Genomic DNA, 229,978 nt, shown 5'->3' with positions numbered 1-229,978 from the left:
ATGCCGAAAGTCTCGGCCTGTTCGGCGACGCCGGCATCGCTGCCGTGGAATTCGACGAACAGGCACGGGCTCTCGGGATAGTCGAGCTTGGAATAATTCTTCATCGCCCGCATCTGCAGCGCATTGACCAGTTCGATGCGCGCCACCGGAATGCCCATCTGGATCGTCGCGATGACGGCGTTGCAGGCCGCCTCGACACTCGGAAACGGGCAGACGCCGCCGGAGATCGCCTGCGGAATGCCTTGCAGCTTCAGCGTCAGCGCGGTGATGATGCCGAGCGTGCCTTCGGAGCCGACCAGCAGCCTGGTCAAATCATAGCCGGCCGAGCTCTTCTTCGCCCGCTTGCCTGTCGTCACCGTCTCGCCGTCGGCCATGACCGCCGTCAGCGACAGCACGTTCTCGCGCATCGTGCCGTAGCGCACCGCATTGGTGCCGGAGGCGCGAGTCGCCGCCATCCCGCCGAGCGAGGCATTGGCGCCGGGATCGATCGGAAAGAACAGGCCGGTGTCGCGCAGATGCCGGTTCAGATCCTCGCGCGTCACGCCGGGTTCGACCGTGCAGTCGAGATCCTGCGGATTTACCGAGAGGATGCGGTTCATGCGCGAGGTGTCGACCGAGATGCCGCCGCCCGGCGCGTTGGTGTGGCCCTCCAGCGAGGAGCCGACGCCGAAGGCGATGACCGGCACGCGGTGCGCGGCGCAGGCGCGCACGATCTCCTGCACCTCGGCGGTCGTTTCGGGGAAAGCGACGCCATCGGGCGCCTGCGTCGGAATATAGGTGGTGGTGTGCGCGTGCTGCGCGCGGATGGCCTGGCCGGTCTGGAAGCGTTCGCCCAGCTGTTGCTTGAGGATGCCGAGCACCGCGGCGATGCCTTCCTCGTTGCGGTCGACCGGATTGAGGTCGCTCAGAGCCATGAATTCCTCCGCGAATGGACCAGCGCCCACGCTTGTTATGCGATTATGGATGCGTAGTCTCCGCAGCTAGGCTCTGTCCAGCACCAGAACAAGGAAGTTTCGATGCCCATCCCCGCCCCGTTTGTCTCCAAGCCCATGGACATCGAGAAGGACTGGATCGACTACAACGGCCATCTCAACATGGCCTATTACAACGTGCTTTTCGACCGCTGCTCGGACGAGGCCTTCGAGGCGATGGGCATGGGGCTGGATTATGTGAAGGGACGGCGGCTCACCATCTACACCGCCGAGGTCCATGTCTGCTACGTCCAGGAACTGCATCTGGACCACAAGGTCCAGGTATCCTTCCAGCTCATCGACCATGACGCGAAGCGGCTGCGCGCCTATCAGGAAATCCGCCATGTCGACGGCTGGCTCGCCGCCACCTCCGAGACGCTGTCGCTGCATGTCGACATGTCGGGGCCGAAGGTCGCACCCTTCCCCGCCGATGTGCTGGCCAAGGTCGAAGCCATGCGCGGCGCCCATTCGGTGCTGCCGATGCCGGAGCGCGCCGGCCGCTCGATCGGCATCAAGCGCAAATAGCGCGAAGCCGATATCCATCCAGCTTCCGCACGGTGAGGCATTAGGTCTGACTTCAAAGCCACACCCTGAACTCAAAATCGCAGAGCCCCCAATATCCACCAGCAGTGGTGCTTGAAGCAGGTTTGGACCGGCGTTAACCTTACCGAGGTTTTAACGGGAACAAGCCAATTGAGCCGTTGAACGACTCAGCGGAGGGGTCGAAAACCATCCGCAGAGAGTTGTTTACGGGCGGCGGGGCGAAGCCGGTTCGAGGGACGTGCATGAAAACCGACATCAAGGTCGAGGTGGACAGGCTGGCCGCTGATCCGCGCATCACCGACTACGATTTCTGGCGTTCGCTCAAGAACGTCGACAACGAGATATTCCACATCGCCAACAACAACGAACCGATCCCGTTCGACATGATCCGCTGGCGCAGCATTTTGAAGCGCGCCCGCCTGAAGCGCGGTCACGCATAGCGCTGTCATCGGGCAACCAATCAAATCGCGCCATTTACGGCGATCGCTTAACCGCCGCCAGCGGTGAGCGTGCCACCACCGGCGACGACTGGATGATGGCCGTGTTGGTCATCGCATAGGGGATGATCCGGTCGATCACCCGTTCGAGTTCGGCCACCGAGCCGACATGCGCGAGCGCGATGAAGCAGTCCTCGCCGGTCACGCGGTCGCATTGCGCGATCTCCGGCGTTTCGCGGATGATCTCGGCCACCACGGACAATTGCCCCGGCACCGGCCGGATGCGCAGCCATGCCGACAGCTTCAGGCCGAGCGCGGCGGGGTTGATCCTGACCGAATAGCCCTCGATCACGCCGTTTTCCTGCAGCCGCTTGATGCGCTCGGCGACACTCGGCGCCGACAGGCCGACCGAACGCGCCAGCTCCGCCGTGCTGGCCCGCGCATCCTTCTCCAGCAGGCGCAGGATCTTCATGTCGGCCGCGTCGAGATCAACATTTTCAGTTCGAAGGCGTTTCACTGAAAACTCCTCGCTTCTGGGAGTATATTTGCCAGAGATGCCGGCCATCCTCCATATAAAGCGGAAAAATCGCCTGCGATACTGATCCGATGAACGATCAGACGCAAGCACCAGCTGCCCACCCTGCTCCCGTCCTCGACAGCCTGGCGACAAAACTGCCGCCGCATGTCTGGTTCGGCGTCAGCGCCATCTTCCACTATCTCGGCCCGGCCTTCGCCGTGCTGCTGTTCCCGCATGTCGGGGTGCTCGGCATGGCGTGGCTGCGCATCGCCACCGCGGCGCTGATCTTCGCGCCGCTGACGCGCCCCTGGCGAAGCTTCGCCCGCGCCGATCCTCCGACACGGCTGCTGTTGCTGGCCTTCGGCGTCTGCCTGGCGGTGATGAACTGCTCGTTCTACCTGGCGCTCGACCGCTTGCCGATCTCGCTGGTGGCGGCGATCGAATTCGTCGGCACCATCGGCGTCGCGGTGGTCGGCTTGCGGAGCGCCCGCAACCTGGCTGCCCTTGCCGTGGCCGTCACCGGCACCTTGCTGCTCATCGACGTCAAATGGTCCAGCGATCCGGTCGGCCTGTTCTGGGCCTTCCTCAACGGCGCGCTGTTCGTCGGCTACATCGTGCTCGGCCACCGCGTCGCCCGGTCCGGCGCCGGCGACGGCATTGCCGGCCTTGGCGCCGCCATGGCGGTTGCCTTCATTCTGGTGCTGCCAATCGGCTTTGCCGATGCGCTGCCCGCCTTTTTCTCACCGCCGCTGCTCGTCGCCGCCATCGGCGTCGGCATCTGCTCCTCGGTCATTCCCTACATCTGCGACCAGCTTGCCATGTCGCGGCTTCCGCGCTCCAGTTTCGCGCTGATGCTGTCGCTGCTGCCGGTCACGGCAACGCTGATCGGCGTCATCGTGCTGCGCCAGATTCCAGGCTTCTACGATTGCCTGGGGATCGCGCTGGTGGTCGCCGGCGTCGCTTTTCACAAGCCGGCATCGACAGACTAGACGCCAGGAAAACCTTTATCATCAATTGCTTGCACGAATGCCGAGTCGGTTCCCTATTCTCGACTGGCTGCGACAAGACGTCCAGGATTGAACCAATTCCTCACTTGAGCCGTTGACCCCACGAACGGCTTGGAGTGACACAATGGACTGGAAACGGACCAGGGAGCCTGCCGACGCCTGGCACATGACGGACGACCTTCATGCCGAGCATGGCAAGGGCGACCCGTTCGCGGCGGCCATCCGCGCCACCCGCATGTCGATGATCATCACCGATCCCCGGCGGCCCGACAATCCGATCGTCTTTGCCAATGACGCCTTCCTGCGTCTGACCGGCTATGAACGCCACGAGGTGCTGGGCAAGAACTGCCGGTTTCTGCAGGGGCCGAAAACCGATAAGGCCGCGGTTGACCAGATACGCGCGGCAATCGAGGACAACGCCGATGTCAGCGTCGACATACTGAACTACCGCAAGGATGGTTCGACCTTCTGGAACGCGCTCTATATCAGCCCTGTCTCCAACGACAAAGGCGAGGTCCAGTTCTTTTTCGCCTCGCAACTCGATGTCTCGGACCGCAAGAGCTCTGAGCATCGCATCACCGCCGACAAGGACCGCTTCGAGAAGGCGGTGAAGGAACGCACCGCCGAACTGGAAGCAACACTGGAGGCGCAGACCACCTTGCTGCACGAGGTCGATCATCGGGTGAAAAACAACCTGCAGATGATCTCCTCGCTCATCATCATGCAGCGCCGGACCATAAAGGATGAGGCGACCAGGCATTCGCTGACCACCATGCTGGAGCGTATCGAGGCGCTCAGCACCGTGCATCGCCGGCTGTACCAGTCGAAGGATGTCAGCCGGTTCGACGTCTCGGATTTCGCCAAGGACCTGGTGACGGATCTGCTGACGGCGTCGGGGCGCTCCGGGATCAAGTCGAAACTCGAGCTCGAGCCCATTGTGATCTCAGCCGAGAAGGCGACGCCTGTCGCGCTGATGGTCAATGAACTCGTCACCAATGCCTTGAAGCACGCTTTCAAGGAGGGACCGGACGGGACCACGGCGGGCCGCATCGGCATCAAGATGAGCCAGCCCGACGGCCACTTCAACATCGAGGTCTCAGACGATGGCGTCGGCATGGCCGAAGCCAATGGCGACGCTTCGTTCGGCATGCGGCTGATCAAATCGCTCGCCCGCCAGTTGCACGCCGATATCGAATGGCGCGACGCCGGCCCCGGCACCACGGTCGTGATCTCGATGCCAAACGAACCGCAGCAAAAAAGGACTCTCTCATGATTGAACCGCTCAAGGTCCTGATCGTCGAGGACGAAGCGCTGTTGGCGATGGAACTGGAAAGCCTTGTCGAGGAGGCCGGCCACAGCGTCGTCGGCTGGGCGACGTCTTCGGCGGAAGCAAAAAGCATGGTTGAGTCCACGGATGCCGACATCGCCTTTGTCGACATCCACCTCACCGACGGCCCGACCGGCGTCGACGTGGCCCACTATATCGGCGAGAGGAAACGTTCGATGGTGGTGTTCATGACCGCCAATCCGAAGCGCATTCCCGATCATTTCGCCGGTGCGATCGGCGTCATCGCCAAGCCCTACACGATGAACGGGCTGACATCGGCGTTGCGATACCTGCAGGAAGGCGTGCGCCGCCCGCCGCCCGTTTCCGCGCGGCCGGCCGGCTTCACCCTGTCACCGGCCTTCGCGGCGGTCTGGGTACCCGCGGTCTAAGCCAGTTTCTCCTTCAGGAAAGCGATCGTCCTGCCCCAGGCGAGATCGGCCGCCTTCTTGTCGTAGCGCGCCGCCGACGTATCATTGTTGAAGGCATGGTTGGCGCCTTCATAGACATAGACCGTGTACTCGACATGCGCGGCGTCGAGCTCCTTCTTGAAGGCGTCGATACCGGCATTGGTGCGATCGTCGAGGCCGGCATAGTGCAGCAGCAGCGCGGCCTTGATCTTCGACGCGTCGGCGGCGTTCGGCTGCATGCCGTAATAGGCGACGCTGGCGGCGAGATCGGGCGCGTTGACGGCCAGCATGTTGGCCGTGCCGCCGCCCCAGCAGAAGCCGATGGCGCCGACCTTGCCGTTGCCATCCTTGTCGGCCTTCAGGAAAGCGACGGTCGCCACGGCGTTGGCGACGGTCTGCGCCGGATCGAGTTTGGTGAACATGTCGCGCGCCTTGTCCTCGTCGGCGGGCGTGCCGCCGAGCGGCGACAGGAAATCCGGCGCAAGCGCCACGAACCCTTCCAGCGCCACGCGCCGGGCAACGTCACGTATATGCGGGTTGAGCCCCCTATTTTCATGGATGACGATGACTGTGCCGAGTTTGCTCGTCTGGTTCGCCGGTTTGACCAGATAGCCCTTCATCTCGCCGCCGCTGCCGGGATAGCTGATGTCCTCGCCTTTCACGCGGGCATCGTTTTCGGCGACGATCGCCGCCTGGGCGGAATTCGCCGCCAGCATTGGTGCGATGGCCGCCGCCGCGGCACCCGATCCGGCAAGCCTGGTCAGTTGTTCCATGAAGCGGCGACGATCGAGCGTCAGATGCGTGTATTCGTCATAGGCATCGATCATCGCCTGGGTGATGGCAGGCTTGTCAGGGATGGTGGATTTGGTCACGGGGCGCTCCTCGATCTCGGTGTCCTTGCGTTCGCAAGATAGGGGCGAGCCGCGCATCGTCCAGTCACGGCTCAGTGACGCTCTCTGACCGTCGGCGAGCGGCTGCAACGGATCATCACATTCTTGTCATCGGCGACAAATCCTGGTGGCGCTGCCACAATGTTAGGGAAGACTGACCATCGGCCGCCCCATGGCGCGGCCGCTGCCTCGAAGGGCCTGATCTGAAAGGAAAATGTCGATGACCATGCCTTCGCCGATCCTGGCAACCGCCTTCATGGTTGCCGCAACCGCCATTCTGGCGATGCGCGCAACTGTTGTCGCGGCAAGCCGAAAATCCATGGTCAAGGTGCGCAGCCGCCAGCACCATCCGGCAAACACGAAAACCCAGGGTTGAGATAAAGTCATGGACATACAGGATATCGTGAACACTGTCTCGCAGAAGGCCGGTCTCGATCAGGCAACGACCGAAAAAGTCGTCGGCACCATTTTCTCGGTGCTCGAGCACGAGGCGGAAGGCACCAGCGCCTCATCCTTCTTCGCCAAGATCCCGGGCGCCGATGCATTGGCGCAGAAATATGACGTCATGGGCGCCGCTCCTGCCGGCAGCGGTGGCGGTTTCCTATCGTCGCTGCAAGGCGCGCTTGGCGGCGTTCTCGGCGAAAAGGCCGGCGCGCTGGTCAACGGCCTCGCCGCCCTCAAGGAATCCGGCCTCGATCTGGCGCAGATCCAGAAGGCCGGCGCCACGCTGGTCCAGCAAGCCGAAGCCGCCGCCGGCCCCGATTTGACCAACCAGGTGCTCGGCTCCGTGCCCGGCCTCAAGAGCCATCTGGGGCTCGGCTAGCGCAACCCAGCTACTTCGGCAGCGCGTAGGCCATCACATAATCCCCCGGCTTGGTGCCGACCGAGCCGTGGCCGCCGGCGACGATGACCACGAACTGGCGCCCGTCGGCGACCGTATAGGTCATTGGCGTCGATTGCCCGCCGGCAGGCAGCCGTGCCCGCCACAGCTGCTTGCCTGATGTCAGGTCATAGGCGCGCAGATAGTCGTCGACCGCGGCACCCAGGAAGGCGACACCGCCGGCGGTGATCATCGGCCCGCCAATGCCGGGTACGCCGACCTTCAGCGGCAGCGGCAATGGCGTCATGTCGTAGACGGTGCCGTTGCGGTGCTTGTAGGCGATCGTGCCGGTCCTGAGATCGACGCCCGCGACATAACCCCAGGGCGGCGCCTGGCAGGGAATGCCGAGCGGCGACAGGAACGGTCCCATCACCACCGCATAGGGCGCGCCTTCATTGCGGTTCAGCCCCTGCTCGCTGCCGCGCCCTTCATCCGGCGGTGGCACCTGGTCGCGCGGAATGAGCTGCGACTTGAACGCCAGGTAGGTCGGCATGCCGAACATCACCTGCCGCACCGGATCAACCGCCACGCCACCCCAGTTGAAGGTACCGAAATTGCCGGGATAGATCAGCGATCCCTGCAGCGAGGGCGGCGTGTAGCGGCCTTCATAGCGCAATTTGTGGAAGGCGATGCGGCAAGCCAGCTGGTCGAACATGGTGATGCCCCACATATCGGCATCGGTCAGCGGCTTCGGGTTGAAGGAGAGATCGGACGAAGGCTGCGTCGGCGAGGCCTTGTCGCCCTCGATGGCACCACCGGGCGCCGGCACTTCCTTGACCGCGATCACCGGATCGCCAGTGCGTCGGTCGAGCACATAGAGATCGCCCTGCTTGGTCGGCCCGACCAGCGCGGGCACGACCGAACCGTCGGCCTTGGTGATGTCGATCAGGCTCGGCTGCGCAGGCACATCCATGTCCCAGAGGTCGTGATGCACGGTCTGCCGCACCCATTTCAACTGCCCGGTGTTGAGGTCGAGCGCGGTGATCGAGGAGGAGAATTTCTCGACATTGGCGCTGCGCCCGGCGCCAAGCTGGTCCGGCGTCTGGTTGCCGAGCGGCACGTAGAGCAAACCGAGCTTCTCGTCGGCGCTCGGCGTCGACCACATGTTGGGCGAGTTGGCGGTGTAGGTCTGGCCGGCCGGCAGCGGCGTCGTCTGGTCCGGATTGCCGGAATCCCAGTTCCAGATCAGCTTGCCGGTGGCCGCATCATAGGCGCGGATGACGCCTGACGGCTCCTGCGTCGAATAATTGTCGTTGACGGCGCCCCCGACGATAATCTTGCCACCCGCGATCAGCGGTGCCGAGGTCGAGTAATAGTAGCCCGACTTCGGGTATGGCATGCCGGTCAAAAGGTTCAGCGTGCCACCCTCGGCGAAGGCGGGACAGACCTGGCCGTTGGCAGCGTCGAGCGCGATCAGCCGCGCATCCGACGTCGGCAGGTAGACGCGGGTCGCGCAGGGCTGCCCGGCGGCGCCGGCGGCATCGGCATAATAGGACACGCCGCGGCAGGTCTGGTGCTGGCGGTCCTTGTCGAGCTTGATCTTGGGATCATAGCGCCATTTCTCCTTGCCGGTCGCGGCATCGACCGCGATGGCGAAATTGTGCGGCGTGCAGATGTAGAGCGTGTCGCCGATTTTCAGCGGCGTCACCTGATAGGTGGTCTCGCCGACGTCGTCCGGTCCCTTCACGTCGCCGGTGCGGTAGGTCCAGGCCGGTTGCAGATTGGCGACATTGTCCGGCGTGATCTGGTCGAGCGGCGAATAGCGCTGGCCGAACTGGGTGCGGCCGTAATAGTGCCACTCGCCTGCCGGCACATCATTGCCGAGATTGGCGTTGGGGATCACCTTGTCGGTGTCGAGCGCGCCGGCGATGTCCTTCGGGTCCGTCGTCATCGAATAGCCGGCCACCGCCAGCGAGGCCAGCACGGCGAGGATCAGCGGTGCGCGCCCGTCAGGACCGGCAAGGCCGCGCCGCGCCCATGGCGTCAGCAGCCACAGCGCCACCAGAACGATGATGCCGCCGCGCGGACCGAGTTCCCACCAGTCGAAGCCGGTTTCCCAGACCGCCCAGGCCAGCGTGCCGATCACGATCGCCGCGTAGAGCCACAGCGCCGTGGAGCGGCGCCGGTAAAGCAGCCAGGCAGCGATCAGGAAGGCCAGGCCGACGACGATGTAGTACCAGCTGCCGCCCAGCGAGGCCAGCCAGATGCCGCCCGCGCCGAGCGTCAGGCCGAGGAGAAAGAGGATGAGGGAGGTTATGGTGACAGCCAAGATGATACTCCTTCGACTGTTGCGCGCTCGCGCGGCCATGGGCGACCCGGCGCACCGTTCCTGCCCTCGGTCCAGCTTTCTCCCGCCTGCCCCGCCTGTCAAGCTGACCCACACGCCAAGGTGGCAATTCATCTTGCCTGCATCAGGGTTTTCCAGCAGTCTCCATTGGATCATCTCTGCCGTGGAGCAAGCAAAATGCCGTCATTCCTTCCGCCGCTGACGCGCATGGCGCTTGTGCTCTACTGCCTCGTGCCGCTCATCGCTGGCACTGTGGCCGCGCCGGCTCAGACAATCAGCGAGATCAACAAGGCGAATGGCTTTCACGAGATGCTGATGGGCATTGGCCCGGGTTTCACCGCGGCCGTGAAATCGGCGCCGGGAACGCCGGTGCAAAAAGTCCAGGACGCCCTTGCCGCCGCCATGGAAGGTGCCTTTGACCCGAACAAGATGGAGACGGCTATCGAAGCGCGAATGGCGGACAAACTGAGCGCCAAGGACCTGTCCGACCTCGCTGCTTTCTATGCTTCGCCCTTGGGCAAACAGGTCACCGCGCTGGAGATCCAGGCTGCCGCACCGGAAACGAGAGAGGCCAAGAAGATCGAGGGCGCCAAAATCCTCGGCGAGCTTGCTTCCAGGGATCCGGCCAGGCTCGCACTTTACAGGAAGATGATGGACGATATCAGCGCCGTCGACACCGGCGAAGCCGTCGCCTTGAACATGGGCTATGCGATGCTCACCGAAATGCTGGGCGCGGCCGGAAAGCCCCTGCCCGACGACCAGGTCATGGCCCTGCTGCGCAAACAAACCGAAGGGCTTCGCCGTGACATCGACAGCGATGCCATGGAATCTGCAGCCTATATCTACCGGGATATGTCGATGGCCGACCTGAAGCTCTATGAGGCTTTCCTGGCCTCACCCGCCGGCGGCCGCTATTACGACCAGATGCAGGTCGCGCTCGGCGCGGTGATGACGGACGAGGCGCGCTCCTTCGGCCATCGATTCTTCGTCGCCCTCGGTTACCGCAAGGCTTGAACGGTCGTATCCGGCACTTTTACCCAGAACAAAACGTAGACAGTTCTGGTCTTTCCCCACCGAATCACTACATTCGGGGGAGATGTCCGGCTTTTCGGAAGACATGCCCTTTTTCGACGAACCCAATGCGCGGCCCACGGCCCCGTCGGGTATTGCCGCGCGCGCCATGGCTGCCCGCGGCGGCCAGAACAGCGCGCCCGATTATCTGAAGGGACTCAACCCCGAACAAAGGCTGGCGGTGGAGACCACCGAGGGCCCGGTTCTGGTGCTGGCCGGGGCCGGCACCGGCAAGACCCGTGTGCTCACCACCCGCATCGCCCACATCCTCGCCACCGGCAAGGCCTTCCCGTCGCAGATCCTGGCCGTCACCTTCACCAACAAGGCCGCGCGCGAGATGAAGCAGCGCATCGGCATCCTGATCGGTGAAGGCAATGTCGAGGGCATGCCGTGGCTCGGCACCTTCCACTCGATCGGCGTGAAGCTGTTGCGCCGTCATGCCGAACTTGCCGGCTTGCGTTCCGACTTCACCATCCTCGACACCGACGATGTCATCAGGCTGATCAAGCAGCTGATCCAGGCCGAGGGCCTCGACGACAAGCGCTGGCCGGCCAAGCAGTTCGCGCAGATGATCGACGGCTGGAAAAACAAGGGCCAAGGCCCGGCCGATATCGCCGAGGGCGACGCGCGCAGCTTCGCCAACGGCAAGGGCCGCGAGCTCTACAAGGCCTATCAGGAGCGTCTGCAGACGCTGAACGCCTGCGATTTCGGCGACCTGCTCTGCCACCCGATCCGCATCTTCCGCGCCAATCCGGACGTGCTGAAGGACTATCACCGGCGCTTCAAATACATCCTTGTCGACGAATACCAGGACACCAACACCGCCCAATACATGTGGCTGCGGCTTTTGGCGCAAAGACCTACCTCCCCCTCGATGGGGGAGGTCGCGCCGCGGAGCGGCGCGGGTGGGGGTGGCAGCGCCGGCGCCAGTCACCCCTCCCCGTCGCTTCGCGACGACCCTCCCCATCAAGGGGAGGGTAAAGCGCGATCGACCGAAACTCGCGCCACTGTCAACATCTGCTGCGTCGGCGATGACGACCAGTCGATCTATGGCTGGCGCGGCGCCGAGGTCGACAACATCCTGCGCTTCGACAAGGATTTCCCGGGCGCCACCATCATCCGGCTGGAGCGCAACTACCGCTCCACCGCGCACATCCTTGGCGCCGCCTCCCACCTCATCGCCCACAATGAAGGCCGTTTCGGCAAGACGCTGTTCACCGACCGCAACGATCCCGAAGACGGCAAGGTCAATGTCCACGCCGCCTGGGATTCCGAGGAGGAAGCCCGCGCCATCGGCGAGACCATCGAGGCCTATCAGCGCCAGAAGCACAATCTCAACGACATGGCGATCCTGGTGCGCGCGTCTTTCCAGATGCGCGCCTTCGAGGATCGCTTCATCACGCTCGGCCTCAACTACCGCGTCATCGGCGGCCCGCGCTTCTACGAGCGCATGGAAATCCGTGACGCGCTGGCCTTCTTCCGTGTCGTCGCCAACAGTGGCGACGACCTCGCCTTCGAGCGCATCGTCAATGTGCCGAAGCGCGGGCTGGGCGAAGCCACCATCCGCCAGATCCACGACACGGCGCGTGCGCTGCGCATCCCGATGCTGGAGGCCGCTGGCAACCTTGCCGAAAGCGACGAGTTGAAGCCGAAACCGCGCGCGGCGCTGCGCGAAGTCGCCGCCAACTTCGAACGCTGGCAGAAGGCGCTGGAAACCAAGCCGCACACCGAGCTCGCCGAGACCATTCTCGAGGAGAGCGGCTATACGGACATGTGGAAGAACGACCGTTCGGCCGAAGCGCCGGGCCGGCTGGAAAACCTCAAGGAACTGATCCGCTCGATGGAGGAGTACGAGTCGCTGCGCTCCTTCCTCGAACACGTGGCGCTGGTCATGGATGCCGAGCAGAATGCCGGACAGGACGCCGTCTCCATCATGACGCTGCATTCAGCCAAAGGCCTCGAATTCGAGACGGTTTTTCTCCCCGGCTGGGAGGAAGGCCTGTTTCCCCACCAGCGCGCGCTTGACGAAGGCGGCCGCTCCGGGCTGGAGGAAGAACGGCGCCTCGCCTATGTCGGCCTGACGCGGGCCAAGAAGAACCTGCATCTGTGGTTCGTCTCCAACCGCCTCATCCATGGCCTCTGGCAATCGACCATCCCGTCGCGCTTCCTCGAAGAACTGCCGGAATCCCATGTCGAGATCGCCGAAAGCGGCAATTCCTATGGCGGCTACGGCAATCCCTATGGCGGCGGCTCCTTCGCATCGGGCCGTGGCGGCCGGCAGAATCCGTATGGCGCCTCGCGCTTCGACAATGTCGGCGCCAACACCGAAAAATCCGGCGCCTTCTCCAACACCTATTCGACGCCCGGCTGGCAGCGCGCGCAGGCCAACCGCACCGAAGCGACCGACCGCAACTGGGGCACGCGCTCCGGCCATCAGGTCGAGCGCATCGGCTATGGCGAAACCGACAGCGGCTACGGCGCCGGCCGCACAAGCGTAAAGGGCCGCACCATCGATGGCGAGCTGGTCGCCAAATCCGTCTCCGACACGCCCTCCGCCTTCAGCGTCGGCGACCGCGTCTTCCACCAGAAATTCGGCAACGGCAACATCTCCGCCATCGAAGGCAACAAGCTGACCATCGACTTCGACAAGGCCGGCCAGAAACGCGTGCTGGACGGGTTTGTGGCTGCGGTGTGAGCCGCCGCTTGTCCCGTTGTCCTACAAGCGATCACTTTCTCATTCTCTGATAGAGCCCTCCCTGCCTTCGTCATCCACGGGCGAAGCAGGAGCGAAGCTCCGTCGCGGAGACCCGAGGATCCATGCCGTGACCTTGGCCGTGGAACGCAGCGGAGCAGAATTCTGGACCGTGGTGATGCGTTGGAGTCCCGGCATGGATCCTCGGGTCTGCGCTGCGTCGCTTCGCTCCTTGCTCCGCCCGTGGATGACGAAGCGACGGACGTCTGTCGCAATCGTCAAGGCACGCGGCCCGTCAACGAAACGCCTCACCGATACCGTGCCTGGTTCCACTTATGGCCGAGCAGCGACAGGATGATGATCAGCCCGTTGAAGAACTGCACGTAAAAGCCGCTCAACCCCGCTGCCACGACGCCGGTCTGGATGAACGACACAGTGACCGCGCCGATGGCGCCGCCGGCAACCGTGCCGATGCCGCCCCAGGTCGGGGTGCCGCCGACGAACACCGAGGCCAGCACCGGCAGCAGATAGCCGTCGCCGGCCGTCGGCCACCAGGTGAAGTTGATCATCACCGAGAACGTGCCGGCGATCGCAGCGCCGATGCCGACGAAGACGAACACTTTCACCCGCACCCGCTTGACGTCGATGCCCATCTGCTGGGCGCTGTCGGGATTGTCGCCGACCACCTTCACCTGCGCGCCGAAGCGGTGCCTGTTGTAGAGCATCGCCGAGAGCACGACGAAGGCGATGGCCCAGAAGATCTGCACCGGAATGCCGTAAACCTGGCTGGAGAAGATCTTGTAGGCCGGGCTGCCAGCAAGGCCGGTCAGCGCCATCGACTTGCCTTCGTTGATGATCTGGATCAGGCCACGCAGCAAGAAGTTCATGCCGAGCGTGGCGATCAGCGACGACAGCCCGCCATAGACGACCAGCGAGCCGACGAGGAAGCCTAGCAGAATGCCGGTGAGAACAGCCGCCGCAATGCCGAGGAACGGATTGTAGCCGGCCTGCACCACCAGCGCGAAGACCCAGGAGGCAAAACCCATCGTCGCCGGAAACGACAGGTCGATCTCGCCGCAAGTGACGACGAAGACCAGCGGCACCACCACGAACAGCGCAACAGGCAGCGTCGTCAGCACCGAACTGTAGAGGTACCAGGTGGTGAACACGGTCGGGTTGGCGATCATGAACACCGCCATCATGACGACGAACACGGCGAGCGTGCCGAGCGAGGCGCGGTTGTCGAGGATGAAGCCGCGCAGCCAATGGTCGGATGGGTGTTTCCACTCTTTGCGGGCGGATCCGCCATGCGCGCTGAGAGGACTTTCGAGATCGGGTTCCATGGTCTTGCTCATCGCACTCGCTGCTCCGCTTCGACGGCCTCGTGCAGTCCGGCCAATCCGCCCGGATGCGCGACGTCTTCCATGAAATTGATCAACTCTTCCGCCGACTTGACCGCGCTGCGGTCGGCGGTCAGCGCCACCTTGCCGCGATCGAGCACCACGAAGCGGTCGGCGATGTCGAAGACATGATGGATGTTGTGGCCGATGAACAGGATTGAGCGGCCGCTCGCCCGCACCTGGCGCACGAAATGGAACACCTTGGCGGTCTCGGTCAGCGACAGCGCCGTTGTCGGCTCGTCGAGGATGATCAGCTCGGCCTGCTTGTAGATGGCGCGCGCGATCGCCACGCCCTGGCGTTCGCCGCCCGAGAGCTGGCCGACGATCGAGTGCGGCGTGAACACTTTCGAGGTGAAGCCGATCTCGCGCATCAGCCGGCTCGCCTCCTCGATCTCCTTGTTGACCTTCAGCCAGCCCATGAAGCCGGTCAACTCGCGGCCCATGAAGATGTTGCGCACGATGGTCTGCTGCACCGCCAGCGCCCGGTCCTGGAACACCGTCTCGATGCCGGCATCGCGCGAGCGCGCCGCACTCCAGCCGCTCACCGGTCTGTCGCGCACGAGGATCTCGCCGCTGGTCGGCCTGACCACGCCGGACAGGATCTTGATCAGCGTCGACTTGCCGGCGCCATTGTCGCCGATCAGGCCGACCACCTCGCCGCGGTCGACGCTGAGATCGACGCCGCCCAACGCATAGACCTGACCATAGGACTTCTTGATATCGCGCAGTTCGATGATGCGCTCGGCCATCGGATCCTCGCTTTTCGTTGTCGCATGCCGGCCTGTTCGCCGGCGGTCCTGCCGGCCGGGATTGGCCCGGCCGGCAGCCTTGGGAGGTCAGCGCAGCGCCTGCTTGGCGAGCTCTGAGACGATCTCATAGTTCTGCGGCGTGACGAAGCCCGCGCCAGTGTCGACATTCATCGGCGCCAGCCCCAGCACCACTTGCTGGCAGAGGCTGAGGATCGGCAGATAGCCCTGCATGAACGGCTGCTGGTCGGCCGTCAGCTGCACCCAGCCGCCCTTGAAACCCTCGACGATCTGCGGGCTGGTGTCGAAGCCGAAGTTGAAGATATCGCCCGGCTTCCGGCCCGCCGCCTGCATATAGGTCGGCACATTGCCGAGCATCTGCCCGCCGGGATAGCCGACCGCCTTGACATTGGGATTGTTGAGCAAGGCCGCGGTGATCACCGGGATGGCGAGATTCGGATCGGCTGCCCACTCGGGTACAGAATTGATTTGAACGACATCGACGCCGGCCTCTTTCAATGCGGCGACCGTCCCACGCTCGCGTGCGCCCCGGCTCTCATTGTCGAAAGGGCCGATCATGATCGCCTTGTCACCGGATTTCAGTCCGGCCAGCTTGAACGCCTCGGCGCCGAGCGCGCGGCCCTGCTGCTCCTGCTGGGCGCCGACATAGCCGCCGCCGAACGCCGCCGTCACCTTCGGCACCGGCACGTTCTGGTACATCATCTTGATGCCGTCCTTATGCGCCTGCTCGGCCAGCGGCATGATCGCGTCGTCGCCGGGATGGCCCATCATGGCGATGCCGCCGGGCTTGACCGCGACCGCCTCGCGCAATTGCTGCACCATTTTCTCGACGTCCCAGCCCGAGAAGATGTAGTCGACCTTCGGCCCGAGATCGGCCGCCGCCTGCTTGGCGCCATTGTAGACGATGGTGCCGAAAGCGTCGCCCTCGGCGCCGCCGACGAAGAAGCGGATATGGACATCCTTGCACCATTGCGCGTCGAGCGCCCGTGCCGGCAAGGTCGAGACGGCGGCGCAGAGCGCCGTGGTGGCCGCCATGACGGCCGTGCGCAGAAGTGTCGTTCTGATCGCTATGCTCATGCACTTGTCCTCCCATTGTTGCCCTCGGCAGCCGAGGGGCTTTGACGATTTGCTGGCATTGGCACTCGACGGCCGGCTCCTCCCGCCGGCCTTCCATCATGCCGGGTTCGGCAGGTAGCTCGCACCTCCCCGGCATTGCTTGAGATAGTCCAGCGCCCGCACCTGCCCGGTGATCTCGAGATCGCCGCGATAGACCGGGTCGTGCCAGCCCTCGATATCGATGGCGCCCTTGTATCCAGCCAGCCGCAACTCGCTGATCACTCTGGTCCAGTCGCTGTCGCCGAAGCCTGGCGTGCGCATCTGCACGAAGGGCAGCCGGCCGAAAACGCCGTGCTCGCGGATGACATCCCAGCGCACGGTGGCGTCCTTGCCATGGACATGGAAGATGCGCGGTGCCCATTTGCGGATCTGCGGCATCGGATCGATCAGATAGACGAGCTGATGACAGGGCTCCCATTCGAGCCCAAGGTTCTCATCAGGCAATTCGTTGAACATCAGCTCCCAGGCATCCGGATTGTGGGCGATGTTCCAGTCGCCGGCGGCCCAGTTGCCGTCCATGGCGCAATTCTCGAAGGCGATGCGCACGCCCTTGTCGGCGGCGCGTTTTGCCAGCGGACCCCACACGTCGCGGAAGCGCGGCAGGCTGTCGATCAGCTTCTTGCCGCGCAGGCGCCCGGTGAAGCCGCTGACCATGGAAGTGCCAAACAGATGCGCGTTGTCGATCACCGTCTCCCAGGCCGCGAGCACGCCGCGATCGACCTCGCCGCTCTCCAGCGGATTGCCGAACACGCCCAGGGAAGACACGATGACATCGGCATCGCCGATCGCCTCGCGTATCTGGCCGGCAAGGCGTGGAAGGTCCTTGTCGCCCAAGGTCTGCCAGAAGAAGGGCTGGATGCTTTCGAAACCGAGCGGGATGATCTGCTTGATATAGGCTGCCGGGTCGTCGAGATTGGCCCGCACCATGGTGCCGATCCGGATGTCGAGAAGCGGGTTTGGCATCACAGTCCTTCCCTTGCAATCGCCACGCGCCGGCCGGTCTCGGCGCTTTCGATGGCGCCGAAAACCATGGCCAGGCTTTTGATGTTGTCGGCGCCGCGCGTTTCCGGCTCGGTGCCGGTCTCGATCGCGTGCATGAAATCCTTGATGATGCCGAGATGGCCGCCGACACGATCGGCAGGGTCGAGCAGCGGCACCTCGATCGGCTGGGTCTTGTCGATGATACCGTCGCGGCCGGACGCAACCACCTCCGCCTTCAGCCCGTCATGGCCGTCCCACAACAGGCTGCCACGCTCGGCAACGATGCGCCAGCTGCCTTCCCAGCTGGTGCGAAAACCGTCGGCGCACCAGGAGCCGGCATAGGTGAAGATCTTGCCGCCGCCGAGATCGAAGACCGCACTTGCCGACGAACCCTGCCGATACCAGGAATTGGCCGGCTCCCACTCCTGGCAATAGACGCTGGCCGGCTCGCCTGCGGCCATGTAGCGAGCGGCGTCGAAAGTGTGGATAGCCATGTCGAGCAAAAGCACATGCGCCATCTCCTCGCGAAAGCCGCCGAAATGCGGCGCGACGAAGAAATCGGCATGGATCGAGGTCGCCGCGCCGATGGCGCCGGAATCGAGAAAGCGGCGAATGCGCCTGACATTGGCGACATAGCGCCGGTTCTGCACGACGGCATGGACACGCCCTGCCCGGCGTGCCGCCTCAATGATGGCACGGGCATTCTCCGGACTGTCGGCCAGCGGCTTTTCGGTCAAGAGATGGCAATTGTGGGCAAAGGCAGAGAAGGCCACGTCGCGGCGGGCGGCGGGAACCACGACATCGAACACCGCGTCGGGCCTGGTTTGATCGAGCACCGCGTCGAGACTGGTGCCGATGACGGCACTGGTGAGATCGTATTCGCGCGCCCTCGCCTTCGCCCGCTCGGCGTCGAGATCGACAAGGCCGACAATGGCAAGCCCGTCGATCTGCCTGGCGGCATCGAGCCACTGCCTGCTCATCGCGCCGCAGCCGACGAGGACGACATTCATCATCCGGCATTCCTCCCGTCCGGTCCCTCCAGACCGAATGTCACGGCATTCACGGCATCACCGTAAACGTTTTTCCGTAAACGTTTACGAGAACACACCCGATAGCCTAGAATGTCAATCGGCTGCCTGCGAAAATAATCCCGAAGCCTTGGCCTGAGCGGCAGCCGGTGCTAGCCAAGGGTTGGGGGAGAACTGTCCTTGGCGTCCAGCATCCACGACCTTGCGCGTCATCTGAACATTTCGATCGGCACCGTGTCGCGGGCGCTGAACGGCCGCGCCGACGTCAACGCCGACACCCGCCAGCGCGTGCTCGAAGCGGCCAAAAAGCTCAACTATTCGCCGAACCAATCCGGCCGCAGCCTGCGCCAGGGCGCCACCCGTTCGATCGCCTTCATGCTGCAGCCGCATCCCGGCGACCAGCAATATGGCGAACCGTTCTTCATCCCGTTCCTGACCGGTCTGCAGGCGCGGCTCGCCGACGATGACCTGGATCTGATGGTCGTCATGGGTGAGCCCGGCCAATATCAGCAGGAAAGGCTGCGCCGTGTGGTTGAGACGCGCCGAGCCGACGCGGTCGTGTTGGCCAATACACGGCGGGAAGACGATCGGATCGATTATCTCAGCAAGGCCGGCTTTCCCTTCGCCACGCTTGGCCGAAGTCAATCCGGCGGCGACACTTATCCTTCGCTCGATATCGATTTCGAGAGGGCGGGTGATGAAGCCGTCGACCGGCTGGTCGCGCGCGGCCATCGCCGCATCGCTGCCATCCGCCCTTCGCATGATCTCAACTTCGGCTACCTGTTCCTGGACGGCTATCGCAAGGCGCTGGAGCGGCACGGCATTGAAGTCGACCCCGGCCTGATCGCCGACGGCTTCATCAACGAGGCCGGCGGCTATCAGGTGACGGCGGACGTAATGCTCTCCAAGGATCGGCCCACCGCCATCATCTTCAACAATGACGCCATGGCGCTCGGCGGATGCAAGGCGCTGGCCGAGATGGGCATCCGGCCCGGCCATGATATTGCAGTGATCGTCATCGTCGACACGCCGCTTTGCCGCTATTTTTCCCCGGCGCTGACCGCCTTCCGTCCGGCGCTGGAGCCGATGGGCCGGCGGCTGGCCGAAATGCTGCTGGCCTCGCTTCCTGCCTTTGCCGGTCCCGAGGGACCGCGCATCATCCGTGAGGTCTGGCCGCTGGAGCTGATCGCGCGCGACAGCGATTGATGGAGCCGTTAGATCATTTCACCGTTTCACGGAAACGGCGAACTGCTCTAACTCTTTGTTTCGACACAATTCCGGACGGAAAACCGCACACACTTTTCCTGGAATTGCTCTAGGGCCATCAATCCACCTTCTTCTCGCCCCGCTCGCCGGCCTTGACGATATCGCCAGTCGTGAACAGGATTTCCTTCAGTTCCGCCCGCCAATCCTTCTTCTGGCGCAGCAGGAATTCCAGGTCCATGCCGAAATGCTTGAACTCCTCGCCTTGCGCGTTCTGCATGATGGCCCGCGCCTGCGGATCCTTCTCCACCGAGATGCGCTGTTCGTACCAGCCGATCGCTTCCGCCTCCTCGATCAGCGAGGTGATCATGCGGGCAAAGGTCCGCACCTTCTGCGACAGTTCTTCTGGCGGTTCGTGATACTGGTCGAAACCCATGTCGTCCTCCGGTGGTTCATTCCCATGAATGCCTGGGAATGCCGCCGGTTCCGCATCATCGCTGCAATTCCGCCAGCGCCCGCTCCAGCGGCGCCGACGAAATCTGGATCGGTCCGGAAAATGCTACATCCATGTCCAGGATCAGGTAGATCGCCCCGGCGATCAGCGCGGCCGACACCATAAGGGTTGCTGCAGTGATGGCATTCTTCGGCGCCCTGAAGCCGAAACTGGCGAAGATTAGTGCCAGCCACGCAACCAGCATGGCGATCAGGGGCCAAGGGATAGCGCCCTCCGATTGCTCGATCAGCACCCAGCGCATTTCGAGCACTTTCTGCAGGCGCTGGCGTCCATCCTGCAGGAGGGAACCATGTACAGCGTCGGACGGCGTCAGCGCATTCAGCCGTGAGCCGATCTCTGTCAGCAGACGTTCGGACAGCTGGTTAGCGGCGATAGTCGTTTCGCTGTTTTGTGACGAGGTGTCCACCACCCGCTGCACATAGGCGACCAACGGCTGGCGCACCGCGTCGGTCTCCGGGCCATACTGGCGCAAGGTCCTGTCGAGCAGGATCAGCTCCGTCGCATAGGCGTGCACATTGTGATCGATCGATTCAAAGGTGTTCTTGGCCGAGTTGATCATCAGGCCGAGTATCAGCGAGGTCATCACCCCGAACAGATTGGCGGCGAGCCGAACCACCGTGTTCGTGTCGTCATCACGGTGCCTGGCCGGCAATCTCGGCCAAATCGCCATGCTGGCGAACGCCGACGCCGCCAGGCACAGGAAGATCACCATTGCGATGAAAGCTTCGAGCATCGCTCATCTCTGCACGGGACGCGCCAATTGCCAATGGCAGGGCACCGGTCACACAGCGAAAGTTGCGACGGCGTCAGGCGTTCCCCGCCCCTGTCTCACGACACAGGTGCCGCGCCGCCCTCTTCCGTTCGCCGCGTGATGAATTCGTCGAGCGCGCCGGCGGTCGCGGCAGCCGAGGCGGGCGGCTCGAAATCGGCAACCGCGCGCCGCCAGATGCTGGTGGCGCGTTCGCTCGCCGTCTTCGATCCGCTTTGCGTCCAGTTGCCGAAGTTCGACCAATCGGCGACCAGCGGTTCATAGAAAGCCGTACGATAACGCGCCATCGTGTGGCCGGCCGAGAAGAAATGGCCGCCCGGCTGCACTTCAGCGATCGCCTCGAAGCCGATGGAATCGTCGTCGCCGGGCGTCGCCGCACAGAGTTCAGCGACCGTCTGCAGCGCTTCGATATCGGTGATCAGCTTCTCGAAGGAGACGCTCAAGCCGCCTTCCAGCCAGCCGGCAGCATGGATGCACATCGTCGCCCCGGCCAGCACCGAGCCCCACAGTGCGAACTGCGTTTCGTGTGCGGCCTGCGCGTCCGAGATGTTGGCCGCGCTGCCGCCGCCGGACCGCCAGGGCAGTCCTGTGAAGCGCGCCAGCTGGCCGGCGCCCAGCGTCGCCTTGACATGCTCCGGCGTGCCGAAGGCCGGCGCCCCGGATTTCATGTCGACATTGGAGGAGAAGGAGCCGTAGACGACCGGCGCGCCGGGCCGCACGATCTGTGCCAGCGTCAGCCCCGCCAGCGCCTCGGCATGCTGCAGCGCCAGCGCGCCGGCCACCGTGATCGGCGCCATCGCGCCCGCCAGGCAGAACGGCGTGATGACGGAGACCTGGCCAGCCCGCGCGAAATCGATGATGCCTTGCGCCATCGGTATGTCGAGCTGGCGCGGCGAGTTGGTGTTGATGACCGTGTAGCAATGCGCGTTTGCCAGGAATTCGTCCTGCGACAGGCCGCGCGCCAGCCGGATCATCTCGAAACCGTCCTCGACCTGCGGCGTGCCGCGCGCGAAGATGAACGGAAACTTGTCGGACAGCGTCAGCTGCGCGCGGTTGACGGCATAGTGGCGAAAGCGGTTGTCGACATCCTGCGGTTCGATGCAGGGGCCAAGCATGTGCAGCACGTCGAAATGCTGCACCAGCCGCAGCAGATCCTCGAAATCGGCCAGCGTGCCGGGCCTGCGGCCGCGTTCGAGATCGGTGACGTTCGGCGCGCCGCATCCGGCGAGGAAAGTCATCGACCCGAGTTCCAGCATCAGGTCGCGGGAACGGTCACCGGCTTGCGCATGGATCGACTTCGGCGCCGAGGCCAACGCCGCCACCACCATGTCGCGGCCGATGCGCACCATGTCGGTGTCCGGGTCGACCAGTGCGCCGGCGCTGGCGAAATATTCTCGAGCCTGCGGCAGCAGCACCTTGATGCCGAGCTCTTCCAGCACGCGCAGCGCCGTGTCGTGGATCGCTGCCACCTGATCGTCCGAAAAGATCGGCTGCGGCAGGAACGGGTTCTTCAGCGACCGGTAATTGGGCCGGCGGCTGCTCTCGCTGCCGGCCTCGCCCGTGCGTCCGCGCCGGCGTTCGCGCCTGCTGTCTCGTGCCGCGTCATCGACCATCGAAAATCCTCCTCATTGCCGCATCGCCTTGCCCGAGGGATCGTAGGGCGAGGCCGCGATGATCCGTGCCGGCCGCTCGACGCCGACAATGTGCACCGAAAGCGCTGTCCCCTCCTCGGCAAAATCGTCGTCGACCAACGCCAGCGCGACGCTCTTGCCGATCGTGTAGCCAAAGCCGCCCGAAGTGACGAAGCCGACGCGCCGGCCGTCGTGCCAGACCGGCTCGAAGCCGCTGGCGTCGGCATCGACGGCGTCGATCTCAAGCGTCACGATCCGCCGCGCCGCACCGGCATTGCGCTCCTTCAGCGCCGCCTCGCGGCCGACGAAATCGCCCTTGTCGAAGGCGATGAACCGGTCGAGGCCGGTCTGGCCCGGCGTGTAGCCCTGTGTGAATTCGCGCGACCAGATGCCGAAGCTTTTCTCCAGCCGGAGCGCGTTGAGCGCGTGGTAGCCGATCTCGGCCAGGCCGAGATCCCTGCCGGCGGCGAGCAGCGAGTCACGCAACGTGGCATGCATGGTTACCGGGCAACTGATCTCGAAGCCGAGCTCGCCAGCGATGGACAGACGGGCGACCCGCGCTGGCACCATGCCGATGTCGAACGCGCCGCAAGCCATGAACGGCAGTGCCGCGCTGGAGACGTCCTGATGCGTCGTGCGCTCCAGGATTTTGCGCGCATTCGGCCCGGTCAGCAGGAAGCCGCTCATCGCGTCGGAAATGTCAGTGACGGTGACGCCCTCTCCTGCTTGGCTCTCGAACCAGCGCATGTGGAATTCCCGGAGATAGTAGGAACCCATCAGCCAAGTGTCGCCGCCACCCCAGTTGATCACGGTGAGGTCGCCCTTCAGCCGCCCGTCCGGCCCGAGCATCGGCGCCAGCCGCGCCTGCCCCGCCTTCGGCAGCCTGCAGGCAAGCAGCCGGTCGAGCCATGCCTGAGCGCCTGGACCGGACACCGCATAGCGCGAATAGGCCGAGATATCGACGAGGCCGGCGGCCCGCCGCACCTGCAACGCCTCGTCGCCGACGATGTCGAAGGCGTTGGAACGCTTGAGCGTGGTGTTCTCGCGAAAACCCATCGGCGCGAAATAGGCCGGGATTTCCAGCCCCCACGATGCCGTCCATTCGCAGCCGGCCGCACTCATGCCGCCATAGGCGCCGGGGCGTTTCAAAGGCCTGCCCGCGGGCAGCCGCTCATTGGGAAAGGTCATGACGAAACGGCGCGCGTAGAATTGCCGCGTCGTCTGCTTGAGATATTCGCGGTTGGCGGCGAAGGCGCCGTAGCGGGCAATGTCCATGCCGAAAATGTCGGCCTGCGGCTCGCCGTAAATCATCCATTCAGCCAGCGATTTTCCGACGCCGCCGCCCTGGCTGAAGCCGGCCATGACGCCGCAGGCGACCCAGTAATTTTTCAGGCCACGCACCGGCCCGACGATCGGGTTGCCGTCGGGGGTAAAGGTGAAGGCGCCGTTGACCCATTTGCGGATGCCGGCCGTGGCGAGGCAAGGGAAGCGCTCATGCGCCTTGGCGAGTTCCGGGCTGATGCGGTCGATGTCTTCCGGGATCAGCTCGATGCCATAGTCCCATGGCGCGCCGTCCATGTTCCAGTGCTTGGGGTTCTGCTCGTAGACGCCGAGCAGCACGCCCTTACGCTCCTGGCGCAGGTAGGAGAAGCCGTCGAGGTCGACGGCGATGCCGATCTCACGGTCGAGTGCGGCGATCTCCGGAATGTCCTCGGTGACGAAATAATGGTGCTCCATCGGCGTCACCGGCAGGTCGACGCCGGCCATGCGGCCGAGCTGCTTTGCCCACAAGCCGCCGGCATTGACGACATGCTCGGCCACGATGGTGCCCTGTTCGGTGACGACATCCCAGCTGCCGTCGGCACGCGCTTTCAGTTCGACGACGCGGTTGCGCAGGATGATGTCGGCGCCGCGCTTCTTCGCAGCGCCGGCATAAGCATGCGTGGTGCCGTAGGGATCGAGATGGCCCTCGTTGGAATCGTGGAGGCCGCCGAGCACGCCTGTGACGTCGACGATCGGGCAGATTTCCTTGATTTCGTCAGGCGTCACCAGCCGGGCGGTTTCGATGCCAACCGACTGGAACACTGCCCAGGCCGATTTCAGCCACTCCCAGCGCTGGGGATCGCTGGCGATGTTGACGCCACCGGTCATGTGCAGGCCGATATCCTGGCCGGACTCGGCCTCGATCTCGCGATAGAGGTTGATGGTGTAATCCTGCAGCGCCGCGACGTTGGGATCCGCATTGAGCGCATGAAATCCGGCCGCCGCATGCCAGGTCGAACCGGCGGTCAGTTCGGCGCGCTCGATCAGCGCCACGTCAGACCAGCCGAACCGCGTCAAATGGTAGAGCACCGAGGCGCCGACCACCCCACCCCCGATAACCACTGCGCGATAATGCGGCTTCAAGGCTTCCCTCCCGGTCTGTCAGAAGCGGCACCATATACGCACTGGACATAAGTGTCTAGTGGTGCAAAACACACCTCGCCTGGCCAAACCAACACCCTTGCGAGGGGATCAATTCGTTGGTGTGGGCGCTCGTTTTTGTCGGCGCGCGAAACAGGCCGGTGAGCAGGCATGCCACGCTGTCACGCAAGCATCATGTTCGCGCCGTAGACCGCTTTGGGGGCGCGCGGCATCATCGATGTACCGCCTCTTTCAGCTTTTTTCGTTCTTCGGCCGCTCCGGCACGCTTGTCAGAAAGAGGATTGTCCATGAAACACCTGCACCGAACCGCCTCGCTCGGCGTCGCGTTAGCCCTGTTCACCGCCTTGACGCCGGCGCTCGCCGACAGCACCGCGACCGTCGGCGGCCTCGTCAACAAAGGCCTGGTCGGCGTCGGCCGCATCCCGGCCGCACAGCGCGACAAGTTCGGCGAGACGTTCGGCTCGGGCTCCGGCATGGCGATCGACACCGCCAGTTGGACGCATGATGCGGGCACCTACAAGGGATCGCTCTGGCTGCTGCCGGATCGCGGCTACAATGTCGCCGGCACCACCGACTACAGGCCACGCCTCAACACGATCGGCATAGAGTTCACCCCGGCGGCACCAGGCGCCGCTGGCCAGGAGCAGACTGAAGTCAAGGCGACACTGGCCGACACAATGCTGCTGACCGACGACAAGGGCGCTGACGCCACCGGCCTCGATCCGCTGTCGGATGTGCGCGCCGCGGCCGGCGACATGCCGATGCTGCCCGTCGCCACCAATGGCAAGCTCGCCCTCGACAACGAGGCGATCGTGCGGTTGCCCGACGGCTCGATGTTCATCTCCGACGAATATGGCCCCAACATCTACCGCTTCTCGGCGCAAGGCCGACTGCTGTCAGCGACCCAGCCGCCGGCGGCGCTGGTGCCGATGCGCAAGGGCAAGCCGAATTTCTCCTCGGACAATCCCGGCCCTGGTGCTGCCGAGCCCGACCCGAAGGATCCCGATACCGGCCGCCAGAACAACCAGGGCCTGGAAGGCATGGCGATGACGCCGGACGGCAAGTTCCTGATCGCCGTGCTGCAGTCGGCGGCAAGGCAGGATGGCGGCGATTCCGGTTCGACCCGGCAGAACACCAGGGCGCTGGTCTATGACGCCTCCGACCTTGCCCATCTCAAGCTGGCGCATGAATATGTCGTGCCGCTGCCGGTGTTCAAGGACGCCAAGGGCAAGACCAAGATCGCCGCGCAAAGCGAGATCGTGGCACTGTCGGACACGTCCTTCCTGATGCTGGCGCGCGACAGCGGCAACGGCCAGGGGGTGAAGGGCGACACCTCGCTTCTGCGCCAGATCTTCGTCGTCGACGTTTCGGCCGCGACCGATATTGCCGGCGGCAGCTTCGACGCCGCCGACAAGCCGGTTGCCCCCAAGGGCGTGCTCGATCCCTCGGTGACGCCGGCCAAGCTGACGCCGTTCATCGACATCAACGACAATGCGCAGCTCAATCGCTTCGGTCTGCACAATGGCGCGCCGAACGACCACAACAACCTGTCCGAGAAATGGGAGGCGATGTCGCTGGCGAGCGTGCTCGATCCGAAGCTGCCCGACGACTATTTCCTGTTCGTCGCCAACGACAACGACTTCCTTGCCCAGGACGGCTTCCAGGTCGGCGCGCCCTACAAGGCCGATGACGGCGCCAATGTCGACACCATGTTCCTGGTCTATCAGGTCACGCTTCCCGGCCTTGCCAAGAAGTAGTCGCATACAAAAGGCGGGCGCGCCCGGCGCGTCCGCCTCAACGACCTCAAACGGCCGCCCGTGAGGACGCCTATTTCAAGAACTCCGCGTCCTTCGGCACGCCCGCATCGATCGGCTCGGCCGTCCTGCTCGCCACCGCCATGATCTTGCCGGCAGCCGACAAATTGGGACGCACGAAGACCGGTGCGGGACCGTTGACGCGGCTGTAGAGGTCGATGATGTCCTGGTTCATGAAGCGCACGCAGCCCGACGATGCGTTCTTGCCGATGGAATCCCACTCCGGCGTGCCGTGCAGCCGGTACATCGTGTCCTTGCCGTCGCGGAACAGATAGAGCGCACGGGCGCCGAGCGGGCTCTGCGGGCCGGGCGGCATGCCGTCCTTGAATTTCGCCAGTTCCGGCCGGCGCTGGATCATTTCCGGCGGCGGCGTCCACACCGGCCACTTCTTCCGCGCCTGGACCACGGCGCTGCCGGTCCAGCCGAAACCGGCCTTCCCTAAGCTGACGCCGTAGCGGATGGCCTTGCCGCCGTCGCGCACCAGATAGAGGAAATGTTCGGAGACATCGACGACGATGGTGCCGGGCTTTTCTCCGGTCGGGTCGGCCACGATCTGGCGCACGAACTTCGGATCGAGCTTGGCCACCGGGATTGCCGGCAGTTGGTAGCCCTCATCCGTGCGCGCCGCGTACATGGTTGCGGTATCGCCGAACGCCGTATCGGGCGGCGGCGCTGCCACCGGCGGCGGCGGCGTCACCACCTCCGTCGTGGTGCACGCTGAAAGCGCCACGGAGGCTGCGCCCAAGGCGGATGCACCGAGAAACGCGCGCCGGTTCAGGCGCTCGGAAAACAACGGACTATCGGACATGAATCCCCCAGCAATTCATAGGATATGACAAAGAATGCGGGCCCCACGCCCCCAAGGACCAATATCCCATTCCGGGGGCTTTGAGAACATGATTAGATCAACACACGCCAGGCGGAATTATCCGACGCCGCGTCGGCCTGCCTCCTTGAATCGGCAATCGTCGCGGACTCAGATAAGCCTTCAGCCATGAGCGAAAAAATGCCCACGCGCCGGCGCACCGGCGACCTGACCAGCGGCCCGATCCCGCGCACGCTGCTGCTGTTTGCCTTGCCGGTGCTCGGCTCCAACGTGTTGCAGTCGCTCAATGGGTCGATCAATGCCGTCTGGGTTGGTCGCTTTCTCGGTGAATCGGCGCTGACCGCCACCTCCAATGCCAACCTCGTCCTGTTCCTGATCCTGGGCACCGTGTTCGGCATCGGCATGGCGGCGACCATCCTGGTGGCGCAGTCGGTCGGCGCCCGTGACCTGCCCGAGGCGCGCCGCATCGTCGGCACCAGCGCCACCTTCTTCTTCCTCATCTCGGTGATCTTCGCCGTCTGCGGCTGGATCTGGGTCGACGCCATCCTCAACACGCTTGGCACGCCGCCAGACGCCTTGCCGCTGGCGCGTTCCTATCTGCGCATCATCTTCGTCGCCGTGCCGATGATGAACCTTCTGTCCTTCGTCATGACCGTGCTGCGCGGTGCGGGCGATTCCCGCACGCCCTTCCTCTTCATGGCGCTGGCGGTCGTCCTCGACATCGTGCTCAACCCGCTGCTGATCCGCGGCATCGGCCCCTTCCCCGAACTTGGCATCGCCGGTTCCGCCACCGCGACGCTGATCGGCCAGACGGTGAGCGTCATCGCCATCCTGATCGTGCTCTACGCGCGCAAGCATCCGTTGCGGCTCGCCGGCGCCAATCTCGCTCTGCTGCGGCCCGACCCAACGCTGCTGCGCATCATCGTCTTCAAGGGCGTGCCGATGGGGTTGCAGATGATCGTCGTCTCCGCCGCTGCCCTGACGGTGATGGGCATCGTCAATTCCTACGGTTCGCAGGTCGCCGCCGCCTACGGCATCGCCGCGCAGCTGTGGACCTACATCCAGATGCCGGCGCTGGCGATCGGTGCGGCGGTCTCCTCGATGGCGGCGCAGAATGTCGGCGCCGGCCGCTGGGACCGGATCGGTCGCGTCGCCGCTTCCGGCGTCGGCTTCAACCTCATCCTGACCGGTTCCCTGGTCGCGCTGCTATGGCTCTTCGACCGTTCGATCCTCAGCCTGTTCCTGAGCAGCGACAGCGCGGCGATCGACGTCGCCGCCCACATCAACACGGTCGCGTCGTGGTCGTTCATCCTGTTCGGCATCACCATCGTACTGTTCGCCACCGTGCGCGCCACCGGTGCTGTGATGCCGCCGCTGATCATCCTGGTGATCTCGGTGCTCATCGTGCGCACCGGCTTTGCCTATTTCATGCGTGGCGTGATCGGCGAGGAAGCGTTGTGGTGGAGTTTCCCGGCCGGCTCGATCACCTCGCTGGTGCTGGCAGCGGCCTATTATCGTTTCGGCGGCTGGCGCAGCTTGCACATGATCGAGAACAGGCCGGCCGCCGGCGAGCCGCCGGACACCGGGCTCGGCGTGCCACGTGGGCGCGCCAACATGGCGCCTGAAACGCCGAACGGTTGAAAGTTCACTTCATTGACGCTGGCGACGCCGAACTGTCGGCGATCTATCGCGCATGCTTCGCGCCGAAAGCGAGAGCCACCAGGGAAAAGACCGTGATCATGCAGGCAAAGGCCAGGCTAGCCGTCGTCGCGGTGGTCCAATTCGATAGAATGCCGATACCGATGACCGGCAGCGCGTTGCCGCAAAAGCAGCAGATGAAAAAGGCCGACACCACTTCGGCGCGCCTGTCGGCAGGCGCAATCTGGTTGACCACTTGCAAACCGCCGCGATAGCCAAGCGCCGACGCCACGCCGCAGCAGGCCGTGGCGATGATCATGATGGCCATAGAGCCGAAGAATTGTGCCGCTACAATCAATCCAACGGTGGGGATGATCAAGACCAACGCCGTAAACATGGTGACACGGCTCGAGAGCCGCGTCGTCGCCAAAATGGTCACGGCGGCCACGATTGTCAGTTCGAAGAACACCGCGCCAGCTGCGGCATGGTTGGTCACCTTGAGCTGCTGGGCCAGGATGCTCGGCGCAAGTGCTGCATAAAAACCGACCAGTGCCATGGCTCCGAAGCCGGTCACCGCAGGCGCCACGAAGCGGGCTCGAAGGTTGCCAGGCACAGAAAGCTTGGGCCGCATCGAAATATCAGCCAGTTTCCCTGGTCGTGAAACGGTCTCGCGCGTGCGCAGGATCAATAGGGCGACAAGGACAAGCACAGCCAGATTGACAACGAAGGTCAGCCTGAGCGGCCATGGCGCATATTCGGCCAGCAGGCCCGCTCCCAGCGCGCCAAGTCCGAGACCTAGGAAATTGGTGCTGGTGGCAATCGTGGCAGCACGCGATTTGTCGCTGGTCGCGATCAGTTCGGTCAGCCATGCCGTGCCGGTTCCCGTACCGACACCGATCGCCAGGCCCATCAGGATCCGTGCGGCGTCGAGCCACGCAACATTTTCGGCGAACAGGAAAAGCAACGTACTGACGACCGCCACGCCCATCGCCGCCAAGGCAGCCGGCCGGCGGCCGATTACATCCGACAAGCCGCCGAAGATTAAAAGCGCCGCAAGATTGCCGATCACATACACGGCGTAGATCAAGGTCAGCGTGATCTGGGAGAAACCGAACGCCTGCTTGTAGATGATGTAGAGCGGGGTCAATGCCGTGCTGCCGGCAAACAGGACGGCGATCATGGCAGCAACGACCGCCCTTGCCGCAGCGCCGCCAAATTCATTGTTACGTGTCAGGACGATGCTGTGAGCGGTCATTTCGACATCTTGATTGTCGGGAGATCTCATCACCAACGCCTTTGCAGGGCGTGCGTTCCTCGCCTGAATTCACTCCTGACAAGTTTGAAGTTCGCCCATGGCGCTGGGCGAAATCCTCTCTTACCTTCGACCGGATTGGTAAGGGGAGAATCCATGGGTAAAGGCAGGGTCGAGGCATTCACCGATGGCGTGGTGGCCATCATCATCACCATCATGGTGCTGGACCTGAAGGTGCCTGAGGGCGAGGACTTTTCGGCGCTGCTGCCGCAATGGCCGGTCTTCCTGTGCTACGTACTGTCCTTCATCAATGTCGGCATCTACTGGAACAATCTGCACAACATGTTCCACACCGTGCAGCGCGTCGACGGCCGGGTCCTTTGGGCGAACCTGCACCTGTTGTTCTGGCTGTCCTTGATGCCCGTAACGACCGCTTTCATGGGCGAGAACCATTTCGCCACCGTCCCCGTCGCGGTCTACGGTTTCGACCTTGCAATGTGTGCGGCCAGCTATGCCATCCTGGTCCTGGCGCTGCACCGGCTGCATGGTCGGGACACCGCCTTCGCCAAGGCAATCGGCAATGACCGCAAGGGAAGGATTTCGCTCGCCGTCTATATCGCGGCCGTTGCGCTTGCCTTCCTCAACCGGTGGGTCAGTGTGGGCCTCTATGTTGCCGTCGCCCTGGTGTGGCTTGTGCCGGACACACGTTTTTCGCGCGTCCTCGAAAAGTAGTTCTATTTACGCATCGCCTTCAGCTTTTCCGCCACCGACGCGGCAAGGTCGGCGTAGCGCTCCTCCAGCCGTTCGGCCGCCTTGATGATCGAAAAATCATGGCCGAATTTCTCCAGCGCCATGCGCAGTTTCTCGACGAATTCGGCCTGTTTTTCCAGCGCCGAGAACAGTGTCTTCACCTGGGCTTCACTGATATCGGGGTTGGCCAGCATCTGCGGCACCTCGCGCCCCATCTGGTCGCCGGTGGCGGTCTGTTCCTTCAAAATTGCGATCCAGTCCGTCAATCGAAAATCTCCCTTTGTGGGCCAGCATGCGCAGTCACGGCCCGACTGGTCAACCCGAACACATGCTGACGCAGGCTTGCACAAGCCGGTTCCAGCGCTAAGTTCGGCGCCATCGAGAAAAGGATCCCGTTGCCCATGATCACCGACGCCGAAATCCAGACCGCCCTGCCCGCTTTTGGCCCGGGCAACACCGCCGTCATCACCGGCGCCGCGAGCGGCATCGGTCTGGCGGCCGCCAGGCGGCTTGCGCTGATGGGCATGAAGATCGTGCTCGCCGACATTGGCGGCGCGCGCCTTGGCGACGCCTCCCGCGCCGTCTCGGCCATTGCCGGCAACGGCGCCGTGCTTGCCGTTGCCGCTGATGTTTCGAAGGCCGATGAGGTCGATCGTCTCGCCGACCGGGCATTCGGCGCCTTCGGCGAGGTCTCGCTGCTGATGAACAATGCCGGTGTCGGGGACAATCCCGGAAAGCCCTGGGAAAACCGCGACGCCTGGAAACGACTGCTCGACATCAATTTCTGGGGTGTCGTGCATGGCGTCGAGGCCTTCGCACCGCGCATGCTTGCGTCGGCCAGACCGGGCCTGATCGTCAACACCGGTTCCAAGCAAGGCATCACCACACCGCCCGGCAACCTCGCCTACAACGTCTCCAAGGCCGGGGTGAAGACATTCACCGAAGGCCTGGCGCATGCACTGCGCAATGAACCAGGCGCCCGCCTATCAGCGCATCTGCTCATCCCCGGCTTCACCTATACCGGCCTCACCGAAGGCGCGACGGAAAAACCAGCCGGCGCCTGGACCGGCGAGCAGGTCATTGATTTCATGCTGGAATCCCTGGTCAGGGGCGACTTCTACATCCTGTGCCCCGACAATGATGTGGCGCGGCCGCTGGACGAGAAACGCATGGCCTGGGCGATCGGCGACATCATCGAAAACCGCCCTGCTTTGTCGCGCTGGCACCCCGATCACAAGGATGCGTTCGCGGCCTTCATCAAAGGCTGATCCGTAGGCCCTCAGGCCGCGTGTTTTTTCGGAGTTCGCTTTTGCGCCACGGCCTTCTTTGCGGCCATGGCGGCGATCTTTTCGTCATGCCGTCGCGCCGCCCGCTCGCACTTGTCGCGGATTTCCTCGACCTCGGATTCGGTCAGGTGCTCGATGCCGATAAAACGGTTGTGCCCCGCACTGACCCGGATCAGCTCATCGAGCTTGGCCTGGATTGCCGCACCGTCGCGGTTCTGGGTGTTCTGGATCAGGAACACCATCAGGAAGGTGATGATGGTCGTGCCGGTGTTGATCACCAACTGCCAGGTGTCCGAGAAACCGAAGAACGGTCCGCTTACCGCCCAGACGATGATGATCAGGCAGCAGCCGGCAAAGGTCAGCGGCAGGCCGGCTATGTGGGCGACCCAGTTGGCGATCCTGGTGAAAAGCTTTTCCATCTGTCGATATCCCTCAATGGCTGCCGCGATAAGAAACAACCGGCGACCGTTTCGGGTTCCCACCGGCGACAAACACGTCAGGCGCAATTGGTTACACGCAAAGCGCGCATGCGGCGGAAAACACACCTTATCGGTTAGGTGTCACAGTAACCGTGCAGGCAAGAGAGCCTGTTCCATCCGCCTCACAGCGGTATACCTCCAACCCCTTCCGCTGCGCCACCCCCGCATGGCGGAAGGGGTTTCAGTCCTGAGAGCGCGGAGCATGGTTTCCCGAAAGCGCCGGCCTGCACACCAACAGACGGTCGCTCCACTTTCCCGATCCTGCAGACGGAACCAGCAACCGATTCCGTGATCACCGGCAGGCTCCACGCAAGCAAGATGAGTGCGCGCCGGCTTAACCGGCGTCGTTTTCCCAACGATCGAGGAAGGCCTCGATCGGCATGGCCTGGATGTCGGGAACTGCCCTCGCGAGTTTCTCGACCGGCCAGTCCCACCAGGCGAGCGCTTCGATCCGCGCCGCTATGTCAGGCGCAAAGCGAGGCCGGAGCGGCTTGGCCGGCACGCCGGCGACGATCATGTAGGCCGGCACGTTCTGCGTCACCACCGCATTGGCGCCGATGACCGCACCATTGCCGATGGTGATGCCGGGCATGACCACCGCGCCGTGGCCGATCCAGACGTCATGGCCGATGCTCACGGCTTTCGCCTGCCGCCGCTCGCGGAACGCGGCATCGACACCCAGCCAGCGGAAATACTCGTTCGGCCGATAGCTGACCTTGTGCTGGGTCAACCGCTCGATCGGATGCTCCAGCGCGTTGATGCGGCTGTTGGCGGCGATCGAGCAGAATTTGCCGATAGTTGTGTAGATGGCTTCCGAATGGCGCTCGAAATAGGAGAAATCGCCGACACTCACCTCGCGCAGCACCACGCGCTCGCCGATCGAAGCATAGCGGCCAAGCTTGCACGCCTTCAGCTCCGCGGTCGGATGGATGCGCGGCTCGGGATCTTTCAGGACGAGGTTTTCGGTGCGGTCCATGCGGCGCTTTACTTCAGAGCAATTGCTCCTGCAAGGCAGGAGCAATTGTCCGTGGATCAAACAGCGCGAAAGGGTCAGACCCTTATTTCGGCTTGCCCTTGCTCCACACCACGTTCTGGCCATAGAGCGGCACCGTCGTGACCGACATCTTCGCCGAGCCGTTCTGCACCTGACGCGAATGCGAGAGATAGATCAACGTCTCGTTGGTCTTGTCATAGATGCGGTTCACCACCTGTTTCTTCCAGATCAGGCTGATGCCTTGCTTGAACACCTCCTCGCCGCCCTCGCTCATGTCGATGTCGCCGATGGTGATCGGGCCGGTCTGACGGCAGGAGATCGACGAATCGGAGGGATCCTCGAACCAGTTGCCCTTGTGCAGGCGGTCGATGATGCTGCGGTCGAAATAGGAGACATGGCAGGTCACGCCATCCACCTTCGGGTCCTTGATCGCTTCAACGATGATGTCGTTGCCGACCCAGTCGACGCCGACCTTGCCGACTTCCTCGGCGACGGCGCTGCCGGCGCCAAGCGCAACGCATGCAGCCAAGGCGCCGCCGATCAGCTTTCGCCCAATCCGTTCGCGCCCAACCAGTTCAAGCAAAGGAGCCTCCTGCGGTTCGAGTTGCCGGTATCAGGTGGGACGCGTTGTGCGGCTTTGCAAGCGGAAGCGTCAACTCCAACGGTTGCGGCAACGCGGCACTTTGCCTGCGCAGGGCCGAACCGCTAAGAGACTGTTTCGAAATTCGCTCTGGCGAGTCATATGGTGGTGGTTTCGAGAACCGTAGCGCAGCGGACATCTGGTCCGTGAGCAACGGAAGCGCAGAAACGCCATCAGATGGCCGCCAGAGTAGAATTTCCAAACAGGCTCCAAGACTGTCGCACCGGCGCGGCATCGAGCCGGCGCGATGATTTCTGCAGACGGACTTTTGTGATGATGCGTTCTATCCTGGTCGGCATTCTCGTCCTGATGGCGGCCGGCATCGGCTGGCTGACCTTCGACTGGTATCGCGGCCATTACGGCGGCGAACCGTTTGGCGCCCCTTTCACCCTGGTCGACCAGAAGGGCGCACCGATCACCGAAGCCGCCTTCCGGGGACAGCCCAGCGTCGTCTTCTTCGGCTTCACCCATTGCCCCGAAGTCTGCCCGACGACGCTGTTCGAACTCTCCGGCTGGCTGAAGACGCTCGGTGACGACGGCAAGACCGTGCATGCCTATTTCGTCTCGGTCGACCCGGAGCGTGACACGCCGGCGGTGATGAACGCCTATGTCAGCAATTTCTCCGACCGCATCACCGGCATCACCGGTGACCCAGACAAGGTCCATGCCATGGCCAAGTCGTTCGGCATCTACTGGAAGAAGGTCGACACCGGCGATGGCGATTACACGATGGACCACACCGCCTCGGTGCTGCTGCTCAACTCCAAGGGCGACTTTGCCGGCACGATCGCCTATGGCGAAAGCGCCAGCACCGCGGTCGAGAAACTGAAGCGCCTCGCGGGCAAGGGCTGATACGGACCCCATGACCCAGACGCGGCTGTATTTCACCACCGGCAAGTTCGAAGCTGAGCGCGTCTTCGCGGCGCTTGAGCTGGCCTTCGAGGATGAAGGCCTGCCGATCGCCGTGCTGGAGGTCGACGAGGACCGAGACATCCACGAGGTCTCGCTTTACGCCGACGGCGACGTCGACGGGGTCGAGGCGCGGGTCAAGGACATTCTCGCGGGCCTCGCTCTGCCGAAACCGATCGAGCGCGAGGTGTTGCCCGACATCGACTGGGTGGCGCGTTCGCTGGAGGGCCTGAAGCCGGTGCGCGCCGGCCGTTTCTTCGTCCACGGCGCGCATGACCGCAGGAAGCGCCACAGCGGCGAACTCGCCATCGAGATCGAGGCCGGCCTTGCCTTCGGCACTGGCCATCACGGCACCACATCAGGCTGTCTGGAAATGCTGGAGAAAGTGGTGCGGCGCGAGCACCCGCGCAATGCGCTCGACCTCGGCACCGGCAGCGCCGTTCTGGCCATCGCCGTTGCCAAGCTGGCGCACATTCCGGTGCTGGCCACCGACATCGACCCCGTGGCGGTGGAGGTCGCCGCCGCCAATGCGCGGCTCAACCACGTCAAGGCACTCATCGAAACGGTGACAGCGCCGGGTTTTCACCACCCTATCTTCGGCAAGCGCGCCCCCTTCGATCTTATCGTCGCCAACATATTGGCGCGGCCGCTGATGAGGCTGGCGCCGCAAATGGCCGGGCACATCGCGCTTGGCGGCTCGATCGTGCTGTCGGGCATTCTCGATCGCCAGCGCGACGCCGTTATCTCGGCTTATGTCGGCCAGAATTTTCGGCACGTGCACACGCTGCACCGCGAAGGCTGGGTGACGATCCATCTCAAGCATTGACGTCGTGGCTGGACCAAAAGACGCCCTAGTGGGTGTGCAATCTGGCTCGGCAGACATGCCAAGCCCCTATGCGCAGCAAACCTAAAACCACCCAGCGAATTCGACTAGGCTTTCAAGCGGGGAATCACCGGCGCAGGAAATATGCCTGAAGCTTGGACGCGTTTGATGGCATCGCGTCGAATTGCCAAAGTCCCCGCGTCCACAAACGCAACGACATTAGGGGGTGCAACACTCGGAGAAACACCGACCTTTTTCTGACCTTCCACTTTCAGATCAAGCGAAAGTTGCACGCCTGAATCCTGACGCCTGGTCATCCCCCATCCTCCTGCAACGAGTGCCTACCTAGACAGTTTGCTCTTTGTCTGACAGGTCCGCAATAATTTTCGCTTCATATTCTGACTGATTGTCGAGCGGTATGCGAAACACCGGAAGGGCAGATTTCGGCAACTGCTTGATCAATGCCCCGTCCTTTTTTCGATCCGCGGAAGGCCGAAACAGCCTGAGATAGTTTCTTGGCGCTACGCCATCATATTGGCGAAACACAACCCGCCCCTTATCCTCAGGGTCTTCGGTTACCGAATCGTTATGAAGTGCAACAGCCAAGCTCTTATCGTAAGGTTCGATGTAAATGACTGACGTAATCCCCGCCGCGACAATATGCCTGGCACAATTGTGGCAGGGGTAGACGCTGGTATAAAGGGTTGCATTTGAAAGAGAGTTCCTACCCTCACGAGCTATTGAAAGTATGGCCTCCATTTCAGCATGGATAGACCTCGAAAACTCAATCAACGAATCGATCTCTGTGCCCTTCAATAAATTTCTAACATCAAGATACGTCTGCCCTTTCTTCAAAATACCAGATTTCGATATTTTCATAGCTATCTTGTCAACAATATCCGTTCTTCTGGTTTCATTATGGCAAACACATCGTCCCCACTTGAAACATCTATTGTCATTGTCGACTAGAGCCTTCTTTTCCACACTCCATACCGACTGATCATCTTCATTGTATAGGCCGCCGCCAAAGCGAGGGACATCATTCCAGCCCACCGAGATAAGCTCACCCCCCTCAGAGACAATTGCGGCGCCCACTTGACGTGACATGCAAGCCGAATTTGCCGCCGCTGAGCTAGCCTCATACATCGCAGATTCTGCTCTTGTCGGGGTATGGACAGAGGTGTTAAAGGTTATGGAAAGGTACCTTGAAATCTTCTTTCTAAGTTCGTCGATCTTGTTGTCATTACAAACAAAAAAATCGGCCTCCACAAATATCTTTCTAGTTTTCTGTCCGAAGGTTTGGATTTCTATACGGTCACGATCCATGATCCTTTTAACTGAATCATCCGGGACCCCGTTGTTTTTAAGTCTAGATGAACGCAAATTATCGGGTGCAAAAACCCCAAAAACACAAAGCGTTTCTCCGTATATTTGCTTTAATAGATTAAGTTCGTCTGTATTTTTAAGCGAATCAATTATGTAAGCACGACGTCCCGGAAGCAAAAGGCCATTCTCCGAAAGGCCACCATTTTCCTTACGAAATTTGTATATTCTCTCGATTGCTTTTTCAGCGAGGTAGTTGCCGCCAAAGCGCTCTCTAAGGCTGTTTCCCGCCGTCTGCATCTCAGTGATGTATTCATCCAAAGGCGCATTCGGGATGCCCGCCGTTCGTACGCGGTGAGCTTCCGCACGGATAATCTCGCTTGGCTTTATTGTGGGACAGACATTGTAGCCAAAGTCCTGCGTAAGAATGTCGCGGATAAATCCTGCTGCCGTCGACACCCCGGATCCCACCGGCCCGACTAAGGCAATGACAAGCTCTTGCGAAAGACGCTCTGCGATATTTGTTGCAACGCTTGTCTGCTCTCGCTTTTCGAGAAGGTCGTGTAATGCTGTTGAAGCCATGGATGATTGCCCCTCCCATCCTGCGACTTCAATTGAAGCGCACGAAAACTACTTTTGTCAAATTCGTTGACTAACTATCATGATTTTCAAATCCACCCACTAGCGAAACCAACCAGTCCTTGTGCTCAAGCGAGCACAAGGAGGCCCATTATGGTCCAGATCTTCGTTCCGGGCGCCGTGAGAATTTGCCTGCCGCGTCAGATTGGCAGCGTCCGGCACTCGGTCCGGTTCCGCGGCCAGCGACCAGTTCTCCCGCCTTAGAATTTGATGCCCAGATTGGCCTTGAAGCCATTGTCGAAGGCATCCGCCCCGAACTGTCCAGCATAGGACAGGCCGAGCGTGGCGTTGCGCGCCAGCTGCACGTCGAAGCCGGCTTCCACCAGCACCGCATCCCTGGCGATCGGCACCCCGGCGATGGTGAAGTCGTCGCCACCGGCAAAGGCGACGGTCGACAGCGGCGTCACGTCGCCAAAGGCATGGCGCCAGCCGAGCATGCCACGCGCGGTCGCCGCAACGCCGCCAATGGTGATGTCGGTCGACGCCCTGACGCCGAGCGTGGTGAAGGTCGCATCCGACGTTGAGCTGCCGCTGGTCAGCGCCGCGGCGCCGCCGCTCTCGCTGAAACCATCCGTGTGCAGGTTGACATAAGCGAGATTGGCGAAGGGTTCGAAGGCAAACGGCCCTGCGTCTGTCTTGTAGGCCAGTTCGCCGAAGGCCTGCGCGGTCGCGGCGTCATAGTCGGCCGACAGACTGTCGGTGAAGCTCTGGAACGCGACGGCGCGCGACGTGGAGATCCGATGCCAAGTGTAGGCGGCACCAGTCCTGAACGCGATGGCGCGCCAATTGGTCCCGCCATAGAGGCCGAGGTGGTAATTGTCGCTGTCGCCGGAAGAATGCCTGTCGTCGGCATCGAAGCTGGTGCGGCTGTAGCCGCCGACCACGCCGATCCGCCAGTCGCCGGCCAGGCCATCGGCGCCGACCAGCAGACCGCCCGTCGACCGGTCGAAGGCGGCCGCATTGCCGTCGCTGTCGGTGCTGCCCCAGGAGCCAAATCCCTGCGACCAGATGGCGAAGCGGTCAGTGTCGGCGGCGACCGGCTGAACGCCGTCCTCGCCATAGGCCATGACCGGCAGCGAGGCGGTCTTGCCGCTGTCGCCGAAGGCACCGCGCAGGCGCGCCGTCACCGCGTCCTGCAGCAAGTGGCTGTCCTGCAGCAGCATGCCCTTGGCCGAGGCATGGATTTCACCCGAAAGCTGGTCGAAAGCGGCCTGCGCCGCCGCGTCGCTCGGCAAGGCGAGCACAGCGCTGACCAAGGCACTGCTGGCCGCGCTCTCCAGCCCGTCGGCAGTGGCAATCTGGTTCAGCGTCACACCGGCCGAGCCGAAGGTCTGCGTCTGGGTGACATCGACATAGGCATGCGTCGCATCCGACGTTGTGCTCAGCCTGACAAAGGCAGAGACCTGCGGATCTCCGACCAGGGTGAAGGTTCCGCTGACGCTGGCGGCTTCGAGCACCGTGTAGCGGGTGCCCGCCACCAGGCTACCCAACCCGATATTGCTCACCGTCAAGCCGGCGCCGCTGACGATTGTCGCCGCGCCGGACACCTGGATCAGGTCGGAAAGGCCAGTGGAATTGAGTTCCACCGCATAGGTCGAGCCGGCCCGAAATTGGGCGGAGTTGTTGACGGTCAGCGTGCCGATCGTGTTCTTGCCAGGCGCGACCGTGCCGGAAGCATCGAGCACGCCAACCGTGCCGCCGCCGCCGAGCGTGGCGCCGCTATCGACTGTAACCCCCGCATTGCCAAGCGAGCCGGAGACCAGCAAGGTCCCGGCCTTCACCTCGACCCCGCCCGACAACGGGCTCGAACCCGACAGCTCGAAAGTTCCCGTGCCGTCCTTGATCAGCCCGTTGGTACCGGTGATGACGCCCGAAAACACCGTCGAGCCGTTGTTGCCTCCGGTCGTCAGCTTGCCTGACCCGGCATTAACCGCTCCCGCGCCGGCAAGTGAACCGATCGCCTGGTCGAAATTGTTGAGATCGAGCGTTGCGCCGCTTTCGATCGTATAGGCGCTGTTTGCGCTGAAAATGTTGGGGCTCAGGCCCGCCTTCAGCGTACCTTGGGCGACGTCGGTGGCCGTTGCATAGGTGTTATTGCCAGCAAAACCCTCTATTGTCAGCGTGCCGGCCCCCGTCTTGGTGAACGTCCCGCTCGGCGTGCCGTCGTCTCCCATGCTGGCGGAGGTGCTGACGTCGAAGCCATTCGTGTCGATGGTGCCGCCGGCGGCGCCGAACAGGATAGAACCATTGGCCAGGGTGAGGTTCGCACCCGCCTGCAGCGTGCCGCCATCCAGCGTGATCGGCCCAACACCCAAAGCATAATCGGCCGTGGCCCGGATCGTCCCCTCCTCGATCCGGGCGCCTGAGCCGAAACTGTTGTTGTTGGTGAGCACGAGCGTGCCGGCACCGGTCTTGACGATCGCGGATGGATCGCTGAGGTCCGAAATCTGGCCGGCATAGGTTCCGGTTGATCCGGATCCGACGTTGATCGTCTGGCTGAGATCGATGGTCAGGTCGTTGTTGATGGTGACGCCATTCTGGATATCGATCACCGTTCCGCTGAAGGCGGAAAGCACGCCGGTTCCCAACGCGTTGTTGTTGCCGAGGCTAAGCGTGCCGCCATAGAGGTTTGTGCCGCCGGTGTAGGTGTTTGCTCCATTCAAGGTAAGCAAGCCATTGCCGCTCTTGGTGAGGCCCGCGCCTGAGATCACTCCATCCGCCGTAAAATGAGCACCGGCATAAACCGTGAAAACGGTGTCGGAGGCCAGATTGAAACTGGCACCGGCGTCCAGATCGGGAAGGAGATTGTTCGTTTGCACGTTGATCGCGGCCTGCCCGGAGGCCGCGAAGTTCAAAACGCCGTTTGTAAACCGGTAGCCACCAGAGGTGCTCGTGGCATTCAAGTTCAGCGTGCCGACCGTATAGGGTCCGCCAGTCAGGAAAACGGTATAGCCGAGCCCCTGGTCCGGCGCATCATGGTTGAAGTTCGCGACCGCATCGACGCCGTTGGGAATCGTTTCGGGAGTCCAGTTCGCAGCTATGCCCCAATCGCCGCTGTTGTGAATGAAATCCTCGGCCGAGGCGGCACCGGAGTTGATCGGCGTTACAGCGGCCGCAATCAGCCCGGCTATCAGCAGAGCCGGAAGCGACGTGGACGACAGAAGCGAGCCCGCAAGCCGCGCATTCACCTCGCCATGGCCTTTGGCACGCACTGTAGAAACGGAATGTCTCATGAAAATCCCCCGACCAGCCATCCCTTGGCTGAATCGACCCTTGAAGCCCATGGCGACGCTACGAAAACCGCCGCCGACAGACAAGCGAATGTAGGCCGTAAAAATTACCGGAACCAAGCAACACGGTGCCCAGACAAGAAATCAGAGCAAATCCGTTGCGAATTTGCATCAATCAATAGTTGGCCACACCAGATGCCGGACTGCTAACAAGCACGGTTTCTGCCGGCTGACTGGCTCAAGATAATAGTCCTCTTTTTCAACATCGATCCTGCAAGCGGCGCGCGGCAAGCATCATGGCGTTCAACAGCGTGGCAGAATTGGTCCGCCGACACCAACCTTGACCGGAAGGCCCCACTCCCGCGGTCAAGGCAAGAAAACCCGAACCAGATAGCTTGCCGTGCGAAGTGACGCACGCTCAAAAAGCAGCCTTTTCTGACTTTTTCTGGTTGCAATTCCCGGTGCTGGCCGCAGCGCGGCAATGCCGTGTCGTGTCGGGGATGAGGAACGACAACCCAGCTTTCGTGCTGCTGGACCAGCCCCATTCGGTTGTCAGCCAGACGGCGCTGTAGCAGTTTGCGCCGGCCGGAAATCGATTCCGATTTCCGGGCCTATAGGCTACGGTCAGGCCAGCATCAGGAGGCCCATCATGTTCCAGACCTTCGATTCCGCGGGCGACCCGGCAGTCGGCAAGCCGCGCGTGGCGCTGCTGCGCCAATGGCTGGCTGCAAATGGCCTCGATGGTTTTATCGTTCCGCGCGCGGACGAGCATCAGGGCGAATATGTCGCCGACCGTTCGGCACGGCTGAAATGGCTGACCGGCTTCAGCGGCTCGGCCGGCGTCGCCATCGTGCTGCGCGACCGCGCCTTCATCTTCGTCGATGGGCGCTACACGCTGCAGGTGCGCAGTGAGGTCGATCTCGGCATCTTTTCGGTCGAAAGCCTGGTCGACAACCCGCCCGCCGTCTGGCTCAAGGACAATATCGGTAAGAGCGCGCGGCTGGGCTTCGATCCATGGCTGCACACGATCAGCGAGGTCAAGGCGCTGCAGGCCGCGGCCGACAAGACCGGCGCGGTGCTGGTGCCGCTCGAGAAAAACCCGATCGACATCATCTGGAAGGACCAGCCTGCCGCACCGGTGACCCCGGTCGAGTTGCACCCGATCGGCTTTGCCGGCGAACTCGCCAAGGACAAGCTGGTGCGGCTGGCAGCGGCGATCGGCAAGGACGGCGCCACCCATGCGGTGCTGACCGACCCTTCCTCCATCGCCTGGGCCTTCAACATCCGTGGCGGCGACGTGCCGCACACGCCGCTGGCGCTCGGCTTTGCCATCCTTGCCGCCGACGGATCGCACCAGCTGTTCATGGACAAACGCAAATTCTCGCGTCAGGTCGCGGCCTATCTCACCCAGCTTGCCGATCCACACGAGCCCGGCGAATTCGAGGCGGCGATCGCAGCACTTGCCAAGGGCGGCGCCAAGATCGCGCTCGACCCGGTGCTGGCGGCCGACCGGCTGCGCATGCTGGTCGAGGACAATGGCGGCACGGTGATCGCCGCCCCCGACCCGGCCCGCATCCCGCGCGCCACCAAGAACCAGGCCGAGATCAACGGCTCGCGCGCCGCGCATCGCCGTGACGGTGCGGCGGTAGCCAAGCTTTTGTGCTGGCTGGAGCGCCAGAAACCCGGATCGCTGGACGAGATCGCGGTCGTCACCAGGCTGGAAGAGAGCCGCCGGCAGACCGGCGAGGAAACCCAGATGCCGCTGCGCGACGTCTCCTTCGACACCATTTCCGGCGCCGGCCCGAACGGCGCCATCATGCATTACCGCGTGTCGCGCGCCACCAGCCGCAAGCTGCAGGCGGGCGAGCTGTTCCTGCTCGATTCCGGCGCGCAGTATCAGGACGGCACCACCGACATCACCCGCACCGTGCCGATCGGCCAGCCGACCGAGGAGATGCGCGAGCGCTTCACGCTGGTGCTGAAAGGCATGATCGGCATTTCCACGCTGCGCTTCCCTGCTGGCACGCGCGGCTCGGAGATCGACGCCATCGCCCGCATGGCGCTGTGGAAGCATGGCTGCGATTTCGCCCACGGCACCGGCCATGGCGTCGGCTCATACCTCGCCGTGCATGAAGGCCCGCAACGCATCGCCCGCACCGGCACCGAAAAGCTGCTCGAGGGCATGATGCTGTCCAACGAACCCGGCTACTACAAGGAAGGCGCCTACGGCATCCGCATCGAAAACCTGATCCTGGTGACGCCAGCCGAACAGATCGAGGGCGGCGACATCGCCATGCACGGCTTCGAGACGCTGACGCTGGCGCCGATCGACATCCGGCTGGTGCGGACCGACCTCTTGACGCGCGAGGAGTTGCATTGGCTCGACACCTACCATGCCCGCGTGCTGGCCGAGATCGGACCGATGCTCGACGGCGAAACGCTGGCCTGGCTGGAGAAGGCGACCGCGCCGCTGCCGCACGACGCGAAGATCTAGATTTTCTGAGGCGCGAGGGCGTGTCGAGATTCAGGTCAGGACGAGCCGAAAACGGCGGATTCCGAGAACCGGAGCGGAGCGTACTTTTGGGTACGTGAGCACCGAAGCGCAAGAAGCCGCCGTTTGCAGGCCGTCATCACCTGAATATCGACATGCCCTACCCGACGAACTGCCGGGCCACGATCAACACCGCTGCCCCGGCCAAAAACATCGACATCAGCCCGCCCCGCAGCGAGACCACGGCGGTAACAACCAGCGCCGCCCATTCCGCCGGCCCGGCATTCAACAGTTCCGGCGCCACCAGCGTCGTCAGCACCGCCGCCGGCACGGCGTTGAGGCCGGCCTCGACGCGCGGATGGATGTTTTCGAAGCGGGAGATGACCAGATGTCCGCCGATGCGCGTCAGATAGGTGGCGATCGCACCGGCGATGATGATCCAGAATGTCGTGCTCATGGCCTTGTCTCCACGCCGCTATGGTGCGGTGGCAGGATGACGGCGAGCAGCACGCCGGCAATGGCGCCGATAGAGACGTGCCAGGGCGAGCCGACCGTCTTGTAGGCAATGATCGAGGCGCAGGCACTGGCGACCACCACCGGCAGCCACAGCGGCCGCTTGCGGAACCCCAGCACCAGGCCGAGAAAGTAGATCGGCAGCAGGAAATCGATACCCAGCGCATGCGTGTCGGGGATCAGCTTGCCGAACACCGCGCCAAGCGCGCTCTCGATCACCCAGAACACATAGACCGGCAGGCCAAGCCCCAGATACCAGGCAAAGCCGACGGTCTGGCCGGATTGCGCCCGGGCTTCGGCCACGGCGTATTGCGGATCGGTGAGGATGAAATAGCCGAGCGCTTGGCTGATGACAGGCCAGTGCGCGATGCGCCGGCCGATACCGGCGGAATAAAGCACATGGCGGAAGTTGACCGCGAAGATCGACAACACGATCAGCCACGGCGCGACATGCTGGCCGAACAGCTGGATGCCGACCATCTGGCTGGCGCCGCCGAACACTAGCGCGCTCATCAGGAAGGCTTCGAGGACCGAAAAACCATTGTCGACGGCAAGCGCCCCGAACAGCACCGCGAACGGCGCCGACGCCACCACGACAGGCATGGAGAGCCGCACGCCCTGCCAGAAGTCGCTTCTGCCGCCGCTCTCGGAAATCACGTCCGTCGCCATCGATCGCTCCCAGGGTCGAAACCGTCGATGTAGGTAGTGCAGCCCGTCTTGTCACACGAATTCGCTTGAGCCAAACGATCAGCGGAAATGATCGTCGCCACGCTCCAGATGAAACTTAGTCCTTCGCGATTCTGCCCTCGATCGCCCTGCCCCAGTCGAGCAGCGGCCTGGCGCGCAAGGTGAAATCGACGAGTTCCTCGACCAGTTCCGGCCCGTGGATGCCAGCCGGATCGATCGCATGCCGGACGGCGAAATGCCGGTTGCGGATGGCAGCGACAAGATCCTGGTCGGTGACATGCTCGAAGCCGCGCGGCGTGCGCTTCATGCGATCCTCTGCATCCAGTTCGAGGCCGTTCTTCTTCAACGCCTTCACCATGGCGCGAAACCTGTCGGGCCACGTCTCGATGGCGCGCCGCATCGCCAGCAGCAGCGCGGCTTCCGGCTGCCACCAGGCGACGCCGGCAAAGCAGCCCTCCAACCCGATATGAATGTAGAACACGCCCTGCACGGCTTTGCTGCCATCCGGCGACAGAATCGCCGAGACATGCCGATTATAAGGCCGTTTGTCCTTGGCGAAGCGCACGTCCCGATTGATGCGGAACAGTGACTTCTTGCGGTCGCCGCGCAGACCGAGACCCGCCTCTGCAAAACGCTGCGTCAGCGTCTCGACAAGATCACCCAGAGGATCGCGCAATTCCTGTTCGAACAGGTCGCGGTTCTCCAGAAACCACTCCCGGCTCTGGTGGAAATCCAGCGCCTTCAGGAACGGAATGGCTTTCGGGCCGAACCCTTTGAACGCCATCACGACTTGCCGACCCGCTGCAGCCAGGTGTCCTCGTCGATGACTTCGACGCCGAGTTCACTGGCAAGCTTGAGCTTGGAGCCGGCGCCCGGTCCCGCCACCAGCAGATCGGTCTTGGCCGAAACCGAACCGGCGACCTTGGCGCCAAGACGCTCGGCCATCGCCTTGGCCTCCGAGCGCGTCATCTTTTCCAATGAACCGGTGAAGACGATGGTCTTGCCGGCAACCTCGCTGTCGGCCGAGACGGTGACGATATAGGGCTTCGGCTTGACCTGTTCGAGCAGCTTGTCGAGCACGTCGTCATTGCGCTCATTGCCGAAGAAATCGCGCAGCGCATCGATCACCGTGTCGCCGATACCGTTGACCGATGGGAAGACGGTGTGCGGATCCTCCGCCGCCGCCGTCTCCTTGCCGACGCGGATCAGCTCCTCGATGGTGGAAAAGGTCTTGGCAAGCACGGCGGCTGTCGTCTCGCCGATATGACGGATGCCGAGCGCGAAGATGAAGCGGTCGAGTTCCGGCTCGCGGCGCGAATCGATGGCCGCGAACAGCTTATCGAGGCCTTCATAGTTGCGATCCTCGACGCTGCGCACATTCTTGCGCGTCTTGCCGGATGCCGCCTCGCGCTGCCTGGCCTGCTCCTCGCGCCGCTCGGCCAGCGCCTTGGTGACGGCGGGGCGACGGTCCCTGAGCGTGAAAATATCGGCGGCCGTCTTGATCAGTCCGGCGTTGAAGAACGTATCGATGTTCTCCGCGCCAAGGCCTTCGATATCCAGGGCGCCGCGCGAGACGAAATGGCGCAATCTTTCCACGGCCTGTGCTGCGCAGATCAGCTCGCCGGTGCAGCGCCGGCGCGAATCTTCCTTGCCGGTCTTCTCGTTGATCTCGCGCGTCGCCGGCGAACCGCAGACCGGACAGCTATGCGGGAATTCGTAAGGCACGGCATCAGCCGGACGCTTGTCGATGACGACACTGACGATCTGCGGAATGACATCGCCTGCCCGCTGGATCACCACCGTGTCGCCGATGCGCACGTCGATGCTGTCGCGGATCGGCAGGCCGTTGCTGTCGAAACCCTTGATGTAATCCTCATTGTGCAGCGTGACGTTCTCGACCACGACGCCGCCGACCGTGACGGGCGCAAGCCTTGCGACCGGCGCCAGCGTGCCGGTGCGACCGACCTGGATGTCGATCTTCTCTACCGTCGTCATGGCCTGCTCGGCCGGGAATTTGTGGGCGACGGCCCAGCGCGGCTCGCCGGTGACGAAACCCCAGCGGCGCTGCAGCTCCAGCTGGTCGACCTTGTAGACGACGCCATCTATGTCATAGCCAAGCGAGGAGCGTTGCTCCTCGATCCGATGGTAGTGCGCGACCAGTTCCTCGGCCGACTTCGCCCGCACCATCAACGGGCTGATCTTGAACCCCCAATCCGCAAATTTCTGCACCGATTCGTACTGGGTCGGCGCCGGATCCGCGGTCGTGAAGCCCCAGGCATAGGCGAAGAATTTAAGGTTGCGGCTGGCGGTAACGGAGGCGTCCTTCTGGCGCAGCGATCCGGCCGCCGTGTTGCGCGGATTGACGTAATCCTGACCGCCGGCCGCGGCCGAGCGCTGCTTCAGCGCCTCGAACTCCGCATAGGTCATGTAGACCTCGCCGCGGATCTCGATGGTCTCGGGCCAGCCCGATCCTTTCAGCTTGGCGGGAATGTCGGCGATGGTCCTGAGGTTCGCGGTGATGTCCTCACCGACCGCGCCGTCGCCGCGCGTCGCGCCCTGCACGAACACGCCGTTCTCATAGCGCAGCGATGCCGACAGCCCGTCGATCTTCGGCTCGGCGGTGAAGGCGATATCGAGGTCCTTGTCGCGGTCGAAGAAGCGCCGGCCGCGCTCGATGAAATCGGTGACATCCTCGTCGGTATAAGCCTTGGCGAGGCTGAGCATCGGCACGGCATGGCGCACCTTGGCGAAACCCTCGGCAGGCGGCGCGCCGACCCTGCGTGATGGCGAATCCTCGCGCACCAGATCGGGAAAACGCTCCTCGATGGCAAGGTTGCGCCGCGTCAGCGCATCATAGGCGGCGTCCGAGATTATCGGCGCGTCCTCGGCATGGTAGCGCCGATCGTGCTCGGCGATCTGCTCCGCAAGGCGCTTCAGCTCGGCTTCAGCCTCGCTTTCGCTGAGCGAATCGACAGGTTTTTCAGCCATGCTTTTCTCCCCCGAACGGTGGCGCGCCACAATAGAGCATGATCCCGAAAAGTGGGAACCGGTTTTCAGAAAAGATCATTCCTGAACAGCAGGATGGAGCCATATCCTGACTCGCTGCCATATCCTAAATCGGCCATCACGCCGTATAGTCTCATGCCGCGTTTGTATTTTCGCGCAGCAGTCGCTCGGCGGCGGCGCGAGCCTCGTCGGTGATCGTTGCGCCGGCCAGCATGCGGGCGATCTCTTCCTGCCGCGCCGGCCTGTCCATCTCGGCAATGCCGGTCGCTACCCGGTCCGTGCTGCCCGATTTGGAGATCAGGAAATGCGTCGCCGCGCGCGCCGCCACTTGCGGCGCATGGGTGACCGACAGCACTTGCACGCGCTTCGACAGCCGCGCCAGCCTTTGGCCGATCGCATCCGCCACGGCGCCACCGACACCGGTGTCGATTTCGTCGAAGACCAGCGTCGGCGCCGAGCCGCGATCGGCCAGCGCCACTTTCAGCGCCAAGAGGAAGCGCGACAGCTCGCCGCCGGACGCCACCTTCATCATCGGGCCGGGCCGCGTGCCGGGATTGGTGCGCACCCAGAACTCGATCTGGTCGATACCCTCTTCCATGCGGCTCTCGGCCTCGCTCTTCATCTCGACGATGAAGGCGGCACGTTCGAGCTTGAGCGCCGGCAGTTCGGCCATCACGGCCTTGGTCAGGCCGACCGCCGCCGCGTGGCGGAGCGAAGACAGCTGTGCTGCGGCGATGTCATACGCCTCGCGTGCCGCGGCGGCCTGCTTTTCCAGCCCATGCAGACGCTCCTCGCCGGCGTCGAGATCGGCGAGATCGGCTACCATCGTGTCACGCAATTGGGCCAGATCGTCGACGGCGACGCTGTGTTTGCGCGACGCCGCGCGCAGCGAAAACAGCCGCTCCTCCGCCTTCTCCAGCCGCTGCGGGTCATACTCCGTTGCGCGAAGTGCCGCCTCGACACCCGATTGCGCCGCATCGAGCGACAGCATGGCTTCGTCCAGTGACTTGACCACATCCTCGAGCAGGCCGGGCGCCTCCGTCGCCTTGCGCTGCAGCCGTCTCAGCAGACTGGCGAGTTGCGGCAAGGGCGAAGATGGGCCGGACAGCACATCCTGCGCGTCGTGGATTTCGGACGCGATCTTTTCGGCGCGCATCATATGGGCGCGCAGTTCGGCAAGTTCCGTTTCCTCGCCAGGCTGCGGATCGAGCTTGGTGAGTTCCGCAACCGCGGCGCGCAAATAGTCGGCCTCGCGCGCGGCGGCCGCCACCTTGGCGCGGTGGCGCGTAAGCTCCTGCTCGCCGGCGCGCCAATGCCGCCAGGCCTCCCCGGTCGAGCGAACGGCGCCGAGATGGCCGCCGAAAGCGTCGAGCACGTCGCGGTGGGCGCCGGGGTCGACCAAGGCGCGCTCGTCGTGCTGGCCGTGGATCTCGACCAGCGCACGCCCGACATCGCGCATCAGGGTCACGCTGGATGGCTGGTCATTGACGAACACGCGGGTGCGGCCGTCCGCCGTCTGCACGCGGCGCAGGATGATGTCGCCGTCATCCTCGATGGCGTTTTCGACAAGCAGCGCGCGCACCGGATGGTTGCGCGGCACATCGAACACGGCAATCACCTGGCCTTGCGCCGCGCCATGGCGCACCAAAGAGGCGTCGCCGCGCGCGCCAAGCGCCAGCGACAGGGCATCGAGCAGGATGGATTTGCCGGCGCCGGTTTCGCCGGTCAGCACGGAAAGGCCCGGCTGGAAGTCGATATCCAGCTTCTCGATCAGGACGATATCGCGGATCGACAGTCTGGAAAGCATCAGAACCCGGACCTCAGGCAATTCCAGGAAACGTGCGGAGCGTTTTTCCCACCGGAATTGCGTAGAACAAAAAGTTGGGACGGCTCAGCGCTTCAAATCACACTGAACCGCCGTGGAGCGGCACGCGACCAATCGGAGTCGCAGCGCCGCACTATCTTTTTGTTTCAGCATCGGATCAATCCGAAAAGCGCGCCGCTGCGACGCGCTTTACGGATCAGGCGCCGGTGATCAGCTTCCCGGCCTTGGATATCCACGATCCGGCATTTTCGCGCGGCGCAAGCCCGTTGCTCTGCAGGAGCTTGTAGGAATCCTTGTACCATGAGCTGTCAGGATAGTTCGTGCCAAGCACCGCGGCGGCCGTCTGGGCCTCCGAGGTCAGCCCCAACGCGTAGTAGCTTTCGGTCAGGCGGGCCAACGCTTCCTCGACATGGCGTGTATTGGAATAGTTCTCCACCACGGTGCGGAAGCGCTTGACGGCGGCAATGTATTCGCGGCGCTCCAGATAGTAGCGGCCGATCTGCATTTCCTTGCCGGCGAGCTGATCGTTGGCGAAGCGGATCTTCTCCTTGGCGTCGTCGACATATTCCGATGTCGGCCAGCGCGTGACCAGATCCTGCATCGTCTGCAGGGTCTGGCGCGCTTCCTTCTGGTCCTGCGTCACATCCTTGATCTGGCGATAGTAGCTCAGGCCGATAATGTACTGTGCGTAAGGCGCGTCATCGGTGGACGGATACAGCGCCAGATAGCGCTTGGCCGACGAGATCGCGTCGTCGTAGCTGCCCTTTCGATAGTCGGCGAACGCGCCCATCACCATCGATTTACGGGCCCATTCCGAATAGGGATGCTGGCGGTCGACGGCGTCGAACTTCTTGCTCGCCTCGTCCAGGCGGCCGGCATTCAAATTGGCGAGACCCTGATTGTAGAGAACGTCGGCGGGCTCGGTCTGGTCGACATAGGTCGACAGGTCGATGTCTTTCTCCGACGACATGCAGGCCGACAGAAAGAGCGATGGAACAACCAGCGAAAGCGCCAGGATAACAGACCGCTGGCGCGCTTTCGATTGACCGGCTCGCTTGAAGAACATGATTGGATTGCGCCCTTTCGGCGTTATTTTAATGCCTCTTGCATGCTGTTGTCCCAAAACTGGTCCCCACTTTTGAGCGACATGCACTAATCGACGGCAGCAGCCATAAACCATAACCGCCTTGCCCGGCAACGCTATCTCCGGGCAATCGCGCATTTTTGTGGCGGCGCGGCGGCACTGGAACATCCCTGTGATTTCGCCGGACGATGATGCATTCCTGCAACACTAAGGCATCGCGCCACAAAGTGCGAAAACGTTGCGAGTTCAGATCATCCAGGGTGCGTAGAGCGGCGCATTGACGGCGCTCATCTCCGCCGCGCGGCCACGCTCGCGGCGCGTCGTCTCGACAATCTCGAAGGCCGTGCGGTCCGACAGCAGGCGCCGCAGCGCGGCGGCATTCATCCTGTGGCCGCCGCGATAGGAGCGGAAGCAGCCGATGAAGCGGGCTCCGGCCAGCGCCAGGTCGCCCATGGCGTCAAGCGTCTTGTGGCGTACGAATTCGTTGGGATAGCGCAGGCCGCCCATATTGATGACGCGGTTGTCGTCACCGATCACCAGCGAATTTTCCAGCGAGGATCCCAGCGCATAGCCGGCGGCCCACAGCCGCTCGACATCCTTCATGAAGCCGAAGGTGCGAGCCCGCGCAATGTCGCGGCGGAAAATATCGGCATTGAGGTCGGAGGCAAACAGTTGGCGACCGATGGCCGGGCTTTCGAAATCGATCTCGATCTCGAAACGGGTGCCGTCATAGGGCCTGAACTCCGCCCAGGAGGCACCGTTCTCGATACGGACCGGCTTGACGACCCTGATGTAGCGCCGCTTGACCGACAGCATCTCGATGCCTCCCTGATCGATGGCTTCCACGAAGGCCATGGCGCTGCCGTCGAGGATGGGAACCTCGGAACCGTCGATCTCGATAACGACATTGTCGATCCCAAGCCCGAACAGGGCAGCCATGATGTGCTCGACCGTGGCGATGTGCTCGCCCGCGGGATCGCCAAGCATGGTGCACAGATCGGTGGCGCCGACCTCGGCAACCAGGGCGCGGAACTCGCGGCCCTGCCCGTCTCCGTTGACAAGCTGGAACACGATGCCGGTGTCGGCATCCGCGGGCAGGAAACTGATGGAAACTTCTTTGCCGCTGTGAACGCCGGTGCCGGTAAGCGACGCGCGCGTCTTCACTGTCGTCTGATAGTCGTGCAAGACAATCCCCATAAGCCCGAAATGCCTAGGTCCGCTTCTCCAGCCCGAGGGCGCGGCTCTTGTGAAAATCGGCAGGCAGGGTCACTTCCCCCGAAATCCCGGCACACCGACTATGGTAGGCAGCGAAGATAATGTTCCGGCAGGGAGACTCCAAATCACGGTTTCTTACCCTTTGTAACCGCAAGTCGGAGCGAGCTCGATATTGTAACCTTTTGATTTTGCAGCATTTAAAACGTTAACAGGCAAGCAATTCCTTGCTTGCCTGTTAACAATTATTACAGTCCGTTAACCGCTCAGTTGGCCTGGCGGCGCAGGAACGCCGGAATCTCCAGCTGATCGTCGTCCTGAGTCGCCCTGGTCTGCGGCGTCAGGCGGCCCTGGTCATCCAGCTGGCCACGGCGCGGCGCGTAGAGCTGGGCGTCCTGGCTGGCGAGACGGCGCACTTCGGGGGCAGCCTGGCGCAGCTTCGGCTCGCGCGGTTGCGCCGGCTGCAGCCTTGCGGGCTCCTCCTCGCGGCGGGTCAGGCCGTTGGTCAGGCGCTTCAACAGGCCCATCGGTCCGCTGTTGTTCTCGTGGTCCACTGGGCGACTCTTGGCGTCGACCTCGGCCTTGACGACCGGCGGAAAGTCCTCGACGCGCGGCATGCGCTGCGGTGCCATCGCCACCGGCTGCTGGACCTCACGCAGCATTTCACGCGGCTGCGGGGCCGGCTGCATCTGCTGGACGACCGGCTGCGGCATTGGCTGCTGTGGCGGCGCCTGGAAGATCTTGCTCTGCGGACGGAAATCATCCGCATGAGCGACAGGAGCCGGACGAGCCTGCGCCATGGCGGCGGCGTTTGCCTCGGCGAGCTGGATGGCCTCGGCGACCGGATCCGCGGCACGCGGCTCATAGACAGGCTGCTGGACCGGTGCCGGGCGGCTTTCCACCGCGGCCACGGCCGGACGGGCGACCGGCTTCTGCGGTGCCGTACGGATCGAGATCGGAGCAGCGGCGATTTCAGCCGCCGACTTGTCGATGCCGGTGGCAACCACCGAGACACGGATGACGCCTTCGAGTTCCTCGTCGAAGGTGGCGCCCAGGATGATGTTGGCGTCCTGGTCGACTTCCTCACGGATACGGGTCGCCGCTTCGTCGACTTCGAACAGGGTCAGGTCGCGGCCGCCGGTGATCGAGATCAGCAGGCCCTTGGCGCCCTTCATCGAGGTCTCGTCGAGCAGCGGGTTGGCGATCGCAGCCTCGGCGGCGGCCATTGCACGGCCCTCGCCCGAAGCCTCGCCGGTGCCCATCATCGCCTTGCCCATCTCGCGCATCACCGAACGCACGTCGGCGAAGTCGAGGTTGATCAGGCCTTCCTTGACCATCAGGTCGGTGATGCAGGCGACACCGGAATAGAGCACCTGGTCGGCCATGGCGAAGGCGTCGGCGAAGGTGGTCTTGTCATTGGCCAGCCGGAACAGGTTCTGGTTGGGGATGACGATCAGGGTATCGACGCATTTCTGCAGTTCCTCAATGCCCATGTCGGCCGTCTTCATGCGGCGCTGGCCTTCGAAGTGGAACGGCTTGGTGACGACGCCGACGGTGAGGATGCCCTTTTCGCGCGCGGCGCGGGCAACGACCGGAGCAGCACCGGTGCCGGTGCCGCCGCCCATGCCGGCGGTGACGAAGCACATATGGGTGTTGGACAGGTGGTCGATGATCTCGTCGATGCACTCTTCCGCCGCCGCACGGCCGACTTCCGGCTGCGATCCGGCACCGAGCCCCTCGGTGACATGCGCGCCGAGCTGGATCAGCCGGTCGGCCTTCGACATGGTCAGCGCCTGCGCGTCGGTGTTGGCCACGACGAACTCGACACCGCGCAGACCGGCGGTGATCATGTTGTTCACGGCGTTGCCGCCGCCGCCGCCGACACCGAACACGGTGATGCGCGGCTTAAGCTCGGTGATGTCCGGCTTCTGCAGATTGATGGTCATTGTCTCCGTCCTTTGCCTTTCACGCCGCTTCGCCGCCGCGGCCGCCTATGGGGCTGTCCCCGTCAATTAGAAACTGTCTCTCAACCACTGACTCATGCGATGCAGTTTTCCACCCGTTCCGGTCATCCTGAGACCGGAAATGCCTTTCGCCGGATGGCTCTCGAAACTCGCCATCTGCGGATAGATCAGAAGCCCGACGGCGGCCGAGAAGGCCGGCCCCTTCGCCGCTTCGGGCAGGCCGGCCACGCCGAGCGGGCGGCCGATGCGTACATTGCGTCCCAGGATGCGGCGCGCCGCTTCCGGCAGGCCGGCCAGTTGGCTGGCGCCGCCGGTGAGCACGACGCGCTTGCCGACCGCATTGCCGTAGCCGGACTTGTTCAGCCGGTCGCGCAACAATTCGAGCGTTTCGTCGATGCGGGCGCGCACGATGCGCGTCATCACCGAACGCGGTATCTGCAGCGGCACGTCGCCATCATCGCCGATCGGCTGAATCGAGACCAGGTCGCGGTCGTCGGCACTGCCCGGCAGCGCCGAACCATGCATCACCTTCAGCCGTTCGGCGGCATCGAGCGAGGTCGAGAGCCCCTTGGCCATATCCAGCGTGACGTGGTTGCCGCCAATAGCGATGGCGTCGCCATGGACGAACTTGCCTTCCGAAAACACCGAGATGGTCGTCGTGCCGCCGCCCATGTCGATGCAGGCCGCACCCAGTTCCAGCTCGTCGTCGACCAGAGCCGCCAAGCCGCTGGCATAGGGCGTCGCCACCATGCGCTCGACCGACAGATGCGAACGGTTGATGGAAAGCTCCAGATTGCGCATCGGCGCCGCATCGCCCGTCAGCACATGCATATCGACGCCAAGCGCATCGCCGACCATGCCGCGCGGATCGCGCACGCCGCGTTCTGCATCGAGCGAGAAGCCGACGGGCAGCGAATGGATTACCTCGCGCTCGGCCTTGAGCGCCTGCTTGGCGCCGGCGCCGAGCACGCGCTTGATGTCGGCTTCATCCGCCTCGTGGCCGCCAAGATTGATGGTCGCAGAGAAGCTTTCGCTCTTCAGCCGGCCGGCGGTCATGTTGACGATCAGCGAATCGACCGTCAGCCCCGCCATGCGCTCGGCGGCATCGACGGACAGACGGATAGCATGTTCGGCCCGATCAAGATCGACGACCACGCCCGACTTCACGCCTTGCGACTTCTGATGGCCGATGCCGATCACCTGGATCCGATGCGAGCGGCCGCGCAAAAGCTTGCCGTCATCGTTCGGCTTGAGCTTGGCCACCATGCAGCAGACCTTGTTCGAGCCGACATCCAGCACCGTGAGGGTGCCGGACCGGCGCGACGAGGCATCGCCTGAACCGCCAAGCCAGCTCATATCTTCGTCTCCGACTTGCGCTTGAGGGTCTTCGGCTTCTCGTTGAGCGCGGCCTCGCGCTGCGTCGCCGCCTCTGGCGTCAATTCCACGACCAGCCGGTCTGTCAGACGCATGTCGACAGCGGCGATGTCGCGCGACAGCAAACCCTTGTCCTTGTCCATCTTGACCAGCTCGGCGAGCGCCTGGTCCTCTTCGTCCTCGGGCAGCTTGACGGTGATGCCGTTGTCCAGCTTCAGGTCCCATCGCCGATCGCCAACGCGGATATAGCCCTTGATCCGGCTCGCCAGGTCGGGATATTTTTCGACCTTGGCTAGGAAATCGGGCGCCTTGGCCGGCGCGCCGTCGCCGATCAGCAGCGGCAACATCACCTGCTTGCCGCCCGAGAACGGCGCGATGACGGCGCCATCCTTCTCGATAACCGAGAGATCATTGCCTTGCTGCCAGAGCGCGAAGGCCTCGCGCTCCTCGACGCGCACTTCCAGCGTGTGCGGATAGACCTTGCGCACCGCCGCCACCTCGATCCATGGCAGGCCGGAGATGCGCTCGCGTGCGGCCTCCGCGTCGAAGCCGATCAGCGAGGTCCAGCCGTCGAGCTCGAGCCTGTCGAGAATGTCGATCTCCGAGGTCTGGCGGTTGCCGACCACCTTGACCTGATCGACGGCAAAGCCGGTGCGGGCGGTGATGCTCTGGATGATGCCGTCGGCATGGCCGCCGAGATAGGCGCCATAGGCGCCGCTCGAAGCGAGCAGCACCGCCGACATCATCGCGGCGGAGAAGCGCGGCGCTTCGAATTCACCATCGCCCAGGCGCGCCAGGATGCGCACCGGGCGGCGAAGCACGCGCGGCAGCACGAAATGGTCAAACGACAATGACAGGCCGAACAGCGACGGTCCAGCCGCGCCCTTCCCCTTGCCTTGTCCCCATTTCAACGCAGACACGAAGCGTCCTCCACCATCCAACTCAACAACTCACCAAACGAATGCCCGGCATGGGCAGCGATTTCAGGCACCAAAGACGTCGGCGTCATGCCCGGCTGAGTGTTGACCTCGAGCCATACAACCTCGCCATTTTCGGAGTGACGATCGTCATAACGGAAGTCCGACCGGGAAACGCCCCGACAGCCGACAGCTTGGTGAGCCTTGAGCGCCAGTGTCTGTATTTTTTGGTAAATATTCGGTGAAACTTTTGCGGGGCATTCGTGTTTTGATCCGCCCGCGACATATTTTGAATCGTAATCGTAGAAGGAATGGCCGGTCGGAATTATCTCACACACGCCGAGCGCCACATCGCCCATGACGGCGCAGGTCAGCTCGCGCCCGTGGATGTAGCGCTCGACCATGACGGTATCCCCATATTTCCACTCGGACGAGCCAACCACCTGCGGCGGGTGCGACTGCCCCTCCGACACGATGACGACACCGAAGCTCGACCCCTCATTGACCGGCTTGATCACATAGGGCGGCTTCATCGGGTGCTTGTTCTGGATGGCGAAGCGATTGGTGACCTTCGATTCGGCGACGGGAACGCCGACCGATTTGACGATCTTCTTCGCCTGCTCCTTGTTCATGGCGAGCGCCGAGGCGAGCACGCCGGAATGGGTGTAGGGAATACCGAGATATTCGAGAATGCCCTGAATGGTGCCGTCCTCGCCAAAAGGACCGTGCAGTGCATTGAAGGCAACGTCAGGCTTGAGCTCGGAGAGCACGGAGCCGACGTCGCGCCCGACATCGACGCGGGTGACCTGATAGCCCTCCTTCTCCAGCGCATCGGCACAGGCCTTTCCGGAAGACAAGGACACGGGCCGCTCGGACGAAAAACCTCCCAGCAGGACGGCCACATGCTTGCTTTTCATTCCCCGTCATCCCCTCTCACGGCGGACCAAAAACCAAGATTTCCGCAACATTGAGTCCGAGTCTCCCGGCAGGTTGCCCCCCAGACGGAAAACGCGGGTAACGCGTCGAACGACTCAAATCAGGAAACGCTTTTGAGCAGAGAATCAGAGAGTTGATTCACTGGCAAGTGCTTATGATTCCGAGAGATTCACTTTGTGAGAAAATGGCTGCGAAAACCGTGTCGCTGAGTCTTTGCGGCAACGGTTTCGCGCATTTTGGGAACACGTTGAAGTTCATGCATCACATGAACTTCATGAACAGCGAAGGTACGCTCATATTCAGGTCAGGCCGTGTCGAAAACGATGGCCTTCGAGAACCGGAGCGGAGCGGACATTCGGGTCCGTGAGCACCGGAAGCGGAGAAGGCCGTCGTTTGCAGGCCGGCATCACCTGAATATCAGCGTACCTAGAGGAGCTGCCCCAGAAACTCCTGAACGGCATGCCCGGGCCGGAAATTGCCGATGCGCTTGATCTCCCATTGCAGCCGGATTCCCGAATGCTCCAGCACGCGTGCGCGCACCGTTTCGCCGAGATATTCGAGGTCGTAACCGGTCGCGGTGCCGGTGTTGATCATGAAATTGCAGTGCATTGGCGACATCTGCGCGCCACCGATCATCAGGCCGCGGCAGCCTGCCTTGTCGATCTCCTTCCAGGCCGACGTCCCTTCCGGATTCTTGAAGGTCGAGCCACCGGTCTTCTCGCGGATCGGCTGCACGGTCTCGCGGTGATTCTGCACCGCGTCCATCGCCGCCTTGATCGTGGCCTTGTCCTCGGCAAAGCCTTCAAACACGGCCGAGGTGAAGATCAGCCCGGAAGGTGCCGCCGAATGGCGATAGGCATAGCCCATCTCGGCATTGCTCAGTGTCTGGACATTGCCCTTGCGGTCGAGCGCACGCACCTCGACGACGCGCTCGCGCGTCTCGACGCCATTGGCGCCGGCATTCATCCTCAGCGCGCCACCGACGGCGCCTGGAATACCATGATAGAAATGGAAGCCGCCGATGCCGGCTTCCAGCGCCAGGGCCGCCACGCGTTTGTCGGGCGTCGCAGCCCCCGCCTTGATCCGGATCGGCGAAACGAGCTCGGCCTCGCCAAAGCCCTTGGCCGAAAGCCGGATGACAAAGCCTGGAATGCCGCCGTCACGGACCAGAAGGTTCGAACCGACGCCAACGACGGTGAGAGGTATTTCTTCGGGAACCGCTCGCAGAAACGCGGCAAGGTCTTCCTCGTCGGCCGGCTGGAACAGCACCTCGGCCAGGCCACCGGCACGGAACCAGGTGATCTTGTCCATCTCGGCATTTGGCGTCAGGCGGCCGCGCAGGCCGGCAAGCCGGTCGCCGAGTCTGTCGATCAGGGCCTGGCCATGCATCATGAGGCGGCAAGCTCCTTTGGCAGAGCATAGGCCCATTGGGTGATGTTGCCGGCGCCAAGAAAGACGACGAAATCACCGGGCTTGGCGAGATCACGAATGATCGGCGCGATCGCTGCCGGCCCCTCGATGTAGCGCGCGTCGCGATGGCCGCCGGCGCGGATGCGCGACACCAGCTCGTCCGAGGTGACGCCGTCGATCGGGTCTTCGCCGGCAGCGTAGACCGGTGCCACCATCACCGTGTCGGCATCGTTGAAGCAGGCCGAGAACTCGTTGAACAGATCATGCAGCCGGGTGAAGCGATGCGGCTGGGCAATGGCGATGACGCGGCCCTTGGTGGCGCTGCGCGCTGCCTTCAGCACCGCCGAGATCTCGACCGGATGGTGGCCGTAGTCGTCGAACACATCGACGCCGTTCCACGAGCCGGTGTGGGTGAAGCGGCGCTTGACGCCAGCGAAGGACGACAGGCCCTTCTTGATCGCCTCAGCGGAGAGGCCAAGCTCATGCGCGACGGCGATTGCCGCGGTGGCGTTGGAGACATTGTGACGGCCGGGCATCGGCAGGCGCAGGCCTGAAATCGTGCTCTGGCTGCCGGTCTTGCGGTCGCGGATCACCACGTCGAACTCGGAGGTGGCACCCGCCATGCGGTGGTTGGTGAAGCGCACATCGGCCTGCGCATTCTCGCCATAGGTGATGACGCGGCGGTCCTCGATGCGGCCGACCAGCGCCTGCACTTCCGGATGGTCGGTGCACATCACGCCGAAGCCGTAGAACGGCACGTTCTCGACGAACTGGCGGAACGCCTCGCGCACCTTGTCGAAGCTGCCATAATGGTCGAGATGTTCGGGATCGATGTTGGTGACGACGGCGATTTCCGCCGGCAGCTTGAGGAAGGTGCCGTCGCTCTCGTCAGCCTCGACCACCATCCATTCACCGTCGCCCATGCGCGCATTGGTGCCATAGGCGTTGATGATGCCGCCATTGATGACGGTCGGATCGAGCCCGCCGGCTTCAAGCAAGGTCGCAACCATCGAGGTCGTCGTCGTCTTGCCGTGCGTGCCGCCGATCGCCACCGCCTGGCGGAAGCGCATCAACTCGGCCAGCATCTCGGCGCGGCGCACGATCGGAAGCAGCTTTTCGCGCGCGGCCTTCAGCTCCGGATTGGATTTCTTGATCGCCGTCGAAACGACCACCACCTCGGCATCGCCGAGATTCTCGGCCTTGTGGCCGACGAAGCATTCGATGCCCTTGTCGCGCAAACGCTGCACATTGGCGCTGTCGGCCTGGTCGGACCCTTGCACCTTGTAGCCAAGATTGTGCAGCACTTCGGCAATGCCGCTCATGCCGATGCCGCCAATGCCGATGAAATGCACAAGGCCGATGGTCTGCGGCATCTTCATGGGTGCGTCCCCTTCCTGAAATCCGAAACGGTTTTTTGGGACGCAATAGCCTCTGTGAGATCGGCGAGCAACCGTGCCGCGTCCGGCCTGCCGGCCGATTTCGCGCCCGCGGCCATCGCCGACAGCCGCTCAGGCATGTCCATCAGCCCGCCAATGAGGGCTGCGATGCGTTCCGGCGACAGCGTCGATTGCGGGTGCACCTCGCCGCCGCCAGCAGCGGCAAGGGCGGCCGCATTCGCCGCCTGGTCGTGGTCAAGCGCATAGGGGTAGGGCACCAGCAGCGCCGGCCGGCCGATGACGGCGATCTCCGACACGGTCGAGGCGCCGGAACGCGAGATCACCAGATGCGCCGCGGCCATGCGGGCCGCCATGTCGGTGAAGAAGGGCGAGACCTCGACGGCGACGCCAAGCGCGGCATAGGCCGCCTTCACCCGCGCCACGTCGTCGGCGCGGGCCTGCTGGGTGATCAGCAAGCGCTTGCGCTGCGCGTCGGAAAGCAGCCCGATGGCCGCCGGCATGGCATCGGAGAAGAACTGGGCGCCCTGGCTGCCGCCGAACACCAGCAGGCGGAAAGGCTCCTCCCCGGTCGACGCCGCGTAAGGCGTCTTGGCCGCTTCCAGCACAGCCGGCCGGACCGGATTGCCTGTCGTCACCGTCTTTTCACCGGTGGCACTCGTATCCTGCGGCAGGAAGCCGCCGGCGATGGCATCGACGCGGCCGGCCAGTGCCCGGTTGGCGCGCCCCATCACCGCGTTCTGCTCATGGATCAGCGTCGGCACCTTGCGCCGCGTCGCCGCGTAGAGCGGCGGCAAGGTCGGATAGCCGCCAAAGCCGACCACCGCATCCGGCTTGATCCTGCCGATGATGGCGGAGGCCTGGCGCACGCCGCGCCAGATTTTCCAGAAGGCGCCAAGCACGGCGATGGGATTTTTCGAGCCCATCGTCGCCGACTGGATCGGATGGATGGCGGCAGCCGGAAAATGGCCGGCGAACCGCTCGGCGCGGTCGTCGGTTGCCAGATGCACCGTCCAGCCGCGCCCGTTCAGCTCATGCGCCAGCGCTTCGGCCGGAAACAGATGTCCACCGGTTCCGCCTGCCGCGAGAAGGATCACGCCCCTCGCCATGTCACTCCGCCGGCAAAGCGCGCTGCGGCAGCGCGAAACCCATCTGCTTGCGCTTTTCCGGCCGCTTGCGCGTCAGCGCCAGCACCATGCCCATCGAGATGGCGATGGCGATCTGCGAGGAGCCGCCATAGGAGATGAAGGGCAGCGTCATGCCCTTGGCCGGCACCAGTTGCAGATTGACGCACATGTTGATGACGGCCTGCAGGCCGAAGACCGTGACGAGGCCGCCAACCGCATAGCGGGTGAAATCGTCATGTTCCTTCAGCGCCGTGTTGAGGCCGCGCAACACGATGAAGGCGAAGATCGACATGATGAAGAAGCACATGATCAGCCCGAATTCCTCGCCCGCGACCGAGAAGACGAAGTCGGCATGGCTGTCGGGGATGACCCGCTTGACCGTGCCCTCGCCCGGGCCCACGCCGAACCAGCCGCCATTGATCAGCGCGTCGCGTCCCATATCGACCTGGAACGTGTCGCCCTCGCCGGTGAGGAACTTGTCGATGCGCAGTGCCACGTGCGGAAACACCGTGTAGGCGGCGAAGACGCCGCCGACGCCGGCGGCACCCAAAACGATGATCCACAGCCAGGGCAGCCCCGCCATGAAGAACATGATGCCCCAGGTGCCGGTCGTCAGCATGGTCTGGCCGAGGTCCGGCTGCGCCACCAGCAGCGACACGACCAGCACCAGGAGCAGCATGGCGAACAGATTGCCGGGAATATCGGGTTGGCGTTTGTGTTCGGCAAACAGCCAGGCGCACATGATGACGAAGGCCGGCTTCAGGAATTCCGAGGGCTGGATCGACAGGCCGGCAAGCGAGACCCACCGCCGCGCGCCCTTCACCTCGACGCCGACATAGAGCACCGCCACCATCAGCACCAGCATCAGGCACAGCATGATCAGCGACATGCGCCGGATCTCCCTGGAATCGAGGAAGGAGACGGCCAGCATCACCCCGAGCGCCGGCACGGTGAAGATGATCTGCCTGGTGGCGAAGTGGAAACTGTCGAGGCCGATGCGTTCGGCCACTGCCGGGCTGGCGGCGAAGGACAAGACGATGCCGAGCCCCATCAGCGACAGGAACGCCGCCAGGAACCAGCGATCGATCGTCCACCACCAGGTTGCGACAGGACTTTTATCGAGACGGCTCTGCATTATCGTGCCCCTCCGATGGGTTTGACGCCATCTATAGCGCTCGCAGCTTGCCTGAAGGCTTCGCCGCGAACTTCGAAATTCTTGAACTGGTCGAAACTGGCGCAGGCCGGCGACAACAGCACCACCACCTCGCCGCTGTCGTCCTTGGCCGCATCATGCGCGGCATGCTCGACCGCCGCCGCCAGCGTGCCCGATATCTCGTAAGGCACCGCCTCGCCCAGCGTCGCCGAAAAGGCGGGCGCCGCCTCGCCGATCAGATAGGCCTTGGCGATGCGCGGGAAGAAGCCGCGCAACGGCTCGATGCCGCCTTCCTTGGGCAGGCCGCCGGCAATCCAGTAGATACGCGGAAAGCTCGACAAAGCGGGTGCCGCCGCATCGGCGTTGGTCGCCTTGGAATCGTTGACGAACAGCACATGGTCCTTGCGGCCGACCTGCTCCATGCGGTGGGCGAGGCCCGGAAAACTCTCGAGCCCGGACTGGATTTCACCGAGGTCGAGCCCGACCTTCAGGCACGCGGCGACCGCGGCAAGCGCGTTCTGCGCATTGTGCTGGCCGCGCAGCGAGCCGATGCCCTCGAGGAAGGCGACCTTGCTGTAGCGGCCATGCACGGCCTCCATCAGATTGGTGCCGTCGGCGAAATAGCCGTCGGTCAGCGGCAACCGCTTGGAAATGCGGATGACATGCCGCCCTGCCCGCTCCAGCCGCTCGGCGATCTGCGCGCACCAGGAATCGTCGATGCCGATGATTGCCGTCTCGCTGCCCGCCACCAGCCGCTCCTTGATCGAAGCGTAGTGCTGCATGGTGCCGTGGCGGTCGAGATGGTCCGGCGTCAGGTTGAGCAGGATGCCGGCCGTCGGGTTGATCGAGGGCGCGAGGTCGATCTGGTAGGACGAGCACTCGACGACATAATGGCGATCGGGCTTCGGCGGATCGAGCGTCATCACCGCGCGGCCGATATTGCCGCCCATCTGGGTGTCGCGGCCGGCCGATTTGAGGATATGCGCCGTCAGCGCCGTGGTCGTCGACTTGCCATTGGTGCCGGTTATCCCGATGAAGGGAGCCGTCGGCGCGCTCAGCGTCCGTTCGCGGCAGAACAGCTCGATGTCGCCGATGATCTCGACGCCAGCGCCCTTCGCCAGTTCCACAGTCCAGTGTGGCTTGGGATGCGTCAGCGGCACGCCGGGCGACAGCACGAAGGCCGAGAATTTAGCCCAGTCGGCGCCGCGCAGATCGGCGGTCGCGATGCCGGTGGCGGCAGCCTTGGCGACACTGTCGGGATTGTCGTCCCAGGCCAGCACGTCCGCCCCACCCTCGATCAATGCCCGCGCGGTCGCGATCCCCGAGCCACCGAGCCCGAAGAGCGAAACGTGCTTGCCTGCGAAGGATGCAGCGGGGATCAAGGGAGTCTCCCTATCTGAGCTTCAAGGTGGACAGGCCGACCAGCGCCAGGATGACGGCGATGATCCAGAAACGGATCACCACCTGGCTCTCGGTCCAGCCGAGCTTTTCGAAATGATGGTGGATCGGCGCCATCAGGAACACGCGCTTGCCGGTCATCTTGAAGTAGCCGACCTGGATGATGACCGACAGGATTTCGACCACGAACAGGCCACCGACGATGACCAGCACGATCTCGTGCTTGGTGGCGACCGCCACCGTGCCGATCAGGCCGCCCATCGCGAGCGAACCGGTGTCGCCCATGAAGATCGCCGCCGGCGGCGCATTGAACCACAGGAAGCCGAGCCCGGCGCCGATGACGGCGCCCAGCACGACCGCCAGCTCACCGGTGCCGGGAACGAAATGGATCTGCAGATATTCGGCGAACACCGCATTGCCCGAGAGATAGGCGATGACGCCGAAGGACGCCGCAGCGATCATGATCGGCACGATCGCCAGACCGTCGAGGCCGTCGGTCAGGTTCACCGCATTGCCGGCGCCGACGATGACGAAGCAGGAGAACGGGATGAAGAACCAGCCGAGGTTGACGATGAATTCCTTGGCGAAGGGGAATGTCAGCGACGAGGAGAACGGCGCCTGGCCATTATGCATGATCACCCAGGCGGCGATGCCGGCGATGATGAATTCGAGCCCCAGCCGCGCCTTGCCGGAGAAGCCGAGGTGCGACTGTTTCGTCACCTTCAGATAGTCGTCGTAGAAGCCGATCGAGCCGAAGCCCAGCGTCACCAGCAGCACCACCCAGACATAGATGCTCGACAGGTTCGCCCATAGAAGCGACGAGCCGATGATGCCGGACAGGATCATCAGCCCACCCATCGTCGGCGTGCCGGCCTTCTTGAAATGCGTCTGCGGTCCGTCGGCGCGGATCGGCTGGCCCTTGCCTTGCCTGAGCCGCAGCGAATTGATGATGGTCGGCCCGAAGATGAAGACGATCAGCGCCGAAGTGATCAGCGCTCCGCCGGTGCGGAACGTGATGTAGCGGAAAACATTGAAGACCGAGATCTTGTCCGCGAAATCGACCAGCAGTGTAAACATGCGCTTTCGTCCCCCGACTTAGGTCAGTTTGCTGGTTGTCGTTTCAGCCGGGTATTTGCCCAGCAGCGCATCGACCAGTTTTGCAAAACCGATGCCCTTCGACGATTTGATCATCACCACGTCGCCCGGCCTCAGCGCGGCAAGCAGCACCGGCTTCAATTCCTCGACGCCGGCGCGGTATTCCGTCTTGATGTCTTCAGGCAGCGCTTCCGCCAGCGCCCGCATTTCCGGACCGCCGAGGAAAACCGTCTGCGTGCCGGTGCCGACGATGAGATCGGCCAGCGCGGCATGCAGCTTGGCCGAGTGATCGCCGAGTTCGAGCATGTCGCCAAGCACGGCGATGCGGCGCCCCTCACCCTTCACCGGCGTCGCGTTGAGCAGCGCCATGGCCGCCGCCATCGAGGCCGGATTGGCGTTGTAGCTCTCGTCGATCAGCGTGATCGGGCCGCCCGGATGGCTTGAACCACCGGGATGCCGCAGCACATGGCGCTTGCCACGACCGCGCTCGGCCGAGAGATCGTTCAGCGAGATTGCCACCTTGTCGAGATCGGCGCCAACCAACTGCGCCGCGCCCAGCACCGCCAGCACGTTCTGCACCATGTGGCGGCCGGGCGCGCCGATACGGGCGATCATGTCATGGCCGCCGATCCGGGCGGCAATGTCGGAATGGTCGGCATGCAATTCGCATTTGGTCAGCTTGAAGGTCGAGCGCGCATTCTCGCCGAAGCCGTAGACATGCTCGACACCGGCGGCATGCGCCAGCTTGTCGAGAAGCTTGAAACGCGCATCGTCGCGATTGAGGACGGCGGCACCTTCGGGTTCCAGCCCTTCGAAAATCTCGGCCTTGGCCTTGGCGATCTCGTCGAGATTGCGGAAGAAGCCGAGATGCGCGGCCGCGATGATGGTGACGATGGCGACATGCGGCCGCACCATCTTCACCAGCGGCCGGATCTCGTCGGGATGGTTCATGCCGATCTCGAAGACGGCATAGTCGCAATCATCGGGCATGCGCGCCAGCGTCAGCGGCACGCCCCAATGGTTGTTGAAGGACTGCGCCGAGGCATGCACCTTGCCGACGGCCGACAGCACGTGGCGCAACGCTTCCTTGGTGGTGGTCTTGCCGGCCGAACCCGTCACCGCGATGATCTTGGCCTGGGAGCGGGCGCGTGCCGCGACACCGAGCTTTTCAAGCGCGGCCAGCACATCCTCGACGACGATGATCGGGGCCGTCAGCCGGCCGAGCGACGGCAGCTTGCCTTCCGCCACCACCAGCACGCCGGCACCGGCCTTGATAGCAGCGGTGACGAAGTCATGACCGTCCATCACCTCGCCCTTGATGGCGAAGAAGGCATCACCCGGCTGCAGGCTGCGGCTGTCGATCGAAATGCCCGATATGCCCTCGGGCATCGGGCCGAGCGGCCTGCCATCCATGGCGGCAACCAGTGCCTCGGAGGTCCACAGCAAACTCATGCGGCACGCTCCCGAAGCGCCGCGCGGACTTCCTCATGGTCGGAGAAATGCAGGGTTTCGGAGCCGATCGTCTGGCCTTCCTCATGGCCTTTGCCGGCGACGATCAGCGTGTCGCCGGCATGAAGCATGGCGACAGCCTCATGGATCGCCTTGCGCCGGTCGCCGATCTCGATGGCGCCAGGTGCGGCGGCCAGAATGGCGGCGCGGATGGTTTCCGGCACTTCGGAGCGCGGATTGTCGTCGGTGACGATAACGACATCGGCAAGCCGGGTCGCGATCTCGCCCATGATCGGCCTTTTGCCCCGGTCGCGGTCGCCGCCGCAGCCGAACACGACCATCACGCGGCCGGTGGTGAACGGCCGCACCGAGGCCAGAACATTCTCCAGCGCATCGGGCTTGTGGGCATAGTCGACATAGACCGGCGCGCCGCTGGCGGTGGTGCCGACGAGGTCGAGCCGGCCCGGCGCGCCCTTCAATTTCTCCAATGCGGCCAATGCCTTGGCGACAGGTGTTCCCGTGGAAATGGCGAGGCCCGCCGAAACCAGCGCATTCGAAATCTGGAAATCGCCAGCCAGCGGCAGGTCGATTTCGTAAAGCACGCCCTCGGCCTCGACCTCGGCGCGCTGGCGGTGGCGCTCGTGCTCAACCCGCTTCAGCGTGAGGAAATCACCATGGCGGCCAACCGTCAGCACCTTGAGCCCGGCAGCCTGTGCCGCCTGGATCGTCGGCGCCGACCACGGATCGTCCGCGAAGATCACCGCGGGCGCGCCTTTCGGCAGCAGCGTGTCGAACAGGCGCAGTTTGGCGCGGTGATAATCCTCGACCGTCGGATGGTAATCCATATGGTCGCGGCCGAGATTGGTGAAACCGCCGGCGGCGAGTTTTACCCCGTCAAGCCGGCGCTGGTCGAGCCCATGGCTGGAAGCCTCCATCGAGGCATGGGTTACGCCGGCATCGGCCAATTCCCGCAGCAACTGGTGCAGCGCCACCGGATCGGGCGTCGTCAGCGAGCCGTATTCGTTGCGGCCGGGCGCCACCACGCCGGTGGTGCCGATCGAAGCCGCGGCGTACCCCGCCTGCTCCCAGATCTGCCTGGTGAAGGCGGCGACCGAGGTCTTGCCGCTGGTACCGGTCACCGCGACCATGGTCTGCGGCTGCTTGCCGAAATAACGGGAAGCGCTCAGCGCCAGTGCAAGGCGCGGATCATCGACCGCCAGCACTGGAACCGGCAGTCCGGCGACGGAACTGCCTTTGCCTGCCACGATCACCAGCGCGCCGCGCTTGGCCGCGTCGGCAGCATAGGCCGCACCGTCCGCCTTGGTGCCGGCGAGCGCAAAAAAGACGACGCCCGGTTTTACCTGGCGGGAATCGGACGAAATTCCGGTAACCTCCAGATCGGCGGAAGCTATTCCTTCGACTGGCAGGATACCGGCTAGATCTCTGAGCTTCATCGAGTTCCGTTCACCGCAATAAAATAGCGCGCAGTCGCCAGCGCGCCCTAAGAATCACTCATAGGAAACCAACGTTGCACCATTTTCATGGCTGAAATCTGGTTTCACGCCAAGCATGGCCGCTGAGCGCCTGATGATATTGCCTGCTATGACCCCAGCATTCGCGGCCGCGACGTCGGTCATCCCCGGCTTTTCCGGGTGCGGGGCGTCGGCAATCGTAAACACCAGATATTGCGGGTCGTCCATCGGGAAGGCGGCGACGAAAGTATTGAAATTCAAGTCCTTGGAGTAACGGCCGTTGATGACCTTCTCGGCCGTTCCGGTCTTGCCGCCAACGCGGTAGCCGGGGACTCTGGCGTTTCTGGCCGACCCCTTTTCGGCGTTGAGCGAATAGAGGTAGCGCATGCCCTCGACCGTCTTTTCGCTCACAACTCTCTTGGCGGTGGCCATCGCTTCTTCCTGTGTGCGCACCAGGAAGGTCGGATTCATCAAGAAGCCGCCATTCATCAGCGCCGCGCAACCGACGGCCGCCTGCAACGGGGTCGTCGACACGCCGTGGCCGAAGGCGATGGTGAACGAATTGACTTGTTTCCAGACCTTCGGCTCAGTCGGGCGGGCGACTTCCGGCAGTTCGGTCTGCATCCGTTCCAGGATGCCAAGGCGATGCAGGAATTCCCGATGCCCTTCGATGCCGACCAGCTCGGCCTCGCGGGCCGATCCGATGTTGGACGAATAAAGGAACACCTCCGGCAACGACAGCACACGGTTCTTGCCGTGGAAATCGTGAATGGCCTGGTGGCCGACCCGGATTGGATGCGAAGCGTCGAAACGGCTGTTCATCGTCGCCTTGCCGGAATCGAGCGCCATGGCCGATGTGAAGCTCTTGAAGGTCGAGCCCATCTCATAGAGACCCGCCGACATCCGGTTCAGCCGGTCCTTTTCCTGTGCATTGTAAGGGTTGTTCGGATCGAAATCCGGCACCGAGGCCATGGCCACCACTTCGCCGGTCTTGACGTTGAGCACGACGGCGCCGGCACCCAAGGCACGGTAGCGCTCGAGGCCGGCGGCAATCTCGTCGCGCACCACATGCTGGATGCGCAGATCGATCGAAAGCTTCACCGGCTTGAGATCCTTGGCCACCGCCAGGCCCGACGCCTGCAGGTCGCTCAGGCCCTGCTCGTCGATATATTTCTCCATGCCGGAGATGCCCTGATTGTCGATGTTGGTCAGGCCGACAATGTAGGACGAGGTTTCGCCGCTTGGATAGAAACGGCGCTTCTCGGTGCGAAAGCCGAAGCCGGGAATGCCGAGCTGCATGATATCGGCCTGCTGCTTGGGCGTCAGCTGCCGCTGCAGCCAGACGAAGCCGGCGCCGCTCTTGAGCTTGTGGTAGGTCTGCTCGTAGTCGATCTCGGGCAGCACGGTCGACAGTTTCTCGATCGCCTCGTCGGCATCGACGATGCGGCGCGGCTCGGCAAACAGCGACGCCGTCTTGATGTCGGTCGCCAGCACTTCGCCATTGCGGTCGACAATGTCGGGCCGCGAGGCGGTGATCCGGCTCTGCGGGCCGCCCGACAGGTCAGGTGTCTGGAAACCGAGATAGACCAATCGCCCTGAAATGGTCGAGAAAATGCCGAAGAACACCGCCATCGTCATCACGATGCGCGCCTTGCCCTTGCCGCCTGTCGCCTTGCGGGCGCCTTCGACGACGATCGATCTGTCTTCGCCCGTCCTGGCGCGGCGCCTCAGCAGTTTGCCGATCATTGGGCGATGCCTCCGGTCACGACGGGATCCTTGTCGCCGGTCGGCGCCTTGTCGGAACTGTCGGCCATGCTGTCCTGGCGCCCCTTCAGTATGTCCTGAATGTCCAGGGCCTTGGCCGGCAGGTCGCCCAAGCCGACGATCTGGCGGGCACTGACCGGCTCGAGCGCAAGCTGCGACTTGTAGAGTTCGGCGAGCTTCTGCAGCCGCGACGGCTGGGTGAGCAGGCTCCAGTCGGCCTTGAGCAGGTCGATCGTCTCCTCCTCATAGCGTATCTGGTTATGGATCTTCTGCACCGCCGCCAACTGGTCCTCGGCCTCGCGCTTGGTCTTGTAGGTCAGGGCCGCCGCCGAAACCATGACGGCGATCAGGACAATGTCGCTGGTACGGAACACGTGCTTACCTCTCCCCCGGCAAAGTGATGCCGGGAAGCTTTGGAAGACCGAAAATCGAAAAGTCGCCGGCGCGTGCCGGCGCGTCAGTGCGGATTGCCGCGCGCAGCCTGGCCGAGCGGGCGCGCGGATTAGCCGCGACCTCGGCATCGCCCGCCGTCACGCCGCCGCCAGCCTTGCGGAAGGTCGCGGTGCGCGCATGCGCCTCGGGCAGATGACGCGAACCGGTGGCGACATCGGCGCGGTCGGCGATGAAGCGCTTGACGATGCGGTCTTCCAGCGAATGGAACGTCACCACCACCAGGCGCCCCCCCGGCTTCAGCGCGCGTTCGGCCGCGAACAGCGCCTTGGCCAGTTCGCCAAGCTCGTCATTGACGTAGATGCGCAGCGCCTGGAAGACGCGGGTGGCCGGATGGATCTTGTCCTTCGGAGCGCGGCCGATATGCGTCTCGATGGCGTCGGCCAGTTCCAGCGTGCGCTCGAACGGCCGCTTTTCGCGGCGGGCCTCGATCATGCGGGCGATGCGGCCAGCGTGACGCTCTTCGCCGAGGAAGCCGAAGATACGGGCAAGATCGCCGGGCTTGAAGCTGTTGACGACGTCGGCGGCGCTCAGGCCAGCCTGCGCCATTCGCATGTCGAGCGGCCCGTCACTGCGAAACGAGAACCCGCGCTCGGCCTGGTCGAGTTGCATGGAGGAGACGCCAATGTCGAGCACGACGCCATCGGCGCTCTCGACATGCTCGTCCAGCGTCGAGAACGGCGCCTGGACCAGTTTCAGCCTGCCGCCCGATTGCGCCTCCAGATCGCGCCCAGCCGCGATGGCGTCGGGATCGCGGTCGATCGCCACAACGGAAGCCCCGGCCGCCAAAATGGCTTTTGTGTAGCCGCCGGCGCCGAAAGTGCCGTCGATGATGATGTCGCCCTCCGCCGGCGCCAGCGCCTCGAGCACTTCGCCAAGGAGGACCGGAATGTGGCGGACCGATCCGCCAACGGCGTTGGTATCATCGCCGTGGCCCACCATCATTCCGGTCGCTCCCCAGGCTTCGTCCCCTGCCGAAGCTGCAAAAGCCTGGCCCGCGCCTGCGCCCCATAGGCCGCAAGCCGTCCCGGCTCCCAGATCTGAAAGAAATTGCCGCGCCCGACAAAGGCCACCTCCGCCGAGATGCCGGTATGCTCGCGAATGAAATCGCTCATCGTGATGCGGCCGTCCTGGTCGAGTTTCAGAAACGTCCCATCGCCATGGCAGAAGAAAGACATGTCGTCCGCCGTCTGCAGGAAGGGATCTTCCTGCGCAATGCGCTGTTCGTAGCGGTCGAGCAGGTCGAGCCCGCCGACATCCATCGCCGGTAGGTCGAGACAACGCAGTGCATAGAGTTCCGAATAGCCGCGCTTCTGCACGACAGCGCGGAAATGCGCCGGAACGGACACCCGCCCCTTCGCATCGATCCTGCTCACCGTGTTCGACAGAAACCGGTCCATCACGCGTTACAGCCGCTTGCGCCGCCGCACCCCTCTTCATTGTCTTGCACGCGCCACTGCTGCGCGTTCCCTGCCCCGTATCAGCCTCGCCCACACGGGCAAAAACCGGCAAACGCGCAGCCGCCGCGGCTGCCCGATTGGCGTACGCTTTACCCTGACGCGGAACGAAGGCTTTGATGTCGAAATGGGATATCATGGGGCACTATGGGCGTCAACGGGAACGGGCTTCACAAACACGCGCATCGCGACCAATCCGAGCAGCCGTTACGGCACGTCTCGTCTTTATGATCCATTAAGCCTAACGAAGCGTTTAGAGCCCTCTGGCCCAAAAGAGGTGGCTTGCCGCAAATCACCTGCCCGCATAGCGTCGAGCGACGTCTTCCGCCCAGATAACAAGGATCGAGCTCATGTCCGAGACTGCAAAGTCACGCGCCGCCGAACTGTCCCATTTGCGCAGCCGCGATTTCGCCACCGGCGATCCGATCCCCTTGCCGCTGACCATGGCTTCGATCTTTCACACGCCCGGCGTCGAGACCGGCGTCGATCAGTATGGCCGCTACGACAACCCGACATGGCGCGCCGTGGAACATGTGCTCGGCCATCTGGAAGATGCGCAATGCGTGAGTTTTCCCTCTGGAATGGGCGCGATTTCATCGGTGTTTTTCGCGCTGCTGAAATCGGGCGATCGCGTGCTCCTGCCGGCGGACGGCTATCATGCCACGCGCGCGATGGCCGAACGCTTCCTGAAGCCGCTCGGCATAGTTTGCGACACCAGGCCGACGCCGACCTTCCTCGACGGCGGCTTCGAAGGCTATTCGCTGGTCTTCGTGGAAACCCCGTCCAATCCGCGGCTGGACATCTGCGACATCTCTGCGATTGCCAGGGCTGTCCACGAGCAGGGTGGGATCCTTGTCGTCGACAACACGACGATGACGCCGTTCGGCCAGCGTCCGCTCGACTTCGGCGCCGACATCGTCGTCTCCGCCGACACCAAGGCGGTCAACGGCCATTCGGACGTGCTGTTTGGCCATGTCGCCAGCCGCAACGCCGACATCATCACCAAGGTGACGGACTGGCGCGCAATGGCCGGCGGCATTCCCGGACCGTTCGAGGCCTGGCTGGTGCATCGCGGCCTCGAAACATTGGAGGTGCGTTTCGACCGCATGTGCTCATCGGCCGAAACGATCGCGCAACGGCTCAAGGACCATCGCGCGGTGCGTGGCCTGCGCTTTCCCGGCCTCAATGGCGACCCGTCGCACAACCTCGCCCGCGTCCAGATGGAACGCTTCGGCTTCCTCATCTCCTTCGAACTCGCCTCGGAGGACAAGGCCGAGGATTTCATCAACAATTGCCAGTTGATCGAGGCCGCGACCTCCTTCGGCGGCATCCACACCTCGGCCGAGCGCCGCTCGAAACGGGGCGATGCGGTTCCCGCAGGCTTTGTCCGCCTCTCGGTCGGCTGTGAACCGGTGGAAGAACTCTGGAAGGCCATCGAGACGTCGCTGGACAGGATCAACGGCTGAGGCGCTGGACGTGATGCCTTATTGGCAAACAGCCGAAAAGGCTTGCATCGGCAGGCGCGCCAGAGGGCGCAACCTGCTGATCTCAAAGGATTTCTCTTTCAGACGAAACTGCCAGCTGGCCTGTAAGCCGGGTTCTGTATGGCCCTCGCCCCTTGCGGGACGAGAACGTGGCGGCCATTCATCTTGGGCGCATGTTGCCATGCGCCTCACGCAACCTACCCGGACGGTGAGCCGGAAACAGCCCTCGAGGGTTGCCCCTCGCACCGCCCCTATTCGGTTTTGCTCCCGGTGGGGTTTACCGTGCCGCTCCTGTTGCCAGTCGCGCGGTGGGCTCTTACCCCACCCTTTCACCCTTACCCCGACAAAGTCGCGGCGGTTTGCTTTCTGTGGCACTTTCCCTGGGGTCGCCCCCGCCGGCCATTAACCGGCACCGTGTCTCCATGGAGCCCGGACTTTCCTCACTCGCGGCCTTTCGGCGTTTGCGAGTGCGGCCGCCCAGCCAGCTGGCAAGGCGTATAAAGGGGTTCAGCCGGGAAAACGCAAACGAAAAAGCCGGCTTGTCTGCCGGCTCTCGCAACTTGCTATCAGAGCGCGGCCATCTGAACCTTGACCTTGCTGCAATAGGCGGCCGAGATCGGGTTCATCCGCGTCGCGGCATGGCCGGCATTGTATTTCAGGATCGTGCCACAGGTCGTGCCGCCGCCAAGGTTCTGCGCCAAGGCGAGATACTTCATGCCGTATTTGATGTTGGTGTCGGGATCGAACAGGCCCTTGGCCGAGCCGTTATAGCCCATCATCCGCGCGGTTGCCGGCTTGATCTGCATCAGGCCGATCTCGCCGGCGCTGCCGACCATGTTCGGCCGATAGTTGCTCTCGATCGTGATGACGGCGTTGGCCAGCGACACCGGAACGCCGTAGCTTGCCGCATAGCGGGCAACGATCGCGGAATACTGGCCGCTGCTGGCCACCGCTGCCGTCGACGCCGCGACGTTCCTGAGACCGATCGATGCCGTTGTCGTCATGTCGACGGTCTTGCGGCCACGCCTCATCTGCCTTTTGGCGGAGGATTTCTTCGCCTTGGTCCAGTTGGCTTTTTCCACCTTGGCGGAAGCCTGCTTCGCCGTTGCCTTCAGGCTCCTGCTGCTTTTGGCTGAAGTGGCCTTGCCCTTGGTCACCGCGACGAGCCCCTGATCGGCCCGGGGGCTCCATGTCGCGGCATCAGCCGCGCTGAAGGCAAAAGTCACTACGCCGGCAGCAAGGGCTGCCGTCACAACGGTCAATTTCTGCATGTGATCCTGTTCTGTTTGGACCACGCGAAGATATTCGCGTGGCGCTGCTTGATTAATAGCGGAACATCCGGGGGCTAGAGGTCCGACAAACTGTACGGATTGCCCTTTGAGGCCCGAATTGGCGCCAATGAAGGCGGGGCAAGTCACTTTGAGTGACAGTTTGTAACCAGACAGGGGAAAAAGATTACTTGAACGGCGCCTTGCCCCGGGGTCAGCGGCTTATGGAAGCGAGCAATTTTTGCAACGTGCGCATCGTCGAGCCGTCGGCCAGCCCGTCGACCAGGCGCGGCCGGAAATGCCGTTGGAAGGCCTCGACGACAATCCGTGTCTGATGGTCGAAAACACCCGATATCTCGACACCATAGCCATAGAGCGCCAGCATCGACTGCAGCGCCTCGACATCGGCACCGTTGTCGCCGAGCTTCAGCGTGGTCCCGCGCCTGATGGGTGCGGCTGGCACGAGATGGCCGACACCGGCCTTGAACAGGGCGGTCCAAGGGAACTTCTCGCCCGGATCGATCTTGCGCCCGGGTGCCACGTCGGAATGCGCCAGCACCCGCATGGCGGGGATCGCATGCCGCCTGGCAATCCCCTTGCACAGGCCGATCACCGCATCGATCTGGCGCCGGGGGAAGCCGGGATAGCCCAGCGAATGTCCCGGATTGACGATCTCGATGCCGACCGAGCAGGAGTTGATGTCGGTGCGTCCGAACCAGGAACTCTTGCCGGCGTGCCAGGCGCGGTCGCTTTCCCGGACCATCTGCACGATGTGGCCATTCTCATGGACGAGATAGTGCGAGGAGACTTCGCTCGCCGGATCGCACAGCCAGGCTTCCGCTCCGGCACCTGTCGCCATGCCGGTATAGTGCAGCACGATCATGTCGGGCTTCGGCGTATCGCGCCTTGGCCCGAAATTCGGCGACACCCTGACCTCGGCACTCGGCTCGTCGGGCAGGAAACCGCTCATACGTGCCGCAGGCCCCGCTCGATCATCTCATAAGCGGCGTTGATCGCCGCGACCCTGGTCGTCGCGATCTTGATGAATTCCTGCGGCAGGCCGCGCGCGATCAGCCGATCGGGATGGTTGTCGGAAACCAGCTTGCGGTACCGCTTCCTGACCTCTTCGAACGGCTTGCCGCGCTCGATGCCGAGCACGACATAGGGGTCGCCAGCGCCGAGATTGACGTGGCGCGCGAGGATCGATTCGTAATGCGCCTCGTCGATGCGGAAGATCTCGGCGATACGGTGCAGGAAGATGCCTTCGCGCTCATGCACCAGTCCGTCGGCCTTGGCGATGTGGAACAGGCCGTCGAGTATGTCTTCCAGCATCACGCAGTTCGAATGCCCGGAGCCGCACAGTTGCGCCATGCGCTCGGCATAGGTTTCGAAACCAGCCACGTCACGTTGGGCGAGATCGAACAGCCGCGCAACGTTGCGCGTCTCCTTCGGCGGCACTTCGAATATTTCCTGGAAGGCGCGCACCTCATCCTGGGTGACGATGCCGTCTGCCTTGGCCATCTTGGCCGAGAGCGCGATCATCGCCACCGAAAAGGCAACGCGGCGGCGCAGGTCCGCATCGCCGGAGAACACTGTGCGCACGGCCTCGACAACGTCGGCAACGCCCGACGTCGCTGAAGATGATACCCGTGTGATAAACTCGCCGAGGCGGTCCCAAATCGACATGGCCCGCTTCATAGAGCCAACCGGTCCCCGCTATCAAGCCAATAACGGCCGCTGCCAGGCCCTTGAACCAGAGGCACCTTGTCGGTCCGCCCTCACGAGAAAAGGCCGGCGAGACGCCGACCCTTCCTCCCAAGACATGCTTAACAGCTTACAAGCTACTGCGCGGGCGCAGGAGCAGGCGTTGCCGGAGCCGGCTCGGCAGGCTTGGTCGAATTGTCGGCCGGGGCCGCGGGCTTCATCGGCTGCTCGGCAGCCGGCGGATTGGTACTCTGCGTAGTGGTGGTGTCAGTGCCCTTGCCGCTGTCGCTGCAGGCTGCGACGCCCAGCAGGGCAAGAGCGGACACAGAAGCCAAAATGAGCTTTTTCATACTATCTCTCCTTCAACACACGCTCACGTTGCAGTGAACGGTTACAGAGGAAATGCGCCACGCGGCCATGAGTTTCGTAACGTTGCGTTTCCGCATGTAACATCAACGGGATGCGTTGCTGCCGGCGCCTTGGCGCATTAACAACGAAAGCTGGAAACGAAAATGCCGGAGACTTCAGCCATGGCCGCGAAATGGGATTTCTGGATCGATCGCGGCGGCACCTTCACCGATGTCATCGGCCGTGACCCGCAGGGTGAACTGCATCCACGCAAGCTGCTTTCGGAGAATCCCGAAGCCTATGCCGATGCCGCCATCCAGGGCATCCGCGACCTGCTCGGCGTCAAACCGGGCACCGCGATCCCGTCCGGCAGGATCGGCGACATCAAGATGGGCACCACGGTCGCCACCAACGCGCTTCTTGAGCGCAAGGGCGACCGCGTGCTCCTGCTCATCACCAAGGGCTTTCGGGATGCGCTCAGGATCGCCTACCAGGCGCGGCCCGACATTTTCGCCAAGGAGATCATCCTTCCCGAGCAGCTCTATGAGCGCGTCATCGAAATCGACGAGCGCGTGCTCGCCGATGGCTCCGTCGAACGGCTGCTCGACATCGCCGCTTGCCGGCCGGTGATCGAGCAGGCGAAGGCCGACGGCATCGATGCAGTGGCAATCGTCTTCATGCATGCCTGGAAATATCCCGACCACGAGAAGGCGGTGGCAAAGGTCTGCCGCAAGATCGGTTTCGCCCAAGTCTCTGTCAGCCACGAGGTCTCGCCGCTGATCAAGCTGGTCGGCCGCGGCGACACCACGGTGGTCGACGCCTATCTCTCGCCCATCCTGTCGCGCTATGTGCAAAGGGTGGCGGGAGAACTGGGCGCGGCGCCAATCTCCCCACCTGAAGAAGAGAGCGACCAAACCCCTCGCCTCATGTTCATGATGTCGTCAGGCGGCCTCACCGCCGCCGACATGTTCCAGGGCAAGGACGCGCTGCTGTCGGGTCCGGCTGGCGGCGTCGTGGGCATGGTCGAGACGGCCAAGCTCGCCGGCTTCGAAAAAGTCATAGGCTTCGACATGGGCGGCACCTCCACCGACGTTGCCCATTACGATGGCGAGTATGAGCGCGCCTTCGACACCGAAGTCGCCGGCGTGCGCGTCCGCGCGCCGATGATGCGCATCCACACCGTCGCCGCCGGCGGCGGGTCGGTCCTGCATTACGAGGCCGGCCGTTTTCGCGCCGGACCGGACTCCGCCGGCGCCAAACCCGGCCCCGCCGCCTACCGGCGCGGGGGCCCGCTGGCCGTCACCGACGCCAACGTCATGCTCGGCAAATTGCAGCCGGATTTCTTCCCGGCGATCTTCGGCCCGGGCCAGGACCAGCCGCTGGACGTCGAGACCGTGCGGACGAAATTCGCGGCACTGGCCGCAGAGATCGGCGACGGCCGCTCACCGGAAGCTGTCGCCGAAGGCTTCGTCACCATCGCTGTCGAGAACATGGCCAATGCCATCAAGAAGATTTCCGTGCAGCGTGGCTATGACGTCACCGAATATCTGCTCAACTGCTTCGGCGGTGCCGGCGGCCAGCACGCCTGCCTGGTCGCCGATGCGCTCGGCATGGAGGCGGTGCTGATCCACCCCTTCTCCGGCCTGCTTTCCGCCTATGGCATCGGCCTGGCCTCGGTCTTTGCCTCACGTCAGCAGGCATTGCTCAAGCCGCTGGCCGAAGAGTCCAGAACCGACATCGACGCCCTCATCGCCGTCTTGAAAAAGGCCGTCATCGCCGAGCTGGCAGTGCAAGGCATCGCCGAGGACGCGGTTGCCGCCAAGCCGGTGCTGCATATCCGCTATGATGGCACCGACACGACACTGCCGGTGAATTTCGAGAGCGACTCGATTTTTCAGGCCAAGCGCGACTTCGAAATCGCCCACAAGGCGCAATTCGGCTTCGTCTATGACGACAAGCCGATGATCGTCGAGACGGTCGGTGTCGAGGGCAGCGAAATCGGTGAAAGCAGCGCCGAAGCCTATGCGCCCGCCGGACCGGCAAGGGTTGAAGCCGGCGCTTCCGGAACGCGGCGCATCTACACCGAAGGCCGGTGGCATAAAGCCGGCATCCATCGTCGCGAAAACCTCCGCCCATCCAATCTGGTCGCAGGCCCCGCCCTCATCATCGAACCCAACCAGACCATCGTCGTCGAACCGGGCTGGCAAGCCGAAATCACCAACCTCAACCACGTCGTGATCCGGCGCACGGCAAGGAAAGCGCGCGCCGCCGCCCTCGGTACATCAGCCGATCCGGTCATGCTCGAAGTCTTCAACAACCTGTTCATGTCGATCGCCGAGCAGATGGGCGTGACGCTGCAGAACACTGCCTACTCCGTCAACATCAAGGAAAGGCTGGATTTTTCCTGCGCCGTCTTCGACCACACAGGCGCCCTAGTCGCCAACGCGCCGCACATGCCGGTGCATCTGGGCTCCATGGATCGCTCGGTCGAGACCATCATCCGGCTGAACTCCGGCGACATCCATCCAGGCGACGTCTTTGCCCTGAACGCCCCCTACAATGGCGGCACGCATCTGCCTGACATTACCGTGGTGACGCCGGTCTTCGACGACGCCCAGAAAAAGATCCTGTTCTGGGCAGCCTCGCGCGGCCATCACGCCGACATCGGCGGCACCGCCCCCGGCTCGATGACGCCGCTCGCCACCACGGTCGACGAGGAAGGTGTGCTGTTCGACAATTTCCGCATCGTCGACCGCGGAAAATTCCGTGAAAAAGAGCTGCATGCGCTGCTCACCGACCACCCTTACCCCGCCCGCAACCCGCATCAGAACATTGCCGACCTCAAGGCGCAGATCGCCGCCAACGAGAAAGGCGTCGCCGAACTGCGCAAGATGGTCGCGCATTTCGGCCTCGATGTCGTCGAGGCCTATATGGGCCACGTCCAGGACAATGCTGCCGAAAGCGTGCGGCGGGTGATCGAGCGGTTGCCGGACACATCGGCCTATGAATATCCCACCGACACCGGCCAGGTGATCAAGGTGAAGATATCGGTCGACCGGCAAAAGCGCGAAGCGACGGTCGACTTCACCGGCACGTCGCCGGTGATGAAGAACAATTTCAACGCGCCGGAGCCCGTTGCCCGCGCCGCGGTCCTCTACGCCTTCCGTGTCATGGTCGAGGACATGATTCCGATGAATGCCGGGTGTCTCAGGCCGATCAACATCGTCATTCCCGACGGCTGCATGCTGAAGCCCGCCTACCCCGCCGCCGTCGTCGCCGGCAATGTCGAGACCTCGCAGCATGTCACCAACGCGCTGTTCGGCGCCATGGGCGCGATGGCCAATGCGCAGGGCACGATGAACAACCTGACCTTCGGCAACAAGAAGTACCAGTATTACGAGACGATCTGCTCCGGCTCGCCGGCCGGCCATATGAACTCCGGCCGCGGCTTTGCCGGCACGTCGGGCGTGCACACCCATATGACCAATTCCCGCCTCACCGATCCGGAAGTGCTGGAACTGCGCTTTCCCGTGGTGCTGGAGGATTTCCACATCCGCGAGGGATCCGGCGGCAAGGGCAAATGGAGCGCCGGCGACGGCACCAAACGCACCATCCGCTTCCTCGAGAAGATGGAATGCGCGATCCTGTCGTCACACCGCAACCGCCCGCCGCAGGGGCTGGACGGAGGTGGCGACGGCGAGGTCGGCTCGACCAAAATACGCCGCAAGGATGGGACGGTCGAGGTGCTGAAGGCCTGCGACCAGACCGTGCTCGACGCCGGCGAGGCGGTGATCCTGACGACGCCGACACCGGGTGGATTTGGACGCGCCTGAGGAGGCTTCGAGAATTCGCTGCGGCGAGTCAGGTGGCGTGGCTTTCGAGAACCGGAGCGGAGCGGACATTGGAGTCCGTGAGCACCGGAAGCGCAGAAAGCCACACCAGATGACCGCTGCAGTAGAATTATCGATGCCTCCGACTGTCACCGGCCTGTCATGACGCTGCGCTACCCGCTTGCGGCAAAGCAAATGGGGAATCACTTTGTCATGACGGACGTCTCCTCGGATCTGGTTTTTCGCCGCGGCAAGGAAGTTGGAAAGGCCGTCTACCAGAACCGCGCACTTTCCAAAGCCGGCATCTCCGAGCGGCTGTTCGCCTTCCTGTTTTCCGGCCTCGTCTATCCGCAGATCTGGGAAGACCCCGATGTCGACATGGAGGCCATGCAGCTTGGCCAGGGCCACCGCATCGTCACCATCGCATCGGGCGGCTGCAACATTCTGGCCTACCTCACCCGCTCGCCGGCAAGGGTCGACGCCGTCGACCTCAACACCGCCCACGTCGCGCTGAACCGCATGAAGCTGGAGGCGGTGCGCCGCCTGCCCTCGCAGGGCGACCTGTTCCGCTTCTTCGGCGCCGCCGACACCAGCCATAATTCGCAAGCCTACGATCGTTTCATCGCGCCGCATCTCGATCCGGTCAGCCGCCAGTACTGGGAGCGCCGCAACTGGCGCGGCCGGCGTCGCATCGGCGTTTTCGACCGCAATTTCTACCAGACCGGCCTGCTCGGCCTGTTCATCGCAATGGGTCACCGCACGGCGAAATTCTTCGGCGTCAACCCGGCGCGCATGATGGAAGCCAAAAACATTGGCGAACAGCGCCGCTTCTTCAACGAGGAACTGGCGCCGGTCTTCGACAAGAAGCTTCTGAAATGGGCGACGTCGCGCAAGGCTTCGCTGTTCGGCCTCGGCATTCCGCCGGCGCAGTATGATTCGCTGATCACATCAGGCGACGGCACCATGGCCAGCGTGCTGAAGGCCCGGCTGGAAAAGCTCGCCTGCGATTTCCCGCTGGAAAACAACTACTTCGCCTGGCAGGCCTTCGCCCGCCGCTATCCCGAGCCGGGCGAAGCCGCCCTGCCCGCCTATCTGGAAAAGCAGAACTACGACACCATCCGCGGCAACATCGACCGCGTCGCCATCCACCATGCCAATCTGATCGAGTTCCTCGCCGGAAAGGATGCCGGCACTGTCGACCGCTTCATCCTGCTCGATGCGCAGGACTGGATGACCGATGACCAGCTCAATGCGCTGTGGTCGGAAATCAGCCGCACCGCTTCGACCGGCGCTCGCGTCATCTTCCGCACAGCCGCCGAACCCAGCCTGCTGCCGGGCCGTGTTTCGACCTCGCTGCTCGACCAGTGGGACTATCAGGACGAAGCCTCGCGCGAATTCTCCGCCCGCGACCGTTCCGCCATCTATGGCGGCTTCCACCTCTATGTGAAGCGCGCCGCATGAGCACGACGGAACTGCCGGCCAGCCCCGAATTCAAGGCCAACCATGCCGAACTGATGGACGGCGTCTATCGCTGGCAGCGCCACATCTACGACCTGACCCGCAAATACTATCTGCTCGGCCGCGACCGGCTGATCGATGGGCTTGATGTGCCGCCCGGCGGCACCGTGCTGGAACTCGGCTGCGGCACCGGCCGCAACATCATCCTGGCCGCCCGCCGCTATCCCGACGCCCGCTTCTTCGGCCTGGATATTTCGGCTGAAATGCTGGAGACCGCCGGCAAGGCGATCGATCGTGAAGGCCTGTCCAGCCGCGTCACGCTGGCACGCGGCGACGCCGCCGATTTCGATGCGGGTTCCCTTTACGGCATCGAACGTTTCGACCGCGTCTTCGTCTCCTATTCGCTGTCGATGATCCCTGGCTGGGAGAAGACAGTGTCGGCGGCACTGGCGGCGCTCGCCCCCAACGGCTCGCTGCACATCGTCGATTTCGGCCAGCAGGAAGGCCTGCCGGGCTGGTTCCGGGCGATGCTGCGCGGCTGGCTGAAAAAATTCCACGTCACGCCGCGTGAATCGTTGCGTGAAGTCCTGGAATCGGAATCCCGGCGAACCGGCGCAACCTTCCGTTTCCGCACGCTTTATCGCGGTTATGCCTGGCTGGCGGTGATAAAGATCGCCAGCTAATATCGTCGTTGCGACGGTGCCCCATCCGCCGATGGAGCGATGGATGTTACGATCAATCACATCGCACATTGTTATGTGACCCCAAGGGTGGTACATTAACTCCATGCTGGAAGCATGTGATGATCGTCGACTTTAGGGACGAATGGCTGCGGGCCTTCTTTGTGCAGGATACCCATTCTCGTAACATTCCGTCCGATCTCGAAAGCCGCTTGTTCCGCAAACTCCAGATGATTGACGACGCTATGATCGATCAGGATTTGCGTGTGCCGCCCAGCAACCATTTCGAGAAGTTGAGCGGCAATCTCGAAGGCTTCCATTCGATCCGCGTCAACAAGCAGTGGCGACTGATCTTCCGCTGGGACGGCGGTCGCGGTGAAGCGTCGGACATCTATCTCGACGACCACAGCTATAAATAAATGAGGCGAACATGTTGATGACCGCACGCAAGCCAGCAACGGTTGGCGAAATTCTCACCGAGGAATTCATGCAACCGCTCGGCTTGACGCAGGCGGCTTTGGCCGAGGCGATGGGCGTTCAGCGCAAGCATGTCAACGAATTGTGCAACGACCGCCGCAACGTGACGGCCGCTACCGCACTCATTCTGGCCCGGGTGTTTGGCAACAGCCCGGACTTCTGGCTGAATGTCCAACGCCGCAACGATCTTTGGGCGGTTATGAATTCGCCCGACGAACGGGCGCGTGTTGACCGCGCCAAGCCTTTGCCAACAGCCCCATAGACAAGATTTGCAGGACTAATGCAGCGCCTTCACCAGCGCCCCCACCATCGTCTGCGGGCGATAGCCGAGCTTGGCCGGTGTCAGCCCCAGCCGCACCACCACCAATTGCTCCGAGGGAATGATGGTGACCGTCTGTCCGTCATGCCCCTCCATCCAATAAGTGTCCTTGGGCAGGCCGGCGGCGACGCCGGCGCCGGGACTGTCCTCATCGCCCGGCGCCTCGATCCACAGCTGGCCCTTGGCGTAGACTTTCGAGGCCGGCGCCGGCTCGCGCATCCAGTCGACGAAGCCCGCCGGCAGCACCTGGTTGCCGTTCCACACCCCGCCTTGCAGTAGGAACTGGCCGAAGCGCGCCCAGTCATGCGCGGTGGCGTAGAGGTAGGATGAACCGACGAACGTGCCCTGCTCGTCGGTTTCGAGCACGGCGCTGTGCATGCCGAGCGGCTCGAACAGCGCACTGCGCGGCCATGTCAGCGCCTTGGCCTTGTCGCCGATCGCGTCCTGCCAGAGCCGCGACAGCATCACCGCCGTGCCGCTCGAATAGGAAAACACCTTGCCGACCTCGCCCGCCAGCGGCTTTGATTCGGCAAAGCCCGCCATGTCGGGTTCGAGATAGAGCATGCGCGTAACATCGGCGACGTCGCCATAATCCTCGTTGAACTCCAGCCCGCTCGACATCGCCATCATGTCGGCAAGGCTGATCGCCGCGCGGCCGTCCGCCTTCCACGGCGCGAACAGGCCCTTATTGTCGATGGCCATCTTGCCGTCCTTGACCAGCGTGCCGATGATGGCGGCGTTCACCGTCTTGGTCATCGACCAGCCGAGCAGCGGCGTCTTGGCGGAAAAGCCGTCGCCATAGCGTTCGGCGACGACACGGCCGTTTTTGACCACGACCACCGCACGCATGCCGGTGCCGGTCAGCGCCGCATCGTCGAGCAGCTTGGCAATCACCGGATCCTGCGATGCCTCGACCCGCTCGCCCTCGGGCCACAGCACATCCTGCTTGGTCGCCGCGGGTTCGACATGGATCGCCGTGCGCCGCGCCTTGCCGACATCGCCGTCAGGAACCGAGGCGCAGCCCAGCCCGTCACGGGAAACCGCCTCGCTCTTGCCGAGGAAGCCCAGCAGGCCCGCCGAAACCGTCCCCCGGTTCTTGTCGACCGAGACCCGCATCAGCCGCAGCAGTGGGTGTCCTGGCGCCTGCACGTCGACGGCAAGCACCTCATTGGCGTTGCGCCCGGCGATGAAGACGTTGGAGCAGACGATCTTGGCCGAATAGCCCGAACCGACGCGGATCAATTCGGGCGGCGCGATGTAGAGCCAGGCAAACAGCGCGGCGACCGCCAGCACGATCAGGCCAAACAGCCATTTGACGATCTTGACGACGATGCGCATCTATTGCCCTCCCGGGCTTTCGCCCGCCTCTTATGTCATCGAATTGCCGCCATGCTTCCGCAAAATCGTGGCGCCTGTCGAGCGCCGTCAACGGATTATCAACCATGATCGGCGATCACATGGATGCATGTCGCCCAAAACTGCGCAGCGGTTTTGGCACAACGACATGCACAAAAGGGATATACTGGGCGATGCTGTGGGGCGATCGCCTGGAGGGGGCTCGACCAATCGTCGGCCATCGGTTCACAGACCCATCAGCGACCGGCTGATTCCGGCTTGGAAGTTGTGATGCGCCGTCTTGCGGCCCTTTTCATGCTGACGCTGCTTGGCGCCTGCTCGGCCGTGGACGATCTGTCGCCGCTGTCGCCATCTTCATCCAGCAGCCCGACGGTCGCCGTGCGAGCGCCGCGCTTCGAGGATTCCAAGCCGCATGAATGGGACAGCGGCGCGCCGTGGAACTATGCCGTTCACGGCACCGACGTTTCCAAGTACCAGACCTCGGTCGACTGGCCGACGGCCAAGGCGAGCGGCATTTCCTTCGCCTTCATCAAGGCGACCGAAGGCGGTGACCGTTTCGACGAGTATTTCAACGAGCACTGGGCGCGCACGAAGGCCGCCGGTGTCCCCCGTGCGGCCTATCATTTCTTCTATTTCTGCACCCCGGCCGCCCAGCAGGCGCGCTGGTTCATCCAGAACGTTCCCGTCGACCGCTCGGCCATGCCGCCGGTTCTCGACATGGAATGGAACCCGAAATCGCCGACCTGCAGGCTGCGCCCCGACGCCGCCACGGTGCGCGCCGAGATGACCACCTTCCTACAGATCGTCGAGCGCCACTACGGCAAGAAGCCAATCATTTACACCTCGGTCGATTTCTTCGACGACAATGATCTGTCGACTTTCCGCGGCTATCCCTACTGGCTGCGCTCCGTCGCCGGCCACCCCCGCGAAAAATACGGCAGCCATCCCTTCACCTTCTGGCAATACACCGGAACCGGCATCGTTCCCGGCTTGACCGGCAAATCAGACATCAACGTCTTCAACGGCAGCGAAGCTGCCTGGAATAAGTGGCTGCGGCAGAACACGCGCTGACGTCATGTTCAACGGCCGCAACGCCTCGACCAAATCACTCCGGCAGAGTTCCCGTTGAACCGGGTTCAACGGCCGCAACGCCTCGACCAAATCACTCCGGCAGAGTTCCCGTTGAACCGGGTTCAACGGCCGCAACGCCTCGACCAAATCACTCCAGCAGAGTTCCCGTTGAACCGGGTTCAACGGCCGCAACGCCTCGACCAAATCACTCCAGCAGAGTTTCCGTTGAACGGGGGGCAACGTCGCGAAGTCCCAGGGAATAAGTGGCTGCGGCAGAAGAACCGTTGACACCGGGCCTGCCGCCTGCTTTTCGACACAGCCAGCGGTAAAGAGTGCAACCGCCGGTAATTCAGGGCGTTGGGCATCCAGCCAAGCACGACAATGCCCTCTTCGTTTCGAAAGGAAGCTGATGCGACTGCGTTCTCAAGCCCTCGCGGCGCTATTCCTGTGCGCCACGGCCTTGCCGGCGATGGCGCAGGAATGCGGCGGCGACTTCGAAACCTGGAAACAGGGCGTGGCGGCAGAAGCCAAGGCGGCCGGTGTCGGCGCGGTCGGCCTCGACGCGCTGGAAGACGCCACCTTCGACGAGCGGGCGCTGGCACGCGACCGCGCCCAGGGCGTCTTCACCCAGACCTTCATCGAATTCTCCAACCGCATGATTTCCGCCTACCGGCTGAAGCAAGGTGCGGCGAACATGAAGAAATACGCCGATATCTTCGCCCGTGCCGACCAGCAGTTCGGTGTTCAGGCGCCGGTCATCACCGCCTTCTGGGCGCTGGAGACCGATTTCGGCGCCGTGCAGGGCGATTTCCACACGCTGAGCGCGCTGGTGACGCTTTCGCACGACTGCCGCCGCCCACAGCTGTTCCGCCAGCAGTTGGTGCCGCTTCTGGAACTGATCGATCGCGGCGTGCTGCCGGCCGATGTCACTGGCGCCTGGGCCGGCGAGATCGGCCAGACGCAGATCCTGCCTTCCGATTATCTGACGCACGGCGTCGACGGTGACGGCGACGGCAAGGTCGACCTGCGCAAGAGCGTGCCCGACGTGATCATGACCACGGCCAGCAAGGTGCTGTCGCGCGGCTGGAAGCGCGACGAGCCCTGGATCCAGGAAGTGCGGGTGCCCGACGAGATGCCCTGGGACCAGACCGGGCGCACCAACAAATTGCCGCTGACCCAGTGGGCGCAGTGGGGCGTCACCAATTCCGACGGCTCGCCGCTGGTCGACAAGGGCCTGAAGGCCGGCCTGGCGCTACCCATGGGCCGCAAGGGACCGGCCTTCCTCACCTACGACAATTTCGACGTCTACCTCGAATGGAACCAGTCCTTCACCTATGCGCTGACCGCGGCCAATCTCGCCGCGCGCCTCGCCGGCGCGCCGCCGCTTGACCCGCGCAACCCCGAACCAGGCCTCAACAACGAGCAGATGAAGGCACTGCAGACCAAGCTGGAAGCCCGTGGCTACGACGTCGGCACGGTCGATGGCATTCTGGGCACCAACACCCGCGAAGCCATCCGCAAGGAGCAGATGCGGCTTGGCCTGCCGGTGGACGGCTGGCCGACGCCGGAGCTTTTGGCGAAGCTGTGACGCGCCGCCATTCTTGAGGCCGTCGCTACCGGCTACCGCCTACCCTCCTCTCCCGCATGAAATCGATGAACGCCCGCAAGGCCGGCGGCACATGCCGCGAACTGGGGTGGTATAGATAAAAGCCGGGAAAGCTGGGCGACCAGGCTTCCAGGAAACGGACCAGCCTGCCTTGCTCGATCCATGGCCGAACCTGGTATTCCAACATGTAGGCAATGCCAACGCCATCCAGCACGGCATTGAGCATCAGTTCGGTATCGTTGACGGTCAAGCTGCCTTCGACGGCGATTTCGAGGGCCCGTTTGCCGCGCGCAAACTCCCATCGATAGAGGTTGCCGCCGCCCGGCCACTCGAATTTGATGCATTGGTGCTGGTGCTGGTGCAGTTCCTGCGGATGACGAGGTATGGCCCGGTTTTCGAGGTAAGCGGGAGCGGCCACCGCGGCCATCTGCAAATCCTCGCTCAGTTTCACCGCCACCATGTCCTTCTCCAGTCGCTCGCCGAGCCGGATTCCTGCATCGAACCGGCCTCCGACAATGTCGGCCAGCCTGTCGTCGACGATGACGGTCAGCGCGATATCGGGATAGCTGCGCTGAAAATCCCCGAGGATCGGCGCGATGAACCGCGTCGCGGCCACACGCGGCACATTGATGCGCAACGAACCCGCCGGCCGGTCGCGCGCTGCATGGACGTCGGCAATGGCGCTTTCCAGTTCACCAAAGGCGACAGCAAGGCGCGAAAAAAGCGCGTCGCCAGCCGCGGTCGCAGAGACACTGCGCGTCGTGCGGTTAAGGAGCCTGACGCCGACGCGCGCCTCCAGCTGCCGGATGGACTGGCTGAGCGCCGGCGGCGAGACACGCAGCCTTGCGGCGGCACGGACGAAACTGCCCTCTTCGACGATTGCGGAAAATGCCTTGAGCTCGGTGAATTCGGATCCGCGCATTGTGTATCCATGGATTAACAAGCTGATCAGATAATATGTCATTATCTGATCAATTCCATGACGCTATCTCTCAGCCGTCGGCCTCATTGCAGGCAAATCTGCGGGCCAGAATGGTTGAAGGAAATTGATCATGTCCCAGTCCCTGCACGGCAAAACCGCAATCGTCACCGGCAGTTCACGCGGCATCGGCCGGGCCATCGCCGAAGGGCTCGCGGCACGGGGCGCCGCCGTCGTCGTCAACTATGTCGGCAACCGGAAAGCCGCCGGTGAGGTCGTAGCCGGCATCGTCGGCAAGGGAGGAAAGGCGCTCGCCCTCCAGGCCGACATATCGAGCGTTTCGGATATTCGCCGCCTCTTTGACCAGACCGAGAGTGAACTGGGCGCGATCGACATCGTCGTCGCCAATGTCGGCGTCGCCGTCATCAAACCGCTGACCGAGGCAACCGAAGTCGATTTCGACCTTGTCTTCGGCACCAATGCCAGGGGCACCTTCTTCACGCTTCAGGAAGCAGCGCGCCGGGTGCGCGACGGCGGCCGGATCATCGCTGTCTCCACTGGCGGCACGAAGATGTTCTTCACACAGACGGCGCTCTACCTCGGCAGCAAGGGCGCCGTCGAACAGTTCGTCCGCGTGCTCTCGCGTGAACTCGGGCCGCGTGGCGTCACGGTCAATGCGCTGTCGCCGGGCTTCACTGACACGGACCTGCTTCCCGAACGTGATCGCGCCGTCGCGGCCGGGATGTCGCCTTTCGGCAGGATCGGCGCACCGCACGACGTTGCCGATGTCGCGGTCTTCCTGGCCAGCGACGAGGCCCGCTGGCTGACCGGCGAGAACATCCAGGCCGGCGGTGGTGTGGCCTAGTCCGCCATCGTCTCCAGGCTGGCAAAGCCCTGCGGCGCGTCGCCCTCGTCGAACGGCGTCGTCACCTCGACGAATGTGTCGGGATAGAAGCCGTTGAAGCGCGTGCGTAGCGACAGCGAATAGGCGCCGATATGGCCGATCTCGATCCAGTCGCCAGTGTCCACGGTCTCCGGCAGCCAGAACGGCCTGGACAGGATGTCGACGGAATCGCAGGTCGCGCCGCAGACCTTGAACGGCATGATGTTCTTTTCATCGCCATTGCGGGTCCTGATCGCCGGATCGGGAATAAAGCGCGCCGGCAGCGTGATCTTGCCGGTCCATGAATCCGACAGCGACGCCCAGATGCCGTCATTGATGTAGAGCCGCTTGCCCTTGCGCAGCAGCACGCGCACGATCAGCGACAGGCAGCGCGCCACGATCACCCTGCCCGGCTCGGCCACCAGCGGCATCTGGTCGAACTGATATTCTTTCAGGTCTCCGGAAAACCGCGACATGATCTGGCCGAGCGATGGCATCTCGATCAGCTTGCGGTTGGGATCGTGCCCGTATTCCGCCGGAAAGCCGCCGCCGACATCGAGCCCGGCAATATCGAAGGTCAGCCGGTTGCGCACCCAGTCGGCCGAGGCCAGCGCCCGCTCATAGGTGTCGGGATCCTCGATCTGGCTGCCGACATGGAAACATAGGCCGACCTTGTAGCCGGTGCGGTTCAGCCGCTCGGCGAGTTCGACCGCATAGGCCGGCCCGGCGCCGAACTTCTTCGACAGTTCGTAAGCCGCCGACCCTTTCGTCTGGATGCGCACGAACACGCTGATCGAGCCCGGGTCGATGTCGAGTGCCCGCACCACCCGCGTCAGCTTGGTGATCTCGTCCTCATGGTCGAGCGAGATGACCCGGATGCCGTATTTCTCCAGCGCCAGCTTGATGTCGGACTGTGCCTTGACCGGGTGCATGTAGAGCATCTCGGCATCGGGGGAGACCGCCCGCACGGCGGCGAATTCGCCAGGCGAAGCGACGTCGAAGGCGGTGACGCCGGCCTCGACCAAGGTCTTCAGCACGATCTGCTCGCCGTTGGTTTTGACCGCATAGGCGGTCTTGCCGGGGAACATGCCCATGAACTGCCTGGCATCGGCCTTCAGCACCTGCGGGCGGAAGCAATAGACCGGATCGTCCGGACGAAGCGCCAGTGCCGCCTCGCGGGCATTCTCGAATCGCTGCATTGACGAATCCTCGATCTCGGCTGCGCACAATTAATCCAAGCTAGCGACTAATGAAAACAATTCTGTGTCTCGCGGCACTCACGCAGCGGCTCTAGTTTTTGGCAGCATCGTTTGCCAGCGATCAGGTTTCGGGTGGCCCTTGTCGCCGAACCGGATATGCCCTGTGTCTGACCGACTGGTATTCGGACCGTCTTGGGGAGGACGATAGACATGGCAATAGCCGCGACATCCGCACCACGCGGACCGATGACGCTCACCGACTGGGGGCAATTGCTGCTGCTTGGCGCGATCTGGGGCGGCTCGTTCTTCTTTGCCCGCATCGCGGTGGCGGAACTCCACCCGCTGGTGCTGGTGATGTTTCGCGTCGCCATCGCGGCAATCGCGCTGCAGCTGTACCTGGCCATTCGCGGCCCGTCTTTCCGCCTCGCCTTTCCGCATGCCGGCCTGTTCTTCCTGCTGGCCTTCACCAACAATGTCGTGCCCTTCTCGCTGATCTTCGCCGGCCAGACTGAGCTTGGCGCCGGTGTTGCCTCGGTGCTGAACGCGACGACGCCGTTTTGGACGCTGATCCTCGCCAACGCGATGACATCGGACGAGAAGCTCTCCTGGAACAAGCTCGCCGGCATCGGGCTCGGCGTCGCCGGCACCGCTGTCATGATCGGTACCGGCCTGCTCGCCGGGCTCGGCGGTCCGGTCTGGGCGAAATTCGCACTGATCGGCGCGTCCTTGTCCTATGGCATCGCTTTGATGGTTGCCCGCCGCTTCAAGGGCGTGCCCTCGCCGGTCATCGCCACCGGGCAGCTGACCGCTTCGACCATCATCATGATCCCGGTCGTGCTGCTGGCGCATGGCCCCGCCGGCCTGTTTTCGGCGTCGCCGCCGGTCTGGGCGGCGGTGCTGGCATTGGCGCTGCTCTCCACCGCCTTTGCCTATATCCTCTATTTCAACCTGGTCGCTTCGGCCGGTGCCACCAATGCCTCGCTGGTGACGCTGATCGTGCCGGCCAGCGCCATGCTGCTCGGTTTTCTTTTCCTGGGAGAGCGACTGGAACTGTTCGAGATCGGCGGCGTGATGCTGATCGGCCTCGGCCTGGTCACGATCGATGGGCGCGTGTTCGGTCGACGGTAGAGCGCCGCTCGTCCGATTGGACGCTCTGACGACTTGGATTGAATCTCCGTATCGGCGCGAAAGTCGAAGTCGACTTTCGCGGTGGTAGCGCTGCCATGACATACTGGCGACACCATCCCGCCACAATTTATTCACAGGTCCGAAGCGGGTTTTTGCGCAGGAGTTTCAACGGCTAACGGCGAAACCGAGGTCGCAATTTTCACAATCACGTCGCAATGCAGCACATTTTCCGCTTGCCTGTGGCACAAATGAACCTAGACTCTCAGGCATAGCTCTTTAAGAGGAGGCTATGTCATGGGACTCACGAGGCCGATCAACGCATTGATGATTTGTGCTGCGTTTGCTTTCATCGGCGCCCTCATTATGGGCGTCCTTCCCTGAACCCGCCAAGACGGGGAAGACCAGCACCAGATAGTCTAAGCAATTCGAAAGGCCGGGTTTTTACCCGGCCTTTTGCTGTTCAGCCCTGCCTCACGCCGCAGCCGAGCCCGCCACCTCCGCCTCGTGCGAGCGGATGCCGATCATGTGGCAAATGGCAAAGACGAGGTCGGCACGGTTCATCGTGTAGAAATGGAAGTCGCCCACGCCGCGCTCGACCAGATCGAGAACCTGTTCGGCGGCGACGGCGGACGCCACCAGCGCATGCGTCTGCGGGTCGTTCTGCAGGCCGTCGAAGCGCTCGGCCAGCCATGCCGGCACCAGCGCGCCGCAGCGTGCCGAGAAATTGGCGACCTGGGTGAAATTGTGCACCGGCAGAATGCCGGGAACGATCGGGATGTAGATGCCGGCCCGGCGCGCGCGCTCGACATAGCGCTCGTAGAGATCATTGTCGAAGAAGAACTGGGTGATCGCCCGCGTCGCGCCATTGTCGACCTTGCGCTTCAGCATGTCGATGTCGGTGGCGAAATCGGGGCTTTCGGGATGCTTTTCCGGATAGGCAGAGACCGAAATGTCGAAATCGCCGGCGTCCTTCATCGCGCCGACCAGTTCGGCGCCATTGGCGTAGCCGTCCGGATGCGGACGGTAGGCGGTGCCGACGCCGGCCGCCGGATCGCCGCGCAGCGCGACGAAGCGCTTCACGCCCATATCGGCGAATTCCTGGATCACGGCGTCGACCTGATGGCGGGCAGCGTCGACGCAAGTCATGTGCGCGGCCGGCGTCAGGCTGGTCTCGTTCAGGATGCGGCTGATGGTGCGCGCGGTGCGCTCACGCGTCGAGCCGCCGGCGCCATAGGTCACCGAGACGAATTTCGGCTTCAGCGGTTCCAACCGCGTGACGGTGTCCCAAAGCCGCGCCTCCATCTCATCGTTCTTGGGCGGGAAGAATTCGAAGGAAACCTTGACCTTGTCGCCAATGTCGGGGCGGCGGGAAAAGCGGAACTGGTTCATCAGGCGATTTCCCCTATCGAGTTCACTTTGGTCTGGTCGTTGGCGGGATCGGCGATCAGCAGGCGCCGGTCGCGGCCAAGCCAGAGTTTTACGGTAAGCCTGGCCTCGTTGCCGCCGCGCGGCTCGAATTCCTGGGCATCTTCGAGATCAAGACCTGCCTCGGCGAACCATTCGCCTATCTGCCGGTCGGAAAAGCCGAGCCTGACATGCGCATGCTCTTCGCGCAGGAATTCCAGCGTGTGCGGCGCGAAATCGACGATGACCAGCCGGCCCGACGGGCGCAAAAGCCGCGCCGCCTCGTGGATGGCGCGGGCCGGATCGTCGAGATAGTGCAGCACCTGGTGGATGGTGACGAGATCGAAGGCATCGCGCTCGACCGGCGGTGAAAAGATATCGCCCTGCCGCACCTGCGCGTTCGAAACGCCGGCCTTGTCAAGATTGGCGCGCGCCACGGTCAACATCTCGCGCGACATGTCGATGCCGACGCCGCGCCGGTAGAGCGGCGAGAAGATTTCGAGCAGGCGCCCGGTGCCCGTGCCGAGATCAAGCATCGACTGGAACGGCCGCTTGCCGACCAGCTTCAACATCGCCGCCTCGACCGCGCGGTCCGGCACATGCAGCGAACGGATATGGTCCCAGCTCGCCGCATTCACGGAAAAATACTCGGTGGCGCGGTCCTGACGCTTGCGCTTGACCGAGGCCAGCCGCTCGAGATCGCGCTCGACCTGCGGATCGGCGCCCCGAATGCTGGAAATCAGCCCCATGACGAAGTCACGCGCGGAGTCGGTATCCGACAAGCGGAAGAAGGCCCATGACCCTTCCTGGTAGCGGCCGATCAGCCCGGCCTCGAGCAGCAGCTTCAAATGCCGCGAGACGCGCGGCTGCGACTGGCCGAGAATTTCGGTAAGATCGGAAACGGTGAGGTCGCCGCGCGACAACAGTGCCAATATGCGCAGGCGGCTGGATTCGGCCGCCGCCTTCAGCGTATCCACCATGGTGTCGAGCGAGACATGCATCAGCGTACTCTTTTCAGCGCATTCACTTTGAAAAAGATATAAACATATGTTTATGTCGATTTTCAAAACCTTGCAAGCGCTATGTCGCTTCCGGACAAGAAAATGCCGCATGCGTGATTTTCCGGTGCGTGCCGCCCAAAAATGTGGTGCGGTCTTGGGACAATGACAGACGCCAAAGCAGAGATGGGCAGAATGACCGGGCCGCGCGAAATGTTCGAGGCACGCGAAGGCGAGCAGAGGCTGGAACAGGATCCGGCAACGATGCCGGCGGATGGCGGCGTCGTGTTCATCGGCCGCATCGCCTCGCCATGGACAACACGGGAGACCTGCCCGAAAAACATGCGCACGGCGCGCGAGACCGGGCAGCCGGCGGTGCTGACCATCGACGCGCCCTATCGCAGAGGCCTGCAAAGCCTGGAGCGCGCCAGCCACGTCATCATCCTGTCCTGGCTCCATCACGCGCCGCGGAATCTGATTGTGCAGAAACCGCGCCATGCAGCTGAAGCGAAAGGCGTATTCGGCCTGCGCTCCCCTGCCCGGCCGAACCCGGTCGGCCTGCATGTGGCAAGGCTCGTTGGGTTGGACATCGCCACCGGGCGCATCGATCTCGACGCCATCGACGTGCTCGACGGCACGCCGGTCATCGACATCAAGCCTTACTTCGCCTCGACCGACGCCATACCGGAGGCGACTGTCGAAGGACGCGATGAACGATGACAGCACCAACCGGCCGCCGCCGCGCCATCGCCAAGGCGCTGACCGCCCTTCTGCCGCTGGCGCCCTATGCCGACATGGAGAAGATCCGCACAGACGCCGGCGCGGTGCATATGAAGACCTTACCGCCAGGCATCGCCGTGTGGCTGGCAACCATCGCCCACATCCGCCACATGCACACCGATTACGAAAAGCTGCTGGCCGAGGGCTATGACCGCGACTCCGCCCGCTTCTTCGTCATCGAGCAGACCAACATCGTGCTCACCCGCTGGCGCGCGACACGCCTGCTCGACGCCGACGATGAAGAGGAATGAGGCGCAGCCCGCCTAGACTGTTTCGAAATTCGCTCTGGTGAGTCAGCTGGTGGTGTTTTCGAGAACCGGAGCGCAGCGGACATTTGGGTCCGTGAGCTCAGTTCTACTGCGAACGCAGTAGAACGGGGAAGCGCAGAAAACGCCATCAGATGGCCGCCGGAGTAGGATTTCCAAACAGTCTTACTGCCGGGTCAGCACGGCGATCGCATTGTAAGGCTGGCCGTCGGCCTGGCCGACCCAGGTCCAGGACAGGTTCCCCTTGAAGAACCGGACGGTGATATCGCCGCCGTCGATGCATTTGTCCTGGCCGTAGGTGATGCTCTCGTGGAATTCCGCTGACGTCTCGTCCCGCGACGTCTGCGACAGCGATCCGCCGCAGCCGAGGGATGGATAGTCGATCGACGCGCCGTCATCCCTGATCGTCATGGCGATCGACCAGTCGGCGCCGGCGTCACCCGCCGGGCTCTGGTGGCCGCTGCCGACCCAAGTGCCGGTCAGCGTCTGCGCCGGCACGTTTACCGCGCAAGGCACATTCTGGAAGATCGGCGTCAGTTCGCTGCCGGTCTTCTCGCAGCGATAGGTCTGGCCGTTCTGGCAGAGTTCGTCGCCTTGTTTCACGCACTGCGCGCTGGCCTCGCCCGCGGCGGCGAAAATCGCCATGGCTGCGATGATGGTCCCGAGCCTGCCCATATCCCCTCCCCATTCCAAGCCATCGGATCATAAGGCAATTCCAATCCAGTGTATCGGCCAGACCGTCACGGAGGACGAACGGCGCCAGGCAGCTGGCTCTATGCCTTCTACCCGGCGCCGATAGGCTGATGATCCTGCGCGAGGAGGCCCCGATGGACCAGACGACGGCAACACAGGCTTCAAGGCCGCTGCCTATGGTCAGCGACCGTCATATCGACCCGCATGCCTATCCCGATGGCATCGCCTTCCTTGACGGCCAGTACCTGCCGATGTCGCAAGCCAAGGTGTCGGTGCTGGACTGGGGGTTCCTGCATTCCGACGCCACCTATGACACGGTGCATGTCTGGGACGGCCGCTTCTTCCGCCTCGATCTGCATCTCGATCGCTTCTTCGCCGGGCTGGAAAAGCTGCGCATGGCGATCCCCTTCGACCGGGATGGCGTGGCTGAAATCCTGCACAATTGCGTGGCGCTGTCCGGCCATCGCGCCGCCTATGTCGAGATGCTGTGCACGCGCGGCGCCTCGCCGACTTTCAGCCGCGATCCGCGCCAGGCGATCAACCGCTTCATGGCTTTCGCCGTGCCCTTCGGCTCGGTCGCCAATGCCGAGCAGTTGCAACGCGGCCTGCGCGTCGCCATCAGCGACAAGATGCGCATCCCGCCGGCCTCGATCGATCCGGCAATCAAGAACTACCACTGGCTCGACCTGGTGCGCGGCCTTTACGATGCCTATGACCGCGGCGCCGAGACCGCGCTCCTCCTCGACTTCAACGGCAACGTCGCCGAAGGGCCAGGCTTCAACGTCTTCTGCGTCAAGGGCGGCAGACTGTCGACGCCGGCCATCGGCGTGCTGCCCGGCATCACAAGGCGCACCGTCTTCGATCTCTGTGGCGAGGAAGGTCTTGTCGCCACCGCGGCCGATGTCAGCGTCGCCGGGCTCAAGGCGGCCGACGAGGTCTTCATCACCTCAACCGCCGGCGGCATCATGCCGGTGACGGAGATCGATGGCGCGGCGATCGCCGATGGCAAGATCGGGCCTATCACCAGCCGGCTGATGGCACTCTACTGGCAAAAGCACGGCGATCCGGCGTGGTCGTCTCAGGTGAATTACCCCTGATCAAAGGGCCTCTTGTTCAAAAAGATTTCCCCTCGCCTCTGGAAAACCGCGCCATAGACCGTATATGCCCGAAAGCGGAGAAGCCTCCGCTTCCACCCAAAATCACGCCCGCAGGGGCAAGGATTCCACATCATGACAAACAAGGTTTGGTTCATCACCGGATCGTCGAAGGGTTTTGGCCGCGTCTGGGCCGAGGCCGCTTTGGCGCGTGGCGACCGCGTTGCCGCGACAGCCCGTGACGCTGGCACGCTCGCCGATCTGGTCGAGAAGTATGGCGACAACATCGCCGCGATAAAGCTCGACGTCACCGACAAGAAAGCCGTCGATGCCGCTGTCGCAGAGGCGCACAAGCGTTTTGGCCGGCTCGACGTCGTCATCAACAATGCCGGTTACGGCCATTTCGGCGCCATCGAGGAAGTCAGCGAGCAGGAAGCCCGCGACCAGATCGAAACCAATGTCTTCGGCGCGCTCTGGGTCACCCAGGCCGTGCTGCCGATCATGCGCGCCCAGCGGTCCGGCCACATCATCCAGATATCGTCGATCGGCGGCGTCAACGCCTTTGCCTCGCTCGGCCTCTACCACGCCTCGAAATGGGCGCTGGAAGCCTTCAGCCAGTCGCTCAGTATCGAGGTGGCGGAATTCGGCATCCATGTCACGCTGGTCGAGCCCGGTGGCTTCTCCACCGACTGGTCCGGCGCCTCCGCCAAGGTGTCCAAGCCGATCGAGGCCTATGCGCCCGCCCGCGCCAAGATGGCCGAGCGCCGCGCCAACTCGGTCGCCGGCGATCCCGAAGCCACCGGCCCGGCAATGCTGGCCATCGTCGACGCCGCCGAGCCGCCGCTCAGAGTGTTCTTCGGTGACGGCGGCCTGCCGATGATCCGCCAGGAATACGCCAACCGCCTCGCCACCTGGGACAAATGGGACCACGTGTCGGTCATGGCGCAAGGCGCCAGGAAGAACCGCAAGGGCTGAGGCCGGCGCTTCTGCTACGCCGTTCATCGGCGGCGTAGCCCTTCGGCCACGATGAGAACGCGCGGCTATGCCTGATAAATCCACTGCTCCGGCACCCGCGCCGAAATCTCTTCGCCGGCCCTGATCGTTCCCGGCTTCTCGACCCAGGCGACCACGCCACGCAGCCGTTTGGCCACTTTCGGAAACAGCAGCGCGCCGGCTTCGATATCGGCCATTCCCGCATTTTCGGCGATCGATCGCCCGGCGATGCGGCATGGTCCGTTCTGGGCGTCGACCTTCAGGGTCACGCCATCCTTGAAGAACAGCAGCGTGCCGGCCGGCAGCATCGACAGATGCGGCACGCCTTCGATCACCAGATTGGCGCCGATCCATTCCGGCTTGATTTGGGGAAGGCCCATCCGCTCGGCGACGATGGCCAGTTCGTCGGCAGCCACGATCGATAGCTGCCGCTCATTGCGCATTTCGGTGCCGCGCGGATACCAGGGTTCGCGCCCGCCTGAGCGCCGTGTCGATCCGGCGTGGAAATCGCCCAAAATGCCGTCGAAGCCGAGCCGCAACTCCTCCACCGGTTTTGTCTGAAAATGATCCGCTGGCGCGACATAGAGCGCTGCCGCGAGGGCGGAGAGCTTCTTGGCAGGGATGATTTCGACCGGTTTCTCGGCCTCGGGGAAGAGATCCAGCATGGCGTTCCGTCCTTGAATCATGCTTCCCGTTTTTGCTCTTCGGCCGGCAAGGCCGCAAGAGCGGTTTGGGCCAAAAGGCGCAACTCTTCGACCGATGCACCGTCCCGCGCCTGGATCGACATGCCGTTCATGACGCCGGCGATATATTTGGCGAAGCTTTCGACGGAGAAGCCTTCCGGCAGATCGCCCGCCGCTTGGCCTTTGGCCAGCCGCTCCGCGATCGCCGCCTCACTCGCCTTGCGATAGGCCTTGAGTTCATCCGCAATGGCTTGCGCCTGCGGCGAGGCCGCCAGGGCACCGCTGACGAAAAGGCAGCCACCGGGCTTGCCGGGCCTGGGATAGGCCTCCGCCGCGCCCAGCAGCAGCCGCCGGATCGCCTCCCGTGTCGAGACCGCCGCGCTCAGCGCCTCCAGCGCAAAGCCGATCTCCGTCTCATGGTAGCGCGTCAGCGCCTTGCGAAACAAAGTCTCCTTGTCGGTGAAGGCGTTGTAGATCTGCGGCGGCGTCAGCCCCATCGCCTCGCGCAGCATGGCCAGTGACGTCGCCTCATAGCCATGCTCCCAAAACAGATGCATCGCCGCATCCAGCGCACGGTCCGGATCGAACGCACGCGGCCGACCACCCCTAGCCTTTTCCAAATTATCCATAGTGATCGATACGAAACCCGTTGACTTGCTCGCTCCGCATAACGTAACAATTGATACGAAACATGGCAAGCCGGAAGAAGATGCTTCCGGCAAGGCCGTGCAGCCCGAGGACAAGGAGAGACCAAATGCCCATCACCGTAACCGCGCCGGAAGGCGTCCTGACCGAGGCCGGAGAGCGCGAGATCCTGCCACGCCTCAGCGCCGCCCTCATCGAAGCGTCCGGCGCCACCGGCAATTCGTTCTTTAACGCGATTGTCGGCGGCACGGTCCACATCCTGCCGTCCCGCCACATCTATGCCGGCGGCGCCAATCGGCCCGTCGTCATGGTCGAGTTGAAATTGCCCAATATCGGCCTTGGTTCTGTCGAGGCCCGCCAGGCCTTCATCACCACGGCCGCCGGGATTGTCGCCGAACTCTGCGTGCCCGAGCACAGGCCCGAAAACACCTGGATCAACATCGTCAACGCGCCCGACGGCGGCTGGGGCATCGGCGACAGGCAATTTACCGGCGATGCGCTCATTGCCGCCGCCACCGCCGCCGCGCACTGATCTGACAGGGAAGATGTGATGCGGCTTTCCCCTTCGCTGTTCTTCACCACCAATTGCGAGCCTGCACTGGCCTTCTACGAACAATGCGGCCTCGGCCGGGCAACGATCCTGCTGCGTTGGGGTGACAACAACATGCCGGTGCGCACCGAAGCCATGCGCGGAAAAATCCTGCATGCGCGCTTCGAAGGCCCGGGAGTGCTGTTCCATGCCTCCGACAATGACGATGCGGAGCCGATGAAAGGCTCCGCCATGATGCTGGAATTCGACGACCCGGCCGCCATGCGTGAACTCTTCGCCCGCATGGCTGCCGGCGGCCGCATCACCGTGCCCCTGGCGCGGCAATATTGGGGGAGCAGCTTCGGCATGCTGGTCGACGCCTATGGCGTGCAGTGGATGTTCAGTGGCCCCACTGAATGAAGCATCGCACTGCCTTTTCTCGGCTATTTCTCGCGAGACCAGATCGCGCAATAGAACTTTTCGCCTGTGCTCGGATTTCGGAAGGTCTTGATTTGCGTTCTGGGCATATCAACAGAGCGAGCGAACTTCTCTGCCTCGGCAATCCGCGCAGCGTCGCCGGCCTCAAACTGCCAAAACGGCTTGGGAAGCCTTGACTTCACATACTCCAGCTTGACGACAATGAGCAGTCCTCGGCCGAGTTTGCAATCTATCGACGTTGGCCGCATGCCGGCCTTGTCCATCCGTCTAGCTTCGCGGACAGCAGCGTCAACGCTTTGCCATCTATCGCCGGATTTGGCCCTCGCAGTCGTTGTCCCAATGAACGGCAGCACCAACGAACAGGCGGCGGCCAACACCAAAGCCCTGGTGCCGATAACCCTTGCACGACAAGCTTTCATCCCCCAAACCCCTCTCCGATGGAGCCTCCATCCTTGCATTGATGTTGCCCCGAAGGCCAGCGCACCGCTGCGGCAGGATCGTACGACATGCCATCGCGGCAACTGCCAGCAAGCGTTCAAAGCCCTTGCTAGGCAAATATTCGATCACGACCTTCTTACTGGAAACGCCCGCCGCGCCGCATTGCCGCCGCGTCGGATCGCTTTCATGGTGGCGAGACACCGTGGAGGTTTCTCATGCGACCGGCGACGGCAATCGCGCTGCTTTGGCTCGTCTGGATGGTCACCTGGATTGCGGCCGCCGTATGGGCTGATCCGGCTCAAAAACGCGCCACCATCGGCGCGGAGGTCCGCTATCGCATCTTCTGGCTGGCCGGCACCGTCCTGCTGTTCGTCCCGGCGCACGGCTACGAAGGCAGGCTGAGATTGTGGACTCCGACCCTGGCCGAGGCCTGGGTTTGCATCGCCCTGATCGCCATCGGCCTCATCTTCTCGTGGTGGGCACGCATCCATCTGGGCAGGCTGTGGTCGGCCTCGGTCACCGCGAAGGCAGACCACCGTGTGGTCGATACAGGCCCCTATGGGCTGGTCCGGCATCCGATCTACACAGGATTGCTGCTGGCGCTTCTTGCCACCATGGCGGCGAAAGGCACTGTCTGGGGCATTGCAGGTGTCGCACTGCTCACCATCGGCATCGTCATCAAGGCAAAGCTCGAGGAACGTTTCCTGCGCGGCGAACTTGGCCCTGCCTATGACGATTACGCGCGGCGGGTGCCGATGCTGGTTCCCTTTACGCCGGCCTGACACGGCAAGGCGCGTTGGAACGTCGGCTCAGCCCGATTTTCTCGCCCCGCTGCCTTGCCGAAAATGGTCGACGGCACCGTCAATTTGAACCCAATCATGTTTCGACTGTTCGAAGACCGAGCGGACAGGAGGCGGGTAGTTCGGGTCCGCCAGCGCGCCGACGGCGACGCCGATCATCGACGGCAGCCTGTCGGCTTTCCAATAGACCGTCGAGCCGCAGTTGGAACAAAAGTAGTTGTGCACCTTGCCGCCGCTCGCCGCCTCACGGGTGAATTCCTTCGCGGTTCCAGAGATGGCGACGGCGTCGGCAGGATAAAAGGCACCGACGCCGAAGGGTGAGCCGGTTCTGCGCTGGCAGTCGAGACAATGGCAGGCGACAACCAGTTTTGATGGTTCTTGAAGCGTCAGCGTGATAGCGCCGCAACTGCATCGGGCATCAACCATTGGAAACTCTCCTTTCTGAAACGAGATCGCATCGATTCAAGCCGAGCCCCGACACGGGCCGTGTCGAGGGTCAGGTCAGGCTGAATGGGAGTGGAAAACGGGCGCGAAGCGGCCGAACTGCGGACGAAAGTCTGAATGGCCTTTCAGGCCAGCGTCACCGCGACATCGCTTAGAGCATTCGGATAAGCGCGCCGCCTATCGAATACCCCGCGCCAAAGGCGCAGATCAAGCCGAAATCGCCAGGTTTCATGTCGGCATGGTTCTCCGACAGTGCGACGATGGCGCCAGCACCCGCCGTGTTGCCGAGCCGCTCCAGCACCATCGGCGCACGGTCGTGATCGACATCGTGGCCGAAGGACAGTTTGAGGATCATCGCATTCATGCGCGCATTGGCCTGATGCAGCCAGAAGCGCCGGACGGCCTGAGGGGTCAGCCCGTGCTCGGCCAGGAACTCAACGATGAATTTCTGGCCGGCGACGGTGACTTCCTTGAACACCTTGTTGCCTACCTGCTTGATCAGATTGCCTTCGAGATTGATCATGTAGGGATCATCCTGGGCGGTGCGGGTGTGGTAGCCGAGATTGGTGCGGATGTTGTTCGACATCTGCGTCCACAGGCGGGTGTCCAACACCTCGAAACGCCCCGGCCGCTTGTCGCCCTGGGCAAGTCCCTCCACCACCATCGACACCGAGGCGTCGCCGAAGATGAAATGCGTCTGCCGGTCGCGGAAATTGAGATGGCCGGTGATGATTTCCGGCGTCGTCACCAGGATGCGCTTGTGCGCGCCCGAGCGCACCAGATTGACCGCCATGTGCAGCGCAGCCGCCGCGGACGAACAACCGAGCCCCATGTCGAAGCCCGCGCCCTTTGTCCCCAACGCCTCCTGCATTTCGATGGCGATCGCCGGATAGGGTCGCTGGTGATGCGAGGCCGAGCAGATGATCAGGTCGATCTGGGACGGTTCAAGCCCGGCATGGTCGAGCGCCTTCCTGGCCGAGGCGATGCCGAATTCCGCCTCCAGCGACAGCGCATCATCCGGCCTCGCCGGAATGCGCGGCGTCATGCGGGTCGGATCGAGAATGCCTTCGCGCTCGATGACATGGCGGGATTTCACGCCCGAGGCATGGACGATGAAGTCGCTGTCGGATTTCTGCAGCAAGGGCTCGTCGGTGCCCTGGCGCCGCGCATTCTCGGTGTCGACCCAGCTGTTGAAGCTCTCGACCAGTTCTTCATTCGTGATGACAGCTTCAGGAATTTCAGCGCCGATGCCGCTGATGATGACGCGATGCATGTTTCAGTCTGTCCCATCCGCAGCGTTGCGGCTTCATGTGGGCGCCGAAACGCTTCGGCGCAACACTTTTCTCATCCGGCCGGTTTACGCCGGCTTAAACCAAAGGTTTTGGCCGGCTTGAATCCGATCTCACCAGGCGCACAGCTTGGTGTTGGTCTGCGGGTTGTTCCAGCAGGCGCCGTCGTCGCGGCTGCGCACAAACTGTCCCGGCAACGGCACGTTGCGGCGGCCGAGATTGACATAGCCATAGGCAAAGCCCGGCCCGTCGATCTCCAGCACATAGGTCGGGTAACCCGGCGCCGAGATGCGGAAGCTGCCGGCATCGTCGATCGCGCGATAGCTGCACGAGAAATAGCCGTCATCCGTGGTGAAGCAGCGCGCCCGCTTGGCTTCCGCCGAAACCGAGAACGCCAGAAGTGCGGCCGCGCACACGCCGCCGCCATAGAGCAACCTTTTCAAACTCATCATTTCCCCCTGCCACGCGGCCATCATAGCCCCACGCGATGAATTGGGCATGACGGCGAAACGGGGTCAAGCCGCCGCAAAGGGCCGCACACAAAGTGGGTAATTCTTTCCTAGCCTGCCCGCTTGGCGACGATGAAGATGCGCGGGAAGCGGAGCAGCACCTTGCCGTTGGCGGTCTTCGGATAAGCCTTGGCAATCTTTGCGGTGTAGCTGTCGAGGAAGATTTTGCGCTCGTCGGCATCGAGCAGATCAAGGAACGGCTTCAGCCCCGTTGACTTCACCCATTCGACGATCGCCTCGGCATCGGCCAGCGGATGGTTGTAGACGGTATGCCAGATGTCGAGCCGGTCGGAGAGCGGCGACAAGAGGTCATAGTAGAACGACACCGGCGGCAGCGGCGCGCGCGCCGCATCCTTGATCTTCGCCGCGAACGGCACTTCTGCCGCTGTTTCCCGCATCAGCCGATGCGAATCCTCAGCCATATTGTCCGGCATCTGGATGGCGAGCGCGCCACCAGGGGCGAGAAAGCCCATCAGCCGCTGGAAGACTGCCGGATGCTCGGGCAGCCACTGGAACACCGCGTTGGCGAAGATCACATTGACCGGCTCGGCCGGCTGCCATGTCGATGCATCGGCAAGATCGAAGCTGACATTGGGCAGGCGCGCCCTCGCCTTCTCGATCATGTCGGGCGAGGTGTCGAAGCCGCTCACCTGCGCATCCGGCCAGCGCTCTACCAGAAGCTCGGTCGAGTTGCCGGGCCCGCAACCTATGTCGACGACCCGGCGCGGAAAATCGACCGGCACTTGCGCTGCGAGATCACGCGCCGGCCGCGTGCGCTCGTCCTCGAATTTCAGATATTGGGCGGCGGACCAGTCAGCCATTTGAACTCCTCATATCGCCTTGAGAATTCGCCGCCCCGGTTTGTCCCCTACCGCGTCAGCCTCTTGTAGGTCATGCGGTGCGGGTTGACGGCTTCGGGCCCGAGCCGACGGATCTTGTCCTGCTCGTAGTCCTCGAAATTGCCCTCGAACCATTCGACATGGCTGTCACCCTCGAAGGCGAGGATGTGCGTGGCCAGACGATCGAGGAACATGCGATCGTGCGAGATGATGACCGCGCAGCCGCCGAAATTTTCCAGCGCGTCTTCGAGTGCGGCAAGCGTTTCCGTATCGAGATCGTTGGTCGGTTCGTCGAGCAGCAGCACATTGCCGCCGGTCTTCAGCATCTTGGCCAGGTGCACGCGGTTGCGCTGACCGCCGGAGAGATTGCCGACCTTCTGCTGCTGGTCGCCGCCGCGGAAGTTGAACGATGCGCAATAGGCGCGCGTGTTGGCCTCGAACTTGCCGAGCTTGACCACTTCGGCGCCGCCCGAGATTTCTTCCCACACCGTCTTCGACGGATCAAGCGCATCGCGGCTCTGGTCGACATAGCCGAGCTTGACCGTCTCGCCGACGCGGATGGTGCCGGCATCGGGCTTTTCCTGGCCGGTGATCATGCGGAACAGCGTCGTCTTGCCGGCGCCGTTCGGGCCGATGACACCGACGATGCCGCCCGGCGGCAGCTTGAATTCCAGGTCGTCGATCAGCAGCGTGTCGCCAAAGCCCTTCGACAAGCCGTCGACCTCGATCACCACATTGCCGAGCCGCTCACCGTGCGGAATGACGATCTGGGTATCGCTCGGGCGCCGCTTGTCGGCTGCATCCAGCAGGTCCTGGAAGGCCTGGATACGTGCCTTGGATTTGGTCTGGCGGGCCTTCGGGCTCGACTGGATCCACTCGCGCTCGCGGCCGATGGCGCGCTGGCGGGCGTCGTCCTCGCGGCCTTCCTGCTTGAGGCGCTTGGCCTTGGCTTCGAGATATTTGGTGTAGTTGCCCTCATAGGGGATGCCGCGGCCGCGATCGAGTTCGAGAATCCAGCCGGTGACGTTGTCGAGGAAGTAGCGATCGTGGGTGATGATCATCACGGCGCCGGGATAGGCGCGCAGATGCTTTTCCAGCCACGCCGTGGTTTCGGCGTCGAGATGGTTGGTCGGTTCGTCGAGCAGCAGAAGGTCGGGCTGGCGCAGCAGGAGCTGGCAAAGCGCGACGCGGCGGCGCTCACCGCCCGAAAGCTTGGTGACATCGGCATCCTTGGGCGGGCAGCCCAGCGCTTCCATCGCCATTTCGACCTGCTGTTCGAGATCCCACAGGTTCAGCCGGTCCATCTCGTCCTGGAGCTTGGCCGACTCGTCGGCCGTCTCGTCGGAATAGTTCATCATCAGTTCGTTGTAGCGTTCGATGATGGCGGTCTTGGCGGCGACGCCTTCCATGATGTTCTCGAACACCGTCTTCTTCGGGTCGAGCGCCGGCTCCTGCGCCAGGTAGCCGACGGTGGCGCCTTCGGCCAGCCACGCCTCGCCGCTCCACTCCTTGTCGATGCCGGCCATGATCTTGAGGATCGTCGACTTGCCGGCGCCGTTGGGGCCGAGAATGCCGATCTTGGCATCGGGATAGAAGGACAGATGAATGTTCTCGAGCACCTTCTTGGTGCCATAGGCCTTGTTGAGGCCGGCCATGTGATAGATGAACTGGCGTGCCACGCGCGCTTTTCCCTGAAAACTGACTGGATTGTCGAATTGAATGGAGGTTGGCCGCTATGTAGGCGATGCGGCGGCGAACGGCAATCGCTTTTGCCAGATCAAGCCGAACACACGGACAAGTGTGCGCCGACCGCCGAAGTTTTCCACCGGTCGCGAGGCACGTTGAAATCTCTGGTTAACCCTTCCGCGTCAAAACAGGATCGGGGTGGAATCGCTGGCTGGCCGCGATTCCGGTAGAGAAAGCGGATCGACGGCATTGCTGAACAGTTTCCTGCTCCTTGCCGAAGCGGTCGTCTACTTCAGCGTCATGGTGACGCTTTTCCGCTTCCGCAAGCGCATTGGCCTCGGCGTCTTCATCTGCGCGCTCGGCGTCATGCATTTCCTGGAAACCTATCTCGCCAGCGTCTTTTATGTCGCCTTGCCGTTCGGCCTGGTCTCGCCGGGCTCGGCGGTGCTGTTTTCGGGCAAGCTGGTGATGCTCCTCCTGCTCTACATCAAGGAGGACGCCGCCACCGTGCGCCAGCCCATCTACGGCCTGCTGTTCGGCAATGCGTTGATGATCGGGCTGGTGCTGCTTTTGCGCCTGCACGTCATCGCACCGCTCCCCGACGGCAAGCTTCCCGACATCGGCTTCATCGACGAGATGGGCTGGCTGATGGTGTGGGGCACGACCCTGCTGTTCATCGACGCCATCCTGATCATCCTGCTTTATGAAAAGCTTGGCCGGCACCTGCGCCAGGCGCAATTCGCGCGCATCCTGATTTGCGTCGCTTGCGTGCTGACCTTCGACCAGGCCGGTTTCTTCACAGCGCTGCATTTCGTCGCCGGCGCGCCGATCGCGGTCTTCTTCGGCGGCTGGTTCGCCAAGATGGCGGCGGCGCTGACCTTCAGCGCCATGCTCGTGGCTTACCTCAAATGGTTCGAGGCCCGTGACATTCCGCTGCCGCGCGGGCTGACCGATATTTTCGAAACGCTGACCTATCGCGAACGCTATGAAGCGCTGGTCGAACATGTCGGCCGCGACGGCCTGACCGGCCTGCTGCACCGCGGCCGCTTCGACGCCGACGGTGAAGCCGCTGTCGAGGTCAGCCTGCGCACGGCGAGGCCGCTCAGCCTGCTGATCGTCGATGTTGACCATTTCAAGTCGATCAACGACCGTTTCGGCCATGCCGAAGGCGACAAGGTGCTGAAAGCGGTCGCAAGCCTGCTTCGCGAAGTGGCGAGCGCCGAAGACCAGGTGTTCCGGATCGGCGGCGAGGAATTCGCCATCCTGAGTTCGCGCCCGCATCCGGTCGCCAGGCTGTTTGGCGAGAGCATCCGCCACGCTGTCAAGGCATCGGCTGCCACCAGCCGTTTCGAGCTGACCGTCAGCGCCGGTGTTTCAACCGTCGGCGAAACGACACGCTGCCTTGCCGATCTGTTCGCGCTCGCCGACCAGCGCCTCTACAAGGCGAAGTCGACAGGACGCGATCGCGTCGTCGGCGAGCCGGGCGGCCACGAGCCCGACACCGCCACTGCCTGGACGAAGTCGGCGCAGTTCTGATCTACGATTTTCTCTGTCGCGCAATACCTGTCAGCGTCGAGACCGCCATCAGCGCGATCGCCAGCCATTTCAGCGCCGTGATGATCGGCCCGGCCTGGATGTCATAGGCGATGAACAAAAGAATGCCCGGCACCAGCAGCCCGCACATGATCAGCATGATGCGGTTGATCTGCCAGGACACTTTTGCGGCCAGCGCCTCATCGCCGTCAGCGGGGGCCAGCGCCGCGCGCACCGTCTTGCCGCCCAGCAGCATGGCCGAGAGGCGCATCGAGATCGGCAGGCCGAGCCCGATGATGAGGAAGGCGCAAGCGGCCAGAAGCAGCGAAAACTTCAGCGCGCTGGTTTCAGCCGGCACCGGAAACAACAGCGTCGCCAGCGGCAGGAAGACGCCGAAAATGCCGAGCGCGGCGATGGCGATGAAGATCCCCGCGTTGACGATGGTGAACAGCTGGTAGGTCCCGGTGCCGATCGGCTCGGACAGCGTGCGCATGCGCGCCCACTCGGCATCGCTGTAGGAAAAACCCGGCCACTCCATCCGGGCGTCGTTGATCGAAACCATGCCCTTGGCCCAGAAGGCCAGCCGCGCCAGCGCGCTGCTTGTCATGCCATTCATTGCCGCCCCCGTTCAATGATGCCGGGACAGCATAGCACCAGTTCACTGGCCGGCGACAGCCGCGACGGCATATCGAAAGCCCGCGGCGTCCTTACTGGAACCCGATCGCATCAACGGTGCCGGTCGGGCAACCGGCCTTGTTGGTCGGCACGGAGGCAAGCAGCAGGTCCTTGAGCGAAGAGTTCGGGCCGATTGGGCCGGCAAGGCCGAGCGTCAGTTCGCCGATCAGCCGCCGGCCGTTCGAAGGATCGATGACGCAGGATACCCGCACGCGATCCCCCGCCCCGGCGCCGAACGCGCTGTCGAAAGCGCCACGGATCTGGTCCGCCGTCAGCTTGCCGCCAATGGTCTTGGCGAAGAGTTCACGCACCGGCGAGGCGTTGACCTGCCGCATCAGGCCGAGCGCATCGGAAAAATACTCCTGCTGGCTCTTGCCATAGCAGGTGCCGTGCTTGATCCATTCATGCCGTTCCAACTGGGAGGCCGTGCCCGGCATCACCTGATCGAGCTCCTTGCGGGTGCCGGCCTCCAGATTGACCGGCGGCAGGTCCTTCCAATGGGCCGGATTGTCGTTGGCCTTGTCGCCAGCCGCCACCTGGCAATAGAAATTGCCGTTCGGCTGCGGCCACAGGCCGTGCAAGGTGAAGTTGGTGGCGTCGAACTCGTTCGGGTTCTGCGCCTTGCATTCGGTCTTGTTCGACTTGGTCTCGCAAAAAGCCGGCTGCCAGCTCAGCGCGAAGACATATTCGGGTTTTCCCGCGGCGGCCGGCTTGCCTTGCCCGCCAGGGGCCGCCGGCACCGTCGCGGCACTGCTGCCCGACAGATGGCCGCAAGTGACCTTCACCCAGCGGCGCTCCGGATCGGCGCCCGGCACCAGGATCAGATAATGCGTCGGCGCATCCTTGTTGCCGGCAAGCAGCTGGTAGCTCTGTCCGGCATCGGTCGAGACATTGCCGGGGTTCTTGCCGTTCTTGATGGCCTGCGTTGCCGGACAGGCGGCGTCGGCAACGAAGGTGCCGCTCATCTTGACCTCGGCATGCGCGGCATTGGCCAGCGAAACCGCCAGCATGGCCAATCCGAAAACGACACCAATGCGCATGACAAATCCCCGGCTGAGAAAGTGGGCGACAGACTGAAGCTGTCTCCATGTCAGAATTGCGATATTTTGCGGGTCAAACGCAAGAAACATCGTCGCGCAAAAACAGTTGCTGTGGATTGACGCAAAACCGGCGTCAGCGCAAACAAAACCAACAACGATAAAATGAGGGAGAGAGGGCGGCCGTGCCTTTCAATCAGCAACGCATGGTCCGCTCACCGACCGGTGCCGACCTCAACCTTTTCGTCAGGCAGGCCGACGGCAAGCCACGTGCGGTCGTCCAAATCAATCACGGCCTGGCCGAACACGCCGCACGCTATGCCCGCTTTGCCGATTTTCTCTCCGCGCGCGGCTTCCACGTCTATGTCCATGACCATCGCGGTCATGGCGCGACCAAGGCGCCAGACGCACCGCTCGGTAGATTCGCCGACAAGAATGGCCCGGCCAGGGTGATCGCCGATGTCGATGCCATCCAAGACCTCATCGCCGGCGAATACCCAAACCTGCCGGTCATCCTTTTCGGCCATTCGATGGGCGCGTCGGTGGCGCTGAACTACCTCCTGAGCCACTCGCCCCGCGTCCGTGCCGCCGCGATCTGGAACGGCAATTTTTCGCAAGGCCTGCTTGGCCAGGTGGCGCTCGGCGTCCTCGCCTGGGAACGGATGCGGCTGGGCTCCGATGTCCCCTCCCGCCTGCTGCCGAGACTCACCTTCCAGGCTTGGGGCAAGGCGGTGCCCAACCACCGCACGCTGTTCGACTGGCTGTCGCGCGACGAGGCAGAGGTTGCGAAATACATCGCCGATCCGCTGTGCGGCTGGGATGCCTCCGTGTCGATGTGGCGCGACGTGGTCTCCATGGCGCTGAACGGCGGCAAGGATGCCGCCTTCGCCGACGTCCGGCGCGACCTTCCCGTCGCCATCGTCGGCGGCGACAAAGACCCCGCTTCGGACTATGGCAAAGGCATCACCCACCTTGCCAACCGCATGCGCAGGATGGGCTTTTCGAATCTCGTTTCAAAGGTTTACGCCGACACTCGCCACGAAAGCCTGAACGAGGTGAACCGCGACATCATCATGGACGATTTCGCCGCCTGGGCCGACAGCGTGCTGAAGTAGCGACCCGCATCCGTCTCGAACCGGCCCGTTGGCCCATCGCAAGGGCCGTGACAGCCGCGGCCCGGCTTGATAGAGGCTCTGCTTTCGCAGCAATCACGGTGATTTATGGCCGAACCACCCCTGAAAGGCGTCCGCGTCGTCGAACTCGCCCGCATCCTTGCCGGGCCCTGGGCCGGGCAATTGCTTGCCGATCTCGGCGCCGATGTCATCAAGGTCGAAAGCCCAGATGGCGGCGACGACACCCGCAAATGGGGACCGCCCTTCGTCATGAGCCATGACGGCGAGAACCTGTCGGCCGCCTATTACCATTCCTGCAATCGCGGCAAGCGTTCCATCGCCATCGATTTCTCGACGCCGGAGGGGGCGGAAACCATCCGCCGGCTGGTCGCCACGTCGGACGTGCTGATCGAGAACTTCAAGCTCGGCGGATTGAAAAAATACGGGCTCGACTATGACAGCCTGCGCAAGATCAACCCGCGCCTCGTCTATTGCTCCATCACCGGCTTCGGCCAGGACGGACCTTACGCGCCGCGCGCCGGCTACGACTTCATCATCCAGGCCATGGCCGGCATGATGTCGATCACCGGCGAAGTCGGGCGTGAGCCGCAAAAGGCCGGCGTCGCCATCTCCGACATCTTCACCGGGCTCTATTCGGTCATCGCCATCCAGGCCGCGTTGCGGCATGCCGACCGGACCGGCGAAGGCCAGCATATCGACATGGCGCTGTTCGACACCCAGATCTCGGCGCTCGGCAACCAGAACCTCAACTATCTCGTCTCCGGCATGTCGCCGGTGCAGATGGGCAATGCGCATATGAACATCGCGCCCTACGAAGTGGTGCCGGTCCGCGACGGCCACATCATCCTGGCGGTCGGCAATGACGGCCAGTTCGCCAAATTCTGCGCCGCCGTCGGGCTGGATGAGCTGTCGACCAACCCCGACTTCGCCACCAATCCGGCCCGGGTCGCCAACCGGGTGAAGCTGCGCGAACACATCGTCGAGGCGCTGAGCACGGTCGATCGCGACCCGCTGCTGGCAAAGCTGGAAGCAGCAAGCGTGCCGGCGAGCCCGATCAACACGATCGGCCAGATGTTCGCCGACCCGCAGACCATCGCGCGCGGCATGCGGCTCGACCTCGACGACGGCCATGGCAACCGTCTGCCCTCGGTACGTGCGCCGATGGTGATGTCTGAAACACCGCTGGTCTATGAACGCCCCTCGCCGCGCCTTGGCGAACACACGCAAGAAATCCTTGCCGAACTGGAGAGGTTTGGGAAATGAAGACCGGTGGACAACTGATCGTCGAAGCGCTGGAAGCCAACGACACCGACCGCATCTTCTGCGTGCCGGGCGAATCCTATCTGGCGGTGCTCGACGCGCTGCACGACTCGGCGATCCGCACCATCGTCTGCCGCCAGGAAGGCGGGGCGGCGATGATGGCCGACTGCCAGGGTCGGCTGACCGGCAAGCCCGGCATCTGCTTCGTCACCCGCGGCCCCGGCGCCACCAACGCCTCCGCCGGTATCCACATTGCCATGCAGGATTCGGTGCCGCTCATCCTGTTCATCGGCCAGGTCGCCAGCCACGCCAAGGAACGCGAGGCGTTCCAGGAGGTGGACTATAAGAGGTTCTTCGGCGACATCGCCAAATGGGTGGTCGAGATCGACGACGCCGCGCGCATCCCCGAATTCGTCACCCGCGCCTTCGCGGTGGCGACGTCGGGCCGGCCTGGGCCGGTCGTCATCTCGCTGCCCGAAGACATGCTGACCAGCGAGGTCGAGGCGCCGGCAGCGCTTCCCCACACGCCGGTCGAGACCTATCCCGGCGGGGCAGAACTCGACGCGCTGGAAATGCTGCTTAATGGCGCCAAGCGGCCGTTCGTCATCCTCGGCGGCACGCGCTGGAATGAGGAGGCCGTCGCGCGCATGCGCGCAATATCGGAGGCATGGTCGCTCCCCGTCGGCTGCTCCTTCCGCCGCCAGATGCTGTTTGATCATCTTCACGCGAACTACGCCGGCGACGTCGGCATCGGCATCAACCCCAAGCTGGCGGCGCAGATCAAGGCGGCCGACGTCGTGCTGCTGATCGGCGGCCGCATGGGCGAGATGCCCTCCTCGGACTACACGCTGCTGAAAAGCCCCTATCCCGATCAGGCGCTGGTGCATGTCCATGCCGACGCCGGCGAGCTCGGCCGCGTCTACCGGCCGACGCTGGCGATCAACGCCTCGCCCGCCGCCTTCGTCGAGGCTTTCGCCAAGCGCAAGCCGGCCGGCACGCCATCCTGGGCAGCCGAGACGGCGAAAGCGCATAGCGCCTACCTCGAATGGTCGACACCGCCGCAGACGGGTCCGGGCGACGTGCAGATGGGCCCGATCATGACATATCTGGAACAGGTATTGCCGGACGATACCATCTTCGCCAACGGCGCCGGCAACTACGCCACCTGGGTGCACCGCTTCCATCGCTTCCGCCGCTTTGCCACGCAAGCGGCACCAACCTCCGGCTCTATGGGTTATGGCACCCCTGCCGCGGTCGCCGCCAAGGCACTTTATCCGGATCGCACCGTGATCGCCTTCGCCGGCGACGGCTGCTTCCTGATGAACGGCCAGGAGTTCGCCACCGCCGTGCAATACGACCTGCCGATCATCGTGATCGTCGTCAACAACGGCATTTACGGTACCATCCGCATGCACCAGGAGCGCGAATATCCCGGCCGTGTCGTCGCCACCGATCTTAGCAATCCCGACTTCGCGTCGCTGGCGCGTGCCTATGGCGGCCATGGCGAGACGGTTGAGAAGACGGCGGATTTCGCGCCGGCCTTCGAACGTGCCCGGGCCAGCGGGAAGCCGGCCATCGTCGAAATCAGGCTCGATCCCGAAGCGATCACGCCGACCCGGACGATGACGCAAATCCGCGACAAGGCGTGATCCAAACAAAAAAGGGGCGGTCGCCCGCCCCTCTTTCTAAGCGGTTTCCGCTATTTCGCTGCCTCGATTTGGCCGCGGATCTCGCCGTCCTTGTTGGCGGCGGTGTGGACGTTGACATAGTAGTTGCCGGCCGCCAGGTCGGCTGCCTGGGCGTCCGTCAGCGTTGCCGACCCCTTGATCGGGCTCTTAAGCTTGCCCTTGAAGGGGATGACGGGAGCGGCGCTCGCCCCCATCGCAGCCGGGCCGTGAATGTGCGCTGCCGTCGCCGGTCCGCTGAGGCCGGAATATTTGACGTCCCAACTGAGCTTCTTCTTGGTGGTGTCGAAGGTGAGCGTGGCGGTGCCTTTGCCCTTGGTGGTGACGGGCGGACTCTGCTGGCTGCCATCGAGCGTCGCCTTGTATTTCACCACCTCGGCCATGGCCGGCGATGCGAGCAGGAAAGCGGTCGAAACGGCCAGCGCCGAAAATACCGGCAGGAAAGAATGTGTGCGCATGAATAACCTCCGATTGGCTGTCGCATGGGTCACGGTCCCCCGACGCGCGCATGCTCCAACGCAACGGTTGGGCGGCGCAATGTTTCCCTGCACACGTTTTTGTGACCGGGAAAACAAAAAAGGGGCGATCGCCCGCCCCTTCCAGCTTCGAGAAGAGAGCCGTCAGACCGCCGCCAGCGCCTGCGTCAGGTCGGCGATCAGATCGTCGGGATGCTCGACACCGATTGACAGCCTGACCGTGGTCTCCAGCACGCCGATGCGCTGGCGCACGTCGAAGGGAATGCCGGAATGGGTCATGGCCGCCGGATGGCTGGCGAGCGACTCCGTGCCGCCGAGGCTCACCGCCAGCTTGAAGATCTGCAGGGCGTTGAGAAAGGCGAAAGCCGCCTTCTCTCCGCCTTTGATGTCGAAGGAAAAGGTCGAGCCGGCGCCACTGCATTGCCTGAGATAGGCGCGCCCCGCCGGCGTATCCTCGCCGAGGAAGGGCAGATAATGCACCTTCTCGACCTTGGCGTGATCGCGCAGGAATTCGGCGACCAGGCGCGCGTTGTCGTTGGCACGCTCCATGCGGATCGACAGCGTCTCCAGCGAACGGCCGAGCATCCAGCAGGAATGCGGGTCGAGTTGCGTGCCGATGGCGCCGCGCAGCGCCTTGATCGGCTTGGTGACCACCTTGCTGCCCATGGCCGCGCCCGCGATCAGGTCGGAATGGCCGCCGACATATTTGGTCAGCGAATAGACGGAGACATCGGCGCCGTGTTCGATGGGCCGCTGGAACACCGGGCCAAGCAGCGTGTTGTCGCAGACGATGATGGGTGTCGAGCCTTGCCGGGCGCCGATCTCGTCGGCGATCGTCCGCATCAGCGCGATATCGACCAGGCTGTTGGTCGGGTTTGACGGCGTCTCGATCAGGATGACCGAAACACGCCCCTTCGCCACCGCGGCATCGGCCGCCGCCCGCACCGCTTTCTCGTCGACACCATCGGCAAAGCCGACGGCGCCGATGCCGAAGCCCGACAGCGTGCGGGTCAGCAGCGTCTCGGTGCCGCCATAGAGCGGTTGCGAGTGCAGGATGACATCGCCCGGGCGGGCATAGGCGAGCAGTGTCGTGGCGATCGCCGACATCCCAGACGAAAACAGGATGCAGGCATCCGTCCCCTCATAGATCGCCAGCCGGTCCTCGACGATCTCGCTGTTGGGATGATTGAAGCGCGAATAGACGAGACCCGACGCCGTGCCGCTCGGCGGCTCCTTGCGGCCCGACGTGTAGTCGAAGAAGTCGCGCCCCTCTTCCGCCGATTTGAACACGAAGGTCGAGGTGAGAAAGACTGGCGGCTTGACCGCGCCTTCCGAAAGCTGCGGATCGAATCCATAGCTCAGCATCAGCGTCTCCGGATGGAGCTTGTGGTTGCCGATATGGGTTTTCGACGGGCGTGGCGCGGTCATGGCCTTTTCCTGCGTTCGAGGGATATCGCGCCGCAATTTATGCGATCCCGATCAGCCAGTCCTTGCTATTCTTGGGCTCGCATGGCTGCATGCCGGCAACAAATTGCCGCGAGAGAGCAAAAATGCAGCAGAAGATAGCTGACGATTTCGACCTCAGGATTCTCAGGGAATTGCGGGCCGACGCCCGCATCACCAACAATGAGCTTGCCGAGCGCATCGGCCTGTCGCCGTCGCCTTGCCTCAGGCGCGTGCGGCGGCTGGAGGAGACCGGCGTCATCAGAGGCTACACCACGCTGGTCGACCCCGCCGCCTTCGGCTGGAGCATGGTCGCCATCGCCACCATCCGGCTCAGCCGGCAGAACGAGGACGAGATCGTGATGTTCGAGGACGCGATCCGCGGCTGGGAAGAGGTGCTGGAGTGCCATCTCGTCACCGGCTCGCGCGACTATGTGCTGAAGGTGGTGACGGGCAGCCTGGAACAATACGAGCGCTTCATCAAGGAGAAGATCGCGCGGCTGAAATGCGTCGCCTCGATCGAGACCAGCTTCGTCATGAACACCATAAAGGAACGGCGCCTCTAAGCCAGAGGCGCCGTTCTTAACATCGAGATATTCCAGCCAGGCTTACTTGATCGCCTTGTCGGTGATCGCGGTCGTGTAGGCCCCTTTCGGCTCCTTGGTGATGATCTTCTGGTCGAGCAGCGCCTTGGCGGTACGCTCATAGGTCGCCGGATCGAGCTTGCCGTCGGCATTGTCGACCAGCTTGGCGACTTCGCTCATCATGCGCTTCTGGTGGTTCTCGTCCTGGCCGCCGCCGTCCATGACGATGCCGGCAGCCTCGTCATTGTTGTCGACGGCGTATTTCCAGCCCTTCATCGAGGCGCGCACGAAACGCACCATCTTGTCGGCGAAGGCCGGGTCCTTGAGCTTGTCCTCAGAGGCATAGAGCCCGTCCTCGAGCAGGTCGTTGCCCATCGCCGAATAGTTGAACACGGTCAGCTGTTCCGGCTTGTAGCCGGCGTCGATCAGCTGCCAGTACTCGTTGTAGGTCATGACCGAGATGCAATCCGCCTGCTTCTGGATCAGCGGCTGCACGTCGAAGCTCTGCTTGAGAACAGTGACGCCGTCCGGGCCGCCATCGGTCTTGAGGCCGAGCTTGTTCATCCAGGCATAGAACGGATACTCGTTGCCGAAGAACCAGACGCCCAGCGTATGACCCTTGAAGTCGGCTTCGGTCTTGATCGGGCCGTCCTTCGGGCAGACCAGCTCCATGCCGGCCTTCTTGAACGGCTGGGCGATGTTGACCAGCGGCACACCCTTTTCGCGCGCGGCGAGCGCACCGCCCATCCAGTCGACGATGACGTCGGCGCCGCCGCCGGCGATGACCTGCTCGGGCGCGATGTCCGGGCCGCCCGGCTTGATATCGACGTCGAGGCCCTCGGCCTCATAGAAACCCTTGGCCTTGGCGACATAGTAGCCGGCAAACTGCGCCTGCGTGACCCATTTCAGCTGCAACGTCACCTTGTCGGCGGCCATTGCCTGGAACGCGGCCAGCGACATTGCGCCGGCCAGAACGGGAATAATCAGTCTTTTCATCTTTTTACCCTCTGAAGTTAGCACCCTTAAACCCACCGCCCCTATCCACCACGGACAGAGGGATGCCAAAACGTGACAGCTCTTTCGACAAGAGCGACCACGCCATAAAAGACCGAACCCGCAAGTGCTGCAACTGCGATTTCGGCCCAGACCATGTCGATGTTCATCCGCCCGACCTCGGTCGAAATGCGGAAGCCCATGCCGACGACAGGCGTGCCGAAGAACTCGGCGACGATGGCGCCGATCAGCGCCAGCGTCGAGTTGATCTTCAGCGCGTTGAAGATGAAGGGAGCCGCCGCCGGCAGCCTGAGCTTGATCAGCGTCGGCCAGTAGCCCGACGCATAGGTGCGCATCAGGTCGCGCTCCATATGGCCGGAGGCGGCAAGGCCTGCGACCGTGTTCACCAGCATCGGGAAGAAGGTCATGATGATGACGACCGCCGCCTTGGACTGCCAGTCGAAGCCGAACCACATCACCATGATCGGTGCCACGCCGATGATCGGCAACGCCGAAACCATGTTGCCGATCGGCAGGAGCCCACGCCGCAGGAACGGCACGCGGTCGGCAAGGATCGCGGTGATGAAGCCGGCGCCGCTGCCGACGACATAACCGAAGATCACCGCCTTGAAGATGGTCTGCCGCACATCCGCCCCGAGCACCGGCAGCGAATTGGCGATGCGCGCGCCGATGGCGCTCGGCGGCGGTAGCAGGATGAAGGGAATGCCGGCGCCGCGCGTCACCGCTTCCCAGATGATCAGGATCCAGGCGCCGAAGATGGCGGGGATGATCAGGCGCAGTGCGTTCCGGGCCGAGCTCGCCATCGGGCGAAGCCCTGACAGCACCGCCACGCAGCGCCAGCCAAGCAGCCAGGCGGCCGTGAGCAGCAGGAAGTACGGGGCCAATGCCGTGCCTTCGAAACCGGCAATGCCCGAGATCAGCAGCCAGGCAACGAGATGGGCGCCGACGAACAGCACGACGGCCTCGGCAAGCGACGGAATCCTGATCATCGAAACCAGCGCAGCAACGATCGCCAGGCCGAGCATCAAGCCCTTCGTTCCGAGATAGGGATAGTTGATGCTGGCCGCCGGGTCCGCGAGCGCTGCCGCTTCCGGCTTCGACATCGCGCCGAGCGCGATTGCGATCACGCACAGCACGATCGCCAGCACCGCTTGCCAGGAAGGTCGTATCAGGTTCATGCCGGCCTCCCGCCCATGGCGCGGTCGACGATGCGCCCGGCAATGCCGACCACCATGACCAGCAGTGCCGCGACGATGGAACCGGCGACCAGCGTTGACCAGATGTCGATGGACTGGCTGTAATAGGCGCCGGCGAGCAGCTTGGCGCCGATGCCGGCGACGGCACCTGTCGGCAGTTCGCCGACAATAGCGCCGACCAGGCTTGCCGCCACCGCCACCTTCATCGAGGTGAACAGGAACGGCACCGAGGCCGGCACGCGCAGCTTCCAGAAGGTCTGCGAGGGGCTGGCATTGTAGGTGTGCATCAGGTCGAGATGCATGATCTCGGGCGAACGCAGCCCCTTCACCATGCCGACGGTGACCGGGAAGAACGACAGATAGGTCGAGATCATCGCCTTCGGGATCAGGCCGGTGACGCCGATAGCCGCCAGCACCACGATGATCATCGGCGCCACCGCCAGAATGGGAATGGTCTGCGAGGCGATGATCCACGGCATCAGGCTGCGGTCGAGCGTCGCCACATGCACGATGCCGACGGCGATGATGATGCCAAGCGCCGTGCCGAAGGCGAAGCCGAGCAGCGTCGAGGACAGCGTCACCCAGGCATTGTAGACGAGGCTGCGGCTCGAGGTGATGGGCCGCAGGAAAGTGTTCTCGAAGAAGTTCACCGCCACCTGGTGCGGCGCCGGCAGCGTCGGCTTCGGCTGCGCCAGCGTCTTGCCGATGAACTCGACCGCGCCGGGCGTCTCGTTGGCGCGGGTGTCGAGATCGCGCTGGAACGGCGCGTTGAGGATGACGGCAAAGACGTACCAGAGCACGACGACGCCGGCGAGGATGGAGGTCACGGGGACGAGCTTGTCGCGGAAGCTATCCATGGGAAGCGCCCCCTCCTCTCCCCACCGGGGAGAGGGTGGCCGGAGCGAAGCGCAGGCCGAGCGCCTTCGTTTTCGCCGACGCAATGTTCGTTCTTTTCGTCATCCTAGGGCGAAGCAAGGAGCGAAGCGACGCGGCGCAGACCCTAGGATCCATGCCGTTATCTCTGTGCTCCCCGACGGTGCGGAACAGGGCTCCCTGCGACCCGCACTGCTTGGCGGGCATTCTCAGCCGCTTGCGCCCTCCGACCAACGTCACGGCATGGATCCTAGGGTCTGCGCGACGCTTCGCGTCGCTCCGCCCTAGGATGACGAACGCGTGGGGCGTTCTCTGGCGAGGGCCCTCAATCATCATAGCTGTGCCCTGCCCTCAAGCCGTCGCGCACGCGGGCGGCGATCGCCAAAAACTCCGGCGTCTCGCGGATGTCGAGCGGCCTTTCCTTCGGCAGCGTCGATTCAATGATGTCGCTGACCCGGCCGGGCCGCGGCGACATGACGACGATCCGTGTCGACAGATACACGGCTTCCGGAATGGAGTGAGTGACGAAGCAGATGGTCTTGTTGGTGCGCGCCCACAATTCCAGCAATTGTTCGTTGAGGTGGTCGCGCACGATCTCGTCCAGCGCGCCGAACGGCTCGTCCATCAACAGCAGGTCGGCGTCGAAGGCAAGCGCGCGGGCGATCGAGGCGCGCTGCTGCATGCCGCCCGACAGCTGCCACGGGTATTTCTTCTCGAAGCCTGAGAGGTTGACGAGGTCGAGCGTGCGCTTGATGCGCTCCGCCTGCTCGGCCCTGGACAGGCCCATGATCTCCAGCGGCAGGCCGACATTGCGTTCGATCGTGCGCCACGGAAACAGCGCGGCGGCCTGGAAGACATAGCCATAAGCGCGCTTCTCGCGCGCCTGTTCGGGCGTCATGCCGTTGACCGAAATCGTGCCCGAGGTCGGCTTCTCCAGATCGGCGATGACGCGCAGCAGCGTGGTCTTGCCGCAGCCCGATGGCCCGATGAAGGAGACGAACTCCCCCTTGCCGATGGTCAGGTCGACATTGGACAGCGCCTGCACCGGCCCGTCATTGGTCTGGAAGGTGAGGCCAAGTTTGCTTGCCGCGACGACGGCTGGCGAAATCCCTGTCATCGGCCGTTGCCTGCCTGTTCCCGCCACGGCGGCGCCGGCCGGAATCCGATTGCTTTTATCGCGATGTTGTTTTCCACTCGCCCAGTCCCATTAGTCTTGTCCCACTCAGATCGACGCCCGGAGTTCCCGATGTCGCCCAAACCCACTTGTCATCTTATCCGCCCTGAAAGCACTTATGAAGGCAAGCAGGGTTTGACCTATTTCGCCGGCATCGCCACCGAGTCGGTCGGCTCCTCCGGCATCTGCATGCACGTGCTCACCATGCCGCCCGGCGCCCGCGCCAAGGCGCATCTGCACGAGAACCATGAAACGGCGATCTACGTGCTCTCCGGCGAGGTCCATACCTGGTATGGCGACCGGCTCGAGCACCACATCGTCGTCAAGGCCGGCGACCTCTTCTACATTCCGGCCGGCGTGCCGCATCTGCCGGCCAATCTGAGCAACGCTCCCTCTTCGGCCGTCATTGCGCGCACCGATCCCAACGAACAGGAAAGCGTCGTCCTGCTGCCGGAACTGGATGCGCTGGTCGCCTGAGGTCGACGGGATCGCGGTCATTTGCACCGCGAGACTTCCCCCATGACGTTGCCGTCCGCATCGGTGATCGTCAGCTTCTTGGCGTTCTTGGCACTGCGCTTGATAGTGAAATTGGTCGGCGCCTGTCCGTCTTCGCCTTCGGCCTCACATGTCGCCGTCACCACCAGCGATCCGTCAGCCTGCGCTTGCGTCTTCGTGAACGTGCAGGCGCTGGCGGCGGTGATCAATTCCTTGTCGGTCAAAAGCAGCATCTGATCGGCGGCGACTTCCTGGCCGTTGCGGTTGATGCAGCCATATTTGTCGCCATAGGGCTTCGACAGGTCGATGCCTGCCGCGAAAGCCTGACCGGCAGCTAAAACGACAACCATCGCAACAGACAAACCAAAACCGCGCATACTCATCCCCCAGATCCCCCAGATCCCGTTGCTCAAAACATCACGAACATGATTGCAGCGGCCCCAGTTCCTCGAGGCCGGGAATGGTGACGAAGAAACCATCCTCGCCCTTGTTGGTGACCACAATTGTTTCGATCGTCGTCCCCGCCTCGCCTTCGGCGGAACAGGTCGAACGCAGTGATTGCGTACCCGCCACTGAGGTCAATTGCTGTTCGAACCGGCAACCACCGCCATAGGTTTCGATGCCTTCCGCGGTCAGCAGGATATAGGCATCACTGTCTTGATAGCCGGCCTTCACGCCGGCACAACCGACATCATTGCCCCAAGAACCGGCCAGCACGCCGGCTGCGGTCGCCGGCCCCCCGGCCACTACCGCCAAGACCACCAGGATGAGCGCGGCCGAACGCGCCAAGCCTAGACCCCCGTCGCCGGGATGCCTGACCGTTCCACTTTGCGCGGCGCGGTGATTTCTTTCCACGTCGACAGCGCCCGGTTGACCGCGGCGTTCGGCTCGCGTCCGACGAACTGGCCATGGCCGGGCTTCGCCTTCACCTCGGCTTCCTCGATCGAGAGTTCGCCGCGCGAGAAGACGAAGCGCGGCAGGCCGGTCACTTCGAACCCTTCGAAGACATTGTAGTCGATGACAGACTGCTGCTTCTTCGACGAGATCGTCTTCTTCCGCAGGGGATCCCAGACGACGATGTCGGCATCCGCGCCTTCGACGATCGCGCCCTTCTTCGGATACATGTTCAGGATCTTGGCGATGTTGGTCGAGGTCACCGCGACGAACTCGTTCATCGTCAGCCGGCCTGTGTTGACGCCCGTGGTCCACAGCATTGGCAAGCGGTCCTCGAGGCCGCCAGTGCCGTTCGGGATCTTGGTGAAGTCGCCGATACCGTTGCGCTTCTGTTTGGTGGTGAAGGCGCAATGGTCGGTCGCCACCACTTGCAGCGATCCCGCCTGCAGGCCGGCCCAAAGCGAATCCTGGTGCAGCTTGTTGCGGAAGGGCGGGCTCATCACGCGGCGCGCCGCATGGTCCCAGTCCTTGTTGAAATACTCGGTCTCATCGAGCGTCAGGTGCTGGATCAGCGGCTCGCCGAACACCCGCATGCCCTTCTGCCGTGCCCGGCGGATGGCCTCGTGGCTCTGCTCGCAGGAGACATGCACGACATAGAGCGGCACGCCCGCCATGTCAGCGATCATGATGGCGCGATTTGTCGCCTCGCCTTCCACTTCCGGCGGGCGCGAATAGGCATGGCCCTCGGGTCCATTGTTGCCGGCGGCCAGCAGCTTCTGCGAGAGCGCGGCAACGACATCGCCATTCTCCGCATGCACCAGCGGCAGCGCGCCAAGGTCGGCGCAGCGCTGGAACGACGCGTACATCTCGTCGTCGTCCACCATCAGCGCGCCCTTATAGGCCATGAAGTGCTTGAACGAGGTGATGCCCTTGTCGACGACAGTGGCCATCTCGTCGAACACCTGCTTGCCCCACCAGGTGATGGCCATGTGGAAGGAATAATCGCAGGCGGCTTTGGACGTCTTGTTGTCCCACATCTGCAAGGCCTCCAGCAGCGATTGCTGCGGCGACGGCAGGCAGAAATCGACCACCATCGTCGTGCCGCCGGCGAGCGCCGCCCGCGTACCGGATTCGAAATCATCGGCCGAATAAGTGCCCATGAATGGCATTTCGAGATGGGTGTGCGGGTCGATGCCGCCCGGCATGACATAGCAGCCGGTGGCGTCATACTCATGGTCGCCATGCAGATCCGAGCCGATGGCGACGATCTTGCCGTGGCTGAACAGCACGTCTGCCTTCCAGCTGCGGTCGGCGGTGACGACGGTGCCGTTCTTGATGACTTTGGTCATTTTCTGTTCCCTTGTTCTCTTCGCGCTTCTTTATGAGCGGCGTTTGGAATCTAGATGGCTAAGCTCACTCCACGATGACAGCCGTCTCCACCACCGCGTGGAACAGCACGTCGGCGCCCGCCGAAGCCCATTCCTTGGTGATTTCCTCGGCCTCGTTGTGTGACAACCCGTCAACGCAAGGGCACATCACCATGGCCGTCGGCGCCACGCGGTTGATCCAGCAGGCGTCGTGGCCGGCACCCGAGACGATGTTGCGGTGGGTATAGCCGAGGCGGTCGGCGGCATCACGGATGGCCTTCACGCAGCCGGCATCGAACGTGACCGGATCGAAATGGCCGACCTGTTCGATCTTGTACTGGATGTCGAGCGCCTCGCAGATCGTGTCGATGCCTTCGCGGATGCGGCCGTCCATCGCATCCAGCACTTCCTTCTCGGGCGAGCGGATGTCGATGGTGAAGACGGTGCGGCCGGCAATGATGTTGCGCGAGTTCGGGAACACTTCCATGTGGCCGACCGCGCCGACGGCGTCGGGCTGGTAGTCCATGGCGATCTCGTGCACCAGCTCGATCACCCGGGCCATGCCGAGCCCGGCATTGCGGCGCTTGGGCATCGGCGTCGAGCCGGTATGGGCTTCCTTGCCGGTCAGCGTCACCTGCAGCCATTTCAGGCCCTGGCCATGGGTGACGACGCCAATGTCGATGCCTTCGTCCTCGAGGATCGGCCCCTGCTCGATATGCAGTTCGAAGAAGGCGTGTATCTTGCGATCGCCGACCTTCTCGGTGCCCTTCCAGCCGATGCGCTCGAGCTCCTCGCCGAATTTCTTGCCCTGCTTGTCGGTATGCTCGTAGACATCGGCCTGTTCGAGCACGCCGGCGAACACGCCCGACGCCATCATCGCCGGCGCGAAGCGCGCGCCTTCCTCGTTGGTCCAGTTGGTGACGACGATCGGATGTTTTGTCTTGATGTCGAGATCGTTGAGCGAGCGCACGATCTCCAGGCCGCCAAGAACGCCGAGCACGCCGTCATATTTGCCGCCGGTCGGCTGCGTATCGAGATGGCTGCCGACATAGACCGGCGGCAGGCTGGGATCAGTGCCTTCGCGGCGGGCAAACATCGTGCCCATCTCGTCGACGCCCATTTCGAGCCCGGCGGCATCGCACCAGCGCTTGAACAGATGCCGGCCCTCGCCGTCCTCGTCGGTCACGGTCTGGCGATTGTTGCCGCCGGCAACGCCGGGGCCAATCTTCGCCATTTCCATCAGCGAATCCCACAAACGGTCTGAATTGATTCGCAGATTCTCGCCGGGTGCGGCCATTCAAAGTCCTTCCATTTCATTCAAAATCGGACGGCGGTTCCCAACGCCGTCCGATTTATAGACTAGGCTAGTCGATCGACCTCAATACATCGCGCACATGGTCGATCAGTTCGTTGATCTGGCCCTTGGTGATGATCAGCGGCGGCGACAGCGCGATGATGTCGCCGGTGGTGCGGATCAACGCGCCGCGCTCGAACGCCTTGACGAAGGCCGAGAAGGCCCGCTTGGTCGGACTGCCGGCGATCGGCGCCAGTTCGATCGCGCCGATCAGGCCGATGTTCCTGATGTCGATGACATGCGGCTCGCCCTTCAGCGAATGCAGCGCGTCCTCCCAATAGGGCGCCAGTTCCTCGCCACGGGTGAGCAGGCCCTCTTCCTTGTAGGTGTCGAGCGTGCCGAGGGCCGCCGCGCAGGCGATCGGATTGCCCGAATAGGTGTAGCCGTGGAAGAACTCGATCATGTGCTCGGGGCCGGTCATGAAGGCGTCGTGGATTTCCTTCTTCACGAACACCGCGCCCATCGGGATGACGCCGTTGGAGACGCCCTTGGCGGTGGTCATTATGTCGGGAACCACGCCGAAATAGTCGGCGGCGAACGCCGCGCCGAGACGGCCGAAGCCGGTGATGACCTCGTCGAAGATCAGCAGGATGCCGTGCTTGGTGCAGATTTCGCGCAGCTTCTGCAGATAGCCCTTGGGCGGCAGGATGACGCCGGTGGAGCCGGCGACCGGCTCGACGATGACTGCGGCGATGGTCGAGGCGTCGTGCAGCGCGACGATGCGCTCCAGCTCATTGGCGAGCTCCGCGCCATATTCCGGGACACCCTTCGAGAAGGCGTTCTTCTCCGGCAGATGCGTGTGCGGCATGTGGTCGACGCCGCCGAGCAGCGTGCCGAACATCTTGCGGTTGGTGACGATGCCGCCGACCGAGATGCCGCCGAAATTGACGCCGTGATAGCCGCGCTCGCGGCCGATCAGGCGGGTGCGCGAGCCCTCGCCCTTCACCCGGTGATAGGCGATCGCCATCTTCAGCGCGGTCTCGACCGATTCCGAACCGGAATTGGTGAAGAAGACGTGGTCCATGCCCTTGGGCGCCAGGTCGACCAGCCGGTTCGCCAGTTCGAACACGATCGGATGGCCCATCTGGAAGGCCGGCGCGTAGTCGAGTTCGGCGGCCTGGTGCTGGATCGCCTCGGTGATCTTCGGCCGGCAGTGGCCGGCATTGACGCACCAGAGGCCGGCGGTGCCGTCCAGCACCTTGCGGCCGTCGCTGGTGGTGTAATGCATGTCCTTGGCGGACACGAACATGCGTGGCGCCTGCTTGAACTGCCGGTTCGCCGTGAACGGCATCCAGAATGCGCTGAGATCGTTCGGCGTGACTTTCAGCCGGTTGGACATGACCAAGACTTCCCCTTGTAACCTGTTTCGGTGCGTCCAACGCTTGGTCTTTGCGCCGTTTTCATGCTACGCAAATTTTTGACCGATTGGACAAACGTTAGCACCGCCCTGTCGGCGGTCAAGGGATTACTAGCGGAAATGCGGCTCCTGAAGTGCGTTCCACAGCCCAGAGAAAAACTGGTCCAGAGAATTGGTCCAGATGACCTTGAATGCGAGATTTGGCAACACGAGGGTTCGCAACGGTGAACACCGGCACGGAAGCGCCTCGCCGCACCCGCATCCAGCAGGAAAAGCGAGAACTTATCCTGGAGGCGGCACTCGAAGTGTTCTCAACCCATGGCTTCCGCGGCTCGACCATCGACCAGATCGCCGAAGCCGCCGGCATGTCGAAGCCGAACCTGCTCTATTACTTCCGCCGCAAGGAAGACATTCACGAGACGTTAATGCAGCGCCTGCTCGACACCTGGCTGGCGCCGCTGCGCGAACTCGACGACATCGGCGACCCGATGACCGAACTCAGGAGCTACATCAGGCGCAAGCTCGAAATGGCGCGCGATTTTCCACGCGAGAGCCGGCTCTTCGCCAATGAAATCCTGCAAGGTGCGCCGCGCATCATGCCGCTGCTGGCGGGCGAGCTGAAGACGCTGGTCGACGAGAAGGCCGCCGTCATCAAGGGCTGGATGCGTGCCGGCAAGATCGCCCGGACTGACCCCTGGCACCTGATCTTCTCGATCTGGGCAACGACGCAGCACTATGCCGATTTCGACGTCCAGGTCCGCGCCGTGCTCGGACCGAACCGTGGCGGCGACGGCCGCTTCGAGGACGCGGCACGGTTCCTGGAGCAGTTGTTTCTTGAGGGGCTGAAGCCGAGGGGCTGACCCCTCTCAGGCGCTGCGCCGCTCGGCCGGAAGGTCGTCCAGCAGTTTCTGCAGCTTGGCGATCGAGTTGTGCTCGGCGAGCGGCGTGTAGACGATCAGCTTCATATCGGAGCCGTCATCGATCGACAGGCTCATATGCTCGAACACCATCGGGCCGGCGATCGGGTGGCGCAGATGCTTCATGCCGGACAAGCGGTGCACGACGTCGCGTTGCGGCCACCATTCCCGGAATTCGGGACTTGAGCGCATCATCAGCGCGATCAGCCGCTCGAAATCCGGATCGCCGACATATTTCGCGCTCTCGGCGCGGAACGCGGCAAGAGTCGCGCGGGCGAGCTGTTCCCAGTCGACCAGCAAATGCCGCCGGTGCGGATCGGTGAACACGCCGTGGATGATGTTGCGGGCGTCGCCCTCAAGCAGGCCATAATCGCCGAAAATGGCAACGGCGCCGTCATTCCAGGCCAGCACGTCCCAGCGCGGACCGACGACATAGGCAGGCTGCAGCACCAAGCTTTGCAGCATATGCAGCAACGGGCCATCGACCTTTCCAGCCGCAATGCGACGTCGCTCCGGCTGCTGACGGCCGGCAAGCGTGAAGAGATGCCGCTTCTCCGCGGCGTCGAGGCGCAGCGCGCCGCACAGCGCCGTCAGCACCTCCACGGAAGGCCGCACGTCCCTGCCCTGCTCCAGCCATGTGTACCAGGTGGTGCCGACGCCAGCGATCATCGCCACCTCCTCGCGGCGCAGGCCTGGCGTGCGCCGCCTGAGGCCGGTCGTGATGCCGGTCGCCGAGGGCGTCAGCCTTTCGCGGCGTGAGCGCAGGAAAGCGCCGAGTTCGCGCCGGCGGCTGTCTTCAGCGGAATGAGAGGGAGCGTCCATAATGTCTACTATAGCAGTACTGATACCAGGATAAAGTTTGAACTGTTTGAGATCCGTGGGACGTCCCATCTTGCGTCTGGAGCAACAGACAGGAGGCTCCCGACATGGACCTGAAAGACAAGACAATCCTCATCACCGGCTCGACCGACGGCGTCGGCCGCGTCGTCGCGCAAAGGCTGGGTGCCGCCGGCGCCCCCGTGCTGGTGCACGGCCGCGATGCCGCGCGTGGCAAGGCCGTGGTCGCCGAAATCGAGGCCGCCGGCGGCAGAGCCGAGTTCTTCGCCGCCGACCTCGCCTCGCTGGCCGAAATTCGCCGCCTTGCCGAGGCCGTGCGTGCCCGAACGGACCGGCTCGACATCCTCATCAACAATGCCGGCATCGGCACGGCAGGCGCCAAAAGACAGATCAGCGCCGATGGCTACGAACTGCGTTTCGCGGTCAACTATCTCGCCGGCTTCCTGCTGGCCTCGGAACTTCTGCCGCTGCTGAAGGCGAGCGCTCCGGCGCGCATCGTCAATGTCGCCTCGGCGGGCCAGCAGGCGATCGACTTCAGCGATGTCATGCTGACCCATGGCTATAGCGGCGTGCGCGCCTACTGTCAGAGCAAGCTGGCGCAGATCCTGTTCACCGTCGATCTGGCGGAGGAACTGAAAGGCACCGGCGTCACCGTCAATGCGCTGCATCCGGCGAGCTACATGAACACCACCATGGTCAGGCAGGCCGGCGTGACGCCATGGAGCTCTGTCGAAACCGGCGCCGACGCCATCGTCAATCTCGCCGCCTCATCCGCGCTCGAAGGCCGAAGCGGCCTCTACTTCGACGGCCTGCGCGAAGCCCGCGCCGATGCCCAGGCCTACGACGCCAAGGCAAGACAGCAACTGCGAAACCTGAGCATCGACCTTGTCGGCCCGGCCTCTTCAAAATTCAGGGAACAGCACTCATGACCAACAGAACCGAACACACAGTCATCATCGGCGGCTCGTCCGGCATCGGCCTGGCTACGGCGCGAAAGCTGCTTGGCCCGGGCATGAAGGTGACGATCACCGGCCGCAACCAGGACAAGCTCATCAGCGCCTGGAAAAGCCTTGGCGGCGCCGCCGACAAGGCCGCATTCGATGCGTCGAAGCCGGACGAAGTTCGCCAATTCTTCGAGCGCCTTGGCCCGTTCGACCACCTCGTTCTGGCCGCAAGCGGCGGCAAGGGTCTTGGTCCCTTCGAGACCCTCGACCTTGCCGATATCGGCAGCGGCGTCGAGGAGAAGGTGCGGCCGCAATTGTCGTGCCTGCAGGCCGCCTTGCCGACGCTCAATAGATCGGGATCGGTCACCTTCATCTCGGCGGTGTCGGCGCAGGTCACCATGCCCGGCGTCGCCGGCATCGGTGCCGTCAACGGCATGCTGCTGACCGTAACGCCGATCCTGGCTGTCGAACTGAAGCCGCTGCGCGTCAACGTCGTGGCCCCCGGCGTCATCGACACGCCGTGGTGGGATTTTTTACCTGAGGACCAGCGGCAGGCGGTTTTTGCCGAATATGCCGGCAAGACGCCGGTGGGCAGGATTGGCCGCGCCGAGGACGTCGCCTCGGCGATAGCCTTCCTCGTCTCCAACGGTTTCATGACCGGCCAGGTGCTGACCTGCGATGGTGGCCTGCGGTTCGCGGCCTGAGTAGATCTCAGAGCGACTGCGCGATCAGCGCCAGGAAACCGCCCGTCAGCGCGACATTGCCGACGAAGCCGTTGATGCGCGCCGCGCGGTCCGGGCCTTGGTGATCCCAGAAATTGTGGAACATCGGCGTGGCCGCGATCAGGAACAGCACCAGCACCGCGCAGGCGAGTGTCACCCAAAGGCCAGCTACCACCAGGGCTCCGGCAATGACCTGGAGCACAATGCCGGCCCACAGCGCCAACCGCGCCTGCGGCACGCCGCGCGCGGCCATCAGCCCGGTGAGGAAAGCCGCGTTCTGGATGTTGCGCAGGCCGGCGAAGACGAAGGCGCCGCCGAGCAACAGGCGGCCGAGAAACAACAAGGTCGATGGTAAATCGGCAGGCATAAAACACTCCCCTTGAAAACAGTTGGAGCGCCGCCTCCTCGACGGCGCTCCCATGGCAACAAGAAAAATCAGGCTGCCTTGGCGGCTGGCATCGGATGAATGGCCTGGAACGGAATGCACAGTCGGTTCCAGGTGTTGATCATGCCGAGCGCGACGGACAGCTTGACCAGTTCCTCTTCCGAGAAATGCTCGAGCGTGCGGGCATAGAGCTCGTCCGAGACGCCATTGTTGGCGATCAGGGTCACCGCCTCCGTCCAGGCGAAGGCGGCGCGCTCACGTTCGGAAAACAGCGGCGATTCCTTCCAGGCCGCGACGAGATAGAGCCGCTGCTCGGTTTCGCCGTCGCGCCGCGCCTCGCGGCTGTGCATCTCGACGCAGTAGGAACAGCCATTGATCTGCGAAGCCCTGAGCTTGATCAGGTGCAGCAGGCCGACCTCCAGCCCGCATTCGTCGACCGCCTTGTTGAGCGCCGACACCGCCTTCATGATCTCGGGCGCCTTGGCGAAAAATTGCAGTCTCTGTTTCATCTGATGTCCTTTCACATCTGCTTTGAAGGGGTTGAACTGGATTTCTGCTGCCGCTGGTGGCGCGCGACGAAGGCACAGCTGGCGGCAAAGGATCTCGGATCGCCTTCGGCCGCGTAGTCCGCCACGACGTCGGAGAGCTTCACTTCGGCCAGCGCCGCCCGATAGGCGCGCTCGGCCTTGAGCATCGCGGCATTGATGCCGCAGGGTTTGACATAGGCCGAGGCATCGATCTTGACCGGACCGTTGCGTCGGATTTCGCCACAGCGAAACGCCGGCTCACGCCCCTCGATGGCCAAGACGATGTCGAGCAGCGTGATGCGTTCGGCCGGCCGGGCCAGCCGGTAGCCGCCCGCCGGACCCGACACCGATTCCAGGATCCGCTCGGCGGTCAGCATGTTGAGGTGCTTCAGGAGATAACTCGGCGACAGGCCGAACGCCTCGGCGAGCGCCGCGCCCGGCATGGTGCTGTTGCCCTCGACGCTCGCCAGCGTGGCCGCACAGTGGATGGCCGCTTCAACGCCCTCGCCCAGCTTCATAATGCCAATCTCCTATTCATGGATATCTTTTATCGTGGATAATTTTTATCTGCAATAGAGAGGTGCGGAAATCCACATGCTCGCGATGGCTTCACAGGACTTGGGTTCCTCGCACCCCGCGAAGCGGGGGAGAGGTGGCCCGGCGAAGCCGGGACGGAGAGGGGACGACCTCTACGAGATCAGAATCGGTGAGGAATCAGGCGCGGCAAGATAAAAGGCGATCAGGGAGCCCGGGGCTAGTTCCCAGTCGTCCCGAAGGCCCCTCTCCGTCCCGGCTTCGCGGTGTCCAGCCGATAGATGGGTAACACTTTAAACCGGATACATGGGTAACAGTTCTCCCCCTATGCGTCCGTCGCAGCGCCAAGCGGTTTGGTTGGCGCGGCGCTGCGACGGACAAGCTTCATGCGCCTGGTGTCGATGATGCCGAGCGGATGAGCATGGAAGCTGAGCATCCATTCGCCGTCTTCGGTCTCTGCGGCGGCGACCGCTTCGCCGGCCAGTGTTTGCGAGACATAGACGAAGCCGCCATTCCACTTGATCTCGCCATTGTGGCGCACACGGCGCACCGCCGCCTCGTCCGGATAATCGGGCTCGGGCGGCGTTCTTGGCATGGCGCGCCGTGAGGGGCGGTAATGCTGGGCTGGGGTGTCCATGGCCAGTGCCTCATGCGGGCGTTCCTCATTGTAGCTGCGCCGGAAGGCCTCGAAGGCTTGGCCCTGGGCTGTTCTGTCGACCGCGGGTTCCTTAGCCATCGGCAGCATGGTCAGATGAAAGCGCTCATGGCGTCCGTTCTGCTGCGGCTTGCCGGGCGCAATCCGCTCCAGCGTGATGCCAAGCTTGATGAAGCGCGCCGCAAGCGGCGTCAGACCCGTGACGCCGGGCGATGCGAAGGGTGGGCCATTGTCGCTTCTGAAGCGATCCGGCAGCCCATGCTCTTCAAACAGCCGCTCGAACACCGGCCAGGCCTCGGCGTCCGCCGTCGAACCCGTCGCTTCCAGCGCCAGAAGGTAGCGGCTCGATGCATCCATCACCGTCAACGGCTCACAACGCCACCCGTCACGGGTCCGGAACCAGCCCTTGTGGTCCCCGGTCCACACCGCGTTCGGCTCTGAAGCTTTCGGCCATGGACCATTGCCTGCCGCCTTCCAGCGCCTGCGCTTACGCCCCACAAGTCCATGCCGCTTCAGAATCTCACCGGCCGTCGAGACCGCAGGCCAGCCGCAGCAGGGCTCCGCACGCTTGAGCCTGGCCATGATCTTCTTGGGTCCCCACAACGGGTGGACCTCCTTCATAGCCACGATCCGCTCCACCACATCCCAAGGCGTCGCCCGGCCGTGATTGAGCGGCGCTCGCGGCCGATCGTGCAAACCTTCCGGGCCAAACTCCCGATAACGCCCAAGCCATTTGTAGCCGCTCTTGCGCGAGATGCCGTAACCCGCACAAAGCGCACTCATCGTCTCCTCACCCGCAAGGCAATCCACAACAAACCGTAGCCGCTCGTCCATGATGCCAGTCTCTCGCCAAACCATCGCCGGTCCTCCGGCGGACAAGAAAACTGTCACCCATGCTATCGGTCCATTCTGTTACCTATCTATCCGGTTCGGACAGCCGGGCCACCTCTCCCCACTTCGTGGGGCGAGGAACCCAAGTTCTGCCAAGTAGCGCTACCTGCGTTGGAGTAAGCCCCTACTCCGCGGCCACCTTGGCCATCGGGTTGTTCGGGTGCGTCGTCCAGTTGGCGTAGACCGGCGACACTGGCTTGCCGGTGCGCTGGTCCATCACGCCGGCGGCCAGCGGCTCCATGGTGATGCAATTGTCGACCGGGCAGACATTGACGCACAGATTGCAGCCGACGCACTCGGCCTCGATCACTTCAAAGTGTCTCACGCCATTGACCATGTTGGTGATCGCCTGGTGCGAGGTGTCCTCGCAGGCAATGTGGCAGCGTCCGCATTTGATGCAGGCGTCCTGGTCGATACGCGCCTTGGCGACATAGTTGAGGTTGAGATACTGCCAGTCGGTGACGTTGGGCGTGGCGCGGCCGATAATGTCGTCGAGCGAGCGGTGGCCCTTCTCGTCCATCCAGTTTTCCAGACCGGCGATCATCTCCTGCACGATCTTGAAGCCGTAGGTCATCGCCGCCGTGCAGACCTGCACATTGCCGGCGCCGAGCGCCAGGAATTCGGCCGCGTCGCGCCAGGTGGTGATGCCGCCAATGCCCGAGATCGGCAGGCCGCGCGTTTCGGGATCGCGCGCGATCTCAGCCACCATGTTCATGGCGATCGGCTTCACCGCCGGGCCGCAATAGCCGCCATGCGAGCCCTTGCCGTCGATGGTCGGCATCGGCGCGAAACTGTCGAGGTCAACGCCGGTGATCGAATTGATGGTGTTGATCAGCGACACGGCATCTGTTCCACCTGCGTGAGCAGCCCGCGCGGGCTTGCGGATGTCGGTGATGTTGGGCGTCAGCTTGGTGATGACGGGCATGCGCGTGTACTGCTTGCACCAGCGCACCACCATTTCGATATATTCCGGCACCTGGCCGACGGCCGCGCCCATGCCGCGTTCCGACATGCCGTGTGGGCAGCCGAAATTGAGCTCGATGCCGTCGGCGCCGGTCTCCTCGACCAGCGGCAGGATGGCTTTCCAGCTTGCCTCTTCGCAGGGAACCATGATCGAGGCGATGAGCGCGCGGTCGGGCCAATCCATCTTGACCTGCTTCATCTCGCGCAGATTGGTCTGCAGGTCGCGGTCGGTGATCAGCTCGATGTTGTTGAGGCCGAGCAGACGGCGGTCGGCACCCCAGATCGCGCCGTAGCGCGGGCCGTTGACGTTGACCACCGGCGGGCCTTCCTCGCCCAGCGTCTTCCACACCACGCCGCCCCACCCTGCCTTGAAGGCGCGGATGACGTTGTAGGCCTTGTCGGTCGGCGGCGCCGAGGCCAGCCAGAACGGATTTGGCGATTTGATGCCGACGAAATTGTTGCGGAGGTCTGCCATGACAGGTCCCTTTCAGCCGAGACGAAGAAGCAGTTCGACGGGTGCGAGAATGCCGCCTTCAAGCGCGGCGGTGATATTGGCGATCTTGGTGCGGGCATCCTCGCCCATGACAAGGCCGACGCCGGGCGGCGGCGTCTTGCCCTCGGCCTGCGCGGCGGCCATCCGGGCGCGTATCGCGGCGAAGAATTCGACGGCGAAAGCACCGCGCTGCCTCTCAGCGATTACGGAGAAGCCGGAAGCCGTAGCCGCCGAGCGATAGTCGTCGGGCGTGGCTACGAAGGACATGGTCTCATCCGATGCCCATGGCAGCGGATAAGTCAGCGCGCCGTCCTTGAGCCGCATCACATCGTAGACCGCAAAAACGCCGCCCGGCCTGAGCACGCGCGCGGCCTCACTCATCAGCTTCTTCTTGTCGGGAAGGTTCATGCCGACATGCAGGATCATGGCCGCGTCGAAGCTGGCGTTGGCGAATGGCATGTCCAGTGCGCTGCCTTGCACGAAGCGCGTCTTCTCGGCCATTCCCGTGCGCTTCGACAGGCTGGTCGCGATGTCGACATAGCTTTGCGTGAGATCGATACCGGTGACATCGGCGCCGGCGTCGTTGGCCGCAAAACGGGCGGGACCACCCACTCCCGATCCGATATCAAGCAGCCTGGCTCCCGGCTTCAAACCCATCTGGCCAAGCAGTTCCCTGGTGGCAGCGATACCGCCAATGTGGAATTCGTCGACCGCTTCGAGATCGCCGGCGCGCAGATGGGCAATGTCCACGCCAGTGTCGGCAAGCGCGTCAAGGATACGCTGCTCGAGACCCGATATGTCATAGTGACGGGCGACGCCCGGTTCCACCGTGGCCATGATCCTTATCCCTGCGTCAGACTCCTGTGGATGCTCTCCGCCGCGTCGCGCCCTTGCGCCACGGCCGAGACGGTCAAATCGTCGCCGCCAAAGATGCAGTCGCCGCCGGCCCAGACCTTCGCCAGCGATGTGCGCCCTTCCGCATCGACCTTGATGCGGCCGGCTTCGAGATCGATCGAGGCTCCGCTGCCGTTGAGGGCTGCCGGAACAAAGCTCTGGCCGATCGCCTTGAAAACCTGGTCGGCAAGAAGCGTCAGCGTCTCGCCTGTGCCGGCGAGCTTGTCGCCCTTCAATGCCGTGTATTCGAGTTCGATGCCTGACACCTTGCTGCCGTCCGCGATCACCCGCTTCGGCTGCAGCCAGTGGCGGATGGTGACGCCGTTGGCGGCGGCCAGATCCTGTTCGAACTCGGAGGCGTTCATGTGCTCCTGGCCGCGCCGGTAGCAGATCGTCACCTCCTCGGCGCCCAGCAGTTTCGACTGCACGGCGGCGTCGATCGCCGTCATGCCGCCGCCGATGACGACGACGCGGCGGCCGACCGGCAGGCCGGCGAGATCGCTGGCCTGGCGCAGTTCGGCAATGAACTCCACCGCATTGGTGACGCCGGCGGCATCCTCGCCATCGGCGCGCAGCGCATTGACGCCGCCGAGCCCCATGCCGAGGAACACCGCGTCGTAATTGCGGATCAGGTCGGAGAGCTGATAGTCGCGGCCGAGCGCCTTGCCGTTCTGGATGTCGATGCCGCCGATCGCGGTGACATAGTCGACCTCGGCCTGGGCGAAATTGTCGACGCTCTTGTAGGCGGCGATGCCGTATTCGTTGAGCCCGCCAGCCTTCGGCCGCGCCTCCAGTATGGTCACGTCATGGCCATGGCGGGCGAGCCGATGCGCGGCGGCAAGGCCGGCCGGACCGGCGCCGACCACGGCGACCGTCTTTCCGGTCGGCTCCGGGCGCGGATAGAACTGCTTGTTCTCGGCCATGGCGACATCGGTGGCATAGCGCTGCAGGCGGCCGATCTGCACCGGCTTGCCTTCCGCCACCTCGCGCACGCAGACCTCTTCGCACAGCGTCTCGGTCGGGCAGACGCGGGCGCACATGCCGCCCAAAATGTTCTGGTCGAAGATGGTTTTGGCCGAGCCGATCGGATTGCCGGTCGAGATCTGGCGGATGAACAGCGGAATGTCGATCGAGGTCGGGCACGCATTCATGCACGGCGCGTCGTAGCAGAAATAGCAGCGGTCGGATTCGACCAGCGCCTCATGGTGATCGAGCGGCGGATGCAGGTCGGAGAAATTGTCCGCGTACTGCTCGGCGGCAAGCCGCCCGCCGACGATACCTTCCTTGAACTGGCCTTCTGGCATTGTCAGTTCCCCATGTTTTCGTTTTGGGGAAGGCTAGCACGTTTTATTTTTTTATCAATTGGTCAATTTTCGACACAAGTCGCTGAAAAGGCTTGATAAAAACATGATTTTTTCACTCATGTTATGCCGTTGACGGCTGCTCTTGCCGACGTTGATGGCCCGCGTCGGCTGGCCGGCCATGGAGTGCCCGGACCTCGTTCGCCACCAGCTCCTGCAGCCGCCACAGATTGCGGTCATGGATGCCGAACGCTTCGAGATGGCTGACCGTGTTGTAGAGATATTCGGCGCCGGAGCCGATATGGCCGCAGGCTCTGGCCAAGATGCTCGCCACTCTGTCCAGCGGCTGGCCAAGTGACGTTCCCCGCCCCTTCACGCCAACCCAGAAACCCAGCGCCCGCAGCCCGCCTTGCGCCGTATGCACCGGCAGCCACCGGACCGAGCTGATGCTCTCATGGTCGCTGATCTCGCGGCGCAGCAGCCTTTCGATCTGGGCCGGCTTTTCGCCTTCCGGCAAGCGGTAGATCACCCCGTTGCAGCGTCCGCCGCGTTCGAGCGCCATCATCAGCCCAGGCTGCGCGGCACTGCCGCGCCAGCGCACCATGTCGAGGCAGAAGGAGCGGTGCCAGCCGAAAGCCGTGGCGAGCCGTTGCTCGACTGAATCGAATTCCGGCTTCCAGATCAGCGAGCCGTAGGCGAACACCCACAGCGGCCCCTCGTCCGCTTCCGTGGAAAGCCGCATTGAAAGAGCCTGGAAATCCTCGTCCTTCAGTTCCGTCCAGCTCGGGTCGGGGCCGGGATCGGCTTCTTCCCTGTGGCACAGTGCGACGAGCTCAGGCGTGAGCGACATCTGGCGTGGCAGCGACATGAGGCGCATGAACAAACCCCCTTGCCGTACAGAAATCGAAAACCGCGGGGCGCGCAACCGGGGAACGCATGTCATGGACAGTCATTATTGTCCGGGCGGTTGTCGGATGTCCGGCTCCAGGATCGTCCTGCGGTGGATCGGACAACGATCGATGCTGAACCGTGAGGAGACCGACCATGCCGAAATCCCCGATGCCCTTCTTCTGGTACGAGCTGATGACTTCAGACCTCGACGCCGCCCAGGCCTTCTACACCAAGGTCGTCGGCTGGACGGCGCAGCCTTTCGACAAGGCGCCCGGCATGCCGCGCTACATCGTTGTAAATTCCGCCGAACGCGGCGTCGGCGGGCTGATGACGATGCCCGAGGACGCCGCCAAGATGGGTATGCCGCCGGCCTGGGTCGGCTATATCCACACGAGGGATGTCGATGCCTCGACAGAGGCGGTGAAGGCCGCGGGCGGGGCTGTACATCGCCAGCCCGACGATATCCCTGGTGTCGGCCGCTTCTCCGTCGTGGCGGACCCGCAAGGTGCGACCTTCATGTTCCTGCAGCCCAATCTCCCGGACCAGCCGGCTCTGCCGGCGACGACGCCGGGCCATGTCGGCTGGCATGAGCTCTATGCCTCGGACCGGCAGGCTGCGTTCGACTTCTATTCCAGCCAGTTAGGCTGGACCAGCGCAGGCGATTTCGACATCGGCGAAATGGGTGTCTACCAAACCTTCAAGGCGGGTCCTGAATCAGGCGGCGGCATCATGAACAAACCGCCGCAGCTCGCCGTTCCCGTCTGGCTGTTCTACTTCAACGTTGCTGCCATCGACGCCGCGGCCAAACGCGTCACCGACAATGGCGGCAAGCTCGTGATGGGTCCGATGGCCGTGCCGACCGGCCAATGGATCGTGCAATGCCAGGATCCGCAAGGCGCGTATTTCGCGCTTCTGGCGCCAGCGCGATAAAGGTTCGCGCCGGTCGCAAATGTCACGCTTGCTGGCGTCGGCTCATTCCGGCGTCAGCACCGCGACCTTGAGCTCGGCCTTTTTCGCGCCACTGAACTGGACGGTGGCCGCTCCGGCCGCGAGCTTGAAGCGTACGCTCTTGCGGATGCCGGGGCAGGTTTTCACGCCGCTATAGCCGGCCGATTTCACGGCCTTGCCGTCCTGGATGACATCGATCCAGGCCTCGGCCGACAGGCTGATCTGAATGGCCCCCTCGGCCGGCACCTCCACGCTGGCGACGGCGCCGAACGTACCCTCCGCCGGCGCGCGCTCGGGCGGCAGGGTAAAACCAGCTTTCTCCGCCGGGACCAATGCCAGATCCGCGGCAGCGCCCACCGCCAGCTCCGCTCCAGCCGGCGTGGCGGGCGCCGCGGCAAACAGCGCCTGTTCCCGCGTCACCGGCCATTTGAAGGCCTCGCAGCCGGCGTCCTCCGCCATGGCGAAGCTGGTACCTGCAAGGAGTGCGAAGAGGCTGATGACGGTTTTTTTCATGGCAAGGGAACCCACACGTTCAGAGTATCCATATTGTACAACCATAGCGATATAAATGCAACCCAGGCGAGAACAATATCAAAGGGCATGCCGGTGAACATTGCCAATCACCGATTGTTGATGACACGCCATGGGAAGTGAATGGTCCATCGCCGGGCAACAATCTATGGCCGGATCGGGAGGGTGAAAATGGAGTTTTAGATGAAGCTTTTCGAAGGCCTCTCCCGATACCGACCGCAGGCACTCGGCGTGCTGCGCATCATGACCGCGCTGCAGTTTGTCGAGCATGGCAGCCAGAAACTGTTCAACTTCCCCATCAGCGCCGAGCCTCACGCCCTCAACGGGCTGACCGCGACCGCCGGCATCCTCGAATTCGCCGGCGGCATCCTGCTGGCGCTTGGCCTGTTCACTCGGCCCGTCGCGTTCCTCCTGGCCGGCGAAATGGCGATCGCCTATTTCATGGCACACTACCCGCGCGACTTCTTTCCGGCCAACAATGGCGGCGACGCGGCGATCTCCTTCTGCTTCATCTTCCTCTATCTGGTCTTCGCCGGCGCCGGCGCCTTCGCGCTGGACAATCGCAGCAAGGCCTGATGCCCCATGCGGGGGTGAGCCCTCACCCTCGCATCCGTTCGAAATTGGCGTCGAACAGCGGCGCCGCCTGGATGCGCGCGGCAAGGCGCTTGCCCAGCAGCTCGATTTCGAAGCCGTCGCTTTCATCGGCGATCTCCTTCGGCACATAGCCGATGGCGACCGACTTTTTCGAGTGATGCGCATAGCCGCCCGACGTCACCCAGCCGCGTACCGCGCCGCCGAACCAGATCGGCTCGTCGCCGATGACATCGGCGTCATCGGCATCGACAATGAAGGCACGCAGCCGCAATTTGCCGCCTTGCTTGCGCTCGGCCAGTGCCGCCGCCTTGCCGATGAAGTCCGCCTCCTTGCCATAGGCGACGAAGCGGTCGAGCCCGGCTTCGAGCGGCCCGTAGATCGGCCGGTATTCGCGTCCCCATGAGCCGTAATTCTTCTCCAGCCTGAGCGCATTCAGGGCACGCGAGCCGAACAGGCCGATGCCGAATTCTTCGCCCGCCGCCATCAGCGCATGATAGGCCGCGCGCTGATATTCGGGCACCACCCAGATCTCGTAGCCGAGATCGCCGGTGTAGCTGACGCGGTCGACCAGGCACGGCGCCATGCCGATATCCATCCTAGCCACCGCCATGAAGGGAAACGCCGCGTTCGAAACATCGGCGGGACTGACCTTGGCCAGCACCTCCCGCGCCTTCGGCCCCGCGATCGCAAGGCCGGTGAGTTTCGCGCCCACCGCCTCGATCTGGACCGAACCGTCCCCAGGCAGATGCGCCTCGAACCAGCGCATATGGTACTGCTCGGCAATGCCGGAGCCGGCAAGGAACCAGCCATCGCTGCCCAGATTGGCCAGCGTGAAATCGCCGATCAGTCTGCCGTCCTGCTTCAGCATCGGCGCCAGCGTCATGCGGCCGGGTTTCGGCAATTTGCAGGCGAGCATCTTGTCGAGCCACGCAGCCGCCCCCTCGCCCGTCACCTTGTATTTGGCAAAGCTCGAAATCTCCGCCAGGCCGACGCCATCGCGGACCGTCGCAACCTCGCTTGCGACATGCGTGAAATCGCTGGAGCGCCGCCAGGAGAACTCGTCCTTGATGCCTTCCGGCGCATACCAGAGCGGCACTTCCAGCCCATAGGCGACGCCCCATTGGGCGCCCCTGGCCGACAGAAGATCGTAGACCGGTGTCGTCTTCAGCGGTCGGCCGGCGGGCAGTTCCTCATTGGGGAAGCGGATCGAAAAGCGCCTGGAATAGTTCTCGCGCACCTTGGCGTTGGTGTAGGCCATCGTCGCCCAGTCGCCGTAGCGCGCCACATCCATGGCCCAGATATCGGCGCCGGGATCGCCCTCGATCATCCAGTTGGACAGCGCCAGCCCGACGCCGCCGCCCTGTGAAAAACCGGCCATGACGCCGCAGGCGACCCAGAAGCCGGAAAGGCCGCGCACCGGCCCGACCAGCGGATTGCCGTCGGGCGCGAAGGTGAAGGGCCCGTTGATGATCTGCTTGATGCCGGTGTGCTGGAAAGCCGGGAAATGGCGGAAGCCGACTTCGAGCGAAGGCGCGATGCGGTCGATGTCCGGCTCGAGCAGTTCATGGCCGAAATTCCATGGTGTCTGGTGTTCCGACCACGGCTTGTTGGCCTTCTCGTAGGTGCCCATCAGCATGCCGCCGCGTTCCTGGCGCAGATAGAGCTCGCCGTCGAAATCGACGGCGTGGATGATCTCCGTACCCGTCCTGGCGTTCCAGGCGGCGACTTCCGGCATGTCCTCGGTGATCAGGTACATGTGCTCCATGGCCAGCACCGGCAGTTCGAGCCCGACCATGCGGCCGACCTCGCGCGCCCACAGGCCGCCGGCATTGACGACATGTTCTGCCACCACCTCGCCCTTGTTGGTGATGACGCGCCACAGCCCATCGGGCCGCCGCACAATGTCCTCGACCTTGGTGAAGCGCTCGACCTCGGCGCCGAGTTTTCGCGCGGCCTTGGCATAGGCGTGGGTGACGCCAGAGGGATCGAGATGGCCATCCTCCTTGTTTCGGACGGCGCCAACGAACTGCCTGGGGTCGAGCAGCGGCATGATTTCAGCCGCCTCGTTCGGCGAGATCACCTCCAGGTCGATGCCGAGATAGCGACCCTTGGCGACGACACCGCGCAGCCAGTCCAGCCGCGCCTCGGTCGCGGCGAGCAGCACGCCGCCGGTCAGGTGCACGCCGGTCGCCTGTCCGGACAGCTCCTCGATCTCCTTGTAGAGGCCGATCGTGTATTTCTGCAGCTTGGCGACATTGGGGTCGCCATTGATCGTGTGCATGCCGCCCGCCGCATGCCAGGTCGAGCCGGATGTCAGCTCGTCGCGCTCCAGCAGCACCACGTCGGTCCAGCCATGGCGGGCAAGATGGAACAGCACGGAACACCCGACGACCCCGCCGCCAATGACCACGACCTTTGCATGCGATTTCATGAGGTTTTTCTCGTTAATTCAGTGTGTTGGATTGGCGAGATGAATCGGCATGGGAAGCGCCAGGCACCCCCCTCTGGCCTGCCGGGCATCTCCCCCGCAAGGGGGGAGATCAGCAGCGGCTGCGCCGCCGATCCCTTTTCGACGTTGGTAATTGGCGAAGGTAGGGGCGACAGCCAATCTCCCCCCTTGCGGGGGAGATGCCCGGCAGGGCAGAGGGGGGTGCCGCGCGCCGGCGCTAAAGAACTCACGGCTCGCCCTGCCCGATCGCTTCCTTGCGCCTGGCGACATAGGCCTCCAGCGCCTCACGCACGGCGATATCCATCGCCGGCTCGACATAGTCCTCCAGCGCCTTCTTCCACAGCCGCGTCGCGCGCGCTGTCGCATCGAGCCCACCGGCCTCCTGCCAGGCCTCGTAATTCTGCCAGTTGGACAGCATCGGCTGGTAGAAGGCGGTGGCGTAACGTTCCAGCGTGTGCGGCTCGCCGAAGAAATGGCCGCCGGTCGGCACCGCGCCCAGCGCCTCGACGGCGAGCTCCGCCTCGTCGACCACGATCGGTCGCAGGAACTCCATCATGTGCTGGATCATCTCGACATCGATCATGAATTTTTCGAACGACGCCGTCAGCCCGCCCTCCTGCCAGCCGGCGGCGTGGTAGACCAGGTTGCCATGGCCAAGCACCGCGCCCCACAGGGCCATCAGCGTCTCATAGGCGCCTTGCGCGTCCGCCGCGTTGGAGGCCGAGCCGGGTGTTGTCCGGTAAGGCAGCCCATAGCGCCGCGCCAATTGCCCCGAGGCGATGTTGGCCTTGGTGTTTTCCGGCGTGCCGAAGGCCGGCGCGCCGGACTTCATGTCGACATTGGAGGTGAAGGCGCCATACATCACCGGCGCGCCCGGCCGCACCAGCTGCGTCAGCACGACGCCGAACAGCGCCTCGGCATTCTGTTGCGCCAAGGCACCCGCCAGCGTCACCGGGCTCATCGCCCCCATCAGCGTGAACGGCGTCACCGCCACCGACTGGCCGAATTCGGCCATGGTCATCAGCCCTTCGGCCATCATCTCGTCGAAGCGGCGCGGCGAGTTGACCGAGATGATGGTGGCGATACCCGGATCGTCGCGCAACTGGTCCAGCGTCAGCCCGCGCGCGATCGCCATCATCTCGATGCCGTCGAGCGCCCTGCCCCGGCCGATCGCCGAGACATGGAAACTCTTATCGGTCAGCGTCAGATTGGTGAAGTAGGTGTCGAGATGGCGCGAATTGGCCGGCAGCTCGACCGGCGCGCAGACCTGGTTGCCGAGCATGTGGACGCAGTTGAAATGCTGCGCCAGCCGGGTGAGATCGGCATAGTCGCGCAAATTGCCGGCGCGGCGGCCACGCTCCATGTCGTGCACATTGGGCGGCCCGGCAACCAGCGTGAAATTGATGGTATTGCCGCCAAGATGGATCGTGCTGGCCGGGTTGCGGGGCGTCAGCGTATAGTTGGACCGCGTCGTCTTCAGCGCCTCGGCGACCATGCCGCGATCGATGCGGACATTCGCCGAGGCGTGATCAACCACAGCACCCGCCTTCTCGAACAGCGACAGCGCCCTCGGGCTCATCACCTCGATGCCGAAATTTTCCAATATATGCAACGATGCCTGGTGGATCGCCTCGATCTGGTCGGGCGACAGCAACGCCATCGGTGGATAGGGATTGGTCACGCGCCTTTGCGGCAGTTGTGGGATGGGCGCTGGCCCCCGGTTGCTGGTGCGCTCGGCGCCGCGCTTGCGTCTTGGTTCATTCATGCCAGGCATCAAAGCCTCGGCGGGCCGGACGAGCTGTCAGAAATACGCCGTTTACAGGCGTGATTTTAGCCAAGGCGGCATTTTCACAGCGCGCCTTTATAAAAGGCGACATTTAGCGTCGGAATATCGATACAGCATTTTCCCGAGCGCTCGCGCTGGCGAGGCGTTAACGGCGACAGCAAGATTCCCTTTATGATTTCGGCCTATTGCTCACCCCATGCGTAGGTCGAGTTTTAGTAAAATTGTAGCGGTTGGCGTGTTGCTGGCACTTTCGGCCTGCGCGACCGCGCCCAGCCACATCAACAATGTCTGTGCCGTCTTCGACCAGAATGATGGCTGGTTCGACAACTGGCAGTCGGCGGCCGAACGCGCCTCTCGGACATACGGCGTCCCCGTGCCGGTGCTGATGGCGACGGTGCGCAAGGAATCCGGCTTCAAGAGCAATGCCCGGCCGCCGCGCACCAAGCTGCTCGGCTTCATTCCGTGGAAGCATGTCTCGTCGGCCACCGGCTTCTCGCAGGCGCTGGACGGCACCTGGTCGCAATATCAGCGCGAAACCGGCAATTGGGCGGCGCGGCGCACCAAATTCGCCGACGCCGTCGATTTCGTCGGCTGGTATCATTCCAAGACAGCAGATACCTACGGCGTCGCGCGCAACGACACCTACAATCTCTACCTCGCCTACTATCTCGGCTGGACCGCCTATGGCCGCGGCAATCGTGGCGACGCCGGCGTGCAGGGCTATGCCCGGGCCACCGACAAGATGGCGCGGGACTATGAAGTACAGCTACGGCAGTGCGGCAGCTGACACCCAGCCTCCCGGGTCAGTGTCGCCTTGTCGTATCTTTCGGCTTTTTAACACCGGTTTCGGAGGACTCGTCGCTTACTTTGTGGCGACGGGCTCGCATCCCAGCCTGGCCCTGCTCCACAGCATCGCCGATCGCGTCCGCTTCCGCGGTCGACGATTTGCCACGCGGCCGGTTGGGCGCTGTTCCTGTCGAACCCAGCCCAGTGCCGTGGGCATCTTCCGGCACGCCCTCGTGGGCCGCGTGCTCCTTGTCGAACTTGATCACCGGCTCCATCTTCGCCAGCACGTCGTCGGCCAGCCAGCACAGGCTCATATGGCCGTCGCCGAGATGCTTGACCGGCGGAACCTTGGTCTCGCACAGATTGTCCGGCACCAGCTTCTTGTAGCCGCAGCGTGTCTGGAACGGGCAGCCGGACGGCGGGTTCATCGCCGAAGGAATGTCGCCTTCCAGCACAATGTGCTTCTTGACCACGCTGGTGTCCGCGATCGGGATCGCCGACAGCAGCGCCTCGGTATAGGGGTGATAGGGCGGCGCAAAGATCTGGTCGGTCGTGCCTTGCTCAACGATGTAACCGAGATACATGACGACGACGCGGTCGGCGATGTAGCGCACGACCGACAGATCGTGGCTGATGAACAGCATCGTCGTCTTGTTCTTGCGCTGGATGTCCATCAACAGTTCGGTCACCGCCGCCTGCACCGACACGTCGAGCGCCGAGACCGGCTCGTCCGCCACCACCACCTTGGCATCGCCGGCAAAGGCGCGCGCCACGCCGATGCGCTGCTTCTGGCCACCGGACAGCTGGCGCGGCTTGCGCGTCTCGAAGGCGCGCGGCAGCTTCACCAGGTCGAGCAGTTCGAGCATACGCTTGCGCCGGTCGGCGACCGTCTTGCCGACGTTGAATTTCTCCAGCGTGCGGATGATCTGCGAGCCGACCGAATGGCTGGGGTTCAGCGTGTCGAACGGGTTCTGGAACACCATCTGGATCGACGACACGGTTTCGACGCTGCGGCTCTCGATGCCGGTCGACTGGATCTGCTTGTTGCCCAGCGTGACTGTGCCTGAACTCGCCGTCTCTAGTCCGAGCAGCACCTTGGCCAGCGTCGACTTTCCGCAGCCGGATTCACCGACGATGGCGACGGTCTCGGATTCGCGCGCCATGAAGGAGATCGTCTCGTTGGCCTTGACGACGCGGCCCTCGCTCGAGCCGAACACCTCGCTGCCGCCGACTTTGTAGTATTTCCGCAGATCCTCGATCTTGAGCACCGGTGCGCCGGGCACGACGCGCTCATTGACCTTCTTGGCGCCAGGCGGCAGCGCCTCCCAGTCGATCTCGTTGAAGCGCACGCAGCGCGAGAAATGCCCCTCATGGCCGGCGACCTCGATCATCGGGATTTCGGCGGCGTTGCAGACGCCCTCGACGAAATGGTGGCAGCGCGGGCCGAAATTGCAGCCCTTCGGCCGCTCATGCGGCAGCGGCAACTGGCCAGGGATGGCAATCAGCGGCCGCGAGTTCTTGTCGGCGCCCGGCAGCGGGATCGAACGGAACAGCCCTTGCGTATAGGGATGGCGCATCCGGTCGAACACGTCCTTGATCTTGCCGGTCTCCACCGCTTCGCCCGAATACATCACGGTGATGCGGTCGCAGGTTTCCAGGATGAGGCCGAGATTGTGCGACACGAAGATCATCGACGTGCCGAACTTTTCGCCCAGCCCCTTGACCAGTTCGACGATGCCCGCCTCCACCGTCACGTCGAGCGCCGTCGTCGGCTCGTCAAGCAGAAGCAGCGCCGGCTTCGACAGCAGCGCCATGGCAATGACGATACGCTGCTGCTGGCCGCCGGAGAGCTGATGCGGGTAGGAGCGCATCATGCGCTCGGGATCGGGAAGCTTGACCGCGCGCACCATTTCGAGCGAGCGTTTGTAGGCCTCTTCCTTCGACACCTTGTCATGGATCAGCGGCACTTCCATCAGCTGCTGGCCGACCTTCATTGCCGGATTGAGGCTGGCCATCGGCTCCTGGTAGATCATGGCGATCTTGTTGCCGCGGATGGCGCGCAGCTCCTCGTCGGAGAGCTCGCCCATGTCCTTGCCCTGGAACTTGATCTTGCCGCCGACGATCTTCCCGATGTTGGAGAGGTCGCGCATGATGCCGAGCGACACGGTCGACTTGCCGCAGCCCGATTCACCGACAATGCCCATCGCTTCGCCAGGCATGACCGTGCAGGAAAAATCCATGACGGCCGGTATCTCGCCCTTGCGGGTAAAAAAGGAGATCGACAGGTTTTCGATCTCGATGATCGGCCCAGGGGTCGGTTTGCCGGGATTTCGAACTGCCTCGTTCATGGGTCGCTCCAATCCAAATTCTACCAGATGCGGGCCAGAGCCCGTCAATCAGTCTTTCATCGATTGTTCGCGCAGCGAGTCGGCGAGCAGGTTCAAGCCCAGCACGAACGACATCAGCGCGATCGTGGGCGGCAGCGCCGGGTGGATGAAGGAACGCAGCAGCCGGCTGGCATCCTTGATCGCCGTGCCCCAGTCGGGGCTTTCCGGCGCCAGGCCGAGGCCGAAATAACCGAGCGTGCCGAGCAGGATCGTCGTGTAGCCGATGCGCAGGCAGGCATCGACGATCAGCGGTCCGCGCGCATTGGGCAGGATCTCCCACAGCATGATGTACCAGGGCGATTCACCGCGCGTCTGCGCCGCCGCCACATAGTCGCGCGTCTTGATGTCCATCACCAGGCCGCGCACGATGCGGAACACGCCGGGGCTGGAGGCGAACACCACCGCCACGAAGATGTTCAACTGGTTGGGGTCGATGTGGACGATGTGCAGCGGGTCCCTGTCGAAGACAAGGCCGAGGTAGATCCAGCCGCCGATGATCAGCGTCAGGCCGAGCAGGATGTAGATCCGGTCCGGCCGGTTCTTGAAGCGTGTCCAGAACAGCACGCAGAAGAAAATGATCGGAAACAGGAAGAAGACGCCGGCCAGCGCGTAGGGGATCGGCGTGTCCATGATCCCCGGCGTCACCAGGAGGTAGAACAACAGGATAACCGGGAAGGCCAGCACGAGATTGGCCAGGAACGACAGCACGGTGTCGATCTTGCCGCCGTAATAGCCGGCCGGCAGGCCGAGCGTGATGCCGACCATGAGCGCGAAACCGGTCGCCGCCGGAGCGATGATCAGCACGATCTGGCTGCCATAGACCATGCGCGAAAACACGTCGCGGGCCAGCTTGTCGCCGCCGAACAGATAGACCAGCCCCGATTGCGGCTCGATGGCGCCGGGCAGCGTGTCCTTCATGGCGGGGATCTGCGCCAGCGGATCGAAAGGCGAGATGGTCGAGGCGAAGATCGCCGTGAACAGCCAGAACAGGCAGATGAAGACACCCGCTATGCCGACGCCGCTGTCGAACAATTGGCCGTAGAGCGCGAGCTTCTTCTTGTAGGCGAAGCTCGCCCCCATGACGATGACGAGCGCGATCCACACCGGCCAGAAGCGCGAAAGCACTTCGAGGATGATGGTAAAGGCGCCGATATATTGGACCTGCATCCGCTTCGTCCCCTACTGAACCCTGATACGCGGATTGAGAAACGCGTAGCCGACATCGGAAATGAGCTGCGTGATCAAGACGATGAACACCGAGACCAGCGAGCAGCCAAGCAAAAGGTCGATGTCGTTGTTGCCGGCAGCTTCGACCAGCGTGTAGCCGAAGCCCTGGTAGCGGAACATCACCTCGACGATGACGACACCGGTGAGCAGCCAGGGGAACTGCAGCATGATGACAGTGAAAGGCGCGATCAGCGCGTTGCGCAACGCATGCTTGACCACCACACTGCCGAAGGAGAGGCCCTTCAAGCGGGCGGTGCGGATATATTGCTGCGTCATGACCTCGACCATCGAGGCACGCGTCATGCGCGCGATATAGCCGATGCCGTAGATCGCCAGCGTCATCACCGGCAGCGTGAAGTTGTAGAAGGTGATGCCTTGGCTGGCGGACGCCGCCGACCCGTTCAGCCAGCCAAGCCATGAGGCGAAGATGACGGTGAAGATGACGCCCGACACATATTCAGGCGTCGCCGTCGAGGCGATGGATGCGACGGATAGCACCCGGTCGGTTCGCGAACCTTCGCGCATGCCGGCCAGGATGCCGATCAGGAGCGAGATCGGAACCATGACCGCCAGCACCCAGAACATCAGGATGCCGGTCGCGCCAAGTGCCGGAAACAGCTTGGAGGCCACCGTCGCCTTGAATTTGGTCGAGCAGCCGAAATCGCCTTCCAGGACGCCGGCGAAAGTCGGCACCACGGGATCGTTGCAGAAGGTGAAGCGCTGCGCCGGCTTGCCGGTCGCCGGATCGGTCACCGGCTGCTTGGGCAGGACGCCGAGCCACTGGCCGTAACGGATAAAGAAATTCTGCCGGTAGCCATGCTCGACCAGCCAGCTCTCGAGCTGCTCGGCCGATGTGTGCATTTCGGTCTGGCTGATCGCCAGCTTCTTCAGATTGGGCTCGAGGTTGATCAGGAAGAAGACGATCATCGTCAGGCACAGCATCGTCAATGCCATGGTGCCGAGACGCCTGATAATGAAAGAAAGCATGGCGGCCCCCTGCCGACGGGGTTGGGGTTTGAGCCGGCTCCAACGCCTTGTCCACCGTTGCCGGCGGGCTGGCTGTCAGACAGGCCCTCGGATGCAATCAGCGCCTGATTTATTGCATGACCTTATCCGGGGAGTCCGCAATTTTTTTGCAGTGCACACTCGTGGCTTCAGATCGCTGCAAGAGAACGAGGGGAAAGGGGCGGCGCCCCTTCCCCCTTCGATCCGGATCAGGCCTCGTCGAGCCAGACCTTGCCGTAGTCGTGCTCATAGGTCGGATGCATCTTGTAGTTCTGCACCGCCTTGACCGAGTGGCTGAAGAGTTTGCGCCAGTACGGCTGGATGATGATGCCGGAATCCTGCAGGATCTGCTCGATATCCTTCATCATCTCCTTGCGCTTGGCGGCATCGGCCACCGAAAGCGCGGCGTTGAGCTTGGCATCCCAATCGGGATTCGACCAGGCCGCCTCGTTCCAGGCTTCGCCGGTGCGGTAGGCGATGGCCAGAACCTGGACGCCGAGCGGGCGCATGTTCCAGTTGGTCATCGACAGCGGATACTTCGTCCAGTCGTTCCAGAACGTCGAGCCTGGCAGCACGGTGCGCTTCACCTTGATGCCAGCGTCGCGCAATTGCGCGGCAATGGCGTCGCCGGTGTTCTTGTGCCAGTCCTCATCGACAGTGATCAGTTCGTGCTCGAAGTCCGCCTGGCCGGCTTCCGCCATCAGTGCCTTCGCTTTGGCCGGATCGCGCTTGATCTTCGGCAGTTCGAAATATTCCGGATGAATGGCGCAGACATGGTGGTTCTCGGCGACAGTGCCGGCATTGCCGTAGCCAAGCTGGAGAACGACGGCGTTGTCGACACCGAGCTGCAGCGCCTGACGCACCTTCTGGTTGTCGTAGGGCTTGTTCTTGATGTTGGTGCGGCAGACGATGGTCGCCGCGGTCACCACTTCCGACTTCACCAGGTTCATGCCATCGAGGATCGACACATAGTCGGCCGAGGTCTCGAAGTTGGTGTGCACTTCGCCGGCTTCGAAGGCACTGACCATGGCAGCCGGATCGGTGCCGTAGTCGATGAACTCGATACCGTCGAGGAACACCTCGCCGTCCCACCACTTGTCGTCGGCACGGCGCTTATAAACCACCTTCTGGCCGACATCGTAGGAGACGAGTTCGAACGGTCCGGTGCCGATCGGGCAGGATTTGAAATCGCCGCCCTTCTCATCGAAGCTCTTGTGGACGATGAGACCGGGATAGTCGCACATGTTCGGGATGAGCGCGATGTCGGGCTTGGTGAGCTTCAGCACGACCGTATGATCGTCCTTCTTGGTCACTGCGCTTTCGTCGAGCTTGTCGTCCTTGACCAGCGAGCCGAGGCGGCCGGGCATGGAATTGCCTTCGGCTTTCTTGTCGGCCCAGCGCTTCAGGTTGAAGATGACATCGTCGGCGGTGAACGCATCGCCGTTGTTCCAGGTGACGCCCTTGCGCACATGCAGCGTGTATTCGGTGGCGTCGTCATTGACGTCCCAGCTTTCCAGGAGATAGGGACGGAACGTGTATTCGGTGGTGTACTTGACCAGCGGCTCGAGCGCCTGGCGCTCGGCATCCGCGATTTCCGACCAGTCGGCCTTGCGCGGATCCTTCGGATCCTTGATCCATTGCGCGACCTTCAGCGTGCCGCCTTTCTTGCCCTTCACGTCCTCTGCCTTGGCCGGCGTCGGATCGGCGAGGCCGAGCAGGCCGTAGGCCATGGCCGTCGAGGCGCCGAAAACACTGGCCATCGCGAGAAATTCGCGGCGGTCCACATTGCCTGCCTTGGCTTCTTCGGCCATGGCCAGGATGTGATCCGGAACGCGATCGCCATTACTCTTGTAGATCGTCATGACTTAACTCCCATTGTTGGCTTTCCGCCTTTTAACATTCCGCATCCAGGCCATGATGTCAAAGACAGCGTGGGATGGGAACATGTTAGCGAATGTGCAACTTTGGAAGGGGGGCGGTTCGCGTGATAACGACAGTCTTGACGCAAATTTGCTAGTGCGCCCAGATTTCGCCTAAATCTCTTTAAGGCGATTAAACTGAAACATTTACACCAGTTACGACAGCACCAGTCTCGGCCATGGTGAGGGCCAGCCCCTCAATATTCCTTTTCGTAGAAGATGCCGCCCTTGGCCTCGCCGGCGTCCGTCGCCTCGCCACGCAATTTGACGCCGCGCCCGACATTGAGGTCGATGGTCGCCTTGCCCGAACCCGGCTTGTCGCCCTTCTGGATGGTCACATAGGTGCGGTCGTTGAGATACTTGCCGGCCGAGACCGCCGTGCCGCCCTGGCTGTCCGTGGTCACGTCGAGATCGTCGACGCCGATGGCGCTGCGCAGGTTTTCAAGCAGCGAGGTCGATCCGCCAACGCCGGCCAGCTGCGCGGCGGCTTCGGCCAGTTGCGCGATCTGCAGCGGTGACAGGTTCGACATCGACCGCCCAAAGATCAGTTGCGCCAGCACCTCGTCCTCGGGCAGTGCCGGCACCGAGGAGAAGGTGAATTTCGGATTGGTCGCCTCGCCCGACACCACGATGGTGACGGTGGCGCTGGTCGTCGTCGTGGTCGCGGTCAGGTTGAGGTAGGGCACCAGCGAGCCGGAGAACCCGACCGTGCCTTCGGTGAAGGTCAGCCGCTTGCCGAGGATCGACAGCCGGCCGCGCTGCAGGGTGAAGGTGCCGACCGCCTGCGGCGACGAGGCCGGGCCGGTCAGCCTGAGCGAGCCGCCGAGTTCGGCATCGACACCCCTGCCCTGGATGAAGATCTGGTTCGGCGCGTTGACGGTGACGTCGAGCGCAAGCCCGCTGCCGCCGCTCTTGCCTGATGTCGTCGCCGGACGCAGCGCCTTGTCCTGCGCCCTGACCGCGCCGGGCGCGTTCTTGTGCTTGACGTCGAGCGCCGAAAGCGAGCCGGGCAATTTATCCGGAACCGTGATAACGGTCTTGGCGAGATTGACGGTGCCGGCAACCACCGGTGCCGATGTCAGCGGCCCCTTGATCGTCAGGTCGCCGCCGAGATTGGCGGTCACCACGCGTCCATCCGTATAGCGCCCGTCGGTGAGCTTGATCGAGAGGTCGGCCGGAAAACCTTGCGCCGGGTTGATGCCGACCGTGCCGCTGGCCGACAGGCTGCCGCGCGTCGACAAGGTTCCGGTCAGCCGGTTGATCCTGGCGACGCCGCCGCCGATCGAGACGTCGGCCGTGAGATCGTTGACGGCCAGCCCCGAGCGCGCATCGACGAGCCGCGCACCGGAAGTGTTGACGCTGCCGCCGATGACGGGCGATGTCGCCGGACCGCGCACCTGGACATTGACATTGGCGGTTCCCGTCAGCGCCAAGCCCTGCGCGGCAAGCTTCTGGCTGAGCAGGCCGAATGGCACGGCGCCGTTGAAGTCGAGCACCAGCGCCGGCGTGCCCGCCGTCGTCACCGTGCCGCCGCCCTTGAGGCCAAGGCCGCCTCCATCGCTGACATTGGCGTTGAAGGTCAGCTTGTTGCCGGCAAAGGTGCCGGAGGAGGATACGCTCACCGCGCCGACACCGGCACCGCGGGTTTGCGACGTCTGCACGCCGGCCGCGTCTATGTTGAAGGCAACTGCAGGGTTTGCCGGCGCGCCCGTCACCTTCACCGTGCCGGAAATCGAACCGGCGGCATCGAGACCAGGCGAGAAACTGTTGGCAAGCGACATCGGCACCTTTGCCAGCGTCGCATTGATGTCGAGCGCCTGCCCGACCTTGCCGGTGACAGTCGCCGTGCCGCCGCCAAGGTTGAGCACCAGCCGGTCCAGCGTTGTCGTGCCGTTGGCGATGCTGACCGTCGAGGCCTGGGCGATGGCCGCCTTGATGCCCTGGACGGTCGCCTGGCCGGAAGCGAGCTCGATGGTGGTGGTGCCGTTGGCCACCTTCACGCGGCCAGCCGCCTTGGCCGGAATGCCCTTGACCGTGGCGCCACCGGAAAAGCCGGTCCAGTCGCCGTCGCGCTTCAAATCGACATCGATGCCGCTGATCACGGTGCCGCCCGAGGTGACAGTGTCGGCGCGGATCTTGCCCGAGATCACCGGTGCGGCGAGATAGTTGGCGATCAGCGCGTCGATGGAAACCGCCTTCGCCTGCAAGTCGCCGCGCGTGATCGAACCGGTGGCCGCCTTGATGGCGACCTGTGGTGCCGCACCGTTCTTGGTGAAGGCGATCGTACCGCGCACGTCGCCTTCGGCCTTTTCCAGCGCCAGCGCGGCGAGCGGGCCGATATCGGGCAGGTCGAGCGAGATGGTGCCCTCAGGCACGAATTTGTCGTCAAGCGCCAGATCGCCCGAGATCTTGTTCTTGCCCAGCGACAGCAGCAGGCCGTTGATGGCGCTCTTGCCGTCCGCCGTCGCCAGCACCGCGCTGCCTTGCAAGGCCTGTCCCGCGACATTGCCGGTCAGTTGCACATTCGCCGCCGGGTTGGCGGCATCCGCCTTGCCGGTGGCGATGAGCTTCAGTCCGGTGATCTCGCGCTCCGCCACCAGCAGCCGATCACTGTTGACCGTCAGCGACAGGTCAGGCGCCATGGCCGGCCCCTGTGCATTCAGGGCAAAGGCAATGGCGCCCTTGGCGTCCTTGGACAAGAGCGAGATGTCGCTCAGCGCGCCCTTGATGTCGGCGGCCAGCTTGTTGTCGGCAAGGCTCGCTTGCCCGCCGGCGGTCAGCGCGCCAGAGGTCAGCTTCAGCCCATCGACATTGATACTGCCGTTGGGATCGCGCTTCAGCGTGGCGCTGATCTGAGCGCGTTCGCCAAGCATGCCGCGCGCCGCCGCCGGCAAGGCCGATGACGGGGCATCCGCGCTCAGCTTGAGGTCGATGGCGCCATCGCGCAGGGACACCTGGCCGGCGACCTGGCTGTTGAGCGCATCGCTCTTGAGCGAGCCGCTGTCGATGGCGACGCCGTCCGACGTCAGCCGGGCGTTCAGCGCGGCCGTCACCTTGCCGGCGATCAGCGGGGCGATGGCGGCATTGTCGAGACCGACCTTGTCCACCGACACCGTGCCGGAAACCGCTCCGGCGCGATTCCTGAGATCGAACGCATCCGAGTGCAGTGCCAGGACAAGCCCCTCCACCTTGGCCGGGCTGGTGGTCACTGAAGGCAGGATGGCGGGGACATCCAGGCGGGCCTGCGTGCTCTCACCCGCCATCTTTGCCGACAAGGACTTGACCTCGATCTTCACCGGGCTCTCAGCACTGCCGACCGTCAGCGGCAGGCTGGGGCCGGATGAGGTGAGATCCAGCGCAAAATCGCTGGCGCCGTTGGGATTGATGGTACCCGAAGCCGTGCCGGAGATCTTGTCACCGGTCAGCGTCGCATGGTCGAGGGCGACTCCGCCAGCCGAGGTATAGCTGCCGGCCGCATCGACAGCGAGTGGCCCGAGCCCGGCCTGGCGGGTCTGGCTGGTTTCGGCGCCGGCAAGCTGCGCATCGAACCGAACCTCCGGAGCAACCGGCATTCCCTTCACTTGCGCCGTACCACCGAGCGTACCCACGGCATCGAGGCCGGGCGAAAAATTATTGGCTAGAGCCGCCGGCAACGCGGAAAACTGCGCCGCAAGATCGAGCGTCTGGCCGGCGGTCCCAGACAGCATCACCGCACCGCCGCCGATATCGAGCGCCAGCTTGTCAATGCTGGTCGTGCCATTGGCGATGGTCAGCGTCGAGGGTTCAGCGATTGCCGCCTTGATGCCGCGCACCGTCGCTTCGCCCGAGGCGATCTCGACGCTAGTGGTGCTCTCGGCGATCTTCACCCGGCCGGCCGCGGTCGCCGGAATGCCTGCAATCGTGGCGCCGCCAGTGAAATTGGTCCAGTCTCCGTCGCGTTTCAGGTCGACGCCGATGCCGCTGACTTCGGTGGCGCCCGAGGTGACGCTGTCGGCCTTGATGGTGCCCGAAATCGCCGGCGCCTTGAGATAGTTGGCGATCAGCGCGTTGACGGCGATCGTCTTGGCCGTCACCTCGCCGCGCGCGATCGAGGTGCTCTTGGCATCGATGGTGACGGACGGCGCGTCGCCCTCCTTGGCGAAGTTGATGGTGCCGTTGATGTCACCCGTCACCTGCTGGCCGGCGAGTGCCGCCAACTGGTCGATTGCCGGTGCCGCCAGCGTCAACGTGCCGAGCGGCATGAACTTGTCGTCGAGCGCCAGGTCACCCGAAACCTTGTTGTCGCCGAGCGAGACCAGGAACCCGTTGATCGAGCGCTTGCCCTCGCTTGTCACCAGCGCCGCCTTGATGTCGAGCGGCTGGTCGTTGACCGCGCCGGTCAGCGAGACATTGGCCGAAGGGCTGGCTATGTCGGCCTTGCCGCTTGCCGTCAGCTTGATCGCCTTCACCGTCCGGCCCGAGGCCGTCAGGCTGTCGCTGTCGGCCGAGACGGTGAAATCCGGAGCCGAGCGCGGGCCGCTTGCCGACAGCGCGAAATCGACGCCACCGGCAACCGGCACGCCGACCATCGGCGACAGCACCGAAACATCGCCCAGCGTGCCCTTGATGTCGGCCTGGATATCGGTGCCTTGCGCGCTGGCGGTGCCGCTGGCGCTGAGCGAACCGGAGGTCAATGATATCGAATTGGCGGCGAACGCCCCTTGCGGATCGCGCGTCGCGGCGGCCGAGAATTTCACCCGCTCGCCGAGCACCGAGCTGATCTGCGGCGGCAAGGCGGTCGACACGGCGTCGGCATTCATCTTGAGCTGCATCGACAGATCGGCGAGCGCCACCGTCATGGTCAGCGAAGCGTTGAGCGCATCGGAGCGCAGCGTGCCCTGATCGATGGTGATGGCGTCCTTGCTCAGCGATCCCCCGAGGTCGACGTCGACCTTGCCGGTGATCAGCGGCGCCAGCGTCGCCACGTCGGTCCTCAGGCCACCCGCCGTCAGCTTGACGGCAAACGGCCCGGCGCGGCTCTGGATATCGAAGCCGTCGGAATGGATCTGCGCCGCAAGATCGTTGAGCTGGGTGCCGCCCGCCACCACCGAAACCAGCGAGGCACCGATGTCGATGATCGGCGCCTTGCCGTCGCCAAAGGCGCGGGCGGTGATGTTCCGGATAACCACCGTGATCGGCTGTGCTGCATTGCCCACGGTGATCGGCACAGGTGCGCCTTTGGCGGCAATTTCAACCGACAGATCGCTGGCGCCGGCCGGGTCGGCAATGCCGGTCGCGGTGCCATGTATGGCATCGCTTTCGATGCTGGCCCGGTCGACACTGATGCCGCCAGCTGTCGTGGCGGTGCCGGCGACGTCGAAGCTGGTTTTGCCGGCAAACAGCGGCCGCAGATTTTCCGGCAGGAAAGGCGCGAACGCGCCGTCGCCCTTGGCCTCGACGTGATTGCCCTTGTCGGTGAGTTGATGACGGCCCGTCAGCTGCGTGACGATCTTGCCGTCGACGATGAATGTGGCGATGCCGTTCCAGTTGGCAAGCGGTCCCGTGCCGGAGACGGCTATGTCGACCGGCGGCGTGTCGGGCAGCTTGAGCAGATTGGCGATGATACCACCTGCCGGCTCCGAAGCCTTGAGGTCGAGGTCGAGCCTGTTATCGGCCGGCGCAAAGTGGATCTTGGCGTCGACATTGCCTTGCTTGCCGTCGTGGCGGGTGACGTTGAGCGTCGTCTCAACCGCCAGCGGCGCGGCATCGGCCTTGAGCATTCCCTTGGCGGCGAGTTCGGCGATGCCGCTGCCGGCCAGCTGCTGGCCAAGGGCGATTTCCGGCAGGTCGATCTCTCTGATGTCGATGGAAACCGGCAGCGTCGTCGCGCCGCCACTCGGCGCCGGCGGGTGCGTGCCGGCCACCGGCAGGCGTGCCAGTTCGATGCGCTCGGCCGCGATGCGGTCGGCGGAGAAGTTTTTCGACAAAAGCGAAAGCGGCGACCAGTCGACGGCCACCTTGCGCGCCACCAGCCAGGCGCCCTGCCGGTCTTCCAACACGACATGATCGACGCTGAGCGCGCCCGACCAGATGCCGTCAATGCCGCTGACGGTGACCTTGCGGTCGTCGTTGGAGGCCAGCCGCGAAATGATGCCGGCGAGATTGTCGCGTCCGCGCTCGGTCTTGGTCAGCACGACCAACGCGCCGATCGCGCCCGCGACGACGATCAGCAGCGTGTAGAGGACAATGCGAAGGATGCGCCAGACCGTTTTCATCGTCAGAATGCCTGTCCGATGCCGGCATAGATACCGAAATGCGGATCGCTGGGATCGCGGTTGAGCGGCACGGCGGCATCGATGCGCAGCGGGCCGAACGGCGTCACGTAGCGCAGGCCGACGCCGGCACCGACCTTGACGTCGGAGAAATTGGGAACCGACCTGGTCGACACCGTGCCGGCATCGAGGAACGGCACGATGCCGATCGTGTCGGTGACGGCGATACGCATCTCGACCGAGGTCTCGAAGAAGGACAGGCCGCCGATCGGCTGGCCGGTGAAGTCCTTGGGGCCGATGCCCTGATAGGCATAGCCGCGCACCGAACCGCCACCGCCGGAGTAGAAACGCCGGTCGGCCGGAACGTTCTCCAGCCCGGTGCCGACGATCGAGCCGGCGGCGACGCGCTCGGCCAGCACGAATTTCGAGGCCGTATCCAGCGACTGATAGGCCGATCCCTCGCCCTTCAGCTTGAGGAAGGCAGCACCACTCATAATGTCGTAGCTCGGCTCGGCATAGGCCAGCACCCGGAAGCCGCTGGTCGGGTTCAGCCTGCTGTCCCTGTTGTCGTAGACATATTGCAGCGGAATGCTGGCGATCAGATAGGTGTGCTTGCCGAAGGCATCCGTGATCCTGGAATAGTCGAGCGCCACTTCGGCCGACACGGTCTGCTTCTTGTCCAGTTCGTAAGACAGGCCGGTGCTGCCCTTCACCGAGAAATGGTCGTACGCGTCCGGATGCTCGAGCACGGTCTTCACACTGGCAAAGAACTTCGATGCCGGCCCGATCACGCCGGGTTTCTCGAACATGATGCCGGCATTGTAGTTCAGCTCGGACAGATTGTTGTTGCCGATACCGCTGATGGCGCCGTCGATGCGCAGCTTTTCCGCGTGACCAAACAGATTGCGGTGCCCCCAATAACCTTCCAGACCAAGGCCTTCGGTATTCGAGAAGGTGCCGCCCAGCCCGAAATAGCGCGGCTTGCGTTCGCTGACCTGGACGCCGATCGGAATGTTGCCGTCGGCGTCGAGCTTGTCGGCTTCCTTGAACGTCACGCTGTTGAAGACCTCCAGCGCCAGCAGCCTGTCACGCGCGTCGCTGATCTCCTGCGGTGAGTACTGCTTGCCGCGCTTCAAGCCCGTCATGTACTCGGTGAAGTCGCGGTCGACCTTCTCGGTGCCTTCCACCGTGGTTGCGCCATAGCCGGCGACCGGCCCGGCGGCGACCGTCAACGTCACGTCGAGCGTCGAGGTGGCATGGTCGGCGACGATCTGCCGATCGGTCACCTTGGCCAACGGCCTGCCCTGCTCCTTCAGCGTCCGCACGATCAGCGCCTCGGCCTTGAGCACCGCGCCGGACCCGGCGTCGCCACCCGATATCAGGCCATAATCGGCGCTCATCAGCCCCGCCGCGTCGCCTTCCAGCCTGATCGTGCCAAGCGTGAATTTGGGACCGGCGGCGATATTGATCGCCACCGGAATGGGCTGCGGCCCCTTGAATTCGGCGTCCGGCGGCAATTCGTCGATCGGCTTGCCGTCGATGGTGATGGTGACCACGCCCTCGTAACGGGCATCGGCGTAAAGGGCCGCGACCAGCTGTTCACGGTCGCTGCGCGCCTTGGCCATCAGCCCGAGCGAGCCCGAAACCGGGCGGTCCTCGTCGCTTTTCAGCGCCGAGGCGTTTTCAAGCTTCTTGATAAGGTCCTTGTCGGCATCGGGCGCCGTGATGGTCACGGCATAGCGCAGCGGATCGACGATGTCGGCGTCCTCGTCGTTGGACGATCCCCACAGCTTGATGCCGAAAAGCTCGAAAGCAGCCGCAGGCTGTGATTCGGCAACCAGCGCGGTCGCGCACATCATGGCCAAAAGCAGGGTGCGCGGAAGCACGCGCCCTGGCGCGGTCCCCCCTGACATCTGCTCTTCATGCGCCGGCATTAAGACAACCTAGGTTACAAAACTAAAATTGGAATGAAGTTCTGAAGCGCTCGTAAAGGGGCCACAATCCAATTGTCTGAAATAGGACGGGCTTGGAATTCACACCTTTTGCGTCGCCGCAAGAATGCGTGATCCCCTGTCCTATGGAGGTACTACCGGTCATCGGCCGGAAAGGAAACCGTTGGCAGGCGGAACCCTGCCGCGTCCTGTGTTGACAAGCCTGACTGAAGCTTGAACATGCCTGGACGTCTGCAATTGTCTGGAGGGTGTTATGGCAATGCGCGCGGCTCGTGGTCTGTCGATCCTGATCCTTCTCTTCTTCGCCTGGGCCAACGTCTTAGCCTGGAACAGCGTCGCGCAGGCGGCCGAGGCCCGGCGAATCGCAACGACGGACAATTCCGACTATTTCGGCTTTGATCTCCGATCCGACCAGAATGTCACCCTCGACCAGTGCAAGACGACATGCCTTGGCGATCCGGCCTGCCGCGCCTTTACCTACAACACCAAGGCCAAATGGTGCTTTCTCAAATCCGACTACAATCAGCTGAAACCGTTCAGCGGCGCGATCGCCGGCAAGATCGTCAACATCGACGGCGATCCCGATATCGGCGCCCCGCCGGAACTCGCCTTCTTCCCCAACTGGATGGCCGATCAGGCCCAGCAATACCGCAACAGGCTGCTTGGCCCGGCCTTTGACAAACCGACCGAAGGCATGGCGGCCCTGATCAGCTCCGCCGAACAGGCCATGCTGACGGGCGACCATCGCTCCGCCATGCAGAAATACGAGGCCGCGGTCTCGGTGATGCCCGACGATGGCCAGCTCTGGCTCAATCTGGCGCGTGAAACGCTGGCCGTGCAGCCCGCCGCCAACACCTCCGAAGCGTCCACCTTGCCGATGAACGCCACTTCGGCCGCTTTCAACGCCTATAAGCTCTTGCGCACCACCAAGACGCGCGCGGACGTGCTGGCGCTGCTTGGCGCCGGCCTCGACAAGCGCGATCTCTACCGCCCAGCCTTGCAGGCCTATGAGGCGAGCCTTGCGCTGGTGACGTCGCCGGCCGTGCAGGCCGACTATGCGGACCTCAAGGCCCGCAAGGGTTTCCGTGTCATCGACCACAGTGTCGACGCCGACACCAGCGCGCCGCGCATCTGCGCGCAATTCTCCGAGGAACTGGTCAAGACCGGCGTCGACTATGCGCAGTTCGTGACCGTCGACAACGCGCCGCCGAAGGGCGTCGAGGCCAAGGACAAGCAGATCTGCGTCGAAGGGCTCGAACACGGCCAGCATTACGATGTCACCTTCCGGGCCGGCTTGCCGGCGGCCATCGGCGAAGTGACCGCCGCTCCCGTGGTGCTGTCGATCTATGTACAGGACCGCGCCCCGTCCGCCCGCTTCACCGGCGACAGTTTCGTGCTGCCGGCCGGCGCGCGCCGCGGCATTCCGGTCGTTACCGTCAACATGAACGCCGCCGAGATGAAGCTCTATCGCATCGGCGACCGTTCGCTGGCGCAGCTTCTGTCGGGCTACCAGTTCCTGCACCAGCTCGACAGTTACGACATCTCCAACATTTCCGAGCAGATGGGCGCACCGGTCTGGCAGGGCCAGCTCGACATCGTCAACGAGCTCAACAAGGAGGTCACCACTTCCTTCCCGGTCGACCAGGCCCTGCCGCAGCGCAAGCCCGGCGTCTATGTGCTGACCGCCCAGGCCGTCAACGACAAGAGCGACGATTACGGTCAGATGGCCACACAGTGGTTCGTCGTCTCCGACATCGGCCTGTCGACCTATACCGGCCAGGACGGGCTCAATGTCTTTGCCCGTTCGCTGGGCTCCGCCAAGCCAATTGCCGGCGCCGAACTGACGCTGGTTGCCCGTAACAACGAGGTTCTCGGCACCGCGACGTCGGATGCCGACGGCCACGCCGTCTTCAATCCCGGCCTGACGCGCGGTGACGGTGGCATGGTGCCGGCCGTGCTGATGGCCAAGCAGGGCGACAATGATTTCGTCTTCCTCGACATGTCCAAGGCCGGCTTCGACCTGTCCGACCGCGGCGTCACCGGACGCGCGGCGCCCGGCGCGCTCGACGTCTATGCCTGGACCGAACGCGGCATCTACCGCGCCGGAGAGGATGTCCATGTCGCCGCCCTTGCCCGCGATGGCGCCGCCAGGGCGGTCGAGAACCTGCCGCTGACCTTCATCTTCTCGCGCCCCGATGGCGTCGAGGACCGCCGCATCGTCAGCGACGGCGCTTCGGCCGGCGGCCACGCCGTCGACCTGCCGCTCGAACCCAACGCCATGCGCGGCACCTGGTCGGTGTCGATCTACACCGATCCGAAGCAGCCGGCTGTCGCCAGCCAGATGTTCCTGGTCGAGGACTTTGTGCCGGATCGCATCGAATTCGACATGAAGGCCGACAAGCAGGAAATCGAGCGCGGCGAAACCGCCAACATCAACATTGATGGCCGTTTCCTCTATGGCGCGCCGGCGGCGGGCCTGGCGCTGGAAGGCGAGTTGACGCTGTCGACGGCGCGCGACTGGGATCGCTTCCCCAACTTCTCCTTCGGCCTCGCTGACGAGCAGTCGGCGGAGCCCACGGTCACGCCGCTGACCAACCTGCCGGTGGTTGGCGATGACGGCAAGGCGACCTTCCCTGTTACCGTCGACCAGTTGCCCTCGACCACCAAGCTGGTCAACGGCAAGGTGACGGTGCGCATGCGCGAAACCGGTGGCCGCGCCATCGAGCGCTCGCTCAACATCAGCATTCGCCCGCAAGGCCATATGATCGGCATCCGTCCGGATTTCGCCGATGATGAGGTGCCGCAGGGCGGCACGGCCAAGTTCAGCCTGATCGCGGTCGATCCGTCCGGCAAGCGCGAGGCGCTGAAAGGCGCGCAGTGGACGCTGGTCAAGGTCGAACGCAATTACCAGTGGTACCGCAACAACAACTCCTGGAATTACGAGCCGGTCACCTTGACCAAGTCGATCGCCAACGGCCAGATCGACCTCAGCGCCGATGGCGACGCCACCGTCTCCGTGCCGGTCGACTGGGGCCAGTACCGGCTCGAGGTCGAGACCTCCGATCCCGAGGGGCCGGCCACCAGCTATGAGTTCGACGCCGGCTGGTATGTCGCCTCGACCACCACCGAAACGCCTGACGGCCTGGAAATCGCCCTCGACAAGGACAATTATGCCGCGGGCGAAGTGGCCAAGCTGAAGGTCTCGCCGCATTTTGCCGGCGAACTTCTGATCAATATCGGTTCCGACAAGCTCTTGAAGACCATCACGGCAACCGTGCCTGCCGGCGGCAGCACCGTCGACATCCCGGTCGGTGACGATTGGGGCGCCGGCGCCTATGTCACGGCAACCCTGTTCCGGCCGGGCGATGCGCAGGAGACGCGCATGCCGGCCCGCGCCATCGGCGTGAAATGGCTGACGGTCGATCCGGGCGCCAAGAAGCTCGCCGTCACGTTGACGCCGCCGGACAAGACGATGCCGCGCCAGCAGCTGTCGATCCCGGTTTCCGTGGCCGGCGTGCAGCCGGGCACAAACGCCTATGTCATGGTCGCCGCCGTCGATGTCGGCATCCTCAACCTGACCAACTACAAGGCGCCGGACCCGGAGAACTGGTTCTTCGGCCAGCGGATGCTGGGCATGGAGATCCGCGACATCTATGGCCGCCTGATCGATGGCTCGCTCGGCACCACCGGCAAGCTCAGGACCGGCGGTGACGGCGCCAACATGCAGGCGCAAGGCAGCCCGCCGACCGAAAAGCTGGTCGCCTTCTTCTCCGGTCCCGTTCAGCTCGACGCCGACGGCAAGGCACGGATCGACTTCGACATCCCGCAGTTCAACGGCACCGTGCGCGTCATGGCTGTCGCCTGGACCAAGGATGCGGTCGGCCATGCCCAGTCGGACGTGATCGTGCGCGATCCCGTCGTCATCACCGCCGGCCTGCCGCGCTTCCTCGCGCCCGGCGACGCCGCCGTCATGCGGCTCGACGTGGCCGACACCGACGGCCCGGCCGGCGACTATGCCTTCTCGATCGACACGACAGGCGACCTGTCGACGGGCGACAAACCCCTGCCCCAGAAGCTGACGCTCGCCCAGGGCAAGCGCCAGACGCTGACCGTGCCGCTGATCGCCAAGACGCCTGGCAATGCCTCGCTCACCATCAAGCTGGCGCATGCCGACGGCACCAAGGTCGAGCAGACGCTCTACGTGCCGGTGCGCCCGGCGCAATTGCCGGTCACCACGCGCCTTGTGGTCGACCTCAAGGGCAATGGCGGCGCGCTGCGCGTCGACAAGGAACTGCTTGCGGCAAGCCTGCTGGAAGGCGCTTCCGTCAGCGTCGGCGTTTCGCAGGCGGCGGCCTTCGACGTTCCGTCACTGCTGATGACGCTCGACCGCTACCCCTATGGTTGCGCCGAACAGACGACCAGCCGCGCCATGCCGCTCCTCTATGTCAACGAGATGGCGTCGGGCATCGGCATGGAAAGCGATCCCGACCTGCATGGCCGTATCCAGGATGCCATCTACAAGGTGCTGAGCTACCAGTCCTCGAGCGGCAGCTTCGGCCTGTGGGGTCCGGGTTCCGGCGATCTGTGGCTCGATGCCTATGTCAGCGAGTTCCTGACCAGGGCGCGCGAGCAGAAATACGACGTGCCGGCTCTGGCCATGAACCAGGCGCTGAGCAATCTGCAGAACTCGCTCGGCTACGACCAGAGCGTGCAGGACCGCGGCAGCGAGATCGCCTACGCCCTCTACGTTCTGGCCCGCAACAAGAAGGCCTCGATTGGCGATCTGCGCTACTATGCCGACACCCAGCTCGAAGCCTTCTCGAGTCCGATGGCCGTTGCCCAGCTGGCGGCGAGCCTTGCGCTCTATGGCGACACCCAGCGCTCGGAGGCGACGTTCAAGACCGCGCTGCAGCTCGCCAAGTCGCAGACCGACTACGACTGGTACCGCTCCGATTACGGCTCGGCGCTGCGTGACGGCGCGGCGATGCTGTCGCTGGCGGCGGAATCGAAGCCGGTTTCGTCGATCGTGCCGGAGCTGATCAAGCTGGTGACCAGGGAACGCGCCGAAGTGCGCTGGACCAGCACCCAGGACGATTCCTGGATGCTGCTGGCGGCCCGCGCGCTGAAGGAAGGCAATGACTCGATCACGCTGACCGTCAATGGCGCGCCGCATTCGGGCGGCTATTCCAACCAGGTCAACGGTTCCGAGCTCGTTGACAGCCCGCTCGAAATCGCCAACCCCGGCAAGACCCCGCTGCAGGCCGTCGTCACCACCGTGGCGTCGCCGATCCAGCCCTTGCCGGCCGGCGGTGACGGCTTCACCATCGACCGCACCTACTACAAGCTCGATGGCACCGAAGCCAATGTAACGGAGGCAACCCAGAACGAACGCTATGTCGTCGTGCTCAAGGTCACTGAGCAGAACAGCTGGCCGTCGCGCCTGCTGGTCACCGACCTGTTGCCGGCCGGCTTCGAGATCGACAATCCGGGCCTGGTCTCCAGCGCCCAATTGACGAACTTCTCCTGGCTGGCACAGACCGACGCCGCCCATCTCGAATTCCGCGACGACCGTTTCGTCGCGGCGTTCAACCCGGCCGACGGCGACCACGACCACAATCTGACGCTCGCCTATGTCGTGCGCGCCGTGACGCCGGGCACCTATGCTCATCCGGCGGCAACGGTGGAAGACATGTACCGGCCGCAATTCTCGGCCCGCACCGCCACCGGCATGATGGAGATCAAGGCGCCGTAAGGCGCCTTGGCGAAGATGAACACGCCGATGTCCGCAACAGTTGCCTTCTCCTCGTTCAACGGGGAGAAGGTGCCGGTCCACCCTCCGCAGCTGCAGCGCAGCTGCTGCGGAGGACGGGCAGGCGGATGAGGGGCAGCGCCATGCTCTCCAGAAAATTTCTCCGTCGAGCAGGTATCGCCGCCGCCTCCCTGGTGGGTTTTGCGGCGGTCGCCACAGCTACCCTGTGGGAACTCGACCGCGCCTTCCCGCCCCCTTTGCCGGCGGAACTCACGGTCTCCACCGAAGTCCAGGACCGCGACGGCCAGCTGTTGCGCGCCTTCGCCACGCCTGATGGCTACTGGCGGCTCGAAACCCGGCTCGACCAGGTCGACAAGCAGTTCGTCGATATGCTGGTCACCTATGAGGACAAGCGCTTCTGGGATCATCAGGGCGTCGACGTGCTGGCGATTTGCCGCGCTGCCGGCCAGTTCGCCACCAGTGGCCACATCGTCTCCGGCGGCTCGACGCTGTCGATGCAGCTTGCCCGCCTCATCGAGCCGCGCGAAAGCCGCAGCCTCGGCTCCAAGATCAAGCAGATGCTGCGCGCCATCCAGATCGAGCGGCGGCTGTCGAAGAATGAGATCCTCGAGCGCTATCTCACGCTGGCCCCCTATGGCGGTAACCTCGAAGGCGTGCGTGCGGCTTCGCTCGCCTATTTCGGCAAGGAGCCGAAACGGCTCACCGTTTCCGAAGCCGCTTTGCTCGTCGCCTTGCCCCAATTGCCGGAAAAGCGCCGGCCCGACCGCAACCTCGAAATCGCCCACGCCGCCCGCGACCGCGTGCTGACCCGCATGGTTTCCTCGGGTCTGATCGGCGAACGCGAGGCGGCGCGCGCCGCCCTTGACGATGTGTCTGGCCTGCGCCGCACTCTGCCGGCGCTCGCCGCGCACGCCGCCTATGCGATGCTGCCCAGGGCCGTTCCCGGCCAGCCGCTCAAACTGACCATCCGCAAAAGCGTCCAGGAAGGCCTGGAACAGGTGGCGCGCGACGCCGCGACCAAGCTTGGGCCGCGTCTGTCCGTCGCCATGGTGCTGGCCGACTCGCGCACCGGCGACATTCTGGGCGAAGTCGGCTCGGCCAATTTCTTCGACGCCAGCCGTTCGGGCTGGATCGACATGACCAAGATCGTCCGGTCGCCCGGCTCGACGCTGAAACCGTTCATCTATGGCCTCGCCTTTGAACAGGGGCTAGTGGCGCAGGAAACGCTGATCGAGGACAGCCCGGTCGATTTCGGCGGCTACCGGCCAAAGAATTTCGACATGGGCTACCAGGGCGATGTCTCGATCCGCCAGGCGCTGCAACTGTCGCTCAACGTGCCGGCGATCCGCGTGCTCGACGCGGTCGGCCCGGCGCGGCTGACGGCGCGCTTCCGCCAGGCCGGCGTCAACCCGATCCTGCCGATCAACGAAGCGCCCGGCCTGGCCATCGGCCTCGGCGGCGTTGGCGTCACACTGCGCGACCTCGTCCAGCTCTATACGGGCCTCGCCAATGGCGGCAAGACGCACACGCTGCATGACGGCACCGAGCCCGCCAATGCCGAACGCACCACCGCCACCATCCTCAACGACCAGGCGAACTGGCAGATCATCGACATCCTCTCGGGGGTGAAACCGCCGGAGGGCGCCTTGCAGCGCGGCATCGCCTACAAGACCGGCACGTCCTACGGCTACCGCGACGCCTGGTCGGTCGGCTTCGACGGCCGCTATGTGCTGGGTGTCTGGGTCGGGCGTCCCGACGCCAGCGCCGTGCCGGGTCTTTCCGGCTATGTCTCAGCCGCTCCCATCCTGTTCGAGGGCTTTGTCCGTTCCGGCCTGGCCACCGTGCCGCTGCCGGGCAAACCATCAGGCGCCTTCACCCCCAAGCGCGAGGACCTGCCGGTGACGCTCGCCCGCTTCGGCGCCGGCGCCGATGGCCTGGTGCAGGCGACACCAACCGAACCCGCGCCGACGATCATCTTCCCGCCGGACGGCGCCCGCGTCGACCTCGCCACCAATTCCGCCGACGCCACGCCGCTGGTGCTGAAACTGCAAGGCGGCCGTGCGCCGTTCCGCTGGCTTGCGAACGGCAAGCCGCTGGTTGGCCTCGACCGCCGCCGCACCGCGACATGGCAACCGGACGGCGCCGGTTATTCGACGCTGACCGTGATTGACGCGGCCGGGCGAGCGGCGAGTGTGAAGGTGTTTGTCGAATAGGATGCGGCAAGCGATTCAGGGTGGTGCGCTTTTTCGTCTGAGGTTCGGTGCGAGGCCCCCCTCTCTGGCCTGCCGGCCATCTCCCCCTCAAGGGGGGAGATTATTCGCTTCTTTGCCTTCGCTAATCTCGAACGTTGGAAAGGCGGGGGCAGCGCCGAAACTGCCAATCTCCCCCCTTGAGGGGGAGATGCCCGGCAGGGCAGAGAGGGGGGCCTCGCACCGACTTGTGTTGGGGGCATTCTTCACAGCGCTTGCGTTAGCAATCGCGAGCCCTCTTCCTGCCCTCACCGCCCCCCTCCCCGCCGGCTTCGTCCGCCTCGCCGACGTCGCCCCGTCGATCCGCCAGGACATCCGCTACGCCGGCGCGGGCAATTTCCTGCACCGCAAGGTGAATGGCTACGACGCACCGATCTGCATTCTCACCTTGCAGGCGGCGCAAGCACTTGCCGGCGTCCAGCAGGCAATCGCCGCTCGAGGCCTAACGCTGGTCGTCTTCGACTGCTACCGCCCCGCCCGTGCCGTCGCCGACATGGGCGAGTGGACGCGAGAGGGCGGGCCACCCGATCCGCAATGGTACCCCAGGGTTCGGCGTAGCGACCTCATCGCCAAGGGCTATGTCGGTGAACTGTCAACCCATTCGCGCGGCTCGACAGTCGATGTCGCGATTGCGCGGATCGGCAGTCCATCCGTCGCCAAACCCGCCTGCGGCGCCATCGACGCCGATACGCTCGACTTCGGTACCGGCTTCGACTGTTTCGATCCGACGAGCGAGACGGCGCACCGCCCGCTCGGCAATGAAGCGACAGCAAACCGCAAGTTGCTTGTCGAGGCCATGCTTGCCGGCGGTTTCAGGAACTATGCCCGCGAATGGTGGCATTTTACGCTCGAGCACGAGCCCTTTCCAAAGCAGCGCTTCGATTTCCCGGTGAGCGCCGAGTAATTGCCGGACCAAGCCCGAAACGACCTTGCCTCGGCATCGCGCGTCTCTAGATAGACCTCGAATCCGCGCTGAGCGCCAGCGAGGAAAATATTTCCCCATGCGACGGAAGATCGTCCAAGATTTTCTTCAGGAGGGCAAAAAAGGCAACATTCGATGCATCTAATTTCTATCAATTCGCTAGATTTGGCGCGGGTTCAACGGAGGCAGAAATGACCAAACCTCATTTCAGGAAACTGCTCGGCGCGCTGGTCGCCACATCTGTCCAGTTCGGCACGCTCGGTTTCGCGTTCGCCGACACCACCATCCTCAACGTGTCCTACGATCCGACGCGTGAGCTCTACAAGGCCTATGACGAGGCCTTCGCCGCACACTGGAAGGCCGAGACCGGCGAGACGGTCACCATCCAGCAGTCGCATGGCGGATCGGGTGCCCAGGCGCGTGCCGTGATCGACGGCCTCGACGCCGATGTGGTGACGCTGGCACTCGAGGGTGACATCAATGCCATCGTCTCGAAATCGAAGAAGATCAATCCCGACTGGCGCAAGAAATTCGAAAACAATTCAGCGCCTTACACCTCGACCATCATCTTCCTGGTGCGCAAGGGCAATCCCAAGGGCATCCATGACTGGAGCGACCTCATCAAGGACGGCACCCAGGTGATCACGCCCAACCCGAAGACCTCAGGCGGCGCCCGCTGGAACTATCTGGCCGCCTGGGCCTATGCCAACGCCAACGATGGCGGCGACGAAGCCAAGACCAAGGAATTCGTCGGCAAGCTCTATGCCAATGCCCCGGTTCTCGACACTGGCGCCCGCGGCTCGACCGTCACCTTCGCGCAAAAGGGCATTGGCGATGTGCTGATCGGCTGGGAAAACGACGCCTATCTGGCACTCAATGAATTCGGCGCCGACAATTTCGAGATCGTCTATCCGCCGACATCGATCCTGGCCGAACCCCCGGTGGCGATCGTCGACGCCAATGTCGATGCCAAGGGCACGCGAAAGGTGGCCGAAGCCTATCTCGGCTGGCTCTATTCCAAGGAAGGCCAGACGATCATCGCCAAGAACCACTATCGCCCGGCCAAGCCCGAACTGGTGGCGCCGGCCGATCTGCCCAAGACCCCCGATATCAAGCTGATCTCCATCGACGACCCGCTTTTCGGCGGCTGGAAGAAGGCACAGCCTTATCATTTCGGCGACGGTGGTATATTCGACCAGATCTATAAGCCGGCCCAGTGAGGTTCGGCAGTGCCGAAGAAGCCCGCGAATGGGCATCTTCGGCAAAGTCTGGTTGAGTAAGAAGGGACAATCCAGAACTCCATGACCACAGCACCCGCGCAGGCGGGGTGGCGATTCAGGCAGCCGAGTGTCATTCCGGGTTTCGGATTGACGCTCGGCTTCTCGCTTGCCTACCTCACCCTCATCATCCTCATTCCGCTTTCCGGGCTGGTCTGGCGCTCGGCCTCGCTCGGCTGGGTTGAATTCTGGGCGATCGCCAGCGACCGCCGCACCATCAATGCGTTGGAAATCAGCTTCGGCACCGCCTTCCTCGCGGCAGCCGTCAATGTCGTCTTCGGCACGCTGGTCGCCTGGGTGCTGGTGCGCTATCGCTTTCCCGGCCGCCGCATCGTCGACGCCATGGTCGATCTGCCTTTCGCGCTACCGACCGCGGTTGCCGGCATTGCGCTCACCACGCTCTATGCGCCGAACGGCTGGATCGGCAAATTGCTGATGCCGCTCGGCATCAAGGTCGCCTATACGCCGCTCGGCATCGTCGTCGCGCTCGTCTTCATCGGTCTGCCCTTCGTCGTGCGCACCGTGCAGCCGATCATGGAGGAGATCGACAAGGAGGTTGAGGAAGCCGCCGCCACGCTTGGCGCCAGCCGCTTCCAGATCATCACCCGCGTGCTGTTCCCGGGTCTGGCGCCGGCCATCATCACCGGCTTTTCGCTGGCCTTCGCGCGCGGCGTCGGTGAATACGGCTCGGTCATCTTCATCGCCGGCAATCTGCCCTACAAATCCGAGATCGCGCCGCTTTTGATCGTCATCCGGCTGGAGGAGTACAACTACCCGGCGGCGACCGCGATCGCGGCGATCATGCTCGCCCTGTCGTTCGTCATGCTTCTGGTGGTCAATCTCGTGCAGACATGGAGCCGCAAGCGCTATGGCTGATCCCGAAATCAAATCCTACGAACCCTACCATGAGAGCCGCTCGGCGGCAGTGACCGAGAGCCGGCCGGCACAGGCCGTGCTGATGGCGATCGCCTTTGTCTTCCTCGGCGTCTTCCTGCTTTTGCCGCTGATCATCGTCTTCCACGAGGCGCTGGCGAAAGGCATCAGTGCCTATACGCAAGCGCTGGGCGAACCGGATGCACGCTCGGCGATCCACCTGACACTGCTTGTCGCTGCGATCTCGGTACCGCTCAATGTCGTGTTCGGCATATCCGCCGCCTGGGCCATCGCCAAGTTCGAGTTCAAGGGCAAGGCCTTCCTCACCACGCTGATCGACCTGCCCTTCTCGGTCTCGCCGGTCATTTCTGGTCTGGTCTATGTGCTGCTGTTCGGCGCGCAAGGGTTGCTCGGTGAGTGGCTGAAGGGACATGGCATCCAGATCCTGTTCGCCGTGCCGGGCATTGTGCTCGCCACCGTCTTCGTCACCTTCCCCTTCGTCGCCCGCGAGCTGATCCCGCTGATGCAGGAACAGGGCAATGGCGATGAAGAAGCAGCGCTTTCGCTCGGCGCCAATGGCTGGCAGACCTTCTGGTATGTGACCTTGCCCAACGTCAAATGGGGCCTGCTCTATGGCGTGCTCCTGTGCAACGCGCGCGCCATGGGCGAATTCGGCGCGGTGTCGGTGGTGTCGGGCCATATACGCGGCCTGACCAACACCATGCCGCTGCATGTCGAAATCCTCTACAACGAGTACAATGCGGTCGGCGCCTTTGCCGTCGCCTCATTGCTTGCCGGGCTGGCGCTCGTCACGCTGGTCTTGAAAACACTGCTCGAGATGCGCTACGGCGCCGAACTCGCCGCGACGCGCGGGCATTAGATGCATGTCGCCCAAAAGTGGCTACCGGTTTTGGGATAACGACATGCATCCACTACAAAGGGACTGTTGATGGAAGTTCGCGTTGCCAACGTACGCAAGGAGTTTGAGCGGTTTCCGGCGCTCCACGACGTGTCGCTCGACATCAAATCGGGCGAGCTGATCGCGTTGCTGGGGCCGTCCGGCTCCGGCAAGACGACGCTGCTCAGGCTGATCGCCGGGCTGGAGCGGCCGACCCGTGGAAAAATCTTCTTCGGCGACGAGGACGCCTCGCAGAAGTCGATCCAGGAGCGCAATGTCGGCTTCGTCTTCCAGCACTACGCGCTGTTCCGGCACATGACCGTGGCCGACAATATCGGCTTCGGCCTGAAAGTCCGGCATGGGTCCTCGCGGCCGCCGGCGCAGGAAATCCGCCGCCGCGCCTCCGAGCTTCTCGATCTCGTCCAGCTTTCCGGACTGGAAAAACGCTATCCGGCACAGCTCTCCGGCGGCCAGCGCCAGCGTGTCGCGCTGGCGCGCGCCATGGCGATCGAACCCAAGGTGCTGCTGCTCGACGAGCCGTTCGGCGCGCTCGATGCGCAGGTGCGCCGTGAACTGCGCCGCTGGCTGCGCGAGATCCATGACCGCACCGGCCACACCACCGTCTTCGTTACCCACGACCAGGAAGAGGCGCTGGAGCTTGCCGATCGCGTCGTGGTGATGAGCCAGGGCCGCATCGAGCAGGTCGGCACCGCCGACGATATCTACGACACGCCAAACTCGCCTTTCGTCTATGGCTTCATTGGCGAATCGAGCTCGCTTCCGGTCAAGGTCGAGAATGGCGAGATCTGGCTCGCTGATCGCCCGATCGGGCTGTCGGCGCCGCATGCGCCCGAGGGTGACGCGACGCTCTATTTCCGTCCGCACGATGTCGAACTGCTCGACGGCTGCAGCGGCTGCATCGCCGGCACGGTCGCCGCCAGCCGCCGCGTCGCGGGAACACGGCGCGTCGAGCTTGAAATCGGCGGCGAGCGCCAGCGGGTCGAGATCGAGCTGCCGGTCGGCCATCCCGCCGCGCAGAAAAGCCGGGTGGCGTTCCGCCCCGGACGTTGGAAACTGTTTCCGGCGGCCTGATCTCGAGGTCGGCGCTATTCCAGCCAGTTCTCGACCTTCAGCTTCCGTATCCGGGTGAACTCCCCGATGTTGGCCGTCACCAAAATGGCGCCTAACACGCAGGCGTGAGCGGCAATAAAAAGGTCATTGTGGCCAATGGGTTGGCCAACGGCTTCCAGCTCGGTGCGAAGCGCGCCGTACTCGGCGTCCACCGGCACATCGAGCGGCAAGACAGGGATTTCAGCCAGCAGGTCCTCGACCTTCTTGAGCAGCTTGGCCGAGCCTTTCCTGGCGCAGCCATACCGCAATTCAGAGGCGACGACGATGCTGGTACACACAGCGGCGTCTCCCTCGCGCACCATTGCACTGGCAGCCTTGCCGGCCGGGTTCCGGATCATGTCGCTGATGATGTTCGTATCCAGCATGAACCGCATCAAAAAATGTCCTCGGCTTCGACAGGCGCATCGTCGATCTCGGGAAAGTCGTCCTCAGGACCAAGCGGCGCCTCTTTTGCCCATTGGGCGAGCAGCGCGGCAAGGCCGGGTTTTCGGACCGGCTCAATGATCAGGCGGTCGCCTTCACGGCTGATCAGAACCTTGTCGCCAGGGAGTTCGAATTCGACAGGAATGCGCACCGCCTGGCTGCGGTTGTTGCGGAAGAGTTTCGCCTCCTTCGGTGGCGGCGTTGTTGTGTGGCGATGCTGGGGCATGGCTGCCTCCATTTGTATATGCCATATGTATATGCCAAATGGCAGCCTTGGACAAGCAACAGAAAAACGCGGGCCGAAGCGCGTGTCATCTGGAACAGAATTCTAAGGACCCGCTGTGTTGGCCATATGTTTTCTCGCAGCAAGGTCGCGGAACCATCATGCATGCCTCGCCCTGCCCCCTGCGCCACCGCTATTGTCGGGCGATTAACGCATTGCCTCCGGAGCCTTTTTCATGAAGCGATTTTTCCTCGGCGTTGCCACCGTTGCCGGCCTGGTCCTCGCATCCTCCCAAGCCTGGTCGGCCGACAAGCTGCTCAATGCCTCCTACGACGTCGGCCGCGAACTGTTCGTCCAGGTCAACAAGGCCTTCGTCGCCGGGCATCCGGGCGTCACCGTCGACCAGTCGCATGCCGGCACGTCGGCGCAGGCACGCGCCATCGCCGAAGGGCTGGGCGCCGATGTCGTCACCTTCAATCAGGTCACCGACGTCGATTTCCTGGTCAAGAAGGGGTTCGTCTCCGCCGACTGGCAGAAGGACTTTCCCAACAACGCCTCGCCCTTCTATTCGCTGCCTTCCTTCCTTGTCCGCGCCGGCAATCCCAAGCACATCAAGGACTGGAGCGATCTGGTGCGCGACGACGTGCAGGTGATCTTCCCCAACCCCAAAACCTCGGGCAATGCGCGCTACACCTATCTGGCCGCCACCGCTTACGCCAAGGAGGCGTTCAAGGGCGATGATGCCAAGGTGAAGGAGTTCATCACCAAGCTGTTCAACAATGTGCCGATCTTCGACACGGGCGGCCGCGCCGCGACCACCACCTTCGTGCAGCGTGAGATCGGCGACGTGTTGATCACCTTCGAGTCCGAGACGCGCGGCATCCGCAAGGAATATGGCGACGACAAATTCGAGCAGGTCACGCCCTCGGTCAGCCTGCTGGCGGAATTCCCGGTGGCGATCGTCGACAAGGTCGCCGACGAGCACGGCACGCGCGATCTGGCCAAGACCTATCTCGATTTCCTCTACACGCCCGAAGGCCAGGACATCCTCGCCCAGAACGGCAACCGGGTGCGTGACGCTGCCGTCGCCGCCAAATACAAAGCCGATTTCCCGGAGGTACGCCTGCTGACGGTGGAAGACGTCTTCGGTGGCTGGGACAAGATCCAGAAAGAGCATTTCGCCGCCGGCGGCCTGCTCGACCAGGCCTATGGCAGCCGCTGACGGCTACAGCATACGAAGAACAGCTAAGGGAAAGCCGGCAATGAGCCGGCTTTCTTCGTTTTTGCCATCGGCCATGACAAATACGGCGCCATCCCGGCAAAACGTTACAAAGAATCAACGCGTTTATGCCTAACGTGCCATTTGGTGTCTTGTTTTCGCGAAATGCCATCGCGCGGCGAAACCGTCATTATTTGCACACAAACAGCCGCCAGATGCGGGGTGGTTGGGGCTTCAAGGGTTGACTCGGGCATGCTGACAAAAAAAGGCAAGTACGGCCTCAAGGCCCTCGTACATCTTTCCAGTCTTCCGGCGGGCCAATTGGCCTTCGTCAACGACATCGCCGTCGCCAACAACATCCCGAAGAAATTCCTCGATGCCATTCTCGGCGAATTGCGCAATGCCGGCTTCGTCCTGAGCCGCAAGGGCAAGGAAGGCGGCTATCGGCTTGCCCGCCCGGCCTCCGAGATCAAGATCGGCCATGTCGTTCGCGTGCTGGACGGACCGCTGGCGCCGATACCTTGCGCCAGCCGCACGCAGTACCAGCGCTGCGAGGATTGCGACGAGGCGACCTGTCAGGTCCGGCACATGATGCTGGAAGTGCGCCAGGCGATCGCCGAGGTGCTGGATAACAGAAGCCTCGCCGCCATGCGCGATGCCGACAACGACGATTTCCCGGTCGAGCTGTCCTCGCAAATCTGAGCCTCTGTGTGGCGCTCGGCGTCGCAAGGTTGCACGGTCCATGCCAACGCAGTAAAGCGGTCTTGGACAACAGGCTGGACCGATGAGGCTGTCGTGGTTCGCAAAATCCCGCAACCACAAGCCGCCATCCGCGGCCACCTTCCGCAGTGAAATCATCGCCGACATTCTCGTTCCGGAACGGGCAGAGGATGTACGCTTCTTCAGCCGCAAGGTCATCCACCCCGGCAGGGTGCGCCGGTTCTCGAACCAGGATTTGCGCGAAAGCCTGCTCGCTGCCTTCTATCTTCTCGTTGCAGCTTCAATGCCAATCCGCTGGTGGGCGTCGATCTGCGACCGGATGTCCAGGCTTCGCCTGAAACGCCATATGCGCAAGCAATTTCCTGGCTACGCAGCCGCGACGCGCGCAGTGCTTGGCGGCAGCATCGACGCGCGCAAGCTGTTCGAGGCATTGCTCGCGGCGCGCCACCGCCGCCGGCTGCAGCTTGCCGCGCACCTCGCCGGCTTCCGATGGGCGCCCACAATTCGGCTGGAGGGACGGGAAGGATTGCAGGCTGCGTTGCTGCGCGGCCACGGCGCCATCGTCTGGTGCGATCAGTTCACCTCCCAGACCATCTTCGGCAAGCGCGCCCTGCACGAGGCGGGCATCGAGGCCCATCAGGTGAGTGTCAATTCCCACGGCATCTCGGAATCGATGTTCGGCCTGCGTTTCCTGAACCCGCCGCTGGTCAAGGTGGAGAACCGCTACCTGAAAAGCCGCATCGTCTTCGAGCGCGACGATGCCTATCAGGTCACCATCCGCATCCAGAAGATCCTGAAGCGCAATGGCGTCGTGCTGATGACCAACACCATCCATGCAGGCTCGACCTTCACGGAGGTCGCGATCGGCCAAAGCGGCTGGACGCATCTTGCGTCGGCGCCGGCGAATTTCGCCGCAAGGGGCAAGGCAGCGCTGTTTGCCATGTCGACCTTCGAGACCGTCCCCTTCGGCGAATACCGGGCCGTCATCAGCCCGGAGCTGTTGCCGGCTGAAGCGGAGACGGGACGGGACGGAGCCAAGGACATGGTGCGGCAGGCACGCTATATCCTGCTCAAGCGCGACCGGCTGCTCGAAGCGCTGAAACTGTTTCCCGAACAGATGCTGATCTGGTCCAGCAGCCGGAGGCTGACGGAAGCCTCGGACCATATCACGACAGGCGATGATACCGGCTCATGACCTGGCCAGAAGCCGGATCGCGTCGGTAACGGCATCGGCAACCGGACGCGTCGCATCGATTGTCAGGGCCCGCTCATCCCTCCCCGGCGGCTCCAGTATGGCGAACTGGCTGTCGACCAGGCTTGCCGGCATGAAATGGCCCTTGCGGCCGGCGACGCGCTCACGCGCCGTCGCCGGGTCGATTTCCAGATAGAGGTAGACGATGTCGGCGCAAAAACCGCGCAGGCGTTCGCGATAGCTGCGCTTCAGCGCCGAGCAGGCCGCGACCACGCCCTGCCCTTCGCGGATCGATGCCGCGATACGCCCGCCGATCGCGTCGAGCCAGCCCTCGCGCAACTGGTCGGTGAGCGGCTCGCCGCTTGCCATGCGCTCCACGTTCTCCGGCGGGTGGAGCCGGTCGCCTTCGATGAAGACGGCGTCCAGCTTGGCCGCCAGCGCGATGCCGACAGCCGACTTGCCGCAACCGGCGACGCCCATCACGACAATGGCCGGAGGCACTAAGCCGGGAGCGCCCGTCGGCGCCTGCGCTGCTTTTTCACCCACTGTCAGCGGCTTGCCGGCGCGCGGCCGTAGAGCAGCAGCATGGCGACGATGACGACGCCATAGATGATCTGCCGCCCCGCCTCCGGCATCTGCATGACCGACAAGATGGATTGCAGCAGCGTGATCAGGATGACGCCGGCGACGGTGCCGAGATAGGAGCCGCGCCCGCCCAAGATCGAGGTGCCGCCGAGCACCACGGCGGCGATCGACGGCAGCAGATAGGCATCGCCCATCGACTGAGCCGCCTTGGAGGCATAACCGGCCAGAAGCACACCACCAAAGGCGGAGAGCCCACCGGAGACGGCGAAGGCGATCATCACCACGCGCCTTGTGTCGATGCCGGAGAGATAGGCGGCGCGCTCGCGGTTGCCGATGCCGTAGACCGTGCGGCCAAAGCCGGTGCGGGTCAGCACGAACACCATTGCCGCCCCGATCAGGGCCCAGATGATGACGGCGTTGGGCACGCCGGGGATGGCAAAGCCGGTGGCGAGGTAGCGCATGGCGCCCGTGGCCGAATCCTGTGGCGAGAAGCCGCCGGTATAGACAACCATCAACCCTTGCGCGACGGCGTTGGTGGCGAGCGTGATGATCATCGAGGGAATGCGGAGATAGGCGACGCCGATGCCGTTGATGATGCCGATCAGCACGCCGCAGAAGATGCCGAACGGGATAGCCAACACCACCCCGGCCGGACCGTAAGCGGCCGCCGCGCAGGCCATCATCGCGCCGGCCGCCACCGACCACGGCACCGACAGATCGATCTGGCCGAGCAGCACGACCAGCATCATGCCGGTGGCGATGACACCGAGGAACGAGGCGACCTTGAGCTGCTGCAACAGATATTCAGGCGACAGGAAGCTTCTGGAATAGAGACTGCCGAGGAACAGCAACAACACGATGCAGGCAAAGGCCGTCAGCACCGCCGGGTCGGCGCGGCGGATGAATTTCGGCATGCGGCCGGCAATGCCGCCGTTGCTCTTCCCAACCATCGGCGTCGTTTCGCTCACAGGAACCACTCCAGCCGGTTGCGGACCCGAAACAGGGCGAAGGCGCCGAGGCTGACGGCGACCAGCAGGATAACGCCCTGGAACAGCGGCTGCCAGAGCGGATCGAAATCGAACACGAACAACAGATCGCCAATGGTGCGGAAGGCGAGCGCGCCGAAGATGGCGCCGATGGCGCTGCCCTTGCCGCCGAACAGCGAGACGCCGCCGAGCACCACGGCTGCGATCGAGAACAGCGTGTAGGCGTTGCCGCTGGCATAGGCCGCGTCGCCCGTATAGGTGAAGAAGGTGAGGAACAGCCCGCCGATCGCCGCCAGCAGCCCGGCCAGCGTGTAGGCGGCGAATTTGCCGCGCCTTATCGGAACGCCCGACATATAGGCCGCCGTCTCCGAAGATCCCGCCGCGTAGGCAGCCCGGCCAAGCACCGAGCGACTGAACGGCACCCAGATCACCAGCACGATGGCGAGCAGCACGACGAGGCTCGCCGGCACCACATCGAAGACGCGGCCGGTCATCGCATCGGCCAGATCCTCATTGACCGAACCGCCCGGGAAGGGCCGCAGCAAGAGGCCGATGCCGTAATAGACGGCCCCGGTTGCGATGGTGGCGACGATCGGCTGCAGCCGGCCGTAGATGACGATGGCGCCGTTGATGGCGCCGCAGAGAAGGCCGACCGCCAGCACGGCAATGACGCCGAGCGTCGTCTGCATCGGCGTGCCCACCACCAGCCAGGAGGCCAGGCAGTTGGTGAGGAGAAAGATCATGCCGACGGACAGGTCGATGCCGGCGGTGATGACCACCAGCGTCTGTGCCATGGCGACGAAGGCGAGCAGCACGCCCTTGTTCGCCGCCGTCTGCACCACATTGGCGGTGAAGCCGGCCGGATGGTTCGAGGTGTAGATGACGAACATGACGATGAAGATGCCGAACGCCAGCAGCGTTCCGCGCTGCTCGGCCAGCCAATAGCGCCAATCCTTCACGCGTCTGCTCCCAGGCCCACCGGGCTCTCCTCGCCATGGATGTTGAGCGCGCTTGATATGAGCGCCCGCTCGGTGATCTCGGCACCAACCAGCTCGCGCTTGACCGCGCCGTCATAGAGCACCAGCACGCGGTCGCAGCAGCCGATCAACTCGTCATAGTCGGTCGAGTAGAACAGGATCGCCGCACCGGCATCCGCCAGCTTGCGCATCAGCTGGTAGAGTTCCTGCTTGGTGCCGACATCGATGCCGCGCGTCGGGTCGTTGAGCAGGATGATGCGCGGCTGGCGCATCAGCCACTTGGCGATAACCACCTTCTGCTGGTTGCCGCCCGACAGCGCGCCGACCGGAATGTCGAGACCCGCCGTCTTGATGGCCAGAAGGCCGACCATGTCGTCGATCAGCCGCTGCTCGGCGGCGCGGTCGATGATGCCGCCTTTGGACAGCCGGTCGAGCGCGGCGAAGGACAGGTTTTCGCGCACCGTCATCGGCAGCATCAACCCTTCGGTCTTGCGGTCTTCCGGGATCAGCGCCATGCCGATGTCATCCTGCCGCGCCTTGGCGGGACTGCTGATCGTCACCGGCCTGCCGTCGATCAGCACCTCGCCGGAAAGGCCGCGCAGCACGCCGAAGAAAGCGAGCAGCAATTCGCGCTGTCCCTGCCCGTCGAGACCGCCGAGGCCGACCACCTCGCCTGCCCTGACGGTCAGCGAGATGTTGTCCAGCCGGTCGGTCCACGAGAGCTTGCGGGCTTCGAGCCTGGGTGCGGCTGAAGCCGGCACGGCCGCCGGCTTGGGCGGGAAGATGTGACTGTATTCGCGGCCGATCATCAATTCGACCACCTCATTGTCGCTCTTCGAGCCGGCCTTGTAGCTGGCGACGTTGCGGCCGTTGCGGAACACCGTGCACTGATCGGCGAGTTCCGCGATCTCGTTCATGCGGTGCGAGATGTAGAGCAGCGCCAGTCCTTCCCTGCGCAGCCGCTTCAGCACACCAAAAATGTTCGAGACATCCGCCGCAGTGAGCGCGGACGTCGCCTCGTCGAGGATCAGGATACGCGGCTTTCTGGCGAGCGCCTTGGCGATCTCGACCATCTGCCGGCGCGACAAGGGCAAGTCCTTGACCAACGCCAACGGGTGGATGTCGCCCGCGCCCGCGCGGGCAAGCGCTTCCTCCGCGATACGGCGTTGCGCCTTGCGATCGATCATGCCGAAGCGCTTGGGCGGATCTGATATGACGATGTTGTCGGCGACGCTGAGTTCGGGAACCAGCGACAGTTCCTGGAAGATACAGACGATGCCTGCCTTGTTGGCGGCAGCAGGCGAAGCGAAGGTCACCTCACGGCCATCCAGCGTCATGCGGCCTTCGTCGGCCGCGACGACGCCCGCCATCACCTTGATCAGCGTCGATTTGCCGGCGCCGTTTTCGCCAAGGATGGCGTGGATGCTGCCGGATGTGACGACAAGCTCCGCCTTTTCCAGCGCCCGCACGCCACCATAGCGCTTGGATATGCCTTCCATCTGGAAGAGCGGAACCGCAGCGTCCATAGGCCCTCCCGAGGCACTTTGACGACCAGAGATATCGAGTGGCCGGCGCCGTGAGAGAATCCCACGGCGCCGGGAGTGCAGTCTACTGGTCCGCCTTGGTCTGGCCCATGATTTCCTGCGCGGTGAAATTGATGCCGCAGGTCGGGAAGGAATTGCCGACGAAGAAATTGTCGGACTGGTCGGGGAAGAAATCCTGACCGGCCTTGAAGTTCGGATCCTCGACGATCGCCAGCGGCAGCTTGACCGACTGCGGGACGACATTGCCTTCAAGCGCTGCGATCGCCGTCTTGATGGCAACCGCCACCTGTGCCGGGCCGGTACCGGCTGACGAGCATTTCAGCCCGTCGGCCGCGTGGGCCGCGCAGAACTTGCGGAAGCCGTTCTCGGTCTCCCCGCCGAACGGCACGAACGGATGCTTGGCATCGATCATCGCCTGCACGATGCCGGTGTCACCGCCCTGTCCCGTGACGCCGTCGAAGGGGCCGTTGGTGGCGATCGCGTCGGCCGAAGCTTTTTGCGCAACGCCGTCATCCCATTTGCCGACGACCTCGGTGACCGCCCATTTCTTGCCGGAGGCGTCGAGCACTTCATGGATGCCGTTGTGGCGGTCGGTGTCGACCGATGTCCCGGCAACGCCGCGCACTTCAAGCACCTTGCCGCCATTCGGCACATGCGAGACCAACCATTTGCCCCACAGTTCGCCAAGACCCTTCTGGTCGACGTTGACGTTGATGGCGTCCTTGGTGTCGAGAATGTTATCGAAGGCAACCAGTACGACGCCGGCTTCCTTGGCGCGCTTGATCACCGGCCCGAAGGCGGTCGGGTTCTGCGCGTTGACGACGATCGCGTCGTAGCCGGAATCAATGAAGTTGTTGATCGCCGAAATCTGCGCCGGCACGTCTTCGCCGGTCGAGACGACCTTGAATTCCTTCAGCTTCGCCGCGACATCCTTCTGCGCCGCATAGGCCTTCGCGGTCTGCACCATCTGGATACGCCAGGTGTTGGCGATATAGCCGTTGGCGAGCGCAATGCGGTATGGGCCGGCCTTCTTGGGAAACTTGAAGAACAGTGTGTCCGCGGCCCAGGGTGCGAAGCAATCCGGCTCGGCAGCCGGGCCCTTGACGATTTCAGGGCCTGCGGCAATCGCCGACGAGCTCAACATAACGAATGCAGTGGCGGCAACGATGCCACCGACAAGTGACTTGATCATCGATAATCCTCCCAGTTGCAGTTCTGATTTGTCGGTTTAGTTTTTGTGGAATTTTCGCGCTTCTGGGCGGCTCCTCCGCCTTGCCCAGTCACGCCTGCCAGGTGCTGAAGACCTCCGCGCCCCCTCCCTTTGCCGTCCCCTTCAGCCGGTGAAATTTATCATATTATCCATAATAAACAAGCGTGAGCTGTTGCTTATGTATAATAAACAGACCCAGCGCCTAAGTGGCGATACTCGTTCAGGGAAAATGGTAGCGCTACCATGACGTGGTGTAAAGCGCCATTTGCAGGCCTTCTCGAAAGCCTGTTCAGCGCGCCGTGCTCTCCCGGCGCATGAGCTCGAAGCCGAGGTCGACGATCCGCTGCTGCGGCCTGTCACCGGCGATCGCCGCCAGCGCCAAGGCGACCGCGCGCCTGCCGATTTCGTAGCGGTAGGTGCGGATGCTGGTAATCGAGGGAAAGGCCACCTGCATCATGTCGAGATCGTTGAAGCCTACGATGCCGATCGTCTTCGGCACGTCGATCGAGGCCCGATGGCACTCGAACAGCACGCCGAGCGCGATGTCGTCATTGTTGCAGAACACGCCATCGAGCGTCGGCATCTTGGCCAGCGCGTCGCGGAACAATTCACGCCCAAGCGGCACGCTGGACAGCACCGGCGTGGTGGTGACCAGGCGCGGATCGAACAGGCCGGCCTTCTCCATCGCCGCGCGATAGCCGGCAAGGCGCCGCTGCGAGCGCGGGTCCATGCGCGCGCCAATGAAGCCGATCCGCCGGTAGCCCGCCTCGATCAGGTGTTCGGTCGCCGTCCTGCCGCCATCGAAATGCGAGAAGCCGACCAGCATGTCGACCGGATCTGGCCCGGTCTCCATCACCTGCACCACCGGGCAACCGGCATTTTCGAGCAGTTTCCGCGAGGTTGGCGTCTGGTCGATGCCGGCGACGATCAGTGCTGCCGGCCGCTGCGAACCGAACACTTGTAAGAGCCGCTCTTCCTCCAGCCCGGAATAATGCGTGTTGCCGAGCTGGATGCGGAACGGACTGTCCGACAGGCTGTCATAGATGCCGCGCACCACCTCGGCGAAGACGTTGTTGGTGAGCGAAGGCACCAGCACGCCAAACACCTCGGCACGCGCCGAGGCCAGCGCCCTTGCATTGGGATCCGGCACATAGCCGAGCTCATCGACGGCAGCCTGGATCTGGCGGCGCAAATCCTGGCTGACGCGCTCCGGCTCGCGTAGCGCGCGCGACACGGTGATGGCGCCGACGCCGGCCTTGCGCGCGACATCCGCTATGGTCGGGCGGCCGCCGCCCCGGCGCGAGCGCGGCTTGATCAAGGCCAAGGCCCGTACGCATGGCCGAAGTGCACCCGCAATAGGATTGTCTCAGCTGTTGCCATCTCACCGGCCTGTTGCCCCTTGGTCTCTGGGGTCGCGCAGTGCCTGCCCGTTGTCAAGCCGAGGTGCCTCGGGCGGCCACGCCCGCCGCTTTCCTCAGGCTGCCACGACAGTCCTTTGCCTTGCCTTCCACATGAAGAGCCCGACGGCCAGTATGTTCAGCAAATTCCAGGCGATGCCGTTGAGGAACGCCGCAGCGTAGGAGCCGGTCAGGTCGTAGATCCAGCCCGACATCCAGCCGCCGATCGCCATGCCGAAAATCGTTGCCATCATGACGATGCCGATACGCTGGCCAGCCTCCTTGGCGGGCAGATATTCGCGCACGATGATCGCATAGCAGGGCACGATGCCGCCTTGCGACAGGCCGAACACCAGCGACACGACATAGAGCGAGGCGAGCCCATCGAACGGGATGTAGAACAGCAGCGACAGGCATTGCAGCACCGAGCCGATGACCAGGGTTTTCGCGCCGCCGATGCGATCGGCGATGAAGCCGGAGGCAAGCCGGCTGACGACGCCCGCCGCCATCATGATCGACAGCATGTCGGCGCCGTGCGCCATGCCGTAGCCGAGATCCATGCAATAGGCGACGATGTGCACCTGCGGCATCGACATCGCCACGCAGCAGCCGAGGCCGGCGATGACCAGCAGCACCTGCAACGCCGCCGGCGACATGGGAATCGGCTGCACCGACCGGCTTCCCGGCGAACCGGCGGCGGCCTCCGGAGCGCCGCGCCGCAGCATCAGCACCAGCGGCACCATGGTGACCAGGCAGAAGATGCCGATCGCCGCATAGGTGAAGCGCCAGCCTTCCGCCTTGATCAGCGTCGGCATGATGGTCGGCCAGAGCGCTCCGGCGAGATAGTTGCCGGCGGCCGCCGCCGTGACGGCGACGCCGCGCCGGCGGTTGAACCAGTGCGAGATGTCGGCGATCAGCGGCCCGAAGATCACCGACGTGCCGACACCGATCAGCACGCCCTGGGCAAGGGTGAATTGCAGGATCGAGGTCGACAACGCCGCGAGCAGAAGGCCGGCCGAGAGCGCCACGGAAGAAATCAGCGCTGGGATCCAATAGCCCATGCGGTCGATGGCGCGGCCGACCAGCACATTGCCGGCGGCGAAGCCCACCATGGTCGCGGTGTAGGGCATGGATGCCGCGGCGCGGTCGACGCCGAACTCGGCCTGCACGGCGGGCAGCACCACGACCACGGCCCACATGCCGACCGCACCGATCGTCGCCAGCACCATCGAAATGGCCAGGCGCATCCAGGCGTAGGAGCTGTCGATGCCGGGGCTCGGCCGGCTCAAATCGGGTCGGGTCAAAGGCGTTTCCTGTCGGCGGTCTCGAAAACCGGCTGCCGTCTGCACCACTATCGACGCATTCTCGGTACACAGCAGCGCCACGACAGGCAAATCCGTGGCTCCAGACCCGACGAGCGAGTAGTGTCCCAGTTTGAAATCTAGCGGTGCGATGTGCAGATTTCGCACTTGCAGGTGTAGCCAGCAAAATGGCGAACCCCGACTGTTTTCCCCTTTACGGTATCGGCCCGCACGAAGACCCGTTTAAAAAGGTCTGCCTCTCCGTTCTCGACAAAACGTCGAAGTGAATAGGAACACAGATCAGCAATTTGCACCATTCTGGTAAGGCTACTGTCAACAAACAGAGGCGTCTCGATGATGTTGTCGATAGTCGTCCAAAGGGTGCCTTTGCTGTGGAAATGCCGCATGAGTTCGGTGTGTTTTTTCGCCACGTTCTCGTTGTTATCGTGAACGAGGAGGCCAAGGGGTTTGCCAGCGGCAGTTTCGCTTTTCTCAGTGCTGGACAGAAATTGTTGATAGCGCGATACGACCTGCTCAAGGGCCTGCTCATCAACGGCCCTCCCCGTGCGCACTGGATCAAAATGGGTTTTGTCTATGCATTCTGCAAAAAGCCTTGCACTCTCCCAAGATCCGATAGCGTCGGCCACCGCCGAAAGCGTCGCCAATCGTTCATCGTATGTGAGATGAATGTAAGCTTCGCTATGACGGTAGCTCTTCTTCGCTTGTCTATATGTCTTTGCCTTTTGCGTCTTTTGCAGCGCCAAGAGGTGCCGCGTTCTTTCTTTCTGGACAGCAGCGCGCCTAGATGCCCAGTCCATGCCTTCGAAGCCTGCTATCTTGCTTTGTTCAAGATATTTCCGCGCCATCCAAGCTGTGTGCAATTCCGCGTGTTCCAGCCCGTATTTAGATAGCACCTGGGAGATTTCCCGGTCAGCGTCGCGCCAATGCTCGATCGGGATGCTTAAACCCGCCAGCACGAAATGAGAGCTTGTACCCGGGACATCAGACGTGCCTGACTCGTCAATGTAACAAATGTACATTGTCGGTCAGGCCTGCTGGTTTAGATGGAGCGACTGAGCTATTAGGGCCTTTGCCCTAAGGCGGGACGCTTGGCGACCCATCTCAGACGCGCCTGTAAATATATACAGCCTACCTACGGTTGACAATAGACTCCCCCCAGATTTCGGAAAAATGGCTGCTAACTCACCGTATTGATTGCTTTTATAGAGGCCGCGCTTTCCCGATTTGGGTGCAACTTCATCCATCATCGCGCAAAGATTGTCCATTGACCAGGGCGTCTTGGACAAGCCGGCGGCCATTGCCGGAGGCATTTTCGGTGTCTTGTGGATGCGAAATGACGGCGACGCAAATTTCAAACTGAGACAGCACCGTTTAGCGCAATGGTTTGCCGTTCGACCTGTCTAACGCGACTTGATCACGTGGTCGGTGTTGGCCAGCAATTTCCGCACCGCAGCGCGTGCTGCATCCGGGCGCTGCAGCCGGATGTTCTTCTCGATCGCCTCATGCAGCTTCTGCGCATGGTTGAGGTCGTCGACCGCCCGCGTCGTATAGGCGAACAGATGATCGAATGCGGATTCGATCAGCACGCCGAGCGGCACCAGAAGGTCATTGCCGGAGGCCCGCAGGATGGCGAGGTGGAAGCGCGTGTCGGCGCGCGTGCGCTCCTGCAGGCTGGCCGCCTCCCCCATCTCGCGGCAGGCCTGGCTGATCTCGGCCATCTGTTCGTCGGTCCGCCGCAGGGCGGCGAAGGCGGTCGCTTCCGGCTCGATGATGTGGCGGAACTCCTGCACCGTCTTCAGGAACACTTCGCGGTCGGGCGACGTCGCGTACCAGGCGAGCACGTCGCGGTCGAGCAGGTTCCAGCGCTCCTTCGGCTCGACCCAGCTGCCGATCTTGGGGCGTGAAGCCAAGAGGCTCTTGGCCATCAGCATCTTGATCGCCTCGCGCACCGCCGAGCGGCTGACGCTGAAGGTCTCCGACCATTTGGCCTCGTTGGGCAGGATGGTGCCGGGCGGATAATCGCCGCGCACGATCCTGAGGCCAATTTCGCTGGCCAGCGATGTGTGCACGCTGGCGCCGGGAATGCGTGCCGCGTCGGGTCGACGAACGCCAGCCTGGCGCTCGCCGGATGCCGGCTTTTTCGGCGGTTTTTCCTTGTTCGGCTTTGCGTCCCGCATATGCTTCAGAAAGGCCGGTTTATGGAAGCTGTCAAGCACCACCGAACGCTTGGGCCGCAAAGCGCGCCGCTATACACAAGCCAGCCTCATTCAGCCGCTTGCTCAAGCAGTTTTTACATATTTGCGCCAACTATGTTCCGGGCGGAAGCCGAGCATGTCGCGCGCCTTGCGGTTCGACAGCAGCGTCTCGTATTCGCCGAGTTCTGCCTTGACCGGCACGTTGGGATAAAACCGCTTCAGGAGCTCGGCCGTCGGCAGGTCGGACGAAGTGTCGTCATTGGCGGCGTTGAACACCTGGTAGCCGAGCCCGTCCTTTTCGATGGCGCGCAGCGTGATCTGGCCGAGGTCGCGCGCATCGATATAGCTCCAGGCGATGCGCTTGCGGAAACCGGGATCGGCGAACCATTTCGGGAACAGCGAATACTCATGCGGCTCGATGACATTGCCGATGCGCAGCGCGTAGATATCGGTGCCGTTGCGCTGCGCGAAGGCACGCGCGGTCTTCTCGTTGACGATTTTCGACAGCGCATAGCTGTCCATCGGGTCGACGTCATACTCCTCGTCGAGCGGGAAATATTTGGGATCGCGCGGCTCGTTGGCGAAGACCAGGCCATAGGTCGTCTCACTGGAGGCGACGATCACCTTGCGGATGCCGAGCTTCACCGCCGCCTCGATGACATTGTAGGTGCCCATTGCATTGATGCGGAACACCTCATTGTCCGGCGTGATCATGATGCGCGGGATGGCGGCGAAATGCACCACCGCGTCCACCGGCTGCGGGCGCAGCGAGGGATCGAACTCATGCAGGCCCATATAGCTCGACAGCGCGTTGAACACCTGCCCGCTGTCGGTGATGTCGGTGATCAGCGTGCGCACCTTGGGATTGTCGAGCGGCTTGGTGTCGATGTTGAGCACCTGGCAGCCCTGCTCGACAAGATATTGCACGACATGACGCCCAGCCTTGCCGCTGCCGCCGGTGAACATGATCCGCTTCGTCATTCTGGTCTCCACTACAGGCTCTGGAACAACCGTCTATTGTCAGACAATATTGCTTTCTGCAACCGCATATGGCTAAAACGCCAGTGCAATTATCGATAATCCGGGATAGGACGACGACATGACCACCACCACCGCGCGCGAAAAGATCGGCTTCATCGGCCTTGGCCTGATGGGGCACGGCATCGCCAAGAACATCGTCGACAAGGGCTATCCGCTGACATTCCTTGGCCGCAAGAACCGCAAGCCGGCGGAGGATCTGCTGGGCCGGGGCGCCAAGGAAGCCGCCACCTCGCGCGATGTCGCGGCAGCGTCCGACATCGTCTTCATCTGCGTCACCGGGTCGCGCGAAGTGGAAGCCATCATTCGCGGCGCCGGCGGCCTCAAGGAAGGCTTGAAAAAAGGCTCGGTCGTCGTCGACTGTTCCACCTCGGACCCCGTCTCGACCATGGCGCTTGCGGCCGAACTCAAGGCGCTGGGCATCGACTATGTCGACGCGCCGCTCAGCCGCACGCCGAAAGAGGCTTGGGAAGGCACGCTCGACGCCATGGTCGGCGCGCCCGACGCCCTCTTCGCCAGGGTCAAGCCGGTGATCGAAACCTGGGCCGGCCGCATCGTCCATATCGGCGACACCGGCGACGGCCACCGCATGAAACTGCTCAACAATTTCATCTCGCTGGGCTACGCCGCCATCTATTCCGAGGCGCTGGCCCTGGCCGAGAAGGTCGGCATCTCGCCGCCGCGCTTCGACAGTGTCATCCGCAACGGCCGCATGGATTGCGGCTTCTACCAGACCTTCATGCGCTGGACGCTGGAAGGCGACCGCGACGCCCATAAATTCACCATCGCCAACGCCTTCAAGGACCTGACTTATCTCGAGTCCATGGCGGGTGCGGCCGGCATCGCCAACCCGCTAGGCAACGCCACCAAGAATTCCTTCGCCGGCGCCCATGCCACCGGTCCAGCCGAGCAGTTCGTGCCGATGCTGGCAACGCATATCGCCAAGGTGAATGGCGTCGACCTGATGCCGACGAAGGATGGCAAGAAGCAAACGATCTGAAGCGCGAAGGGCCGGACGGCTTACCGCCGCCGGCTTCCGATCCCCTCATCGGTGTCGGCGAGCAGCTTGTGCACGGCGTTGCGCGCGGCCGCCGGCCGTTGCAGGCGGATGTTCTTCTCGATCGCCTCGTGCAGCTTCTGCGCCCGGTTCTGGTCGCCGACCTGGCGTGTCGTGAAGACGAAGAGATGGTCGAGTGCGGACTCGATCAGCACGCCGAGCGGCACCAAAAGGTCGTTGCCCGAGGCCCGCAGGATGGCGAGGTGAAAGCGGGTGTCGGCGCGGATGCGTTCCGGCAGGTTCGCCGCCTCGCCCATCTCGCGGCAGGCGAGGCTGATCTCGGCCATCTGCTCGTCGCTGCGCCGCATGGCGGCAAAGGCGGAGGCTTCCGGTTCGATGATGTGGCGGAATTCCTGCACGGTGCGCAGGAAGGCTTCACGGTCAGGTGCGGTCGCGTACCAGGCAAGGACATCACGGTCGAGCAGGTTCCAGCGCTCCTTCGGCTCGACCCAGCTGCCGATCTTGGGGCGTGATGCCAAAAGGCTCTTGGCCATCAGCATCTTGATCGCCTCGCGCACCGCCGAGCGGCTGACGTTGAAGGTTTCGGCCCATTTGGCCTCATTGGGCAGGATGCTGCCGGGCGGATAGTCGCCGCGCACGATCCGCAGACCAATCTCGCTGGCGAGCGAGACATGAACGCTGGACCCGGGAAAGTGTACCGCATCCGCCCTGCGCACGACCGCCGGATCGCGGTTGGCTTGCGCCTTGGCCCGGCTGGCTTGTTTCTTTGCCTTTTCGTCCGGCATTCACGTTCCAGTAGGTCGGCCGTCTGTCACCCGGATTGATCCGGAGCTGCAAGGCGCCGATCCCGTTGCCGAAATCCAAACTACGGACGCATCAAGGCCGGAGCCCGTTGCCCCTCGCCGCAGCGTCTTGTCCAGGAATTCAAAGGGGACGGGGCGCCCGCTGCCGAGCGCCCCGAAATCATCAGCTTACTTCTGGATGCAGGTGTCGACCGTGTCCTTGGTGCATTCGTCGAGACCGGTGAACACCGGATCGGCGACCTTGGTGCCCTTGATGAGATCGATCATCACCGAAGGTGCCTTGTAGCCCATTTCGAAGGGCCGCTGGCCGACCAGCGCGGTGACCAGGCCATCCCTGGCGATCGCTACTTCGTCGCCGATCGTGTCGGCGGCGCCGATGACGAAGTCGTTCTTGGCTATCCGGTCCTTGAGCGGCCCGAACAGATCGCGATAGGGCTGCGGCGCGCCGAACAGCGGCCAGCCGCCCATGATGCCGAAGGCATCGAGCTTGGGATTGGCGGCGAGGATGTCGGTCATCGCCTGCACGCCCTTGGCACCGTCATCATTGGTGAACACCGGACAGCCGGCAACTTCCGTCCAGCCGCCTTCACCGGCAAGTGCAGCGAGGCCTTCCTTGCCCGACAGTGCGTCGCGCATGCCCTGGGCACGGCGCAGGATGTTGTCGGCCGCGGGATTGCCCTCAATGGTGCAGATCGTGCCGCCATTCGGCTTGCCCTTCTTGATATACTCGCCGATCTTGTGACCCATCAGATAGTTGTCGGTGCCGAGATAGGTTTTGCGAAGTGCCGCATCTTCCTTGCTGAGGTCGGCATCGACGGTCATGATCGGGATCGTCGGATTGGCGGTCTTGATCGTCTGCGCGATCAGCGGCGCGTTGGACGGTGAAATCGCCATCGCCACCGTGTCGGCCTTGCTCAGCATATCCTGGACGATCTGTGCCTCGCCGGCCTCATCGGAAGTCGACGCCGGACCGGTGTAGAAGCACTCATATTCCGAGCTGGCGTTTTCCTTGTTCCATTTCTCGCAGCCCTGATGAATGGCTTCGAAGAATGGATTGTCGAGACCTTTCACCACGATGACGAGCTGCTTCTTGGCCAAAGCCGGCCCGGCGCCCAGCGCCATGGCGGCGACGGCGGCGAGCAATACTGTTTTCCTCATGTCAGTCCTCCCTTGGAAACAGACGGACACGGCGTGCCCGCCATACAAATCGACCTGATGCGAGATGGCAGAACCAACGCTCGTGCCGCCGGGCAAGGCCGATAAGCATTTTCAGATGCGACCGGACCGGCAACGTGCCGGAACAGCCGATAACCTCCCGCCGGTCCCGCTGCAACGACGGCTTGGGACCAGGTATCTTTCTCCGACCATCAACTAATAACGGCGCGGCGCCAACGTCAATTGCTATTTGTCCTACAAAACGGATTTTTCCGAACCGCACGTCACTATTCGTCTGACAAATAGCCTATTTCGACAATTGACGCACGCGCGAGCATTCGCGTAAATGCCGCTCAACGTTGCTTCCGGGAGGAATGGGGAGCACGATGTAAGAGCTGCGAGCCGGAACAGGCAGGCAGCAAGGCATGGGGAGGCTATAGGCTGGTGGCAGTTCTCGAACTCACCAATATCTCGAAGCATTTTGGCGCCATCCAGGCTGTCAACGACGTGTCGCTGTCGATCGAACCCGGCCAGGTCGTCGGCCTGATGGGCGACAATGGCGCGGGCAAGTCGACACTGGTCAAGATGATCGCCGGCAATTTCCACCCAAGCCATGGCGTCATGCGCATGGACGGCAAGGAATTGATCCTGAACAAGCCGGCGGAAGCCCGCCAGCACGGCATCGAGATCGTCCACCAGGATCTTGCGCTCTGCAACAATCTGACGGCCGCCGCCAATGTCTATCTCGGCCGTGAGCTGAGGCGCGGCGTCGGCCCGTTCCGCATCCTCGACTATGCCGCGATGTACAGGCGCGCCGGCCAGCTCTTTGCCGAATTGAAATCCGAGACCCGCCCGCGCGATCTCGTCAAGCAGATGTCGGGCGGCCAGCGCCAGGCGGTTGCGATCGCCCGCACCATGCTGTCGCAGGCCAAGATCGTGCTGATGGACGAACCGACGGCGGCGATCTCGGTCCGGCAAGTCGCCGAAGTGCTCAACCTGATCCGCCATCTGCGCGACCAGGGCATCGCGGTTGTGCTGATCAGCCACCGCATGCCCGACGTGTTCGACGTCGCCGACCGCGTTATCGTCATGCGGCGCGGACGCAAGGTCGCCGACAAGACAATCGCCTCGAGCTCGCCCGAGGAAGTCACCGGGCTCATCACTGGCGCCATCGAGCAGGTCTCGTAAGCGCGGCTAATTTCACCAGGCTGGCGCGTATCGCAGCCGGCAGGAAAGGTCGATAATGGCAGTCACCCTTGACCAGACGATCGCACAGAAGCAGCACAGTTTCCTGTCGCGGCTGTTCTCCACCCAGACCTTCTGGGTGGTGATAGCCGTCATCCTCGCCTGCATTTTCCTGTCGTTCGCCACCGACGCCTTCGCGACGTCGAAGAACCTCTACAACATCACCCGAAACATCACCTTCGTCGCCATCATCGCGCTCGGCATGACCTTCGTCATCATCACCGGCGGCATCGACCTGTCGGTCGGCTCGGTGCTGTGCCTGTCGTCGATGGTACTGGCCGTTACCATGCATGCCGGCTACTCGATCGAAATCGGCATCCTGGCCTCGATCGCCACCGCGCTTGCCATCGGCGCTTTCAACGGCATTCTGATCGCCTATCTCGGCTTCCCGCCCTTCGTGGTGACGCTCGGCATGCTGTCGATTGCCCGCAGCCTGGCCATGGTCGCCTCCAACAACACGGTCGTCTTTCAGTTCGGGCCGGACCACGACAAGTTGCTGGCGCTCGGCGGCGGCGCCTGGGTGTTTGGTATCGCCAATCCCGTGCTCTACATGATCCTGCTGGCGCTGATCACCGGCTTCATCCTGCGTTGGACCAAATTCGGCCGCCACATCTTCGCCATTGGCGGCAATGAGCACGCGGCAACGCTGACCGGCGTTCCCGTGAAGCAGATCAAGGTCGCGGTTTACATGATCTCGGCGCTGTCGGCGGGCATTGCCGGCATCATCCAGACCGGCTGGCTGGGCGCCGTCACCACCAATCTCGGCACCGGCATGGAACTGCAGGTCATCGCCGCCACCGTCATCGGCGGCGCCAACCTGGCCGGCGGCGTCGGCACCGCCTTCGGCGCCATTGTCGGTGCGGCCCTTATCGAGGTGATCCGTAACAGCCTTGGCCTGCTTGGCATCAACGCCTTCTGGCAGGGCGTGTTCATCGGCGGCGCCATCCTGCTGGCGGTGCTGTTCGACCGCATCCGCAATTTCAGGCGCAGCGACTGACGTTCAGGCGCGCCTTTCCTTCTCCCCTTGCGGGGAGAAGGGGAAACCTATCGCTCAGTCTGAAAATCGGCCGAAGCGGTCCGCCATGGCTACCGGCCAACAGCCGATATCTTGACGGAAACCGGAAACCGGCCGCACAATCCTCGATGCAGGCGAAGGGAGGCCAGTCGTCTGCGGGAGGATATACCCATGACGGACGCGATCAGGCTCTACTGGGGCCGGTTCGGACATGTTTCTGTCCTGAATGTCGCAAGCGACTTCGTCACCCATGCCCATGTCGAGGCTCATCTGATCATCTGGCTCGAAGGCACCGCCGGCGAGATGACCATCGGCCGCGAAACGGTCCGGCTTGGACCATGCACTGCCGCCGGCATCAATTCCTTCCAGCCGCACAGCCATGTCCTGTCGCAGAACGGCCGGCCGGGCCTGTTCCTCGCCTTCTACATCGATCCCGACTGGGCGCGCCGCCGCCGCGACCTGCCCTCCTCCGCGCCACTGTTTGCCCAGGCCGCGATCACGCTGGAGCCCTGGCTGCACCAGGCCGCCGCCAGCCTGCTCGACCATCTGACAGACAATGAAAGCGTCGACGATGTCGCCAATTACGAGATCGAGCGCTTCATCGATTCGGTGCTCGATGCCGCCGATGCCTCGGCGCCGCAGGAGGCGCGCACCCGCATCAACACCATGCAGGATTTCCGTGTCCGCAAGGCCATCCAGCTGATGAAGGCCAATGTCTGCGAGCGCATTTCCTTCGACGACGTGGCCCGCAGCGTCGGCCTGTCGCGGCCGCATTTCTTCGCCCTGTTCAAGGAACAGACCAATCTGACGCCCAACGTCTACTGGAACACGCTGCGCATGGAGGAAGCGGTGCGGCAGCTGCAGTGGTCGCAGGAGCCGCTGATCTCGGTCGCCTGCAATCTCGGCTTCACCACGCAGGGCAATTTCTCGCGCTTCTTCCGCGACCATGTCGGCGTGCCGCCGACGCTTTACCGCGAGGCCGCGCGGGCGAATGCCTGAGCCGGCCTGCCAGGGCCGTATTTTCAGACTCCTTGATACGCGCGCAAGACGCATTGATAAGCGTCGCTCGGGCCACCGCCCTACCCTTGCCCGACTGTCGCATTCGCAAGGGAACGTCCTATGGCAAAAGTCACCATCTCCAGCGTCATCGACGCGCCGGTCGAAAAGGTCTGGGCGCGCATACGCGACTTCAACGGCCTGCCGGGCTGGCATCCGCGCATGGTCGAGAGCCATATCGAGGATGGCAAGGACGCCTCGACGATCGGCTGCGTGCGCAATTTCGAGCTGATCACCGGCGCGCGGCTGCGCGAAAAACTGCTCGATTTCTCCGATGACAATTTTCTTATCAGCTATTCCATCCTGGAAACGCCGCAGCCGCTGACCAACCACAAGGCGACGCTGCAATTGCGCCGCGTCACCGATGGCGACCGCACCTATGCCGAATGGACCGCCAGCTTCGATGCGGCACCCGAGGAAGCCGACAAGATCGCCGCCGGCATGGGCGCCAACGTCTTTCAGGGCGGTTTCAACGCCCTGAAGAGCCATTTTGCCGGCCAGAGCTGAAGGAGCGGGCCATGGCTCTGGCGCTGCAAACTTTTGCAACCGTGAAAGACGCCAACGCGGCGCTGAAGGCGGTCGGCACCCGCTATCTCGGCGGGGGCACACTCGTGGTCCGCGCGGCCAATGAAGGCGATGTTTCGGTCTCCAGCCTTGTCAGGTCAACCGACCCGGCCCTGTCGGCCATTGCAGTCGCCGGCGGCAAGGCCCGCATTGGCGCTTCGGTGACCATGGCGGCGATCGCCCGTCATCCTGGGCTCGCCATCCTTGCCAAGGCCGCACGCGCTGTCGGCGGCCCAGCGATCCGCAACATGGCGACCGTCGGCGGCAATCTGTTCGCGCCCGCGCCCTATGGCGATTTCGCCGTGGCGCTGCTGGCGCTCGACGCCACGGTCGGCACCGAGGACGGCGAATTGCCGATCGAGACTTTTCTCCCGGGGCGGGATGGCAGCCGTGCCATCGTCACGTCGGTGAGCTTCACGCTGCCCAAGGCCGACGGCTTCCGCTTCCTGAAAGTGTCGCGGGTCAAGCCCAAGGGCGTCTCGGTGCTGAGCATCGCCGCGATTCTGGACCAGGCTGCCGACGGCACCGTGTCTTCGGCGCGGATCGCGCTCGGCTGCATGGCCGACCGGCCGATGCGTGCCAGGGCGGCGGAAAGGGCGCTCAAGGGAAAGTCGCTCGACCAAAACGGCATCGCAGCAGCGCTAACCGCCGCCTCCGAAGGCATCGCGCCCATCACCGATCCGATCGCCAGCGCCTGGTATCGCGCTGAAGTCCTGCCGGTCCATCTCGGCCGGCTGCTGCTGACCTGAAATCACCCGTTGGGGGGCGCGCGTCTGTCCGATCCGTCGGACAGGCGCGCAAGGAGGAAACATGGCGAAGGTCCCGGTTCAATTCACGCTCAACGGCTCGGAAAAGGCCGAATTCATCGACAGCGGCACGACGCTGCTCAACGCCTTGCGCGACAAGATCGGCGACACCTCGCCGAAAGGCGGCTGCCACCAGGGCACCTGCGGCGCCTGCTCCGTCATCATCGACGGTGAGCTCCGGCTGTCCTGCCTGACGCTGGCAGAAACCTGCAACGGAACAACAATCACGACGACGTCGGGACTGTCGGAAAGTGGCGTCCTGCATCCCTTGCAGCGCGCCTTCCTCGACACATTCGCCACACAATGCGGCTTCTGCACGCCGGGCATGATCATGGCCGCCAAGGTGCTGCTCGACCACACGCCCAACCCCAGCCGCGACGAGGTGGTGGAGGCACTGTCGGGCAACATCTGCCGCTGCACCGGCTACGAGCCGATCATCCAGGCGGTGCTGACGGCGGCCCGCGCCAATTCGCAGAACGCGGCCTGAGGGATCAAAAATGGAACTGCGCAAGAACTACTTCGCCGATGTCCGCAAGGACGATCTGCACGAAATCGGCCAGCCCCGCCCCCGCTCGGATTCGCCTGGCCATGTCACCGGCAAGACCGCCTATTTCGCCGACCGCAACTTCCCCGGCATGCTGCACCTGAAGATGGTGCGCAGTCCGCATCACCACGCCCGCATCCGCTCAATCGACACATCGGAGGCGGAGAAGCATCCGGGCGTGGTCAAGGTGCTGACCGCCAAGGATGTGCCGCACAATGTCTACACCATTCTGATCCTGATCCAGATCGGCCCGGAGGACGAGACGGTGCTGGCCGACGGCAAGGTGCGTTGGAAGGGCGAGGCCGTGGTGGCGGTGCTGGCCGAGACCGAGCGTGCCGCCCAGGAAGCCGCCGCCAAGGTCAAGGTCGACTACGAAGTGCTGCCGGCCGTCTTCGACATGGAGGAAGCGCTGAAACCAGGCGCGCCTTTGGTCAACGAATATCATGGCCAGAACTATTATCTCTATGACAGCGGCGAATGCCGCAAGGTGCGCTTCGGCGATGTCGAAGCGGGCTTTGCCGGCGCCGACCACATCCTCGAACAGAGCTACCAGTCCTCGCCGATCGAGCACGCGCCAACCGAAACCACCGGCTGCGTGGTGGCGCCGGAAGGCAACGACCGCTTCACCTGCTACACCAACACGCAGGCGATGTTCTTCACCCTCGACAACACCTCGATCATCCTGCAGATGCCGGGCTCGAAGCTGCATTTCGTCGGCGGCACGGTCGGCGGCGGTTTTGGCGGCAAGGTCGACGTCATCGTCGAGCCGATCGCCATCCTCGGCGCCAAGCTCACTGGCCGGCCGGTCTCCTTCATCTACAGCCGCGAGGAGGAGATGCAGATCTCCTCGCCCCGCGCCGCCGAAAAGGTCGTCATCAAGGACGGCGTGATGACGGACGGCCGCATCGTCGCGCGCAAGGTCACCGGCTACACCGATGCCGGTGCCTATTCGCGCCACTCGCCCTATGGCGCGCAGAAGGGCGCCGGCCACTATCCCGGCCCCTACACCATTCCCAATGTCTGGATCGATACCTACTGCGTTTACACCAACCGCACGCCGTCCTCGGCCATGCGCGGCTTCGGCGTCACCATCGGCGACTTCGCGCTGGAGGTGCAGATGGACAAGCTGGCGAGGCTGATCGGCATGGACCCGCTCGAATTCCGCTTCATCAACGCCTATCGCGACGGCGACATGAAGGCGCATCGCCAGCCCACCGAAGGGGCGGCACTGATCGAATGCATGCAGGAAGCCTCGCGCGCCGCCAACTGGCCGGTGGCGGAGAAATTCATGGCGATGTCCTCCTACAAGAAGGGAGCCTGATATGGCGATCCGGCGTGGACGCGGCGTTGCCGCGATCAACTATCCCACCGGCATGAATCTCGGCGGCGACCCGACCCAGGCGCTGGTGCATTCGACGCCGACCGGCAATTTCATGGTGACGCTGTCCTCGGTCGATCTCGGCCAGGGCATGAAGCAGATCATGGCGCAGATCTGCGCCGAGACGATCGGCGTGCCCACCGACCGCGTCGTCGTCGACACCGCCGACACCGATACCGGCCCGCACTGCATGGGCACCTTCGCCTCACGCGGCACCCACCGCGCCGGCAATGCCGTCATCCAGGCGGCAAGGGAAGCACGCCAGGTGATGCTGGAAGTGGCGGCCGAGGAACTGGAGGTCAACGCCTCCGACCTCGAGACCGACGGCCAGGGCAACATTCTGGTCAAGGGCGCGCCGCAGAAATCGATCTCGATCTACGATGTCGCTTTGTCGGCGCATTTCAAGCGCGGCCGCTCGATCTCAGGCCGCGGCATGTTCCTGATCCCGCGCTCCTACCCCGAGAAAGAAACCGGCGCGATGAAGCCCTCGACCTGCTACGCGCACGCCTGCACCGTGGCCGAAGTCGAGGTCGACGACGAGACCGGCGAAGTGACCGTGCTGACCGTGAAGAACGTCTTCGAGATCGGCCGGGCGCTGAACCCGAAAATGGTCGAACAGCAGCTCGTCGGCGGCTCCTGGATGGGCATCAGTCACGCGCTCTATGAAACCACTGAGCCCTATTACCCCAACCGCGACCATGGCGGCACCGACTTCAACCAGTATCTGATGCCTGGTCCCGGCGACCTCGCGCAAACCGAGATCATCGTGCTGGAGCGGCCCTCGGCGGACGGGCCTTATGGCGCCAAGGGGCCGGGCGAAATGTGCGCCAACCCACAGATCCCAGCCGTCGCCAACGCCGTCTTCGACGCCGTCGGCGTGCGTATCGACACGCTGCCGATCACGCCGGAGCGCATTTTGCGCGCGCTCAAGGCGCAAGCGGCGAACTGACATGCCCGAGGTGAACGCCGAGACTGTCGCGACCTCGCCGGAGGCGGTGGCGCAGCACCTCGCCGCCTCGCGCTATCTGGCCGACGACAGCCTGGCCACCGCCATCTTCCTGGCGATCCGCCTGGGCAAGCCGCTGCTGCTCGAGGGCGCGCCGGGCGTCGGCAAGACCGAAGCGGCCAAGGCAATCGCCGAACTGCTCGGCCGCGATCTGGTGCGGCTGCAGTGCTATGAAGGTATCGATGCCGCACATGCGCTCTATGAATGGAATTACCAGCGCCAGTTGCTCGCCATCCGCCATGCCGGCGAGCACGAGATCGACATCTATGACGACCGTTTCCTGATCGCCCGCCCGCTCCTGCAGGTGCTGAAGGCGCCGGAGCAACGCGTGCTGCTGGTCGACGAGATCGACCGTTCCGACCATGAATTCGAGGCGCTGCTCTTGGAATTCCTCTCCGATTTCCAGATCAGCATCCCCGAGCGCGGCACCATTCGTGCCGAGGCACAACCGATCGTCATCTTGACCTCCAACCGCACGCGCGAACTCGCCGAAGCGCTGCGCCGGCGCTGCGTCTACCACTGGATCGGCTACCCCGACGCCGAGCGCGAGGCCGCCATCATCATGCTACGCGCCGGCGATGTGGCTGAGGCCACCGCGCGCGCCGTGGCGGCAGCAGTGCAGACCATCCGCGCCCGCCCGCTGGCCAAGCCGCCCGGCATCGCCGAGGCGGTCGAATGGGCCAATGCCGCAACCATTCTGGAAAAAGGCGGCAGCCCGTGGCCGGAAGCCTTCCGCCGCGCCATCGGCGTATTGATCAAGGACGAGGAAGACCTATCCTACATCGCGCCCGAGCTCGGCCGGATCGTCGAGGAGGCGATGGGGTGAGCCGGGACCTCATTCCGCAACGCTGGCGGGGCAGCACCCCTCTCTGTCCTGCCGGACATCTCCCCCTCAAGGGGGGAGATCAGCGGTTATTTCGGCTTTCGCCAATCTCCAGCGTCGCAGAACCAGGCGAGGCGTCAAAGCTGCCAATCTCCCCCCTTGAGGGGGAGATGTCCGGCAGGACAGAGGGGGGCGACACGGAATGATGCGGGAAACAAGCTTACCCCGAGCCGCCGCGCCATTCCTGGGTTTTGCCAGGCTCTTGCGCCGCCACGCCTTCGCCATCGCTTCCGAGCAGGTCTCCGGCTTCATGCAGGCGGTGACCCTGCTCGGACCGCGCTCGATGAACGATATCCGCGAGGCTGCGCTCGCAACGCTTGCGCCCCCACCCGATCGCCGCGACGAATTCGAGGCGCATTTCCAGAGCCATTTCTACGGCAACACTTCGGCCGTGGTCGAAGCCGACGCCGACGAGGAGACCCGCATCAAGGATGATGGCGGCGCCGACGACGAGCGGATTGAAGCCGAGCACAGCCAGGAAGGCGGCGAACTGTCATCGGCCCTGGAGCAGTTGAGCACACGCGACTTCCAGCGCGACGACGACAGACTGACCGCCTTCCGCCGCAAGTTGTCGACCGCGCTGCCCGCCCGCCGCTCCTTCCGCACCGTGCGCACCCATTCGCGTGGCAAGCTCGACCTGCGCCGCTCATTGCGCGAAATCGTCAGCGCCGATGGCGACGTGCCCTCGCCGCTGCTGCGCCGCCGCCAGACCGTGCCGCGCAAGCTGCTGATGTTGATCGACGTCTCCGGCTCAATGAAACTGCATACCGCCGATTACCTCAAGCTGGCGCATGCCGCCGTGCAAGGCGCCGACCGTGCCGAGATCTTCACCTTCGGCACGCGGCTGACCCGCATCACCGCGGCGCTCCGCATTCGCGACCGCGATCAGGCGCTGGCCCGCGCGGCCGCCCAGGTCGACGACTGGGACGGCGGTACCCGCATGGGGCCGACACTGCTGGCCTTCCTCTCGGTGCCGCGCTTTTCGTCCTTTGCGCGCGGCGCCGCTGTCGTCATCCTGTCAGACGCGCTGGAGCGCGGCGACCATGCCGAGCTGGAGATGGCGATGCGAAGGCTGAGCGCCCGCGCTTTCCGGCTGTCGCTGGCCACACCTTTGGCCGGCGACCCGCGCTTCCGCCCAGTGACGGCGGCTCTCCGCGCCATACTGCCGGTGCTGGACGATCTGGTCGACGGCTCCTCGCTCGCCGGCCTCACCGATTTCATCCTGTCGCTGGCCCGCCCTGCTCCGGCCGCGGCGACAATCTGGAAAAGGGTTTCGTGATGCAGAAAGCCATCGACGCACATTTCCATATCTGGCGCCAACAGGACCAACCCTGGCTGGTCGGGCCGATGGTACCGCGCATCTTCGGCCCCTACGAGCCGATCCGCCGCGACTACCCGATCGGGGAATTCCTCGAAGACCAGAAAGGCTCGGGCGTCGAAAAGGCCGTCTATGTTCAGACCAACTGGGCGAAGGAGGATTTCGAGAAGGAAGTCGCCTTCCTGCAGAAGACGGCTGACGAGACCGGCTGGCCGCACGCCGTCGTCGGCTATGCCGACATGACGGTCGACGATGTCAGGCCGCAGATCGACCGGCTGATGAAATACAAGCTGCTGCGCGGCGTGCGCATGCAACTCCACTGGCACGAAACACCGGCCTTTCGCTTCGCCGCCTCGGCGGATCAGGTCATCGACCCCAAGGTGCGCGCCAATGTCGCCAAGTTGAAAGACTATGGCCTGTCCTTCGACCTGCAGCTCTTCCCCGCCCAGATGAAGGACGGGCTGGCGCTGGTCGGCGAGAATCCGCAAACCAATTTCATCCTCACCCATGCCGGCATGCTGACCGGCATGGAGCCGGAAACCACCGAGGCCTGGAAGGCCGGCCTGCGCACGCTCTCAGCCGCGCCGAATTTCTACGCCAAGCTGTCCGGTCTCGGCACCTTCGTCCACCGTAACGACCCGGCGTTGATCGCCTATATCGTCGACAATGCGATCGACATTCTGGGCTCGGACCATCTGATGTTCGGTTCGAACTTCCCGATCGAGAAGCTGTGGACCAGCCACGCCGAACTGATCAAGGCGCACCGCGATGCGGTGGCCAGGCATGGTGCCGCCGCCGAGGCCGATATCTTCTGGAACACGGCCGAGAAGGTTTACAGGCCGGTCTAGCGCAGCTTCTTCCTTCTCCCCTTGTGGGGTCCGAAGGACGGGGCGAGACCCGTGGCTCGCCCCAGGGCGGTGGACTCGCGAAGCGAGGTCGGATGAGGGGTGTTCCAGGGAACACCGACGTCTCACTCCGCTGGAACACCCCTCATCCGTCTCGGCGCTGCGCGCCGATCCACCTTCTCCCACAAGGGGAGAAGGAAGAAGGCGCCACAAGCCCTCACTGCGTCGGCAGCATGCCCTCGACGTCGCTGGCAGCATCCGTCAGCGCTTCCTTGGGCGAGGCCGACAGGTCGACGATGCGCGACAGATTGTCGACGATCGTCCGCGTTACCTTGACACCATTGGTTCCCGGGAAGGCATACCACGGAACCATCAGCGGCATCTGGCTGAGCCCGGCCTGGAACAGCGGGTTCTTCTTGTAGAAATCGCCGAGATAGTCTGACGATTTCGCCGCCAGCTCGTTGTTGGGGACATAGCCGGTGCCCGGCACGACGACGGAAGCGCCATAGGGACCGGCGGCGAATTTCGCGAACTTCCAGGCGGCCTCCTGCTTGGCCTCGTCCTTGGTCAGGATGACGACGGCATTGCCGCCGGTCGGCAGATGGCCGTTGACCGGATCGATCAACGGGATTTTCGCTGTGCGCAGCGTGAATTTGTCACCGACATTCTTGATCGTGTTGACCAGCGCACCTGTGGTTTGGAATTCGAAACCGACCTTGCCGGCCGCGAAGGCCTGCTCGCCTGCCGGCTTGGTGAACACCGGCATACCGCCCTCCTTCACCATCCGCTCGAGGATCTCCACAGCCTTCTCGCCTTCCGGCCCATTGAAGGCGACCTTGCTTTCGTCCTCGTTCAGCATCTTGCCGCCGGCGCCGAACAGCAGCGCCGAGAACATCCAGTCATCGCCCTGCCAGCGGAAGTCGATGCCGTCGACGCCATTGCCGAGCGCCTTGATCTTGCCGCCGAGCGCGATCACCTCGTCCCAGGTCTTGGGCGGATTGTCCGGATCGCCGCCGGCCGCCTTCACCAGGTCGGCATTGTAATACATGATCGGATTGGAGGTGGCGAAGGCGAGGCCGACCTGCTTGCCGTTGACCTGCGCCAGCTTCAGGATCGTGTCGGAGAAGCCGAGCTCCGCCATATTGCCTTCCTTCTTGACCAGCGGGCCGAGATCGACGGCGACGTCGCGTTCATTGAGCATGCGCAGGCGGTTGAGGCCGATGAAGGTGATGTCGGGCATCTCGTCGGTGCCGGCCTGGCGAAGAATGGTCTGGATGCCTTCCTCATAGGTCGCCGACGGGCTGGCGAACTGGATCTTGATGTCGGGATTTTCCTCCATGAACTTCTTCGAGATCGTGTCCATCACGTTCTTGAAGAAGCCCGGCATCGGGTAGTGAACCGTCAGTGTCGTTTCGGCATAGGCCGGAAGGGCTGCCGCCAGCGACACCGCCGCTGCGGCGAAAATCCTGGAAAAATGCTTCATTGCTAGTGCTCCTTGTTGGCCCAATTGGTTGTAGGCAGATCAGCCTTTGAGACCGGTCATGGTGATGCCTTCGACGAAGCGTTTCTGCGCGAGCAGGAAGGCGGCGACGAGTGGAAGGGTGATGATCAGCGTGGCGGCCATTAGCGCGCCGTAGTCGTCGCCGGCCTCGGCGGCGCGGAAATACATCAGGCCAAGCGGCGGCGTGGCGTAGGCCTGCTTGCTGACGACGATCAGCGGCCAGTAGAGGTCGTTCCAGTGCGCGACGACGGAAAAGATCGCGAAGGCGGTGACCGCCGGCCAGGCATTGGGCACGATGACGCGCGCCACGATGCCGAGTTCGGACATGCCGTCGAGCCGTGCCGCGTGCAGCAGATCATCGGGCATGGCGCGGAAGAACTGCAGGAACATGAAGATCGCGAACACCGATATGGTGAAGGGCGCGACCAGCGAGGTGTAGCTGTTCAAGAGCGACATCCGGTCGAAGGCGACATAGAGCGGCAGCGCCGTCGCATGGATCGGCACCAAGAGGCCGAGCATGACCAGCACCATCATCAGCCGCGCGGCGCGGAACTTCAGTTTGGCCATCGCATAGGCGCAAGGGATGGCGACCACCACTTGGAAGAAGAAGATCAGGCCGCAGACGACGACGCCGTTCCACAAAAGCGTCGCCATCGGCACCTTGGCAAACGCCTTGGCGAAGTTCTCGTCGAAGTAGAAATGCTGCGGGATGAGCGTCAGCGACGAGGTGAAGATGTCGCTCTGCGTCTTGCCCGCTGTCGAGATCATGAAGATGTAGGGCGCAAGGATCATCAGCGCGCCGAGCAAAAGCAGCGCGAAGCGGATGATGCGGCCAGCCGGAATGCCTGTCATGTGTAGTGCACCCGCCGGTCGAGCACGCGGTATTGCAGAAGCATCAGCACGACCAGGATCGCCAGGAAGACGACGGTCATTGCCGAGGCGTAGCCGACGCGCAGATAGACGAACCCTTCCTGGTAGATGGTGAAAAGCAGCACTTCCGACGCCTTGTTGGGCCCGCCGTCGGTCAGCATTTTCACCGTCTCGAAGACCTTCACCGCATTGGTGATGCTGATGGTGACGACGAACAGCGTCGTCGGTCCGAGCATCGGCCAGGTGACGAGGAAGAACCGGTCGAGCGCCGATTTCGCGCCATCGACGTGCGCGGCGGCATAGAGCTCGCGCGGGATCGCCGTCAGGCCGGCCAGGAACAGCACCATGTTGAAGCCGACCGACTGCCAGACGCCGATGATCGACAGGCTGTAAAGCACGGTGTTCGACGCGCCGAGCCAGTTCGGGCCGGGAATGCCGGCAAGCGAAAGCAGCGCGTTGAGCGGCCCGATCGTCGGGTGGAAGATGTATTGCCAGACCGTAGCCATGGCGACGATCAGCGAGGCGACGGGCAGGAAATAAACGGTGCGGAAAAAGCCGCGCGCCCGCCCCTCGCCTTCGATCAGGAGGGCAACCCCCAGGCCAAGCACGATCGAGACCGGCGCGACGATCGCCGTGTAGACCGATGTGTTCCATAGCGACCGGCGGAAGGTGCGGTCGTTCAGGAGATGCGCGTAATTCTCGAAGCCGACAAAGCGGAACTTGCCGTAGCCGAGTTCGAAATCGGTGAAGCCGAGAAAGATGACGGCCGCCACTGGCAACAGCACGAACAGCACCAACAGCACGATGGCCGGCGCCGCCAGCAGCCAGGCGGTCCGATCCTCGCTGCGCGCGCGCAGTGCCGCGGCGATCGGGACATTGCCCGCCAGCGCGACGCTAGACATAGGCCGGCTCCTGCCGTGCGCCCGCCGCGATGCGCAGCCGCTTTCCTTCCGGTCCGAAGACCATCGCCTGTTCGGGGGCCAGAAGGACACCCACCTTCATTCCGGCGATCAGGTCCCTCGCCTCCTGCGGCGCCAGCTTGGCGACGACGCCGTCGCCGGAGGCGTCGAGCCGGCAATGAGCAATGACTTCCGAGCCGAGGAATTCGAGGCGTTCGATCCGACCGGCAAGGCCGCTCCGCCCGCTGGGGGACAGTTTGACGAATTCCGGCCGGATGCCGAGGCTGACCGGGCCGTTCGCCACCTTCTCCAGCAAAGCCAGCCGGATGCCTTCGAAGCCGACGCGGCCGTTCTCGGCCTTCGCCGGGATGATGTTGATCCTCGGCTGGCCAACGAAGCGCGCGACCTCGATATGGGCCGGGTCGTTGTAGATCACATCTGGTGCTGCGAGCTGCAGCAGATTGCCGCCGATCATCACCGCCACCCGGTCGGCCATCGAAAGCGCCTCGGCCTGGTCGTGCGTCACATAAAGCGTCGGCACGCCAGCGCGGCGATGCAGCTCGACGATCTCGCCGCGCGCATGGACGCGCAGATTGGCATCGAGGTTAGAGAGCGGCTCATCCATCAGGAAGATGCTGGGATGGCGCACCATGGCGCGCGCCAGTGCCACGCGCTGGCGCTGGCCGCCCGACATCTGCCCCGGCTTGCGGTCGAGCAGATGGTCGATCTTGAGCAAACCCGCCATCTCGCGGACATCGCGCGCAATACCGGTGCGGATCTCCTTCTGGCCGGGCAGCAGCGAGCCGACCAGCGGCAGGCGCTGCGACCGGCTGAGCCGCTTCATGGCGAGCGGCACGGCGATGTTCTGGCCCGCCGTCAGATGCGGATAGAGTGCGTAGGACTGGAACACCATGGCGATGTTGCGGTCGGCCGCGGCAACCGGCGACATGTCCCTCCCGTCGACGAAGATGTCGCCGCTGTCGGCATGGTCGAGCCCCGCCAGAATGCGCAGCAAGGTGCTCTTGCCGCATCCGGAGGGGCCGACGAGCGCGATGAACTCACAGGCTTCGACATCAAGGCTGACGCCATTCAGGATGGCATTGCCGCCGAAGGATTTCTTCAGGCCGCGAAGCGACAGCGCGCTCATGACGCGACCCGCTTGCGAACCTTGTGCGCCTCGTGCGGATAGACATCGGCCACCACATCGTCGAGGACGTAAGCCGTCATGCCGGGGATGGCGACGATCTCGCTGGCGACCGTGTCGCCGAATCGATGAATCACAGCGCCAAGCAGCCGCTCTCCCGGCATGTCGCGCTCCATGTCGCCGACCACGAAGGCCGCCGACGGACCCCAGACCAGCGAGGTGTTTTCGTAATGGCCTTGCCATGCCCGGTGCAAATGGCCGCTGGCGAACAGCGCGACATCGTGGGCGGCGATCAGGTCGTAAAGGCGCTTGCGCTGCGCCGGCCTGACGCTCCAGTAGCCGGTATCACCCTCACCGGGTTCATCGATAAACAGCGGTTTGTGGGCAAAGAGCGCGACACGCCGGCTGCCACGGCTTTCCAGCGCGCTCCGCAGCCAGTCGAACTGCGCCTCTTCCTCGGCATCGTCAAAACCCATCAGCAGGCTGTCGAGCCCGATGAGACGCCAGGTGCCGGTGTCCTCCACCCAGTAATCAGGGCCGACCAGCCGGCGCCAGCGCTCAAGGCGTCCGGCATTGACCGGCTGCAGCGAGCCGGGGAAATGGCCGACATCGTGATTGCCGGGCACCAGCAGCATCGGCGTGGAGATTTCCCGCATCAGATCCATGCAGAAGGTGATGTCGTCGTCCCGGTCGGCACCGTCGACGCTGAGGTCGCCGGTATGGATGACAAGGTCGGCGCCGCTCTGCGCGATCCAAGCGGCGAGCGGTTCCCAATTGCCGTTGAAGTGCGGCTTGGTCGGGCTGAAATGGGTGTCTGTGATCTGAACGATTTTCATGCCGGCTCCACCATGCGAGCCGCGCCCCCAGGCGAGCGGCATCGCGTGGGGCTTCCTTAGTGCCGTTCCATGTCACTTCCTTAACAGCCGCTGGGATAAACCCTGCAATTGCGGTCAGAGGCCGGCGAAGGGTAGCCGGCGGCGATCGCCGCAACGCGGGAAACCGAATAGATTTCAGACACTTGTTTCTGCTCGATCACACATCGGCCGCGCTCACAATCTTGTGACGGCGCAGCCGGAAATCGAACTCACTTCACCTCGAATTGCGGATCGACAGGAATCTGCATCGCCGTCACCAGATGGTTGGTCTGGCCGGCCAGCCCGATGATCGACACCAGCTCGCCATGCTGCACGTCGGTCATGCCCTTGGCCCGGGCGGCGGCCGTATGCGAGTGGACACAGTAGGAACAGCCATTGGCTGTCGACACCGCGATGTAGATCATCTCCTTGGTCAGCGGATCGATGGCGCTATCCGCGACCATCACCGCCTTGAGCTGCTCCCACACCCGCTTCAGCGACACCGGATCATTGGCCAGCCCGCGCCAGAAATTGTTGACGAAATCCGATTTGCGCGTCGCCCTGATGTCATCAAACACGGCCTTGACCGCCGGGATTTTTTCGACCTCGGCGTCGCTGAGGAGTCTTGTGGTGGCCATGGTGTTTTCCTTCGTTGAATCGGTGGATCAGGTCGTTGAATCAGGTCGCGAGCAAAGATGGCTAACCGGCTTTTCTGATTCAGCTTTCATGCGCATTGGACCAGAACCGTGGAGGTTTGCGGAGCCCCCCTCACCTTCGTCATCCTAGGGCGAAGCAGCCGCGAAGCGGCGTCGCGGAGACCCTGGGATCCATGCCGCGACCTTAGCCGTAGAGTGCAGCGGAGCAGAGTTCTGCACTGTGGCGGCGCTCCTGAGTCCCGGCATGTATCCCTTGGGCTGCGGAGCAGCTCCTCGGGTCTGCGCTGCGTCGCTACGCTCCCTTGCTTCGCCCGTGGATGACGAAGGGAGCGACAACTCGGCCAATTGTCGACGTACGCACCAGTCAGCACCCTAATGCACCGCCGCGTACATGATCTTCTCCTCCGTCGCCTCCGCCGGCGAAAACTCCTCGACGATACGCCCTTGCCGGCAGACCAAAATCCGGTCCGACAGGTTCATGATCTCCGGCAGGTAGGACGAGATAACCACCACAGCCAGCCCCTCGTCGGCCAGCCGGTTGATGATCTGGTGGATCTCGGCGATGGCGCCGACATCGACGCCGCGCGTCGGCTCGTCGAAGATGACGATGCGCGGCTGCTGCACCAGCCCCTTGCCGATCACCACCTTCTGCTGGTTGCCGCCGGAGAGTTCGACGACGCGGGCATTGTCGTTGATCGCCTTGATGTTCAGCGTCTTTGTCCATTCGGCTGAGAGTGTCCGCATCTCCTGCGCATTGATCACCCAGGCCTTTTCGCGGCCGGCGGCCAAGAGCCCGCCGAACAGGTTCTCGGCAATGCCCATCGTCTCGAAAATGCCTTCGCTCTTGCGATCCTCGGTGACGTAGACGATGCCGTCGGCAACGGCTTCGCTCGGCACGAGATAGCGCACCGGCCTGTCGTCCAGCTCGATCGCGCCACCGCGCAAAAAATCGCGCTTGTAGATGCCGGACACGATCTTGAAGGTCTCGGTGCGGCCGGAGCCGATGAGACCGAACACACCGGTGATCTGGCCCTCGAAGATCGAGAAGGAATTGTTGCGCACGACATTGCTCATCGAAATGTCCTGCACCGACAGCACCTTCTTGCCGGCCTTGCGCAGCCTGGCCTCGTCGCGTTGGCGGTAGATCTGCCCCGACAAAGTGCGACCGACCATGGCGGCGACAATCTTGTCGCGATCGAAGGCCGACGTGTCGTCGGTGATCACCAGCTCGCCGTCGCGCAAAATGGTGATGCGGTCGGCAATGGCAAGCGCCTCTTCCAGCGCGTGGCTGATGAAGACGATCGAGACGCCACCCGCCTTCAGCCTCCGGATCAGCGCGAAGAAGTGGCGCTTTTCCTCCGGCGTCAGCGTCGCCGTCGGCTCGTCGAAAATGATGATCTCAGCATTGTGGTGCACCGCGCGCGCGATCTCGACCATCTGCCGCTTGGCCGCGCCCAGCGTCGCCACCATGGCGTTCGGATCGACCGGGAAATTCAGCGACTGCAGGAACTGCTGTGCTGAAATATACGTGCCGCGCAGCCGGTTGAGGAATTTTTCAGTACCGAGATAGAGGTTCTGCGCCACGGTCATCGACGGCACCAGGCTGGTTTCCTGGAACACCATGGCGATGCCGGCTTCGAGAGCCGCATGCGGCGAGGCGTAGGCGATCTCGCGCCCCTTGTGGAACATCTTGCCGGATGTGGCATCGACCACGCCGGCGATGATCTTGGTCAGGGTCGATTTGCCGGCGCCATTCTCACCGAGCAGCGCGTGGATCTCGCCCTTGCGCAGGTCGAAGCTGACATTCTTGACCGCGGGCACGCCGCGATAGTTTTTGGTGACGTTTTCGAGGCGAACGATCGGTTCCATCAAAAACCTCCCGAAGCGAGGTCGACAGTCAGCACGCAGTCGCCACCCTTGGAAGCGACGAGCAGCCGGCCGCCCTTTTCGGCGACGCTGCAGATGCCGTGGCGCGTGCCGTTGGCGCGGCTGTGCAGGCTGAACTGTGGCTGCATCTTTGCGTCGAGCCTGACCACCAATCCGTAGGACCGGCTCGGCGACCACGGCTTGTGGATGCCCATGGTGCGGATGCCGCCGCATTGCAGCGGTTCCAAAAAACTGCGGTTGGAGGCCAGCGCCGGCGCGATCCAATAGGCCGCCGGCACCTGGTCGATCATGTCCTGGCGGTAGTGCGTCTCCTGCAGCACGAATTCGATCAGCCGGTTGCGCGGCGCGAACAGCGCCAGCCACGCCCCGCCATCCGTGGCCGGCGACAGCCGCGCGGGATAGCCGGGCAGATGCGTCAGCACCGTGGCGCGATTGCCGTCTGCGCCGAAGCGCACCAATTGATGGCGCCAGCTTTCGCTCACCAGAACGCCCTCGCCTGCCGGGTGGAGACCGTTGGGGAACGCGATGTCGCCGGCAACTTTCTGGAATCCGATTGCTCCCGGGCCACATCGCCACAGCGAACCGGACGCGCCCTTCTTCATCAAGTCGGCGGCCCATTGCGATGGCGCGTGCTCAGCCGAACCATTGGCCAGCCAGAGCGTGCCATCATCGGCATAGGCAAGTGCCGTGATGCAACGCACATCCGTCGGCAGCGAAATTTCCTTGCCGGATATCAGCAGCTTGCCGCTTTCGAGCGCCACAGTCAGGTCATCCGATGGCGACAGTGCCAGCGCCGTGATGGGCGACGGAAAGGTCTCGATCACCTTGGGTTCGCTTCCCGCAGCAAGCGCATAGACGGCGTTGCCGCTTGAGGCGAGCAGCCCGCTTCCTGAAACAACCAGATTGTCCGGCTCAGTCAGCTCGGCAAACGCCGGCGCGTCATCGAGTCGCGTGTTGGGCCGGAAAGCGCCGTCGAGCGGCGGGATGGTGACCGCCTTGCCGCGAAACATGTCCAGGATCGGATCGAGGATCATGATTTCGCTCCCCAATAGGAAGCCGGGCTGGTCCAGGTCGGGTCGGCACTTGCTATCTTGTAGCGGCCGATGCGGTTGTTCAGGATGCCGCCGACGAAGAGATATCCCTTGTGCTCGCGCATCGAGGTGACCATCGGATGCGCGCCGCCGGAGAGGTCGCCCATCGCCTCGACAATGCCGCCCTTCTCCGTGAATTTCACCACGCCGCCGGTGTTGATGTTGGGAAACAGCCACTCGTCCTGCGGCAGCCGGCGCGTCATGCGCTTGCGCATGTCGGGGTGGCGCAGCGAGAGATCGAAGCTCGGTGTGCGCATGCCGAGCCACGCCATCCAGTAATTGCCGTCCGACGCCCGGTTGATGTTGTCGGGATAGCCCGGCATGTCGCGGATGACGCATTCGGCGGTGCCGGCCTTCGGTCCCTCCAGCCAGTAGCGGTGCACGCGGCAGGCCCAGCTTTCGGCGAAGAACAGCGACTTGCCGTCATGCGCCATGCACACGCCGTTGGTGTAGCGATAGCCGTCGAGCAGCGTCTTGGTCGAGCCGTCCTTGGGATCATAGACCAGCAGCCGGCCGGTGGCTCGGTTCTCGATCGAATCCAGCGCCCAATCGTGGGCGTCATAGCGCTTGGTCGAATCCGTGAAATAGATGCGCCCGTCCGGCGCGATGTCGCAGTCATTGGGGTCGCGCAGCCGCGCATCGTCGACGATCGAGGTCCAGGAGCGCGACGTCTCCGCCGACAGACGCTTCACCTCGCGCTCCGGCGAGACGGAGTAGAGCCCCATGGCGCCGACGCAGCTGATCAGATTGCCCGATTTGTCAAAGGCCAGACCCAGCGGGAAGCCGCCAATGTGGGCGAACACTTCCGATTTCACATAATCCGGCGCGAAGAAGCGCACGATCTCGCCATGGCGCGTGCCGCAATAAAGATGGTCGTCGCGGTCGAGGATGACGTCCTCGGGTCCTTCCAGTTCGCCGAGCCCGATATGGTCGGCAGCCGACAGCCGGTTGTCGAGTGCGTAAGGCGTGCCGGAGCCCGGCACAGCCGACTGTGTCTCGCCCATCTTGAGGTAGACCGGCGCGACATAGACCTCGTTCAGCACCTTGTGGCGGTTCTTCAGCCAGCGAATGTCGATGGTCACCGCCACCGCCAGCATGATGCCGAGCACCATCTGGTTGGTGCCGGTGCCATAGCCCAGCCGGATCAGCCCGTTGGTCATGGTCAAGACGATGATGGCGCCCATCAGCCCCTTGATCACCGAGCCGCGCCCGCCGCCGAGGCTGACGCCACCAACCACCGCTGCCGTCAGCGCCATGATTTCCAGGTTGAGGCCGGTGCCCGGCCCTGCCCCGCTCAGCCGGCAAGCGATGAGGAAGCCGCCGATCGAAGCGCAGAATCCGGAGAAGACATAGGTCATGAACACGGTGCGGCGCACGCGGATGCCGGCATTGTGCGCCGAGCGCCGGGAGCCGCCGACCGCCAGCACATGCCATCCCGGCCTCGAACGCGTCAGCGCGATATGGGTGACGATGGCGAGGATAATCGCCAACCACACCGAGACCGACAGGCCCCAGAAGGTGCTGTCACCGATGAAATCCAACACATCCGAGGTGGCTGTCGATAGCTGCACATCGGCGGCATAGGTGGTGACGAGGATATCGAACAGCGCCCGGCCGAAGATGAAGGTGACCAGCGTGGTGAGAAAGGCGCGCAAGCGCAAGTAGCCGACGAGATAGCCATTGATGGCGCCGAAGATCAGGCCGGTGGCGAGCGAGGCGGCTAGCGCCAGCCAGATCGACTGTTCGAGGATGAAGAAGACATAGACGGCGGAGAAGCAGGACAGCGCGAAGATCGAGCCGACCGACAGATCGATGCCGCCGCCCAGCATCACCACCGTCATGCCGGTGACGACCATGGAGAATTCGCCGAGCTGGCGGGTCGATTCCTGCAGCGCGTTCAGCTTGAAGAAGCCGGGAATGACCGAGCCGAAAGTCGCCAATGTCACCACCAGCGCCAGGAACGGAATGGCGTTGTCGGTCCAGCGTTTGGTCAGGATCTCGCCGACCAGATGGTCGGGCACGAGATTGTAGCGCCATGACTGGAGGCGTTCACGAAGGGACATGGAAGAACGCCTTGATATGCACGAGGGTGATCAATTCGAACCGCGCCTGGCGAGCGCCAGCGAGAAAGCCGAAGCCAGCAGCGCCCCGCCGCAGACCCGCTCCAGCAAGTGCGCATAGCGGGACCGGATGAGCCGTACTCCACGCGCGCCAACCAGCGCATAGCCGACCATGATCGCCAGCTCGGTAACCGAAAACGCCAGCGTCAGGACAGCAAACTGCTGGAGCTGCGGCTGAGCCGGATCGACAAACTGCGGCAGCAACGCCGAGAAAAACAGATAGGCCTTCGGATTGGTGATCGCGACGACCATGCTCCTCAGCCCGATCGCCAGCGCCGACCGCTCCGGATCGGATTGCGTCCGTTGCGCCATGGACGCCAGGGTCTCGCGGGAACGGAGCATCTTGATGCCAAGCCAGGCCAGATAGGCAGCACCGACATATTTCAGCACCGAGAACCAGAATTCCGAGGCGGCCAGAAGCACGCCCAGCCCAGCTGCAACCGCCACGATCAGGATCAGGTCTGAAATCAGCACCCCGACCATGCCAGCGAAGGCGCGACGCATGCCGAAGCGCGAGCCGTTGACAAGCGCCAGGATCACGTCTGGACCGGGAGTCGCAACAGCGACAAATGTGACAGCCACAAAAGCCAGAACGGTGGTGATATGCATGCCGCCTCACACGGTTTGGTGGTCGAGCCGAAAATGATGGCGGCGGATATCCGCCGCCACGCTTTCATTTGTCCATCGGGCCTACTTCGCCGCCGCCTCGGCCTGCAGAGCCTTCAGGTCCCAGCAGCTGTCGGGCTTGAGGTCGGCCTTGGTCGTCGCCTTCTCCAGCGTGTAGATGTAGGTGTGCGAGGTGCCGGCCGGCTGGCCGCTCTGCAGCAGGAACTTGATGATGGCGTTCATGTCGCCCGACTGGCGGGCTAGCTCTGTCATGACGACCGCGCCATAGGTGCCGTCGGCCAGCTTGTCGCAATCGGCCGCCTTCTCGCCGCCGCCGGTGGTGACCAGAAACACCTTGCCGTCCAGCTTGGCGTCGCGGATAGCGGCCGATGCGCCGGTGGCGTCACCATCCCAGAAATCGATGATCGAGCAGATGTCCGGGTTCTGCTGCAGCATCGTCGTCGTCACATTGCGCGAGGTCGTCGCATCCCAGTTGGAGTCGGGCTTGGCCACCACCTTGAAGTCGGGATGCTTGTCCAGCACTTTCATGATGCCGGCATATTGATAGAGGCTGGACGAGTTCGCCTGGTCGCCCTGCACCAATCCGATCTTCTTGGAAGAATTCTCACCGCAGCCCTTGATCGCCGCTTCGGCCTCGAGCTGGCCGAGCCGGTCCCAGTCGCTGCCGACAAAGGCGTCGGCCGGGAAGTTGGCGGGATTGTCGACCAAAAGCACATAGGTGCCGGCGGCCTGCGCCTTCTTCATCAGCTTGGAATAGGAGTTGAGATCCGGTGCGTGGATGATCAGCACGTCGGGCCTGGTGTCCGACGAGATCGCGTCGGTGATGGCCTGCGCGCCGGCATCGACCACCCAGTTCGGATCGCGCGTCTCGAAGGTGCCGCCCCAGGCGTCGACCTCCTTCTTCAGATAGTGCGCCCAGCCTTGCGCCAGATCGAAGCCCATCGCCAGCGGCACCAGCATGACGCGCTTGCCCTTCAGCGCCTGCGCGTAAGCCGCCGGGCCAGGATCGTCGGCGGCGAAGGTCGGCGCCACGAAGGCGGTAACGGCGAGCGCCGTCGCGGCGGCCATAAGTGTCTTGATCAGTCTCATGTCACGTCCTCTGGTTCGGTTTTCATTGCCGGCCGATCGTCGCGATCGCGCCGGGTACCCCGAGCAAGATGGGCTAGCCCATCTGCTCTAAATGTCGCCCTGCTGCGCGGTCTGCTCGTCGCGCGGATTGATGATGCCGTCGACGATGATGGCGCCTAACAGGATCGCCGCCTTGATCAGGTTCTGGTAGAGCAGCGGAATGTCGATGATGGTCATGGCGTTGAGCAGGATGCCGATCAGCGCCGCCCCCACCAGCACATTGCGCACCCCGCCTCGCCCGCCGGATAGGCCGATGCCGCCGATCACCGCCACCAGCACGATGTCGTAGAGCAGCGTCGAGTTGACGACGCGCGTGTTGATCGAATGCAGGCTGGCCGCCGTCAGCAGGCCGGCGATCAGCGCCACAAAAGCCGAGAGCACATAACGAAGCACCAGCATCGGCCGCACCGGAATGCCGATGTTGCGCGCCGCGACCGGATTGTCACCGGCGAAATAGATGTAGCGCCCCCATTTGGTGTAGCGCAGGAACAGGAAGAACAGGAAGGCAAGACCTGCGAAGACGAACACCTCGATCGGGATGTCGAGGAAGCGCAGGCCGCCGAGCAGTTCGACCCAATGGCCCTGCGGCACCGGCACGGCATCCTGCGTGATCAGCTGCGAGCGCACATAGCCGAATACGAAGGAGCCGGTGGCGAGTGTGACGAAAATCGCCGGCACGTCGGCATAGGCGACGAGAAAGCCGTTGAGCAAGCCAATGGCGAGCACGCCGGCCAGCACATAGGCGAAAGCCAGCCCGTCCGAAGTTCCGGTGTTGAGCAGTTGCAGATACCATGCGACCGACATCGCCATGATCGCCACCGCGGACAGGTCGATGCCGCGCCCGATGATGACGACCGCCATGCCGAGCGCCAATATGCCCAGCACCGACACCGAGCGGACAATGGCGACGAGGTTGTTGGGGTCGATGAAGCCCGGCAGGCCGATGGCAGCGGCAGCGAACAGCACCACCGCAATGGCAAAGACAATGCCTTCCTGATTCAGGCTCCTGAGATTTGGCCAGCCAATCGCGTTCATGTCTGCATTCGCCCCGATGGCAGCGCTGCCATCCCGAAAGCAAAGGCTAATCGGCTCGGCGCCGGTTCGTCAAATGAATCCGCGTTCAGAATGCGGTCTTGTGCCGATATTTGCCGAGTGGACGCATCGATTGCCGAAACTGGCGCAATGCCCGGAAACTCCTGCGTTTTTGGCAATTGATTGCACCAACGCAGCCATTCGCGAAAGCGCTGCATCAAGGCGAAAGGATGAGGCGGAATTTATCTCCGCACCAGCCAAATAATCCGATTTTCAGTTCCCCGGCGCGTGGCCGGAAACCTCTGCCCCAGCGGCGGGCGGCAGCACCAGAAAACGCAGGGCCGCGACCAGCCCGATGGCGCCGATCACGAAAAAGGCGATTCGAAAATCGACGAGGTCGAGAGCAGGCTGGGCTCTTGCGATCTGCGACAGATTGAGGATCGCCGCCGCCACGGCAACGCCGAACAGCATCGCCACCTGCTGCAGCATCGAGGATAGCGTCGCCGCCGAACTGCGCTGCGCCGCATCGATATCGGCGAAGGCCAGCGTGTTGAGCGCGGTAAACTGCATCGAGCGCGACAGGCCGGCGATCAGCATCAGCGCCACGACCAGCGCCTGCGGTGTTTGCGGCGAGATCGCCCCGCAAGCCATGATCGAGGCCGAAGCGATGATGCCGTTCACCACCATCACCGAGCGGAACCCGAACCGCCGCAGCGTTGGCGTCGTCACCGTCTTCATGCCGAGATTGCCGAGGAAATAGGCCAGGATCATCAGGCCGGCATCGACGGGCGAGAGGCCGAAACCAACCTGGAACAAAAGCGGCAGCAGGAACGGCGTGGCGTTGATCGCCACCCGGAAGATGGTGCCGGCGGCAAGTGTCGAGATGGCGAAGGTCAGCACCTTGAACGAGGAAAGGTCGAGCAGCGGATGCGGAGCGCGCCGGAGATGCCGCACCGCCAGCCAGCCGACAACGATGCCCGCCGCGATCAGCGCCACGGTCGGCAGCATGCCATCCTCGGGATGCGCGATACGCTCGAGGCCGTAGAGCAGGCAGGCGAGCCCGAGCGAGGTCAGGAAAAAACCCGGCCAGTCCAACGGCTTGGGATCAGCCTCGCGATCGCCCGGGATGAAGCGGGCGACCAGTGCCAGCCCGATCAGCCCAAGCGGGATGTTGATGAAGAAATTCCAGTGCCAGGACAGATAGGTGGTGATGAAGCCGCCGAGCACCGGCCCGACGACGGGCGCGAACAATGCCGGCCATGTGATCAGCGCGGTGGCGTTGAGCAGTTCGGATTTCGAGGCGTTGCGCAGGACGAGAATGCGTCCGACCGGCGTCATCAGCGCGCTGCCCAGCCCCTGCACGGCGCGCGCGGCGACGAATTGGGTCAAATTCCCGGAGAAGCCGCAGGCGAGCGAGGCCAGCGTGAACAGCGCGATCGCAACGAGAAAGATGTTGCGCGCGCCGAAGCGGTCGGCGAGCCAGCCCGAAAGCGGCACGAACACCGCCATGGTCAGCATGTAGACGGTGATGCCGATGCTCATCGCCACCGCCGGCACGCCGAAGGACTGGCCCATCTGCGGCAGCGAGGTCGAGATGATCGTCGAATCCAGCAGCTGCATGAAGAAGGCGATGGCCACGATCAGTGCCACGCGCCGCGCATTGGTGGCCGTTTCGGGTAAGGCTTCGGTGTCGGGAATGGCAGTCATGTCGGTCCGGTTTGAACAGCATTTAGCCGGCAGCGTCCAGACACAGCGCAACAAACTTTCGTGTCACGCCGCGGCCTGCTATGGGATGGGCGGGGTGACCGAGGAAAGTACGCGCATAAATGAAGCCCATCTATATCGATTATCTCAATGCCCTCGACATCGAAGCGCTGGATATGACCGATGGCGAAATCATCGCCGCTGTCGAGGCTGGCCTGGTGGCGCAAGGCAAGGGCCAGACGGTGATCGAGCCGCGCGTGCATCTGGAGCCCGACCCCACCTTCCACGGCCATTTCAACGTGCTGCGTGGCTACGTCGCGCCGCTCGACACGGCGGGCGTGAAAATCGTCGGTGACTATGTCGACAACTATCTGCACGGCCTGCCCTCGGAATTCGGCATCCTCAATCTGTTCGACCCGCGCACCGGCACACCGCGCGCCATTCTCGACGCCACCGTCATCACCGACATGCGCACCGGCGCCGTCACCGCCATCGGCGCCAAGCATCTGGCAAGGAAGAATTCCAAGGTGCTGGCCCATATCGGCGCGCGCGGAACCGCCTATTGGAATGTCCGGCTGCTCGACCATCTCTTCGATTTCGAAGAAATCCGCGTCCATTCGCGCCGCCCGGAAAGCCGCGACGGCTTTGCCGCCAAGCTCTCCGCTGATCTCGGCAAGAAGGTTACGGCCGTGGTCGACTGGGAGAGCTGCGTCAAGGGCGCCGACATCGTCGTCGAGGCCTCGCGTCTGCCCGAGCCGCAGCCGCTGCTCAAGACCGAATGGATCAAGCCCGGCGCGCTGGTCGTGCCCTATGGCACGATGAGCGCGGTGGAGCTGTCGCTGACCGACATCATGCAGAAGATGGTCGTCGACGACTGGGGCCAGTGCAAGGGCGGCAAGTTCGGCTCGCTGCGCGCCCATGTCGAGACCGGCCGGTTGAGCGAAACGACGCTGCATGCCGAACTCGGCCAGATCGCCGCGGGTCTCAGGCCGGGCAGACAAAGCGACGACGAGACCATCCTGTTCTGGCATCGCGGCCTATCACTGTCCGACATTGCGTTGGGCAAGGCGATGCTGGCCAAGGCAGGCGAAAAGGGCATCGGCCAGAGGCTGCGTTTCGCATGAGCGCGCTCGTCCTTACCGGAGCCGGTGTCAGTGTCAGCGATGTCGCTACTGTGGCCCGCGAAACGCGCAAGGTGGAGATCGGACCCGAAATCATCGGCAGGCTGGACAAGGCGCGAAAAGTGCTCGACCAGGCCGCCGCCTCCGGTCAGCAGATCTACGGCCTCAACACCGGGCTTGGCGCCAATCTCGGCAGCTCAGTCGAAGGCGACGCCAGCGCCTTCCAACGTCAGTTGCTTGAGGGCCGCAGCGGAGCGGTCGGCGAAACCCTGCCGGTCGAGACCGTGCGGGCCACCATGGTCGCCCGCGCCTCGATGCTGTCGGCCGGCGGCTCCGGCCTTTCGCCCGCCGTGTTCACCGCTCTGGTCGATGCGCTCAATGCCGGCGTCCATCCGGTGATGCCTTCGCTCGGCTCGATCGGCGCCGGCGACCTCGTGCTGATGACCGCGCTTGCCCGTCTGCTGATCGGCGAAGGCGAAGCCGATTACCAGGGCCGCCGCATGCCGGCGGCCAAGGCACTGATGATGGCCCGCCTCGCCCCGATCAGCCTGGCGCCGAAAGATGGACTGTCCCTGATCAACGCCTCGGCGGTCTCCTCCGGCAGCGGCGCTCTTGCGATAGCGGATGCGCTGTCGGCGCTGGCCCAGCAGCAGCAGGCCGGCGCGCTGACCATGGAAGGCTTTGGCGCCAACCGCACCATCCTCGATCCGCGCCTGCAGATGGCGCGGCCGGCCGCCGGACAGCAGGAAGCGGCGAAGGCCTTGCACGACCTTCTCGCCCGCGACGAGATGCCGGCGCCCACCACCTTGCAGGACCCGCTGTCGATCCGCTGCATGCCGTCGATCCACGGCGCGCTGATCGAGGCGATCGGTCAGGCAAAACGCGCCGTCGAGATCGAACTCAACGCCGCCGCCGACAACCCGCTGGTGCTCGGTGACGACGAATTGGTGATGTCGACCGGCAATTTCCACACGGCGGCACTTTCGCTGGCTTTCGAGACGCTCAGCCTGGCGATCGCGCAATGCGCCGCCGCGAGCGTCGCCCGCTTCATCCAGCTCACCGGTTCGGGCCGCAACGGCCTGAGCAAATATCTGTCGCCCATCGGTGGCGCATCGGCCGGTTTCGTGCCGCTGCAGAAGACAGCGACATCGATCCTGGCCGCCATCCGCCACAAGGCCAATCCGGTGATGCTCGATTTTCTCCCAGTTTCGGAAGGCGTCGAGGACCACGCGACCCAATCGCTCCTCGCCGTCTCGAAATGCGCCGGGATGATCGCGCTGTGGCGGCGGCTGATCGCCTTCGAGCTGATGGCCGCCGCCCAGGCCGTCGACCTGCGTGAAGGGTTGACGCTGGCACCACGCACCGGCGCGATCTATGCAGCAGTGCGCGCGCATGTATCGATGCTGAAGGACGACCGGCCGCTGGGGGCCGACGCCGAGGTGCTTCACGCCATGCTCGCCGACGGAGCGTGGCGAGGCGCTTCGACAGTCGACAAAGAAACCGAAATAGTCAGCTCTTTGCGCCTACCCTTTTCAGGAACAGACTGAGCTCGGCCGGCTCCATGTGCACAACGTGCCTGTCCTCGGGATAGGCGCCGCTGTTGACGTCGGCGACATATTCCGAGAAAGCCGCCACCCGCTCCGCCTGCAGCCGGTCATACTCGGCGGCGAAGTTGCGGTAGACCTTGGAGTGGCGCGGCATGTGGCCCCGGTTCTGGCCAAGGATGTCGTCGGCGAACAGATATTGCGCGTCGCAGCCGGTGCCCGCCCCCATCGACAGCATGATCAGCGAGGTCCGCTCCGAAATTGCCTTGGCGACCTCGACCGGCACCACCTCGATCTCGGCGCCGACGGCGCCCGCAGCTTCCAGCTGCTTCACCGCCTCGAAAACCTCCAAGGCGGTGTCGGCAGTCTTGCCGACCGCCTTGAAGCCGCCGGTCCAGGTGGCGCGGGAGGGAATGAGGCCGACATGGCCGATGACGGGGATGGCATCGTCCGCCATGCGCTTGATCGTCGCATAACCGGCGCTGCAATAGACCGCGTCGGCGCTTGCCTTGTAGAGCCGGAAGGCCCAGCGCACGAAATCATCCGCCGTGCCGATCTCGAAGAAGTTTTCGCCCGGCATGGTGAACAGGCTGGGCGCGGCATCGCGATACTGAGGGTTGAGCACCAGTTCGGGCGGCACCGAGACGATGTCGACCCCTGCCCGTTCGGCGGCCTCCGCCTCGTCCAGGTTGAGCACGCGCAGCATGGTAAGCTGGCGCTTGCCCTTCATCGCGCGCAGATCGGCGACGGTCGGTCTCTTTCGGCTCATTAAAACGTCCCCTCTGTGATGCTGGATCGGTTGCCGCGTCAGATCTGGATCATCACCTTACCGGCCTCGACCTTCACCGGATAGGTCGCGAGATTGACGCAGACTGGCGCGCCCTTGGCCTGGCCGGTCTTGTAGTTGAAGCGGCCATTGTGCTTGGGGCATTCGATGATGTCGTCCATCACCAGCCCGTCGGCCAGATGCGCCTTCTCATGCGTGCAATAGCCGTCTGTGGCGAAGAACTCGTCATCGGGCGAGCGGTAGACCGCGAAAGTCCGGCCGCCATGGTCGAAGCGGATGACGTCCTCTTCCTCCACATCGTCCACCGCGCACGCTTCAACCCAATCGGCCATATCGGTCTCCTCAGCTATTCGGCCGCAGCCGACATATCGACCTCGTGGAACTCGCCGCGATAGGGCCTGGCCGTCGGCGGCAATTCGCGCTTGAGATAAAAATCCTCGTATTTCAGCTGCCGCAGCAGCACCGGCCAGACCTCGCGATAGGCATGCCACATGGACGGGTTCGGCTCCGGCAGGTCGTGCTTGATCAGCTCGTGCAGCCTGGGCAGCGCGTGATACGGCACCATCGGGAACATGTGGTGTTCGACATGGTAGTTCATGTTCCAGTAGATGAACCGGCTGATCGGGTTCATGTAGACCGTGCGGGTGTTGAGCCGGTGGTCGACCACATTGTCGGCCAGCCCGATATGCTGCAGCAAGCCGGTCGTCACCATGTGCCAGGTGCCGTAAAGGCGCGGCAGGCCGATCAGCACCAGCGGGATCCATGATCCCAGCGCGACCGCGATAGCGATCGTGACGACATAGATGGCGACGTGCCAGCGGGCGGCGATCACCGCCTTGTGCTGTTCCATTTCCGGGATGTAGCTCTTCTCCTCGTCCGACAGCGTGCCAAAGGCCTGGCGTACCAGCGTCGGCAGCGAATAGCGGAAGTCGAGAATGCCGGTGAAGGCCAGTGCCGCCTTCAACAGGTCGGGCGGGCGCATGACCGCGATCTCGGCGTCGCGGCCGACGATGATGGTGTCGGTGTGGTGGCGAGCATGGCTCCAGCGCCACTGCACGGGATTGCGCATCAGCATGAAGGAGGCAATGTGGTAGACGACATCGTTCATCCAGCGCGTGCGGAAAGCCGTGCCGTGGCCGCATTCGTGCCAGCGCGAGTCGCTCGACGAGCCGTAGAGCACGCCATAGACGAACAGGAACGGCACCACCCACCACGTGCCCCAGAACCAGACGATGCCGGCGGCCGAACCGACAATGACAGCTATCCAGATGATGGTGTCGCGGATCGCCGGGCCGTCGGAGCGCTGCATCAGCTCCTTCATCGCCTTGCGCGGCACGTCGGTGTGGTACCACTCAGCCGAGGCCAGGCCAGTCTCGATCGCGGCCCGCGTGCTCTCGCCGACCAGGCTATAGTCGCGTTTTTTGCCCATCACACCGACCTCCGGTTTCCGGCCCGCCAGCCGGAGCATTCCTGTCGCATCATGCCCCCAATCTCGGAAAATTTCCCGACGGCCTGGGATAATCCTGCTCCGGCTGCCTGGCGATCGCGCCGATCCTGCCTTCCGCCGCCGCAATCTCCCCGGCGCCATCGAGGACACGAAACACCGCATCGTAGGCCCGGGCTTCGCCATGCTCCAGCCAGATCATCTCGCCGCGGTCACGCGCGGCGAGATCGCCGAGCACATGATGGGTCGAGGGCTCTATGCCCAGCGCATACTGCCCGGCCTGGAAATTCTGCCACTGATAGGCGCAGGGCAGTTGATCCTTGCGCGTCACCACTTCGAAGCCGAGGCCGAGCCGGTCGTTGACCACTGCCACCGGCACTTGGCCTTTATCGTCGGCGGCCATCTCGTGCTGCCAGACCTGCTCGCTGAACCCCAGCTGCGGCGCCGGCGCCGTGCGGTAGCCGACCTTCTGCGCCTCATAGCGCTCGCCGGCATGGCCGGCCCACACCACGTCGCGGATCGGCGCCAGATAGCGCGAGCCCTGGTCGAGCAAGGGATGGCTGACATTGATGTGATAGAAATACATATGCGGCGTACGGTTGAAGCCGTGATTGACGACACGGTCGGAGAGCCGGATCTCGTTGCCGCCGACATCGGCCTCGATGCGACGGATGAGATGCAGATCTTCGCCGAACACCGCCGCCTGCTGGACGATGCCTTCGGCCCACAGCACGCAGCGGTCGCCATCCCAGCGCTCGCCGTAGCCGGTCAGCCGCGCCGGGATGGTGCCGACGCGGCCGTGCAGCGCATGGGTGACGGTCTTCTTGCTGGGGTAGTTGTAGTTTTCGGCAGGCACCTCTTCGCGGCCCAATATGTGGTCGAGGCCGCAGGTGACGAGCAGACCGGAAAAGGAGCGCGCCCAGGCGAGCCCGCTCTCCCCCTCATAGTCGTGCAGGCCGGGATGGCGAAAACCGCTCGGCGAATGCCAGCCGATCGCCTGGCCCTTGAAGTCACAGTCAGAGATATCAAGCGCCCGGTCGACCAGCGCGGTGAAGCGCAGGCCGGAGCCGGTGCGGAACTCCAGCATGCGGATGCCGCGTTCTACGCCATCGCCAAGCGTCATCAACCGCACGCCGGCGAATTGAGACAGCATGCCGGAGCGCTCCGCCACTTGCCGTCGCGAAAGCGTCTTGCCGTAAAGCTCTACCATGCGACGCCCTTCACTTTGCCCTCGCCTCCTTGAGCAAGGCCGACATATCGGCGCCGGTGATGATGCTTTCCACGGTTAGGAGGTCGGTGTCGGCGACGATCTGCTCGGCGACGATCTCGCCGCGGCGCATGACGATGATGCGGTCGGCGACCTGAAACACGTGATGGATGTTGTGGGTGATGAGCAGCACCGAATGGCCGGCATCGCGCACCTCCTTGACGAAGCGCAGCACGCCATGGGTTTCCTCGACGCCGAGATTGTTTGTCGGCTCGTCGAGGATGATCACCTTGGCGGCGAACTGCATGGCGCGCGAAATGGCGATCGACTGGCGCTCGCCGCCCGACAGCGTCGAGACCAGCGCATCGGCGTCGAGCTTCTTCGAGATGCCGACACGCTTGAGCAGTTCGGAAGCAGCCTTGCGCAACTTCGCCAGATCGAGCGGCGCGAACACGCCGAGCCAGCCGAAATTGACCGGCTCGCGGCCGAGGAAAAGATTGCGGGCGATGCTAAGATCCGGCGCCAGCGACGTGTCCTGGTGGATGGTCTCGATGCCGAGGTCCATCGCATCGCGGGTCGAGCGGATCGAAACTTTTTCGCCGCGCACAAAGATGTCGCCCCGGTCGATGGGGAACACGCCCGAGATCGCCTTGATCAGCGTCGATTTGCCGGCGCCATTGTCGCCGAGCAGCGCCACCACTTCGCCTTCCCTGAGTGTCAGCGAGGCATTCTTCAGCGCACGCACGCTGCCGAAGGATTTCTGCAAATTCTGCAGCCGCAGCACTTCCATCGTCAGCTCCTTGCGGCGTTCTTCTGCAGCAGAGCGTGCAGGATGAGCATGGCCAGGATGATGAGGCCGACGAAGATGTTGTAGGCGAGCCCCGGCACACCGATCAGCACGATGCCGTTGCGGATGGCGCGCAGCATCAGCGCGCCGACAATGGTGCCGAGGATGGTGCCGCGCCCGCCGGTTAGCGCCGTGCCGCCGACCACCACCATGGCGATCACTTCCAGCTCGTAGCCGGTGCCGGCCACCGGTGAAGCGGCCGATATGCGGAAGGCGCTGATCATGCCGGCAAGCCCGGCCAGCACCGAGGTCGCGATGAACAACCAGATCTTGACGGCGTCCGCCGGCACGCCGCGCGCCACCGCCGCGTTGCGATTGCTGCCGATGGCGCTGATCCAGTTGCCGAGCTTGGCGTAGCGCAGGATGTAGATGGCAAACAGCGACAGGCCGATGAACCACCACAGCGAGGTGTAGAAGCGGAACGAACCGACATTGAAGCTGCCTGCAAGCAGCGTCACGAAAAAGCCGGGCTGGTCCCAGGATTTCAGCGGAAACCCTTGCGTGATGTAGAGGGCCGCGCCGCGCACGACGAGCAGCATCGACAGCGTCACCAGGAAGGACGAGATGCCGATCTTGGTGACGATCAGCCCGTTGATCGCGCCGATCGCGATGCAAAGGAGAAGGCCGGCCAGAAGGGCGACGCCGATATCCCAGCCGGCGTTCTGCACCAGAAGCATCACCACCACCGGCGCCAGGCCGAACACCGCGCCGACGGAGAGATCGAATTCGCCCGCCGTCAAAAGCAGCGTCATGCCGAGCGCGATGATGCCGAGCTCGGGCAGGAACGCCATCATGTTGGAGATGTTGAGCGGCGACAGGAAATTGCGGTCGGCGATGGCGAACACAGCCAGCAGGACAATGAGGATGACGAGCGAGGAGAATTGCGGCGAGCGTATCAGGCTCGATCTGCGTTTCCCGACAGGCATCTCGTCTTCTGCGGCGATCGTCATGACTGTTTGAACCATGCTTGAAAGACGCCCGCCGCTTTCACAGCGGGCGCTGCTTTTCTCACTTCTTGTCGTAAAGCTTCAGGATCGGGTCGACGCTCGAGGCGTCGTAGAGACCGAACGTGTGAATGTCATAGCCAATCGGTTCGCCCGAAGCAGCAAGCCCGAGCAGCGCCACCGGCATGAAGCCTTGCGCCGACGGATACTGCCAGGCGGCGGCGTTGACGAAGCCGTCCTTGACGGCCTGCGCCGTCTCCTTGGAGTTGCCCCAGCCGACGACCGGGATCTTGCCGGCCGGCACGCTGGCGCCGTCGAACACCCGCTTGACGCTGGCCGCCACGGAATCGCCCAGCGCAATGATCGCCGGCGGATTGTTGGCGACCATATAGTCGGTCATCTTGGCGATGATGCCAGCCGGATCGGTGCCGCAATCGACGACGTCATATTTGATCCCCAACGGATCGAAAACGCTGGCAATGCCTTCGGTTTCCAGCTGCTGATAGCTGGCGCCGGGAACCTCGACTGGCAGGAACACCTTGTCGCCCTGCTTCACCATCTTGTGGTCGACGAGATATTTCGCCCAGATCGCGCCGGCCTCCTTGAGGTCGGCGCCGACATAGGCCTGGCGGCCCGTCGCTGGATCGTCGGTGTTGAAGAACACGATCGGAATGCCGGCGGCCTTCGCCGCCTTCACTTCCTCGGTCCACAGACCCGGCTGCGCCGAGGTGGTGGCGATGCCGTCGGGCTTGGCCGCCAATGCTGAATTGAAGGCCTCCTTCTGCGCCGCCATGTCGCCGCCGCTGAAGGAGATCTTGCAGGTCACCTTGAGCTGGTCGCAGGCCTTGGTGGCACCGGCGTTCCAGTCGATCCAGAAGGCATCGGAAGGTCCGCCATGCGACAGCAGGTAAAACGTCTTCTGGCCGTCCTGCGCCTGCGCGGCCGAACCAAGCGCCACGCCAGCGAGCACCGTTGCGGCGGCCGCCAATTTCCAAGCGAATTTCAACATCTTGTTTCCTCCACTTCGTGTCGTGCAAGTGCCGGCGCCGCCTTTCAAAGGCAGCGCCACCGCATCTCAAAGCCCGTTGGCGCGGAACTTCCCGTCGAGGAATTTTTTGGCGCGCGGCACGTCGTCTTCCGACAGATGCTCGATGATGACCGGGATGTTCGGGTGCTTTTCCGCCAGCCGCTTGAGGTAGAGATCGTAGTTCAGCGCGCCGAGGCCCGGCGCCGGCAGTTCGATCTCGCCGACACCGCGGAAGGTGTGGCTTTCCATCGCATCGGCGTCGCCGATATCGGCATGCTTCTCGGACTTGTCGTCACCCGAGCGCTTGACGTCCTTGGCGTGCGCGATCTTGATCTTGTCGGTCAGCGTGTCGAACACCTGGTTCAGGATCTGGTCCATCCTGTCGATGTTGTGGGTCTCGAAATAGTTGGTCGGATCCATAAGCAGGCCAAGGCCGGGATGGTCGACCTGCGCGAACATCTTCACCGTTTCCTCGACCGAGCCGACGACGTTGTTGACGTAGGTCTCGAGCAGGAACACCGCACCGTGGTCATAGGCCGTCTGGGCGAGGTCCGCGATCACCTTGCGGCATTCCTCGAACCCTTCCTCGGTCTTGTTCTTGGGGTGATGCACCCAGTCGGACTCGGTGTTGTAGGTGCCGGTCTCCGAGATCACGTAAGGCGAGCCGAAATGGCGGGCGTTGCGGATGATCTCCTTTAGATAGCCGACGCGCCTGTCACGCTCGGCCTTGTCGGGATGGATGATGTTGGTGTAGCCCGACACGCAGCAGACCGGCAGATTGTGGTCGCGGAAGACGTCGCGCACCTTCTTCGCCTTGTCCTTGGTGATCTGCCCGGCCGACAGGTCGACATCCCTAAAGTGCAAGTCGAGCTGCACCGTGTTGAAACCGAGGCCGCGGATCTTCTTCGCCGTCTCTTCGAGGCCGTACGGGAAATAGCCCGTGAAAATACCTGCCTGCATCATGGTGTGAATTCCTCCCTGTAAGCGATTCAGTTGTCTGGTGTTTCCAGTTGCGGTGATCAGATAGTGATTTCGGAAAGCTTGACCGTGCGCCCCGATGCCATCGAGCGGTAGCCCGCTTCGACCAGCGCCATGGTCTTGACGTTGTCGGCGACGGAGAGCGCCGGCGGCGTGCCGGTCTTCACCGCATGCTGCAGCTGCTCCATGACGCCGATGAAGGCATGCGGGAACCACATCTTCTCCCAGCTAGGGGTCACCCACTCGCCGCCGGTGGTCTCGGCCGAAGCATAGGTCAGCGTGGAGGCAGCACCCGTCGGCCAGCCGATCGTGCCCTTGGCGACGCCCTTGGTGCCGTCGACGCGCCAGTTGATGTGCTGGTCGTCCTTGTATCCCTCCTGGCGCGGGCCGGACCAGACATCCTCCAGCGATACGGCAAGCACGCCGGACGGGAAACGCAGCGTCGACACGGTGATGCCGTCGGAATGGTCGAATGTCGTGCGCGGGTCTTTGCGCGTGAGTGTTGTGATCTCATCGGGATCACCGAACAGGAAGCGCAGCACGTCGAGATGGTGCACGCTCATATTGGCAAGCGTCAGCCGGTCGTAGCCCTGAAGGAAGGTCTGCCAGTGCGGGATGGCGTGCATGTCGATCTGCGCGAAGACGATGTCGCCCAACGCGCCGCTGTCCATGATCTGCTTCAGGACGCGCATCGACTGGTCGTAGCGCATGTTCTGGTTGACCGAGAGGATCTTGCCGGCCTTCGCCGCCTCGTCGCGCAGCTTCACGGCTTCCTCGACCGACAGCGCCAAGGGCTTCTGCGCCAGGATCGCCTTGATGTGCTTCTGTTTCAGCGCATGGCGGATCAGCGCCGGCTGCAGGTCGGGCGGAAAGGCAAGGTCGATGATCTCGACAGTCTCGTCCTCGATCAGTTGTTCCGGCGTATCATGCACGGTCGGGATGCCCCAGCGCGTGGCGACCTTCTGAGCATTGGCCTTGGTGCGTGAGGCGATCGCCACCACCGGGAACCCAGCCTCCTTGTAAGCAGCGAGATGGCACTCGGCCATGATCATGCCGGCGCCGACGCAACCGATCCTGTATTCCTTCGTGCGGACCTTAACGTCCGGCTCGAAGCCTTTGCCTGCCATGTCTTCCTCCCGAAATTCTGTCCTCGCGGCCGCAGTCATCGTGCCAGCGCGCCTCCGCTCTGTCCGAAATAATGCACGCGGGCCGGCTCGCATGATATCGCCACCATCGCATCGGGCCTGATGTCGGGCTGGCCGCGCAGCAGCGCCTTCAGCCGCGCATGCCCGGCGGCGAGTGTCACGACGGTGTAGCCGCCGAGCGGCTCGACCTCGAACACCCGCGCCGGGCGGCCCTGGCCGCCATCCTCTTTTCCATCAATGGGCCACGGCCTGACCTTGATATCCTCCGGCCTCAGCCCGATCTCGACGGCATCGGCGGGAACCGCGCGATCCGCAATCAGGATCGTGCCTTCGGCCGCCTCGACGCCGCCCTCACCGCGCGCCGATTTGAGGATGTTCATGACAGGCGAGCCGAGCAGCCGCGCCACATAGGTGCTGGCCGGACGATCATAGATCTCGGCCGGCGCGCCGATCTGCCTGATCCTGCCATTCTCCAGGATGGCGATGCGGTCGGCGATCGACATCGCCTCTTCCTGGTCGTGGGTGACATAGATCAGCGTCTTGCCCAATTCGCGCTGGATGCGCTTCAGCTCGACACGCGTTTCCTCGCGCAGCCGCGCATCGAGCGCCGAGATCGGATCGTCCATCAGATAGGCGTTGGGGTCGCGCACCAGCGCACGCGCGATCGCCACACGCTGGCGCTCGCCGCCCGAAAGCTGCGCCGGCGGCTTGTGCAGGATGTGGCCGATATGCAGCTTGGCCGCGACGTCGGCGACCCGCTTTTTGATCTGGAGCTCGGCAACGCCGCGTTCGACCAGCGGAAAGCGCACATTGTCGAGCGCGCTCATATGCGGGAACAGCGCGAGGTTCTGGAACACCATCGCCACATTGCGCTCGGCCGGCGACATCGCGTTGACCGGTCTGCCGCCGATAAGGATTTCGCCGGCGTCCGGGCTCTCCAGCCCGAGCACCAGGCGCAGGATCGTCGACTTGCCCGACAGCGGCGGCCCGAAGAAGCAGAAGAACTCGTTGTCGTTGACCGTGAACGACGCATCGTCGACGGCGAGCGTCTTGCCGTAGCGCTTGGTGACATTGCGAAAGACGATGTCGGCCATGGCTCAACCCACCCTCATCGCAAGGCCGCTGGCGGCGTCGAAAATGCGCACGGACGATGCCGCGGGCGCGACGACCGCGGTTTGCCCGATCGAGAGCCCGACATCATTGTCAAAGACCGCTTTGACAGCGCCCTCGCCCTGGCCGAGATGGACAATGGTGCGCGCACCAATGCGCTCGACGAAAGTGACAGGCATGGCAAGCCCGCGCCCATCTTGCGCCAGCGCCACTTGCTCCGGCCGGAAGCCGTAAAGCACATCGCCGCGTGCGCCCCGCAAGGTCGCCGCCAGTCCATCCGGCAGCGGCGGCGTGATGCCCAGCGGGCCGAGATCGACGACCAGCCCACGATCACTTTCCGCCGGTTTGCCCTTGAGCAGGTTCATGCCGGGCGCGCCGATGAAGCGGGCGACGAAGACATTGGCCGGATTGTTGTAGACTTCGAGCGGCGTGCCGACCTGTTGCAGCACGCCATGGTCCATGACGGCGATGCGGTCGGCCATGGTCATGGCTTCGAGCTGGTCGTGGGTGACGTAGACCATGGTCTGCTTGAACTGGCGCTGCAGCTGTTTCAGTTCGGTGCGCATGACAGCCCGGAATGCCGCGTCGACATTGGACAGCGGCTCATCGAGCAGGAAGATCGCCGGCTCCATGATCGCCGAGCGGCCGATCGCCACGCGCTGCAAGACGTTGACCGACAGCCGGTCGGCCTTGCGGTCGAGCAGCAGCGTCAGTTGCAGCAGCTCGGCGATGGCGCCGACGCGGCGGTCGATCTCGGCTTTCGCCGCACCGCGCATCTTCGGCCCGTAGGCAAGGTTCTGGCGTACGCTCATATGGGTGAAGATGGCATAGTTCTGGAAGACGAAGCCGACGCCGCGCCGGCCCATCGGCACGCCGGCCATGTCGCGTTCGCCAAACAGGATCCTGCCGCTGGTCGGCTCTTCCATGCCGGCGATCATGTTCATCGTCGTCGACTTGCCGCAGCCGGACGGCCCGAGCAGCGCCATGAACTCGCCATCCGCTATGTCGAGGTCCATGGTCTTCAGTGCGGTGAAGTCGCCGAATGTCTTGGTGAGGTTACGCAGCTGGATGGCGCTCATGCCGCAACCTCCCTCGCCCGCGCCATGCGCTTCATGGCGAACACGGCAACGATGGAGAGCACGATCAGGATGGCCAGCGCGATCGCCGCCACATAGCCCCAGATCAGGTCTTGCGTGGTGACCTTGTAGATGTAGACGGAGATCGTTTCTGTGGCGACGCCGGGACCGCCGCCGGTCATGATATAGAGCGTGTCGAAGATCTTGAAGTTCTCGATTACCCGGATCGCCAGCGCGATGATGATGATGGTCTTCATCTTCGGCAGCACGATGGTGACGAAGCGCTGCCACGGATTGGCGCCGAGCAAGGTCGCCGCCTTGATCTGGTCCTCCGGCACGCCGACCAGGCCGGCCAGCAGGATCAGGAACATCAGCGGCGTCCACTGCCAGATGTCGGCGATCATCACCGCGATAAGCGCCAGGGTTGGGTCCGACAGCCAGGCGATGGTGACGGGAGAACCGGTAAGCGAAGACAGGATGTCGTTCACTGGGCCGCCAGACTGGAACAGCATAAAGAACATGTAGCCGGCCACCGCCGGCACCACCATCATCGGCATCAGCAGGATCGAATAGAAGATGCGCTTGCCCGGAAAATCGTCGGCGAACAGCGTCGCCAGCGCGAGGCCCAGCAGGAACTCCGCCGGCACGCAGACGAGCATGACGATCGCCGTGCGCTTCAGTGCGCTCCAGAAGCGGGCATCGGCGGCGAGATCGGTGTAGTTGGCGAAACTGTTCCACATCTCCCAGGCATTCCACCAGCCGAGACCCGAAAGCGGCGACCAGTCGGTGACGCTGATGTAGAGCTGCATCAGAAGTGGAAAGGCCGAAATGAACAGCACCAGGACCTGCGCCGGCAGCGTCAGCCGGAAGCCCAGCCGGGCGCCTTCGTCGCGCAGGGCGGGCTTCGCAAGCGCGGCGCCCATGTCGTCCTCCGAACCAGTCACGGTCACCGCGCTCATTGCTTGAGCGCCCCAAAAGTCAGCCCGCGCACCAGATGGCGTTGGATGGCGATGCCCATGATGACCGGAGGGACGGCGGCGATCAGGCCGAGCGCCGCCTTGGCGCCATAGAGCTGGCCGGTCATCGAGGACGACAGCGAGGCCATGTAAACGGGGATGGTCACCCATTCGCGCGTCGTCAAAAGCAGCGCGATCAGATAGTCCGACCAGTTGAGGATGAAGACGAACAGGGCGGCACTGGCGAGCGGC

204 protein-coding genes and 1 other RNA gene (2 of these 205 only partly in view) are annotated in these 229,978 nt (G+C 63.6%); 70 read left to right on the top strand and 135 right to left on the bottom strand.

Going from position 1 to position 229,978, the window contains the following annotated elements:
• Positions 1-914 carry the 5' portion of an FAD-binding oxidoreductase gene (locus JN279_RS18775; protein ID WP_096457475.1) on the bottom strand. Its footprint begins 505 nt before the window's first position, so 914 of the gene's 1,419 nt are visible here — the first part of the coding sequence; it begins with the start codon at positions 912-914; its stop codon lies beyond the left edge, outside the window.
• A 102-nt stretch (positions 915-1,016) separates the two neighbouring features.
• Here JN279_RS18775 and JN279_RS18770 point away from each other — a divergent pair, with 102 nt between their 5' ends.
• Entirely contained in the window at positions 1,017-1,496 is a 480-nt protein-coding gene (locus JN279_RS18770; RefSeq protein WP_096447358.1) for a thioesterase family protein, read from the top strand.
• 260 nt (positions 1,497-1,756) lie between these two features.
• Positions 1,757-1,954: a hypothetical protein gene (locus tag JN279_RS18765; RefSeq protein ID WP_013894716.1), complete on the top strand. Its 198-nt coding sequence runs from the start codon at positions 1,757-1,759 to the stop codon at positions 1,952-1,954.
• Positions 1,955-1,988: 34 nt separating this feature from the next.
• Here the strand turns inward: JN279_RS18765 and JN279_RS18760 are convergent, their stop codons facing one another.
• Complete coding sequence (locus JN279_RS18760; protein ID WP_096457478.1) at positions 1,989-2,468, bottom strand: Lrp/AsnC family transcriptional regulator; 480 nt, start codon at positions 2,466-2,468, stop codon at positions 1,989-1,991.
• Positions 2,469-2,557: 89 nt separating this feature from the next.
• Between JN279_RS18760 and JN279_RS18755 the strand changes: the two genes are divergently transcribed.
• The 3 genes from JN279_RS18755 (at position 2,558) to JN279_RS18745 (ending at position 5,191) form a co-directional block, all read left to right on the top strand.
• Positions 2,558-3,457 carry an EamA family transporter gene (locus JN279_RS18755; protein WP_096447360.1) on the top strand — a complete coding sequence of 300 codons (900 nt, stop codon included), beginning with the start codon at positions 2,558-2,560 and terminating at the stop codon, positions 3,455-3,457.
• A gap of 142 nt (positions 3,458-3,599) precedes the next feature.
• On the top strand, positions 3,600-4,748 hold the full coding sequence (locus JN279_RS18750) for a histidine kinase dimerization/phosphoacceptor domain -containing protein (protein ID WP_096447362.1): 1,149 nt from the start codon (positions 3,600-3,602) through the stop codon (positions 4,746-4,748).
• Positions 4,745-5,191, top strand: a complete 447-nt coding sequence (locus JN279_RS18745) for a response regulator (protein ID WP_096447364.1) — start codon at positions 4,745-4,747, stop codon at positions 5,189-5,191. The genes JN279_RS18750 and JN279_RS18745 overlap by 4 nt, the downstream gene beginning before the upstream one ends.
• On the opposite strand, the gene JN279_RS18740 is transcribed toward JN279_RS18745, so the two are convergent.
• Entirely contained in the window at positions 5,188-6,036 is an 849-nt protein-coding gene (locus JN279_RS18740) for a dienelactone hydrolase family protein (RefSeq protein ID WP_096457481.1), read from the bottom strand. The two genes, JN279_RS18745 and JN279_RS18740, sit on opposite strands and share 4 nt — an antisense overlap.
• A 283-nt stretch (positions 6,037-6,319) precedes the next feature.
• Between JN279_RS18740 and JN279_RS18735 the strand changes: the two genes are divergently transcribed.
• Both JN279_RS18735 and JN279_RS18730 read left to right on the top strand, forming a co-directional pair.
• Positions 6,320-6,475: a hypothetical protein gene (locus JN279_RS18735; protein ID WP_202353902.1), complete on the top strand. Its 156-nt coding sequence runs from the start codon at positions 6,320-6,322 to the stop codon at positions 6,473-6,475.
• A 9-nt stretch (positions 6,476-6,484) separates the two neighbouring features.
• A complete protein-coding gene (locus tag JN279_RS18730; RefSeq protein WP_096447368.1) occupies positions 6,485-6,922 on the top strand; it encodes a hypothetical protein in 438 nt (145 codons plus the stop codon).
• Between the two features lie 10 nt (positions 6,923-6,932).
• On the opposite strand, the gene JN279_RS18725 is transcribed toward JN279_RS18730, so the two are convergent.
• Entirely contained in the window at positions 6,933-9,248 is a 2,316-nt protein-coding gene (locus JN279_RS18725; protein ID WP_096447370.1) for a glucose/quinate/shikimate family membrane-bound PQQ-dependent dehydrogenase, read from the bottom strand.
• Positions 9,249-9,443: 195 nt separating this feature from the next.
• Here JN279_RS18725 and JN279_RS18720 point away from each other — a divergent pair, with 195 nt between their 5' ends.
• Together JN279_RS18720 and JN279_RS18715 are read left to right on the top strand one after the other, a co-directional pair.
• Complete coding sequence (locus JN279_RS18720) at positions 9,444-10,280, top strand: DUF2059 domain-containing protein (protein ID WP_096447372.1); 837 nt, start codon at positions 9,444-9,446, stop codon at positions 10,278-10,280.
• 82 nt (positions 10,281-10,362) lie between these two features.
• Positions 10,363-13,032 carry an ATP-dependent helicase gene (locus tag JN279_RS18715; RefSeq protein WP_096447374.1) on the top strand — a complete coding sequence of 890 codons (2,670 nt, stop codon included), beginning with the start codon at positions 10,363-10,365 and terminating at the stop codon, positions 13,030-13,032.
• A gap of 305 nt (positions 13,033-13,337) precedes the next feature.
• Here the strand turns inward: JN279_RS18715 and JN279_RS18710 are convergent, their stop codons facing one another.
• From JN279_RS18710 to JN279_RS18690, 5 genes are all read right to left on the bottom strand, one after another.
• Positions 13,338-14,384, bottom strand: coding sequence for an ABC transporter permease (locus tag JN279_RS18710; RefSeq protein WP_096447376.1), 1,047 nt, complete (start codon positions 14,382-14,384; stop codon positions 13,338-13,340).
• On the bottom strand, positions 14,381-15,178 hold the full coding sequence (locus tag JN279_RS18705; RefSeq protein WP_096447378.1) for an ATP-binding cassette domain-containing protein: 798 nt from the start codon (positions 15,176-15,178) through the stop codon (positions 14,381-14,383). The genes JN279_RS18710 and JN279_RS18705 overlap by 4 nt, the downstream gene beginning before the upstream one ends.
• Before the next feature lie 87 nt (positions 15,179-15,265).
• Positions 15,266-16,273, bottom strand: coding sequence for a substrate-binding domain-containing protein (locus tag JN279_RS18700; RefSeq protein WP_202353588.1), 1,008 nt, complete (start codon positions 16,271-16,273; stop codon positions 15,266-15,268).
• A 96-nt stretch (positions 16,274-16,369) separates the two neighbouring features.
• Positions 16,370-17,275 (bottom strand): sugar phosphate isomerase/epimerase family protein, encoded by a 906-nt coding sequence (locus JN279_RS18695; protein WP_202353587.1) that lies wholly within the window; start codon positions 17,273-17,275, stop codon positions 16,370-16,372.
• Positions 17,275-18,306 (bottom strand): Gfo/Idh/MocA family protein, encoded by a 1,032-nt coding sequence (locus JN279_RS18690; protein ID WP_202353586.1) that lies wholly within the window; start codon positions 18,304-18,306, stop codon positions 17,275-17,277. The genes JN279_RS18695 and JN279_RS18690 overlap by 1 nt, the downstream gene beginning before the upstream one ends.
• Before the next feature lie 195 nt (positions 18,307-18,501).
• Between JN279_RS18690 and JN279_RS18685 the strand changes: the two genes are divergently transcribed.
• Positions 18,502-19,527, top strand: a complete 1,026-nt coding sequence (locus JN279_RS18685; RefSeq protein WP_096447386.1) for a LacI family DNA-binding transcriptional regulator — start codon at positions 18,502-18,504, stop codon at positions 19,525-19,527.
• Between the two features lie 118 nt (positions 19,528-19,645).
• Here the strand turns inward: JN279_RS18685 and JN279_RS18680 are convergent, their stop codons facing one another.
• The 4 genes from JN279_RS18680 to JN279_RS18665 form a co-directional block, all read right to left on the bottom strand.
• Positions 19,646-19,960, bottom strand: a complete 315-nt coding sequence (locus JN279_RS18680; protein ID WP_044548017.1) for a ferritin family protein — start codon at positions 19,958-19,960, stop codon at positions 19,646-19,648.
• Positions 19,961-20,015: 55 nt separating this feature from the next.
• On the bottom strand, positions 20,016-20,771 hold the full coding sequence (locus JN279_RS18675) for a bestrophin-like domain (protein WP_096447388.1): 756 nt from the start codon (positions 20,769-20,771) through the stop codon (positions 20,016-20,018).
• Between the two features lie 95 nt (positions 20,772-20,866).
• Positions 20,867-22,420, bottom strand: coding sequence for a trimethylamine methyltransferase family protein (locus JN279_RS18670; protein WP_202353585.1), 1,554 nt, complete (start codon positions 22,418-22,420; stop codon positions 20,867-20,869).
• A 12-nt stretch (positions 22,421-22,432) separates the two neighbouring features.
• Complete coding sequence (locus JN279_RS18665; protein WP_202353584.1) at positions 22,433-24,844, bottom strand: GcvT family protein; 2,412 nt, start codon at positions 24,842-24,844, stop codon at positions 22,433-22,435.
• A 305-nt stretch (positions 24,845-25,149) separates the two neighbouring features.
• On the opposite strand from JN279_RS18665, the gene JN279_RS18660 reads away from it, so the two are divergent.
• Positions 25,150-26,619 (top strand): esterase-like activity of phytase family protein, encoded by a 1,470-nt coding sequence (locus tag JN279_RS18660; RefSeq protein WP_202353583.1) that lies wholly within the window; start codon positions 25,150-25,152, stop codon positions 26,617-26,619.
• Between the two features lie 70 nt (positions 26,620-26,689).
• Here the strand turns inward: JN279_RS18660 and JN279_RS18655 are convergent, their stop codons facing one another.
• Positions 26,690-27,484: a L,D-transpeptidase gene (locus JN279_RS18655; protein ID WP_202353582.1), complete on the bottom strand. Its 795-nt coding sequence runs from the start codon at positions 27,482-27,484 to the stop codon at positions 26,690-26,692.
• Positions 27,485-27,670: 186 nt separating this feature from the next.
• On the opposite strand from JN279_RS18655, the gene JN279_RS18650 reads away from it, so the two are divergent.
• The gene (locus tag JN279_RS18650) at positions 27,671-29,143 is read left to right on the top strand and encodes an MATE family efflux transporter (RefSeq protein WP_202353581.1); all 1,473 of its coding nucleotides are present in this window, start codon (positions 27,671-27,673) and stop codon (positions 29,141-29,143) included.
• A gap of 43 nt (positions 29,144-29,186) precedes the next feature.
• Here JN279_RS18650 and JN279_RS18645 read toward each other — a convergent pair whose 3' ends face one another.
• Complete coding sequence (locus JN279_RS18645; RefSeq protein WP_244734663.1) at positions 29,187-30,395, bottom strand: MFS transporter; 1,209 nt, start codon at positions 30,393-30,395, stop codon at positions 29,187-29,189.
• A 153-nt stretch (positions 30,396-30,548) separates the two neighbouring features.
• Here JN279_RS18645 and JN279_RS18640 point away from each other — a divergent pair, with 153 nt between their 5' ends.
• On the top strand, positions 30,549-31,124 hold the full coding sequence (locus tag JN279_RS18640; RefSeq protein ID WP_096447399.1) for a TMEM175 family protein: 576 nt from the start codon (positions 30,549-30,551) through the stop codon (positions 31,122-31,124).
• Positions 31,125-31,126: 2 nt separating this feature from the next.
• On the opposite strand, the gene JN279_RS18635 is transcribed toward JN279_RS18640, so the two are convergent.
• Entirely contained in the window at positions 31,127-31,408 is a 282-nt protein-coding gene (locus JN279_RS18635; protein WP_095773965.1) for a hypothetical protein, read from the bottom strand.
• A gap of 135 nt (positions 31,409-31,543) precedes the next feature.
• Here JN279_RS18635 and JN279_RS18630 point away from each other — a divergent pair, with 135 nt between their 5' ends.
• Complete coding sequence (locus JN279_RS18630; RefSeq protein WP_202353579.1) at positions 31,544-32,410, top strand: SDR family NAD(P)-dependent oxidoreductase; 867 nt, start codon at positions 31,544-31,546, stop codon at positions 32,408-32,410.
• A gap of 11 nt (positions 32,411-32,421) precedes the next feature.
• On the opposite strand, the gene JN279_RS18625 is transcribed toward JN279_RS18630, so the two are convergent.
• From JN279_RS18625 to JN279_RS18615, 3 genes are all read right to left on the bottom strand, one after another.
• Positions 32,422-32,847, bottom strand: coding sequence for a low affinity iron permease family protein (locus JN279_RS18625; protein WP_202353578.1), 426 nt, complete (start codon positions 32,845-32,847; stop codon positions 32,422-32,424).
• A 394-nt stretch (positions 32,848-33,241) separates the two neighbouring features.
• Positions 33,242-33,883 carry a transferase hexapeptide repeat family protein gene (locus tag JN279_RS18620; RefSeq protein WP_202353577.1) on the bottom strand — a complete coding sequence of 214 codons (642 nt, stop codon included), beginning with the start codon at positions 33,881-33,883 and terminating at the stop codon, positions 33,242-33,244.
• An 82-nt stretch (positions 33,884-33,965) separates the two neighbouring features.
• Positions 33,966-34,484, bottom strand: a complete 519-nt coding sequence (locus tag JN279_RS18615; RefSeq protein ID WP_202353576.1) for a CreA family protein — start codon at positions 34,482-34,484, stop codon at positions 33,966-33,968.
• Between the two features lie 330 nt (positions 34,485-34,814).
• Here JN279_RS18615 and JN279_RS18610 point away from each other — a divergent pair, with 330 nt between their 5' ends.
• Positions 34,815-35,393, top strand: a complete 579-nt coding sequence (locus JN279_RS18610; protein WP_202353575.1) for an SCO family protein — start codon at positions 34,815-34,817, stop codon at positions 35,391-35,393.
• Positions 35,394-35,403: 10 nt separating this feature from the next.
• Positions 35,404-36,276 carry a 50S ribosomal protein L11 methyltransferase gene (locus JN279_RS18605; protein ID WP_202353574.1) on the top strand — a complete coding sequence of 291 codons (873 nt, stop codon included), beginning with the start codon at positions 35,404-35,406 and terminating at the stop codon, positions 36,274-36,276.
• A 104-nt stretch (positions 36,277-36,380) separates the two neighbouring features.
• On the opposite strand, the gene JN279_RS18600 is transcribed toward JN279_RS18605, so the two are convergent.
• From JN279_RS18600 to JN279_RS18590, 3 genes are all read right to left on the bottom strand, one after another.
• Complete coding sequence (locus JN279_RS18600) at positions 36,381-36,590, bottom strand: hypothetical protein (protein ID WP_202353573.1); 210 nt, start codon at positions 36,588-36,590, stop codon at positions 36,381-36,383.
• 28 nt (positions 36,591-36,618) lie between these two features.
• Positions 36,619-38,178 (bottom strand): anti-phage dCTP deaminase, encoded by a 1,560-nt coding sequence (locus tag JN279_RS18595; RefSeq protein ID WP_202353572.1) that lies wholly within the window; start codon positions 38,176-38,178, stop codon positions 36,619-36,621.
• Between the two features lie 257 nt (positions 38,179-38,435).
• Positions 38,436-41,468, bottom strand: a complete 3,033-nt coding sequence (locus JN279_RS18590) for an autotransporter outer membrane beta-barrel domain-containing protein (RefSeq protein WP_202353571.1) — start codon at positions 41,466-41,468, stop codon at positions 38,436-38,438.
• 646 nt (positions 41,469-42,114) lie between these two features.
• On the opposite strand from JN279_RS18590, the gene JN279_RS18585 reads away from it, so the two are divergent.
• The gene (locus JN279_RS18585; protein ID WP_202353570.1) at positions 42,115-43,959 is read left to right on the top strand and encodes an aminopeptidase P family protein; all 1,845 of its coding nucleotides are present in this window, start codon (positions 42,115-42,117) and stop codon (positions 43,957-43,959) included.
• Positions 43,960-44,116: 157 nt separating this feature from the next.
• On the opposite strand, the gene JN279_RS18580 is transcribed toward JN279_RS18585, so the two are convergent.
• The 23 genes from JN279_RS18580 to mraZ all read right to left on the bottom strand — a co-directional run bounded on the left by JN279_RS18580 (position 44,117) and on the right by mraZ (position 71,586).
• On the bottom strand, positions 44,117-44,413 hold the full coding sequence (locus tag JN279_RS18580; protein ID WP_202353569.1) for an AzlD family protein: 297 nt from the start codon (positions 44,411-44,413) through the stop codon (positions 44,117-44,119).
• Entirely contained in the window at positions 44,410-45,138 is a 729-nt protein-coding gene (locus tag JN279_RS18575; protein ID WP_096447419.1) for an AzlC family ABC transporter permease, read from the bottom strand. The genes JN279_RS18580 and JN279_RS18575 overlap by 4 nt, the downstream gene beginning before the upstream one ends.
• 115 nt (positions 45,139-45,253) lie before the next feature.
• Positions 45,254-45,943 carry a DUF2461 domain-containing protein gene (locus JN279_RS18570; RefSeq protein ID WP_202353568.1) on the bottom strand — a complete coding sequence of 230 codons (690 nt, stop codon included), beginning with the start codon at positions 45,941-45,943 and terminating at the stop codon, positions 45,254-45,256.
• Positions 45,940-48,144 (bottom strand): NAD-dependent DNA ligase LigA, encoded by a 2,205-nt coding sequence (gene ligA / locus JN279_RS18565; RefSeq protein ID WP_096447423.1) that lies wholly within the window; start codon positions 48,142-48,144, stop codon positions 45,940-45,942. The genes JN279_RS18570 and ligA overlap by 4 nt, the downstream gene beginning before the upstream one ends.
• A 151-nt stretch (positions 48,145-48,295) precedes the next feature.
• A complete protein-coding gene (gene recN, locus JN279_RS18560) occupies positions 48,296-49,969 on the bottom strand; it encodes a DNA repair protein RecN (protein ID WP_096447425.1) in 1,674 nt (557 codons plus the stop codon).
• Positions 49,970-50,183: 214 nt separating this feature from the next.
• Positions 50,184-51,053 carry an outer membrane protein assembly factor BamD gene (locus JN279_RS18555; RefSeq protein ID WP_096447427.1) on the bottom strand — a complete coding sequence of 290 codons (870 nt, stop codon included), beginning with the start codon at positions 51,051-51,053 and terminating at the stop codon, positions 50,184-50,186.
• Positions 51,054-51,317: 264 nt separating this feature from the next.
• On the bottom strand, positions 51,318-52,268 hold the full coding sequence (lpxC, locus tag JN279_RS18550) for a UDP-3-O-acyl-N-acetylglucosamine deacetylase (RefSeq protein ID WP_096447429.1): 951 nt from the start codon (positions 52,266-52,268) through the stop codon (positions 51,318-51,320).
• A gap of 281 nt (positions 52,269-52,549) precedes the next feature.
• On the bottom strand, positions 52,550-54,229 hold the full coding sequence (gene ftsZ / locus JN279_RS18545; protein ID WP_096447431.1) for a cell division protein FtsZ: 1,680 nt from the start codon (positions 54,227-54,229) through the stop codon (positions 52,550-52,552).
• A gap of 66 nt (positions 54,230-54,295) precedes the next feature.
• A complete protein-coding gene (gene ftsA / locus JN279_RS18540) occupies positions 54,296-55,603 on the bottom strand; it encodes a cell division protein FtsA (RefSeq protein ID WP_064988167.1) in 1,308 nt (435 codons plus the stop codon).
• Positions 55,600-56,541 (bottom strand): cell division protein FtsQ/DivIB, encoded by a 942-nt coding sequence (locus JN279_RS18535; protein WP_096447433.1) that lies wholly within the window; start codon positions 56,539-56,541, stop codon positions 55,600-55,602. The genes ftsA and JN279_RS18535 overlap by 4 nt, the downstream gene beginning before the upstream one ends.
• Positions 56,529-57,455 (bottom strand): D-alanine--D-alanine ligase, encoded by a 927-nt coding sequence (locus JN279_RS18530; protein ID WP_096447435.1) that lies wholly within the window; start codon positions 57,453-57,455, stop codon positions 56,529-56,531. The genes JN279_RS18535 and JN279_RS18530 overlap by 13 nt, the downstream gene beginning before the upstream one ends.
• 445 nt (positions 57,456-57,900) lie before the next feature.
• Entirely contained in the window at positions 57,901-58,866 is a 966-nt protein-coding gene (murB, locus tag JN279_RS18525) for a UDP-N-acetylmuramate dehydrogenase (RefSeq protein WP_096447437.1), read from the bottom strand.
• Positions 58,863-60,263, bottom strand: a complete 1,401-nt coding sequence (murC, locus tag JN279_RS18520) for a UDP-N-acetylmuramate--L-alanine ligase (protein ID WP_096447439.1) — start codon at positions 60,261-60,263, stop codon at positions 58,863-58,865. The genes murB and murC overlap by 4 nt, the downstream gene beginning before the upstream one ends.
• Entirely contained in the window at positions 60,260-61,387 is a 1,128-nt protein-coding gene (gene murG / locus JN279_RS18515; RefSeq protein WP_096447441.1) for an undecaprenyldiphospho-muramoylpentapeptide beta-N-acetylglucosaminyltransferase, read from the bottom strand. The genes murC and murG overlap by 4 nt, the downstream gene beginning before the upstream one ends.
• Before the next feature lies 1 nt (position 61,388).
• A complete protein-coding gene (ftsW, locus tag JN279_RS18510) occupies positions 61,389-62,540 on the bottom strand; it encodes a putative lipid II flippase FtsW (protein ID WP_096447443.1) in 1,152 nt (383 codons plus the stop codon).
• Complete coding sequence (murD, locus tag JN279_RS18505) at positions 62,540-63,940, bottom strand: UDP-N-acetylmuramoyl-L-alanine--D-glutamate ligase (RefSeq protein ID WP_096447445.1); 1,401 nt, start codon at positions 63,938-63,940, stop codon at positions 62,540-62,542. The genes ftsW and murD overlap by 1 nt, the downstream gene beginning before the upstream one ends.
• Before the next feature lie 10 nt (positions 63,941-63,950).
• Complete coding sequence (gene mraY / locus JN279_RS18500) at positions 63,951-65,033, bottom strand: phospho-N-acetylmuramoyl-pentapeptide-transferase (protein WP_096447448.1); 1,083 nt, start codon at positions 65,031-65,033, stop codon at positions 63,951-63,953.
• An 18-nt stretch (positions 65,034-65,051) separates the two neighbouring features.
• Positions 65,052-66,503, bottom strand: coding sequence for a UDP-N-acetylmuramoylalanyl-D-glutamyl-2,6-diaminopimelate--D-alanyl-D-alanine ligase (locus JN279_RS18495; protein WP_096447450.1), 1,452 nt, complete (start codon positions 66,501-66,503; stop codon positions 65,052-65,054).
• Positions 66,500-67,954, bottom strand: a complete 1,455-nt coding sequence (locus JN279_RS18490) for a UDP-N-acetylmuramoyl-L-alanyl-D-glutamate--2,6-diaminopimelate ligase (protein WP_096447452.1) — start codon at positions 67,952-67,954, stop codon at positions 66,500-66,502. Before JN279_RS18490 ends, JN279_RS18495 begins: the two co-directional genes overlap by 4 nt.
• Positions 67,955-68,008: 54 nt before the next feature.
• Positions 68,009-69,718, bottom strand: coding sequence for a peptidoglycan D,D-transpeptidase FtsI family protein (locus JN279_RS18485; RefSeq protein WP_096447454.1), 1,710 nt, complete (start codon positions 69,716-69,718; stop codon positions 68,009-68,011).
• Entirely contained in the window at positions 69,715-70,110 is a 396-nt protein-coding gene (gene ftsL / locus JN279_RS18480; RefSeq protein ID WP_096447456.1) for a cell division protein FtsL, read from the bottom strand. The genes JN279_RS18485 and ftsL overlap by 4 nt, the downstream gene beginning before the upstream one ends.
• 4 nt (positions 70,111-70,114) lie before the next feature.
• Positions 70,115-71,131 carry a 16S rRNA (cytosine(1402)-N(4))-methyltransferase RsmH gene (gene rsmH / locus JN279_RS18475; RefSeq protein WP_096447458.1) on the bottom strand — a complete coding sequence of 339 codons (1,017 nt, stop codon included), beginning with the start codon at positions 71,129-71,131 and terminating at the stop codon, positions 70,115-70,117.
• A complete protein-coding gene (gene mraZ / locus JN279_RS18470; protein ID WP_027044751.1) occupies positions 71,128-71,586 on the bottom strand; it encodes a division/cell wall cluster transcriptional repressor MraZ in 459 nt (152 codons plus the stop codon). Before mraZ ends, rsmH begins: the two co-directional genes overlap by 4 nt.
• 407 nt (positions 71,587-71,993) lie before the next feature.
• Between mraZ and JN279_RS18465 the strand changes: the two genes are divergently transcribed.
• Positions 71,994-73,109, top strand: coding sequence for a cystathionine gamma-lyase (locus tag JN279_RS18465; RefSeq protein WP_096447460.1), 1,116 nt, complete (start codon positions 71,994-71,996; stop codon positions 73,107-73,109).
• A 107-nt stretch (positions 73,110-73,216) separates the two neighbouring features.
• On the opposite strand, the gene rnpB is transcribed toward JN279_RS18465, so the two are convergent.
• The 5 genes from rnpB to JN279_RS18440 form a co-directional block, all read right to left on the bottom strand.
• Positions 73,217-73,616, bottom strand: an RNA gene (rnpB, locus tag JN279_RS18460) — RNase P RNA component class A.
• A gap of 77 nt (positions 73,617-73,693) precedes the next feature.
• On the bottom strand, positions 73,694-74,398 hold the full coding sequence (locus JN279_RS18455) for a lytic transglycosylase domain-containing protein (RefSeq protein WP_202353567.1): 705 nt from the start codon (positions 74,396-74,398) through the stop codon (positions 73,694-73,696).
• Between the two features lie 211 nt (positions 74,399-74,609).
• Positions 74,610-75,365 carry a peptidoglycan recognition protein family protein gene (locus tag JN279_RS18450; protein ID WP_202353566.1) on the bottom strand — a complete coding sequence of 252 codons (756 nt, stop codon included), beginning with the start codon at positions 75,363-75,365 and terminating at the stop codon, positions 74,610-74,612.
• Positions 75,362-76,081, bottom strand: coding sequence for a J domain-containing protein (locus tag JN279_RS18445; protein ID WP_095202292.1), 720 nt, complete (start codon positions 76,079-76,081; stop codon positions 75,362-75,364). The genes JN279_RS18450 and JN279_RS18445 overlap by 4 nt, the downstream gene beginning before the upstream one ends.
• A 155-nt stretch (positions 76,082-76,236) precedes the next feature.
• A complete protein-coding gene (locus tag JN279_RS18440; protein ID WP_019859105.1) occupies positions 76,237-76,449 on the bottom strand; it encodes a hypothetical protein in 213 nt (70 codons plus the stop codon).
• A 180-nt stretch (positions 76,450-76,629) separates the two neighbouring features.
• Here JN279_RS18440 and JN279_RS18435 point away from each other — a divergent pair, with 180 nt between their 5' ends.
• The 5 genes from JN279_RS18435 to JN279_RS18415 all read left to right on the top strand — a co-directional run bounded on the left by JN279_RS18435 (position 76,630) and on the right by JN279_RS18415 (position 83,154).
• On the top strand, positions 76,630-80,280 hold the full coding sequence (locus JN279_RS18435) for a hydantoinase B/oxoprolinase family protein (protein WP_202353760.1): 3,651 nt from the start codon (positions 76,630-76,632) through the stop codon (positions 80,278-80,280).
• 159 nt (positions 80,281-80,439) lie between these two features.
• The gene (locus tag JN279_RS18430) at positions 80,440-81,738 is read left to right on the top strand and encodes a DUF3419 family protein (RefSeq protein ID WP_202353565.1); all 1,299 of its coding nucleotides are present in this window, start codon (positions 80,440-80,442) and stop codon (positions 81,736-81,738) included.
• Positions 81,735-82,418 (top strand): class I SAM-dependent methyltransferase, encoded by a 684-nt coding sequence (locus JN279_RS18425; protein WP_202353564.1) that lies wholly within the window; start codon positions 81,735-81,737, stop codon positions 82,416-82,418. Before JN279_RS18430 ends, JN279_RS18425 begins: the two co-directional genes overlap by 4 nt.
• Before the next feature lie 119 nt (positions 82,419-82,537).
• On the top strand, positions 82,538-82,834 hold the full coding sequence (locus JN279_RS18420) for a type II toxin-antitoxin system RelE/ParE family toxin (protein WP_202353563.1): 297 nt from the start codon (positions 82,538-82,540) through the stop codon (positions 82,832-82,834).
• An 11-nt stretch (positions 82,835-82,845) separates the two neighbouring features.
• The gene (locus JN279_RS18415) at positions 82,846-83,154 is read left to right on the top strand and encodes a HigA family addiction module antitoxin (protein ID WP_096447474.1); all 309 of its coding nucleotides are present in this window, start codon (positions 82,846-82,848) and stop codon (positions 83,152-83,154) included.
• Between the two features lie 15 nt (positions 83,155-83,169).
• Here the strand turns inward: JN279_RS18415 and JN279_RS18410 are convergent, their stop codons facing one another.
• The gene (locus JN279_RS18410; RefSeq protein ID WP_096447476.1) at positions 83,170-84,549 is read right to left on the bottom strand and encodes a serine hydrolase domain-containing protein; all 1,380 of its coding nucleotides are present in this window, start codon (positions 84,547-84,549) and stop codon (positions 83,170-83,172) included.
• A 288-nt stretch (positions 84,550-84,837) separates the two neighbouring features.
• Between JN279_RS18410 and JN279_RS18405 the strand changes: the two genes are divergently transcribed.
• Together JN279_RS18405 and JN279_RS18400 are read left to right on the top strand one after the other, a co-directional pair.
• Complete coding sequence (locus tag JN279_RS18405; protein ID WP_096447478.1) at positions 84,838-85,638, top strand: glycoside hydrolase family 25 protein; 801 nt, start codon at positions 84,838-84,840, stop codon at positions 85,636-85,638.
• A 409-nt stretch (positions 85,639-86,047) separates the two neighbouring features.
• Positions 86,048-87,226 carry a lytic murein transglycosylase gene (locus JN279_RS18400; RefSeq protein WP_096447480.1) on the top strand — a complete coding sequence of 393 codons (1,179 nt, stop codon included), beginning with the start codon at positions 86,048-86,050 and terminating at the stop codon, positions 87,224-87,226.
• Between the two features lie 25 nt (positions 87,227-87,251).
• Here the strand turns inward: JN279_RS18400 and JN279_RS18395 are convergent, their stop codons facing one another.
• The gene (locus JN279_RS18395) at positions 87,252-88,166 is read right to left on the bottom strand and encodes a LysR family transcriptional regulator (protein ID WP_096457487.1); all 915 of its coding nucleotides are present in this window, start codon (positions 88,164-88,166) and stop codon (positions 87,252-87,254) included.
• A 130-nt stretch (positions 88,167-88,296) separates the two neighbouring features.
• On the opposite strand from JN279_RS18395, the gene JN279_RS18390 reads away from it, so the two are divergent.
• Positions 88,297-89,028 carry an SDR family oxidoreductase gene (locus JN279_RS18390; RefSeq protein WP_096447482.1) on the top strand — a complete coding sequence of 244 codons (732 nt, stop codon included), beginning with the start codon at positions 88,297-88,299 and terminating at the stop codon, positions 89,026-89,028.
• On the opposite strand, the gene JN279_RS18385 is transcribed toward JN279_RS18390, so the two are convergent.
• Complete coding sequence (locus JN279_RS18385; RefSeq protein WP_096447484.1) at positions 89,025-90,245, bottom strand: alanine racemase; 1,221 nt, start codon at positions 90,243-90,245, stop codon at positions 89,025-89,027. The two genes, JN279_RS18390 and JN279_RS18385, sit on opposite strands and share 4 nt — an antisense overlap.
• Before the next feature lie 210 nt (positions 90,246-90,455).
• Between JN279_RS18385 and JN279_RS18380 the strand changes: the two genes are divergently transcribed.
• On the top strand, positions 90,456-91,373 hold the full coding sequence (locus tag JN279_RS18380) for a DMT family transporter (protein WP_202353562.1): 918 nt from the start codon (positions 90,456-90,458) through the stop codon (positions 91,371-91,373).
• A gap of 471 nt (positions 91,374-91,844) precedes the next feature.
• Here JN279_RS18380 and metF read toward each other — a convergent pair whose 3' ends face one another.
• Positions 91,845-92,762, bottom strand: a complete 918-nt coding sequence (gene metF, locus JN279_RS18375; protein ID WP_096447488.1) for a methylenetetrahydrofolate reductase [NAD(P)H] — start codon at positions 92,760-92,762, stop codon at positions 91,845-91,847.
• The gene (locus tag JN279_RS18370) at positions 92,762-93,778 is read right to left on the bottom strand and encodes an ArsR/SmtB family transcription factor (protein WP_096447490.1); all 1,017 of its coding nucleotides are present in this window, start codon (positions 93,776-93,778) and stop codon (positions 92,762-92,764) included. Before JN279_RS18370 ends, metF begins: the two co-directional genes overlap by 1 nt.
• Before the next feature lie 192 nt (positions 93,779-93,970).
• Here JN279_RS18370 and tsaA point away from each other — a divergent pair, with 192 nt between their 5' ends.
• Complete coding sequence (tsaA, locus tag JN279_RS18365) at positions 93,971-94,495, top strand: tRNA (N6-threonylcarbamoyladenosine(37)-N6)-methyltransferase TrmO (RefSeq protein WP_096447492.1); 525 nt, start codon at positions 93,971-93,973, stop codon at positions 94,493-94,495.
• Positions 94,492-94,806, top strand: coding sequence for a DUF2293 domain-containing protein (locus tag JN279_RS18360; RefSeq protein ID WP_095202134.1), 315 nt, complete (start codon positions 94,492-94,494; stop codon positions 94,804-94,806). The genes tsaA and JN279_RS18360 overlap by 4 nt, the downstream gene beginning before the upstream one ends.
• Positions 94,807-94,986: 180 nt before the next feature.
• Here JN279_RS18360 and JN279_RS18355 read toward each other — a convergent pair whose 3' ends face one another.
• Positions 94,987-95,496 carry a hypothetical protein gene (locus tag JN279_RS18355; RefSeq protein ID WP_096447494.1) on the bottom strand — a complete coding sequence of 170 codons (510 nt, stop codon included), beginning with the start codon at positions 95,494-95,496 and terminating at the stop codon, positions 94,987-94,989.
• Positions 95,497-95,648: 152 nt separating this feature from the next.
• Between JN279_RS18355 and JN279_RS18350 the strand changes: the two genes are divergently transcribed.
• Together JN279_RS18350 and JN279_RS18345 are read left to right on the top strand one after the other, a co-directional pair.
• Positions 95,649-96,611 (top strand): D-amino acid aminotransferase, encoded by a 963-nt coding sequence (locus tag JN279_RS18350; RefSeq protein ID WP_202353561.1) that lies wholly within the window; start codon positions 95,649-95,651, stop codon positions 96,609-96,611.
• Positions 96,612-96,743: 132 nt separating this feature from the next.
• Entirely contained in the window at positions 96,744-97,583 is an 840-nt protein-coding gene (locus JN279_RS18345; RefSeq protein WP_096447496.1) for an SDR family oxidoreductase, read from the top strand.
• A gap of 65 nt (positions 97,584-97,648) precedes the next feature.
• Here the strand turns inward: JN279_RS18345 and JN279_RS18340 are convergent, their stop codons facing one another.
• Entirely contained in the window at positions 97,649-98,266 is a 618-nt protein-coding gene (locus JN279_RS18340; RefSeq protein WP_096447498.1) for an MOSC domain-containing protein, read from the bottom strand.
• A 17-nt stretch (positions 98,267-98,283) separates the two neighbouring features.
• Positions 98,284-98,841 (bottom strand): TetR/AcrR family transcriptional regulator, encoded by a 558-nt coding sequence (locus JN279_RS18335; RefSeq protein ID WP_244734661.1) that lies wholly within the window; start codon positions 98,839-98,841, stop codon positions 98,284-98,286.
• A gap of 197 nt (positions 98,842-99,038) precedes the next feature.
• On the opposite strand from JN279_RS18335, the gene JN279_RS18330 reads away from it, so the two are divergent.
• Together JN279_RS18330 and JN279_RS18325 are read left to right on the top strand one after the other, a co-directional pair.
• Positions 99,039-99,461: a hypothetical protein gene (locus tag JN279_RS18330; RefSeq protein WP_096447502.1), complete on the top strand. Its 423-nt coding sequence runs from the start codon at positions 99,039-99,041 to the stop codon at positions 99,459-99,461.
• A gap of 18 nt (positions 99,462-99,479) precedes the next feature.
• Positions 99,480-99,878 (top strand): VOC family protein, encoded by a 399-nt coding sequence (locus JN279_RS18325; protein WP_096447504.1) that lies wholly within the window; start codon positions 99,480-99,482, stop codon positions 99,876-99,878.
• A 23-nt stretch (positions 99,879-99,901) separates the two neighbouring features.
• On the opposite strand, the gene JN279_RS18320 is transcribed toward JN279_RS18325, so the two are convergent.
• The gene (locus JN279_RS18320) at positions 99,902-100,159 is read right to left on the bottom strand and encodes a hypothetical protein (RefSeq protein WP_096447506.1); all 258 of its coding nucleotides are present in this window, start codon (positions 100,157-100,159) and stop codon (positions 99,902-99,904) included.
• 390 nt (positions 100,160-100,549) lie between these two features.
• On the opposite strand from JN279_RS18320, the gene JN279_RS18315 reads away from it, so the two are divergent.
• Positions 100,550-101,116 (top strand): methyltransferase family protein, encoded by a 567-nt coding sequence (locus tag JN279_RS18315; protein WP_096447508.1) that lies wholly within the window; start codon positions 100,550-100,552, stop codon positions 101,114-101,116.
• A gap of 27 nt (positions 101,117-101,143) precedes the next feature.
• Here the strand turns inward: JN279_RS18315 and JN279_RS18310 are convergent, their stop codons facing one another.
• From JN279_RS18310 to ettA, 5 genes are all read right to left on the bottom strand, one after another.
• Complete coding sequence (locus JN279_RS18310) at positions 101,144-101,560, bottom strand: GFA family protein (protein WP_096447510.1); 417 nt, start codon at positions 101,558-101,560, stop codon at positions 101,144-101,146.
• 169 nt (positions 101,561-101,729) lie between these two features.
• Positions 101,730-102,851, bottom strand: a complete 1,122-nt coding sequence (locus JN279_RS18305) for a beta-ketoacyl-ACP synthase III (RefSeq protein ID WP_096447512.1) — start codon at positions 102,849-102,851, stop codon at positions 101,730-101,732.
• 129 nt (positions 102,852-102,980) lie between these two features.
• Positions 102,981-103,316, bottom strand: a complete 336-nt coding sequence (locus JN279_RS18300) for a hypothetical protein (protein ID WP_096457493.1) — start codon at positions 103,314-103,316, stop codon at positions 102,981-102,983.
• A 110-nt stretch (positions 103,317-103,426) separates the two neighbouring features.
• Positions 103,427-104,197, bottom strand: coding sequence for a trans-aconitate 2-methyltransferase (gene tam / locus JN279_RS18295; protein ID WP_096447514.1), 771 nt, complete (start codon positions 104,195-104,197; stop codon positions 103,427-103,429).
• Positions 104,198-104,244: 47 nt separating this feature from the next.
• Positions 104,245-105,894, bottom strand: coding sequence for an energy-dependent translational throttle protein EttA (gene ettA / locus JN279_RS18290; protein ID WP_096447516.1), 1,650 nt, complete (start codon positions 105,892-105,894; stop codon positions 104,245-104,247).
• 256 nt (positions 105,895-106,150) lie between these two features.
• Here ettA and JN279_RS18285 point away from each other — a divergent pair, with 256 nt between their 5' ends.
• Complete coding sequence (locus tag JN279_RS18285; RefSeq protein WP_202353559.1) at positions 106,151-107,437, top strand: GGDEF domain-containing protein; 1,287 nt, start codon at positions 106,151-106,153, stop codon at positions 107,435-107,437.
• A 1-nt stretch (position 107,438) separates the two neighbouring features.
• Here JN279_RS18285 and JN279_RS18280 read toward each other — a convergent pair whose 3' ends face one another.
• Positions 107,439-108,050: a hypothetical protein gene (locus JN279_RS18280; RefSeq protein WP_202353558.1), complete on the bottom strand. Its 612-nt coding sequence runs from the start codon at positions 108,048-108,050 to the stop codon at positions 107,439-107,441.
• 91 nt (positions 108,051-108,141) lie between these two features.
• The gene (locus JN279_RS18275; RefSeq protein WP_202353557.1) at positions 108,142-109,149 is read right to left on the bottom strand and encodes a ribonuclease T2 family protein; all 1,008 of its coding nucleotides are present in this window, start codon (positions 109,147-109,149) and stop codon (positions 108,142-108,144) included.
• 182 nt (positions 109,150-109,331) lie between these two features.
• On the opposite strand from JN279_RS18275, the gene JN279_RS18270 reads away from it, so the two are divergent.
• From JN279_RS18270 to JN279_RS18260, 3 genes are all read left to right on the top strand, one after another.
• Positions 109,332-110,261, top strand: a complete 930-nt coding sequence (locus JN279_RS18270; protein ID WP_202353556.1) for an alpha/beta fold hydrolase — start codon at positions 109,332-109,334, stop codon at positions 110,259-110,261.
• A 105-nt stretch (positions 110,262-110,366) separates the two neighbouring features.
• Positions 110,367-111,542 (top strand): CaiB/BaiF CoA transferase family protein, encoded by a 1,176-nt coding sequence (locus tag JN279_RS18265; protein ID WP_202353555.1) that lies wholly within the window; start codon positions 110,367-110,369, stop codon positions 111,540-111,542.
• Complete coding sequence (locus tag JN279_RS18260) at positions 111,539-113,188, top strand: thiamine pyrophosphate-binding protein (protein ID WP_202353554.1); 1,650 nt, start codon at positions 111,539-111,541, stop codon at positions 113,186-113,188. Before JN279_RS18265 ends, JN279_RS18260 begins: the two co-directional genes overlap by 4 nt.
• A 50-nt stretch (positions 113,189-113,238) precedes the next feature.
• Here JN279_RS18260 and JN279_RS18255 read toward each other — a convergent pair whose 3' ends face one another.
• Positions 113,239-113,682: a CHRD domain-containing protein gene (locus JN279_RS18255; protein WP_096447530.1), complete on the bottom strand. Its 444-nt coding sequence runs from the start codon at positions 113,680-113,682 to the stop codon at positions 113,239-113,241.
• Between the two features lie 162 nt (positions 113,683-113,844).
• The gene (locus JN279_RS18250) at positions 113,845-115,128 is read right to left on the bottom strand and encodes a cystathionine gamma-synthase family protein (RefSeq protein ID WP_202353553.1); all 1,284 of its coding nucleotides are present in this window, start codon (positions 115,126-115,128) and stop codon (positions 113,845-113,847) included.
• A 122-nt stretch (positions 115,129-115,250) separates the two neighbouring features.
• Here JN279_RS18250 and JN279_RS18245 point away from each other — a divergent pair, with 122 nt between their 5' ends.
• A complete protein-coding gene (locus JN279_RS18245) occupies positions 115,251-115,709 on the top strand; it encodes an Lrp/AsnC family transcriptional regulator (protein ID WP_027029765.1) in 459 nt (152 codons plus the stop codon).
• 42 nt (positions 115,710-115,751) lie between these two features.
• Here JN279_RS18245 and JN279_RS18240 read toward each other — a convergent pair whose 3' ends face one another.
• The 4 genes from JN279_RS18240 to JN279_RS18225 all read right to left on the bottom strand — a co-directional run bounded on the left by JN279_RS18240 (position 115,752) and on the right by JN279_RS18225 (position 119,927).
• Positions 115,752-116,723 carry an ABC transporter substrate-binding protein gene (locus tag JN279_RS18240; RefSeq protein ID WP_202353552.1) on the bottom strand — a complete coding sequence of 324 codons (972 nt, stop codon included), beginning with the start codon at positions 116,721-116,723 and terminating at the stop codon, positions 115,752-115,754.
• Positions 116,724-116,764: 41 nt separating this feature from the next.
• Entirely contained in the window at positions 116,765-117,919 is a 1,155-nt protein-coding gene (locus JN279_RS18235) for an ABC transporter permease (protein WP_096447538.1), read from the bottom strand.
• On the bottom strand, positions 117,916-118,794 hold the full coding sequence (locus JN279_RS18230) for an ABC transporter permease (RefSeq protein ID WP_202353551.1): 879 nt from the start codon (positions 118,792-118,794) through the stop codon (positions 117,916-117,918). The genes JN279_RS18235 and JN279_RS18230 overlap by 4 nt, the downstream gene beginning before the upstream one ends.
• Before the next feature lie 341 nt (positions 118,795-119,135).
• The gene (locus JN279_RS18225; protein ID WP_096447544.1) at positions 119,136-119,927 is read right to left on the bottom strand and encodes an ABC transporter ATP-binding protein; all 792 of its coding nucleotides are present in this window, start codon (positions 119,925-119,927) and stop codon (positions 119,136-119,138) included.
• A gap of 129 nt (positions 119,928-120,056) precedes the next feature.
• On the opposite strand from JN279_RS18225, the gene JN279_RS18220 reads away from it, so the two are divergent.
• Entirely contained in the window at positions 120,057-120,461 is a 405-nt protein-coding gene (locus JN279_RS18220; RefSeq protein WP_015317160.1) for a cupin domain-containing protein, read from the top strand.
• 17 nt (positions 120,462-120,478) lie between these two features.
• Here JN279_RS18220 and JN279_RS18215 read toward each other — a convergent pair whose 3' ends face one another.
• From JN279_RS18215 to JN279_RS18195, 5 genes are all read right to left on the bottom strand, one after another.
• Positions 120,479-120,856 (bottom strand): hypothetical protein, encoded by a 378-nt coding sequence (locus JN279_RS18215; protein ID WP_202353550.1) that lies wholly within the window; start codon positions 120,854-120,856, stop codon positions 120,479-120,481.
• A 40-nt stretch (positions 120,857-120,896) separates the two neighbouring features.
• On the bottom strand, positions 120,897-121,268 hold the full coding sequence (locus JN279_RS18210; protein WP_202353549.1) for a hypothetical protein: 372 nt from the start codon (positions 121,266-121,268) through the stop codon (positions 120,897-120,899).
• Positions 121,269-121,270: 2 nt separating this feature from the next.
• Positions 121,271-122,722, bottom strand: coding sequence for a dihydropyrimidinase (gene hydA, locus JN279_RS18205; RefSeq protein WP_202353548.1), 1,452 nt, complete (start codon positions 122,720-122,722; stop codon positions 121,271-121,273).
• A gap of 64 nt (positions 122,723-122,786) precedes the next feature.
• Positions 122,787-124,037, bottom strand: a complete 1,251-nt coding sequence (locus JN279_RS18200) for a Zn-dependent hydrolase (RefSeq protein ID WP_096447550.1) — start codon at positions 124,035-124,037, stop codon at positions 122,787-122,789.
• Positions 124,038-124,104: 67 nt separating this feature from the next.
• Positions 124,105-125,433 (bottom strand): aspartate aminotransferase family protein, encoded by a 1,329-nt coding sequence (locus JN279_RS18195; protein ID WP_096447552.1) that lies wholly within the window; start codon positions 125,431-125,433, stop codon positions 124,105-124,107.
• Positions 125,434-125,675: 242 nt separating this feature from the next.
• Here JN279_RS18195 and JN279_RS18190 point away from each other — a divergent pair, with 242 nt between their 5' ends.
• On the top strand, positions 125,676-126,311 hold the full coding sequence (locus JN279_RS18190; RefSeq protein ID WP_096447554.1) for a TetR family transcriptional regulator C-terminal domain-containing protein: 636 nt from the start codon (positions 125,676-125,678) through the stop codon (positions 126,309-126,311).
• 6 nt (positions 126,312-126,317) lie between these two features.
• Here the strand turns inward: JN279_RS18190 and JN279_RS18185 are convergent, their stop codons facing one another.
• A complete protein-coding gene (locus JN279_RS18185) occupies positions 126,318-127,190 on the bottom strand; it encodes a helix-turn-helix transcriptional regulator (RefSeq protein WP_202353547.1) in 873 nt (290 codons plus the stop codon).
• A 104-nt stretch (positions 127,191-127,294) separates the two neighbouring features.
• Here JN279_RS18185 and JN279_RS18180 point away from each other — a divergent pair, with 104 nt between their 5' ends.
• Both JN279_RS18180 and JN279_RS18175 read left to right on the top strand, forming a co-directional pair.
• Positions 127,295-128,134 (top strand): SDR family oxidoreductase, encoded by an 840-nt coding sequence (locus JN279_RS18180; RefSeq protein ID WP_202353546.1) that lies wholly within the window; start codon positions 127,295-127,297, stop codon positions 128,132-128,134.
• Entirely contained in the window at positions 128,131-128,853 is a 723-nt protein-coding gene (locus JN279_RS18175) for an SDR family oxidoreductase (protein ID WP_096447560.1), read from the top strand. The genes JN279_RS18180 and JN279_RS18175 overlap by 4 nt, the downstream gene beginning before the upstream one ends.
• 7 nt (positions 128,854-128,860) lie before the next feature.
• On the opposite strand, the gene JN279_RS18170 is transcribed toward JN279_RS18175, so the two are convergent.
• The 8 genes from JN279_RS18170 to JN279_RS18135 all read right to left on the bottom strand — a co-directional run bounded on the left by JN279_RS18170 (position 128,861) and on the right by JN279_RS18135 (position 136,391).
• A complete protein-coding gene (locus JN279_RS18170) occupies positions 128,861-129,238 on the bottom strand; it encodes a DoxX family protein (protein ID WP_202353545.1) in 378 nt (125 codons plus the stop codon).
• A gap of 68 nt (positions 129,239-129,306) precedes the next feature.
• Entirely contained in the window at positions 129,307-129,765 is a 459-nt protein-coding gene (locus JN279_RS18165) for a carboxymuconolactone decarboxylase family protein (RefSeq protein WP_202353544.1), read from the bottom strand.
• 11 nt (positions 129,766-129,776) lie between these two features.
• The gene (locus tag JN279_RS18160) at positions 129,777-130,301 is read right to left on the bottom strand and encodes an RrF2 family transcriptional regulator (protein ID WP_202353543.1); all 525 of its coding nucleotides are present in this window, start codon (positions 130,299-130,301) and stop codon (positions 129,777-129,779) included.
• A 341-nt stretch (positions 130,302-130,642) separates the two neighbouring features.
• Entirely contained in the window at positions 130,643-131,830 is a 1,188-nt protein-coding gene (locus tag JN279_RS18155) for an integrase core domain-containing protein (RefSeq protein WP_096445643.1), read from the bottom strand.
• Between the two features lie 157 nt (positions 131,831-131,987).
• A complete protein-coding gene (gene preA / locus JN279_RS18150) occupies positions 131,988-133,301 on the bottom strand; it encodes an NAD-dependent dihydropyrimidine dehydrogenase subunit PreA (RefSeq protein WP_202353542.1) in 1,314 nt (437 codons plus the stop codon).
• A 12-nt stretch (positions 133,302-133,313) separates the two neighbouring features.
• Positions 133,314-134,156, bottom strand: coding sequence for a class I SAM-dependent methyltransferase (locus tag JN279_RS18145; RefSeq protein ID WP_202353541.1), 843 nt, complete (start codon positions 134,154-134,156; stop codon positions 133,314-133,316).
• A gap of 5 nt (positions 134,157-134,161) precedes the next feature.
• Entirely contained in the window at positions 134,162-135,517 is a 1,356-nt protein-coding gene (locus JN279_RS18140; RefSeq protein ID WP_202353540.1) for an NAD(P)-dependent oxidoreductase, read from the bottom strand.
• Between the two features lie 121 nt (positions 135,518-135,638).
• The gene (locus JN279_RS18135; protein WP_244734658.1) at positions 135,639-136,391 is read right to left on the bottom strand and encodes a gamma-glutamylcyclotransferase; all 753 of its coding nucleotides are present in this window, start codon (positions 136,389-136,391) and stop codon (positions 135,639-135,641) included.
• A gap of 167 nt (positions 136,392-136,558) precedes the next feature.
• Here JN279_RS18135 and JN279_RS18130 point away from each other — a divergent pair, with 167 nt between their 5' ends.
• Positions 136,559-137,335 (top strand): VOC family protein, encoded by a 777-nt coding sequence (locus JN279_RS18130; RefSeq protein WP_202353539.1) that lies wholly within the window; start codon positions 136,559-136,561, stop codon positions 137,333-137,335.
• Between the two features lie 42 nt (positions 137,336-137,377).
• Here the strand turns inward: JN279_RS18130 and JN279_RS18125 are convergent, their stop codons facing one another.
• Entirely contained in the window at positions 137,378-137,866 is a 489-nt protein-coding gene (locus JN279_RS18125; RefSeq protein WP_244734656.1) for a hypothetical protein, read from the bottom strand.
• 201 nt (positions 137,867-138,067) lie between these two features.
• Between JN279_RS18125 and JN279_RS18120 the strand changes: the two genes are divergently transcribed.
• On the top strand, positions 138,068-138,460 hold the full coding sequence (locus JN279_RS18120; RefSeq protein ID WP_096447578.1) for a DoxX family protein: 393 nt from the start codon (positions 138,068-138,070) through the stop codon (positions 138,458-138,460).
• Between the two features lie 22 nt (positions 138,461-138,482).
• Here JN279_RS18120 and JN279_RS18115 read toward each other — a convergent pair whose 3' ends face one another.
• The gene (locus JN279_RS18115; protein ID WP_202353537.1) at positions 138,483-140,909 is read right to left on the bottom strand and encodes a GcvT family protein; all 2,427 of its coding nucleotides are present in this window, start codon (positions 140,907-140,909) and stop codon (positions 138,483-138,485) included.
• A 244-nt stretch (positions 140,910-141,153) separates the two neighbouring features.
• The gene (locus JN279_RS18110) at positions 141,154-142,692 is read right to left on the bottom strand and encodes a trimethylamine methyltransferase family protein (RefSeq protein WP_202353536.1); all 1,539 of its coding nucleotides are present in this window, start codon (positions 142,690-142,692) and stop codon (positions 141,154-141,156) included.
• Between the two features lie 217 nt (positions 142,693-142,909).
• On the opposite strand from JN279_RS18110, the gene JN279_RS18105 reads away from it, so the two are divergent.
• Entirely contained in the window at positions 142,910-143,500 is a 591-nt protein-coding gene (locus JN279_RS18105; protein ID WP_202353535.1) for a transglycosylase SLT domain-containing protein, read from the top strand.
• Positions 143,501-143,516: 16 nt separating this feature from the next.
• Here the strand turns inward: JN279_RS18105 and JN279_RS18100 are convergent, their stop codons facing one another.
• The 6 genes from JN279_RS18100 to JN279_RS18075 form a co-directional block, all read right to left on the bottom strand.
• Entirely contained in the window at positions 143,517-145,847 is a 2,331-nt protein-coding gene (locus JN279_RS18100; RefSeq protein ID WP_202353534.1) for a dipeptide ABC transporter ATP-binding protein, read from the bottom strand.
• A gap of 48 nt (positions 145,848-145,895) precedes the next feature.
• Positions 145,896-147,053: an ABC transporter permease gene (locus tag JN279_RS18095; protein WP_096447590.1), complete on the bottom strand. Its 1,158-nt coding sequence runs from the start codon at positions 147,051-147,053 to the stop codon at positions 145,896-145,898.
• Positions 147,054-147,065: 12 nt separating this feature from the next.
• A complete protein-coding gene (locus JN279_RS18090) occupies positions 147,066-148,100 on the bottom strand; it encodes an ABC transporter permease (RefSeq protein ID WP_096447592.1) in 1,035 nt (344 codons plus the stop codon).
• Positions 148,101-148,327: 227 nt separating this feature from the next.
• On the bottom strand, positions 148,328-149,980 hold the full coding sequence (locus JN279_RS18085) for an ABC transporter substrate-binding protein (protein ID WP_096447594.1): 1,653 nt from the start codon (positions 149,978-149,980) through the stop codon (positions 148,328-148,330).
• A gap of 254 nt (positions 149,981-150,234) precedes the next feature.
• Complete coding sequence (locus JN279_RS18080; RefSeq protein ID WP_202353533.1) at positions 150,235-156,291, bottom strand: translocation/assembly module TamB domain-containing protein; 6,057 nt, start codon at positions 156,289-156,291, stop codon at positions 150,235-150,237.
• Positions 156,292-156,293: 2 nt separating this feature from the next.
• Complete coding sequence (locus JN279_RS18075) at positions 156,294-158,222, bottom strand: autotransporter assembly complex protein TamA (RefSeq protein WP_096447598.1); 1,929 nt, start codon at positions 158,220-158,222, stop codon at positions 156,294-156,296.
• A 271-nt stretch (positions 158,223-158,493) separates the two neighbouring features.
• On the opposite strand from JN279_RS18075, the gene JN279_RS18070 reads away from it, so the two are divergent.
• From JN279_RS18070 to JN279_RS18040, 7 genes are all read left to right on the top strand, one after another.
• Positions 158,494-163,992 (top strand): alpha-2-macroglobulin family protein, encoded by a 5,499-nt coding sequence (locus JN279_RS18070; RefSeq protein ID WP_096447600.1) that lies wholly within the window; start codon positions 158,494-158,496, stop codon positions 163,990-163,992.
• Positions 163,993-164,132: 140 nt separating this feature from the next.
• Positions 164,133-166,223 carry a penicillin-binding protein 1C gene (pbpC, locus tag JN279_RS18065; RefSeq protein WP_244734654.1) on the top strand — a complete coding sequence of 697 codons (2,091 nt, stop codon included), beginning with the start codon at positions 164,133-164,135 and terminating at the stop codon, positions 166,221-166,223.
• A gap of 187 nt (positions 166,224-166,410) precedes the next feature.
• A complete protein-coding gene (locus JN279_RS18060; RefSeq protein ID WP_096457502.1) occupies positions 166,411-167,163 on the top strand; it encodes a M15 family metallopeptidase in 753 nt (250 codons plus the stop codon).
• A gap of 209 nt (positions 167,164-167,372) precedes the next feature.
• Positions 167,373-168,401, top strand: coding sequence for a sulfate ABC transporter substrate-binding protein (locus tag JN279_RS18055; RefSeq protein ID WP_095202074.1), 1,029 nt, complete (start codon positions 167,373-167,375; stop codon positions 168,399-168,401).
• An 81-nt stretch (positions 168,402-168,482) separates the two neighbouring features.
• Positions 168,483-169,334 (top strand): sulfate ABC transporter permease subunit CysT, encoded by an 852-nt coding sequence (cysT, locus tag JN279_RS18050; protein WP_096447602.1) that lies wholly within the window; start codon positions 168,483-168,485, stop codon positions 169,332-169,334.
• A complete protein-coding gene (gene cysW, locus JN279_RS18045) occupies positions 169,327-170,211 on the top strand; it encodes a sulfate ABC transporter permease subunit CysW (protein WP_096447604.1) in 885 nt (294 codons plus the stop codon). The genes cysT and cysW overlap by 8 nt, the downstream gene beginning before the upstream one ends.
• Positions 170,212-170,280: 69 nt before the next feature.
• Entirely contained in the window at positions 170,281-171,321 is a 1,041-nt protein-coding gene (locus JN279_RS18040; RefSeq protein WP_096447606.1) for a sulfate/molybdate ABC transporter ATP-binding protein, read from the top strand.
• A gap of 14 nt (positions 171,322-171,335) precedes the next feature.
• On the opposite strand, the gene JN279_RS18035 is transcribed toward JN279_RS18040, so the two are convergent.
• Entirely contained in the window at positions 171,336-171,734 is a 399-nt protein-coding gene (locus JN279_RS18035) for a type II toxin-antitoxin system VapC family toxin (RefSeq protein WP_096447608.1), read from the bottom strand.
• Positions 171,734-172,009, bottom strand: coding sequence for an antitoxin (locus tag JN279_RS18030; RefSeq protein WP_202353531.1), 276 nt, complete (start codon positions 172,007-172,009; stop codon positions 171,734-171,736). The genes JN279_RS18035 and JN279_RS18030 overlap by 1 nt, the downstream gene beginning before the upstream one ends.
• A gap of 232 nt (positions 172,010-172,241) precedes the next feature.
• On the opposite strand from JN279_RS18030, the gene JN279_RS18025 reads away from it, so the two are divergent.
• The 3 genes from JN279_RS18025 to JN279_RS18015 all read left to right on the top strand — a co-directional run bounded on the left by JN279_RS18025 (position 172,242) and on the right by JN279_RS18015 (position 175,140).
• Positions 172,242-173,228, top strand: coding sequence for a sulfate ABC transporter substrate-binding protein (locus tag JN279_RS18025; protein WP_202353530.1), 987 nt, complete (start codon positions 172,242-172,244; stop codon positions 173,226-173,228).
• A gap of 249 nt (positions 173,229-173,477) precedes the next feature.
• Positions 173,478-173,927 carry an RrF2 family transcriptional regulator gene (locus tag JN279_RS18020; RefSeq protein ID WP_095202067.1) on the top strand — a complete coding sequence of 150 codons (450 nt, stop codon included), beginning with the start codon at positions 173,478-173,480 and terminating at the stop codon, positions 173,925-173,927.
• Between the two features lie 82 nt (positions 173,928-174,009).
• A complete protein-coding gene (locus JN279_RS18015; RefSeq protein ID WP_202353529.1) occupies positions 174,010-175,140 on the top strand; it encodes a hypothetical protein in 1,131 nt (376 codons plus the stop codon).
• Here the strand turns inward: JN279_RS18015 and JN279_RS18010 are convergent.
• The 10 genes from JN279_RS18010 to JN279_RS17965 all read right to left on the bottom strand — a co-directional run bounded on the left by JN279_RS18010 (position 175,135) and on the right by JN279_RS17965 (position 186,334).
• Positions 175,135-175,683: a gluconokinase gene (locus JN279_RS18010; protein ID WP_202353528.1), complete on the bottom strand. Its 549-nt coding sequence runs from the start codon at positions 175,681-175,683 to the stop codon at positions 175,135-175,137. The genes JN279_RS18015 and JN279_RS18010 overlap by 6 nt on opposite strands.
• Before the next feature lie 2 nt (positions 175,684-175,685).
• The gene (locus JN279_RS18005; protein ID WP_202353757.1) at positions 175,686-176,672 is read right to left on the bottom strand and encodes an ABC transporter permease; all 987 of its coding nucleotides are present in this window, start codon (positions 176,670-176,672) and stop codon (positions 175,686-175,688) included.
• Between the two features lie 14 nt (positions 176,673-176,686).
• Positions 176,687-177,667 (bottom strand): ABC transporter permease, encoded by a 981-nt coding sequence (locus JN279_RS18000; RefSeq protein WP_095202064.1) that lies wholly within the window; start codon positions 177,665-177,667, stop codon positions 176,687-176,689.
• Entirely contained in the window at positions 177,664-179,211 is a 1,548-nt protein-coding gene (locus tag JN279_RS17995) for a sugar ABC transporter ATP-binding protein (protein ID WP_202353527.1), read from the bottom strand. The genes JN279_RS18000 and JN279_RS17995 overlap by 4 nt, the downstream gene beginning before the upstream one ends.
• An 82-nt stretch (positions 179,212-179,293) precedes the next feature.
• Positions 179,294-180,421, bottom strand: coding sequence for a sugar ABC transporter substrate-binding protein (locus JN279_RS17990; RefSeq protein ID WP_095202062.1), 1,128 nt, complete (start codon positions 180,419-180,421; stop codon positions 179,294-179,296).
• Between the two features lie 307 nt (positions 180,422-180,728).
• Positions 180,729-181,757, bottom strand: a complete 1,029-nt coding sequence (locus tag JN279_RS17985; protein ID WP_202353526.1) for a LacI family DNA-binding transcriptional regulator — start codon at positions 181,755-181,757, stop codon at positions 180,729-180,731.
• 156 nt (positions 181,758-181,913) lie between these two features.
• Complete coding sequence (locus JN279_RS17980) at positions 181,914-183,140, bottom strand: MFS transporter (protein WP_202353525.1); 1,227 nt, start codon at positions 183,138-183,140, stop codon at positions 181,914-181,916.
• Positions 183,141-183,277: 137 nt separating this feature from the next.
• Entirely contained in the window at positions 183,278-184,177 is a 900-nt protein-coding gene (locus JN279_RS17975) for a DUF3800 domain-containing protein (RefSeq protein ID WP_202353524.1), read from the bottom strand.
• 381 nt (positions 184,178-184,558) lie between these two features.
• Complete coding sequence (locus tag JN279_RS17970) at positions 184,559-185,335, bottom strand: FadR/GntR family transcriptional regulator (RefSeq protein WP_095202283.1); 777 nt, start codon at positions 185,333-185,335, stop codon at positions 184,559-184,561.
• Positions 185,336-185,437: 102 nt separating this feature from the next.
• Positions 185,438-186,334 carry an NAD-dependent epimerase/dehydratase family protein gene (locus tag JN279_RS17965; protein WP_096447624.1) on the bottom strand — a complete coding sequence of 299 codons (897 nt, stop codon included), beginning with the start codon at positions 186,332-186,334 and terminating at the stop codon, positions 185,438-185,440.
• Between the two features lie 118 nt (positions 186,335-186,452).
• On the opposite strand from JN279_RS17965, the gene JN279_RS17960 reads away from it, so the two are divergent.
• Positions 186,453-187,391 carry an NAD(P)-dependent oxidoreductase gene (locus JN279_RS17960; protein ID WP_202353523.1) on the top strand — a complete coding sequence of 313 codons (939 nt, stop codon included), beginning with the start codon at positions 186,453-186,455 and terminating at the stop codon, positions 187,389-187,391.
• Positions 187,392-187,411: 20 nt separating this feature from the next.
• On the opposite strand, the gene JN279_RS17955 is transcribed toward JN279_RS17960, so the two are convergent.
• Both JN279_RS17955 and JN279_RS17950 read right to left on the bottom strand, forming a co-directional pair.
• Positions 187,412-188,194 carry a FadR/GntR family transcriptional regulator gene (locus JN279_RS17955; protein WP_096447628.1) on the bottom strand — a complete coding sequence of 261 codons (783 nt, stop codon included), beginning with the start codon at positions 188,192-188,194 and terminating at the stop codon, positions 187,412-187,414.
• Positions 188,195-188,380: 186 nt separating this feature from the next.
• Complete coding sequence (locus JN279_RS17950; RefSeq protein ID WP_096447630.1) at positions 188,381-189,370, bottom strand: sugar-binding protein; 990 nt, start codon at positions 189,368-189,370, stop codon at positions 188,381-188,383.
• 441 nt (positions 189,371-189,811) lie between these two features.
• Between JN279_RS17950 and JN279_RS17945 the strand changes: the two genes are divergently transcribed.
• The 11 genes from JN279_RS17945 (at position 189,812) to JN279_RS17895 (ending at position 200,030) form a co-directional block, all read left to right on the top strand.
• Positions 189,812-190,555, top strand: coding sequence for an ATP-binding cassette domain-containing protein (locus JN279_RS17945; RefSeq protein WP_096447632.1), 744 nt, complete (start codon positions 189,812-189,814; stop codon positions 190,553-190,555).
• Between the two features lie 55 nt (positions 190,556-190,610).
• A complete protein-coding gene (locus tag JN279_RS17940) occupies positions 190,611-191,609 on the top strand; it encodes an ABC transporter permease (protein WP_095202056.1) in 999 nt (332 codons plus the stop codon).
• Positions 191,610-191,798: 189 nt separating this feature from the next.
• On the top strand, positions 191,799-192,626 hold the full coding sequence (locus JN279_RS17935; RefSeq protein WP_095202055.1) for an AraC family transcriptional regulator: 828 nt from the start codon (positions 191,799-191,801) through the stop codon (positions 192,624-192,626).
• A gap of 120 nt (positions 192,627-192,746) precedes the next feature.
• Positions 192,747-193,190: an SRPBCC family protein gene (locus JN279_RS17930; RefSeq protein WP_202353522.1), complete on the top strand. Its 444-nt coding sequence runs from the start codon at positions 192,747-192,749 to the stop codon at positions 193,188-193,190.
• Positions 193,191-193,201: 11 nt separating this feature from the next.
• Positions 193,202-193,996 (top strand): FAD binding domain-containing protein, encoded by a 795-nt coding sequence (locus JN279_RS17925; protein ID WP_202353521.1) that lies wholly within the window; start codon positions 193,202-193,204, stop codon positions 193,994-193,996.
• A 61-nt stretch (positions 193,997-194,057) separates the two neighbouring features.
• Positions 194,058-194,540, top strand: coding sequence for a (2Fe-2S)-binding protein (locus JN279_RS17920; protein ID WP_096447640.1), 483 nt, complete (start codon positions 194,058-194,060; stop codon positions 194,538-194,540).
• A gap of 10 nt (positions 194,541-194,550) precedes the next feature.
• On the top strand, positions 194,551-195,918 hold the full coding sequence (locus JN279_RS38710; protein ID WP_096447642.1) for a xanthine dehydrogenase family protein molybdopterin-binding subunit: 1,368 nt from the start codon (positions 194,551-194,553) through the stop codon (positions 195,916-195,918).
• A 1-nt stretch (position 195,919) separates the two neighbouring features.
• Complete coding sequence (locus JN279_RS38705) at positions 195,920-196,924, top strand: xanthine dehydrogenase family protein molybdopterin-binding subunit (RefSeq protein WP_096447644.1); 1,005 nt, start codon at positions 195,920-195,922, stop codon at positions 196,922-196,924.
• Position 196,925: 1 nt separating this feature from the next.
• Positions 196,926-197,807 (top strand): AAA family ATPase, encoded by an 882-nt coding sequence (locus JN279_RS17905; protein WP_096447646.1) that lies wholly within the window; start codon positions 196,926-196,928, stop codon positions 197,805-197,807.
• 199 nt (positions 197,808-198,006) lie between these two features.
• On the top strand, positions 198,007-199,143 hold the full coding sequence (locus JN279_RS17900) for a vWA domain-containing protein (protein WP_096447648.1): 1,137 nt from the start codon (positions 198,007-198,009) through the stop codon (positions 199,141-199,143).
• Positions 199,143-200,030, top strand: coding sequence for an amidohydrolase family protein (locus JN279_RS17895; RefSeq protein ID WP_202353520.1), 888 nt, complete (start codon positions 199,143-199,145; stop codon positions 200,028-200,030). Before JN279_RS17900 ends, JN279_RS17895 begins: the two co-directional genes overlap by 1 nt.
• 214 nt (positions 200,031-200,244) lie before the next feature.
• Here the strand turns inward: JN279_RS17895 and JN279_RS17890 are convergent, their stop codons facing one another.
• From JN279_RS17890 to JN279_RS17825, 13 genes are all read right to left on the bottom strand, one after another.
• The gene (locus JN279_RS17890) at positions 200,245-201,510 is read right to left on the bottom strand and encodes an ABC transporter substrate-binding protein (protein WP_096447657.1); all 1,266 of its coding nucleotides are present in this window, start codon (positions 201,508-201,510) and stop codon (positions 200,245-200,247) included.
• A 39-nt stretch (positions 201,511-201,549) separates the two neighbouring features.
• The gene (locus JN279_RS17885; RefSeq protein WP_202353519.1) at positions 201,550-202,380 is read right to left on the bottom strand and encodes a carbohydrate ABC transporter permease; all 831 of its coding nucleotides are present in this window, start codon (positions 202,378-202,380) and stop codon (positions 201,550-201,552) included.
• Positions 202,377-203,300, bottom strand: coding sequence for a carbohydrate ABC transporter permease (locus tag JN279_RS17880; protein ID WP_202353518.1), 924 nt, complete (start codon positions 203,298-203,300; stop codon positions 202,377-202,379). Before JN279_RS17880 ends, JN279_RS17885 begins: the two co-directional genes overlap by 4 nt.
• On the bottom strand, positions 203,293-204,444 hold the full coding sequence (locus tag JN279_RS17875; protein WP_202353517.1) for an ABC transporter ATP-binding protein: 1,152 nt from the start codon (positions 204,442-204,444) through the stop codon (positions 203,293-203,295). The genes JN279_RS17880 and JN279_RS17875 overlap by 8 nt, the downstream gene beginning before the upstream one ends.
• Positions 204,441-205,277 carry a metallophosphoesterase family protein gene (locus JN279_RS17870; protein ID WP_202353516.1) on the bottom strand — a complete coding sequence of 279 codons (837 nt, stop codon included), beginning with the start codon at positions 205,275-205,277 and terminating at the stop codon, positions 204,441-204,443. Before JN279_RS17870 ends, JN279_RS17875 begins: the two co-directional genes overlap by 4 nt.
• A gap of 248 nt (positions 205,278-205,525) precedes the next feature.
• Positions 205,526-205,933 carry a carboxymuconolactone decarboxylase family protein gene (locus tag JN279_RS17865; RefSeq protein WP_202353515.1) on the bottom strand — a complete coding sequence of 136 codons (408 nt, stop codon included), beginning with the start codon at positions 205,931-205,933 and terminating at the stop codon, positions 205,526-205,528.
• 390 nt (positions 205,934-206,323) lie between these two features.
• A complete protein-coding gene (locus tag JN279_RS17860; RefSeq protein WP_202353514.1) occupies positions 206,324-207,820 on the bottom strand; it encodes a sugar ABC transporter ATP-binding protein in 1,497 nt (498 codons plus the stop codon).
• Positions 207,820-208,872 carry a hypothetical protein gene (locus tag JN279_RS17855; RefSeq protein ID WP_202353513.1) on the bottom strand — a complete coding sequence of 351 codons (1,053 nt, stop codon included), beginning with the start codon at positions 208,870-208,872 and terminating at the stop codon, positions 207,820-207,822. Before JN279_RS17855 ends, JN279_RS17860 begins: the two co-directional genes overlap by 1 nt.
• A complete protein-coding gene (locus JN279_RS17850) occupies positions 208,869-210,992 on the bottom strand; it encodes an ABC transporter permease (protein ID WP_202353512.1) in 2,124 nt (707 codons plus the stop codon). Before JN279_RS17850 ends, JN279_RS17855 begins: the two co-directional genes overlap by 4 nt.
• 30 nt (positions 210,993-211,022) lie before the next feature.
• Positions 211,023-211,658, bottom strand: a complete 636-nt coding sequence (locus JN279_RS17845; RefSeq protein WP_202353511.1) for a LysE family translocator — start codon at positions 211,656-211,658, stop codon at positions 211,023-211,025.
• Positions 211,659-211,739: 81 nt separating this feature from the next.
• Positions 211,740-212,765, bottom strand: coding sequence for a sugar ABC transporter substrate-binding protein (locus JN279_RS17840; protein ID WP_202353510.1), 1,026 nt, complete (start codon positions 212,763-212,765; stop codon positions 211,740-211,742).
• Between the two features lie 87 nt (positions 212,766-212,852).
• Positions 212,853-213,839: an ABC transporter permease gene (locus JN279_RS17835; RefSeq protein ID WP_202353509.1), complete on the bottom strand. Its 987-nt coding sequence runs from the start codon at positions 213,837-213,839 to the stop codon at positions 212,853-212,855.
• Between the two features lie 270 nt (positions 213,840-214,109).
• Positions 214,110-215,543 (bottom strand): DHA2 family efflux MFS transporter permease subunit, encoded by a 1,434-nt coding sequence (locus JN279_RS17825; RefSeq protein WP_202353507.1) that lies wholly within the window; start codon positions 215,541-215,543, stop codon positions 214,110-214,112.
• A gap of 119 nt (positions 215,544-215,662) precedes the next feature.
• Between JN279_RS17825 and JN279_RS17820 the strand changes: the two genes are divergently transcribed.
• Together JN279_RS17820 and JN279_RS17815 are read left to right on the top strand one after the other, a co-directional pair.
• Positions 215,663-216,664 carry an ornithine cyclodeaminase family protein gene (locus JN279_RS17820; RefSeq protein WP_202353506.1) on the top strand — a complete coding sequence of 334 codons (1,002 nt, stop codon included), beginning with the start codon at positions 215,663-215,665 and terminating at the stop codon, positions 216,662-216,664.
• Positions 216,661-218,208: an HAL/PAL/TAL family ammonia-lyase gene (locus JN279_RS17815; protein WP_202353505.1), complete on the top strand. Its 1,548-nt coding sequence runs from the start codon at positions 216,661-216,663 to the stop codon at positions 218,206-218,208. The genes JN279_RS17820 and JN279_RS17815 overlap by 4 nt, the downstream gene beginning before the upstream one ends.
• Here the strand turns inward: JN279_RS17815 and JN279_RS17810 are convergent.
• The 13 genes from JN279_RS17810 to JN279_RS17750 all read right to left on the bottom strand — a co-directional run.
• Positions 218,171-218,974, bottom strand: a complete 804-nt coding sequence (locus tag JN279_RS17810) for a 3-methyl-2-oxobutanoate hydroxymethyltransferase (protein WP_096447685.1) — start codon at positions 218,972-218,974, stop codon at positions 218,171-218,173. The genes JN279_RS17815 and JN279_RS17810 overlap by 38 nt on opposite strands.
• 38 nt (positions 218,975-219,012) lie before the next feature.
• A complete protein-coding gene (locus JN279_RS17805) occupies positions 219,013-219,324 on the bottom strand; it encodes a MocE family 2Fe-2S type ferredoxin (RefSeq protein WP_096447686.1) in 312 nt (103 codons plus the stop codon).
• 14 nt (positions 219,325-219,338) lie between these two features.
• The gene (locus JN279_RS17800) at positions 219,339-220,421 is read right to left on the bottom strand and encodes a fatty acid desaturase family protein (protein ID WP_202353504.1); all 1,083 of its coding nucleotides are present in this window, start codon (positions 220,419-220,421) and stop codon (positions 219,339-219,341) included.
• Between the two features lie 49 nt (positions 220,422-220,470).
• Positions 220,471-221,646: an aldose 1-epimerase family protein gene (locus tag JN279_RS17795; protein WP_096447691.1), complete on the bottom strand. Its 1,176-nt coding sequence runs from the start codon at positions 221,644-221,646 to the stop codon at positions 220,471-220,473.
• A gap of 10 nt (positions 221,647-221,656) precedes the next feature.
• Positions 221,657-222,439, bottom strand: a complete 783-nt coding sequence (locus JN279_RS17790; protein ID WP_202353756.1) for an ATP-binding cassette domain-containing protein — start codon at positions 222,437-222,439, stop codon at positions 221,657-221,659.
• Complete coding sequence (locus tag JN279_RS17785; RefSeq protein WP_244734652.1) at positions 222,436-223,440, bottom strand: ABC transporter permease; 1,005 nt, start codon at positions 223,438-223,440, stop codon at positions 222,436-222,438. The genes JN279_RS17790 and JN279_RS17785 overlap by 4 nt, the downstream gene beginning before the upstream one ends.
• 58 nt (positions 223,441-223,498) lie before the next feature.
• Positions 223,499-224,443, bottom strand: coding sequence for a sugar ABC transporter substrate-binding protein (locus tag JN279_RS17780; RefSeq protein ID WP_096447697.1), 945 nt, complete (start codon positions 224,441-224,443; stop codon positions 223,499-223,501).
• A 66-nt stretch (positions 224,444-224,509) separates the two neighbouring features.
• Positions 224,510-225,424, bottom strand: coding sequence for a sugar phosphate isomerase/epimerase family protein (locus JN279_RS17775; RefSeq protein WP_096447699.1), 915 nt, complete (start codon positions 225,422-225,424; stop codon positions 224,510-224,512).
• 56 nt (positions 225,425-225,480) lie between these two features.
• Positions 225,481-226,566 carry a Gfo/Idh/MocA family protein gene (locus JN279_RS17770; protein ID WP_096447701.1) on the bottom strand — a complete coding sequence of 362 codons (1,086 nt, stop codon included), beginning with the start codon at positions 226,564-226,566 and terminating at the stop codon, positions 225,481-225,483.
• 35 nt (positions 226,567-226,601) lie between these two features.
• Positions 226,602-227,678, bottom strand: coding sequence for an ABC transporter ATP-binding protein (locus tag JN279_RS17765; protein ID WP_096447703.1), 1,077 nt, complete (start codon positions 227,676-227,678; stop codon positions 226,602-226,604).
• Between the two features lie 3 nt (positions 227,679-227,681).
• Complete coding sequence (locus JN279_RS17760) at positions 227,682-228,773, bottom strand: ABC transporter ATP-binding protein (protein ID WP_096447705.1); 1,092 nt, start codon at positions 228,771-228,773, stop codon at positions 227,682-227,684.
• On the bottom strand, positions 228,770-229,729 hold the full coding sequence (locus tag JN279_RS17755; protein WP_096447707.1) for a carbohydrate ABC transporter permease: 960 nt from the start codon (positions 229,727-229,729) through the stop codon (positions 228,770-228,772). The genes JN279_RS17760 and JN279_RS17755 overlap by 4 nt, the downstream gene beginning before the upstream one ends.
• A protein-coding gene (locus JN279_RS17750; RefSeq protein ID WP_096447709.1) for a carbohydrate ABC transporter permease crosses the window boundary here: on the bottom strand, positions 229,726-229,978 show its end. The gene runs 608 nt beyond the window's last position; the window shows 253 of its 861 coding nt (coding positions 609-861); the start codon falls outside the window, past its right edge — the gene reads right to left on this strand; it ends in the stop codon at positions 229,726-229,728. Before JN279_RS17750 ends, JN279_RS17755 begins: the two co-directional genes overlap by 4 nt.

Source organism: Mesorhizobium sp. 113-1-2, from assembly GCF_016756475.1.
GTDB classification, from domain to species: domain Bacteria; phylum Pseudomonadota; class Alphaproteobacteria; order Rhizobiales; family Rhizobiaceae; genus Mesorhizobium; species Mesorhizobium loti_C.
Note: the sequence above shows the minus strand (reverse complement) of the source record. Positions and strands in the feature narration are given on the sequence as shown.

What these genes read in the sequence shown, in the direction of transcription:
- JN279_RS18035 (WP_096447608.1), bottom strand. Translation starts at nt 171,734, where the DNA reads ATGCGGTTCATGCTGGATACGAACATCATCAGCGACATGATCCGGAAC.
- JN279_RS18415 (WP_096447474.1), top strand. Translation starts at nt 82,846, where the DNA reads ATGTTGATGACCGCACGCAAGCCAGCAACGGTTGGCGAAATTCTCACC.
- JN279_RS18440 (WP_019859105.1), bottom strand. Translation starts at nt 76,449, where the DNA reads ATGAAAAAGCTCATTTTGGCTTCTGTGTCCGCTCTTGCCCTGCTGGGC.
- JN279_RS18355 (WP_096447494.1), bottom strand. Translation starts at nt 95,496, where the DNA reads ATGGGCAGGCTCGGGACCATCATCGCAGCCATGGCGATTTTCGCCGCC.
- JN279_RS17960 (WP_202353523.1), top strand. Translation starts at nt 186,453, where the DNA reads ATGACCACCACCACCGCGCGCGAAAAGATCGGCTTCATCGGCCTTGGC.
- JN279_RS18235 (WP_096447538.1), bottom strand. Translation starts at nt 117,919, where the DNA reads ATGAACCTGATACGACCTTCCTGGCAAGCGGTGCTGGCGATCGTGCTG.
- rsmH (WP_096447458.1), bottom strand. Translation starts at nt 71,131, where the DNA reads ATGATGGTGGGCCACGGCGATGATACCAACGCCGTTGGCGGATCGGTC.
- JN279_RS18345 (WP_096447496.1), top strand. Translation starts at nt 96,744, where the DNA reads ATGACAAACAAGGTTTGGTTCATCACCGGATCGTCGAAGGGTTTTGGC.
- JN279_RS18120 (WP_096447578.1), top strand. Translation starts at nt 138,068, where the DNA reads ATGAAGCTTTTCGAAGGCCTCTCCCGATACCGACCGCAGGCACTCGGC.
- JN279_RS38705 (WP_096447644.1), top strand. Translation starts at nt 195,920, where the DNA reads ATGGCGATCCGGCGTGGACGCGGCGTTGCCGCGATCAACTATCCCACC.
- JN279_RS17900 (WP_096447648.1), top strand. Translation starts at nt 198,007, where the DNA reads ATGATGCGGGAAACAAGCTTACCCCGAGCCGCCGCGCCATTCCTGGGT.
- JN279_RS17805 (WP_096447686.1), bottom strand. Translation starts at nt 219,324, where the DNA reads ATGGCCGATTGGGTTGAAGCGTGCGCGGTGGACGATGTGGAGGAAGAG.
- JN279_RS17860 (WP_202353514.1), bottom strand. Translation starts at nt 207,820, where the DNA reads ATGGAACCGATCGTTCGCCTCGAAAACGTCACCAAAAACTATCGCGGC.
- murC (WP_096447439.1), bottom strand. Translation starts at nt 60,263, where the DNA reads ATGAAGATGCCGCAGACCATCGGCCTTGTGCATTTCATCGGCATTGGC.
- JN279_RS18075 (WP_096447598.1), bottom strand. Translation starts at nt 158,222, where the DNA reads ATGCCGGCGCATGAAGAGCAGATGTCAGGGGGGACCGCGCCAGGGCGC.
- JN279_RS18395 (WP_096457487.1), bottom strand. Translation starts at nt 88,166, where the DNA reads ATGCGCGGATCCGAATTCACCGAGCTCAAGGCATTTTCCGCAATCGTC.
- JN279_RS17800 (WP_202353504.1), bottom strand. Translation starts at nt 220,421, where the DNA reads ATGGGCAAAAAACGCGACTATAGCCTGGTCGGCGAGAGCACGCGGGCC.
- recN (WP_096447425.1), bottom strand. Translation starts at nt 49,969, where the DNA reads ATGCTTTCCAGACTGTCGATCCGCGATATCGTCCTGATCGAGAAGCTG.
- murB (WP_096447437.1), bottom strand. Translation starts at nt 58,866, where the DNA reads ATGATGCATGGCCAGGCCCTGATCGACAGACTCGGCGACCGGCTTGCC.
- JN279_RS17840 (WP_202353510.1), bottom strand. Translation starts at nt 212,765, where the DNA reads ATGAGACTGATCAAGACACTTATGGCCGCCGCGACGGCGCTCGCCGTT.
- mraY (WP_096447448.1), bottom strand. Translation starts at nt 65,033, where the DNA reads ATGTTTACACTGCTGGTCGATTTCGCGGACAAGATCTCGGTCTTCAAT.
- JN279_RS18680 (WP_044548017.1), bottom strand. Translation starts at nt 19,960, where the DNA reads ATGGGTTTCGACCAGTATCACGAACCGCCAGAAGAACTGTCGCAGAAG.
- JN279_RS18280 (WP_202353558.1), bottom strand. Translation starts at nt 108,050, where the DNA reads ATGAATGGCATGACAAGCAGCGCGCTGGCGCGGCTGGCCTTCTGGGCC.
- JN279_RS18705 (WP_096447378.1), bottom strand. Translation starts at nt 15,178, where the DNA reads ATGGCCGAGCGCATCATCGAACTGCGCGATATCAAGAAGTCCTATGGT.
- JN279_RS18165 (WP_202353544.1), bottom strand. Translation starts at nt 129,765, where the DNA reads ATGAAACAGAGACTGCAATTTTTCGCCAAGGCGCCCGAGATCATGAAG.
- JN279_RS18100 (WP_202353534.1), bottom strand. Translation starts at nt 145,847, where the DNA reads ATGAACGAGGCAGTTCGAAATCCCGGCAAACCGACCCCTGGGCCGATC.
- JN279_RS18690 (WP_202353586.1), bottom strand. Translation starts at nt 18,306, where the DNA reads ATGATGAATGTCGTCCTCGTCGGCTGCGGCGCGATGAGCAGGCAGTGG.
- JN279_RS18260 (WP_202353554.1), top strand. Translation starts at nt 111,539, where the DNA reads ATGAAGACCGGTGGACAACTGATCGTCGAAGCGCTGGAAGCCAACGAC.
- JN279_RS18670 (WP_202353585.1), bottom strand. Translation starts at nt 22,420, where the DNA reads ATGGTCGATGACGCGGCACGAGACAGCAGGCGCGAACGCCGGCGCGGA.
- JN279_RS18595 (WP_202353572.1), bottom strand. Translation starts at nt 38,178, where the DNA reads ATGGCTTCAACAGCATTACACGACCTTCTCGAAAAGCGAGAGCAGACA.
- JN279_RS17825 (WP_202353507.1), bottom strand. Translation starts at nt 215,543, where the DNA reads ATGACTGCCATTCCCGACACCGAAGCCTTACCCGAAACGGCCACCAAT.
- JN279_RS17895 (WP_202353520.1), top strand. Translation starts at nt 199,143, where the DNA reads ATGCAGAAAGCCATCGACGCACATTTCCATATCTGGCGCCAACAGGAC.
- JN279_RS18030 (WP_202353531.1), bottom strand. Translation starts at nt 172,009, where the DNA reads ATGCCCCAGCATCGCCACACAACAACGCCGCCACCGAAGGAGGCGAAA.
- cysT (WP_096447602.1), top strand. Translation starts at nt 168,483, where the DNA reads ATGACCACAGCACCCGCGCAGGCGGGGTGGCGATTCAGGCAGCCGAGT.
- JN279_RS38710 (WP_096447642.1), top strand. Translation starts at nt 194,551, where the DNA reads ATGGAACTGCGCAAGAACTACTTCGCCGATGTCCGCAAGGACGATCTG.
- JN279_RS17835 (WP_202353509.1), bottom strand. Translation starts at nt 213,839, where the DNA reads ATGAACGCGATTGGCTGGCCAAATCTCAGGAGCCTGAATCAGGAAGGC.
- JN279_RS17795 (WP_096447691.1), bottom strand. Translation starts at nt 221,646, where the DNA reads ATGGTAGAGCTTTACGGCAAGACGCTTTCGCGACGGCAAGTGGCGGAG.
- JN279_RS18135 (WP_244734658.1), bottom strand. Translation starts at nt 136,391, where the DNA reads ATGCGCCTCATGTCGCTGCCACGCCAGATGTCGCTCACGCCTGAGCTC.
- JN279_RS18405 (WP_096447478.1), top strand. Translation starts at nt 84,838, where the DNA reads ATGCGCCGTCTTGCGGCCCTTTTCATGCTGACGCTGCTTGGCGCCTGC.
- JN279_RS18625 (WP_202353578.1), bottom strand. Translation starts at nt 32,847, where the DNA reads ATGGAAAAGCTTTTCACCAGGATCGCCAACTGGGTCGCCCACATAGCC.
- JN279_RS17880 (WP_202353518.1), bottom strand. Translation starts at nt 203,300, where the DNA reads ATGTCTAGCGTCGCGCTGGCGGGCAATGTCCCGATCGCCGCGGCACTG.
- JN279_RS18610 (WP_202353575.1), top strand. Translation starts at nt 34,815, where the DNA reads ATGATGCGTTCTATCCTGGTCGGCATTCTCGTCCTGATGGCGGCCGGC.
- JN279_RS18700 (WP_202353588.1), bottom strand. Translation starts at nt 16,273, where the DNA reads ATGAGCATAGCGATCAGAACGACACTTCTGCGCACGGCCGTCATGGCG.
- JN279_RS18200 (WP_096447550.1), bottom strand. Translation starts at nt 124,037, where the DNA reads ATGGCCGCACCCGGCGAGAATCTGCGAATCAATTCAGACCGTTTGTGG.
- JN279_RS18495 (WP_096447450.1), bottom strand. Translation starts at nt 66,503, where the DNA reads ATGAGTTTGCTGTGGACCTCCGAGGCACTGGTTGCCGCCATGGATGGC.
- JN279_RS18490 (WP_096447452.1), bottom strand. Translation starts at nt 67,954, where the DNA reads ATGAAGCTCAGAGATCTAGCCGGTATCCTGCCAGTCGAAGGAATAGCT.
- JN279_RS18360 (WP_095202134.1), top strand. Translation starts at nt 94,492, where the DNA reads ATGACAGCACCAACCGGCCGCCGCCGCGCCATCGCCAAGGCGCTGACC.
- JN279_RS18695 (WP_202353587.1), bottom strand. Translation starts at nt 17,275, where the DNA reads ATGCCAAACCCGCTTCTCGACATCCGGATCGGCACCATGGTGCGGGCC.
- JN279_RS17890 (WP_096447657.1), bottom strand. Translation starts at nt 201,510, where the DNA reads ATGAAGCATTTTTCCAGGATTTTCGCCGCAGCGGCGGTGTCGCTGGCG.
- JN279_RS18715 (WP_096447374.1), top strand. Translation starts at nt 10,363, where the DNA reads ATGTCCGGCTTTTCGGAAGACATGCCCTTTTTCGACGAACCCAATGCG.
- JN279_RS17775 (WP_096447699.1), bottom strand. Translation starts at nt 225,424, where the DNA reads ATGATGCAGGCAGGTATTTTCACGGGCTATTTCCCGTACGGCCTCGAA.
- JN279_RS17780 (WP_096447697.1), bottom strand. Translation starts at nt 224,443, where the DNA reads ATGTTGAAATTCGCTTGGAAATTGGCGGCCGCCGCAACGGTGCTCGCT.
- ligA (WP_096447423.1), bottom strand. Translation starts at nt 48,144, where the DNA reads ATGGCTGAAAAACCTGTCGATTCGCTCAGCGAAAGCGAGGCTGAAGCC.
- JN279_RS18710 (WP_096447376.1), bottom strand. Translation starts at nt 14,384, where the DNA reads ATGAGCAAGACCATGGAACCCGATCTCGAAAGTCCTCTCAGCGCGCAT.
- JN279_RS18070 (WP_096447600.1), top strand. Translation starts at nt 158,494, where the DNA reads ATGGCAATGCGCGCGGCTCGTGGTCTGTCGATCCTGATCCTTCTCTTC.
- JN279_RS17905 (WP_096447646.1), top strand. Translation starts at nt 196,926, where the DNA reads ATGCCCGAGGTGAACGCCGAGACTGTCGCGACCTCGCCGGAGGCGGTG.
- JN279_RS17845 (WP_202353511.1), bottom strand. Translation starts at nt 211,658, where the DNA reads ATGCATATCACCACCGTTCTGGCTTTTGTGGCTGTCACATTTGTCGCT.
- ftsZ (WP_096447431.1), bottom strand. Translation starts at nt 54,229, where the DNA reads ATGACCATCAATCTGCAGAAGCCGGACATCACCGAGCTTAAGCCGCGC.
- metF (WP_096447488.1), bottom strand. Translation starts at nt 92,762, where the DNA reads ATGAACCAGTTCCGCTTTTCCCGCCGCCCCGACATTGGCGACAAGGTC.
- JN279_RS18600 (WP_202353573.1), bottom strand. Translation starts at nt 36,590, where the DNA reads ATGACCAGGCGTCAGGATTCAGGCGTGCAACTTTCGCTTGATCTGAAA.
- murG (WP_096447441.1), bottom strand. Translation starts at nt 61,387, where the DNA reads ATGGCGAGGGGCGTGATCCTTCTCGCGGCAGGCGGAACCGGTGGACAT.
- JN279_RS18315 (WP_096447508.1), top strand. Translation starts at nt 100,550, where the DNA reads ATGCGACCGGCGACGGCAATCGCGCTGCTTTGGCTCGTCTGGATGGTC.
- JN279_RS18620 (WP_202353577.1), bottom strand. Translation starts at nt 33,883, where the DNA reads ATGGACCGCACCGAAAACCTCGTCCTGAAAGATCCCGAGCCGCGCATC.
- JN279_RS18580 (WP_202353569.1), bottom strand. Translation starts at nt 44,413, where the DNA reads ATGAGCACGACATTCTGGATCATCATCGCCGGTGCGATCGCCACCTAT.
- JN279_RS18420 (WP_202353563.1), top strand. Translation starts at nt 82,538, where the DNA reads ATGATCGTCGACTTTAGGGACGAATGGCTGCGGGCCTTCTTTGTGCAG.
- JN279_RS18660 (WP_202353583.1), top strand. Translation starts at nt 25,150, where the DNA reads ATGAAACACCTGCACCGAACCGCCTCGCTCGGCGTCGCGTTAGCCCTG.
- JN279_RS18455 (WP_202353567.1), bottom strand. Translation starts at nt 74,398, where the DNA reads ATGCAGAAATTGACCGTTGTGACGGCAGCCCTTGCTGCCGGCGTAGTG.
- JN279_RS18115 (WP_202353537.1), bottom strand. Translation starts at nt 140,909, where the DNA reads ATGAAATCGCATGCAAAGGTCGTGGTCATTGGCGGCGGGGTCGTCGGG.
- JN279_RS18385 (WP_096447484.1), bottom strand. Translation starts at nt 90,245, where the DNA reads ATGCAGCGATTCGAGAATGCCCGCGAGGCGGCACTGGCGCTTCGTCCG.
- JN279_RS18645 (WP_244734663.1), bottom strand. Translation starts at nt 30,395, where the DNA reads ATGACCGCTCACAGCATCGTCCTGACACGTAACAATGAATTTGGCGGC.
- JN279_RS18740 (WP_096457481.1), bottom strand. Translation starts at nt 6,036, where the DNA reads ATGATCGATGCCTATGACGAATACACGCATCTGACGCTCGATCGTCGC.
- pbpC (WP_244734654.1), top strand. Translation starts at nt 164,133, where the DNA reads ATGCTCTCCAGAAAATTTCTCCGTCGAGCAGGTATCGCCGCCGCCTCC.
- JN279_RS18175 (WP_096447560.1), top strand. Translation starts at nt 128,131, where the DNA reads ATGACCAACAGAACCGAACACACAGTCATCATCGGCGGCTCGTCCGGC.
- JN279_RS18485 (WP_096447454.1), bottom strand. Translation starts at nt 69,718, where the DNA reads ATGATCGGCAAACTGCTGAGGCGCCGCGCCAGGACGGGCGAAGACAGA.
- JN279_RS18020 (WP_095202067.1), top strand. Translation starts at nt 173,478, where the DNA reads ATGCTGACAAAAAAAGGCAAGTACGGCCTCAAGGCCCTCGTACATCTT.
- JN279_RS18435 (WP_202353760.1), top strand. Translation starts at nt 76,630, where the DNA reads ATGGCCGCGAAATGGGATTTCTGGATCGATCGCGGCGGCACCTTCACC.
- JN279_RS18730 (WP_096447368.1), top strand. Translation starts at nt 6,485, where the DNA reads ATGGACATACAGGATATCGTGAACACTGTCTCGCAGAAGGCCGGTCTC.
- JN279_RS18400 (WP_096447480.1), top strand. Translation starts at nt 86,048, where the DNA reads ATGCGACTGCGTTCTCAAGCCCTCGCGGCGCTATTCCTGTGCGCCACG.
- JN279_RS18005 (WP_202353757.1), bottom strand. Translation starts at nt 176,672, where the DNA reads ATGGTTGGGAAGAGCAACGGCGGCATTGCCGGCCGCATGCCGAAATTC.
- JN279_RS18650 (WP_202353581.1), top strand. Translation starts at nt 27,671, where the DNA reads ATGAGCGAAAAAATGCCCACGCGCCGGCGCACCGGCGACCTGACCAGC.
- JN279_RS17930 (WP_202353522.1), top strand. Translation starts at nt 192,747, where the DNA reads ATGGCAAAAGTCACCATCTCCAGCGTCATCGACGCGCCGGTCGAAAAG.
- JN279_RS17955 (WP_096447628.1), bottom strand. Translation starts at nt 188,194, where the DNA reads ATGCCGGACGAAAAGGCAAAGAAACAAGCCAGCCGGGCCAAGGCGCAA.
- JN279_RS17870 (WP_202353516.1), bottom strand. Translation starts at nt 205,277, where the DNA reads ATGAAAATCGTTCAGATCACAGACACCCATTTCAGCCCGACCAAGCCG.
- JN279_RS18750 (WP_096447362.1), top strand. Translation starts at nt 3,600, where the DNA reads ATGGACTGGAAACGGACCAGGGAGCCTGCCGACGCCTGGCACATGACG.
- JN279_RS17950 (WP_096447630.1), bottom strand. Translation starts at nt 189,370, where the DNA reads ATGAGGAAAACAGTATTGCTCGCCGCCGTCGCCGCCATGGCGCTGGGC.
- JN279_RS18605 (WP_202353574.1), top strand. Translation starts at nt 35,404, where the DNA reads ATGACCCAGACGCGGCTGTATTTCACCACCGGCAAGTTCGAAGCTGAG.
- JN279_RS17810 (WP_096447685.1), bottom strand. Translation starts at nt 218,974, where the DNA reads ATGAGCCGAAAGAGACCGACCGTCGCCGATCTGCGCGCGATGAAGGGC.
- JN279_RS18155 (WP_096445643.1), bottom strand. Translation starts at nt 131,830, where the DNA reads ATGGTTTGGCGAGAGACTGGCATCATGGACGAGCGGCTACGGTTTGTT.
- JN279_RS18245 (WP_027029765.1), top strand. Translation starts at nt 115,251, where the DNA reads ATGCAGCAGAAGATAGCTGACGATTTCGACCTCAGGATTCTCAGGGAA.
- JN279_RS17865 (WP_202353515.1), bottom strand. Translation starts at nt 205,933, where the DNA reads ATGGCCACCACAAGACTCCTCAGCGACGCCGAGGTCGAAAAAATCCCG.
- JN279_RS18325 (WP_096447504.1), top strand. Translation starts at nt 99,480, where the DNA reads ATGCGGCTTTCCCCTTCGCTGTTCTTCACCACCAATTGCGAGCCTGCA.
- JN279_RS18015 (WP_202353529.1), top strand. Translation starts at nt 174,010, where the DNA reads ATGAGGCTGTCGTGGTTCGCAAAATCCCGCAACCACAAGCCGCCATCC.
- JN279_RS18215 (WP_202353550.1), bottom strand. Translation starts at nt 120,856, where the DNA reads ATGCGCGGTTTTGGTTTGTCTGTTGCGATGGTTGTCGTTTTAGCTGCC.
- JN279_RS18265 (WP_202353555.1), top strand. Translation starts at nt 110,367, where the DNA reads ATGGCCGAACCACCCCTGAAAGGCGTCCGCGTCGTCGAACTCGCCCGC.
- JN279_RS17850 (WP_202353512.1), bottom strand. Translation starts at nt 210,992, where the DNA reads ATGTCCCTTCGTGAACGCCTCCAGTCATGGCGCTACAATCTCGTGCCC.
- JN279_RS18555 (WP_096447427.1), bottom strand. Translation starts at nt 51,053, where the DNA reads ATGTTCTTCAAGCGAGCCGGTCAATCGAAAGCGCGCCAGCGGTCTGTT.
- JN279_RS18110 (WP_202353536.1), bottom strand. Translation starts at nt 142,692, where the DNA reads ATGAATGAACCAAGACGCAAGCGCGGCGCCGAGCGCACCAGCAACCGG.
- JN279_RS18255 (WP_096447530.1), bottom strand. Translation starts at nt 113,682, where the DNA reads ATGCGCACACATTCTTTCCTGCCGGTATTTTCGGCGCTGGCCGTTTCG.
- tsaA (WP_096447492.1), top strand. Translation starts at nt 93,971, where the DNA reads ATGACCGGGCCGCGCGAAATGTTCGAGGCACGCGAAGGCGAGCAGAGG.
- JN279_RS18055 (WP_095202074.1), top strand. Translation starts at nt 167,373, where the DNA reads ATGACCAAACCTCATTTCAGGAAACTGCTCGGCGCGCTGGTCGCCACA.
- JN279_RS17990 (WP_095202062.1), bottom strand. Translation starts at nt 180,421, where the DNA reads ATGATCAAGTCACTTGTCGGTGGCATCGTTGCCGCCACTGCATTCGTT.
- JN279_RS18185 (WP_202353547.1), bottom strand. Translation starts at nt 127,190, where the DNA reads ATGGACGCTCCCTCTCATTCCGCTGAAGACAGCCGCCGGCGCGAACTC.
- JN279_RS18025 (WP_202353530.1), top strand. Translation starts at nt 172,242, where the DNA reads ATGAAGCGATTTTTCCTCGGCGTTGCCACCGTTGCCGGCCTGGTCCTC.
- JN279_RS18105 (WP_202353535.1), top strand. Translation starts at nt 142,910, where the DNA reads ATGCGTAGGTCGAGTTTTAGTAAAATTGTAGCGGTTGGCGTGTTGCTG.
- JN279_RS17760 (WP_096447705.1), bottom strand. Translation starts at nt 228,773, where the DNA reads ATGAGCGCCATCCAGCTGCGTAACCTCACCAAGACATTCGGCGACTTC.
- JN279_RS18590 (WP_202353571.1), bottom strand. Translation starts at nt 41,468, where the DNA reads ATGAGACATTCCGTTTCTACAGTGCGTGCCAAAGGCCATGGCGAGGTG.
- JN279_RS18575 (WP_096447419.1), bottom strand. Translation starts at nt 45,138, where the DNA reads ATGGCGACGGACGTGATTTCCGAGAGCGGCGGCAGAAGCGACTTCTGG.
- JN279_RS18310 (WP_096447510.1), bottom strand. Translation starts at nt 101,560, where the DNA reads ATGGTTGATGCCCGATGCAGTTGCGGCGCTATCACGCTGACGCTTCAA.
- JN279_RS18380 (WP_202353562.1), top strand. Translation starts at nt 90,456, where the DNA reads ATGGCAATAGCCGCGACATCCGCACCACGCGGACCGATGACGCTCACC.
- JN279_RS17815 (WP_202353505.1), top strand. Translation starts at nt 216,661, where the DNA reads ATGAGCGCGCTCGTCCTTACCGGAGCCGGTGTCAGTGTCAGCGATGTC.
- JN279_RS18370 (WP_096447490.1), bottom strand. Translation starts at nt 93,778, where the DNA reads ATGCATGTCTCGCTCGACACCATGGTGGATACGCTGAAGGCGGCGGCC.
- JN279_RS18675 (WP_096447388.1), bottom strand. Translation starts at nt 20,771, where the DNA reads ATGCTCGAAGCTTTCATCGCAATGGTGATCTTCCTGTGCCTGGCGGCG.
- JN279_RS18330 (WP_096447502.1), top strand. Translation starts at nt 99,039, where the DNA reads ATGCCCATCACCGTAACCGCGCCGGAAGGCGTCCTGACCGAGGCCGGA.
- JN279_RS18130 (WP_202353539.1), top strand. Translation starts at nt 136,559, where the DNA reads ATGCCGAAATCCCCGATGCCCTTCTTCTGGTACGAGCTGATGACTTCA.
- JN279_RS18755 (WP_096447360.1), top strand. Translation starts at nt 2,558, where the DNA reads ATGAACGATCAGACGCAAGCACCAGCTGCCCACCCTGCTCCCGTCCTC.
- JN279_RS17755 (WP_096447707.1), bottom strand. Translation starts at nt 229,729, where the DNA reads ATGAGCGCGGTGACCGTGACTGGTTCGGAGGACGACATGGGCGCCGCG.
- JN279_RS17820 (WP_202353506.1), top strand. Translation starts at nt 215,663, where the DNA reads ATGAAGCCCATCTATATCGATTATCTCAATGCCCTCGACATCGAAGCG.
- JN279_RS18640 (WP_096447399.1), top strand. Translation starts at nt 30,549, where the DNA reads ATGGGTAAAGGCAGGGTCGAGGCATTCACCGATGGCGTGGTGGCCATC.
- JN279_RS18425 (WP_202353564.1), top strand. Translation starts at nt 81,735, where the DNA reads ATGAGCACGACGGAACTGCCGGCCAGCCCCGAATTCAAGGCCAACCAT.
- JN279_RS18335 (WP_244734661.1), bottom strand. Translation starts at nt 98,841, where the DNA reads ATGCATCTGTTTTGGGAGCATGGCTATGAGGCGACGTCACTGGCCATG.
- lpxC (WP_096447429.1), bottom strand. Translation starts at nt 52,268, where the DNA reads ATGGGGATTGTCTTGCACGACTATCAGACGACAGTGAAGACGCGCGCG.
- tam (WP_096447514.1), bottom strand. Translation starts at nt 104,197, where the DNA reads ATGGCTGACTGGTCCGCCGCCCAATATCTGAAATTCGAGGACGAGCGC.
- mraZ (WP_027044751.1), bottom strand. Translation starts at nt 71,586, where the DNA reads ATGGACCGGTTTCTGTCGAACACGGTGAGCAGGATCGATGCGAAGGGG.
- JN279_RS18195 (WP_096447552.1), bottom strand. Translation starts at nt 125,433, where the DNA reads ATGTCCAACCGGCTGAAAGTCACGCCGAACGATCTCAGCGCATTCTGG.
- JN279_RS17925 (WP_202353521.1), top strand. Translation starts at nt 193,202, where the DNA reads ATGGCTCTGGCGCTGCAAACTTTTGCAACCGTGAAAGACGCCAACGCG.
- JN279_RS18085 (WP_096447594.1), bottom strand. Translation starts at nt 149,980, where the DNA reads ATGACGATCTACAAGAGTAATGGCGATCGCGTTCCGGATCACATCCTG.
- JN279_RS17855 (WP_202353513.1), bottom strand. Translation starts at nt 208,872, where the DNA reads ATGATCCTCGATCCGATCCTGGACATGTTTCGCGGCAAGGCGGTCACC.
- JN279_RS18765 (WP_013894716.1), top strand. Translation starts at nt 1,757, where the DNA reads ATGAAAACCGACATCAAGGTCGAGGTGGACAGGCTGGCCGCTGATCCG.
- JN279_RS17995 (WP_202353527.1), bottom strand. Translation starts at nt 179,211, where the DNA reads ATGGACGCTGCGGTTCCGCTCTTCCAGATGGAAGGCATATCCAAGCGC.
- JN279_RS18585 (WP_202353570.1), top strand. Translation starts at nt 42,115, where the DNA reads ATGTTCCAGACCTTCGATTCCGCGGGCGACCCGGCAGTCGGCAAGCCG.
- hydA (WP_202353548.1), bottom strand. Translation starts at nt 122,722, where the DNA reads ATGACCAAAGTCATCAAGAACGGCACCGTCGTCACCGCCGACCGCAGC.
- JN279_RS18745 (WP_096447364.1), top strand. Translation starts at nt 4,745, where the DNA reads ATGATTGAACCGCTCAAGGTCCTGATCGTCGAGGACGAAGCGCTGTTG.
- JN279_RS18770 (WP_096447358.1), top strand. Translation starts at nt 1,017, where the DNA reads ATGCCCATCCCCGCCCCGTTTGTCTCCAAGCCCATGGACATCGAGAAG.
- JN279_RS18320 (WP_096447506.1), bottom strand. Translation starts at nt 100,159, where the DNA reads ATGGACAAGGCCGGCATGCGGCCAACGTCGATAGATTGCAAACTCGGC.
- JN279_RS18060 (WP_096457502.1), top strand. Translation starts at nt 166,411, where the DNA reads ATGCCCGGCAGGGCAGAGAGGGGGGCCTCGCACCGACTTGTGTTGGGG.
- JN279_RS18140 (WP_202353540.1), bottom strand. Translation starts at nt 135,517, where the DNA reads ATGCCAGAAGGCCAGTTCAAGGAAGGTATCGTCGGCGGGCGGCTTGCC.
- ftsA (WP_064988167.1), bottom strand. Translation starts at nt 55,603, where the DNA reads ATGAGCTGGCTTGGCGGTTCAGGCGATGCCTCGTCGCGCCGGTCCGGC.
- JN279_RS18160 (WP_202353543.1), bottom strand. Translation starts at nt 130,301, where the DNA reads ATGAAGCTGGGCGAGGGCGTTGAAGCGGCCATCCACTGTGCGGCCACG.
- JN279_RS18080 (WP_202353533.1), bottom strand. Translation starts at nt 156,291, where the DNA reads ATGAAAACGGTCTGGCGCATCCTTCGCATTGTCCTCTACACGCTGCTG.
- JN279_RS18390 (WP_096447482.1), top strand. Translation starts at nt 88,297, where the DNA reads ATGTCCCAGTCCCTGCACGGCAAAACCGCAATCGTCACCGGCAGTTCA.
- JN279_RS18040 (WP_096447606.1), top strand. Translation starts at nt 170,281, where the DNA reads ATGGAAGTTCGCGTTGCCAACGTACGCAAGGAGTTTGAGCGGTTTCCG.
- JN279_RS18655 (WP_202353582.1), bottom strand. Translation starts at nt 27,484, where the DNA reads ATGTCCGATAGTCCGTTGTTTTCCGAGCGCCTGAACCGGCGCGCGTTT.
- JN279_RS18170 (WP_202353545.1), bottom strand. Translation starts at nt 129,238, where the DNA reads ATGCCTGCCGATTTACCATCGACCTTGTTGTTTCTCGGCCGCCTGTTG.
- JN279_RS17975 (WP_202353524.1), bottom strand. Translation starts at nt 184,177, where the DNA reads ATGTACATTTGTTACATTGACGAGTCAGGCACGTCTGATGTCCCGGGT.
- JN279_RS18275 (WP_202353557.1), bottom strand. Translation starts at nt 109,149, where the DNA reads ATGCGCATTGGTGTCGTTTTCGGATTGGCCATGCTGGCGGTTTCGCTG.
- JN279_RS18450 (WP_202353566.1), bottom strand. Translation starts at nt 75,365, where the DNA reads ATGAGCGGTTTCCTGCCCGACGAGCCGAGTGCCGAGGTCAGGGTGTCG.
- JN279_RS18250 (WP_202353553.1), bottom strand. Translation starts at nt 115,128, where the DNA reads ATGACCGCGCCACGCCCGTCGAAAACCCATATCGGCAACCACAAGCTC.
- JN279_RS18220 (WP_015317160.1), top strand. Translation starts at nt 120,057, where the DNA reads ATGTCGCCCAAACCCACTTGTCATCTTATCCGCCCTGAAAGCACTTAT.
- JN279_RS18350 (WP_202353561.1), top strand. Translation starts at nt 95,649, where the DNA reads ATGGACCAGACGACGGCAACACAGGCTTCAAGGCCGCTGCCTATGGTC.
- JN279_RS18340 (WP_096447498.1), bottom strand. Translation starts at nt 98,266, where the DNA reads ATGCTGGATCTCTTCCCCGAGGCCGAGAAACCGGTCGAAATCATCCCT.
- JN279_RS17875 (WP_202353517.1), bottom strand. Translation starts at nt 204,444, where the DNA reads ATGAGCGCGCTGTCGCTTCGCGGCCTGAAGAAATCCTTCGGCGGCAAT.
- JN279_RS18430 (WP_202353565.1), top strand. Translation starts at nt 80,440, where the DNA reads ATGACGCTGCGCTACCCGCTTGCGGCAAAGCAAATGGGGAATCACTTT.
- JN279_RS18230 (WP_202353551.1), bottom strand. Translation starts at nt 118,794, where the DNA reads ATGGATAGCTTCCGCGACAAGCTCGTCCCCGTGACCTCCATCCTCGCC.
- cysW (WP_096447604.1), top strand. Translation starts at nt 169,327, where the DNA reads ATGGCTGATCCCGAAATCAAATCCTACGAACCCTACCATGAGAGCCGC.
- JN279_RS18125 (WP_244734656.1), bottom strand. Translation starts at nt 137,866, where the DNA reads ATGAAAAAAACCGTCATCAGCCTCTTCGCACTCCTTGCAGGTACCAGC.
- JN279_RS18305 (WP_096447512.1), bottom strand. Translation starts at nt 102,851, where the DNA reads ATGCATCGCGTCATCATCAGCGGCATCGGCGCTGAAATTCCTGAAGCT.
- JN279_RS18240 (WP_202353552.1), bottom strand. Translation starts at nt 116,723, where the DNA reads ATGAAAAGACTGATTATTCCCGTTCTGGCCGGCGCAATGTCGCTGGCC.
- ftsW (WP_096447443.1), bottom strand. Translation starts at nt 62,540, where the DNA reads ATGCAGAGCCGTCTCGATAAAAGTCCTGTCGCAACCTGGTGGTGGACG.
- JN279_RS18095 (WP_096447590.1), bottom strand. Translation starts at nt 147,053, where the DNA reads ATGCAGGTCCAATATATCGGCGCCTTTACCATCATCCTCGAAGTGCTT.
- JN279_RS18630 (WP_202353579.1), top strand. Translation starts at nt 31,544, where the DNA reads ATGATCACCGACGCCGAAATCCAGACCGCCCTGCCCGCTTTTGGCCCG.
- JN279_RS17965 (WP_096447624.1), bottom strand. Translation starts at nt 186,334, where the DNA reads ATGACGAAGCGGATCATGTTCACCGGCGGCAGCGGCAAGGCTGGGCGT.
- JN279_RS18720 (WP_096447372.1), top strand. Translation starts at nt 9,444, where the DNA reads ATGCCGTCATTCCTTCCGCCGCTGACGCGCATGGCGCTTGTGCTCTAC.
- JN279_RS18735 (WP_202353902.1), top strand. Translation starts at nt 6,320, where the DNA reads ATGACCATGCCTTCGCCGATCCTGGCAACCGCCTTCATGGTTGCCGCA.
- JN279_RS18445 (WP_095202292.1), bottom strand. Translation starts at nt 76,081, where the DNA reads ATGTCGATTTGGGACCGCCTCGGCGAGTTTATCACACGGGTATCATCT.
- JN279_RS17785 (WP_244734652.1), bottom strand. Translation starts at nt 223,440, where the DNA reads ATGACGATCGCCGCAGAAGACGAGATGCCTGTCGGGAAACGCAGATCG.
- JN279_RS18465 (WP_096447460.1), top strand. Translation starts at nt 71,994, where the DNA reads ATGTCCGAGACTGCAAAGTCACGCGCCGCCGAACTGTCCCATTTGCGC.
- JN279_RS17920 (WP_096447640.1), top strand. Translation starts at nt 194,058, where the DNA reads ATGGCGAAGGTCCCGGTTCAATTCACGCTCAACGGCTCGGAAAAGGCC.
- JN279_RS17770 (WP_096447701.1), bottom strand. Translation starts at nt 226,566, where the DNA reads ATGGCAGGCAAAGGCTTCGAGCCGGACGTTAAGGTCCGCACGAAGGAA.
- preA (WP_202353542.1), bottom strand. Translation starts at nt 133,301, where the DNA reads ATGGCAGACCTCCGCAACAATTTCGTCGGCATCAAATCGCCAAATCCG.
- JN279_RS17885 (WP_202353519.1), bottom strand. Translation starts at nt 202,380, where the DNA reads ATGACAGGCATTCCGGCTGGCCGCATCATCCGCTTCGCGCTGCTTTTG.
- JN279_RS18145 (WP_202353541.1), bottom strand. Translation starts at nt 134,156, where the DNA reads ATGGCCACGGTGGAACCGGGCGTCGCCCGTCACTATGACATATCGGGT.
- JN279_RS18225 (WP_096447544.1), bottom strand. Translation starts at nt 119,927, where the DNA reads ATGACAGGGATTTCGCCAGCCGTCGTCGCGGCAAGCAAACTTGGCCTC.
- JN279_RS18180 (WP_202353546.1), top strand. Translation starts at nt 127,295, where the DNA reads ATGGACCTGAAAGACAAGACAATCCTCATCACCGGCTCGACCGACGGC.
- JN279_RS18090 (WP_096447592.1), bottom strand. Translation starts at nt 148,100, where the DNA reads ATGCTTTCTTTCATTATCAGGCGTCTCGGCACCATGGCATTGACGATG.
- JN279_RS17940 (WP_095202056.1), top strand. Translation starts at nt 190,611, where the DNA reads ATGGCAGTCACCCTTGACCAGACGATCGCACAGAAGCAGCACAGTTTC.
- JN279_RS17765 (WP_096447703.1), bottom strand. Translation starts at nt 227,678, where the DNA reads ATGGCCGACATCGTCTTTCGCAATGTCACCAAGCGCTACGGCAAGACG.
- JN279_RS18530 (WP_096447435.1), bottom strand. Translation starts at nt 57,455, where the DNA reads ATGAAAAGCAAGCATGTGGCCGTCCTGCTGGGAGGTTTTTCGTCCGAG.
- JN279_RS17935 (WP_095202055.1), top strand. Translation starts at nt 191,799, where the DNA reads ATGACGGACGCGATCAGGCTCTACTGGGGCCGGTTCGGACATGTTTCT.
- JN279_RS17970 (WP_095202283.1), bottom strand. Translation starts at nt 185,335, where the DNA reads ATGCGGGACGCAAAGCCGAACAAGGAAAAACCGCCGAAAAAGCCGGCA.
- JN279_RS18410 (WP_096447476.1), bottom strand. Translation starts at nt 84,549, where the DNA reads ATGCGCATCGTCGTCAAGATCGTCAAATGGCTGTTTGGCCTGATCGTG.
- JN279_RS18300 (WP_096457493.1), bottom strand. Translation starts at nt 103,316, where the DNA reads ATGAGTTTGAAAAGGTTGCTCTATGGCGGCGGCGTGTGCGCGGCCGCA.